The sequence below is a fragment of the Longibaculum muris genome (assembly GCF_004343035.1).
Classification (GTDB): domain Bacteria; phylum Bacillota_I; class Bacilli_A; order Erysipelotrichales; family Coprobacillaceae; genus Longibaculum; species Longibaculum muris.
Genome location: NZ_SMCQ01000001.1, coordinates 1 through 230,686, shown reverse-complemented (window position 1 = coordinate 230,686; position 230,686 = coordinate 1). Strand labels below are relative to the sequence as shown.

The following is a 230,686-nucleotide window of genomic DNA, read 5'->3' as shown; positions in this document are numbered from 1 at the left end:
ACCTTCACGTTTAGATGGAAAAATTAAACATTCTATAATATTATATATTTTATTTAAGTTCTCTTGGGATAATAATGGTAAAAAAACAATTTTGTCATATATTTCTAGTTTTTTTGTTAAATCAATAAGTTTTTGATATTCATTTCCTGAACCAGCGATAAGACCCATAATATTATTATTATTTTCTAATATCTTTTTCAATGCATAACAATATATATCCCATCCTTTATCTTTAGTAATTCTCCCAACATATGCAACATATTTTTTGTTTACAGATAAATGGAATTCATCAAAAATTTCATTATATAAATTATCATCAATCTTATAAAAAATGTTAGGATTCACACCACCCGATGAATAAATGTAAATAATATTTTGATCAAGATTGTATTTTGAAACAACATAATCTTTGAAATATAAAGAAGGTACAATAATTTTATTACTAATTTTTAAAATTTTTTTTGTAAACATATGAAATAGCTGATGCTTTTTGTTTTCTGGCACCACATCACTACCATGAACATTAGTATAAATCACCAAATTACGTTTGAAAATATGAGCAACAATGACAGGTATACTACTTATCGATGCATAATGAATATATATCACATCATATTTTTGAAATAAAATTTTAAATATTGTACCTAAAATGAATTTCATATAATTATAAACTTTTTCTAGTTTTAAATCTTTTTTTTTCATAATTGATAATTCAAAATCAACATTAATTGAAGGAAGTTGATCACAGAAATTTTTAACAAAAGTCCCATAAAAAGGATGACTCTTATCAGGATACATGTTTGAAACAACTAATATTTTCATAATATTCTATTAACCTCCTACAATAATTCTTTCTCCAAATCTTCTAAGAATTTTAAATTGTTTGATTTAAATTCACAAAAATTCTTTTTTTTAATAGCAATTAATGCCTCTTCTAATTTTTTTATATCAGTAATACCATAAATATAATTTTGAGAAGTAAAAACTTCTAAAATTTGTAATTGGTGATCATCAACATGTTCATTATATTTACATAGTCTGGGTATTGCAATTACTTTTTTATGAGATTTTAAAGCAGTGATAATTGCTCCTGTCCCTGCATGTGTAATAACTAAAGAAGATTGATTCATTATTTGATTAAACTCATTTTGATTTAAAAAATTTTTATATTCATATAATTTAGGAGAATAAGTACTAGCTCCTATTTGAGCAAATACTTTTTCTTGAATAACATTTTTCTCTATCAAATAATCAATTTCTTTTAAAATCCTATTAAATTGAAATTTCTGTGAACCTAATGTAACAAAAATCATAATAACCTCCTAATTTAATATATATATCCAATAAATCTTGCTTTTGGATATATATCTATCATTGACTCCCATTGGACATAAAAAACATCAGCAAATTTATATAATAGTTTACCACTTAAAGTAGGAGAATTAACTTTTGCGAAAGATTCTATATATATCAATTTTTTTCTATTTATTTTTGCAATTAAACAAATAGGTATCATAGATAATACACCTGTACATATGACAATATCAGGTTTTTCTTTATAATAAATATAAATAGATTTCAATAAATTAATCAATAAATTTATAATTAACATCAATTCATTTCTATTTGTTTGTCTCAGGTAATATGTCTTTATATTTTTGGTATTAACATCATACTTTGCTTTTTCAGTGATAATAAAAGAATTGTTTTTTTTCATTAAAGGATATAACATCATCAATTGTTCGAAATGACCACCAGAAGAAGCAGCAAAACAAATTTTTTTCATATATTAATCCTTCCTGTATAAATCTCTACTATATACTTTATCAATAACATCATTTAATTCATCATCCATTCTATTAACAACTATTACATCGCTCATTTCTTTAAATTTTTCGAAATCATTCACTATTTTATATTTAAAGAATGTTTCTTTTTTTAAAGTAGGTTCATAAATAATTATGTCTATTCCTTCCGCTCTAATATTTTTCATAACATCTTGGATAGCACTAGCTCTAAAATTATCTGATCCCATTTTCATAGTTAATCTATATATCCCAACAACACTAGGTTTTTTTTCAATAATCATATCAGAAATATGTTTTTTTCTAGTTTCATTACTTGATACAATTGCACTTATCAAATTTTCAGGTACATCTTTATAATTAGCTTTTAGTTGTTTAGTATCTTTAGGTAAACAATATCCACCATATCCAAATGATGGATTATTATAATGATTTCCTATTCTCGGATCTAAACCAATACCTTCAATAATTTGTTTAGTATTTAAATTCTTAATTTCACAATATGTATCCAATTCATTGAAATATGCAACTCTTAAAGCAAGATACGTATTAGCGAATAGTTTAATTGCTTCTGCTTCTGTAGAATTAGTAAGTAATATTGGTATTTCTTGTTTGAAAGCTGCATCTTTTAATAAATTTGCAAATACTCTTGCTCTATTACTTTGCTCTCCAACTACAATTCTTGAAGGATAAAGATTATCATACAAAGCTTTTCCTTCTCTTAAAAATTCAGGAGAAAATATGATACGATTGGTATTAAATTTTTTATTCACTAATTGAGTATATCCTACAGGAATAGTAGATTTAATAACTATTGTTGCATCATTATTATATTTAATAGCTTCTTTAATGACACTTTCAACAGCACTTGTATCAAATTGATTTGTAGTATCATCATAATTTGTTGGTGCTGCTACAACTATATAATCAGCGTTTGTATACGCAATCTCACTATCTAAAGTTGCTAATAAATTTAATTCTTTATCTTTTAAAAATTCCTCAATTTCTTTATCTTTAATTGGTGAAATATGATTGTTAATCATATCAACTTTTTCTTTAATAATATCTATAGCAATAACTTCATTATTTTGTGCTAATAATGTTGCTATACTTAATCCAACATATCCTGTTCCTGCTACTGTAATTTTCATATAAATATCCTTTCCTCAATGAATATATTTTGCTAAAGACATGCTATAAAGCACCTTTACCATAAAATACACTTTTAACTGTTTTATAAATAATAATCAAATCTAATCCTAAAGACCAATTGCGATAATAATAATCATCTAATTTACACCTATCTTCAAACCCTACATCACTACGCCCATTTGCTTGCCACATTCCTGTAATACCAGGTTTACATTCTATAACTGAATCATAATAAATATCCATGTCTTCCTTTTCTCTAGGTAAATATGGTCTCGGTCCAACCAAACTCATATCACCCTTTAATACATTCCAAAACTGTGGGAACTCATCTAGAGATGTTTTTCTTAAAAAATTTCCTACTTCAGTTATCCGTGGATCATTCACAATCTTTTTATTTTTTAAATATTCCTCTCTTATCGCTGGATCATTTTCCATTAATTCCTCTAAAACCACCTCCGCATTAGGGACCATTGATCTATATTTATATATGTATATTGGCTTTCCATGTAATCCAATTCTTTCTTGTTTAAAAAATATTGGATCAGTATCACCGTTTTTTTTATTTTTATGCGATACATATAATGTTAATGGTATTAATAATAAACATCCTGCAAGTCCAGCACAAATATCTACTAAACGCTTTATAATATTTTCTACAAAACCAAGTTTTCCTCGTGATGTGGATATTAATAGCTCACCATCAAAATCATTGATTTTTGAGTTAAAAGTCATTGTAAAATTCAACTCAGGCAATACTTTAATAATCTGTACTTTCCCAAATAATTTTTTAGATACAGTATCAATTTGTTCACGTGTTGCCTGTGGTATTGCAATAATAACTTGATCAATTTTTTCTTCTTTTAAAATACTATCTAAACTTTCAAAATTATAAACTCTAAATTTTTCATGATTTATTAATTCCAGAGCCTGTATCTCATTCTTAACTTTGATAAAACCAACAACTTCTGTTAAAGCAAATCTATTGTTATGTGAAATACTAGCAACTCTATATGCATCATTACCAGTCCCAATAATAAGTGTTCTTCTTGCAAGATATTGTCTCAAAACTATTCTTAACATTCTATTCAAAATAATAGAAATAACAAGCATTATAAAGCCTAATAACACTATCCTAAAATAGAATGATATTTTAGAATAATCAATAACAAGTATTAACAAACAAAATGCTAAAAATGATTTTGTATCATCTCGAATTTCATCCCAAACTAAAGTTGATTCAATCTTATAATGTTTAAAAATAAAAATAAGCCCAAACCAAAGGATTCCAATTTTCAAAACTAATTGATTAGAAATATCTAATATTGTACATGAAATATAGAAAATAATTAATTCCATAACAAATAATAATACAGCATAGATATTTTCCCTCATAATACTTGCTCCCTTCACATTCCCAACATTTATAACACATATTAAAATATTCGTCAATCATTGTCATGTTTTTTAATATTATAACATTTTACGTGATAAAAACAACATGAAACATATATAGCTTCATCAGCCATGTTATAATTATGTGGTATCCGTTTTTAAAAGTAAACTTAAAAAAACTTGATAAAAAACAGTCAAAATAGTAGAATATCTATATAAACCATATAAATATTCTATGTTCGTAAAAGTTTACAATAATGTACTAAGTTAGAATCTTTCAAATACATTAAAATTACTGTTTTATAGTATTTATTTTATAAAACATTTGTTATCTAATACTCTTCAAATAAACATATTATAATATTTTTTCTAGAATACAACTAATCAAATATTTAAAAAAACAGTTACTATATTAGATAAAAGTTAGTTATTTCAAAATTTTATTCATCAACTTTTAAAATATAGTCCTTTGGATATTTATTTTAACTCTAATCATTTCCCACAAAGTAATATTTATTAAAATAACGATTGAATATAATAATCTATTTTATCTTGCTATGCATTATTTATTATAAAAATTAAATTATTTTAGAATCTTGATCCAATATAATAAATAAAAAAAGACAGCACAATTTCTCATACTGTCATCATCTTAAGTAAATAATCCTAATTTTAGTAGACATCCTATTTTCATAAAATTATAAAATTACTTTTTTATTTCTTATAAAACGTATTGGAAACACTACCTGGAGCTTCTGCATTTTTGGGTAGAATTTTTATTTCTATTGCCTCTCCTCTTAATATAAGCCCTGTAGACCCACACATTGCATTATTTTTCGCCCAACCAGTCCATCCTTTTGATTGAATATGCATCCTATAATATATGTCATAGTAGTTTGCTACTTCTCCTGTCAATTCTACTTTTACAGCTTCAAGTTGTAAAGCCTTTCCATAGGTTCCACTAATGCAATTATTTTTTACATAATCCAGCCAACCCCTATCTTGAATATGTGATGAATAAGAAATATTCCCATTATACCCACTTTGAGATATCAATTTTGAAATATCAATTCTTACATTTTCAATACGTAATGCTTTACCAGTAGTACCACTGATCACCCCATCACTAACATAATATGAATCACCAATATCTTGAATATGTGTTCTATAACTTACAAGCGGTTGTTTATAATATACTGAATTTGATATGTTTCCTGATATTGGTAATCCCTTACCTACAAGCATGACTTGTATGGCTTCTGCTCTATAACATTCCCCAATAGTTCCGGCTATACTACCATTTTTAGTCCATCCTAACCATCCATATTTTTGGCTGTGAACTCTATAATATACATCATAATCTTTACTTATATCTCCGGTTAATTTTATTTTAATTGCTTCTATCCTTTTATTTTTCCCGGTTGTTCCACTTAATTGACCATTTTTTACCCATGGTTGCCAACCAATATCTTGTACATGTGCACTGTACTCAATATTTCCTGATAATCCTGAGTTTAATATAATTTTTATTCCTTCTAATTGTAAAGATTGCCCAGTTGTGCCCGCAGTAATTCCATCATTTACACTTGATATCCATCCTCTATTTTGCAAATGTGCTTGGTATGTTACTAAAGGATTAGGATTTATTGCAAATGCGCTAATGTCAACTCTTGTTTTGATTCCTGGAATACTGCCACTAGATGTATATTGCCATCCAATACTATTTGTTTGATTGTAAGAATTGGTATATCCCAATGTATCTGTATAAGCAGCAATCCAATCAACATGCTTCAAAATACTAGGGCTCTTAAGTTGTTTTTGTAAATAGGCTCTATAACTATATACTTTAGTCGAATATCCTTTATTCTTCATTTGTGTCATAAATGAACTAATTATTTGTTCGTAAGTTGAAACTGACGAAGGAGACTTAACTGTTTTTCCATCAGATTTATATTCCCAACTTTCAATATCATAATAAATTGGGTATGTATTTTTTACATTATATTTTTTTATTAATGACGCAAAGAAATCTGCTTCTTTCTTTGCATCATTAGCATTTTGCGCATAACTGAATAAATAAACACCATATGGTATACCTAAACGATTTAATTCTTTTATATTTCTTGCAGCTTGCTCATCATATTGATTAGAATACCATCCATATCCTAAACGAACAATTGCTCCATCAACTTGATTTGATGATTTCACAGCATTCCAATCAATTACTCCTTGATGCTTTGAAACATCAATAACTTTTTTAGATGTACCTAATCCAAATTGCTTACCATTTGCATCATAAAAATATCTTTTTGAAGAACTACCTTTCCAATAAGGACCAGCTGATTTTGTTTTAGGAAAGTTATTTGTTGATTTTAGCCATTGTTGGTATTTTAACTCTTCTGCTTCTTGCATCCCTCTATTTGCTGATTCTTGAACAATCCGTTCATCAACATTTTCATTTTTTCTGTCCTCATATACTGTTGAAATTTCATTGTTTTTCTTTTTGTCTTGTGCGTAAACGTTTGTTCCTCCATAAGATAACAAACAACTGGTTATACTCAATGATAATATCCATTTTAAAATTATTTTCATATTTTCCCCATCCCTAATAAAATTATTATACTTAATCTGTATAAATATCACAAACTATTTATCTCTTTTAAATATCTTTCCAATGCGTCTTGCCATGTAGGCAATCTCTTAAATCCATGTTTATCTAATTCATCTTTACTCATTCGACTGTTAGATGGTCTTTTAGCTTTTGCAGGAAAAGCATTTGAATCTACTGGAGTTACCTTTACATTCATATGTGCTTGTTTAAAAATTTCACATGCAAAATCATACCAAGAACAATATCCTTCATTAGATGCATGATATGTTCCATACTCTTGAGTTTGAATCATATCAACACATAATTTTGCTAAATCATACGTATATGTAGGAGAGCCAATTTGATCATTTACCACTGAAACCTCTCCTCTTTCTTTACCTAGACGTAGCATTGTTTTAATAAAGTTATTTCCATTTAATCCAAATACCCATGAAATACGAATTATAAAGTGTTTTTTTAACTTTTCAACAATTAATTCACCTTCATACTTTGTTTGTCCATAAACATTCAATGGCTCTCTAAAATCATATTCTTTCCATGGCATTTCTCCTTGACCATTAAAAACATAATCAGTAGAAAAATACATTAATGGTAAATCTAATGCTTCACATACGCGTGCAATATTTTCAGTTCCATCTCTATTTACCCTTCGACACATATCAACTTCATCTTCTGCTTTATCTACTGCTGTCCAAGCAGCGCAATGTATAACAGCATCTACTTTAGCTTGCGTAATGACATCACAAACTTGTGTAGCATTAGTAATATCCATTTCCTCAATATCTACACCAATGGCTTCAATATTTCTTTTTTGACACTCATTAACAATATCATAACCTAATTGACCTTTTACACCTGTAACTAATATTTTCATATGCTTTCCTTTCTAAGAAACCCCATCATAGATGGGGTTTTACTTTTTATTCTTCAACTCTACCTTTTTCAACATACATTTTTTGGAAATAGTTTTGATATTCTCCAGAAAGAATATTTTGCCACCATTCTTTGTTATCGAGATACCACTTAATTGTTTGTTGGATTCCAGTATCAAAATTATATTTTGGTTTCCATCCAAGTTCAGTTTCCAATTTATGCGGATCAATAGCGTATCTTCTATCATGACCCTTACGATCTTCAACAAACTTAATTAATGATTCAGGTTTGTCTAAAGCTTTTAAGATTGTTTTTACAACTTCTAAGTTTGTTCGTTCATTATGTCCACCAACATTATAAACTTCACCAACTTTACCATTTCTAACAATCAAATCAATAGCTACACAATGATCATAAACATGTAACCAATCTCTCACGTTTTCCCCAGTACCATAAACTGGTAATGACTCATCAGCCAATGCTCTTGAAATCATTAATGGAATTAATTTTTCTGGGAAATGATATGGTCCATAGTTATTTGAACATCTAGAGATTGTAACTGGCAATCCATATGTTCTATAATAAGCCAACACAAATAAATCCGCTGATGCTTTTGATGAACTATATGGACTAGATGTATGTAATGGTGTTGTTTCTGTAAAGAATAAGTCTGGTCTATCTAATGGTAAATCACCATAAACTTCATCAGTAGATACTTGATGATATCTTTGAATTCCATATTTATTACATGCATCCAATAAAGTTGTTGTTCCCATAACATTTGTTCTTACAAAACTTTCAGGATCTTCAATACTTCTATCCACATGAGATTCAGCAGCAAAGTTCACAACAACATCAAATTTTTCTTTTTCAAACAAATCAAAGATAAACTTTCTATCAGCAATATCACCTTTGACAAATTTATAATTTGGTTTTCCTTCGACAGGTTTACATGTTTCCAAATTTCCTGCATAAGTCAATAAATCTAAATTTACAATCATATCTTCTGGATATTTATTAACCATATAATGAACAAAATTTCCACCAATAAATCCTGCTCCACCTGTAACTAAAATTTTCATATTATTTATCTCCTTCATATACAAATTGATTATTTGATTCCTCTAAAGTTGGTCCTGTCATATCTTTTTCACTTAAAACAGGTTCAATACCATTTAATAATCCACCCCAATCAACATTAGCTGTTGGATCATCATAACGCATCCCACCTTCAGATTCTTTGTTATAAACATTATCTACTTTATATCTAAACTCTACATCATCAGTTAATGTTAAAAATCCGTGAGCAAAGCCTTGAGGAATAAAGAATTGACGATGATTTTCTGCACTTAATTCAACAGATACCCATTCTCCATATGTTGGGCTTCCTTTTCTAATATCCACAGCAACATCAATAACTTTTCCTTTTGTACATGAGACTAACTTTGATTGTGCATAAGGAGGATTTTGCCAATGTAATCCTCTTAATGTTCCTTTTTGTGCACTAAAAGACATATTATCTTGAACAAAATCAACAGTAATTCCTAATTTCTCATATTTAGGTTTAGAATATGTTTCGGTAAAATAACCACGATGATCACCAAAAACATCTGTTTCAATAATCAATACTCCTGGAATTTTTGTTTGAATAACTTTCATTAATCTATATACTTCCCTTCTAAAACATCTTTTAAATATTTACCATATTGGTTTTTCTTATATAATTCACAAGCTTTTTCTAAATCTTCTTTAGAAATCCAATGATTATCATAAGCGATTTCTTCTAAACATGCAATCTTTCTATTAGAATGCGTTTCAACTGTTTTTACAAAGTTTGTTGCATCTACTAATGACTCATGTGTACCAGTATCTAACCAAGTAAATCCTTGTCCTAATAAAGTCACTTCCAAATCACCTTTTTCTAAATAGATTCTATTTAAATCAGTGATTTCCAATTCACCTCTAGCACTAGGTTGAATACTCTTTGCATACTCAACAACCTTTTCATCATAGAAGTATAACCCTGTAACTGCATAATTTGATTTTGGATGTTCTGGTTTTTCTTCAATTGAAATAGCCTTACCATCTTTATCAAATTCAACAACCCCAAATCTTTCAGGATCATCAACATAATATCCAAAAACAGTTGCTCCTGTTTTCTTATTCGCTGCATCACGTAAACGTTTTGTTAAACCATGACCATGGAAGATATTATCTCCTAAAATCATTGCACAACTATCCCCATTAATAAATTCTTCACCTAAAATAAAAGCTTGTGCTAAGCCATCAGGAGATGGTTGAACTTTATATTGTAAATGAATTCCAAATTGCTTTCCATCACCTAACAATTCTTGAAATCTAGGTGTATCATCTGGGGTTGAGATAATTAAAATATCTTTGATGCCCGCATTCATCAAAATACTTAATGGATAGTAGATCATCGGTTTATCATAAATTGGTAACAATTGTTTACTTGTTACTTGAGTCAAAGGATATAAACGTGTCCCACTTCCGCCTGCCAATATAATTCCCTTCATAGTAAAACCTCCATTTTGATTATAACTAAAATATAAACCATGACGTAACGTCATGGTCAACACTTATTTTCGACAAATAAAAATTCCTGCAGCTTTTGTGATTTTAATTTCATTTTTTACTTTCTTTTCCATATATCTTTTAAAAGATTCATAATCTTTTAAAATAAATTCGCTCTGGTTCCCATGACAAGATAAAATATAATTAATAATATCATTAACATCATTGACTAATAAATAATCATCATGAATCAAAGTCTCTATTTTTTTAAAATATGGTTCTAAAATTATTTTTCCATTTTCTAACCCAAATACATCATACAATTTAATATTAGATAAAGTAATTTTAGGATTAAACTCTTTAATCAAATCAGTAATTTCTTTCATATGTTTTTTCCCATACGTACTACAATAAAAAATACCATCATTTTTTAAAACTCGATTAATTTCTTTTAAAACTTGTTCAATATCTTGTACATAAAATAAAACATGATTTGCAATAACAATATCAAATGTTTGATTGTCATAAGGTATTTGATGACAATCAAAACATTGATAATCTATATCTTTTATATCTTTTAAACGATTTTTTGCATCATCTAACATACCTTGGGATATATCAGTTAAAGTTAATTGGATATTTGGAATATTTTTTTGATTTCGTTGCCAAAGTTCTCCATTCCCACAACCTATTTCCAAAACTTTCATTCCATTATCTAAGTGATATTGTGAAAACATCCATTCAAACCAATGAATTGGATTTATTGAATATTTTTCATGTAATTTAATACGAATATTAATGTTTGTTGAGTTCTTATATTGTTCTAATAAATCCTGTTCCATAGTATTAAAATTGATATTATCTAATATTGCTTTCCAATCAATATTTTGACTTTGCGTTATAAATTGTTCTGTTTTTTCTAATGATAATTTAATATTTTGTAATTGTTCAATTTTTTGATCAATCATTTTCTTTTGTAAGGATAAAGATTGTTGTAAAGATAAATAACTATCATTTACAGTCATAGAAAAGATATCATCTAAAGAAAAACCTAAATATTTTAAAGATAATATTTTCTGTAATTTCATAAAATCTCTATCACTATACATACGATAACCATTATCGGCAATCTTAGATGGCTTTAATAGTCCTATTTTATCATAGTATCGAATTGTTCTTATAGAAAGATTTGCCATTTTTGCAAATTCACCTGTTTTATAATATTTATCCATATTCATCACATCCTAAAAAAAATTAAACCATTCCTATTAGGAATGGTCAAGTTTTTTTGTAATTCAACATTTTTATTCTTCATTTCTTTTAAAGAGATTATATAATGGATATTCAATTTTGATATAAGATTGTTTCTTTATCTCACATTTAATTCATTAAATAAACATTATCTTTGTGAGAGAAGAAATAATAAAGCACTCTCATGTTTAAAGTCTTATTTCATAATGATACGCCTTTCTTTGACTACTCTTAGTTTCACCATAAAACATTCACAAAGTTCTTAATTCATTGACGTTCTTTTTCTGATAAATACCCTTATAAAACAAAAGGATGAAATAAATGTCATTTACCACATCTTCAAAGCTTAATCATAGGCTCCTTTAATAAGCCCTTTTCTTTTTTGATATTTTGTCATCAATGTATATAAAATACAATATAAAATAAGTGCTGCTATAATACCTAATAAAGCGCCTGAAGTATCAATGAGACAATCAGTAAAACTTGCTCCTCTACCATCAACAAACATTTGATGAAATTCATCACTCAAGGCATATAAAAAGCAGAATAATGCTGAAATAAACATTTTTAATGACATTTTTATATTGAAAGTAAATAAAACAATCATGACATTAATACTCAAAACAAAATAAATACTCATATGCGCTAATTTTCTAAAAAACAACTCAATAAGTGCATAGTGTTCAGGCGTAATAGATATTGTTAAATCTTTACCTGTGAAAGAATAGACTGCTTTATTAAATATTCGAACACACAAATCACTTAATTCATGTGAAGACGTTCCGGTATCCATTGAAAATCTAAAAATAACTATCATCCATATCAATGTTGTTAATATAGCTAATATTCTTAATCTTACTTTTACTTTAGGATTCATTTTAATCACCTTCCTATTTGTCTAGCATTATAAACTTATTTTCATTTGATATCAAGATAATAAATCTTAATAATTTCTTAAGAAAAAAGGAATGACTTATTCATTCCTTACTGACCATTTAAAACACTATCAATTCTTTCTTTTACAGCTTTTAATTCTCCCTTATTTGGATAGAAATAATATAAATAGTTTGAATTGACTTCATCATGATGCCATTTATATTCACCTTCAATAGAATGATTTTCCATTGTTTGAAGTTTAGGTAATAGTTCAACCACTAATTGATATGCCTTTACAAAATCTTCTTTAGGAAGGTTTGTTGTAAAATTATTTTCTAATGAATCAATGACACTCATTGCATGATTATAAGTTGGTTCTTGTGCAAACTTCGTAAAAATACCTTTGATTAATTCCATTTGTTGATATCCACGTGATCTTTCATTTAATGGAAGCATCTTTCTTGCTCGAGCAAACATTAAAGCCTTAGGACCATCAACTTCATTATAACCTTTTACAAAGTTATACCCACCTGCACTATATGTATAATGACTGTATACTTTAACACCACCTAATGCATCTACTAAATCAGTTAAGCCATCAAAATTAATCTTAGCATAATAATTAATTTCAACATCTAAAGCTTTTTCAATACTTGCAATGGAAGATTGAATACCTCCCCACCATCCACTATAAGATAATTTACTGCTTGCATCTTTACAAGGAATATAAACAAATAAATCTCTTGGAATAACTTGCATATTTACCTTTTTAGTATTGGGATTCACAGTTAATAAAATATTGACATCGCCTCTACCTACGGAATTAATATTATCACCTGAAGATAAATCAGCCCCCTGGAAATAAATTGTAAATGGTTCTTTAGAAATATTGACACTCTTGGCCTTGGCACTTTCTAAAGCATAATCTTTAGATAAAATAACTTTGATTTGATCAGGATAATTTTCTTCAACTGATGATAAATCACTCTTACTTAAATTCGTTAAAACCAATAAATCAACTTTATGATTTTTTAAATCCTTATATGCTAATTCCATATTCTTATATGGTTTTTCTTTTTTTACTTTTTTCTTATTGTCTTTTAAGATTTCTGAAGAACGTGTATAGGCATTATTATCTTCTTGTAGATAAGCCATTGTCAATTTATTAAATGATTGATCTTTTGTAATTTTAGAATCTTTCAAGGCTACAATCTGTACTGTTTCAACTTCTTTTGTTTCGGTTACTTTTTCAGTAAATGTATTGACTTTATTTGTTGCAAAAACACCAGCTATCAAACAGCCGCATACAAGCACCTCTACAACAACACTCACTTTAGGTACTTTATAATGAGTAAGCCATAATAATGCAAGTATAACTATAAAAACCACAACTCCCATAACAAAGATTTGGGTTGGTAAATAGATATATATTTGTGTCATACAATAGATACCCAATAAAGTAACTATGACTAACAAAGCTAATGTTATCTTTGCTAGAAGTGATGTTTTTATATATTCAAGATATTTATTCATAACTCATATCCCCTTTCTAAACATACATACTTTACCATAAATAGACAAAAGTTACAAATACCAATAATATTATCAACACAAATAATATCTATTTTATTAAATTTCGTGGATTTTTATTGATCATAATATCTTTTTGTTTGTTCATAGAAACATGAGTGTAAATACTCGTTGTAGTTATAGAACTATGCCCTAATATTTTTTGAATATAAGCTATATCAACATCTTGTTCTAACAACATAGTCGCAAATGTATGCCTAAACATATGTGGTGTCACGTGAAAATCACCAGTATATTTATTAATAATATTTCTCACAGATTGATCTGTTATTTGTGAATAATTATTATTTATAAAAAAACAGTGGCAATTCTTTATTGATTTATGAAACTCTTGATAATACTCTTCAAATATTTTTAAAACATCTGCTCCTAAATAAATCATTCGTTCTTTAGAATTTTTTCCGTATATAATCATATACTTATCTTTTAAACGAATATCTTCATCCATTAATAAACATAATTCAGAGACTCTTATACCTGTTGATATTAACAATTCAATAATTGCTCTATCTCTTTTTATGAATTTATAATCATTTTTTCTTAAATTTCCAAATATTACAGATAATTGTTCTTGAGTAATAATTCTTGGTAATTTTTTTTCTAACTGTATTTTATATCTTATTTTATTCATTGGATTATACTCTATCTCTTCATCAAAAACTAACTGTTCAAAAAAAACATGCATACTTGCAAGTTTTCTTTGAACTGTTTTTGGTTTATAATTTTTATTTAAATATCTTATATATTCGTTTATCAAGTACTTATCTATTTTCTGATCATCAAAAAAAGTATTTAGTTGTTTTAAATCAATAGAAATTTAATTTAGTGTGGGGTCAATCCCTTGGTCTACAATTCCGAGGGGTCTCCCTTTTTTTTATCTCTAAATTTTAAAGGGGTATCCTTTATATAAAAAAATCCTTTCATGATATGATGTTTTTGCAGAAACAACCATATATGAAAGGAGAGTTTTAACTCATGAATTATGATACTATAAATTTGCTGGGTTTACAACCTGATGATATTCAAGATTTAAACATTGTAAGAACTGATAATAATGTTTTTATTAATGTCACTTTAACCAAAAAAATTAAGCCTTGTCCCTGCTGTGGCAGTTTAAATGCAAATATCAAGGATTACAAGATTAAAAAAATCACTCATTCTATTTTCAACACAAATAACACCTATATCAACTACAGATGCAGAAGATTTATATGCAATGATTGTCATAAGTCTTTTCTTGAAGACAATCCTTTTATTGCTGCTAGACAAAGAATTTCCAACGCTACAATTATACAGGTTCTCAAGGACTGTAAGAGATTGAATTATACTTTTACTTCCATTGGTGAAAAGAATCATATCTCTACTTCTTCTGTTGTCAATATTTTTGGCCAATATGTCACTATGTATCCTGGTTCTCTTCCTAGAGTCCTTTCAATTGATGAATTTTATCTGGGCAAAACCTGGGATAATAAATTTGCTTGTATCTTCATTGACTGGGAAACAAGTCAAATCATCGACATATTTCCAAGCAGAAAGAAATTCAAGCTCTATTCTTATATGCAGTACATCAATAGAAGTGAATTCAGTAATGTCAAATATGTAAGCATTGATATGAACCCAACTTATAGAGATTTTGCTTACCATCATTTTAAGAATTGTCTTGTTATGGTCGATTCATTTCATGTCGTGAAAAATATTAATGATGCGTTAAGGAATGTACGAATTCATGTTATGTATAAACAAGATAAGGACAGTGTCAATTATTATTTACTGAAACATTGGAATCATCTTCTTATGAAACGAAAAGGAGGCATTGAAGATAATATTCCTCAGTACAATAAGAAAATTGGCTATGCCATAAACAAGCCCCAAATACTTGAATTGATGCTCAGGATTGATCCATTATTAAAAAATGCATACGAATGGAAAGAAGACTATCTTGACTTCAATGAAGACTATACATATAAAAATGCAGCTAAAAGATATGATGAATTATATAATGAATTAGTTAAATTGAATATGAATGAGTTTAAGGATGTTGTTGGATTTTTAAAAAACTGGAGAACTGAGATTTTGAATTCTTTCATTCCTGTCGGCCAGAGAAGAATATCAAATGGTCCAATAGAATCAATTAATGGAAGAATAAAAGTTCTTTTGAAAACATCATTAAAATATAAGAACTTTGAAAGATTAAGAAGCCGTATAATGTACTGCATAAATAAAGATTCCTTACCTCTATTGACAAATAAAAAGAAGACAAATAGAGAGCCTGGAAAAGAAAGAGGAAATTATAAGAAAAATAAAAAATAATCATTAGAAATGGCTGTTTCTGTAGAATAAAAGTATCATTCTTAACCCCATGGTTTTGAATGATACTTTCTTCACTTTAAACACGTGTGGGGTCAATAAAACCCCACATTCTTTTAGAGTCTCTTTTTTAGAAACCCAAAAAGTCTTCAATTTCATTATCCTGAATTGGAGACTTTCTGTTGTTGATCATATTCACTTTTTCTTCAATAATATCCACTGCCATCACTGTGTGATGCTGTGCTAACAATGTAGCGATGCTTAATCCTACATATCCTGTTCCTGCGACTGCTATTTTCATACAATTCTCCATTCATACTATCTTTTTAAATAAATTTATTTAATAATGTATTACTTAATTTCATTTATTTTATCACTGCAAAAATATTATTGATTCTTAAAAAATATTTCTTGCAATTAATTTCTGTTTACTATGTCACATTGTTATTAATTGTTATACTCATAAAATTTCTAAACAATCTCTTTATTATTTAAAATATTATATATTTATTACAATCAGAATTTAATTTTAAATTTTGGATGTATAAAAAATAATGAGTATATAAATGCAATTGCTGAAATAGTATTGGAAAGTTGAAATCTAACAACACTAAATGCAATAAAATAATAAATTAAAGTTAATACAATAAAATTTTCAACGCAAGGAGTATCAACAAATCTCTTATATAAAATATATGCTACTGACCCAAATAAAAAAGATAGAATAATTACTCCAAAAATGCCAAAATCAATATAAAAATTAGAAATATACGTTGTAAATCCATTATAGGTTCTTGTAGGTGTAATAAAAACAGTATATTCAAATAATTGTATTATTTTTGCAGAACTTTCAAACAATCTTATTGTTAAATCAAATCCAAAAACTGAAATTATATTAATAAAAAATCTGAATATGCCATTATATGACAAAAAACCTAAAGTATAACTTTGATCAAAATAAAATGAACTATTAATAACTTTATCTAACATCGGTATACATCCACATTTAGATGGTTTCCAAAATCGTGATAACTTATATAATAAGATATAGTGAATAGATAATAGTCTTTTTGAGAGTGAAGACACTTTTGAAATCACATGTTCGAAATTATGTATAAAATCTATCTATTTGTTGTAGTAAACGTTTGCTTCATTTTGTTAATTACGCGTTTAGAAAATGATTTTGCATATTCTAGCGATTTATTAACCATCGATAATTCATCGTTATTTTCTTCTAATTTTCCATTGAAAAAATCTTTTAATTCCGGTTGAAGCCAGTTCGTTCCATCATCTCTTTGTCTATCACGTATATCACCATATCTCACAGATGTATTTCCAGGAATTAGTCCTAATGTCATTAAAGCATGACCATTATAACAATGAGCAACACCACATTTACCGATAGGGCTTTCTGGAAATGGTTTATCCGGGTTTGCAAAAACATCGCCTAACGTCAAACCACAATAACATGGTGTAGCAATCCCTGTCGTCAAATCGACATATGCTGACCATTTTCCAGCATAACAATATTTATTTTGATATTTTCCAAAAATAGTTTTTTTGAATCTCCAAAATTCTGAGTCAAATTGTTCCCAAGTTTGATTGTACTCTTCTTGTGACAAATTAGTTAAATATTCTATTTTATTTGTAGTATCATTTCTTGCTATTGAAAGGTGCGGTAAAGCACCGAAATATTTCAAAGAAAACTCTTTCACCTCTTCGATATAAGGAATTAAATCATCACTAGGAGTTATCTCAATATTTACTGAAGCACCAGCTTTCCATGCATTTTGAACATTCTTAGCATATATTTCAAGCAAATTTCTTTTCTTTAACTCCAAATAATGAAAAGATGCTTTAAATTCAATATGCTTTAATAATTCCTTTGGCCAATTTAGTATTTTATCGATAACAGGAGTAACTGTCATATTGGTAACAATTTCGATATAGTGTCCCTCTTTCGCTAATAGTCTTATATATTCGTCAATATTTTTAGTAAGCAATGTTTCACCATCTGCGCAAAAATTAATGTATGCTAATCCACCAATCCGCTGCTTTGAACAAGCTTTTGCAACATCCTCAGGGCTATATTTAAATTTTGGTTGAACTCCTTGATAATGCTCATCTCTTTGAGCTAAATAACAATATTCGCATCTAAAATTACATATGGACATAGGGATTCTAAAAAGCAATACTTTCTTAATTTTTTCCATAAAAATCTTCCTTTCTTATTTACGCACAATTTTATTTAAAATTTTTGTACGTTCTTCTTTATTTAAAATAATCAAAATTTCAATAATAAATGTAATTATACAGGTAACTACAACCATAATAATTAAGCCAATCCATCCCTGGTAATTAAGTAATAACTTAATTGAATATCCGATTCCAGCATTAATGCCACAGCACACTATAGAGAACATTACATCAACATAAAACGTATTCCATTTAAGCTTGAGTAATTTTGCAGCATAAGGTGCCGTAAACAACATATTCCGAATTATTGATATCACTGAACTTACTCCTGCTATTGCATAAGCACCAAGAGATGTTGTGTTTAGCAATACCCATACTAATCCCAAATTAATAAAACCTGAAAGTAAAAATGTTAAAGAGTTGAGTTTCAGCTTATTTGTAGTCGTAAAAACATTATATAATATTTGTGGACCTGTCCACGGTATAAATTGTAGACATGCTAAAAATGATAAAAAAGCTAGTGTTGTAGAATCCATTGTAGGCATCCACAACTGATAAAATTGAGTTGAAAAAACACAAAAAGTAATTATAGGTATAGATAAAATAACGCTTGATACTTTCATGCCGCTTCTAAGTTGACTAAGTATTTCGTTGTCATCTCCCTTTGCCCAATTTTCGGTTAATGACGGAGCAAAACTCGAATTTAACACAGATGCCAATTGTATAATTGCGTTTGGAATCGTTTTTGAAACAGCCAAAATCCCCATCGATATCGGATTAATATATAAATTTGATAACAATAAATCTAATCCTGTCATTAACATATTGCCACATTGATTAACAGTATTCCAAATTCCAGATTTGAACAGTTCTTTAATAGTGCTAAATTTGAAATACTTAAGTTCACACTTCAAAAATGGCATATACCTTTTTTGACATAACATATAAATTGGTATAATTATTAATGATAACATACATGCAACCATTGATACATAATACATTTGTATTGGTAGTGAAGAAAACACTAATAATAGCAACGCTGCATTTGCTATATTTCTAATTAGATTTATTATATTTTGCATATAAACTTTATTCATTACATAGAAAGATATGCTATAAACAGAACTGATTAGACTAAAAATATAATTAAAAAACACGCATGCAAATAACATTTGTACATCGTGAAAATCACTATCACCTATCACAATAAAAGAATCAAGTTTAAACACGATATAAAGCGAAATAGGTATAAGTATTATCGATATCAATACATTGCATACAACAGTAGCTGTAAAATATCTTTTTACTTTTTCATTATTTCCTTTATGAAAATTCACAGAAATAAACCTAGACGCCATAGAATTAAAAGCCAAAGAAATAAGAGTTGCATAACTAACAATATTATTTGCCAACTGTGTAAATCCATTGGCTGCCTCTCCTATATTTTCAACAATAAATGGTGATAAGAAAAAACTAACCATTAATTGAATTATCATTGTTGCAATGCCTGTTATTATATTTATTGTATTAATTAATTTAGTTTGATCATTACAACGCTGCACGCTTCACTTCCTCCATTATTAATTTGTAATAAGAAATCAGTTTATCAGATGTATAATAGAAATTTTTTCCATTAAATTTCTTAATTATATTTAATCCTTTCTCAACATCACTTTCATTTTCGCAAAATATTATATATGGCAAATCTTGTATCCACTCATACCCCTGTTTTACTTTATGACTTTTATTATCAACTGCGATACACGGGGTTCCAGTAATTGCAGAAAACAGCATACCATGAAGTCTGTCGGTAATAACTAATTCTGCCGAACTAAATTCAGTAAGTTTTGACATAACTAGTTCTTCTCTATTATATCGATTAATTTCACCCGAAAACATAGTTGAGCTATTAGATATCTTTTTATTTACAAATTCATTCTCTATACATTCATAAATATTTATATCATTAATACGCTCTAAATCATCTCTTAAACAAACCAAAATTCCATCTCTATTTAGTGTGTTACCAGAATAGTTGTTATATAACACTATATCAGGAACATAAAACGATTTAACCATCGACATTTTTGTGCTAATCAACTTATATGTATTAGTATCTCTGCAAAAAATAGTAAGATTATCGTGTGAATTATAAACGTTAATAGATTCACTCAATTCTCTATTACCTTCTTCTGAGTTGTCAAAATATGCCGTTTGCGGAAATATGATGATAGGATTATTTGAATATGTTTTGACAATTTCCCTCATTTTATATTCTTCATTTATCCATAAAGTTCCCATATTACCACCACCGTCAATAATTATAACGTCGTTAGGTTTTACGAACATTTTTATTATTTTTTTAAAAGTGGCATACTGTTTGCTACTCACCTCAACTATACATTCACCAAACCCATTGTCACTAACTAATTTAATTTGTGATAAAACTATTGCGTAATCTCCTAAATTTCCATAAATAGGTGTAGCAATGAAAATTATAGCATTCTTATTTTTTTTGTGAAGACGATGAATAGATTGTAAAACATTTTTTATCTCTATTAACACTTTAATCTTTCGATTAAGTAATGATATTACTCTTCTATAAAATGTAAACATATATAATCAAAATCCTTTCTACTAGACAAATAATAAATTTTAATTCCAAAACATATATCTAAACTTGCTAGGTACACGATAGACTAATTCAAATCTTATTTTATGTTTAAATTTCATATAATTGCTTTTAATATACTTTCTTTCAAAAGCTCTCATATATTTTTTTGTGTTTTTTTCATCAATTAAATAACAATTACATAAGTAACCCATGAGTATATATGCAGCATTTTTTGCTAATTCTAATTCTCCCCAAGATATTAAACATTCGATTCTATAATTTAGCGCCCAAATAGTATCCCCATTAAGTTTTTTTTCTGATTTGGTAATGCTATTAGGGTTTTGATAATATTTGTAACATGGTTTGTTACCTATAACCGTTCTATTAGCATTGTAGTAAAATTTAAAAGTTGTAGCCTCATCTTCATGGGTGTACCCAACCGGAAATGGATAACTCTTAATAATACTAGATTTATACAATTTCCAGCAAGCAGTTACCAATATATCATAATATTGAGAAAATAATCCTTCACATGTTTCAATTGGTGATAGAACGATAGACTTTTCCTGATACTTAATTGTATCAACCGGCAAATCGTCCGAAAACCTCAAATAATTACAGCAAGATATATCTGCTCCGTTTTTTTCACATAAATTTAACAAATATGAAATATAGTCTTCTGAAACCAAATCATCTGAATCAATAAATGTTATATAATCTCCTTTTGATATTTGCACACCGGCATTTCTCGCATCTGACAAACCTCCATTTTTTTTATGAACAACTATTATTCTTTCATCTAGTTCTCTAAATCTGTCACAAATTATAGGTGAATTATCAGGTGATCCATCATCAATCAATATTATTTCAATATTGTTGTATGTTTGACTTCTTACACTTTGTATACAGCGTTCTAAATATTTTTCGACATTATATACTGGAATAATTATAGAAACTAGTGGTGTCTTATTCATCAACTTAACCTCCTCTTATAATTAGTTTTTTAGGCGCTCGCAAAACGCCATCCCCCTTGGGTTTAGGGGCTTTTTTCTTTAAATCGGAATAACTCCTCACCAAGTATGATATAATTGAATTATCGAGAAACAGTCATATTCACATCTAGAAAGGAGTTACCTACTGACTATTGTACCATGTAAACAGCTTTCATTGGTATAAAACGGAAAATATCGACATATCTTCGATTGTGAAAATTCTTGTTCTTCAAGTAAGTCTGGATGAATGGTATATGTTTATCCTTAAAAGAATTTCTGAGACTATCCTGGTGTGTTCCGTAGCACAGATGAATGACTTTCACTATATAAAATCAGCTCCGTTGCAGAACAAGGCATTAACCACATCAAAGAAATTTTAAGCTTGGAAATTCGTAAAACGCAAAATGTCAGAACATTGCATACAAATTTCTACTATCAGGTATTACTCAGTTAATTTTGTTTTACCTACCACTAAAATTCATCACCACAAATTTATTCGAAGTGTTAAATGCCTAATAGCATAGGGATTAGCAACTTCATTGCACATGTGGAGCTCATTAAAGTGTGCCTAAAACTAAATTTGTCTCCCATCTTTAAAATCTGCATTTCAGGATACTTTCTCTGTCTGGAATCAAGATTGCGAACTTGTTACGCAATTACCTAAAACACGATATATTTGCGTTGCACTCTCCCAACTAATATAACCAAGTATTATAGAATTGGATATGTTATTTTCCCTTTGCAAGCATAATTACATTCCCGATAAACAACAAACTCCCAAAACACTTATATTTAAGCAATAGAAAGAATATATTAACCCCAATATTATTAAGCAACTGATTTTCAATAGCACAAGAATGAAGCAATTTTAGGTACTTTAATTTTTCATCTCTTTTATTTTTAGATTTTATTATGTTTATATATGATGCAAAAATATCTTTCCTGTAATCATTTATAAAATCACTTTCGTTAATTTTGAATAATCCATTCGATTTTAATTCTCTTTTTATCATGTCATAAATAACTATGATGTTATCAAGATAACGAATATTAGGTTTAACTACTGTCTGATCATCGTTAGTAACATAATTGTATAGGCTATCTTCAATAATTTTAATCTTTTGTGATTTTCTCATAAATTCCAAATTAAATATCAAATCCTCACCCATATATTGTCCTTTTACAAATTGAAGATTATTCGTTTTAATAATATATGTATTAAATAGTTTATTCCATACTGGATTAAATATACCCATTTCCTTGTAATAAAAATACTTGCTGTATAAGTGGTAATAATCGAAACAACCTGCTTCAATTTTAACTTTTGAAATAGATGTTTTTTCCTTAAAATGATTAACAATATTATATCCACAAATGATTAAATCACAATTAGGCTCAATTATACCTACCATTTTCTCTAAAAAAGTACTGCTATAATAATCGTCACTGTCAATAAACGATATGAAATCTCCGCTTGCTAAACTGATTCCAACATTGCGAGCATTTGAAACACCTTGATTTTCTATAGATTTAATACTAATTTTGGGATTTGTTGAATATCTATCTTTTAAGAGATCAATTGTACCATCAGTAGATCCATCGTCAATAATTATTAACTCGTAATTATCATATGTTTGCGCCAAAACAGATTCTACTGTTCTAACAACATATTTTTCACTGTTATAGACAGGCATTATTACTGATATTTTTAAACTTTTACACACAACACAATCCTCCTAATCAATATTATATCTTGTTAAATAAACGTATAGAATTAAGCGTACATAGAAACTAAATTTTTTCCTCAATATACTTTTTTTTATTTTCCGAATGTACTTTTACAACAAACACTTTTTTAATTATCAAATACAAAATATATGGTAGGATAAGTTCAAATAAACATTTCCTTGGTAAACTCATTATTGAATCTCTAATAAACCATATTAAATTTTGAAACAGTGCTATATATAATGCAGCTTGTACTGAATCGATTTTTTCATCAAACGAGATTTTCCTTGATAATTTTGCACACAAATCACCAAAAGCAAACATGAAAATAAATCCTAACCAACCGAAGTTATAGTAAAATTCTCCAATCATACTTCCACCAATTCCTCGATATTGTGTTATTGACATTTGGTAAATTAAATTAACTTCTTTAAGTTTATTAGATAATCCCCCAATATTCGGGAGCATTGTAAGCGTGGACATAAAAAACTCTTTACCATAACAAAAATCAACATTATTTGGCACTTCATAGTTGATAATTTGCGCGGTGTAAAATGTATTTCCGAATTCTGCAAGAGTTTCAACAACAATATTGTCTTTAACCACATTAGACACAACTGAACTGAAATTCACTTTTTGCGTACTATCTCTTGTATAAACAACACTTTTCATCAAAGACAAACTAAATAATACAACAACAAAAAGCATTATCATTTTTTTAAAGTTAATCTTAGCAATGAATGTATAGTAAATTACTGCTATAAAAATTACAAAGATGAATTCATATCCTCTTTGACCGATAAGCCATATTTTCAAAAAACTATATATAATATTTCCTAACACTATGAACTTAACTTTCTTTTCTTTTGAATATCCGATAATCAAAAAAATTACAGCTACTTTATATAACCTAGCTAAATCGTCGATAATTCCATAGTTAACAGATAAATCAGATAACACATATCCATATTTTATGCTTTGAACAAAATATGCAGAATCATATTTTATTAAAGGAACTATTGAAATTAACAATAAGGCTAAACCAATATATTTAGCAGTAATTAAATTAAAAACTACTTGTGTATTTCTTTTTTTTATATTTTTAGAAAAAAATAACCACCCAAAATGGAAACTATAAATATACAGAAAACACATATTGACTGTACTTTTAACAATGCTCTCTGGAAATGCTGTTAATGAGTTTCTGTATGGTGTTAACACCGAAAAATCATTTCCACACAAATAAAAAGCAATAAACTGACCAAAATTAAAAATAACTAAAAATAGCTCAAAAATTAAAAATAAATTTACTATACTCTTTTCTAATTTATATATACTATACACAAACAGAACTATCGTAATCAAACTGAAGACAGCAACAATATCCAAATATTTTATATAATTAATATTGGAATCATTTACTGAAAACAAAGTCATAAATAGTAATATTGATGCAAATATATTTATAAGTAAAACTTTATTTTTCATATAGTCTCTCCAATACTTTTATCGTAGATATGATATTATAACCATTTTTTTCAAATGCACAAGTAATTGATTCCATCGAAGGTTTTGTAATTATGTATTCACTTATTTCTGAAACCCAATCATCAACATCAAGATCTAAAAATGTAAGTAGAGACAATCCTAAATCACTTTCAGTAGAAACATTAGATGAAACAAATGCATGACATCCACTAGCTTGCGCCTCTATTAACACAAAAGGAACGCCCTCAAATAAAGACGGCAGTATAATAAAATCGTATTTTGAATAAACTTTTGCAACATCAGTTGCCAATCCTTTAAAATTCACTCGGTTTGAAACGTCAATTTTGTCTGAATAACATTTTAATTCGTCTAGAAAATCTCCTTCCCCATAGAAATCAAGTGTGTATTTTTTGTCCAATTTACTAATCAAGTCAAGAGAAAACATTTGATTTTTTTCTTGACTTAATCTTCCAACTTGAGCTATTCTATATGACCTTACTTTATTTTTATCATTTAAAAATTCATTTATATTTAAACCGTTTTTGATAACATGAAATTTTTTATCATTTCCAAAAATATATTTGCCAGCTTCGTCTCCACACGCCAATAATCCAGTAGCATTTTTATTTATTAAATATCTATAAAACGGTAACAATATTCTATTATGAAAAGCGTTCAAATTAGTAGTGTGTGCATGGACATATCTATTATTTACTCCTTTTTTTCGAGCAATAGCTGCAGGGATACCGCCCATCTGTTCAAGATTTATATGAACTGCATCAAACGGCCCATAAACATCAAGAACTTTAGAATAATTTTCACAAAATTTTATAGGGTTAGGTTTTAAATTTCCAATCACATGATATTTAACTCCTAAGCGATTCAAAACATCTAAATTTTTTTTGTTTTTTGGCAGTTGGTTTAATGTAAAATGAATTTCAAATTTTTCTTTATCAATATTTTTAACAATATTCATTAAAAAGTTTTCTAATCCCCCAACATCCATTGTGAAGGTACTAATAAGTACTTTTTTCATTAAATTTCCTCCTCTTTAATAGAATATTAGTAAATATATCAATGCTATTTTTCTTTTTATACCCATTTTTAATTTTATAATACTAAAGAAATTATCTTTCACTTTGTTCTTTAAGAATTTCTTTATTTTTTGCATTTCTATATTTTTGTTATCAAACCCGTTTACTTTCATTTTTGCAAGTAAAGTAAAATACGATCTATTTAGATTTGATTCCGCACAACTCACATATTTTACATTTGATTCTTTGGTTTTATTTAATACTAATTGCCAAATATATAATAAATCTAACTGTTTTATATTGAATTTCTTATTCGTTACGCCCTCTCTATTCTGGAAATAATGATAAAGCGAACAATTAATATAAATTGATTGATTCGTTAAATTTATCAAATCATATAGTGCAAGTACATCCTCATTCATTTTTCCTTCTAGAAATTTTACATTTGTAATTAGCTCTCTTCTGATTAATTTTGCACATATTGAATGTATATTTTTACCACCGTTTACCCTAAAAAAACGATTAAATAACTCGTCTTTGGAAAAAATAATTGGATTATAATTTTTAGAATCAAGTTTGATATTGTGATTGCTTACATAATCAAAATCACATTCAACAAATCCAACATCTTTATTATTTACAATTTGGTTATGAAGCAATTCTATTGTATCAGCTTCAATATAATCATCAGAATCTATAAAAAAAACATATTTACCAGTTGATTCGCGAACACCAATATTTCTAGCATGACTAGCACCTTTGTTTTTAGTAGAAATTATTTGAATTCTTGTATCAACACTAGAATATTTGCTAATTTTATGCAATGTGTTATCTGTTGAACCATCATTAACTATAATAATTTCTAAATTACTATAAGTCTGATTAACAACACTACTTAAGCTATGCTTTATATATAACTCAGCATTATAAACCGGCATTATTATAGATACCTTATCCATCATTACTCACCTTTTTTCTTGCAATTTTTTTAAATATAAAACCTCTAAGGTTATCTGGTAAAACCACTTGTAAAAAGAACCTGAAACCTAAAGTAAAATAATAGTACAATCTTGATATCAACTTGTTTTTCAACATGTATCTTTCTAAAGTGACCCAGCTTTTAAAATATTTATAGCCACCTCTTCTTTTATACATATCTACCCCTGTTCTAGCATATACTAATATTTCATCTAAATTACTAAATTTACAATTATAAACTAGCATCCTAACCCATAAATAATAGTCTTCAAGAAAATGAAGGTCAATATAATTACCAGCCTTAATAACACTCGATTTTCTAAACATCACAGTCATATGGTTAAAAGGATTTCTACCCTTAATAAATTTTATAATTTCCGTGTGATTTAAAGGCACTTCTCTTTTAGCAATAATTTCTTCTTCGTAAAATTCAACTATTTGCCCACCTAACACATCTATATTTTTATGTGTATCCATGAATGCAACTTGAAGTTCAAAGCGGGTTTTTACTGAAATATCATCAGTGTCCATTCTTGCAACCAAGTCATATTTGCATTTTTGCAAGCCATAATTCAAAGCAAAACCTAATCCTTGGTTCTTTTCATATCCAACAATATTAAATAATTCTGGATATATACTTTTATAAAAATCGAGTACTTTTTCAAGTTCATCTGTTAAAGAGCCATCACACACAACAACGATATCCGAAGGCATTAATGTTTGATTGATTACACTATCTATCGCCGCTTTCAAATATATAGGATTCTCCTTTTTATAAACAGACATCAACACGCTAAATTTATTCTGCTCGCTCATATTTTAAATCTCCAAACGCTTTAGTTATTAATCCAATTTTCCCAATTAAAAATTTAATAATGGGATTAAAAAGAGAAGTATATAGCACCTTTACATTTTCCTTGTCCATTTGTTGCTTAACAATTTCCGATGTACATAAATATTCATCATTTTGCGGTAAACATACTCCTTCTATTCCGTTATCAATTATTTTTTTGATTTCATAACTTAACTTTTCTACAGTAATAGAGCTTCTTTGGTTTTTAATTGTTGGAAAAATGTGAAACTTTCTTACCACATTGAACAATTTTGTTAAATTTCCTGGACATCCATCACCATATACCATAGGCGGTCTTACAAGAGTAACAGCAAAATTATCAGATGATAATTCAGATAATAATTTTTCAGCTTTCAATTTGCCTTTTCCATAATTTGTTTTTGGTAAAGTAGGTGTATTTGAATTGATTAAATCTTTGCTACTTTCTAAACCATAAACACTCATAGAACTCATAAACACAAAATGTGACACGCCTTCTTCTTTTGCTTTCTGTGCAATTTTCACTGCTAAATCACAATTGATTTCATAATAAAGGTGTGCATTTTCCTTTGTTTCCTTAACATGAGCAATTCCTGCAACATGAAAAACTGCATCATATGAAGAAAAATTAAAAGTTTTCCATCCTTCTCCTTTTACGTCTAACTCATCTACAGTATATAAATTTCCAAACGACGAAAGATATCTACCAACATTTACACCTATATAAGAATTAGCTCCAGTTATCAGTATCTTCTTCATCTACTTCCCCTCACTATTCTTCTTCATTTCACCAGTTCCACCTTCAACAACGCTCTTGTCGCCACCAAAGACTCCAAGACTTCCTAAGAAACATTTGATATCCATTCCTAAACCGATGCTCTTGACGTACTCACCATCAAGCTTAGCTTTATCTGGGATTTCGAGCTCGTCTCTGCCATTGATTTGCGCCCAACCAGTAAGACCTGGTTTCACGTCATTGGCATTATATTTATCCCTCTCAGCAGTCAATACATCTTGATTCCAAAGACCTGGCCTTGGACCAATTACAGACATATTTCCAACAAAGATATCCCAGATTTGAGGTAACTCATCCACACTGTGACTTCTCATCCATTTACCTACTTTAGTAATGTACTGATCAGGATTGTCAAGCATATGTGTTGGCACATCATGTGGAGTTGACATTTTCATACTTCTAAATTTATGAAGCTTAAAGTATTTCTTATTTTGTCCTAATCTCTTTTGTGTAAATAACACTGGACCTGGATCATCCACTTTAATAGCAATGATGATTGCCAAGTAGACTGGAGAAAGGATTACTAATCCACCAAAAGAGAGTACAATGTCGATTACTCTTTTTATATATTTTTCATAGAACGATGGAGAATAGTCACTTTCACCTACTGCTTCGAGATGACCACACACTCCATCTGCATTCTCTTTTTCATTTTGATTCTCAACGAAGATTACCTTCTTACCCTCCATCGGGTTTCTATCTAAAGCACTTTTCATCTCATCATTCCCTTTTATTTCTTATATCTTTTATATTTCTAGTGGATTACTTCTTATTCCACACAGTGCAGCTTTCAACCTTAGTCCCACTATCAACTTTCGCTCCAGTAGCCACTACTGCGTTACAATCTACTTGACAATAATCTTCTACATTCGCGTTGTGATTAACTATAGAACCTGCACAAATAAAACTTCCATTTCCAATAACCACATTAGCGGACACTACTGCATTTGCCTCTATCACACATCCAGCTCCAATTTCTGCACTCGGACTCACTACTGTTCGTGGGTGGATGAGCGTGACTGGTTTTTTAATCTTCACACTTGGTTCTTTTCTTTTTGCAACATTTTCTATTGCGACTAAAGCACCATCATATTCATCTTCAAGCAACTCCAAATCACTCAACTTTCCAACAGCTTCAGGAAAATTATCATCTAAGAAAGCAAAAGAAAAACCACATAATTCAGCTATTTCTCCCACCAGTTGGCCATATCCACCGGCACCAAGTATTAACAATTTTTTAGCCATCTTTCTTCTCCTCTCTTCTACTTCTAATTAATGTTGACATTGTACCTCAATAAATATATTAATGGAGGCAGCTGATATATTTGTAATAATCGGAACTATGCTGTAAATAATAACAAATGCAAGACACGATATAATATCGATTAAAATATATTTACATACAACAAGTATCCCATGGTAATCCGAAGATTATCAAAAGGCTACCTGTTTCATTTCATGTCTTTTCAGTTTTGGGTTTAGTAAAAACAATCCAGCCCACCACCGAAATAGCAGTATCTTTACTTCCCTTCTTAGAAAAATCGTAATCTATAAAAACAGGAAAGCCCGTAAAACCACTTATTTCCGGTATTCTTGCTGATTGTCCCTATTATACAATCTTCCCCATATTTTATTTTCAAATCTTTTTACCATAAAATTCCCCCTTTTAAGCACAAAAAAAGTTCATAGCCTAAGCCATGAACTATCTCTAATCAATATTAAACTTTACTAATAATCTCAAGTCCAACATGTACTGTTGTCACTTGACCAAACAAAGAAACTTCTACATAGGCCATTCGCCTATGTCTATCAATTTTCACAATATTTCCTTCTTGACCTACCAAAGGACCATTGGTAATAAAAATATTATCACCTTCAATGTATCCACTTGATATTTCAACGATATGTTCATCGCCACCAAACCTTGCCAGAAACATTGCTTCTTCCTTATATATAGGAAAGATATCCTTACCATCATTACCTAAAAGCTTTGTTAAATCAGGTATCTTCTTTAATTCATTAAATAAATCATCAACATGATCACTAATCATAAAAACATAACCTTTAAAAAGAATATCATCAATAATATGCCATTGACCTCTAAATTTCTTTTTCTTCTTACATCTAGGAATAAAACATTCATTTAAAACATGTCTATCAACTAAAATATCACATGCTCTTACTATTTTTTCCTCTTTTCCACACCGTACTTGTACAGCATACCAATTGTCATACATGAATAATCCCTCCATTTGGATATGCTTCGCCCATCGAAATAAAAAACAAGCATACTTCGACTCGGTTTGACTATAACAAATTGTTTGGGCAACGCGACCACGCGACGATTACCCAGATTCAATTATTTTTAAATAACAATTAAGAATAAACAGCTTCAGATTCTGTTTCTTCTTTCTTTTCTTTCATTTTTCTTCTTACACCATGCTTTGTTTCTTCATAATGATAAGTTGGAACAATATGTTTAACTGCTGCTCTCATATCACTATCTTCATCATAAGCAATGGCATACAAATCATTTAATTCATTAAAGAAATTTTCAGTATCAATTTCAATTGGTTTCCCAATATGAATAAGCTTATTAGGTGTTGTTTTCATGCCTTCTTCTTTCATCAGCATTTCTTCATACAACTTTTCACCAGGTCTTAATCCAGTAAATTCAATCTTAATATCAACATCTGGTTCATATCCAGAAAGCTTAATCAGATTTCTAGCCATATCTACAATTTTAACTGGTTCACCCATATCTAACACAAAGATTTCTCCCCCTTTAGCATAAGCACCAGCTTGTAAAACAAGTGATACTGCTTCAGGAATTGTCATAAAAAATCTAATAATATCAGGATGAGTGACTGTGACTGGTCCACCATGTGCAATTTGTTTTTTAAACAATGGAATCACTGAACCATTTGATCCAAGTACATTTCCAAATCTTACTGCAACATATTCTGTTCTAGATAATTTATCATATGTTTGAACAATCATCTCACATAATCTTTTTGAAGCACCCATAATATTAGTTGGATTAACAGCTTTATCAGTTGAAATCAAGATAAATTTCTTTGCATGATATTTATCACAAGCCTTGACAACATTCAGTGTTCCAAAAACATTATTTTTAATCGCTTCATGTGGTGCATCTTCCATCAAAGGAACATGTTTATGAGCCGCTGCATGATAAACAATATCAGGATGATATTCTTCAAACAATGCATCAACTTTATTGGCATCTCTCACTGATGCAATTAATGTTTCAAGTGCCAACTTAGGATATTTTTCTTTAAGTTCTAATTGAATATCATAAGCATTATTTTCATAAACATCAACAATGATTAACTGTCTTGGATTTCTTTCAGCGATTTGCCTACACAACTCACTACCAATAGAACCCCCACCACCAGTAATCATTACAACACGATCAGTTACATAAGACATAATTTCATCAAGATTAACTTTAATTGGATCTCGACCAAGCAAATCTTGAATCTCAACATCTTTTAATTTATTAAGGATAATTTCACCAGAAATAAATTGATACATTCCTGGTAATCTTTTTAATTTACATTTTGTTTCTTTGCAAATATTTAAGATTTCTGAAACTCGCTTATCTTCTATTGATGGTAAAGCAACAAAAATTTCATCAATTTTATATTTTTGAACGTTTTCAACAATGGAATAACTATTCCCTACAACTGGTATTCCATGAATCGTTCTTCCTAATTTATTTGGATCATCATCAATAAAACAAACGATATCCTTATTTAAACTCTTAGAAACCAATGTCTCTCTTAAAATTTTTTCACCTGCTGATCCAGCACCAATAACCATAACTCTTGTATTATGTTCATCAGTTCTCCCAAACAAATGATGTCGACTTGCATAAAGTCTTAAGAAACGATATCCAAAACGTGTTCCACCAACAATCATTGTCACAACCATAAAATAAATAAAGTATGTACTTTCAGGTGGTGAAAAACCAAACGCTTCACAAATAATCACATTAACAACTGTACTCATAGCTGTTGCTATAACAATATTCATCAATTCGCTTACAGAAGCAAATTGCCATAAACTTGTATACAGTTTTAAAACAGCAAACAAGCCAAGACTTATAACCAGTAAAATCATTGCTAATGGTAATGATCCCTGAATAAACCTTGACTCGATAGGTCCATTAAAATAGAGGGCTAGTGCACCATAGAAAGCAACAATCACACTGATAGAATCTACCAATAATAGTATTAAACGCCGAATCAGTAATTGCTTTCTATCTTTTACATTATTCATATTTAGACCCCCCCCACGATTTTTTTCATTTATAATTTCATCCCTTCCAAATGATTAATTTCAGCTTTTTTCTTAGGAATATTACCAAAATCAAGGATTATTCTTGATTTTTTCCCTTTCTTGAAGCATAATACACTAAGAAATATCTTTATAACACAGCTATCATAACTTGTTTTGTCGAAAATTTCAAGAAAATATGATACATTTATGATATTTCTAAAAGAATTTCATAAAACCATAAGGAGGATTATATGATTGATAATGAAATTGTAAAAAATGATGAAGAAATTGAAATTAATTTAGGTGAATTATTTCAATTACTCAAATCAAAATATAAAATGATTATTATCTCGACTTTAGTTTGTGCTATTATCGCTGGCATTGTTACGATTTTCTTTATTAGTAAGAAATATGAATCAACTGCTCGTATCTACCCTAAACCTGAAGTTACTGAAGGAATTGTTGATTATACTCAAATCAATGCCAATAACTTAATGGTTAATAACTATGTAGAAATGTTAAAAGGTAATAACATTCAAAGTCAAGTGGCTGATAAATTAGATTTAACTGTTGCTCAAATCAAAGGTAACGTTTCGATTGTCAATGAAACAAATACACAGATTATTGCTATTACTGCAAAGACAAACGATCCTGAACTAAGTAAAAAGATTGTTGATCAAATGGTTTCTACTTTCAAAAAAGAAGCAAAAGAAACATTAAATATCAACAACATTACAACTGTTGACCAAGCAGAAGTTGCCACTTCACCAGTTTCACCAAGTCTTAAAATGAATTTGGTTATTGGTGCATTATTAGGAGCATTTGCAAGTATTGGATATTTATTTATTAAATTTATGCTAGATACACGTATTCACAATAAGGAAGATGCAGAAAAATATCTTGGTGTTCCTTGCTTAGGTTCAATTCCATATTTCGAGGATTAAGCATATGCAATTTATTGATATACATGGTCATTATGCATGGGATGTTGATGATGGTATTCCTTCCAAAGAAGATGCTATAAAAGCATTAGAGATAGCTAAGGAAAACAACATAACAACAATTGTGGCAACACCACATGTTATTCCTGGATCACATACGCTAGATGAGATTCATGAATTAAAAGAACGTATTCAAGAATTAAAACAACTTGCTCAAAAACAAAATATTAAGGTCTTTGAAGGTTGTGAATTGTTTTTAAATCATGATTGTATAGATTCTATCCAAGAGGGTTTATTTATTCCCATTGAAAATACGCATTATTTATTAGTCGAATTTGATGTGAGAAAAGAATTAGGAAGTTCTCATGAAGTTGAGGATTTCTTATATGAAATAGAAGTCAAAGGATTGACTCCAATTATTGCTCATGTTGAAAGATATTTTAAAGATGGTATTGATATTGATCGTATTCAAGAATTTATCGATAGTGGTTATGTCATTCAAGTGAATGCTTCAAGTTTATTAGGTATTCATGGAAAAACGGTTAAAAAGAATGCCTATGATCTCATTGATGAAGGACTAGCCCATGTGATTGCTAGTGATACTCATCGTTGTGAAGGACATCGTATTCCTCGTCTACAAGAAACTTTTGATCTTTTATCAAAAAAATATGATTATCAAGTATTAAAAACATTAATGTATGATAATCCTGAACATATTCTTCATGATGAGAATGTTGAAGATATTGAAGTCAAAACTTCATTCTTCAAAAAATTATTGAAAAGGAGATAACAAATGGCTCAAAAGAAACACAAAACAAGAAAAACATTAAATATTCTTGATAAAACAAAAAAACATAATCAATTTGATTATACTGAAATTTTTAGACATATTCGTACAAACATTGAATTCTCTACAGTTGATAAAGAAATTAAATCAATTTCAATTACATCAACTCAACCTGGTGAAGCAAAAACAACAACGTCTATGAACTTAGCTTATATTTTTGCTACAAAATATCAAAGAGTATTGCTCGTTGACTGTGATTTAAGAAAAACAATGTTACATCGATATATGAAAATGTCAAATAAGCAAGGATTGACTGATGCCTTGATTGAATTTGGAAAAACTCATCGTTTTAATCCTGAATACATCCAAAAAATGAGTGATCCTAGCTTTATTGGAACACTTTCTGTTTTAACTGGGGGAGTTCATGTTCCTAATCCTTCTGAATTACTTGGTTCAGATGTCTTTAAGGAATATATGAATGTATTAAAACAAAATTATGATTTTATTATTGTTGACTGTGCTCCAGTTGGAACAATTTCCGATGCAATTCCAGTAGGTAATGCTGTAGATGGAACTATTTTTGTTGTATCCGCTCAAGATACAAAACGTAAAGATGCTGCTAATTGTATTAGCTTACTTCAAAGAAACAATGTTAATGTTTTAGGTAGTGTCTTAACAAAATCTGATACTGGTTCAGGAAGTTATTCATACTATTACTATTAAGATGAAAAAAATATCTTTTCCTTTAGTTGTTATCCTTTTGATTTGTATTATCATTACACTTATTGGATACAACACTCTCACAATCAGAAAAGAGAGTCAAAAATATCAAGAATTACAACAAAAATATCAAAATCAGCCATTAGATGAAACAACTCATTCTAATGCTAATACACCTACAATTTACTGTATAGGAGATAGTTTAACAATTGGTGCAAAATCTTCTTCTTATCCAACCGCACTTTCTTCAGCTACCAATTTCTCGGTTAATAAATTTGGCGGAGCCCAAGATCAAACTCAAGATATTGCGATTAGAATGGGAAAAATAAAGATTTACACCAATAACATAACAATTCCTGAAACTGTAACACCAGTTAATCTTAAAATTTATGATAAAGATAACAATGTTTTAAATGTTCTTAAAGGTAAAGGTAGTAATTTTACAACGGTTGAAATTGCTGGTATATCTGGGAAATTAAAATACAATGCAACTAAAAAAACACATACCTTTACTCGTGATCAAAATGGAGTCGAAAAAGTCATTACAAAATTGACACAAATAAAATCAGAGATTCCAACTTTTGAAAAAAACAATGTTGCAATTATCTTTACTGGGACATATGATCCACAAACTCAAAATGGTATTTTTAAAACAATAACTTATCAAAGAGCTATTATTAATCAACTCAAAACAAAGAATTATATTGTTGTTTCTCTTACTTCTAAAAGAAGATTACCAATCGTTGATGATATGAATAAAGTCTTAAAAGAGGAACATAAAGAGCATTTCTTGGATTTTAGAGATTACTTACTCAATGATGGTATTAAAGATGCCAAAATAACATTAACTGCTCAAGATAAAAAAGATTTACAAAAAGGTTATATCCCTTCTAGCTTTTTACAAGCTGATATGCTAAATGGAAATGCTAAATTTAATCAGCTACTTGCAGAGCAAATCACTAAGAAAATGATTGATTTAAAATATATTAATAAAAATGATATAAAATAAAATCCTATCTTTATAAAACAGTTTAATTCAAATTGAACTGTTTTTCTTTATATCCAGCTCAAAAGATAATGTCCTTATTGCGTCATTATCTTTTTTCTTCCATATAAACGATTTTAAAGTCATTTATATAAGTAGGATGATTGACACCCGTTTATCACAAAATTATCTTAAAAAAGAAAAAAAGACCCATCAGGCCTTTATTACAACATTTACTTCATTTCATCCATCATCATATCAATCATTGGTAAAGATATTATCTTTAGATCAATATCATATCTTTCACATATATCTACAATTGCTAAAAAACTTAGGGATTTCTTATAAAACTCCTTTGAAGGATACCCTCATTTAAAATATATGCCACTATAAAATTTTAAAACAACACTTATTTCATCATCTGTTGGCTTCAATAAATCACCACTCCATAAATCATCCGATGGTTTAAAATCCCTTAATTGATCTGATAATTCATACAATCTTTTCCATACTTCTAAATTCCTTTATAAATCTCCTTTAATCTAGATTATATTAAAAAATTATACTCTATGTATACAATTTAATTGTGAATTGTTTCTTTTTCTTCAACAACCTCAACAATATCTTCAACTTTACAATTTAATTTTTCACATAAATCAGCTAATGTAGATAGTCTTATATCCATATTATGTCTTAATTTATGAATCAAACTATTTCTAACTCCCATCTTATTAATCAAAATATATTGATTAAGTCCTTTTTCTTCAATTGTTCTCCAAAATGGATCATAACTAATCTTCATAAAAATACCTCCTTTATATTACTATAAATGGAAATAAAAATATTCATATTTTCTTTATTGAGACAATAAAGAAAATTGCCCTTTGGGCAATCTCTCTCATCTTCTGTACAAGAACACATATAAGACAACAATCTTATCTCCATTTAACAGTCAGTTATTGTCCCCATTTTTATATCTTATGATTTTCTAATCCAATAAAATGTTTATCTTCAATCATCTTATCAAAGCCACAACGATAACGACGACTTGAAACCAAAACATCCTTGTTATCTAAAACCATTCTTCTACGACACCCTCTTTGTTTCTTGTAATAAAGAACATGTCTAACATTTACAATTGTTCTGACATTAATTTGATAAAATCCCATCGGTTCAACAGTTTCTTTTAACTTTGCCATTGTTGTTCCATAAAGTCTAAATACGTCATTTTCCGTATAAGCATAAATCTTATGATCAACAATTTCAAAATAATAAACTGTCAACAATGAAACTGGGTATTTATTTTTATACTCATCATACAACTCAACTTCACCAATTGTTTCTTTAAATTGACTAACCAGCAATTTAGCTAATTTAATATTCTTGGGATGTGTCACCAAACGAATTTCATAATGGTTCATTTTAGCATTTTCGCAATAAACAATTTTCATAATAATTCCTCCTCGCTATACGAAATTTACCTTTTTTAAAATATTTTTCAATATCTAGGCATAAAACAGCCCCTAAAAGGATGAAAACATTCCAAATTTGTCTTTTATTCTACAACTTTCGACAATTGTCAGCACAATAACCCTCTATTTGTACCCTTTTTCGCTACATTTTTGCACTTTTTCATTTAAACAAAAAAAAGACCTCCCTTAGGAGATCTCAAATAACGCTTTCATATCATCAATACTCATAGTAGAAATTTCACCATGATTTCCTTCTACAAAAGTATCAGCTAAATTTTTCTTTTGTTTCTGTAATTCCATAATCTTTTCTTCAATACTATCCTTCATAATTAATGAAAAGACTTGAACCGATTCTTTTTGTCCAATACGGTGAGCACGATCTGTAGCTTGATTTTTAGCCGACATGTTCCACCAAGGATCAAAATGTATAACTGCTTGAGCACTGGTTAAATTCAATCCAGAGCCCCCTGCTTTTAATGAAATCAAAAACAGTGTCGTGTCGTCTTTTTGGAATTGATCAACCATTTCCTTACGTTTTTCTTTTGGTGTACTACCATCTAAAAGATAATAAGAAATATGTTCTTTATGACATTGATCTTCAATCAAATGAAGAACACTGGTAAACGAAGAAAACAATAAAATCTTCTTATGATTTTCTTCTAAAGAATGAATTAATTCCATACATCCTTTTAACTTTGAAGAAGGTTCTTCAGTTATATCATACAACAAGCGCGAATCTTGACATAATTGTCTTAATCTTGTCAACATTGCTAAAATATCAATACGACCTAATTGATTCATATTTAATTTCTCTTGTAATGATTTATTAACTTGAACAAGATTTGCTAAATAAAGTTTTTCTTCATCTTCATTAAATCTTAAGTAAAGTGTTTGTTCAATCTTATCAGGCAATTCTTTTAAGACATCTTTTTTATTACGACGTAAAACAAATGGTGAAATCATCTGTTTTAACTTCTCTTGTTTATCTTCATCATGTTCTTTTACAATTGGTCTTTCAAAATTATCCAAGAAATAAGCATAATGATATAAATAATGTGGCATTAAAAAATCAAAGATTGACCATAACTCAGCTAAAGAGTTTTCTATCGGTGTTCCTGTTAATGCAAAGCGTTGTTTGGCTTTCAGTTTTTTAACACTCATTGCATTTCTTGTTTTAGGATTTTTGATATATTGTGCTTCATCAATAACGACAGTATGAAATTCAATATTATCATATAGCTCAATATCCCTTCTTAAATAATCATAAGATGTAATCACAACATCATAATCAGATATTTGAGCAATTAACTTTTCACGCACAGGTCTTTGTCCATAAATACATAAAACCTTCATATGAGCAGCAAATTTCTCTATTTCGTCTTGCCAATTCAACAACAAGCTTGCTGGCGTTACAACCATATGAGTTCCTTGACTTTTTACACTCTCTAAATAAACAATCATTTGTAAAGTCTTTCCTAGCCCCATATCGTCCGCCAATATACCACCAAATCCATAATGCTCCATCAATCTCAACCATTGATAACCATCTACCTGATATTCTCTTAAAATATCAGTATATTGATCAGGAATATCAAAAGAACGTGGACTTTCAACCAATTCATTTGTCCATTTTTTAAATTCTTCACTTCTAGAATATTGAATAGAAGATTCTTGATTCATAAATTGATCTAATTCAAATAAACGATAAGCCGGAATTTCAACAACTCCATTAACAATATCCTGACTCTTTAATTGAAGTGTTGAAGTTAACTCATCTAATTCTTTAAATTCCTTATTTTCTAAAGAAACAATCTTCCCATTTTTAAGTTTATAAAACTTACGTTTCTTCTTATAAGCCTTTAAAATATCCATTAATTCTTCTTTTTGAACATCAACACTTTCAATATTCATAGATAAAAGCCCATGGTTGATATGAACTCCAACTTGAATATGCATCGCTTGTGATTGTGATAAACCTTTTAAAGCATCAGTCACATAGATTTGACAATAAGTAGAAAGATAAGGCAAACCTTCTTTCATAAATTGATAGGCAAACTCATGATCATATTGCAAATAAATCACATGATCTTCGATATCTTCAATATAAGGTCGTAAATAATCTTCAATTAAATCAGCTTCTTTAGATTTATGTACATTATTTTCATCAAATCCATAAGCAATTCCATCATCATAAATATACTCTAACTGAATACATATTTGATCATCACTAGTCATATCACCATATAAATTAATCAAATTCTCTTGACGATAATCATCAAAAAGCGTTGTCTTTAATTCAATATCGTCCATCAAATCAACCAAGATATATTTATAAAAATCCATCAAAGACTCTTTAGGAACATATAATCCACCACGAGTTTCTAATAATTTTCTAATAAAAGTCATGACTTTAGTCGGTTCATGAAAATCATATTGATATAAAATATCATCTTGCAAAGTATACATTCCATGGCTTGTCATCATCACTTGATCAAATTCTTGATAATCTTTAAAATCCAAAACATAGTTTTTATCTTGAGTCGTTATTTCTAAAGGAATGCGATATTCTTTTTTATCAAAAGCAATATCACAATATGATGAAGGTAAATTATTCATCAAATGATAGAACTCATCTAGGTGTTCATCACTCATAATCAAAGCACGAATCACTCCATTTTGTAAGAGTTGATTTTTTAAAAAACATTTTCTAACAAAGGCAATGATGTCCAATGAATCATCATCAAAAGCATCTTCACTATGAATAAATTCAAAATTCTTGCCATATTTAATACTATCATGATGAACAATTGCATTTAAAAATGTTTCAATATTTTTAACAACATACCCTTGTTCATCATTCATCACTTTTAATACCATCAATAACATATCTTTTTTTCTTTGAACAAAGACTTTGACACGATATTGTTTAGATGATAATGGTATCAAAGATTCTCTTAATAATTGATCTTTATATAAGGTGATTAAATCTAATGATTCTTGTTGTTTTTTAGAAAGAATACGTTCTTTTCTTTGACGTTCTATTTCTTCTAATTTTTTAGCTTTACTTGCTTCATTGTTCATTTCATAGAAATAAGGAAAAGATTGTACATCTAGTTTTCTTAAATAAAACAATATAGCAGCAATATGGCGACAATGTCCATGCATACCACAAGAACAAGTTGCCTGTATAATATCCCCATTATGTGAAATCTTTATAGAGACAATGAATCTTTCATTTTCTTGAGCAATTCTTGCATTCACTCTATAACAACCATTATTTTCATCTAATGAAATTGTCATTCTCTCTAATTGTGAACGAATATCAATAAAACGGCCATAACGATATTCTTTTTCATCATCAACAATCCTTCTAATTTCACGATCTTGTATGTGCACAAAGACTCCCTCCAATCGATTCTTTAATTATATCATAAAAAGGAACCATTGTTGAGATGATTCCTTTATTTTTTATATTCTTAAAGATATTTATGGCTTTTTTCCTAACATGATTTTTACTTTTTGTCCATCTTCAATCTTTTCACCTACACGTGGCAATTGATCAATGACATAATCACCACTTCCTAAAAATTCAAAACCATAATGTTCATTTTTAACTTCTTTTTTTGTTTTGCCTACATAATTTTCAACATCATAAGTCTTAACATCAGTCCAAACATAAGCTTTTTCTCTTTGTTGTGTCACTTTTTTCACATGTAATGCTGGTAATACATCCATGAAAATCTTTCTCGCAATTGGAGCAGCAGTTGTTCCACCATATTGGACACATTTTTTAGGATTATCCATGGCTAGATATAAAACAATTTGTGGATTATCAATAGGCGCAACTCCTAAGAAGGAAAGAATATACCCATTACCAGCATAAGTTCCGTTGATTGCACGTTGAGCAGTTCCAGTTTTTCCGCCTATACGATAACCATCAATATAGGCATTCTTCCCTCCCCCATCAGTCACAACCCCCTCCATGGCATCTCTCACCTTTGCAGAAGTATCACTAGTAATCACTTGACGAATTTTTTCAGGTTGATTTTCAACAACAACTTCATGTGTTTTTGAATTGTAAACTTTGTTAACAATATAAGGTTTGTATAATTGTCCCCCATTTACACAAGCACATACCGCTCTTACTAATTGGATAGGTGTTACTGAAATCCCTTGACCAAACGCGACTGTTGCTTGTTCAACTTCATTAAATTTATCATAATCAAACATAATCCCCGAAGATTCTCCAGTTAAATCAACACCCGTTTTCTTAGTTAATCCAAAATCTTGAATATATTGGTACAAACGTTCCTTCCCTAATCGTCTCCCAATTTCAACAAATCCTGGGTTGGACGAGTTTTGCAAAACTTCTCTAAAAGTCTGTAATCCATGTCCACCTTTTTTCCAAGATTTAATTCTCGCTCCTTTAACAATTTCATATCCTCTATCATAGTACGTATCTTTATCCATATCAAATAACTTTTCATTTAAAGCACTACTAAAAGTAATAATCTTAAAAGTAGAACCTGGTTCATAGGATTTCCAAATCGGTAAATTACGATTATAAATTTGACTGTCGGCATTTTTATAATCATTCGGATCGAAATCTGGTTTTGAACACATCGCAAGTATCTTGCCATTTCGCGGATCCATTGCTAAACATAAGATAGAATCAGGATTATAAGTTGTATAAGCATTGTTAAGTTCTCTTTCAACAACATCCTGAACGCGACTATCAATTGTTAATTCAATATCCATACCATTAGTAGGATAGACATAATCAGCTGGATAAATATTTAAATTTTGACTTTTCGCATTCATATAATAATTAATACTACCATTTACCCCAGATAAATATTCATCATATTTTAATTCCAAACCAACCAATCCTTGATTATCTATCCCTACAAACCCTAGCGTTTGAGCTAAATAGTTCTTATGAGGATAATAACGTAATGTATCTTGTACAAGATAGACACCGGGTAATTTTAAACGATCAATTTGATAGGCTTTTTCTTCAGTTAATTGTCGACCTTCTGGTTGAATACGTTCAACTGAGACTTTCTTTTTAACCTTTTCAAGAATTTTTTCTTTTGAACATCCTAATATTTTAGAAAGCTGATTGGCAGTTGTGACATAATCCTTGACTTGACTGGGAACAATAATCAGTGAAGATGTTGTTAGATTATCAACCAAAACTTTTTGTTGACTATCATAGATTTTCCCTCTTGCTGCTTCTAAAGGGAAACCTCTTTGCCATGATTGTGTTGCTTTCAAGGATAATTCTTCATAAGCATAAAATTGACTATAGCCAAGTCTTATGACAATTGCCATAACAATCAATGTCATTATAATATTGACCCATTTAATTTTCTTTATCATCTTTGAAAAGATCATTGACATCACCATTCAATTATATGTTAAAAACAAAAAAATAGAATTCTTTTAAAGAATCCTATTTTGCATAAACAGTCACTTTTTGATTGTCTTTTAATTTCGTTCCTTTGGTTACACTTTGTTTATAAATTGAACCAACACCTTCAAATTTTAAATCTATATTTGCCATCGAAGCAAAGGCCTCTGCTTCTTTACGCGACCATCCTTCCATTGAAGGCATTGTTATATTTGTTCCATTCGTTTGTAAAAAGACTCGTGATTTACTTGAAAGTTCTGTCTTAGCTTTTGGATATTGATCAATTACCGTCTTACCATCACCTATTGTTAGTGGTGATAATTGATGACTTGTAAGGATTTTTTTAGCAAAATCAACACTTTGATTCAAATAAGAATCTAAGACAAATGTTGAAGTTTCCACTTTTTTCACTGGTTGTTCATTGATTTTATTCAAAGCTGCACGCACAACACCATTAACAACTTTCGCTGAATTAACAGCACTACCAGCATAACTTTGATACCATAACACAACAACAACTTCAGGATCATCATAAGGTGCTAAACCAACAAAACTGTTTGTATAGTAATTAGAACGATATCTTCCATCCTTTGCAACCTGTCCAGTCCCAGTTTTCCCAATCAAACGAATATCATCCATATGATAAGGATATCCAGTACTTCCTTTTAAATTGACAACTCCGCTTAACAAATCACGCATTTTCTTCACAGTACTTGTTGAATAAATCTGTTTTGAATATTGCGTTTTGGCTTGATAAACATTTTCTTTTGTTTCACTATTCACAACTTTTTCGACAAGATAGGGTTCAACCATTTTACCATCATTAGCAAATGCACTATAACCTCGCATTAATTGTAACCCAGTGAACGTTGATCCTTGACCATATCCAGTGGTTAAATATTCAACCAGTCTTCCGTCATTATTCTTATAACCAGCAACCCCAGAACCTGTAGGTAGACCGTCAACCTCACCAGCTTTAAAGAAGCCTAAATCTTCATAATCCTGTAATAAAGACTCTTTGTCTGTAATCTTCGTTAACATATTACAAATTGCTGTATTACTTGAATAATAGAAACCTTTTTCATAACTGATTGTTCCCCATCCTTCACCTTTATTCCAGTCTCTAATAGGTTTTAGTTTTTTATCATAAACAAACTTACCAGATGGATAAGTACTCTTAAGATTTAAACGTCCATCATTTAAAGCATTTGCATACACAAAAGCTTTGAAAACAGAACCTGGTTCAACAGCTTCATTTAAAAATAAGTCTACATAATTTTTCATATCTCGCTTATTAGGATCAAATGATGGATAATTTGTAACTGCTAATATTCTTCCTGTCTTCGCTTCCATAATTGCACATGTTGCTTTATCGGCTTTTTGTGCTTCAATAAGCTTTTTCATTTGTAAATCCATTTCTGTTTGAATATCAGTATCAATTGTCAAATAAACATCATTTCCAGCAACAGGAGCTGTTTCACTAATAATTCCATTAGGTAAAATATAATTATTATTGTCAGCCAAATAAATCTTTTGACCATTGGTTCCAGTCAACTCATCATTATAAGTTTTTTCAATTCCCATTTGACCAACAATAGATTGAGTTGTTTTACTTTCTAGTTCTTCAGTTAAAACCTGAGCATACCCAACTTCATAAGAAGCAAAATCACCATAACGATAATTTCTTGATGTCAGTTCAGTAAACTCTAAACCTGGTAAATTCAATGCATCAATCTTATCTTTAACCAAAGCTGAAAGATTATTTCCATAACTTCCAAATTCAACTTGATAAGTATTCTTATTTAAACGCTCTAAAATCTTATCTTCATCCATTTTAATAATAGGAGCTAATTTTTTAGCTGTTTCTTTTTTATCAACAACATAAGCTGGTTTTTTATCCGCTGTTAAACGCGTCTTTGACAAAACCGCATATAGTTTATATTTTTTCACGTCACTTGCGATGACTTCATTATCACTCGAATAAATTGTTCCACGCTTGGCTTGCAAAGTTTCTACCTTTTGCCCACCACCACGATTTTTAGCATAATCTTTGATATCATTGCCGCTAACAAGATGCTTTCCTGTTACTCCCAAAAACACGACATTAAATACCAATGCAACAACAACAAGTGCAATGATGCATAATACAATCTTTGCACTTTGATTACTATTCTTTTTCATTGTCATTACTCTCTAGGTACTCCAACAACTGCAGCAGTTGCGGTACTTTGTTTATATTTATATCCCTTTTCTTCAGCAATAGATTCGATACGTGAAAATGAAGCTAATTCTAATTTCTTCATATCTAAACCATCAATATCTGATTCAATTGATGCAATTTGTTTTTCTAATTTTGCACAATGAATATTCAATGTTGATTCATATGAATTTAATGCGACAATACCTAATACAAATACAGCAAAACTAAACATAAACAGACGTCTTGAAAATCTGACAAATCTTGTTTCTTTTTTCTTATTTTTCTTCATCCTCATATATCCTTTCTATAATTCTTAATTTAGCTGAATGCGAACGATGATTTTCATTCAATTCTTCTTCACTCGCAACAATTGGTTTTCTTGTTATTTTTTGAAATTTTGGTTTTAAATAATCAGGAACAATTGGCATTCCCATTGGTAAATCTGGTTGCTTCGTCACTTCTTGAAATGTATATTTACAAATCTTATCTTCTAGTGAATGGAAAGTAATCACTGCAACACGTCCATGAACATTTAATAAATCCAAAGCATCATCTAATGCCTTTTCAAAAACATTTAATTCATCATTCACAGCAATTCTCAATGCTTGAAATGTTCTTTTCGCAGGATGACCACCTTTACGTCTTGCCGGAGCAGGAATAGCTTCTTTAATAATATCCACAAGTTCAAAAGTTGTTTCAATTGGTTTTTCTTGACGATGTCTTTCAATGGCTCTTGCAATTTGTTTAGCAAATTTCTCATCAGCATATTTATATAAAATCTTAACAATATCTTGATACTCATATGTATTCACTAATTCATAAGCACTAAATGCTTGATTTCGATCCATACGCATATCTAATTTTGCATCATAGTTATAACTAAAGCCTCTATCTCCATCATCAAACTGAGGTGAAGAAACACCTAAATCAAAAACAATCCCATCAACTTTATAAACCCCTAATTTTGCAAGTTCACTTTTTATATTCTTAAAATTTGAATAAATAATTGTAAAGTGATCTGAAATTTGGCTTAAACGCTGACTAGCTGCTTCAATCGCAACTTGATCTTGATCAAAACAATAAAGATGACCTGATGTTAATCGTTTTAAAATCTCCTGGCTATGTCCTCCACCACCAAGGGTACAATCAACATAAATCCCATCTTCTTTAATATTTAATCCATCAATTGTTTCGTTCAATAAAACACTCACATGATTAAACATAACGCTCTCCTTTACAATTCATATTCATCTAAATCTTCTGAAATTTCATCAAAACTATCTTTATTATCATCATAGAATTGATCCCATGCTTCACTATTCCATATTTCGACATGATCACCAACACCAACAATGACACATTCTTTTTCTAAATGACCTTCTTGTCTTAAAACAAGAGGAATATTAATTCTTCCTAACTTATCAAATTCACATTCGCTTGCTCTTGAAGTGACTAAACGGATAAAAATACGGGTACTTTTCTTTTTCTGTGGCAAAGCTTGAAGTTCTTCATAATATTTTTCCCATCCTTGTTGTGTATATAATGCTAAACAACCATCATTTCCACGTGTTACATATACACATTCACCACATTGATTACGCATTTTAGCAGGAATACTTAGCCTTCCCTTTGCATCAATGTTGTGCCTAAATTCACCAAAGAACATTCAAAATCACCCACTTCTTAACATTTTTATACATCTTTTAACACTTCATACCACCATTATATACCAAGAAAGAAATCTTGTATATAAAAATCGTGCTCCATTTTTTTATTTTATGCACAAAAAAAGTGACTATTTCTAGCCACTTAACACTCTTTTTCCAATATTTATCAATTAATAATACAATTCAATCACTTTCAGCTCATCTAAACATGCATATCTTGTGTTATCACTCCAACAACCGTTTTTCTTAAGTTGTTCATAAGCTAAATAATCTTTTGTTAATCTTTTTTTCAAACGATTATACACACTTTGACTTCCACACTTCACTTCAGCCACACGACTTTTATTTTTTAACCCTAATTGAATCGCATTGCTAACGATATTTTCATTATAGCTTTCCATATAAATATGATTATCTTTAAAATAGCTTACTGAAGGATTTTTTGTTTTTTCATAAAAATCATCAGTTGTATAACAACGTAACATATCATCACTATCCATCATAAAATATGCATAACATGTATGCGCACCATATTTATTCGCATCATCACCCCAAGTAGGATCACAATAATAATAGTCATCATTTATTTTAACCATATTCCATGCATGCCCTTCATAACCTGGACTATTTTCTGTTTCAATTTTTGAATCACCAACAATATAACTACATGGAACCCCTACTTGATTCATTAATAATTGGTAAGCGCGCGCATATCCTGCACACACTGTTTCATGTTCTAACAATGCCCCAATAACATCTTGGTCCTTTCCTTTTCGTTCAACATATTTCGTATTTTCAATAATATAATCATAAATCACTTTTGCCTTTGTCAAGTCATCTTTTTGACTCTTAGCTTTTTCAACGACTTCAGCAGTTATTTTTTTGAGTTGTGAATTTTTTGATTCAACTTCATTTTTGTTCATCACAAAACGTGGATAGAAAGTTAGCGTATCTGTTTCTTTGACATATTCATATTCACCATCGATATAATATAATTCTGGATGATCATTAAATATATAATTTAAAATTACCGTAATCTGTTCTGTATTTGTTTCTTTGACATCAATTTCATCTTTAAAAGTTGCCATTGCAAAATACATACGTTTATAAGTATCTTTATCTTTTGCATTCAGTTTTGAATAATAATATTGATAATGTTTATCCTTAGCATAAATTTCATCAATTAAATCATTTTGTGTTTCTAATTGAACATCATTCCAATAGCTGATTCCAACAACACCAATTGTTATACCAATAACAGCACTAAATATTAATATTAAAACTTTTTTCAAAATCGAATGTTTTTTTTCTCCCATATTCTTTCCCTCACTTCTGTCTATATCATATCAAAGCTAACAATAAAAATAAAGAGCGTTTTATTTTTGTTTTACTATTCTATACTTCTCGATTATCCCTTTCAAAAAATATTTTCATAAAAATAGCGATAAATTTACAGAGTTAATCTCTTTCAATTCATAATATTTACTTTTTATCATCCATAAAAGAAAGTAATGATTAAAGCTCCGCCCAATACTAACCTTGATACTATATTGTTTCTATTGAATCTAAAATTCAATTACCAGAAAATAATAAACTTTATATTGACGATATCAAAACTAAAGAAAACCACAAAATTGAACAAAGCATAAAAAAACTGTGATTTGTTTAATGATATGCTTGGAATATTTACTTTTCTCTATACCATTAATAAAGATTTAAGTTTAAAATCAAGATATATCTTTAAAAATGAAGATAACTATACAATAACCAATGATAAAGAAAGTCTCATGAGTATCTATGCTTTCACTAATGAAAAATAAATCTATAATACAAAAAACGCTCAATATACACAAATATGTATATTAAGCGTTTTCCAATACAAATAAAAAAAGCCCTTGAATAAGGGGCAGTTTTTATAACACTTTTTGTCCGTTGTAAGTTCCGCAATGTTTGCATACTCTATGAGATAATTTGTATTCTCCACATTCAGGGCAAACAACTACAGCTGGTACTGTTAATTTGTCATGTGTTCTTCTTTTGTTTCTTCTCGTTTTTGAAACTCTTCTTTGTGGTACTGCCATAGGTACACCTCCTTATTCTTTATCCTTAAAATAATCTTTAAGTTTCGCTAAGCGAGGATCTATATAATCCTCATCCTCACGTTCGTCCTCTTCGTTTAATACTTTCCAACCATTGCCTTTGGTTTTCAAAGTTGCACCATCCTTGACGACGCGCATTGGGACATCCATCATGATTTCTTGGAAAATCACTGGTGTCAATTCAACAGTATCTCGCTTCACTTCGATGACATCTTCATCATCTTGCGGTTTATAGAAAGCAAAGATAGCAGTCGAATCAATTTCAAATGGATAATCCACATCTTCTAATGATACGGCACATGGTAGAATCATTTGACCTTTGACTTTAAAATCAACGTATAACTGACGATTTTTCGTGTCCAAGCTTCCATGCCCAGTCACATGTACATCTTTCAAACCATTGATTTGAGATAAGTTGTGGAACATCTCAGACGGAAAACTTAGCGTTTCGTCGAAATCAAAACAACCATCTTTTTGTTTTACTATCCATTGTAAATTCCACTTCAAAAAAATCACCCTTTACACCGCATAGCCAATTATATATAAAACTCTTAAATATGTCAATCGAATTTTACAATTTTCAATGAATATTTCACTTCTTTTCATCAAAACTATTCATAATAACAAAACTATGGTAAACTAACACAAGAGGTGATTACATGAAAGTACTAGGAATTGTTGTTGAATACAATCCATTTCATAATGGACATATCTATCATATTCAAAAAGCAAAACAAATTGTGAAGCCTGATTATACAATTGCTGTTATGTCATCTTCATTTGTTCAAAGAGGTGAACCAGCAATTATTGATAAATGGACACGTAGTCATTTGGCTATTGAATTTGGGGTTGATTTAGTTATTGAACTTCCTTTCGTTTATAGTTGTCAAAGTGCTGATTATTTTGCTAAGGGGGCAATTGATTTATTACACGCTATTGGTATCACTGATTTGTGTTTTGGAAGTGAAGATGGACATATTGAAACATTTATCGATATTGCCAATGCTATTCATGCTCATCAAGAACTATATGATTGTTATGTCAAAAAAGCCATGAAGGAAGGACTTCGTTATCCAGATGCCTGTAATCAAGCACTCATTCAAATTATGCATAAAGAAGTTCGTACTCCCAATGATTTATTAGGATTAAGCTATGTCAAAGAAATCATTAGCCATCACTATCCAATCACTCCCCATTGCTTTAAACGTACCAATGATTATCATGATACTCACTTACAACAAATCGCCAGTGCCACATCAATCCGTCAAGCAATTGCCAAACATCAGGATTATCAAGAAGCATTACCACATCCTGAACTCTATCAAAATGAATGTTATTTTCTTAAAGACTATTTTCCTTATTTAAAATACCGTCTTTTAACAACAACCAAAGAAGAACTCAAACACATTCATTTGGTTGACGAAGGATTAGAGAATACCATGCTTCATGCCATTACTTATAGTCATTCAATGGAAGAATTTATCAATCATTTACTTTCTAAACGTTATACCCTTCCACGTATCCAACGCATGATTATTCACGTTTTAATGAATAATCAAAAAGATGAAATAAAACAAGCAATGAATATCGATTATCTACGTATCTTAGCTATGAATGATCAAGGAAGGCATTATTTATCATCAATTAAAAAAACATGTTCCTATCAGATTGTTACTAATCTTTCAAAGTTTTCTCACCCTGCTTTAGATATTGAAATCAAAGCGACCAAATTACTTTCTCTATTATCAAAGGATAGTGAAAAAATAATAAAAAAGGAATATGCTCACATTCCTTATATTAAAGCAAATTAAGTTTTTCTAAAATTTCAAGACCTTTTTTAACAGCACCTTGCTCACAAGTTTTATTCAGTGAGTAAGTTGCTTTTTGTTTAGCTTCTTGGACTGCATTCCCTGGCGCAAATGAATAAGGAAAATCAAGTAAACTGATATCATTCAATCCATCTCCAAAAGTAGCAACTTCCTCAATTGATAATCCTCTTTGTTTGAGTACTTCTTTTAACATACTTCCTTTATCATGAATATCACTTGTAATCTCAATATTCTCACCAAAAGAAGATGAAACATGAAGATGTTCAATATCATCAAACAAATGTCTAACATTAGAAACATACTTTGCATCAATATGTCTTGCATCAATCTTTAGTGGTAAAGCACCTTGAAGATATAAATCATCAATAGATTGCACTTCATGAACATTTTTCAAATATCCTTCTCGAGTAAAAAAAGCTGCCTTAGGTAACTGAGACTCATCATCTACTCCACGAGCTTTCTTTAAAAGTTCAACATGTCTAGAAAAATACTTTTCTATATCTTCAAAAATATATTTTCCTTTTTGGGTATGAACTGAAATATGATAATGATAACTCATTAAAATATTCATAACTTTTTCAAAAGCATCTCTTTCCATTGGATAATAATGGTTCACTTCTCCATTATATGTTCGATACTGAGTTCCATTATTTAAAATCATAGGATTATAGATGTCATACTTTTGACAAATATCCTCTACCATCCAATAATCTCTCCCAGTTGCAAACATCAATTCAACACCTTTTTTCTCTAATTCTTTAATTTTTTGATAACTCTCATAATCAAATTCATTATCATATTTTAATAGTGTTCCATCTAAATCACTTACAATTAATTTAATCATCAACCCACCCCTTATAATTATCATATTGTACCACATTTTCTTTGAAATAAAAGGTTTTACAAAATCAGAAAAAATTCTTTATCTTTATCCATTCTTACGTTATATTATATGATATATATGTTTATTGCGAGGTAAAATTATGAATGATTTAGAAACATTAACAGCCATTAATGAAATTGGTTATTTATTATTAAAACATGGTGCCGAAATCTATCGTGTCGAAGAATCCATACAAAGAATGTGTGAAGGCTTGGGTTTTCATGATGTTGAAGTTTTTGCAATACCTTCTTATTTTACATTATCATTAACTTTACATGACGGAACTCCTTATCATTCTTCTAAACGTTCTCGTACAAATCGTATCCATCTCGATCATCTTTATGAATTAAATTGTCTTGTTCGTCAAATCAGTAATCAAGAATTAACTTTAGAACAAATCAATCAAAAGATTCACTATATTAAACATCAAAAACTTAATTTTCAATTGATTTTAATTGGTTATATTGTTTCAGCTGCCATGTTTTGTGTATTCTTTGGTGGTGGATTTAATGAAATGATTGTATCGGCAATTATTGGTTTTGTTTTATATTATTTTATTTATTTGATGGAATTATTAAATATGAATACAATTGTAAGAACGATTTTATCAAGTATGGTTCTTGCTAGTATTGCGATTATTGCTCATAAAATAAATATCATTAATGATCAACAATCTGTTATTACTGGGACTTTAATGTTGCTGGTTCCAGGAATTGCGATTACGAATAGTTTAAGAGATATTATTGGTGGGGATTTTGTGAGTGGCTTATCACGCATGATTGAAGCTATCTTGATTGCAGCCAGTATTGCAATTGGAGTTGGGGTCATGATGATGTTATTGAAGGGAGCATAAAAATGGAAGAATTTATTCAATGTTTATCGGCCTTTGTTGGGTGTTTTGGATTTACTTTTATCTTTAGAATTCATAAAAACATGAAATTTGCTTTTGTTGGTTCACTCGTGGGTACTTTAGGTTGGATCATTTATTTAGCCACAAGATTTCTACACAATATCTTTCTACAAAGTTTCATTGCTATGTTATGTGTCGCTTTACTTGCTGAAATGATGGCAAGAATCTATAAAGCCCCTGCGACTATTTTTATTATTGTTGGTTGTTTCCCATTAGTTCCCGGAAGTGGTATCTATTACACAATGCTTTATGCGGTACAAGGGATGAATGATTTATTTATGGAAAGTTTTCTATCTACTTTAGGAATTGGTATTTCATTAGCTCTAGCAATCTTGATTTCTTCAACGACTTTACAAGTTTATAAACGAATTAAAAACAAAGATTATGCAACTGTAGAATAAAAAGGAAGATCACAAAAATCTTCCTTTTTTACTATTCTTTATTTTCAATCATCAAAGCTTGTGCTCCCATACTTTCAAAAGCTTCACGAAAAGCCTTAATGCTATAACGAACTTGCCCTATTAATGGGTCATTGATAATGACATTGTTTTTATCATATCCCACCAATAACATGCAATGTTCAGAAAGTGGAAAGTGATATTGCTCATCGGTATACTTTCCAGCTCTTGTTTTAATGTACCAACTTTTTGTGCCTGAACATTTCACATTCATCATTGAGGCTGTTGCCCAGATTTGTATAGGATGCCCTTCACTTACTTCATAAAGGAGTTTTTCAACACTTTCACCTATCAAACTTCTAACCTGATGTTTTCCTTCTTTCTTTGAAATCAAGCGATTCACAACATCCACCATTGGCTTCGCATAAATACCATATCCCTCATGAACCATACTTCCTGTAAAAGCTTCATTAGGGTTAGCTCCATAAAGACGACCATTATGTCTTTGCAAAGGAATCGTTGGAATACTTTTAACAACTTCAGCCATTTTATAATGATAACCATAATATTGTAAAAGCATTGTTGAACTTGCTGCTTCACAGCCATTATAATAACCAGGATTCTGTAAAATCATTGGAACCTCTTTGATTAAATAAGATGAATCAATCACATAGATTTGTCGCTCTTTTTGAGTTTGATTTTTGGCTTGATCTTGAACACTATATAAAACAGTATAAATTCCTTTTTTATTAGTATCCACCTGACCCTTGACTTGAATTTGATTGGTTATATTACCATCAACATTATCTTTCGCACTCACATCTTTTAAAGGTAAAAAACTTTCTCCAATTTGAAGAATCTTATCTTCAACATGGCTTAAAACTGGAGCTTTCTTATCAACAACGTGCATCTTGATATTTTGTGTAACTTGATTACCAGATGCATCACTTGCCTTCACTGTAATTGTATACTCACCTAATTGATTGATATCTAAATTTTGAGTTTGAATATCGGTTTGACATTTTCCTGTGGAATTATCTGTAACCTGAATATATTGATTAATGTCAAAGTCAGCTTGCTGATAAGCAATTTTATCATCATATTCTATTTCTGGTGGCGTTGTATCTTGAACAATTAATTTTATAGAATAAGTCTTATTTTGATAAGTAATAGCCCCTTGATATTTACCTATATGAATAAATTCTTTTTGCTGATCAAGATAAGTTAAATCCTGAAAGTTAACTTTTATTTTTTGATTGATTTTTTCTCTTTCAGCTGAAGTAAAAAAGTTTAAATCAAAATAATCCTTTGCCTGAAAATCAAGTTTTGTTCCTACTTCAAGAGTATAAATACCTTGATTTTTTAAATGAATATGTTGTCTTTGATAATAAATAAAACCAAAAATTGCAATGATAATCATACCAGTAACTAATAATAAGATTTGCTTTAAATTTAATTTCTTTCTATCCATAAATTCTCCATTTGTTATTGCAAAGAAAAAGAGACAATGTCTCTTTTATTATGCACGCAAATGAGCATTATATTCTTTTGCAACGACAGCAAGAATATTTTCCATAACTTCATTAATTATAGCATCTTCTAATGTCTTTGTAGTATCTTGGAAAGTTAGTGTAATAGCAACTGATTTCTTTCCTTCTTCAATATGTTCTCCTTCATAAATATCAAAGATCTCAGTTTTTGAAATCAAACGTTTACTAGCTTTTTGAATAGAACGCACAACATCATATGTTGGAATATCTTTATCCATAACAAGTGCAATATCTCTATTGACAGAAGGATATTGTGGAATAGCTGCAACTTTTAATGCTTTTGTCTTTAAGTTTAATAGAACTGATAAATTCAATTCAGCAACAACTGTTTCTCCTTTAATATCATATTTCTTAGCTTTTAAAGGATGGATTTGTCCAATAACCCCAACAATCTCTTTTCCCATCTTGATATAACCACTTCTACCCGGATGGAAATCTTTGTTATCAGCTTCAACTCTTACTAAGCTATAACGTGATTCTTCAATACATAATTTTTTAAATAAAGTTTCAACAAAACCTTTCACGACATAGAAATCAACTTTACGATGAATGCCTGCCCAAGGTACACTATGATAAGTTCCATTACATGCAATCGCTAAAGTTGTGATTTCATCTTTGGCATAAGTGTTAGAAATTTCAAAGATACAAACATCTTTACATGCATGTGATTGATTATAATTAATCACTTGTAATAATGAAGGGATGACTGATTTTCTTGTCACACTTCTTTCTTCTCCTAGTGGAGACATTAATTTCACTTGTTCATCTAATGGATGGAATAAGTTAAAATCATTGACTGTTGAAGGTGAAGTCAGTGTATATGTTAATGTTTCATGTAATCCTAAATCAACAAGAACATCTCTTACAAATCTTTCATTACTTTGTTTTGGTGTTAAATTTCCTTTTGTCATTTCCATTAATGGTAATGATGAAGGGATATTGTCATAACCATACATTCTTGCAACTTCTTCAATTAAATCAGCAGCCATTGTTATATCATTACGATATGTTGGAACAACAACTTCAAATATTGTATCTTTTAATGTATAAGTAAAACTTAAACGATCAAAGATGTCTTTGATTTCATCAACAGTAATATTCATACCTAATAAACCATTGATTTTTTCTTGACTAACAGTGACTTTCTTTTCTTCAATGTTCAAATCAGTTGAAACACTCTTATAAATTTCACTTGCATCAGCTTCTTGTACCAATAAATCAGCACAACGATCTAAAACATGTAAACTATTAGCAGTATTTAAAGCTCCTTTGATATAGTGTTGAGAAGCATCTGTTAATAAATTCATACGACGTGCGGTATTTCTTAAAGTTGGACCATCAAAAGTTGCTACTTCAATAACAATATTTTTAGTATGATCATCAATCTTTGTATCATTACCACCCATAACACCTGCAACACAACCAATCCCATTATCTGTTGAAACAATAATATCTTCTGGTAATAATTCATATTCTTTTTCATCTAAAAGCACAGCTTTTTGATGGAAACCAGTTTTAATGACAAATGTTTTTTCTTTTAATTTGTCATAATCATACATATGAATAGGTTGTCCTGTTTCTAACATCACATAGTTAGCAATATCAACAATGTTGTTAATAGGTTTAATTCCACTTGCTAATAAATGATTTTTTAACCAAGCAGGTGATTCTTTTGTTTGAACACCTTTGACTAATTTTGCTCCAAAGAATGGACATAAATCAGTTTCTACAACAACCTTGATATCACTTTCTAATTCATTATATTTTTTAACTTCTGGTAATTTCACTTGACGATTTAAAACCGCAGCTACTTCATAAGCCAGAGAAGTCATTGCCATACAATCACTACGATTTGGTGTTAAACCAATTTCTAAAATAACATCTTTTAATCCCATATAAGATAATGCTTCTTCACCAATTGGTGCTTCATCATCTAAAACATGAATTCCCGCTTTATCTTCTTCTTTTAAAAGACGTGCATCTAATCCAAGTTCAGCAATTGAACAAATCATTCCATTTGATGCTTCACCACGGATTTGACCTTCTTTAATCTTAAATCCCTCACCTAAATTACATCCAGGTAAGGCAACAATAACTTTTTGTCCAGCAGCAACATTTGGTGCTCCACAAACAATTTGAGTAACCTCTCCAGGTTTTACTTCCACTTGACAGACATTTAAATGATCACTATCAGGATGAGGATAACATTCTTTAACATAACCAACAACTAATTTATCACCATGTGCAAGTTCATGCATTCCTTCCACTTCTAATCCAATACGTGTAATCTTTTCTGCAAGAGCAGCAGGATCTTGATCACTAATATCGACATATTCATTTAATAATTTTAAACTCGCTTCCATTGGCTTACCCCTTTCTCCCAAATTGATTTAAGAATCTTAAATCATCATTATAAAAATCTCTAATATTATCAATGTTGTATTTTAACATAGCCACACGTTCTAACCCAATTCCAAAGGCAAATCCTTGATAAACTTCTGGATCAAAGCCACACATTTCAAGCACTTTTGGGTTAACCATACCAGCCCCTAAAATTTCAATCCATCCTGTATGTTTACACATTGGACAACCTTTTCCTTCACAGTTATGGCAGCTGATATCTACTTCCACACTTGGTTCAGTAAATGGGAAATAAGATGGTCTTAAACGAATCTTACGTTTTTCCCCAAACATTTTTTTAGCAAAAACTTCTAAAGTTCCTTTTAAATCAGCCATTGTAATATTTTTATCAACAACCAATCCTTCACATTGCATAAATTGATGTGAATGTGTTGCATCGTCATCATCACGACGATATGTTTTTCCAGGACAAATGACTTTGATAGGTCCTTTTCCTTGCGCCGCAATCATCGCATGTGCTTGAACTGGTGAAGTATGTGTTCTCATCAAAGTATTTTCATCAATATAGAAAGTATCTTGCATATCTCTTGCAGGATGTCCTTTTGGTAAGTTCATTAACTCAAAGTTATAATGATCACTTTCCACTTCAGGTCCTTCAGCTACTTGATATCCCATACCTAAGAATAATTCTTCAATATCATTTTTAACCACTGATAATGGATGTAAACTTCCTAATGGTAAAGCAGTACTAGGTAAAGTAATATCAATATTTTCACTTGCAAGTTTCGCATTCATTTCAGCTTCTTCTAAAGCCACTTTCTTATCTTCAATAGCTTGTGTAATGTCTTGTTTCACTTTATTAGAAACTTGTCCAAATGCCGCTCTTTCATCCTTAGACATATCTTTCATAGATTTCATAGCAGCTTGCATTGGTCCTTTTTTCCCTAAATAGAATACCCTTAAATCATTCAAATCTTTTAAAGATGTACAATCATGAATCTTTGTTAGGGCTTCATCTTTAATTTGTAATAATTCGTCCATAATTTCCTCCTTCAAATAAAAAAATCGCTCCATATAGGAACGATTATAATCGCGGTACCATCCTAATTCATAACATTCATCTGTTATGCACTTTGATCACAGTAACGTTGTGAATACGGCGATGATTAGTCGCACTCCAAGGTGAATTCAATAAATGCATTGTTAGAAAACTCACAGCATTTGTTTTCCTCTCTTTAACAAATTCTTTACCTACTTGTCCTTTTCATCGTGTTTACTTTTCATATTATAGCCAATCTTACACATAAAAACAAGTCTTTTTTCATTTTCAATCATTTTACCCCATCCTTGATGGAAATTTCTGATTGAGACTTTCTATTTCTTCTTCACTTAAACCATCAAAATAAAAATGCAACGCATCAAATTCATGTAATTCTTTTTTAGAAATTTCACTCATAAAATCATCAAATGGAACATCTCCAAGAATTTCTTCCTTTTCTAAAGAATAAAAAGTCACAATATTTTGATTAGCAGTTATACTTTCACCCGTTTGAAAATTCACACAAGAAAATGGTGTTAAAGGTTCAGTTGGAAAAACAGTATCAACAGTTGCAGTGATTGTATACACACCTAAAATTTGTTCATCTTTCATTCGATAATAACGCGGAGCACAATAATATAAATCAATCACTTGATTATTATGGATATCTTTAGAAAAATGAGATAATTCATGATCATCTAACCAATTCATAACATCTTTTGAGTTAAAGTAATAGGGCCACATTGCACAAAAGAAATTTCCATTTTCATGTTCAGTTAAAAAACTTTTCATCGTATCATAGTTAAAATCCTTTAACCCTAATTTGATGGTTTCAATTTCTTTTATCGAATGAATCTCTCCATCTTGTTCAAAACTATCGGTTTTCCATAAACGACAAAGATGCTCAATTAACATATAAAAATCATCAATTTCTTCACAAGTTGTTGGTAACAGCATATGTAATCCTATCTGATTGGTTTCAGCTTCATTCCATACCACACTTATCCCTCTAGCAATATGGTTAGGATTATAAAGAATAACTTCATTTTTATCACATTCATTAGGTTTTAAAATATAATTATCATCATAACATCCATAAGCAAAATGATTCATTAAAATATCTTTTAATGATAATTTCTTTTTAAAAAACCCTTTTTGTTTAATAACAATATCAACACTCATCTTTCTTTTCCTCCAATTTTTTCATCAATTCTTTTGCTTCAATAACCGCATACATTGTATTTCCATGATTTATAACATATTCAAAATTCTTTATTGCTCGTTCATTATCATTTAATGCCATGTAACATTTTCCCATTTTTAAGGCTGATATAACTTGATAAACAGGTGATAATGAAGCTAATTCCTGAAGGAGTTCAATCGCCTTTAAATAATCTTTTTGATACATTAAATATTGTGCTAAGTGACTTTTTTTAACAAGTTCAAAACTTTTCGAATCAGCTTTTTTATTTTTCAATTGCATACTTTCAATGATGGCAATATTTTGTTGATAAAACTCCTCATGCCTTTTTATTTTTTCTTCTTCACTAAGCAATTCAAATTCAGCAACAATCCGATGATTATTTTTTGTTCCAGCATTTGGATATTGATTTAACAAATCTCGAATTCTTTCCTGATGATTTTGTAATTGTAAGACCGATATGAGATCCATACATATATTTTCTTCATTTAAAACTTTTTGTTTTATCAATTGTGTATAAACATAATTGGCGCGTAAAGGATCACATTTTTCATTGACAAGCGATAATATATGATTAGAAACAGTTAATTCATGGAAAGATAAGCAAACATTATATCCTATTATGATAAATATAACGAGGACAAAAGCTATGATGAGACCTATCCATCCTAATCCTAAATTATAATGCAATGAAAAACCAAATATATTTATATCTGTTTTAGAAAATATAAAAACACATAAAAGAGCTAATAAAATGCATATAAATTTTGTTTTACGACGAAAATCTTTTATATCTTGAATAGATGAATGAATCATATCCTGACAAATTTGATCATGCGTTAAGTCCATTAATTCATCTCCTTAAAATGATACATTGTAATTGCAGCGGCAATGGCTACATTTAAAGATTCAATAGATTGAATCGGAATATACAAGCGTTCATCACATAAATCTAAAATTTCCTGATGAACCCCCTGTCCTTCATTTCCCATAACAAAAGCCATTTGACTGTATCTTTGATGTTGATCAATACTTTGTGCATTTTGTAAACATGTTCCATAGACTTTAACCCCTTGTTGTTTTAAAAAAGTAATGGCTTCTTTTAAATCCATGATACATGTATTCATTTGAAACAAAGCCCCCTGTGTTGAACGAATAACTTTATCATTGTATAAATCAACACAATCTTTTGACATAATGATTTGATCATATCCAAAAGCTAAGGCTGTACGCATAATTGTGCCAACGTTTCCTGGATCTTGCAATCCATCCAACAACAAATATCTTTTCCCTGCTTTTAATAATTCCTGATTTTTATTTTTATAACAGATAGCCATAATAGGTTGAGGACTTTTTGTAAAAGCTAACTTTTCCATCACTTTATCAGAAACATAAAGCGTTTTTTCTACAAATTTCTCCTCTAAAGTTGTAATAAGCATTTGAATACAATTGGCTTTTCTAGCTTCTTCAACCAAATGATATCCTTCAACTAAAAATAAGTCTTTTTCATCACGATATTTTTTCTGTTTTAATTTCATAATTTCTTTTATGGTTTCATTTTGTAATGATGTAATCATATATGAATCTCCTTCAATCTTTTTTGTCTTTGTTTATAATCTGGCATTCTCTTTTCAATTTCCTGATAAAATAAATGGGAATGATTGGCTTGTAAAAAATGTGCTAACTCATGCACAATAACATAATCAATTAAATCTTTCGGCAAATGTATTAATGATAAATTAAAAGTTACTTTATTGTCTTTATAAAAACAACTTCCCCATCGACCTTTATATTTTTTAATTTCTATCAAAGGCATATCTAAATCAAAATCATATGCCAAATATTCAATAATCTTTTCTTGAAGATAATCCATCAATATTTTTTTCAAATACATTTCTACACAATCTTGTATACGAGAATGATAGACATACAAAACATCTTCATGAATTTGACATTTCATTATTTGTACATCTCTCACTGAGAGAGTATATTTCTTTTCATAAATCATAACATAACCTTGATTTTGATAAATTGCATAAGGAACATATTTTTTTAATTGAGGTAATAATTTATCTTGATATTTATATAAATTTTCTTCAATAAAAGAAATTGGTGTATAATAAGGTGCACTCACTTGAATACGACCTTCTTTCACTCTTATCCGAATTGACTTCATATTCTTAAAATAAACATCATAAGAAATGAGTTCTTGATTAAACATAATTTGATAACTTTTCATAAAACTCCTTGAATAAACATGTGAAAATCACCCATATTATATAAGAAAGGGTGATAATATGCGCGAGGCATTATTAATGAACTTAAAAGGCTTTTCAGCTAGTCAGCTTAAACAAACTATAGATGATGGTATAGCATCAAAAGAAGAAACAATCTTAGTTGGATTAGGTGTTCTTTTTGAAGAATACTATAACTCACTAGACGCTTCTTCTCAAATGCAATTCTTGCAAAGTCTTTCAAAATTACTTTAGACCAGATTCTGGTCTCTTTTTTCTTTGATCAACCAAACGATGTGCCCATTTAAATAATTCTGGTGTTCTTTTCCACATTTCTTTCACCATTCTTAAACAAATTAATAGAAACAATATACATAAATTATACTGAAATAAGTCTAAGATAGGAATAAAGAAAATAACCCCACATAAAACCAGTAAAGCAATACATGGCAAGAAAGTGACTTTTTCTTCATAAATATCATAAATAATCTTTGAAATTTCAAAAATTAAATAATCAAACAGCCATATGAGCAAGAAATATAATGTTGTATAAATATCAAAAACAAATAATCTTTGTAAAGCTTCAGCAAAAGTACATTGATAATAATGAATCAATGAAATCATAAATGAAGCAAAAGCTGCAAACAATGTGGCTAAAGCATTTCTAAACATATAAATTGTTATCATATCTTTTCTTGCTTTACTCATGATCATCCACCACCTTTAATGAACCATGCAATTCTAACATAAATGTGTATCCTTTTTGTTGTTTATCGTCTTTCATTAATGTCACAACACAATTAATAGGTCTATCTAACAAACTACCTTGTTCATCATAATATACACTAATTCGATTAGTATTTTTCAAAATATCAGCTGTTTTTCCTTTTATATAAGCAAATCTTTCATAATCATTAATATTATCTTGTTGACCATTATCTTTAAGATATAAATAATCAATAATCATATATGGATATTGTTTTTCAATATTTTTAATCTTTGAAGAAAAATCACCTGTTTTTAGCCATGAAGAAGTGACATACACATTAGAAATAGCGTAATCTTTATTTGCCCCATTATATGTATAAACATCTTGTTTTTGTAAAGGCACTGTTTGATCATAAACTGTTTTATTTTGTCGTTTAATGATAATTTGCACTGATAATTGTGTCAAATCATTTTCTGATAATTTTTCTTTTGTTTCATCTTCACTCAAGGTTAATACTTCATTATCTCCTTTAACAGATAATTGATGTTCAAAAACCAAATCTTTATCTTTTAAAGATGTAACAATCACATGGATAGAATCATCTTTTAATAAAAATTGATCTTTTAATGCTATAATTCTTGCATTACCATGTTTTTGTCCTTCTTTATTTTTGTAGAACTGATATCCATCAATAGAAAGTTCTTCATTTCCACCAGCAAAACAATATTGATAATCATCGGTATTAACATAAGTATGAAACATAAAATTGTTATACCATAAAAACAATGTTGAAATAATAAAACATACGAGAATTCCTGATAAAATTAATTGTCTTTTTAATTCTTTATTCATAATATCACCGCCTTCATTATATATTTTTTCTAAAAAAAAAGAAAGACCTTTCGTCTTTCCTTATGAAGAACCAAGTTTCACTGTAAGTGTAGATGTAGAACCATTACGATTTATCGTTAATTTTACACTATCTCCTGGTTTTTTGGAATAAAGTTTTGTCAAGAAATCCTTGTATGAAGTAATTTCTTCATTATCAAATTTGGTAATGACATCGCCAACTTCAATGCCTGCATTGCTTGCTGCAGAACCACTTTGTACTCCCGCAATATAAATTCCTTTATTTAAATTTGTTTGAATACGATACATATATAATTCATATGATGAATATCCATCCAATGAAACTCCAGAAATACCTAATGTTGGACGATTAACTTTTCCCGTTGAAATAATTTCTTCAACAAGTTTAACGGCATCATTAATTGGTAATGCAAATCCCATTCCTTCAACTGATTCAGAAGAATATTTCATAGATGTAATACCAACAAGCTCACCAGCTGCATTAACCAATGCACCTCCACTATTTCCTGGATTGATAGCCGCATCTGTTTGAATAACATTCATATCCCAATCTTCTTTACCATCATTATTCAAATCAACTGAAACTGTACGTTTAGGTGCCGAAACAATTCCTTGAGTCACTGTTCCCGCATATTCAATTCCTAATGGACTTCCAACTGCAAGAACTGGTTCCCCAGCTTCTAATAATTCTGAATCTCCTGTCTTAAAGGCTTTGACATCAAAATCTACTGTCATTTTTAATACTGCGATATCACCATATTTATCACTACCAATTAGGTTAGCTTTGACTGATTTTCCATTAGAATAAATAACTTCAATAGATTGTGCACCATCAATAACGTGATGATTAGTAATAATATAAACAGTCTTACCATCTGTTTTATAAATCACGCCACTTCCACTACCAGATAATTTATTTCCTTGATAAACAGCAACTCCGACTGTGGATTCTTTAGCTGAAGCGATAACTTTGGTTAAATCTGTTTTCACATCATAATTAACTGTCTCAATTTTAGCATTTGAATTTGTTGATGTGTTTGATGTTGTTGAACCTAGGACTTTATAGAGTAAGAATCCATTACAACTTAATGATACAATAAGTAAAACAACAACAAGCATTTTAAATAATGTATTTTTATTCATTTTTTTCATTTGGATCTTCCTTTCTGCAACATATATTCATTGCTCTTTTTATAGTTATTATCATATTATATAAATGACAAAAGAATATTTTAAAAGTGTGTGAAAATGTCAAAAAAATATCTATTTTAATAATGTTTTAATTTCATCAATATGTTTTATAGCTTCTTGATATCCAAATTGATAAATTCTTTCTATCTTTTGTAAATCTTTTTCAAATGAATCAATTTGTACTTCTAATGTTGGACGTAAAATCAATGCCTTTCCATCTTTTTCTAATTGTTCACAATATTGAACTGTTTCATTATAAAGTTCATGTCGTGTCAATAATGGTTCAACTAATCTAGGATACTTCTTTTTTAAATGACGAGCTGCCACAACGTTCGCTTTTGATAATGTCTTTTGATATCCTTTTGGTCTTGTCAAGACAATAAGCATTTTATCATGACCATCTTCCATAGCTTTTCTAACTGGAATAGGATCACAGATTCCTCCATCATAATACCCTTTTCCATTAATATGTATAACCGGAAAAGCGAATGGTATGGCACATGTTGCCTTCAACATTGTACACTGTTTATCCAATTGTTTACCATCTAGATATTCGCATTCACCTGTCTCAACATTTGTCACCCCAACTTTAATAGTTGTTGGACTATTTAAAAATGTCTCCCAATCAAAAGGGTAAAGTTCATTCGGGATTGTTTCATAAGCAAACTTTAACCCAAACAAACTTTTATCAGTTAAATAATTACGCATTCCTACATAACGTTTATCATGACGATGATTCATTAAAATATCATAATTACGTTTCCTTTGTTTAGACACATAAGAAAATCCATCTGTTATTCCTGCTGAAACCCCAATAACATAGGGGAATTCGATGCCTTGATCAATCAAAGCATCCATGACCCCGCTTGAAAATATTGGTCGAAAAGTTCCACCTTCTAATATGAGTGCACCCATTATCTTTTATCCTCTATCATCTGTGTCATCAATGATTGATCCATTGCTTTTATAAAGGAAACAATTAAATCAACAGTTGCCTGAAAATCATCAGTATGGATAATTGTACGATGTGAATGCATATAACGAGATGGAATAGAAAGCGTAATATTCATAACTCCAGCATCAACCTTGCTTAATTCACCAGAATCAGTTCCTCCTACGCTTGTCATATCATATTGATAAGGTATTTGATTTTCTTGACATATCGCCTCTAATGCTTTTAATAAACCTGTATGCGCAATGGCACTTCCATCCATCACACCTAACGCAACACCTGTGCCTAATTTCACATCACCTTTATCACCAGGAATATCTTGTGAAAATGTTACATCAATAGCAATCGCAATATCTGGTTTAACCATTTGCCCTACTGTTTTAGCGCCACGCAATCCAACTTCTTCTTGAACTGTTCCTGCTCCATAAAGCGTTGGATAAATACTTTCGTCTTTTAATTGTCTGAATACTTCAATTATGACTGCTGCACCAATACGATTATCCCAAGCCTTTGACATCAAACATTTTTTATTACCCATAACTGTAAATTCTGAAACTGGTGTAATTGGATCACCTTTACGAATTCCTAAATCAATAGCTTCTTGTTTATTCAAAACCCCGACATCAATAAAAGCATCTTGAGGTGCAGTCACTTTATTCATTTCCTCAGCAGTTTTGCCATGTGGTGCCATTGAACCAAAAACGCCTTTAATTTCATTTCCTTCTCTTGTTGTAATAACTACTAATGAAGATGGTAAGTTCTGTCCCATCCATCCTCCCACTGGTATAACATGAATAAAACCTTGTTCATCAATATCTTTAACTAAAAAACCAATTTCATCAATGTGACCTGTCAATAAAACTTTTAGTTGACCAGTTCCTTTTTTTATTCCAATTAGACTTCCTAAATTATCATATTCTATTTCATCAACACAATCTTCAATATAAGATTTCATAACACGTGTTGCTTGTTTTTCAAATCCAGAAATTCCATTAACTAAACTTATATTTTTCAACATTTCTAAATCTACCATTTTATTTCCTCCTTGATTTTTCTATTATATAACGATTTTTAAGTGAAAACAAACCATTTAAATATTCTAAATCACTACAAGTATGCACATACTCTTTTACTTTCAAACACCAATCATTACATATTTCATCAAAAAGGATGCTGTATTCTTATTTTTTTAATAAAAATAAAAAGAGAATATGGAGTTACTGAATTGCAATTCAGTAACTCATTTTCTCCTTTTCGTTTATAAACATTTCAAAATTATTCTAGACTTATAAAAATGACAAGACTTTTTCTTTTAATTCCTTATATCCAATATCTGTTAAAATAAATTGAATAAATATATCAATTTGTTCTGGACTACACTCTTTTAGCCACTCTCCATCTTGATGGTATTTCATCTCATATTGTCGCTTTGCCATTTCTAGCTTACCTTCTGATAGTCCTTTCAATAGTCCTTGTTCCAATCCTTGCTCCAATCCTTGTTCCAATCCTTGTTCCAATCCAATTTTCTTTCCTACTAGAAGTCCTTCTTCCAACCCAGCCTTCTTGGCATATTCTACATCTACATCGTGCCATTCCTGAAAATCATACTGCACCTGATATCTTGCATCCACTTCCTTTATCTTCTTCTTATCCTTGATAAACTTCACGACGACATCATCACCTTTCTTCAGGATACTAAATTCATGATCTTCTCCTTAAGTTCACTTGATTCTATATCTGTTAATATCAGTTGGCTAAAATAATCTAATTGTTCTTGCGTGCATTCCTTTAGCCACTCTCCATCTTGATGGTATTTCATCTCATATTGTCGCTTTGCCATTTCTAACTTTCCTTCTGATAGTCCTTTCAGTAGTCCTTGCTCCAATCCTCGATCCAATCCAACTTTCTTTCCTACTAGAAGTCCTTCTTCCAATCCAGCCTTCTTGGCATATTCTACATCTACATCATGCCACTCCTGAAAATCATACTGTACCTGATATCTTGCATCCACTTCCTTCACCATCTTCTTATCCTTTATAAACTTGTTGTATTTCTTCTTCATCATCTTAATCATCCCTTCCTTTTCTTCATATTTGATTCCTTCTACATTTCCATTCTCCATTAAATAAATCAATGCTTCAAATTCACTTAGACATTCTTTTTCACTGGCTATTTTATTGACATAAGGAAGATACACATAGATTGTTGTCTGCAGATATCCCAACTGAGAAATATTGTATGTATTCTTGGCATAGAAATCATCCATCAATCTTGGACAACGCTTATCAATATCTCTGATGAACACAATCTGAATCAGTTCCTTCAGTTTTCCTGATGTATCTCCCGCTTCCAGCTGATAGTCAATCAGACGACAGGAATAATGAATGAAGCGTCTATTGAGAAAGACGCTCATCTTGGAATTCTGCATTTCCATATCAATTTCATATTGGTTGTTTTGCATATGAATATCCAAGATATTGTTTTTCATGCGAATCATCTGAGGTGTTAGTTCTGGATTCGCCACACTTAAATCGTGAATCGGGACAAGGGGAATGATATTTTTCAAAAGAAATTCTCTTAACCGCTTGGATTCACTGGTATTTTGACCAAAGGTCAGTTTAAAAAAGACATCTGATACATAATAATTTTTTTCACTCATAAATTAACCCTCCTACTTATATATACGCTAGGAAAGTCTCATTTTTCTTTTTTTATTTTCAACTTTTTCAAAAAAATTTTAACACACATCACTTATATTTTCAATAAGCAAATTTTAGCTTTATAAAAAAAGATTTAAACATTATGTTTAAACCTTAATCAACAAATAATTTTTGTGATTCAACAGAATTAACATCAACAATTTTATAAAAATATTCTTTTTGTGATAAATCTCCTCGTTCTATTGTTTCCGCTATCTTCCCATCTTTAATATACAAGAGTTTTTGTGAATAGCTAGCAATCATCGAATCATGAGTAACCATTAAAATAGATACCCCATCATTATCATTTAGGCTTTTAAACAACTCTAAAAGTTCATGTGAATGAGCACTATCTAAATTACCTGTTGGTTCATCAGCAACAATCAGTTTAGGCTTTGTAACAAGTGCTCTTGCAATTGCTGCTCTTTGTCTTTGACCACCAGAACATTCATAAGGATATTTTTCTAATAAAAATTCTACATTTAATCTTTTAGCCACTGTTAAAATACGTTCTTTAATTTCATCCGAAGAAATATTTGATAATGAAAGAGGAACAGCAATATTTTCAAAGATTGTTAATGAATCTAAAAGATTAAATTCCTGAAAAATGAATCCTAAATTTTCATAACGAAAACGACCAACTTCATTTTCTCCCATTGTCCTTACTTCTTTTCCATTAATAAAGACTTTCCCCTTAGTAGGTACATCAATCGTCGATAAATTATTAATAAAGGTTGATTTACCAGAACCAGATGGTCCCATAACACAAATAAAATCACCCTCATACATTGTCAAAGAGACATCAGACAATGCAGTCACTGGATTTTTTGTTTCAATTCCATATACTTTAGTTACATGATCAGCAACTAAGATTTCCTTACTCATAACGAACACCTTCCTTCAAAACTTTCAATACTGAATTTCTATAAGATATATAAGTGACAATCGCAGCTAAAAAAGCTGATAAAATTTGAGCTAAAATAACGGTTATCATAAATTCTAGCGTTATACCTTGATGAATAAATGCTTGAATCAAAGCAACAATAATATATAGAAATGGTAGTCCCACAAGCACACTATAATAATAGCTCACTTCCTGCTTAATAATATCGAGCAATTGATGATAAGAATAACCAAGTTTATATAAATTATAATAAAACATTTTACGTGTCATTGCTTCCATTGAATATTTATAAAGAATACTCGCTAATAACAATAACATAACAACAATATAACCGACAATTGCTGTAATCATTTCTCGAGGATTATCTTGTTGAGAAATCATGATAGCAATCATAACACTCGTTGAAACGCCATAAATTCCTATTAATAAAATTGAATGTTGCAAAGAATACAACAAATTAGAAAGTGATATTAATTTCAAAGGATGAGTTAAATAACGTTTATCCTTCCATTTTTTTAACCAATTAGGTAAACAATATTTAAGCATCCCACCAATCCCTAAAACACCAATACAACAAGGAAATAAAGCTGATGTTGATGAATAAGGAGAAGTCAATAAAATTATCAAACCAAACAAATAAATAAACCAATAAAGAAATGTAGGTAATTGGATAATCCGATTATCCTTAACTTCAGTACGTTGTTCCTGTGATAACATATATTGAATATCCTTACGATAAACAAATCCTGATGCATAAACAAGCTGAGCCCCAATAATAGCACAAATACAAATCAAAGTATCAAAGATTGCATTCATTGGTAAATAGAAAAAATAAATCGTTAAAGCTAGGTAATGATAAATGCATTGATTAACAAACATAGATATCAACGCACCTATGAAGATACCAAGAGGAAATGCAATCAAGGTCATCACAAAATTTTGATAAAATAAATACATTGTTGTATCAATAAAACCTGATCCTGACATTGTCATAATAGCAATCTCTTTTGTCTTTCTAGAAATATAAAAATTATTAGCAAAAATAATCATAAAAGCACAAAAGATAATAATAATAAAAGATAAAGTTGTAGAAAAAGGTATATCCATGACCATTTGTTGCGACATTGTTGTTTTTTCCATTAAATATGTATTATCAATAATATTAAAAAATAAAAAAGTCACAGCAATTGTCAAACATAATGTCAAAATATAAATCAAACTTTTCTTATACTCTTTTTTCAACATCTTAAGCGAAAACTTCAAAGTTCCCATCCATTCCAACTCCTTATAAACCCATATTTATAAGTATAAAACGAATACATAAAACAGTCAACAAAATAAAAAAGAGGCCTCTCTCTAGCCTCTTTAATCATTATTTTTCTAAAGCTTTTTTAGCAGTATCTACAATTGCAGTAAATCCTTTAGGATCAGCAATAGCGATTTCTGATAACATTTTTCTGTTGATTTCAACATTAGCTAATTTTAAACCATGCATTAATTGAGAATATGAAATGTCATTCATTCTAGCTGCAGCGTTAATACGTGCAATCCATAATTTTCTCATTTCACGTTTTAAATTTCTTCTATCTCTATAAGCATATTCTAATGAGTTCATGACTTGTTCATGAGCTGTTTTATATAATGTATGCTTAGAACCAAAGTATCCTTTGGCTAATTTTAAGACTTTCTTTCTTCTACGTCTAGTTGTATATCCACCTTTAACTCTTGCCATATTTCTTTCCTCCTATTTCAATTACCCTTGTAATCTTGATTTAATACGCTTCATATCTGAAGGGTGTACTAAAGCTGCTTTTGCTAAGTGTTTCTTTTGTTTATGAGTCTTGTTATGAGATAAATGTGAAACATACGCATGTCCACGTTTTAATTTACCTGAACCTGTTCTTTTTAAACGTTTTTTAAGACCACTGTGAGATTTCATTTTTGGCATAATTCTGTCCTCCTGTTATTTCTTCTTTGGTGCTAATATAGCAGTCAATGTTCGTCCTTCTAGTTTCGCTGGTTTTTCAACAACACAATAATCAGCACATTCAGCAACGAAGTCATCTAGTATTTTTTGACCAATATCAATGTGAGCTAATTGTCTACCTCTAAAACGAACAGCGATTTTTACCTTATCACCAGCTTCAAGCCATTTTAAAGTTCTTTTTAACTTCACATTCTTATCATGGACATCAATTGTTGGTGATAATTGTGTTTCTTTTAAAGAGACAACCTTGGAATTTTTCTTCATTTCTTTTTGTTTCTTTTGTTGCTCAAAACGATATTTTCCATAGTCCATAATACGACATACTGGTGTCTTGGCTTTTGGTGCCACACAGACTAAATCTAAGTTTGCATCATAAGCAGTATTAATGGCTGCATTACGAGACATCACGCCTAATTGGTCACCGTTTTGATCAATTACCAAAACTTCTTTAAAACGAATTTTTTCATTTACCAAGTCATCATTTGTTGATTGGTTGTTATACTTGCTAATAATAGCCACCTCCTATAAATTTTGTAGTACAAATAAAAAGTGAGCACATAAGTACCCACATTGACATTAAGATAAGTATCTTAGTGACATTTGCCTAGCGTTATAGACACTCAGGCGAGAAGCAGGCACTTCTTCTTTCCACTACTTTTCATTTACTGGTACATCATAACGAATTTTATCGCATATGTCAACCTTTTTTAAAAAGTTTTTGAAAAGACGCTGGCGTTTTTGAAATAAAACGCATTTCTTTATGAGTTAAAGGATGAATAAACATTAATTCATGAGCGTGTAATCCTAATCTTTTGATTGGATTGGTGTGTGCCCCATATTTATCATCACCGATAATTGGATGATGTAATGAAGATAAATGAACACGAATTTGATTCTTACGACCTGTATCTAAATAGACTTCTAACATACTATATTGTCTATTCGATTGAATGACTTTATAATGAGTAATTGCTTTTTTCCCTTTGTCTTTGCTTGTAATATAAACATTTTGTGTTTTAGATTCAGCAAGATAATTTTCAATTGTTCCTTTTGGTTGTTTCATTTTTCCTTCTACAATAGCAATATATCCTCTGACTTTTATATATTTATTCCAATCATGAGTTAATAAATCATAAAGCTTCTTCGATTTAACAAACATTAAAATACCAGATGTATATTGATCTAAACGATGAACCAAAAAAATATTTTCCTTTTTCTTAGCTAAATATTGTTTCACAATATAATAAGCCGTCTTTTGACTCTCTTTAGCTGTTTGTTCACTTAATAATCCACATGGTTTATCAATAACAATCAATTCTTTATCTTCATAAAGAATTGAAAAAGGCAAACTTTCTTTCTTTGCATTGATTTCAACTATTTGTCCTACCTGTAAAGCATATGCATAATAAGTTTGAATAGACCCATCAACATAAATATTTTCAAATTTCAATAAATTCTTAATATCATTTCTTTTCTTATGTGTAACTTCTAATAAAAATTCCATTAAAGGCATGGCCTTATCAACTTTATACTTCATTTTTAATATCCTCCATATGTGCTTTTACACATTGACAAAGATTCTCTTTTCCCTTTTTTAAAGCCATTGATAAAGGCATATCCTCAGGGCTAATTGCGTAAATATTTTTAAAACCTAAAGCCTTTAAAACATCAAGATCTTCAACCTTACCAGCAAAGGCAAAAACATCTTTATGATATTTTTGTGCAATCTTTAAAACACCATAAGGTGTCTTTCCATATTGTGTTTGTTTATCAATCTTTCCTTCACCTACAATAACCTTATCACACTTTGCAATATGTTTTTCTAATTCAACAATTTCACTAACAACTTCAAAACCAGGTAATAACTTTGCTTGACAAAAGGCACATAAAGCATAACCTAAACCTCCAGCCGCTCCAGTTCCTGGTTGATTTTGATAATCATAATTATAAATTTCATCAACTTTTTTAGCATAGTCTTTCATTGCCTTATCAATGGTTGCCATTTCTGTTTGTTTTACACCCTTTTGTCCGCCATAAATATAAGTTGCACCATTGTCTCCACATAATGGATTGGTAACATCACAAACTCCTATAATCTCAACATTTTTTAAACGTTCATCTAACAAAGACACATCTATTGTTTGAATATGAGCAAGTCCAGCCATTGTTGGTATAACATTTTTATTGTGTTCATCTAAAAACTGAACACCTAAAGCACTCATCATTCCTATTCCACCATCATTTGTAGCACTTCCACCTAAACAAATCATAAGCTTTTTCACATGGTGATCAAGTGCTTTTAAAATCAATTCACCTAATCCATAAGTTGAAGTATGATAAGGATTCTTTTGATCTTCTGTTAATAACTCCAAACCACAAACCTTCGCACATTCAATAATCGCAATATCATCCACATATCCAACAGCAACTGCTCTTTTTTCTAACCTTACACCTTTTACCCAATAGGTTTCTATTTTTCCATTCATAGCACTAACTAATGTTTCTAACGTTCCTTCACCCCCATCAGCTAAAGGCGTTAATACACTCTCAATACCATAAGCATCTAAGGCTTCAAAAATCGCCTCACTGGCTTCAATAGCACTCATACTTTCTTTAAAAGAATCTGGTGCAACAACAATTTTCATTATCCATTCCTCCAAAAAAAGAGTAGAAAAATTCTACTCTAAAATAAATGTTGAACTACTCATAACAAAAGCACTAACCATCATTTCAACCAAAATAGCAATCCATAATGGTAAAGCCGTAAATGAAATAACAGCAACTAAAACAGCCAATTTCATAAAAATCGTTAAAATATTATTACCTACAGCAATGGTACGCATCTTTCTAGCAATTAAGAAAGTCTCATAAACTTTATTCAAATCAGAATCAATTAAAACAATATCACTATTTTCAACAACCTTAGAATCAGCTAAACCACCACGTGAAATTCCAACATAACTCTTTTGTAAAAGAACAATATCTTTAAAACTATCACCAATATAAACAATTGGTCCAATTAAAGAATCCATCTTTTCTAATTTTTCTTCAACAGTTAAATCATTATAAATTGTATATTGATCATTCTCTAAAGCCACTGGCCCATCATTAAAAATAACCAAAGTTCTTCCCATATGAGATAACTTCTTAAATAAATCCAATTCTTCTTCGGTTACCTCAACACCATCAAAACGATCATAAACAATTGTTTGAGCAGCATTAACAGAATCCAATCCTAAAGATGATTCAACAATAATACCACTTTCAAAAGCCTTAGCAAATCCTGCTAACATCCCAATTGCAGTTGACTGATCACTTGATAAAGCCCCAGATAAAATCAATAAAATTGCTCCAACATGAATATATTGACCATACTCATCAAAACTAACGATTGGTAAAATAATACCCAAAACAATCCCTAAAGTTACCATTACAGGTGTATAAAAACGGGAAAGGATTTTTGTATATTGTTCAATTTTTGACTCATATACAGGCGCAACACTCGCAATATTCATTAATTCATTCAAGTTAGAACTTTCATAAGTTTCATTAACTTGAATATGAATAGAATTTTCACCAGCATTGACATCTCCACTATGAACTTCACTATGATCACTTACATCAACCAATTCATAAGTACTTGTATTTGAATAAGTATTTAACTTCGTACTTCCTTTAACAATAACTCCAGGAATTGGAATTGTTTCCCCAGGTTTAATTTCAAGCACATCGCCAATCTCAACATCATAAAGTGAAACTTCTTCACTTGTATCTTGTTGAACTCTCATACCTCTTTCCGGCATTGTGACAGCCTGATCAATTTTATGTAAAGAGCGCTCTAATACCTTTGTCAAAATAGGTCCAGCCACTTGATATAATATCACTGCAAGACATGTTTCAACATATACACCTGAAGCAATTCCCATCAATAAAGCACATAGAACCAAAACATCTTCATCTAAGAAATTATTATGACGTAATTTTGTCCATACTCTTTTCAACAATGGCTCAGCTAAAACTAACATCGTTGCTAACCATAAAAATGGTGTCACTTGACTATGATCTTTAGAAGTAATTAACGCTAATGAAAAAACAACAAGTAAAATACCAATACGAATATAAGTATTTAAATATTTTTGATTAAAAACATCTTGTGAACGAATAGGTTTACGATGTTCAATAATTTCAATAGATGGATTAATCTTAAATAATTCTTTACGTAATAGACTTAAAACATCACGTTGTGAAGATACTAACATTAAGACTTTATTTTGTGAATCATAATAAACATCATGATATCTTTGATCTTCTTCAAGACGTTTGACTAAAACATAAATATCATCTTCAGTAATCATATTTTTAAACATAAAATAATGTTTACTTTCTTTTTTTTGTGCAAAATCATATTGACGCTTTTGTCCATCAACAACTTCTTTAACAATTAATTCTTTATTTATATTTTGAATCAAATGAGACAATGCATCAATATCTATACAATTAAAGACAATATTATCCTTATTGACTTTAATATGTGAAACCTGTTCTTTAGAATTGAGTTCTAAACTTAAATTATTTAACTCCTCAACAGAGTGGATATTTGATATTTCAAATGTTTTTTTCGCCAAAATCATCACCCTTTCTCTTGACATCATACCATATTTTTACTAAAAAACAAACCCATCTTCAAAAATCTACTTGATTGGTTGGTGTAAAATTAATTTAAAATGTTCTTTAAACTCTTGTTCACTACAACTTAAGGCAAATTCTTCCCCATAAATTTTATAATAATTCATTTCTGTGTCACTTGTTCTAATCATACAAGGATAAACTTCTTTAAACTCAAAAAGAACGGTTTCTTCTTTACCAATAATCATTGTCATTTCTTCAATACAACGACAATATGTTCGTTTTCCATCATTAGCCATAAGTGACACCTCCTTCAAGAGTATTTTATCACTTTTTGTACTGACAAAAAAGGCACCTAACCATTTTCACATTAATAAGTTTTTCACAAGAAAAAAGCTTACTTTTAAAAGTAAGCTCATTACTAATTATTGGAAAATTCAGCAAGCTGTAAATCTGGGTTTTTATCATTTGCCCAACGAACACCCCATTCGTTAGAAAACAACAATAAATATTGTCCTTTTAAATCTTGAACTTTCTTTGTATCAGAAGAAAGATTTAACTTCTTCAGATCAATTTCTTTATTTTTAATCCAACGAATATATTGATATGGCAATGGTGTATTAACGATATCAACATTGTATTCATTTTTCAAACGATAAGCCAATACTTCAAATTGTAAAACCCCAACAACACCAACAATAATTTCTTCCATACCACCACCAAGTTCAGTAAAGATTTGAATAGCCCCTTCTTGAGCAATTTGTTCAACACCTTTAACAAACTGTTTACGTTTCATGGTATCAGTATTTCTTATCATCGCAAAATGTTCAGGAGCAAATGTTGGAATCCCTTCATAAGCAAATTTATTTTTTGGCATACAAATTGTATCACCAATAGAGAAAATACCTGGATCAAAGACTCCAATAATATCTCCTGAATAAGCTTCTTCAACTTCTTCTCTATTTTCAGCCATAATTTGTTTAGACTGATTTAACTTAATCTTTTTATTTCCTTGGTAATGAAAAACTTCCATTCCCTTCGTAAATTTACCTGAACAAATACGCATGAAAGCCATTCTATCACGATGTGCCTTATTCATATTTGCCTGAATCTTGAAAACAAAAGCACTGAAATCTTCAGATAACGGATCAATTTCACCAATATTACTATTTCTTGGAAGTGGTGATGTTGTCATATCTAAGAAATGTTTTAAGAATGGTTCAACCCCAAAATTAGTTAAAGCTGAACCAAAACAAACAGGTGATAATTCACCACGTTGTACACGTTCTAAATCAAACTCAGCACCTGCACCATCTAATAGCTCAATATCATCTTGTAATTGCTGATATAAAAGATCACCAATTTTTTCTTTTAAGCTTTCATCATGAGCATCACAAATTTCAACATCGACTTCCTTTTTACCACCTTGTACAGGCATAAAACGGATAACTTCTTCTTTCTTACGCTCATACACACCTTTGAAATCTTTTCCACAACCAATTGGCCAATTGACTGCACAAGTTTCAACACCTAATTCTCTTTCAATTTCTTCCATTAATTCATAAGGATCTTTTGCTTCTCTATCCATTTTATTAATAAAAGTAAAGATTGGAATATGGCGCATTGCACAAACTTTAAACAATTTTCTTGTTTGATCTTCGACCCCTTTAGAACCATCAATAACCATGACTGCACTATCCGCAGCCATTAAAGTACGATAAGTATCTTCAGAGAAATCCTGATGGCCTGGTGTATCAAGAATATTAATACAAAAACCATCATAATTAAATTGTAAAACAGATGATGTAACAGAAATTCCTCTTTGTTTTTCAATTTCCATCCAGTCACTTACAGCATGTTTTGACTGTCTTTTTCCTTTAACCATTCCAGCTTCTTGGATTGCTCCTCCATAAAGAAGGAATTTTTCTGTTAAAGTTGTTTTCCCAGCATCGGGATGGGAAATAATCGCAAATGTTCTACGTTTTTTAACTTCTTCAATAAAATCTGACATGTTCTCCCTCCTTTATGTCGCTTTAAGTCTAAATATTACTGAAAAACATTGAATTTGTCAATTTTAAAATGCAAAGTTTCCATCTTTGAAGATAATAAATTCTTCACCATTCTCCAATGTTGCAACAATTGATAAATCTTTTGTCCCAATCATAAAATCAACATGAGTTAAAGAATCATTGATTCCTTTTTCAAATAATTGTTCTTTATTCATTTCTAAACCATTTTCAATACATTCAGAAAATCCCCTTCCAATTGCTAAATGACAAGAAGCATTTTCATCAAACAATGTATTGTAGAATAAGATTCCTAGCTCTCTAATTGGTGAAGCATAAGGAACTAATGCCACTTCACCCAAATAATGACTTCCTTCATCAGTTTCTATAATACTTTTTAAAACGTCGTAACCTTCTTTAGCACTGTAATCAACAATACGTCCCTCTTTAAAAGTAATAGAAAATTCATCAATAATATTTCCATTGAAATTAAGTGGCATAGAACTATAAACAATTCCATCAACTTGATTTTTATTTGGCGATGTAAAAATTTCTTCCGTTGGAATATTAGGGAAAGAATAAATACCATCTGTTGTATAGCTTCCCCCACCAGCAAATAAATATCCCTTATTCATACCAATTGTTAAATCAGTTCCTAATTGATTTGTATAATGCAATGATTTGATTTTTTTCTCATTAAGGATTTGAACACGTTTTTCAAAAGAATGACGATGTTCATTCCAAGCTTCAATTGGATTATCTTGATTGCAACGTGTAACTTTATAAATAGCTTGCCATAAAGCATTAACAGCTTCTTTATCACTCATATCAGGAAATACTTTATTGGCCCAGGCAACACTAGGTGCACCAGCAATACACCATCTATCAATTCCTAAATCTAAATGATCATAAAATGTTGAACAAGCTGTTTTTAATGCTTTGCGATAAGTTTGAATTTTTAAAGGATCAATCCCTTTCATTGCTTCAGGATCACTTGAAGTTATAGATAAAACTGCCGCATGTTTTAAAGCATATTGATTTTTTAATTCTATGATATATTGTGGTATTGTAGCAAAATGTTCAATATCGCAATTTTCATAACGTAAACGTGAAATTTTTTCATCAGTATAATTGACAATAACATCCTTTGCTCCAACTTCATAAGCCACTTTAGCGACTGCACGCACAAGTTCGAAACATTCAATTGATGAATCAATGACCAATTCCTGACCAGGTTGTAAATTAACCCCTTGTTTAACAAGTAATTCTGCATATTTTTCTAACATATGATTCCCACCTTTTCTTTTCCATAATTAAATGATACCCATTTATTTTTCAAAGTCAACAAGAACTTGTATGCACAAAAAGAGTATGTTATAATGTTTTTAGCAAAGGAACATAGCACGTATTTTCAAAAGGTATTAAAGATTCTTTAATAATGGTTTAGAAATGAAGTACTATTTTTTTGCGAAACATTGAAGGAGGTACTTCATAATGAGTACAGGTAAAGTAAAATGGTTTAAATCTGATAAAGGGTATGGTTTCATTACTCTTGAAGGTGAAGCAAGAGATATTTTCGTACATTTCTCTGCAATTAAAGCTGATGGATTTAAAACTTTAGAAGAAGGACAAACTGTTGAATTTGACATCGTTGAAGGAGATAGAGGTCCTCAAGCAGCTAACGTTACTGTTGTATCAGAATAAACCGTAAAAAGTCCTTATGCAAAATCATAAGGGCTTTTTGTTTTATAATATTTTTTTACTTTGAATCGTTTTAATTTTAAAAGTAAAGTAATAATACTTAAAGATATAAAGTAGGATAATGAAGATTCTGATATAAACATTTTGTGATAAAAATAAAGGAAATGCTAACATAATGCTGGCAAAACTTAAAATATAGATTTTTGTTTTTAAAGTCATGGCTCTTTGTTTAATAAACGAATCTAAATGCTCTTGATAGAGTTTCGTTGATAAAAACCAATTGTTAATACGATAGGAACTTCGACTAAAACAAAAAGCCGCAACGAGTAAAAATGGAGTGGTTGGAAGAATCGGTAAAATAACGCCAATAGTAGCTAAAATAAAACAAATCATTCCAAGTATAAAGTAAATATATTTCATAATTGTCTCCTAGATATGTAAAGCATGACGAATAGTTAATAAAGGATGATGAAAAATCATTCTTGGACCACTATAACGCATGACTTTTTTTATTTTTTCTTGCATCTTTTTTTCATAACAATGAATCTTGCAACGACTGCAAAATGTTTTATCTTTCATCATTGGACATTTTTCAATTCGGCTTGTTGCATATTGAATTAATTCTTGTTCATCAATATCATCATGATGTCGACAATAAAGTTGAATCATTGAAATAACAATTTTGATTTCTTTTTGTCTTTTTGCTTGTAAATTCATTAACTTGCCCTTCCTTGATTCATATGAATCATTTGTTGAGCAATCCTCATAGTTGATTCACGATGAGTTACCAATATCATTGTTTTGTCTTTTTGTTGTTGTAAGGATTTTAAAATAATTGCTTCATTTAACACATCCAAATGACTGGTTGGTTCATCTAATAAAATACATGGTGCATCACTTAAGAAAGCCCGAGCTAATGCAATTCTTTGTCTTTCTCCACCGGATAAAGACGCTCCTAATTCACTCAATTGTGTTTGATAACCAGCCGGTAAACTCATTATAAAATCATGGATACTCGCTTTTTGACATGCCTGATAAATTTCATCATCTGTAGCATCTAATTTAGCTATTTTTATATTGTTAAGAATTGTATCATGAAAAAGTATTGTTTCTTGGGTTACATAGGCAAACATTGCGCGCATATTGGCTGTGTTAATCTTTTTCAAATCACAATCATGAATAGAAATTTGGCCACTGGTTGGATCATAAAAACGCATAATTAATTTAAGTAAAGTTGACTTACCACTTCCACTTTTTCCAACAATTCCAGTGATTTGATTTTTAGTAAGCGTTAAGTTCAAATTTTTTAAAATAATTTCATCTTCATAGGCAAAATTTAAATCATCAATTTCAATATCATCAAATGATATTGTTGGCTGATCAACAACATCCTTTATCAATTCTTTTTCATCAAGAATCGCTATCACTCTACGTCCACTACTTAATGTTGATAACAGATTATTAGCTAAATGAGATAAAGCCATCACTGGACCAAAACTTGAAAGCATCAAAATTGTTGCCATGATTGTATCAAAAACACTTACAATACCTTGTTGTTGTAAAATAAACATAGCGATAAACATAATGATAGAAAAAAGTGAGATAAGCAGTTGTGACATCACAACTTGCACTGATTCAACATCTTTCATTTGTCTTTGTAAAGTTTCTAACTCATCATTTTTTTCTAACATTCTTTGTTTACGTAAACCACCAATATCATATTGTAATAAAGTTGATAAACCGCTTAAACTTTCTAAAATATAAGTACTCATATTCCCTATTTCATCACGATTTTTTTGACCAATTTCTTTTCCTTTGTGATTAACATAAAAAGGAATAACAATTGCCATTATCAAATATGCTATCAAGGCAATGAACATTGCCAAGATATGCATATGTGCAAAGAATTTCAATAAAATCAATGAAGTTATCATCGCAATAAACACTGGAGATATTGTATGAGCATAGAAAACTTCCAATAATTCTATATCATTTGTAATCAGTGAAATTAAATTTCCTTTATCCTTTCCATCTAACTTAGCTGGTGCTAATCGTCTTAAAGCAGTATAAACGTGATCACGGATAATTGCTAATAATTTAAAAGCAATATAATGATTAGCCGCTTGTTCTATATAATGGAAAACACCTCTTAATAAAGCCATCACTAATAAGATTATTAATAATGATGAAAGCGGTAAATGAGGATACATCCCTACCAATTGGAATAATGCCATAGCTGATAAAACGGGGATACCAATTGCACAAAGGAAACCAACAACTCCCATGATAATCGCTAAACACATTGGTAAAACTAATGGTTTTACAAGCTTCATCATGCGCCATACAACTTGAAAATTATTGAGTTCTTTTTTCATCCTTGATATGCCTCCAATTCTTTTTGTTGATAAAAGAGTTTTTGATAAACACCATTTTCTAGCATTAATTTTTGATGTTTACCTCTTTCAATCAATTGTCCTTTTTGCATGACTAATATTTCATCACAATCAGTCACTGTACTTAAACGATGAGTAATCATAATAATGGTTTTTGTACGTGCCAATTCTTTGATAATTGCAATAATATTTTCTTCACTTTCAACATCAATTTGACTCGTTGCCTCATCAAAAATATAAATCTCACTATCAGCCAAAAGAGCTCTAGCTAAATTGATGCGTTGTCTTTGTCCACCAGATAAATTACTTCCTGCTTCAAGTATCAATGTGTCCAATCCTTCTAACTGTTTAAAATATTGATTTAAAGAAACTTTCTTTAAAGCTAAATATAATTCTTCATCCCTATACTGATGATAAAAATCAAGATTATCTCTTAGTGTACCTTTGAATATCATGGGTTCATGGGTTATATACATGACTCTTTTTAAAAATGATGTATCCGCAATATCGTATCTTTCTTGATTTTGAATCAATAAAGATCCATCATAATGCTGATAATTTCCCATAACTAATTTTGCAATTGTACTTTTCCCTGAACCACTTTCACCAACAATACCAATAAATTGTCCAGCTTGGATTTTAAAAGATATGTCTTTTAAAATAGGTCGTTTATCATATTGAAAAGATAAATGGGAAAATTCTATATTTAATAAATCTTGTTTTAACATTTCTTTTCCTTGATGTTTATTTTCAATATCCAATATTTTAAAAATTTTATCACTGGCTGCCATCCCATTCATCGCGATATGAAAAAATGAACCTAATTGACGAAGGGGAATAAAAAATTCAAATGACAGTAAAATAATTAATAAAGCTCCAAATAAACTAATACTTTCATTCATATAATGACTTATCCCCATATAACTTCCTAAACCAGCTCCACCATAAGCCACAATATCCATAATACTGATACTATTCAATTGCATAATTAATACACGCATTGTCACTTTTCTAAAATTTTGAGCTTCTTGATACATTTGTCGTTGCTTAAATCCATCACTTTGATAGATTTTAAAAGTTGTTAAGCCTTGTAAGTTTTCTAAAAAACTATCTCCTAGTGTTGTATAACTATTCCAATACTTTGAAAGTAATTTCTTAGCAAACTTCTGTACACAAATAATGGATAAAGGTATCAATGGAACACATAGAAAAAGGATAAAAGCACTTTTGATATCAAAAAACGAAATGACAATAAACAGTGTTATTGGGGCTAAAACACTATAAAACAATTGAGGTAAATATAACGCAAAATAAGTTTCTAATTGATTAATTCCTTCAACTGATAACTGTACTAATTCACTTGTTGATACAGCCTCATGATAATGATTTCCTAAACTTAAAACCTTTTCAAAAAGACGCTGTCTTAAAATCTTTTTCACAAGATTTGCTCCTTCAAAAGAAAAAAGAATTGCTTTCTTCAAAGCTTTAGCTCGAATACTTAAAATGACAATCATAATCATTCCAACATATATCAGATGTTTCATTTCTAATCGCTTTTCTAACAAAAAAGTAAAAAGAAAACAAATCATTATTGTAAAAACAATATTCATTAATAAAGCAATCCATTGACTCATCACTTGTTTCATCACAAACGTTTTTGTCTTAGGAACTGCTCTCAATAATCTTTTATCAAACATCGCATCCTCCTTTCGGTTAGTTAAAACTAACTTATCACAGTTGCATATGTTAGCATAGACTAACTACGATGTCAAATAAAATTCAAACATCTTATTCTCCCTTGTTCATTGACTCGTTTTTACAAACCCCGCGGAAATTTAGAGACCCAATAAAAAAACAATGGATTTATCATAATTATTCCATTGTTTTTTATTTAATTATAATTTCATTTAAAGCTATCTTTTAATTTTAGTAATTTAGATATACTTTTATAATCTAACAGCGAATCAAATTGAACATATCTATCTATTGATTTCTTATAGTAATCTATAAGCCCCTTCTTTATAAGATTTTTATTTGCTAACGAGAACATATGTTGCATAAAATTTACACTTTGTAATACGATACAACTTGTTAATACAATAAAAGAAACAGGATTAAGACCTATTGTAACCCCTGTTACAATAGGATGATTTTTGCTTGTGTTAACAATACTTGAAGAAACAGTATTTAGAGGATTATCATAATTAAAATCTAGATTAACCCCAAGTTCTTTTTGAATATCGTTTTTTATATCATTAGTTAATGAATCATGTAGGATTAATTGTTTTAAAAAATATGCTTCCTTATAACCTAATATTACCTCAAGAGAGATATATGATTTTTCAATATTTTCATGCAATTTTGAAGCAATTTTTATATAATCTTTTAATGATATTTCATCATAAACAATTTTTAATAATAAGGATGAACAATTATGAATCGTTGCCATCATATCATTATCAAATTCCAATTTATTTCCTAATCTATTAATATAATCAAGCTTTTCATTTTTCAAAGCTTTATCTTCTAGATAGGCAACAAAAATACACATTTGCATAAAAGCTGTAAAAACTGAAGCTTTAGAATTTTCATCAACTAACTGAGTAATTTGTTCTATTAATTGATCATCACTTTGTAAATTATCTTCAAAATAATGATTACATTTTCTTAATAGCTGTTTTTCCAATAAATTCAATTCACTTAAAACAAACATAATATATCCATAAGGTAAATTACATTCTTTTATATAATTAATCATTAATTTAGCAAATAATAACCTTACTTCTAAATCATAATCAGTAATATTATGTATTCTATCATCAATATCATAATTTTCTTCTACTTTGTCTTTTAGTTCCTTTAAAAGTATAGATAATTCACTTTCACACAAACACTTATGTGAAATATCAATATTTAATTTCTTTTGACTAAAAGAATCTATAAACGTCAATTTTAATTTTTCATCATTGTTAATTCTGCTATATTCTCTATCTTCAATATCTTTATATACAACATAAGTAAAATACCCTTTATTCCTATACCACATTCCCCTTGTTGTAAAAATAATCGTAACATCTTCTATAGTTTTAATTTTCAATTTATTCAATTTTATATGAATACATCCAAGTATACTATTTAATGCAGGATACCCATAATCATAAGCCAATTCTTTTATTTTTTCTTCCTCAGTAACAATATAACTAGAATCGCATATTTTTCCTATTCTGCCATCTACTATTTTCTTCAAGCAATCAAAAGGTTTCTCTTTTGCTTTATCATCTTCAATAGATTCATTAAAATCATCATAATACTTTTCCAAAAATCTATCACAGAAAAATTCTTCACCTAATTTATTATATTTAATTTGTATTTTTACTTTAAGTTCATCCAGGTCTTTTTCACTGTGTTTTATATAATAAAGTAATGATGCATAGTGAATATCTTCTAAAAAATCAAAAGAATGATATTGTAAATATCCAAACTCTAATATAATCATTAAGAATTCGTATTGTTTTTCATCTGATTCAATATGTTCTACTTGAGAACTATCCGTTAATTCGTTAGGATTATCAATTCCTAAAGATTTTTGTAGATTAGAATAATACTTTTTTTGACTTTCATTTGATTGATTCATTAATGTATATATTGTATTCACAAGAATACTTTTTTCATTATCATTATAAAGACTTAATACATTATTATTTGATAAACCTAATATTTCTTTTCGTTCAAATTCATTCAACTTTTTAATAAATTCATTCATCAAACGACCTAAATCTAATTGATTTTTTTGAGTAATATTATTAATTCTAATATACTCATTTTTAAACTCCTCAAATTTTTCACTTAAAGGTTTTACTCCGGCTACCATACCTCTTTTAAAACTTTCACTTTCTTTGCTCATTTTTATACCTCCATTATTTTTTCATACCATTTATTCGCAATAAATTCTTCTTCTAATTTTTTTTGCATTTCTACACACGATACAACTTCATATAAAGTGACCATCATACCACCAATATCTGCTCTTTTTAAATCTTTAGTAAACAAAACATAAAGTATATTGCTTGAAGTTGCTATTAAATTTGAATAGGCAATAATTTTTTTGGTTTTCAATTTATATATGACTTGATCATCCTTTTTCTCATTAAAACATAATCCATGTAAGCATGATATTACAAAATTAACCAAAATGCTTCCAACTGCTTGTTTTGAAACACTTAGTAAGTTTGTGAAATCCAATCCATATTTTGACAGTTTTTGTGCTAAATCCGGTGATATAGCTGATACAAAAGGTAAATGTAACCCAATTATACTATCCTTATCAGATTGTAAATGTTTAATTTCTTTAAGTAATGAAGCAATCATAATCGTTTTTCCATCCATCCCCTGAGATATCAACTTATCCTCTACTTCTAGAAATATTTTAGGAGTATTTGCATGAGATGTAATCTGATCTCTTTTAGCTCCAGTTAATATTTGACCAGTTTTCACATGATAACTTGAAAAATTATACATAGTAACTGTACTTGTTGCTATATTTGCTGTTCCAAAAACTAATCCAAGTATAGGATCATGTCCTAAAGTCTTAGCTCGATGATTATTTCCGTTTAGTTTTAAATCAAATTTTTTTCCTCCATAAATAGCATCAAATGGAACTGGATTTGCAATAATTTCTTCCAAGGTTGGTTTATAAAGACGATGATGTCTATCAGAACTTTCTTTATCCTTTTTTACCTTTTCTGCTGCCTGTTTATCATTTAATCTCGATGATTCAAGCATAAGTGGTGTAAAATACTGTCTAACACATTGAAGGGCAACGGCTAGCATTAAAAATTTCACATCAGTTTTATTAAGTCTTGTTATATTTTCAAATTCATTATCAAATTCATTAACATATTTTTCTACATTATCAGTATATTCAATAACTTTATCAACTCGTTCTTCAAGTTCTTCTATTTGATTTAAATTATCTTCTATATTACACATTAACTCATCGATTTTCCCTTCAAGTTCTCCATTCCTATCCATTTTCTTCACCACCTTTCTCATATAAATTATTCATCTTCCTAATCTCATCCTTCATTTCTTCAACAAACGATTGCGGTGAAATAACTTTCACCCATGAACCTTGAGACAAAAGATACATTTTAATACCATCACCATAGACATCAGCTTCAATTGTATAAACTCCATTATGAATTGATAATATTTTAGCAGTATGTAATTTATCTAGAATCGCCTGATATGATGGTCCTGTAAATTCAAATACAACTTTTTGTCGTTTCCCCGGCCACATAAACTGACTTAAATTTCTTAGTTCGCCTTCATTAAAATCTAATGTTCTACTAAAATTTTCACGATGACAAACAATTCCAATTATTCTATCAATTCTAAAATATCTAGGAACATTCTCCTCATCACCATCTATGGATGCAATTAGGTAAAAATAATATTCACTGAACATAATAGCAAGAGGGCAAATTTTTCTTTTCACTGTTTCTCTAGACATTTTATTATAGGTAATTGTTATTTTTCGGCATGTATTAATATACTCTGTTAAATCATAAATCAAATCAATAACTGATTGACAATCAAAATGTATTTCTTTATAGCAATAGATTTCGTTATTAACTATTTTGTTAAATTTTGCTCGATCATTAACCGTTGTATATTTCTTTAATTTACCTATAATTTTTAATAATTCTTCTTTACTAAAAGCTCTTGTTCCTATTAAACATTTAATCATAGCAAGTAATTCTTTATTAGTAAGAAATTCATCTAAAACCAATTGATAAGTATGATCACTATGACTATATTCCAAATATGCATTTCCTAACAAATCCCTATGATCAGCTAAAAAATCCTCTAACGAACTAATATCTCTGGTAATACTTCTAGATGAAACATGATATTCATCAGCAAGTTTTTTTGCTGATAAATTTTCCCCTCTTAATCCTCTTAAAAATAGTTCTAATACTCTATCTAGTTTCAAATTTGTCATAACATTATCTCCTATCTCTATTATATAGTATAATAAATAAGATAGACAAAATTTGTCTATCTAAAAAATAAAAAGTCAAAATTTGAAATAAAAAAAGGAACTATTGTTCCTCAGATATATCCTCTGTATATTTCGTATTAAAAATATCATCTTGATCAAAGTTTTCTTTCATTTCCTTTAATTCAGGTAACTCATCTAATGAAGTTAATGAAAATGCATCCATAAATTCATCAGTTACCCCATATAAAATAGGTTTCCCAGGGGTATCTTCTCTCCCTACTTCTTTAATCAAAGCTTTAGCCACTAATTTACGAATCATTGCATCACATCCTACACCGCGGATTTCTTCTATATGTACACGTGTAATTGGCTGATTATAAGCAATAATAGCTAGTGTTTCTAAAGCCGCATTAGATAAACTATTTTCATTTTGTTCTACCATTCGCTGATAGTATTCATGATGCTTAGAAAGCGTTGCAAATTTATAGACACCACCAAAATTCACCAATTCAAATCCTTTAATTTCTCTTTCATTTTCAATTTGTATTAATTCATCAAGACAATCTATTGTCTCTTTTTTACTTAATTGTAAAACTGATGAGATTTGTTTAATGGTTAATCCTTCATCTCCAGAAAGAAATAACATTCCTTCAATGATACTTAATAACTCATTATGCTCCATTAATTTCTCTCCTTTAAATATATTTTTTCAAAATTACCTTCTTGTTCAATAACTAATTCATTCGTATTAACCAATACCAAAATAGATAAAAACGTAACAACAAAGAAAGTACGACTTGGTTCATCAAATAATTCTTCAAAATCTACTCTTTGATTCTTATGTAATCGAAAATACTGACGGATTTGATCACTTCTATCCTCAATCGAAATCTCAACACGGGCTATCTTTGATTCCAAAGGAGCCATCAATGCTTTTCTTTGAAACATTTTTTGCATTGCTCTGATTAAATCATAAACCTCTAAGTCTTGAGGAATCATTTCTGTCGTATCAACAATATAATCATCCATTAATGCTGGTGCCTTGGTATGAAGTGTTTGACGATGTTCATAACAATCTCTAAATTCATCTAAAACGTCTTTATATTTTTTATATTCAATTAAGCGTCTAATCAATTGTTCTCTTGGATCTTCTTGATAATCATCTTCAAGTTCAACTTTTTCATTAGGTAATAAAAGTTTACTTTTCATTTCAATTAATTGTGCTGCCATGACAAGATACTCAGACATTGTTTCTAATTGATCAGGATCCATTTGATCTATATAAGCTAAATATTGATCAGTAATAACAGAAACTTCTAATGATTCTAAATCCATTTCCTTTTCTTTAATTAAATGTAACAGAAGATCTAACGGACCTTGAAATTCATCAAGAACAACTTCATAACTCATATCATCACACTCCTGAAACGTATTATAACATAATTATTTATAAATTTCTTTATTTTTCTTTATCTCAATCTGTGGTGTCAAAAGAAAACAATTATTTATTCAAAAAATACCTTTTTCAAGGTATTTTTATTAATCACACATAATTTTAATAATTTCTTTATCCGTTTCTTTCATTCCCTCTCTTGAAAGACGACCAATATTACGGATGGTACTTTCTACACCCTTAGAAACAATACCATCTCCACCTTTAAATTCATAGCCATTTTTATACATATAGTATCCTAAAATACCGGCATCAACACTCGCAGCAATCTTTCCTGCACATGATGGTTTAGCACCATCACAAACAATGCCAGAAACAATCGCTAATCCATTAACAAGTGTATGACAGATTGTTTCATAATCGCCACCTTTTAAATAAGCAATCCCACATCCGGCTCCAATTCCTGCACTAACAGCTCCACAGTATGCTGATAGACGACCAATTCCAGTCTTTTGATGAATAGTACATAAATTAGAAACAACTAATGCACGATATAATTGTTCTTGAGTTGCTTGTTCTTCTTGGGCATAGACAATAACTGGTAAAGAAGCAGTCATTCCTTGATTACCACTTCCTGAATTGATAATAACTGGCATTTCGCAGCCACTCATTCTTGCATCACTACCAGCAGCAGCATAAGCTTTTGCCTTGAATTTAATATCATCCCCATATGTTTTTAAAATCACACTACCAATATTGGCTCCCCAATTATTTTCTAATCCTTCTTTAGCAATAGCCAAATTATAATCAATTTGTCTTTGCAAAACATCTTTCACATCTTCAATCTTAACTACATTTGCAAACTCATAAATATCTTTAACATTTAAAAGACTACGATCTGTCAATGATGAATCTGATGAAGCCACAACTCCAGATTGATACAAAACTTCATCATCTCTTTGCATATAAACAATGTTTGTATGATAACCTGCAATACGAACAATAGCCTGATGATTTTTACCATAAAGATGAATTGCAATATCTAATGCACATTCACTTTCAATAGGAATAACTTTCATTGGAATCTTTTGTAAAAACTCACGCATTTGTTGTTTTTGTTCGTCATTAACATTTGCAATAACTTCTAAAATTTGATTTGTTTTACCAGCTACAATTCCTGCCGCAACACTTGCTTCAATACCTTTTAATCCAGCCGTATTTGGAACAATAACACTTTTTACATTTTTAACAATATTTCCACTAACTTTAATTTCAACACTGATTACCTCATCTTCTAAAACATCACGACATTTACTAGCACAATATGCCAAAGCAATTGGTTCTGTACACCCCATTGCTGGGACAAGTTCTTCTTTTAATACTTGGACATATGTTTGATAAACCTTTTCTTCCATTATAATCAATCCTCTTTTCTTCCATCTCTATTCTAACAAACTTTTGACAAAGAAAAAAGGCATTCATTTGCCTTTCTTTGGTTTTCTAATCAAAAATTGTATAAATGCCTTGAAATCAAATGGAATCAAAGGGTATAAATAAGACATTCCAAATGGTTTTAATCTTGCTAAATAAATCCATAAACAAATATTAAAAATCACAAAACCAAAAATATTCAAAAACATAACACTTAAAATCATCATGACTTTAATATATTTATTGGTTAAAGACAATTCATAATTAGGCGTTGCAAATCCACCAATTGAACCTACTGCACAAAATAACAATATTTCTTCAGAAAAGAATCCTAAATCAATCGCAAACTGACCTAATAACAAAGCTGCAATCAATCCCATTGCATTAGATATCGATTCTGGTGTATGAATGGTTGCTATTCTCAATAGCTCAATAGACAACTCAACAAGTAAAATTTGAACAAAGAAAGTCCAATCCCATTGCATAAAAGAAACGGCTAATGCCCAAATAGGAACAAGATAAATAGAAAGTAAGACAGCACTTAAACGAATCAAACGAATAAATGTTCCAATTAATGGTGTTTGACGATGTTCCTCAACATGTTCTAAAATCTCAAAAATAGTTGTTGGTAACATCAAGACAGATGAAGATGTATCACAAAGAATAGCAATATAACCATGTTGAATATGCGTTGCAACAATATCTGGTCTTTCACTATAACGAACAAGCGGAAATGGATTGTATCCTTGATCCAATAACAATTCCTCAATTGCACGATCACTCATGATTAATTCCTGTGCACGAATTTCTTGAATACGTGATAGAACCTGATTTAAAACCTGACAATCGACTTTATCTTCTAAATAAGCCACTGCAATATCCATGGGATTTTTTGTACCAATTGTTTCTTTATGAAAACATAGTTCTACTGATTTTAGACGTCTCCTTAATAATCCTGTATTATTTAATATAGATTCATTAAAACCATCTTTCGCTCCTCGAACACTTTTTTCAGTTTCTGGTTCTTCAATAGAACGATTGGGATAGTTCTTGGTATCCATAACATATGTTGTTTCACCATCAAATAAAGCACAGTTTCCACACATTAAGGCGTATTGAATATTTTGAATATCATTCGTTTTCACAATTTCAACATCACCCATATTTAAACAATTCTCTAAATCTTTTCCTTGATTATTTTCTATTCCCTCAACTAAACGTGAAATCAATGTATCATTAGAAAGACTGGCTAAAAAACAAAGATAAATCAGCCTTCCTCTAAAATTTAAGACACGCTGTTTTAAATCATATGAATCATTCATGATTTTGGTTTAAAAATAATCGCCACTAAAAAGCCAAAGAGAATTGCTGCAGTAATTCCTGCCGCGGTTAAATCAAACATCCCAATAGCAACACCAAAGATTCCATATTGTTTCGTTGCTGCCATTGCGCCATGCATTAAAGAATGACCAAAACTCGTAATCGGAATAAGTGCACCAGCATGAAAGATTTCGATTAAACGATCATAAATATGAAACAAATCTAAAAATGAACCTAAGACAACAAAGAGACTGGTAATATGACCTGGTGTTAATTTACTGTTATCATAAATTATTTGAGCTAAAAAACAAACCAATCCACTAAATAAAAATGACATAATATAATTCATTATTCACTAACCTCCAAACTCACTGCATGAGCAACACAAGGAATACTTTCTTTTTGATTAGTCATCATAGGAGAGAGCAATGCTCCTGTTGAAACGACTAATATACGTTTTAACTTCTTTTCTTTTAATTGTGGATATAAATATCCCATAGCAACCAAGGCACTACATGCACAGCCACTTCCACCTTGAAATACTTCTTGATTGTTAACATCATAAAGCATGCATCCACAATCATTATAATGCACAACGTTGACTTTTTTTCGTTGTAACATTTCTTTTAAAATTTGATGTCCATAAGTTGATAAATCCCCTGTAACAACCAAATCATAATCTTCAAAACCTCTTTTTAAATCCTGAAAATGTTGCATAATTGTATCATATGCTGCTGGTGCCATAGCTCGCCCCATATCATTAGGATTTGTTTGTGAATAATCAACAACTTTCCCTAATGTTATGGCTTCAACTCTGACTGGTGTTTTTTGATTTGTTAATAAGGTAGCGACTGCTCCTGTTGCCGTAAAAGTTGTGGTATCTTTTTTTTGCACACCATATTCAACAGGATAACGATATTGTCTTTCCGCTGTTGCATTATGACTTGAAACCATTGCCACAATCTTATTCATGAAGCCACCTTCAATTATCAAAGCAGACATCGCCATAGATAATGCAAAGTTTGAACAAGCTCCATAAATACCAACAAAAGGTTTAGGTAACTCTCTTGCTAGATAATGGACTGTGGTAATTTGATTCATTAAATCTCCACCAAGATATAAATCAATATCCTTATATTTTAACTTTTCACGTTTTAAACATATATCTAAAGCATCGCGTAACATTTTACGTTCAGCCTTTTCAAAAGAATCCTCATTACAATGATAATCAGTATAGCTCTTATCAAAATATGCCCCTAATGGTCCTTGAAATTCTAAGGGTCCACAAACTGAACCAGTAGATGCAATATAAACATTTTCTAATTTTAAAGAATTACCATAAAAGTGCGATGACATAACGAATCACTCCTAACAATGAAGCACTGACAATTCCATAAGTAATGACAGTCCCTCCTAATTTAAACATATTGCTGCCAATTCCCATAATAAGCCCTTCCGTTTTGCTATCGAGTGCACTTGAAGTCATACTATTAGCAAAACCGGTAATCGGAATAAAAGTTCCTGCTCCAGCATGTTTAGCAATATTATCATAAAGTCCTAATCCGGTTAATAAACAAGCAACAAAAACAAGCGTAATTACCATCATTGGCGTAGCATCTTTTTCACTCACATCAAGTATATTCATATAAAAATCCAAGACCCCTTGAGCAATGACACCCATAACGCCACCATATAAAAAAGCATTAAAACCGTTTTTAACTTTGTGACCCGTTGGCTGTAATTCATCAGCCATTTGATCATATTCTTTTCTATCCACATTCTCACCTCATATATAGTGTTTACATTTTTTAGATTTTCAAACATCATTTTCAATATCTGGCATATCATAGAAAAAGAGGGACAACGATGAAAAAAATAAAAGCTTGGATTCATTCCATTTTCTATCGTTATTTCGAAGTTGTTGAAATTGATGAAGATGGACATATCATTGAAAAAAAGCAACAAGATGAATAATCATCTTGCTGCTTTTAGCGTTCTAATCGTAATAAAATTCTTTTCATTAATTTAATTAATGTATATCCAATAAAAATTTCTATTGGTAAGACAGCACATTCTTTAATGACACGAATACATAAAGAAACAACAAATGGAATTTTATACATCATATCTAACCATAATGGTGTTAAACACAATGTAACAACAATTTCAACTAAAGTGACACAAAGAATCCAAGTCGAAAATTCCTTTGCTTCTTGATCATGTATCTGTCTTTTTAAGACAAGTATTAAGATAATAAAGATAGCTGTTAATGCTAAACAAATAGAAATCAAAGTTATCTTTTCTTGTGAAGTTATGACATGAAGTGTTTGAGAAATAGTTATTTCATTTAATCCATAGACATAAACTGACGCGCCAATTCCTAAAATAGAAATAAGTCCAATGACAATATATTGAACATTTTTCTCACTTACCATTTTTGCATGTTCTTTCACTAATGAAGGAATGACACTCACTAAGATAGTTCCTAAAGTAAACCCAAAAAACGGAAAACCAGTGGGAACCAAAATCAATCCAATCACATCGCTACATAAACCAACTAAAAAGGCATAACTAGGTGCTAAGAAATATCCTGCTAACATTAACGGAATATATTCAAATCCAATTTTCAAACTTTCAGCACCAAATAAAGGAATCATAATGGCTAGTCTTTTACATATTGCAGTTAAAATAATAAAAATAGCTGCAATGACTAATTTCATGACATTTCCTTTTTCAAAAGGATAAAATTTAAAAACATAAAAACCAAGCGCAATAATAATAATTGCAATAACAATCTGTTCCATAACATAATGCTACTTCAACAGCAAATTTTTTCCTGCTTCTACCTCATTTCTAGTCCACAGGCGTTAATTCCGATCAAAAGACCGTACATTCTTTGCTACTAACGTAGACTCCTCCTTCTTCATAATATATAGTCTATATATTAACGATAAATCTATCAAAATACAACATTTTTTTACTTAAATTTCCTTTTTTCACAAAAAAAGAGAAGATTTTTCTTCTCTTATGCATTGACAATATTACGATTTTCACCCTTTAAAAAAGCTAAAATATTTTCATAAACCTCATTTACACATCTTTGTCTTGCTTCAATTGAACCCCAACCAATATGTGGTGTAAAAATCACTTTAGACATATCTTTGATAGTATATAAAACATCATCTTCTAATAATGGTTCATGTTCAAAAACATCTAATCCTACACCAGATAAATGACCTTCATTTAAAACTTTAACAAGAGCTTCTTCTTCAATAATTCCACCACGTCCAACATTAATCAAATAAGCATTTTCTTTCATTTGACGTAATGCTTTTTCATCAAATAAATATTTTGTATTTTCATTTAATGGAGCATGAATACTAATAATATCAGATGATTTTAACAACGTTTCAAAATTAACTTGTTGATAATCACTTGTTGCATTTCTTCCACTTGTTGAATAATATTGAACTTTTGCCCCCATTGCACTCGCAATCCCAGCGACTTTACGTCCAATATCACCTAATCCAACAATTCCCCAAGTTAGTGAAGATACATCATGGAAAACATCATCAAAATAACTAAAACGTCCACTTTGAGTATATTGTTTTGATTTTACAAAATGATCATATGTTGCATTTTTTTCAACCAAGTGCATCAATAATGCTAATGTATGTTGAGCAACGGTATCAGTTGAGTACCCTTTGACATTTGCTACTTTAATGCCATGAGATTGACAATATTGTAAATCTACATTATTTGTTCCAGTTGCAAATAAACAAATTAATTTTAACTGTGTTAAACCTTCTAAGACTTCAGCAGTCATTTGATTTTTATTTGTAATGACAATTTGAGCATCTAAAATACGTTCTCTTACTTCATCTTGTTTTGTATCTTCGTACATCACAACATTTCCTAAAGTTTGAAACTTTGATAAATCCACATCTTTTCCAACAGATGCACTTTGTAAGATAACAATCTTAACTTCTTGCGCTTTTAATAAGCTCATTACATCATGGTAACTCTTTCCTTTTAACATCTCACCCAAATGAATAGCCTCATTTAAATCTAAAATCGAAGATTTTAAAGCAATTCCACACATTGTTTGATCAACAATCTGAAAATTCAAAACATGTCCAATCATCGCCATTCCTAATGCTTTAGATGTCATCGTTTTATAATCTTCAATACTTGTTAAAAGATTTTCTTTAAAATGTTCTTCTGATTTTGCACATGCTATTAAACAGCTTGCAAGTGAATCATATTTTAAGATTTCATCACGAATAGAATCATGATAAAGAATTGGTAAAACAATATCATATAAATCCATCGGAACAGGTGCCCCATAACCTTTTGTAAAGTTATATAACAAAGCTAACCCTAATTCCTCATCTTTCATTTTATCAACTATTTTCATTCTCTACACCCTCCTCAAATAAATAGACTTCAACACGTTGTCTTTCAGCCTTAGCTTTATCATCATAAAAAATCATACATGTTTTCATCTTTTGATCAAATCGATTATATTTTACTACATTATATGAAATATAACGACTTTTACTTTCTTTCAATCCACCAGTTGCACTTCCAGCCCCGATATAATAGGCATAATTTTCTTTTCTAAAGAATGGTAAATGTTTATGACCATGAAATATATATCGGATATGTTTCTTTTCAATCCATTGAATTAAATCAGGCGCATCCATTAAAACCTTTGATGTCTCTACAATCCGATTAATAAACGTTTTTTCATGCCATTTTGTTTTAATAAATTGAGCTTTGCTAATTGGATAAACATGATGATGAAGCATCAAAATCAAGGCATAATCTTCTAAATGATCAATAGCTTCCAATTCATCATCAATTTCATTTAACTGACGATGCCCAACTTTTCCACGTGCTAAATTGCCTTCACTGGTTGTATCCATCTTAATCAAAATAATCTTTTCATCTTCAATAACCTTAATACTTTCACCTAATAAATAAGCAATGACTTTACTCTTTTGATTTCTAGCCATATTAAAGCCATGAACAATGACATCATGATTTCCTAAAATAAACGTCACATCTGCTTTATATTGTTTTTTTATTCGATTCATAAAATCATTTGCTAAATACATATTTTTACGATTTGGTGATTCCATTAAATCACCCGTAATGAGAACCTTTAATTTCTCTTTTGATTTTAATAAAGGAACAATATAATCTAATGAATTATATAATTGCATTAATCCTTTTTGACGTTTATTTTGTCCTAAATGAAGATCACTTAATTGAATAAAATAAGAATCATTTTCATAATCATTATAAACTTTAAATAAATCTTCATGATTTTCAATATGTTTAAATAATTCAGATAATTCATCTTTTGAACGAAGTGGTTTAAAGACTTGTTTTTCATGTTGAAAAATCAAAAATCCAGGCCATAAATCAGCATGATTCATTGCACAGAAAAATGCTGGAAAAGGATCAAAGAAAGATAAATCACTTCTTAAGAAACTTTCTTTAATGGTATAGAAATTAACATCCTGATATTTTAGAAAATCAATACTGAATTGTTGTTCATCTTGAAAACCAGGAATATAAAGGATATGTGTTTGATCAATATATTGATCAGATAATTCCTGCATAGATTTAGAAAATTTATTGTGTAATATATAATCAATATCTTCTGCCATCATTTTTTTTGAAAACATCATAAAATTTTCCTTTGTAATTGTTTTTAGAACTGTACAAGGAATTTGATGATCTTCTAACCATTTACAAAAAGCTTGGATATATTCATAAGAAGATGTAAAATCTCGCATATAGGCCAATTCATTTTGATAAACGATATTAAAAAAAGTGTTAATAAAATCAATATCTCTCACCTTTTCTCACCTCGCCGTGTTTATTATACTACAAAAATAATCAATTGAATATATAAGAAAAGAGCGAATTTTATCTTTCGCCCTTAGAATTTTAAATTTCTTGGTGTTCTTGGGAATGGTTCAACATCTCTGATATTTTGCATACCAGTTAAATACATTAAGAAACGATCAAAACCTAAACCAAATCCAGCATGTTTACATCCACCAAATCTTCTTAAATCCATATACCATTGAAGGCCTTCTTTAGCCATTCCTTTTTCATCCATGATTTTTTCTAAAACATCATATCTTTCTTCACGTTGGCTTCCTCCAACCAATTCACCAATACCAGGAACTAACAAGTCACAAGCTGCTACTGTCTTTCCATCATCATTTAAACGCATATAGAAAGCTTTAATTTCTTTAGGATAATCTGTTAAGAATACTGGGCCCCCAACAATTTGTTCACAAATATAACGTTCGTGTTCACTGTTTAAATCCATACCCCATTCTACTTTGTTTTCAAACTTCACATCAGCTTTTTCTAATAATTCAATTGCTTCTGTATAAGTCATACGTTTAAATTCACTATCTCTGACATGAGTGATACGTTTGATACAATCTTTATCAATCATTTGTTCAAAGAATTTCATTTCTTCAGGAGCATTGTCTAATACATATTCAATACAATATTTCACCATATCTTCAATTAAATCCATATCATCTTCTAAATCAGCAAATGCAATTTCTGGTTCAATCATCCAGAATTCACTGGCATGACGTGATGTATTTGAATTTTCAGCTCTAAATGCTGGTCCAAATGTATAAACATCTCTAAAAGCCATACAGAATGCTTCAACATGTAATTGTCCAGTAACCGTTAAAAATGCTTCTTTACCAAAGAAATCTTTATCAAAATCAGTATTATCAATGGTAGTTGCTCTAAACATTTCTCCAGCCCCTTCACCATCATTACTTGTAATTAATGGTGTATGCACATACACAAATCCTTGTGATTGGAAAAATTCATGAATAGCCATTGATAAAACACTTCTTAATCTAAACATTGCATAAAAAGTATTGGCACGTGGTCTTAAATGTGGAATTTCTCGCATGTATTCAAAAGAATGACGTTTCTTTTGAAGTGGAAAATCATCATCACATGCCCCTTCAATCACAACTTGTGTAGCTTCAATTTCAAAAGGTTGTTTTGCTTCAGGAGTTAATTTAAATTTTCCTAAAACACGAATAGCACTTCCTGTACTAATACGTTTAACTTCATCATAATTATCTAATGTTTCTTTCAAATAAACAACTTGGCAATTTCTAAAATATGTTCCATCATTTAAAGCAATGAATCCAACTTTTCCATTATCCCTATTTGTACGCACCCAACCATCTAATTCTACATACTCTAAACTTTCTGTTTCGAACTCCTCACCTGACATAACCATTTCATAGAGTTCTCTTACTGTCATAAATTCAAACATTTCTTCTCCTCCTTTTTCAAATAAAAAAAGCCATTCCTTACAAAGGAACGACTGATATCGCGGTACCATCCTTATTCATAATTTTTAAAATTATGCACTCTAGGACTCTAACGCTGTCTTGCGGGATAGTCTACTTTCATTTCTCCTATCCAGTTCATTGAGTGTTCCTTATTTTCTTTGGCTCTCTTGCTTTCACCATCCAAGAGTCGCTTCTAGTCAAAATTGAAAATAAGTTCTCAAATCACAACCTGTACAAATATTATTAACATCTTTTCGTGATTATTTCAATACTTTTTAAAGATTATTCATCATTTGCATGCATTTTTAAGACAAGTTCTTGAATTGCCACAACAACATCAACCGTTTGGACAACAACATCATCATGCACAGTAAAATGAGTATGGGTAAAATCAACAATTCCTTTCACCCCTAAAGCCATCAAACGATCTACGGTTTCTTGAACTTTATCACTAATTGCCAAGATTGCAATTTTACATCCCTTAGGGAAAGTTTTTTCTAAATCATCAATATGATTTAATTTTACTCCAAATCGTTCTCCAACTTTATTTTGATCTTGATCATAACCACAAACAATTTTACCAACAGTATATTGCCAACGATTATATTTTAAGATAGCACTTCCTAAATTACCCACACCAATTAAAATAATTGGTTCATCTAAACCTAAACCTAAAACATTATTTAAAATATTAATAATTTCTTTTGTATCATAACCAATTCCTCTTTTTCCCAAAGATTCTTTATCAGTTAAGAAACCAAAATCACGACGAATTGTCGTATCTAAAATACCTGTTGCCTCTGCTAATTCACTTGATAAAAAATTTTCTTTACCTTCATGTTGCATATTTCTCAAGGCTTTAAGATATCTTGGAAAACGCGACATTGTTGCTTTTGAAATCTTTTGATGTTTTTTCTCCACATTATTCATCGACACTTTCCTCCTCTAAATCATAAGATGGTTTCACACTTAAATCAAGTGGTGAAAATCTTTGATGTTCATACATAATACGTCCTGCTGAAGCAATCATAGCAGCATTATCTGTGCAATAGCTCATTGGTGGGAATAACACTTTTATTGGACTTTCTTGACTTAACTTTTGTCGTAATCCTTTATTTGCACTCACTCCACCAGCTACAATGATTTCATTAACATTGTAATCTTTAGCTGCCTTAATTGTTTTAGAAACCAAAACTTCTAAAGCTACTTCCTGAAATGAACAAGCCAAATCACTAGGAACAATATCCTCTCCACGCTGAGAAGCATTATGACACAAATTAATCACTGCTGATTTTAAACCACTAAAAGAAAAGTTATAGCTATCATCATTTAATGGTAAAGGGAGATGATAAGCATGCTTTCCTTCAGCAGCCATTTTATCAATAACCGGTCCACCAGGATAAGGCAAATGTAAAACACGTCCAACCTTATCATAAGCTTCACCAATTGCATCATCCAGTGTTTGACCAATGACCTCAAATGAAAATTCACTTTTCATATAAACAAGTTCACTATGTCCTCCACTGACAACCAGACATAAACATGGATATTTAATATCTTCTACCAATTCATTGGCATAAATATGTCCAGCAATATGATGAACTCCAATTAATGGCTTATGATAGGCAAGTGCTAATGTTTTTGCCGCCTGCATACCAACATGTAAAGATCCAACCAATCCTGGTCCTTTTGTGACTGCAATGGCATCTATATCAGCCATATTGATATTTGCTTGTTGTAATGCTGTTTTTAAAACTGTTGAAACACATTCAACATGCATACGACTCGCAATCTCTGGTACGACACCTCCAAATAATCGATGAGTATCTATCTGTGATGCCACAACATTACATAATAGTTCCCGTTTATCTTTCAAAATTGCAATTGACATTTCATCACAGCTTGACTCTATCGCAAGTATTAAACTCATTTTTGTCCCTCCAATCTCTTTGTCATTAAATAAGCATCTTCATGATTATCTTGATAATAATCTTTACGAATAGCTTGTTTTTCAAAACCTAAACTTTCATATAAAGCAATCGCTTTCGTATTTGAAATACGGACTTCTAAACTGATAACTTCACATCTTTCACTGGCTAGTTCAAGCATAGCTTCCATCAAATATCTTCCTAATCCTTGATGTTGATAATCAGGATCTATTCCAATTGTTGTAATTTGTGCTTGTTCATAAATCAACCACAAACCAACATATCCTACAATCTTTTCATCTAATTCTAAAACATAGTTAAATGAAAATTGATTTTCTAATATTTCATAAAGAAAATCTGCTTGACTCCAAGATGATGTAAAAAGTGTTTGTTCTAATTCTACAACCCGCTTTAAATCATCAATATCCATAGCTCTTATAAGCATATTTTCTTTGCCTCAACATCTTTTAAATAACGTGGCACCAAAGCATCTACATTATCAATTGCTTCTTCATCTTTAGCAAGAATATATAAATGATGAGCCAAATCAACCTCTTTCATTGGATAATTGACAACTTGTGTTTGTCCCACAACATCAAATCCTTCATAATCTTTCATAAATTCCATGAAATCAGAGATTGGTAATAATTGTTCATGAATCAATGGTTTTCCACATTCATAAGCACAAACAAAAATCTTTTGACTTCTGGCATCTATAACCGAAACACATTTTTGCTTTCCTGCATAAGCCGCCAAAGAAGATATGACTTTAATCTTAACTGGTGAAATCACACTTAATGTTTTCGCAATTGTCATTGCAACTCTCTCACCGGTATATGATCCCGGTCCACAAGTTATAATCATTTCATCAATATCTAACAATTCTTTTTGATGCTTTTCTAATAAAGAAGCAAGATATGGAATAGCATTTTCTGATTGTCTTTGTGACCCTAATTCTTGAATCGTTTCTATACATTGATCATCTTCATATAATGAAACCATTAAATACTGATTAGATGTATCCATTATCAAACTTAACATAGTCCTAACTCCTTTACAATTTTTTCATATTTTTCACCATGAGGCTTTAAAATCATTGAACGTGATTCATCTTCATTTTTCAAAATTTGAATTTCCAACTTTTCTGAAGGTAAAATATCTTGAATATAAATAGGCCATTCAATCACACAAACCCCTTCATCTTCAAACATTTCTTCAAACCCTAATTCTTCATCCTGACCTTCTAAACGATAAGCATCAAAATGATATAAAGGAAGTTTTCCTTGATAAACTTTAACAATCGTAAAAGTCGGAGAATTAATAACTTTCTTAATGCCTAAGCCTTTTCCAATCCCTTTAGTGAATGTCGTCTTGCCAGCTCCCAGTTCGCCTTCTAAAGTTAAAATCGAACCAGGAAATAATAATCCTGCAAGTTTTTCACCAAAATCAATCATTGCTTGTTCACTTTGAAAATGAATCATATTAATACCTCCTCTATCTTCTTTGTATACGTTGCTGATACACATGATACCAATGTTCAGCAAATCCTGGTCTAAATGGTCCAGACATATTCATTGTCATTTGAATCAATTCATCTAACTGTCGATTTAAAATATCATCTAATTCTTCACCATAATTCATTTGTTCTTTATGTTGATGGTATTCTTCTTCATCAAGTATTTTATATTTATAATCAGGAAAAACCTTTAAATCCAAATCATAATCAATATATTTTAATGCATCCCCATCATAAAGTGTTGGAGAAGCAATATTACAATAAAAATGAACACCATTTTTACGAATCATACATATCACATTATACCACTCATGCTTTGGAAAATAACAGATAGCTGGTTCTCTTGTATACCACTTTCTACCATCTGATTCAGTAACTAACGTTCGATTATTAATCACAATGAAATGTTCACTCGTTTCTTCTAAAACAAAGCCTTTATTCCAACAGCGATGAATATTTCCATCATGCTTATAACAATGAATAAGCACATCATGACCTACTAATGGTTTATTCATAAACATACCTCTTTCTCAATAACATAAACATTATACACAAAAATACATCTTTTTGAAAGTTTTATTATTGATGAATATCACAGATATCTCATCAAAGTTTATTTTTTCACATATTAATATAAATTTTATCTCATCATAATAGAAAAGACGTACTTTGTACGTCTTAGAAAATAATCAACTATTTATGAAAAACTGATTTTAAACGTGGACATAAAATAGGAACAACAACCATACAAAGAATCATTGTGACTAAATTATATGGTAAATTATATCCCAATGAATAAATAATTGGATTCATTCCTTCAGGAGCATATTCAGCAAACAAGAATGCACCACTTAAAAAATGTGATATATATTTTAAAAACATGGCAAAAATAATCCCCCAATAGATTGGTACACTTCCAATTTTTGTTGGTTTCAATAATCCTGCCAAACCACATACTGCTAAAGGTAAAACATAATCAAGCAATACAGACCAAGGTCCCCAATAACTTGCTATACCTAAAGCAAATTGTAAAATAGCAACCCCTACGCCACAAATAACGCCATATCCAGTACCCATCAAATAAGCACATAAGAAAATAGCAATAATATCGATTGATATTGTTCCTCCTTGGGGCATTTCTGGAATGATCTTATTCACATACCCTAAAACAATTGTTAAAGCCATAAACATCGCTAATTGGACCATTGTTTTGACATTCAAGTCCACTTCAAATAATTTTTTCACTTCTTTTTCCTCCATTTTATATAAAATTGGAGCCTGCAAATAAAAAAGCTCTCCTACGAGCGTAAGAAAGCAAAAAAATCACTATTTGCACTCTCTACGCTGGCATTACCCAGTTCAGATGATAAGGGATAAGGTTTCTACCTTTCTCAGCAAAAGCACCCCTGGCTCGATAACTATTATAACCCTTAATCAAAAGATATCAAGGAATTATTAACTTATTTGACATATTTTAACTCAGTTGTCTATTTGTTCATTTTTTCACGTACTTTTCCCTAGTTTTTTTTCATTTTAATGCTATAATAAAAGGGAATTAAGGGAGGACGAAATATATGTCAAAAGTTATTGCAGTGAACGCAGGTAGTTCATCATTAAAATTCCAATTATTCGAAATGGATAATGAAACAGTTATTACTTCTGGAGTGATTGAAAGAATTGGTATGGAAGATTCTATTTTCACAATCAAATATAACGGTGAAAAAGATGTTCGTACTTTAGCTATTCCAACTCATAAAGAAGCTGTTCATTTATTATTAGATACATTAATGGAGAAGAATATTGTAACTTCATTAGATGAAATTAAAGGTGTTGGACACAGAGTTGTTCAAGGTGGTTCTTATTTTAAAGAATCAGCAATTATTGATGAAGATGTTGTTAATAAAATTGATGAATTAAAATCTTTAGCTCCTTTACATAATCCAGCTCACTTAACTGGTTATTATGCTTTTAAAGAAGCGATTCCTAATGCTGGTGCTGTTGCTGTATTTGATACTGCTTTCCATCAAACATTAGAACCAAAATGTTATATTTATCCTATTCCATATAAATTCTATACTGATTATAAAGTAAGAAAATATGGTGCTCATGGAACTTCACATTACTATGTTTCTCAAAGAGTTATTGAAAAATTAGGAAATCCAGAACATTCTAAAATTATCGTTGCTCATTTAGGAGCAGGTGGTTCTTTAACTGCTATTAAAGATGGAAAATCTATCAATACTTCAATGGGATTCACGCCATTAGCTGGTATCATGATGGGAACTCGTAGTGGTGACTTAGATCCATCAATCATCGATTATTTAATTGAACAAGTTGGTATGGATATGAAAGATGTTATCCGTATGTTAAATAAAGAATCTGGTTTATTAGGTGTTTCAGGTGTATCTAGTGACTTTAGAGATGTCTTAGCTGCAGCTGATGAAGGAAATGAAAGAGCAAAACTTGCTATTGATATTTTCTTTAGACGTGTTATTGCTTATATTGGTAGATATTTTATTGCTTTAGGTGGATGTGATGCAATTGCCTTTACAGCTGGTATTGGTGAAAATTCTGCTTATGCAAGAAAAGAAATTCTTTCATTAGTTAGTGAAGCTTTAGGTATTGTCATTGATGATGATGCTAACGAAAATGGTGATGGTGAACGTTTAATCACAAAACCAGAATCAAAAATCAAAGTTTATGTTATCCCAACAAATGAAGAATTAGTCATTGCAAGAGATACAAAACGTTTATTAAACTTATAATCAAAAGCTATGTATGAGGTAGGTCAAATGACCTACCTCATTTTATATATCAATAACGCTTTTTTCTTCTTAAAGATAACAGTATTGAAATACTTGATAAAATCATAAGTGTTGATAAAACAAATAAAGATGTTTGATCTTCGGTTTTAACAACAACCTTGGGAATACGTTCATTTTCATACAAAATACAAATTTCTTTTCCTACGCCTTCTAATTGGTCATCAATCACTATTTTTTTAACTTCATGACTCAATTGATATCCCTGAGGAGCCTTTGTTTCCTTGATATAATATGTCCCATAAGGTAAATTCTCAAATATAACATTTCCGATATTCTGATTAGCACGCATGACCTCCATAAGTTTTGTACAAGCTTCATCCACATATAAACCAAATTCAAAATCTAATGATTGAATTGGCTTTTTACTTTGAGCATCAATTTTCATAACAGATATATCTGTAAGAATTTGTTCATCAATCATTTCAATATTTTGATTATCCTTACCATCAACAACAAATTCAATAGATTGTGAAGTATGATAACCATAAGGTGCTTCAAGTTCTTCTAAACGATATTGATGACCAACAATAAGTCCATTGATACGATGCTTTGTCTCATCACTAATCCATTGATCAACAATATTTTTCGTTTTCGTATCAACAACTTGTAACTTTGCACCTTTGAGCATCTGTCCATCTTTATCTATCTTTTTAACCTCAACGACCTTATCTTCCATAATAACTTTTTCCATATCTTTTGAATAAGTAAATGTTATAGAAGAAGCTATTGCATAACCTAATGGTGCTTGATCTTCAATCAGTGTATACACTTGATTATAAATTAATCCTTTAACAAGATGTGATTGTTCTGTTGAAATCCATTCATCAATAACTTTTCCTTGAACATCTATTAAGCGCATATATGCTCCAGACAATTCATGTCCTAAAATATCAGTTTTAGAAAATTCTATTTCTGTCAATTTATTTTCAACTGTTTTTTCAATAACATATTCCTGAGTTGTCATATCTTTCATTTCAAAATCAAAAAGAATCGGTTCTTCTAATAAATGATAACCCTCTAAAGTAGACACTTCTTCTAACTTATAAGTGACTTTACCTGTACCTAATGGAATCCCCTTTATTTCTAGCATTCCCTTTTCATTGACTTGATATATTCCATCTTTTCCACCGGTTAAATGAACAAGTTCTCCTTGATGATAAATCACTTTTCCACTAGCTGGATCAATAACATCACTATTAGCAATTAACTTAAATGATGCTCCTTTAATAAGTTCTTTTTTCCCTTCAAATTTCTTATGTAAAATCAATTTACCAGTTGGTTTTGTATTAACAATCTTAACTGTAATCATTGGTTCATTATCTTCATCAAAAGTCATATCACTATGATGAGATGAAATATGAACCTTGATTTCATCTCCTAATAAAAATCCTTGTGGTGACTTTATTTCACAAATCGTATATTCACCTTGTACTAACATATTATCTAAAACAGCTATTCCTTGTTCATTTGTTTCCCATTGCTCTTTTTCATTAAGACCAACTTTTTGTTTAATAAAATGACCATCCTTATCTTTCAGCTTAAAAGTTGCATGGGATAAAGTCATCTTTTGACCTTTTTCATCTTCTTTGATAAGTCTTAACCATGCCTTAAATGGGGCATTATTCACCATTCGATATTCTATTTCTTGATCCTTATCAATATCAACAAAGAAATCACCACCAGCCATATAATTATCTGGAGTCTTTGTTTCTTTAACTAAATACATTCCAAAAGGAATATCTTCACTTTTCCCTCGTCCTTGTTCATCAGTTTTGATAATCGCATAAGTTTTTGCTTTCTGCCACCCTACACTTTTGACTTCACTATAAAGCTTCATCGTAAATTCAACACCTTGTAAGCCATGAACAACACCACTTTGACCATCATTTCCGCTTTTGGCAACTTCTAGTTTTCCTTTTATCACTTGTTCCTTAGATATCACCTTTTCTAAAACAACTTTTTGAGTTGAATTATGAGACGATAGATGAACAATATGATTATTGTCTTTAAGATATCCATGACTTGCCTTTATTTCTTCAATTCTATAAATACCCATTGGTAAATTTGACCAGTGAATATGTGCTTCTTTATCTGTATTTTGTTGTCCTACATCTCCCCATGTACTATTTCCAATTGTTTTGATTGAAATGATTTCATCTTTTGCATATAAAACACTTCCATCACTTGGATTTAAAATAGCTTCATCTGCTTTTAAAACATATTGAGCCTTTTCTAAAGCTCCATCCCCTTGCGCATGACCAACCTCTCAATCTTCTTTAATCAATTCAATTTCACCAACAACTGCTTCATTATAAATAGCAATCTCATAAATCTTTCCATTTTCTTCAACAAACTGACTTTCTGTTAAAGTTGCGATGACGTAATTTTGTGGAGCTTTCTTTTCTCTTATTGTATAAGTTCCATAATCAAGCAAACCACTTTTAGCAATTCCATTGTTATTTGTTGAAATTGTTTCAATCCATTGATTATCCTTTAAGATATCAAATTCCACTCCTGCTTGCTGAACCACTTGATTAGTTTTCTTATCATACTTTGTAACTTGAATATAACCTTGTTTCCATTGATTCATTTGGGTAAAGGTTGTTGTCTTATCTGTCTCTATTTCAATTTTATGAATCGTTGGATCCAAAATCAAATGACTTGGAACTTTTGTTTCTTGGATATAAATTGCTCCTGTATATAAATCATTAATTGTCACTGTTCCATCTGATGAAGTTGTATATGTCCCTAGTGGTGAGGACATATCACTGTTATAAGAAATTTTAAATTCAACATGGGGTACATATTGACCTTTGTTATCTTTTTTAGCAAGCTTCAAACTTCCGGTTCCCATTATGACTTGAAAATTTGCATAATCTGCATCACCAAAACCTGCTCGTAATAATTTTTGAGCTTTTCCACTACTATAGACAAGTGGTTTCCCCATTTCATCTTGGCGCTTTTCATCCCCTAATATCAACTGACAAGAACGACTTTGATCAAACAAACTATCTGTCCATATCTTTAATGACTGACCACTTTTTTCAATATGTAAACCACTATCCTTCAATAAATCATAATCACTAAGCACTGCATTATTGTCTTTAATAACTGTCGCATTTTCTTTTCCAATTCCATTTAAAACAATGGTTTGATTATGAAAAGAAGGTTTTTTCATTTCAAAATGTTCTTTTGCTAATTTTCTGATTTCATTATAATCCTTAATAAATTCATCATAATTCAAACGATGATTAGCTTTTCCCGTAGATGCTGATTTATTAGGCATCGTTCCATCATAAGCCGCAAAAGAATACTCATAATTACTGACATAGCTCCATAATGCAAATTGCGTTGCAGCATATCTCTCATAAGACTTATCGCCTTTATAACCATATCCAAAATAGGCTATATAATTCACATATTTCTTCTTACTCGCACTATATGTTGTATACTCATCAGTTGGAACATATGAATTTCCTACTTCAGTCGCAATATCATATTCGAGACAAAAAACTTTTTCACCTCCAAGTGTCCATATTCCTGATGATGTATTCCAATTCGCATTAGGATTACTTGATTTAAAACGAATAAAAAAATTCCCATCATTACTAAGGGAATAATTAGTCGCATTAACATTTGTTACATTTAATGATACTGTTGATAATAACATCAAAAAACAAAGCACAACTCGTAAAATCTTTTCTACTTTTTTCATACTCTTTCTCCTCACATTTATTTTTTTACCTAACTTAAATCCTTCTAAGTAAACCCACTCCAATACATAATTTCCTCCTTTTCATATCAAAAAAGAACCAGATTGCTCTGATTCTCTATTGATTAAGACTCTATCTGATACACAAATTCAATTAGTCAGATGACATATCAAATAAATTTTTCTCAACAAACTCTATAATTTCTTCTTTTGGTGTTAAAACTTCATAAAATGATTTTCTTAAATCTAATCTTTGAATATCTACCGATCGAATATCACTTAATTGAATTCGACACTGCGTTATATGTGTATCAGTTTTTATTTTAATATCCTTTTCGAAAAGCGGATTGGCTGGTGTTGAGTCTTTTTTTATTGAAGTACAAGGGATCACAAGCATTTTATATCCCATATCCTTTAAAACATAGCACCAATGGCCATCCATCAATTCTTTGGGAAATCCACGTCCAATATTGAAATAAGCTAACTCATGCACATGTGGACGTTTATGTACGTGATAATAAGTATCATCACAATCTCCATCTTTTACAAGATGACAATAAAAATACTCTAATTGATTGGTCTGATGTAATAATGCATAACTATATTTCTCTACATCATAGATACCAGACTGTTCTAACTTCTTTAATGATTCATTCATTTCCATTAAATTACTTTGCACACTCATAATAACCCTCCTATTATATATATACCCACTTTTTTCTCATTTTTCTTTTTTTTAAAGCAACTTTTTTTAACATTTTTTATAAATTTATTATCTAAAATAGAAATTTCATTGAATTCATCAACATAATTTACAAAAATATTTTTTAAATTTTCTTTTTTAAATAAAGCTATTTTCTATCCTTATCACATCATTTTCTTTGTTGCATAAAATAAAGTGTTGAATATTTTTAAATTTTGAAAACTATTGATATTCATTTCATGTATAATGAAACACGTTATTGATGAAGGAATTAAAAAAGAAGCGCCAGGACTCTATTAGAGTTGACGAGGACCAGATTTATCGAAAGATTCGGCGGATGATCTGGAGGTATGATGCTACCTAAACGATGAGCAAAAATAATGAGTAATCATTAAACAAATATCATCAGGCATAACTTCATTCAATAATAAATAATTTAATGGAGGTATGTTTTTATGTGTGGAATTACAGCTTATTGCGGTAATGGTTTTGCTTTACCCTTTTTAATGCAAGGTTTATCTAAACTTGAATATCGAGGGTATGATAGTGCAGGTGTAACAACACTTGAAAAAGATGGTTTAAAAACTGTCAAATGTAAAGGGAGATTAAAAAATCTTGAAGAAAAATTACAAGATTTTAAAATGGAAGGACATGTAGGTATTGGTCATACAAGATGGGCTACTCATGGGATTCCATCTAACTTGAATTCTCATCCTCATACAAATGATGATGAAACAATTTCTTTAGTGCATAATGGCATTATTGAAAATTATCGTGAATTAAAAGAAGAACTTATTCAAAAAGGTTATCATTTTCAATCTGAAACAGATAGTGAAGTTGTTGTTCATCTTTTAGATGATTATTATGATGGAGACTTATTTGAAGCAGTTAAAAAAGTTCTCAAAAGGATTGAAGGAAGTTATGCATTATGCATTGTTTCTACTTTAGAACCTAATAAAGTCATTGTTGCTAAAAAAGATAGTCCTTTAATCATTGGAAAAGCTGATGGAGCTTATGTTGCAGCGAGTGATATTCCAGCTTTATTGGAATATACAAAAGATGTTTATTTCTTAGCTGATTATGAAATGGCAATTTTACAAGAAAATCATATTGACTTCTTTACTCATGAAGGAGAACCTATTGTAAAAGAACTTGTCAATGTTCCTTATGACCTAGAAGCAGCGAAAAAAGATGGTTATGATACATTTATGTTAAAAGAAATCTATGAACAACCACATGTCATTGCTGAAACATTGAGAGGTAGAATTGTTAATCAAAAGATTGTTCTTGATGAACTTAATGATATTGACTTTCATCAATTTAATAAAGTATATTTTGTTGCTTGTGGAACAGCATATCATGCTTCACTTTGTGGTTCACAAGTTTTAGAAAGAGCAACCAAGCTTCCTGTGATTGCAACAGTGGCAAGCGAATTTAGATACAACGATCCACTTGTTGATGAACAAACTTTAGCTATCTTTGTTTCACAATCTGGAGAAACCGCTGATACACTTGCAGCACTACGTTTAGCTAAAGAAAAAGGAGCCACAACAATTGCTATTGCAAATGTTTTGGGAAGTACTATTTCTCGTGATGCCAATTATGTTTTATATACATGTGCTGGCCCTGAAATTGCTGTGGCTTCAACCAAAGCCTATACAACTCAACTTGTCTTATTGATTTTACTTGCTTATTATATCGCTCAAGAATTAGGAAAAGAAATTGATCATGAATTGATTCAACAGTTAAATACAATTCCACAGTATGTTGAAAATATTTTAAAGGATCATAGTATTTTTGAAAATTATGCGAAAATGTTAGAAAATTTACATGATGCTTATTTCATTGGTAGAAGCTTGGATTATGCAAGTGTTTTAGAAGGGGCTTTAAAACTAAAAGAAGTTTCCTATGTCCATGCTGATGCTTATGTGGCAGGAGAATTAAAACATGGTCCAATTGCCTTAATTGAAGATGGTTCAGTTGTGATTGCAGTGGCTACACAACCTCATATTGCGGCAAAAACAATCAGTAATATTCAAGAAACAATGGCTAGAGGAGCAAGAGTTATTTTACTTACAACGCATGGTGAAGAAGTTAAGAATGTTGAAAACACTTATTATTTACCTGATGTTGTTCCTACTTTACAAGCTATTTTGGTTGCTATTCCATTACAACTCATTGCCTATTATACAGCATGTATCAAAGGATGCGATGTTGATAAACCTCGTAACCTTGCAAAATCAGTAACTGTAGAATAAAAAAATGTAACATCATATCATTATGGTGTTACATTTTTTAATTTTTCAATTGTATCTTTTCTAACTTCTTCTCTCAATTCAGTCAAATATTTAGAAAACGCAACTTTATCATCAGCATAGACTTTATTTAATTCATACTCATTTTCACTCCAAGTTTTTAAATCAGATTCATTATGTTGTATTAAAGCTTCTAAACTATCTATCGCTTTGAAAAGTTTTGCTTCAATCGTTTCACGTTTTGCCATTTCATCAAACAATGCCAACATTTCCAAAGAATAATCTTGTGGTAATAATTTAAGCCACTCTTTTAATAAATAATCTTCTCTTTTTTCATCCTCCTGCGTTTTATCAAACGTTGGAATGTCCCCAGTAAAAGATTCACCTAAATCATGAATAATACACATCGTTATGACTTTATTCATATCTGCTTGAGGAAATTCATCTTTAAGAAAATAAGCCATTAATGCACAACGCCAACTATGCTCTGCTACACTTTCATGCCTTCCTTGTGATGTATAACAATGTCTTGTCGCATCTTTTAACCTTTCCCCAATATCTAAAATATCTAATAATTTTCTTGGTTCCATTTCATTTACCTCCTATCACTTATTTTATCATTTATTAAATCTTTTTCATATCAAAACAAAAGACTGCTAAATTCTTTTTTTAACAGCCTTTTTTCATTCATATTAATCTTCTTTTCTTCTTATAAATAATAATCCAGCTAAAGACATCAATCCTAATCCAACAAATGTTGTGATAAGTGTTGTATCTCCAGTATTTGTTGTATCCTCTTTTTGATTATTTGTCTCTATTTCAGTCGTATTACTATTATCTGGGTTATTTGTATCTCCATTTTCACTTTGATAATCTGGTATTGATGATTCAATTCAATCATCTGATTCAAAATCAATATCAGGTTTATTTTCTTTACGAACTTCTAATTGTTTAATAGCATTCAATTGCTTCTGTTATGAGATCAACTTGACTTTCAACACATGTTCTACTTAGAATCTTTGTTCAAAATGTTCATGATAAAACTGATAATAACTTAATTTTATTAAATCCAACAACAATATGTAAAGAATATCATCATAATCACTATTCATTGTATGAGGTAAAGTTAACTGCAAAGCAATTTCCTTTAAATCAGATACTTCTTGTGAAATTAATACGATATCTTGATGAAGCTGACATAATTGTTGAAAACCTTCTTTATTTAACTCAATAAAACGACCTGTCAAAGTAACAATGATATTCACTGCTTCATTGCTTTGTAAATCAATTTGATCAAAAGGAGTTTGATGGACATGAACAGGGACTTTCATAATTGCCATATCCTCACTAAAAGATTCCACTAATGCTAGAGGAAAAACAGCACCATAAAAATGAATACTACGTTTTTGAATAATCATGTTAACAATTTTTTGAACACTTTGATATAAATCTTGTTTATCTAAAGAGTCTTGTGAAAAGAGTTCAATTTTATTAAATAAATCCTCAATCTGAAGATTTTGACATTTCTTAGTCAACTGTTCTTTTCTTGTTTCTAAACTAGAGTAAAGATACTTTTTAAATTCAGCATAAGTATCAAAACCAATTAATTGACAGAATTTAATAATTGAAGTTGTTGATGTATAACAATTTTCAGCTAATGTCTTAATACTCATTGCATCTATTTCATACAAATGATCAATAATATAACTAGCAATAAAATTCATATTATCTTTTCTAATTGTATTTTGACTAATCATAATAATTAATGATAATACGGTATTCATAACATTCCTCCTTGATCAATGTCATAACTAAGCTGAATATCAAACAAAGCTAAAGCAATATTTTTCATTTGCTTATGAGTCAATAATAATTGTATAGTTTCAAAACCATATTCATTATTCATACCATCCCCAATATAATATTTATGAAAAGGAAAGTCTTTTAAATGGCTTAATTTAATCATATCAGCCTGATTAAGAGTTGCTTCATTAAACATATGTATTTTCATTGAAGTATCGATAATCACAAGTAAATCGTTTTCTTTTAAACTTTCTATTTCATCCATCATTATAGAATAATTCCAATTCATCAATGATTTGAACATTTTATTATGTTTTCTTAAAGCATCAAAAGTATTTGATAAGATATTCATTTCTTCTTGATTTCCATAAAATAAAATCTTAGATGCATTGATCATGTGCTTTGCTAAAGATTGAATATGAGAAACATCTAAAGTATTTTCAAAAGGAAGATTTGTAGGCAACATTTCAAAGTTTTTATTTTCTAAGAGATGATATTCTCGATAAATTTCTTTTGTTAAATCTTTAAAGCTAGGAAATTTTGCTTTACTATAAAAGCGATGAATTGAGGCTTTAGAAATACCTGTATCTTGAATACATTTTTGTAATGTCATAGATTTCATTTCTTTTAAATGAGTTAATAAATAATATGCTAATTCCCCATCTATTTGTGAAATTCCTTCTATTTCATATAATTTTTGTAATTTATCAATAATATACATCTCAACATCACCTCTTAACTATATTACCTCTTTTCATTTCCTATTTCCAACTTTTCCAAAAAATGAAAATATCTAAAAAATATTTTTAATACGACAAAATTCAACATTTTGAAATATATCTATTTTTATTGTATCTAATTCTAAATCAAGATATAATTTTTAATAATGAAGGGAGAAAAAACATGGGATTATTTGACAAATTAAAAAAAGATAGACAATCTAATAAACAAGAAATAACAAAGGAAGAAATACGGGCTGATGGTTGGGATGCAATTACAGAAGCTTTTGAAAAAGTTTATCCTACTCAAAAGGATCCTAAACATTATGGAACTTTAATCAGTTGGCGTTTAGGCGGAGATTCGCCATTACAAGGAATCAGTATCTATGAAGGTGAAGATTATTGGCATTTTGTAACTTATGGTTTATCAGAACTTTATGAAAAAGAATCCGAAAATAAAGAAATAAGTGGTTATGGTATGGAGTTTACTTTCAAACTTAAAAAAGATCATTATGAAGATGAAGAAGCAGAACTTAAAGGGATTTGTAATATTTTACAAACAATTGCTAAATTAACTTTTGTCAATGGAGAAATCTTTAGACCATATGAATATATTTATACTGGTCAAACACAAGGAATTGATATCAAGATGTTATCAAATATTACTGGTTTTATAACAATTCCTGATACAGATGTAGCGCCTATTTCAACACCAAATGGATATGTTGAATTTGTAGAATTTATTGGTGCAACCAACAATGAATTAATCGCATTAAAGAATCAAGAATTAACTGTTAAAGAATTGTATGAAAAAATGGGAACAGATGTAACAAATTATTATAGGGATTCGCTTATTAAATAGAAAATAAATTTCTAATTATTCTTTTGTATTTTGAAGTATAAATAGAGGAATTGATTTTATTGATAATAATTCAATAATCTCAGCCTCTCTTTTTTGTATTTATTTGCTTTTAGCATATTTTATGATAAAATTAAAGCTAAGGAGGACCCATTATGTAAAATATTTAAAAAAGTTTCCAATAAAAAAAGAAAAATCGATTTAAAATCAGTATATAGTAGTAGGAGGTATTTTATATGATTGATTTAAAATTAGATTTTTGTTTTAAGTACATTTTCACTAATCAATGTGATAGTGATAGTACATATCTTTTAAAACTGCTTGTTGAACAAACAACACATTTCCCTTTAAAGCGTTATATCATTACCAATCCTGAAATTCTTAAACTGGATGCAACTGACAAAACAATACGTTATGATATTTTGATTCAGGATCAACAGGGCAATCAGATTGATATCGAGATGCAGCGGTCTCATTTTTCAAAAACACAGGCCAAACGTTTTGGCTTCTATGGGGCCACTCTCATTTACCAAAGTTTGAATGTTGGTGAACATTATGCAAACCTAAAACATAACGTGCAGATTATTCTCATTGATGATATTCATGAAGAACATCACAGTCTGATTGAAGCCTTTGAAGCAAGGACACCTCTAGGACAAAGAGAAATCAAAACTGACCATGACGAGGATATTTTATTGATTCGCTATTATATCTATCTACCTTATATTGATGTCATCGCAAAGGAAAAAGGTGTTGGTCAATTAAGTGATTTTGAAATGATGATTTATATTTTACAAAATGGTATAAATGAAAAAGTGAAAAAATACAAAGAAAGGAAGATAGTTCAAATGATGGAAAGAAGAATGTTAAAACTCCAAATGGATAATGAATCACTAAAACGTGCGATGGAAAGAGAAATTGCCTTAGCATGTGATGAAGAAGAAAAGAAAGAACGAGAAAAAGAAGGTGAAAGAAAAGCTTTAAAAGATTGCGTTGCTTTTAAATATCCTAAAAATGATTTAAATTGGATTGATGATTGCAATGAAATCCAATGCCAAATGATAAAAGAACTCTTATTTCAAGATTTATCTTATGAACAATTTTATGAAAGTATACAAAAATATATTGCATAGACTTTATCAATATTAGCTAAAACGATGGGAAGAAAACGAAAAACATTTATTTCAGTATGTTTTAAAATATTATCTAAAGAATGACTTAGAATGGATGAAGGATGATGAGAGTCATCAAAGAGATATTATCCCATAACTTAACTTATAAGAAATTTTATAAAGTTATTGAAAAGTATTAGGAACATAAAAAGATATCTTTCAATGGAGATATCTTTTTCATATATGATAAGTATTTTCTTTTTTGGGAGGAAAAGAATAAACACTTTTTTATTTTTGATATAAAAATTCTTCTGGTAATGTCACTTGAAAAGCCTTTGCTAATGAACGAAATTCATCAGGCTGAATTGTTTGTAACTTTGTTGGTGACATTGATAACATTTTCACTAAAATCTCTGCTGATTTTTCTACAGTATGTGCTAGTCCAAACGTGATATCAAAGTTTTCACCTGAGCAGAAGATTCCGTGATGTGCCCAAATAGCAACATCATATTTTTTCATTAATTCACTTGTCGCTACAGCTATATCCTTACCACCTGGTACCATCCAAGGAACAACTCCAACACCGCTAGGAAAAACAACTGGACATTCTGTTGCCATTTCCCAGAGTTCTCTAGTAAAGATTTCATCTTTTAATGGTAAAACAAATGTTAAGGCAATGACATTTGTTGCATGACAGTGATAAATCACACGATGTTTACCATTGCTAGCTAGTTTTTTGACTTCATGATTCATCAAATGAGATGGCAATTCACTTGTTGGCACTGCCCCATTAATTAGTCCCCAAACAACACGATATTTTGTTCCTGTTTCATCAATTTCAACAATACCAATATTTTCTTGAGGAGCAAGTTCAACATTCCTAAAGAATTTTCCAGAACCTGTCGTTAAGAAATATTCTCCAGCCAAGTGAGGAACTTCAGTTCCAATTTCATCCCATTCTCTTTCATTGGTAAAATAACAAGCGACTTGTTTGACTTCTTCATCTTTCATACGATAAGTAAGGTTTCCTCCATTACGTTCATGCCATCCTTGAGCAAAACCATCACTGCACATTCTGATAAATCCTTTAATAAATTCTAAATCTAATATATTCATGATTAACCCCTCTTTGCTAAAACATCTGTTTCATATTTTTTAACATCTTGATACCATTTTTCTCTAACTGGCACTTGATTTCTTTGACAATATTCATCCCAAATATCTGAGAATGGATAAGTTTTCAATTCTTCTTGAATCATCATGATTTTTGTAAAATCACCAGCATCTTGTAATGTTCTTAATTCATCATAAGGTTGCAGTAAGGCAAACAACATTGCTTTTTGCATATTACGCATACCAACAACCCAAGCTGCAATACGATTAATGCTTGCATCAAAGAAATCTAATCCTAATAAGACTCTCTCCATAGCATCATTTCTTACAATTTCCTTAGCAATCTCTTTTGTTTCATCATCAAATAATACAACATGATCACTATCCCAACGTACTGGTCTTGTCACATGTAAAGCAACTTTATCATGGAACAACAACATAGCTGATAATTTATCAGAAACAACTTCTGTTGGATGATAGTGTCCATTATCCATCAATGGCAGAATGTCCCTTGTTTTGGCATAATTAATAGTAAATTCACTTGAGCCAACTGTATAAGATTCCATTCCTATTCCAAAAACCTTTGATTCTAAACAAACAAGAACTTTTTCTTTATCATAATCCATAGATAAAATTTCATCTAATGATTCTTTAAATCTTTTTCTTGGTGTTAAACGATCACCTGGAATATCTTTCAATCCATCAGGAATCCAGATATTCATCAGGCAAGGTGTTCCAAGTTCACTTGCAAAATATTCACTAATACGAATACATGCTTGACAATGTCTAATCCAAAAATCTCTAATATCCTTATCGGCTGAAGAAAGCGTTAATCCTTCAGCTTTAGGATGAGAGAAAATAGTTGGATTGAAATCTAAACCTAATCCCCTTTCTTTTGCAAACTCTACCCATTTTTGAAAATGCTTAGATTCAATAGCATCACGGTCAACTTTTTCACCATCTTCAAAAATAGCATACGATGCATGAAGATTAATCCGTTTTTTCCCAGGAATCAGTTTTAAAGCCATATCAATATCATCCATTAATTCTTTAGGATTACGGGCTTTACCTGGATAATTTCCAGTTGTTTGAATTCCTCCTGACAAAGATCCTGCTCCATCAAATCCAACAACATCATCACCTTGCCAACAATGCATAGAAACAGGGAAGTTTTGTAATTGACTGATAGCTTGTTCTACATCAATACCCATGTTTTGATAAATTTCTTTTGCTTCTAAAAATCTTTGACTCATAATTGTCCTCCTTTATATTCTTTCACTTCAAATGAAGCTTTAATCAATTGCCTTCCTTCACTCAAATCATTCACAACTCCTTGTTGAATCAATTGAGCTAAAATATTCCCTAAAGCAGTGGCTTCAATTGGACCAGCCACAACTTTACGCTTACATACCTTAGCAATCATTTCATTCAACAATTCATTTTGGCAACCACCACCAATAATATTAATCGTATCAAAATGTTTTCCTGTAATATCTTCTAATTCTTCAATAGCTTCTTTATAACAATGTGCTAATGAATGATAAACACAATAAGCAATCTCACCAACACTTTGAGGAGCCATTTGATGTCTTTCTTCAAAATAACTTTTAATTTCTAAAATCATACTTTCTGGTTTTAAAAACCTATCATCATTCACATCAAAGATACCATCAAACGGAGCTCGTCTGGCTTCTTCAACTAACTTTGCAAAACTATATTGATGACCTAAATTACGAGAAACCTCTTGAATAATCCATAATCCCATAATATTTTTTAAAAAACGATAACGATAATCATATCCACCTTCATTTGTAAAATTAGCAACTCTTGCTTTTTCACTAACATAAGGTGTTTTTGTTTCAATTCCTAATAAAGACCATGTCCCTGAACTCAAAATCACACTGTTATCTTCAATAGCTGCCATATAAGCACTTCCTGTATCATGAGTTGCTGGAACAACAACTTCTATATTCGTTCCAATCACTTTTTGCATATCTTCTGATAAACTTCCTAAAGATGTTCCTGGCATAACCATCTTTTGAAAAATCTTTTCATCAACTTCACAAAAATCTATCAGTTCCTTTGATAATTGATGAGTCTCAATATCTAAAAGTTGTGTTGTTGACATATTGGTATATTCATTAACCTTTTTTCCAGTTAATAAATAATTGAGATAATCTGGTACCATCAAGAAATCAACTGTTCTTGTTTTTCTTATGTCATTGTCACTTGCTAACTGATAAAGTGTGTTAAACTTTTGAAACTGAATACCTGTTTTTTGATAAATATCTTCAAAGACTTTTTGATTCACTTTTTCATGAATCAGCTTATCAACACGATTATCTCGATAAGCATAAATCTCATCAATTCTTTGTCCCCTATTGTCTAATAAAGCATAATCTACTGCCCAAGTATCAATACCTAATGTGGTTGGAACTTTTCCACATTTAACACATGCCTTTATTCCAGCAACAACTTCACCAAACAAATAATCTATATTCCAATAATAATGTTGATTTTTCATTTGAACATTGTTTTCAAAACGATAAACTTCTTCCAACTTCATTTTTCCTTCTTCAATAAAGCAAAGAATATGTCTCCCACTTGATGCTCCAATATCAATGGCTAAAAAATATTTCATCTTTCCACCTCACTTTTGATGATATCATCATACAAAAAAACAACCTAGATTTTAATGTCCTAGGTTGTTTTTCCTATTGTCCTATTTTGCCTTTTAATCTTTTTAATTCTATGATATAAGAAACAACAAGAAGCATTGATAGACATAAAGCAATCGCATTTATAAAATAATATAATGCTTGTAGTAACATATAACCAAACCATATGTTTTAATCGCTGATATTTTTCACCTTCATTTAAATTCCACCAAAATAACTTCTGCATTTTTATCAGCTTCTTTACAATTATTATACAGCTTTTCCTATCATATCTAAAGATTTAAAAGACTTAACTCAAATCATTACCATTACTTTCAATAACTTTTTTGTACCAATCAAATGATTTCTTTTTTCTTCTTTCTAGTGTTCCATTTCCTTGATCATCTTTATCTACATAAATAAATCCATAACGTTTACTCATTTCACCTGTTGAAGCTGATACGAGATCAATACATCCCCAAGCTGTATATCCTAATAAATCTACTCCATCTTCATTGATTGCCTGTTCCATAGCCTTAATATGTTCTCTCAAATAATCAATACGATAATCATCTTGAATTGTACCATCTTCTTCAATTTCATCTTTAGCTCCTAATCCATTTTCAACAATAAATAATGGTTTTTGATAACGATCATACAAAGCGTTCAAAGTTATTCTTAAACCTAATGGATCAATCGCCCATCCCCATTGACTTTCTTTAAGATAAGGATTTTTTGTACCAGCAAACATATTCCCTAAACCATCTTTATTATTTTCAGAAGTAGAAATACAACGCGAAGAATAGTAACTCAAGGATATAAAATCAACTGTATTTTCTTTAAGAATATTTTCATCTTCTTTAGTTATTTGGATATGAATTCCTTCTCTTTCAAACATCTTTAAAGCATATCGTGGATAATATCCTCTTGCTTGAACATCAATAAACATATAACTTTCTCGATCTTTTTCCATTGCTGCAAAAACATCTTCAGGTCGACAACTATATGGATAATGTGATCCAGCAGCTAACATACATCCTATTTTCATAGATGGATCTATTTCATGAGCAATTTGAGTTGCCCAACTACTTGCAACTAATTCATTATGAACAGCTTGATATTTGGCCTGCTTTTGATCTTCACCATCCTTAAAAACAAGGCCAGCTCCCATAAATGGCATAAACAAAATGTCATTAATTTCATTAAAGGTTAACCAATATTTGACTAGTCCTTTATATCTTGTAAATAATACTGTCACTAATCTTTTATAAAAATCAATAAGTATTCTGTTCTTCCATCCACCATACTTTTTAATTAAGTATATAGGCATATCAAAATGAGTAATAGTAACTAATGGTTCAATCCCATACTTATGACATTCTTTAAATACATTTTCATAAAATTTGAGTCCTTCTTCATTAGGTTCTTCTTCATCTCCATGTGGAAAAATTCTTGTCCAAGCGATAGATAATCTCAAAGTTTTAAAGCCCATTTGAGCAAATAATGCAATATCTTCTTTATAACGATGATAAAAATCTATCCCCTCTTTAGCTGGATAATTATACCCATCTTCAAATTCCAACATTTCTCTTAATCCCATTGCAACATCAAAACGTTGTGGACCATGTGGAATAACATCCACATTTGCCAAACCTCTACCGCCTTCATTATAGGCACCCTCACATTGGTTTGCTGCTATTGCACCACCCCATAAAAAATTATTTGGAAAACTCATTTTCTTTTTCCTCCTTACTATAAATTTTAATATTTTTTCTAATTCCTAATGGCTCTATAGGTATATATACTGAAAAAGCATCTCTTTGATTTCTTGACAAATTATTTGTAGTAATGATTTCAATTTGATTTTTTCCTTCAACAACTGTTTGTGATAAATCAAAAATATATGGTGGAGCAATATAAGTTCCTCCATCTTTACCATTTACAATGATTTGAACAATTTCATAAGCTTCTTCTAATTCTAAAAGAACATTTTTTTGTTCAATATTTAACTCAAAATGATATTGAATTTGTCCTGAAAAATGTGGATATAATTTTGTTAAATCATCTTCAATAAACATCTTTTTAGAGCTTGAAAAAATTTGTTCCTGATATGATTTTAATGCAACATCAGCAACTTTTATTGTTTGCAATAATTGTCCTTTACAATAAAGTTTTTGATTTGATTTTCCTGTAACCAAAATAATTGATTGATAAGGTTCTAAATGTAAATGAAATTTCTTTTTATCAAATAATTGATTTGCTTCTAATTGATATGTCTGGTTGCTATAGGCATCATAAATCATCCAATTTTTATTTTCTAATGTAATATTTGTATCTATACAATGGCAAATATCTTCATTATTCAACATCATAACTTCTCCATCATCATGAATATAATGATAAGTTACTAAATAAGGTTGATTACTTTCACATTTTACATCTTGATATTGCTTAAACTGTTGAGATAAAGAAGATAATTCAAGAACTTGACACAATCCTTTATATAGCATATTGACTGGATAATCATTCATAAATACAACTTGGATATGTTGTGATAGTTCTTCAATTTTCTTTAATAAATGTTGAGGTAATCTCTGCGCATAAGGTATTATTAAAACTTCATACTCATAATTATTGATAATATAACTTTGATTGTTGATTTGAGCATCCAACAAATAATCCTCACTGATAATATCACAAGCAATCTGATGTTGTTGAAGTTCTTTTAAAACTTTTTGCATTAACATATATTCTCCAGACCATTCCCCAAATGCATGATACAAAACACCTATTTTTGCTTCATGATATCCACCACTCAATAAATGACAAAGTCTATCAGCATAGTGTGACCATTTATGAAAATATGGGTATTGTGGGTTTTGACCATGCGCATAAAAGTGAGGTGGACAATCCCAATCTGGGAAAGGAGCTGGATTAAAGGCATGAGGAACGATTACATTTACTCCATGACTTAACATATGATCAGTTATCCATTTCATCATTTTGAGTCCTTCAACCCAGCCATATGCTCCAAAAGCTTCACACATCAATCGTCCATTTTTTTGCGGATCTAATTTAGCTGAAGATGCTCCCATTTTGACTAAAGCATAATGATAAAACTCTCCATCACTACCTCCTGTACTAAATGCATCATGATAATAATCCATTCCAGGCACAACTTGTCCACCAATAATATCAATTCCAGCTATTGTTTGACCAGCAATCCCTCTAAAATAATGTCCAACCCCATAGCCCAATCTTGCATGAGCATTATTATCTTCAATGACATGTCCAATATAATCAACACCTCTACTTTGACACCATTTCCCTATATATTGTGAAAAATTCTCACTATACAAACGTGTTATAATATCCATATATTGAAATCTTATCATTGAAGCTTTTTCACTTTGTCCAAGAAATAAAAAGACAAGTTGTTCATCTGTAAAATCTTTAGTTTTCTTTAAAATATCATAAACTTCATGATTCCAGGGAAGGGGCATTTCTTTTCTACCAATTGATGCTTGAGGCCCTTTTATATTTCCAAAGCGTGGTTCATCTGAAAAAAAACCAACAATTGTTTTACCAAATTCATCTTGATAATGCTGAAAATGTTTTTCATATACTTCGTCAATTAAAACTTGAGTTGCTTCTTTTCGCATAGGATCTAAATAATCTTGGGTTGTTTCTTCACCACAAATTGTTTCATACAAAACAAAAACACTATAATGTTTATTTTCTAAAGAAAGATGTAATGTGTGATTATCATAACAATGACTGACATCTTGTAGTGTTTCTTCTTTAAAACTCTTTTTATCAGTCACATCATTTTCAACCAAAATTGCTTTAAAAAAGCAATCTTCCTGATGGCGTTTATCCCTCATCAACTCACGCATATCAACAAAATAATCTAAATTAATTTCTACTTGTTCGTTTGTTCCTACAACATCAAATCTTCGATAATTCAAATACCTTTTTTTAAGATGTTTAGGAACTTTTCCATTCGCATAACCCGTTGGAAATCGAGCATCATCTAATATCCATATTTTCATATTTCTCTTTTTGGCTTCATGAATAATACAATCCATTGTTTCCCACCAACCCTCAGCTAAAAATTCTGGATGTGGTCTTGATTCAATACATATATGATAAATCCCTTGTGTATACATTTGATCCATATATTCTTTTATTACATCTAATGATTCTCCATGTTGCCAAAAGAAAGGATACAAATAATGATTATTTTTGTTTTCTAAATTTTCTTTTAATCGTTTCATAGTTTATCTCCTTGTTAGAATATAAAAGGAATTGTCATGACGACAATTTCCTAATTTTCTGTAGATGGATTTTCTTCTAAGTAAGCTTGTTTATCTAAGATTTTAAAGAATGGTAAATAAGCAAGAACAGTAATCAGAATTTCAATAATATTCCATAAAGCAACGCGCCATCCACCAATTAATAATCCTGAAAAGACTGGTATACAAGCCCCTGCAGCAATCCCATTACCTATTGGTAAAATTCCTGTAATTGTTAAAATATATGAAATTCCAATTAAAATGACTGGTAAAAAGACAAATGGTATCATCAATGTTGCGTTTAACATACAAGGTAATCCAAAGACAACAGGCTCATTGATTCCAAAGCAAGATGGAACAATAGCTAATTTTCCCATTTCTCTATAACGTTTACTTTTAGCAGCAAATGCACATAGCAGAATTAAGCCTAAAGTACATCCAGCTCCACCAATATTTCCAATTGCATTAACCCAATTGTAAGTCACAATATTACTGGCAGCTCCACCAGCTGAAATTGCAGATACATTCGCCATATCAGCTGCCATCCAAATCGGCATAACTGCACTCATAACAGCAATTCCATGAATTCCAAAGAACCAACAAAAACCACTTAACACATAAATAAGTAAAGCCGCCCAAATAGAACCTCCTATAGATGATAATGGTGCACCAATCAATCCATAAATAGCCTGATGAACATCACCAAATGGTGTCATTTGAATTAAGATTGAAATAATTCCAAAAATCAATGCAATAGCAGCTCCTGGTATAATTCCAGAGAATGATTTAGAAACAAATGGTGGTACACTATCTGGCATTTTGATAGTTATATTCTTACGCATTAAGAAACTGTAAATATAACCTGTTAGTAATGCAACAAACATAGCAGTAAATAAACCTTTAGCACCTAACCAACTAAGTGGTAAATTTGTCACAGCAGCCCATCCTTCACCAACTGTTTCCATTGGTGTCACAATCATAAAGGCAATTAATGATAAAATTCCCCCTGTAAAACCATCATGTCCTTCATTTTTAACAAATACATAACTAATTGCAAAAGCAGCATATAAAGCTAACATGTTTGTTGTAACATTCACTAAAACTTGAGTAAATGCATAAATTCCGGTTGATTGAATAAAGTTTTGATATGCTGGAATTGGAATTTGTTGTAATAATGATCCAATTGCTCCAATCATAAGAGCTGGCATTAATGACATTAATGCTTTTGAAATTGTTTGAATAATTTTGTTGTTGTTTAATGCATTAGCAAATGGTGCTAATACCTTTTCTATTTTGTCCATAATTTATTTTCCTCCCTCTTTTATTGACACCTATATCCTAACAAAGTTATACATTACAAAATATATCTATATTTGTTTTGCCTATTATCCTTTTTTGCACCTAAATAAATTGTTGACGATAATCATGTGGTGTCATATGATATTTATCTTTAAATATTTTATAAAAATAAGTAACATTTTCATAACCGACCTCTACCATAATATCAGTTACTGCCATTTGTGTTGTTTTTAAAAGTTGACAAGTTGCTTTTAATCTTTCTTCTTGAATCAATTGTTTAAAAGTTTGACCAGTTTGTCTTTTAATAATTTTACATATCTTATAATCTGGTTGATGAAGTTGTTTAGATAATGTTGACAATGAGCCTTCTTGATAAGAAGTAGCTATATATTTTAAGATTGTACTACTCAATAATTTTTCGTAACTATTAGATTGATAGGTTTCAATACATTCTGGATGATTCATTAATTCAGCCAATAATAAGCCAACTAATAGCTTTAGTTCTAAATGACTATTTAATTCGGGCTCATATATTTGAGTAATGATAGACTCTATATAATCTCTAATGATTTGATTATCTCGAACTTTAAATATAAGATATTCGCTATTATTATCATAAGAATATAAAGCATCAAAAATAAAATGTGAGACATCATTTTCTTTTTCAATCATATAAGATAGAAATTCCAAAAACTCCGCTTTCATAATAAAATTAAAAATAATATCATTTTCATCACAATATTCTATAGAATGTTCAACATTTTGATTCAATAACAATAGTTCACCTTGATGAATCGTAATCCTTTGATCATCAATAATATGCGTCATAGAACCACCATAAACATACATCAATTCAATATAATTGTGCTTATGTTTTGGATAGGCCATAAAACGTGCATGTTTTCTAACTGCTAATTGTTGTGTATCATCTAAAATCTTATGACAATCAATAATTTGACTTTCTTCATTAAGATATATACTTTTATCAACAACATGTTCACCATTTAAATGATGAATTTCTTCTTCAGTGAAATAAACAAGTTTTTCTAAAATATCTAAACGTAACATTTTATTCCTCCTTGTAAGAGTTATCATATCCTTATTTGTATTTTAGCATGTTATTTAATAAATAAATATATCGTTATTTGAAATAAAAACTAACCAAACTTTAGATTGTATGATAAAATAGATAAAGCGAGGTGAGCATCATGAATTATGAAAGACTTGATAACATATTAAGACAACATACTGATTCTGAAGAAAGACATTTACAAGGTTCAATGCATCAATATAATAATCTTACAATCTCTTTAGATGAAAAAAATCAAGAGATATACCATTTCACCTTTTCTCAATTACTAAGAAATGATTCAATTATGTTAACAAGAAATGAGAGATTTGCTGAAGTTCCTAATCATATCCATGATTATATTGAAATCAATTATATGTACTCTGGTCAATGTGAAGAATATATTGATGGAAAAAAGCATCTTATTCACAAAGGACAAATGACTTTCATTGATACAAAAACACCCCATGCGATTGGGATGACAGATGAGGATGATATTATGATTAATTTTCTGATAAAAAAAGAATATCTTATAAATCACTTTTTGTCTCAATTAAACAATAAAAATCTCATCACTTCTTTTTTTATTAATACTATCAATGAAGAAAATGCTTCATCAAATTATATGATTTTTAATACTGAAAATAATGAACGTCTACAAATGTTTATTTATGAATTTCTTTATGAATATTATTTTCCTTCACTGAATGCTAGAGAAATTATGAATAGTTTGTTTGTCTTAATTATTTTAGAGATGATTAATTCTTTAAGTACAAGTGTCAATTATGAATCTATTACTGAATCTAATACAATTATTATCAATGCCTTAAGTTATATGGAAAAGAATTTTTTAAATTGTTCACTTGAAACAACGGCCAAACATGTTGGTATAAATCCTTGTTATTTGACAACCCTTCTTAAAAAATACATTCATCAATCATATAAAGAATTAATAATCCAATTACGAATGGACTATGCTGCTAAATTGATATTAAGCAATCAAGATTCTATTGATAATATTGCTAGAAAAAGTGGTTATCAAAATTTAACTTTCTTTTATAAAAAGTTCAAAGAAATCTATCATTGTTCACCTAAAGAATATAAACAAAAGAATAGTGTTTTATTTTAAAAATAAGAAAATGAGTCTATTTTTATCTTAAAAATGTTAAAATAGTATCCAAGGAGGATACTATGAAAAAAGATTTGTATTTAATGAGACATGGACAAACATTGTTTAATGTGAGAAGAAAAATTCAAGGCTGGTGTGATTCTCCACTGACAGAATTGGGAATCCAACAAGCCCAATCAGCAAAAGAATTGTTAAAAGATATTTCATTTGACCATTATTATTGTTCAACGGCTGAAAGAGCAAGTGATACTTTAGAATTAATGACAGATAAACCCTATATTCGTTTAAAGGGATTAAAAGAAAGATATTTCTCAGTCTTTGAAGGTGAGAGTGAAGATTTAAATGCTGATATTACTCAATTTGATAATATCTTTCCCTTGTTTGGTGGAGAATACAGTTATGAAGTTAGAGATAGAATGGTAAAAACTTTAACGGAAATCATGGAAAAAGAAGATCATCATACGGTTCTTGCTGTTTCTCATGCAGGAGCTTGTCTCAACTTTTTATCAGCTTGGGAAGATGCCAACATCATCAGAAAAAATGGTGGTTTCCCAAATTGTTCAATTCTTCATTTTGGATATGAAGATAAAAAGTTTCAATTTATTGAAATACTCAAAGTTCATATTTAAACCATAGCAAAATGCTATGGTTTTACTTTTCTATCAGCAATATAATGCGTCATCAAGAAAATGAGTTGTGTAAACAAATAGATTCCCAAAAAATCATAATGACTCTCTATCCAATCAACAATGCCTTTTTGATCACCCCCCAAAAATATAAGATAAAACCAACAGCGATATAATCATTAATAATATATTGATTTTTGCTAAATCTTTACATGTTTTCATACGATAAAGATTTATGAGAATCCATAATATTAATATTGCTTCCACACAATAACAAAAAATCATAAAATATCACCACTTTGAAATTGTCTACGATAATCTTGTGGTGTCATTTGATATTTCTTTTTAAAAATACGATAAAAATAAGAAATATTTTCATAACCAACTTCTATAATCAAATCATTCATTGACATATTGGTAGTCACTAACAAATGTGTAGCCACTTTTAACTTTTCCTCTTGTAACAATTGAGTAAATGTCTGATGTGTCTGTTTTTTTATTAGTTTACATATTTTATAGTTAGGTTGATGAATAAGCGCTGATAATTCAGCCAATGAACCCTCTTTATAATTTAAATGAATATACTTTAAAATCATACTTCCTAACACTTTTTCATAACTATCGCCACTGTAAGATTCTATACTTTCCGGGTGATTCATTAATTCTGTTAATAACAAACCAACCAATAACTTTAATTCTAAATCATTATGTAAACGTGGCTCATATAAATGAATAATAATTGATTCAATATATTCTTTCACTTTATCATTATCTTGAACTTTAAAAACCAAATATTCACCATCATTATCATAAGAATATAAAGTATCAAAAATAAAACGTGAGACATCATTATCATCATCTAACATCGTAGATAAAAATGATAAAAATTCAGGACGAATAATAAAATTAAAAATAATATCATTTTCATCACAATAATCAATTGCATGTTCAATATTTTGATTCAACAATAACAATTCACCTTGATGAATCGTGATATTTTTTGATTCAATTGTATGTGTCATACTGCCTCCATAAACATACATCAATTCAATATAATTATGTTTATGCGCTGGATATTGACAAAAACGTGTATGTTTTCTGACTGAAAACAATTGATTATCTTCTAATAAATGATGATAATCAATTGTATTTGATTTTTGATTAATAAAGATACTTCGATCAATATCATTTTGTCCATTAAGATTATTGATTTCTTCTTCACTAAAACATACTAATTTTTCTAATATATATTGTGGTATCATTTCTATCCTTCTTTATCTAAATTAAATTTCTTATATAATTTAGAAAATTGATTTTTTTCTTTTAATTTATAAACTTTATTTTCTACATAATAATATGACTGTCCATTTTGAAAATGGATATCTAAAACAATCTGATTATGTCTTATATTTGAAATCATTATAAAAGATTGAAAAAGTTTTGTTGTTCCAAATAGAATTGTTGGGACTTGGTTATGCACCATTTGTTCTAATGGAGAAGTCATTGAAAGATGAAACAAATCATTATGAATAGTTGTTTCCTTTTTATTCTTGACAATTTGAAAGTAAAGCTCTAAATAGTCATAAAAATAACGATCTATTGATAAAGTAAGACATTCTCCTCTTTTTTGAAAACTTTCTGATGTTATGATGAGCTTTTCATCATAATAATGATTGATGATTTCCATAATCCTTTTTCTTGATAATGTTTTAAAGACAATATATCCTTCTACATCATTATCCAAATAAAGATCATATAAAGTCATACTATGCACATCCTTCCTTCTTCTATTCTACGCTATCTTCTCATTCCATAGCAAGTCTTACTTTTTCAAAGAAAGAATATATAAAGCATCTTTTTGACCAGAATGCATTTCAATCACTTGATTGTGATGTTTTAAAGTTTCACTTGTTCGTTTTTCTAAATCAATGGCAGTGATTGTATATTGTGATAAATTAAGATTTAAGCAAGAAACATCTAATTCTGTATTGCAAGGTAAATAGATAAAATAATCATTGTCTTTTTGAGATATTCTTATTAGTGGTGTATGCATGAGTTCTATATTAACCGGGTGACTTAGATAAATTTGATATTTTAAAACAAGCTGTTTTAAAAATGCATAATCATATGCTCCTTGAAATGTTAAAGCAGTTATCACATCAAAAGGAACATCAAAGCCTTCCCCAGTATGAACACCAAAATTTTCTCCTTTATGATGCCAACTCCAAATTCCATGAGCTCCATACGTGATTCCCGCATTTGCTCCTGAAAGGATACTTTGCCAAGCTATTTTTCGTATATCTTCGCGACTAAAACGTCCAAATTCATGGCAACTATGACTATAGCTAATTTGTTCATAACATGGTTCTGTATTGATAATAGGCATTTTTATACCTTTTTGGCGTAATTTTTGAGGAATCGTAAAAGCTGTGTTTTGGTAATTTTTATTATGACCTGATTGATAAGAGAAGAAATCAATACATTTTAAAAATTGTTCTGGAATTTCATCCAATCGTCCTTTTATATGGAAAGAAACCAAAGACTCTTTGTCATATTTTTTTAATGTATCTAAAACAATCTGATAGTATTCTATTGTTTGAAGTGTAGGAAAATCAGTATCTCCACTAACAAAATAAATCGGTTCATATTTTTGAAAACGTTTGACAACATATTTAACATAATTTATTAAATAAGCTTTATTAAAAAGATTATTCATAATCATTGGATTCGTCCATGTATCTGGTACATAATTAGCCCACAATAAAACCAAAGCAGGTGTTAAATGGTATTTTCTCATAATCTCTAACATTTTTTCAGCACGATCAAAATAATCTTCATGAATATTTTGATAATCATATATATAATGCCCATCATCTAATAATGTCACCTCAAAAGGATCTCTACGAATTGATATATGACTGGCATCCCATTGTCTTAAAACATTGATTTGAATCACATTGTACCCTTGTTTTTGTCTGAATTGACAATAGCTTTCCCATTCATCTAATTCAATATTCGTAAAAGCACTCCAACATGTATCTGCTAAATAGAAAAAAACTTCTCCATTTTTCATTAAATATTGATCTTTAACTTCCATAAGTTTCTCCTTTTTAATAACAAAAGGATAGCCAAGCTATCCTAATGTATGAATAATCATTTGCTGATCAATGATTTCTTTTTGATATTCCTGATCTAAACATATCTCATATTGGATATTTTCTGGTATAGAGATTATCCATTCAATCTCATTGTTCTTTCTTTGCCAATTGGATTGAATCATTCCATGTTTTGTCTGTACATGACATTCAACATGATTCACTTGTTTAGAAAAATATGGTTTTAATTTAATTTTATCAAAAGCAACAGCATTATTTTCAATACAAATACCAGCTAAACCTTGATAATACCATTGTTGATAGCTTGCAAACATAGCATGATTCAAAGATAACTGTTCACCTACAAATAATTCAGCTAAAGCTTTATTTCCATTTGATAACATAGCTTTAAAGCCAATATCACTTTCTTGTAATAACCAATTTTCAATTATTTCATGATATCCATATTTAGCTAATATTTCATATGTTAAAGCCATACCAAAAATTCCACTATTGAAAATACCTTGATCCGCTTGAATCTTTTCAACAAACTTTTGACATAATATCTTTTCATCATCTAAGCCTAAACGAATCGCAAAAGCATAACCTGTTTGTGTTCCTTCACCAAATGAGCCATCTTCATTTTTAAACTTTTGAATTGTCGTCTCTTTAATTTCATCATATCTTTGTTGATACAACGTTGTATCTTTATGAAGAATATGTCTCAGTGCAATATTATATTCAAGGAATAATAACATTGTACAATAACCTAATAACAACTTATCCGGTGTTGGTTTTCTAAACTCACCAGCAATCAAAATACTGCCATGATCTCCTAAACAGTGTTCAGCAATTTCATCTAAATCATAACTCAATAAATAATTCAATTGTTTATTTAAATATGGATATTCTTCCTCTAGTAAAGAAATATCACCATAATATTGATAATGCTTATAAGTCAAATATGGATAGACCAATTGCCATAATAATGGTCCTTCACCTTGACCAGTCCCATTGGATTGAATGCCCATATAAGGAGCAGTTTCAGGTATTCCGCCATTTGTTGTTTGTTCATAGCGAAAATCTTTAATAATCTTTTTATAAAATGCTTCTAAATCAAACGTATAAAGATTAGAAGTTGCTAAAGCAACCATATCGCCACCATAACCTAGTCTTTCTCTTGCGCAATCTTCAAATGTTCCATGAACATTATTCAGTTTTGTACGCATTGCTGCATCAAATAATTCATTATAAAATGAATGATCTGTTTGGATATTTCCAATTTGTTTTAAATCAGTATGCACATACGTTGCATAAACATCATGAATATCTGCTTTTGACAATCCTTGGATGAGGACATATCTAAAAGAATGATAAGTAAATGTGTTGCTAAAATGATTTATTCCTTCTTTTGATATGATTTCATCTGTTTGAATGGCTTTTTTTGGTGCTCCTAATCCTCCTGAAATTACAAAATCATGAATACCTTCACCAACACTTCCAGCTAAACATGTTTTATAATCCATCTGATTATCAATATATCTTTCACTATATTGAAGCTTTACATATTGTCCACTTTGAGCATAAAAAGATAGATTTATAAAACCTGAAATCATTTCACCAAAATCAACAATCATTCCTTCTTTTGTTTCTATAAGACTTGCTGGTTGGATATTTTGAAATCTTCTTACATGCGGAATAAAATTAGCTTCTAAATGATACGTATTTTCTTTTGTTTCAACTAGTTTTAATGATGACATTTCAAGACGTAAATCAACACGTTCTCCTAAATAAAGATTATTAAATAAGAAATGTCCTTCTCCTTGCATCCAAGAAGCATCACTTGATATAATAACTTGATTGCAAGACACAAGATCACAAAGAACTTTTGGTTCTCCAACTTCACTTAATCTTTCTCTTAAATTGTATTTACCAAACAAACGTAATGGTGAGGGATTATACATTCCATTTCCTAATTCAATCTTCATTTGATTTTGCCCCTTCATTAAATAAGGAGTGACATCATATTGATCATAATAAACACATTTTTGAAATTGTGTCCAAACGAGATTCAATTCATCTTGTGTTATTCTTTGATTATTGATATAGATGATTGAATATCCAAGAGTCGCTATATAAAGATATGTTTCTTGGATATCATCAAGATAAAAGTCTTTAACCAAGACAACATTACGATGATCTTGATAATACCCACTATCTTCTACTCCATAATCAATATCATTACCTTTCATCCAACAACCCTGAAATTGATAATTTTTATTCATAAATATCATCTCTTTTTCTAAACTCCATAAAGAAGCATTATGCTTCTTTATGAGTTTCTTCTTTCATTTGACTTTCTAATTGTTTTTCTTCTTGTAAGATTTGATTATCAGCTACTTTAACAAATGGAAGCCATAATAACACAACAGCTACTAAACAAACGATTTGTAAAATTGAACCAGCAACACTTCCAGTTGTTAAATATCCACTAACAATTAAAGGTGTTGTCCAAGGGACTTGGGCTATACCAGTACATACAGGAACAAGTTTTAAAGCAAAGGCAGCATAGGCAATTAAAATAGAGACAACATTACTTAAGATAAATGGAATGAAATAAACAACATTCATCATTAATGGAATACCAAATAATGTAGGTTCACCAACGTTGAAGATATATGGAACCCCAGCAATTTTCTTCATTTCTTTATAACGTTTACTCTTGGCAATAAGAATAATCGCAATAATAGAACCAACAATTCCGATTCCTCCAAAGCTATCCCAGAAACTTTGACAAATAATATTTGTCGGAGTTCCCCCAGCCATCGAAATTGTTTTATTTGCATCTTGTAAAACTTGGAAGATTGGTGTCATAACACCATTGACAATAGAATCACCATGAATCCCAAAGAACCATAATAATTGTGAGAAGATCTTCACAATGATAATACCAGGAAGTGATCCACCAACAGCTTGTAAAGGCATTCCTAATACAGTATTGAAAATAGCTAAAGCACTACCACCATTGAATGCATCAATCACTAATCTTAAAATCCAAAATAATGTAATAACCACTAATGAAGGAATAATTGATTCAAATGGTGCTGAGACAGCAGGAGGTACCGCAGCTGGCATCTTGATTTTAATTCCTTTTCTATCAATAAATTGATAAACTTTCGCAGTTACAATAGAAATAATAATTGATAAGAAAATCGTTTGAGCACCTAAATATGTTGTAGCAATAAAACTTCCACTCTTATCAGAACCAAATGGCACCAACAACACAAAAGCAACAACCGAAGTTAAAGTCACTTGCATCCCATTAATATTTAATTTATCAGCTAATGATCTAGAGATTGCAAGTAAAACAAGTAAACCACCAATACCTAAACTGGCATCATTAACTAAAGCTAATTTACCTTGCCATATTCCTGCTTCTAATCCTGTGATATTGCTCACAAAATCGGTAAAAGCTGGAACTGGGAAGAAAGCGATAATTAAGAAAATAGAGGCAATAAAGGCGAATGGCATATATGCCAACATTCCATCTTTAATTGCATTAATATAAATATTTCCACTTAATTTTACTGAAACTTTTCCAAGTACTTCTTGGAGAGTATCAAAAAACGAATTTTTCTTTTCCATAAAAAGTGTTTCCCCTTTCGATATTTTTACTTTTTACACAATATAATGTAATTGATTTGGCCTCATCACAAATTACACCCCTATTATAAGAGTTATTTTTTACTTTCACAATGTCATTATAAGATTTTAAGACTATCAAAATTCGACTTATCATGATAAAATGAAATAAAGGTGATGATTATGAACTATCAAGAATTAGAAAATGTCTTACAAAGTCCTATCAGTTATAGCAATACAAGTGATGAAGAACTCTTAGATCATTTTAAACAAAAATTTACTGTTGTGCCTTATCAAAATGATATCATGTTTATTTTCCATCATGAAAGAGAATTTCAAAATCACAATCATATTATTAATTTACACCAACGAAAAAGTGGTTGTGTACCAATGCATATTTTTCACTATATTGTCATGACTTACGTGTATTCGGGAACTCTTATTATGCGGGTTGAGGATGAAACTATTACCCTTCATCAAGGTGATATTATTATTTTAGATAAGCATGTTCCTCATAGTGTAGCAGCCACAGGTGAAAATGATTTAGGAATTAATATTATTTTAAATGACAATTATTTTGCCCATCGTTTTATTAATCATTTACCACATGATCAATTGATTACTCAATTTATGATTGAACTGATGAATCATCAAAATACCCATAATCATTATTTATTGTTTTATACCAAACAAGATCAACTCATTCATAATTGTATTCAAAATATTCTTTGCGAATATTTTGATCCTATGACATCTTCAGATGAAATTATTGATAACTATATTATGATCTTAATCACTCATCTTGCAAGAAAAGGTCAATACAATACAAATCTTTCGGTAAGTTTATTTAAGAATCAAAAACTCATGGATGATATTTTAGAATATATCCATCATCATTATCAAGATGGCAATCTTAAAAATATGTGTATGCATTTTGGTTATGACCCTTCTTATACCAGCAAGTTAATTAAACAATTCTCGGGGAAAACATTTAAACAACTGGTCAATGAAGAACGGATGAAAAAAGCCATTATCCTTTTACAAAACAAACAATTACCTATTTATGAAATTGCTAGTGAAGTCGGAATCCATAATTTAACATCTTTTTATAAAAGATTTCAAGAATACACAGGCTATACCCCTCAAGATTATCGTAACCAAAATAAAAACCACGTCTAAAAGGCGTGCTTTTCTCTGCGGCTATAAGCCTTTGTTACTTGCTCGCGTCTCAAGGCGCTGCTTTCACTTCGTTCAAGCTACCGCTCTTGACTCTCGCTATCCCTCAAAGGGATTTTTTTGCTATTTTTCTTTCTTCCCTTTTTTCTTCTTCTCTTTCTTGATTTCCTTTTCTTCAAATGGATCCTTGTATTCTTTCACACTCAGTTTATCCATCGCTATATCATATGCTTCTTGCTCCCTTATATATTTTGCGACTGTTTGATCATTTAGTCCTACTGTACTTACATAATATCCTTCTGCCCAAAAATGTCTATTCCCATATTGATATTTTAAATTGGCATGCCTATCAAACATCATCATTGCTGACTTCCCTTTGAGATATCCCATAAATGATGATATGCTTTCTTTTGGTGGTATCATCACCAGCATATGAACATGATCTATCATCAAGTGTTCCTCTATTATTTCTACTCCTCTATATCTGCATAATCTTCTCAATATTTCTCCCAAGTCTTCTCGATATTGATTATATATCGCTTTTCGTCTATACTTAGGTGTGAACACAATATGGTATTTACACATCCATTTTGTGTGTGCTAAAGAATTCGCTTTTTTAGCCATAGTCAAATCACCTTTCCTTTCTTTTAATGATAGCTTGAACAACTTCATTATACCGGAAAGGTGATACTACTGTATAACTTTTTATTTCTCCACCCGCATAGCAGGTGGTTTTTTGTTTCACACATTTCATGTGTTCAACTGACTAAAGTCTATTTGTTCAAATTTTCAATTTGAACAGTATAAAAATGAATAAACGAGCAGATATTTAATATCCACTCGTTTTTATTACTCACTATACTGATGATAATGGACTCTTAAAAATCGAGGATTATTACCAACGGCAATAAAATATTGTTCATCTCCATTAAGTACTCTCTCAACAATCCACTGTCCGTTTTCGAAATGTCCTTCTTCTAATTCCAAAATGCCAATATATTCATTTGTTTTCAATGAAAATAAACTTGCAAAAAATCGCATTCCATAAATATACAAATACTTATCTTCTTTGAGGATACAACCTACTCCTATTGGTAAACAATCTTGATTATCAAGGAATTGAACATTTATTTTTAAATCATTCATTGTTCTTTCAATGCATTTTTCTTCATTATCATTTAAAAATGACCATAAATCATCTGTTCCTCTTTTCTTTAACAAAATCTTTTCAAAAGAAGAAAGTTGTTGATAGATCTTTTTTAAATAATATTGTGTTCCTTCTGGATGAAATGCTTCTTTAACAATTCCTAATAGTTTCATAATATGATGATTATTTGTTTCCTGACTATCTTCATTTGCAAAATCTTCTATTCCAAATGGTGAATAACCTAGACATGGATATTGTGTATAAGCATATATAGCATGACTTATATAATGAATATCTTGACGTGTCTCAGGAATGAATAACGCTCCTTGACTCGCATAAACATCACAGATTTCACGGAAGTTTGTCACATAGATATCTGGACAAACAAGATCAATCGATGGAGCCAAATAATGATATAAATCAATTTTATCTTGAATAGGTCCACCACTCGGATATTGTCCTGCTTTTTCATGTGGTTTTTTCAACCAAACATTAACAATCAATGGTAAAGGATATATCCTTTTACCACATTGTGCAATATATTCAATAGCTTTTGCAAAATGATAAGCCATAAACATTTCATGACTATCTGCTTGAAAACATTCTTCCCACGTTCCTTTTTTTGACATCAATGTTTGCATATCAGAAGGTATTTCTTGAGCAAACATAGCATTCGCTTCTTCACTATAATCTCTATTTGTTGATAAACAACCAATTTCATTTTCAACTTGAACCATGATTACAGTTTGATGCCCTTGATCTTTTTCTTTTATATGTTCCATTAATTTAAAAAAAGCATAACCATCTTTTTCTATAGCCTCTTGACATAAAGGGGTAATTGTATAAATTGGTGTTTGATCTTCTTTTTTTATAAAAGGATATGTCTTTCGATTTTCTTTCATCCAAGCAGGAATATAAGAAGATTTTGCATTTTTCCATAATCCAAACCATAAAACAACAGCTTTTAAATTTTCTTTACGTAATAAATCAATGACTTCATCAAAAACATGAAAATCAAATTGTCCTTCTTCCTTTTCAATTTGTTCCCAATAAACTGGTAAAATAACTGTATTTAACCCTAAATGATTAATCTTAGGTAAAACATGCTCACGAAAATAATCAACCTGAGAACAATTAGAATTATGAATTTCTCCAGCATAAGCCAGAAATGGTTGGTCATCAACCATTAATACTTTTGTATGATAATAATCTTCAATATGTGGTATACTCATTATCTTTTCTCCTCCTTATTCTACTTCAATTATAACAAAACATATGAGATGTTCTTTTTATGTTTATAACAGCTTTTTCATTTTTATCTGTTTTTTTCATAATCATGAAAAAAGATTTAAAAAGCTAGAAAATCAGTTATAATGAATCACAGTAGGTGATAAAAATGGATACAGAAAAATTATTAAATTATCTTAACAAAACAACATTAAATGATACATATCATAGGATTATTGTGACACTCTTTGAAAATCTTTATAAAATAGATACTTTAAAAATCGAAAAACTTGCTGAACTATGTTATGTTTCCCCTTCGACAATGACGCGTTTTTTACAAACTTTTGGGTTTAAAAATTATAGTTCTATGAAAAATGAATTTCAAATGATGACTCAGCAATCTACCCAAATTCTCTTTCATATGTATAAAACTGAACAATATTTATTAAAAGAAAATCCCCAAAAATATCTTGAAAACTATAGTCAACAAATTTCTAAAGTCATTTGTCAAAGTGCAAAATATATAGATATTCAAGCTATTGATCAACTTCTTGAAGATATTCATCAGCATAAAAAAATTTATCTTTATGGTTATTCTTTTGGAAAAAATTTAGCTTTAACAATGCAAGATAACTTCTTACATTTAGGTAAACTTTGTATTTGCCCAGATACTTATGAAATTCAAGAAAAAACAATTGAAACAATAACCAGCCAAGATCTTGTTATTGTGATAAGTGTTTATGGGAATTTTATTGCTCAAAATCAACAATTAATTCAAATGCTTGAACAAAAACACACAAAACTTGTTTTATTAACTCAAAACAAATCTATTCCAGCAATTCCCTTATTTGATAAAGTTATTACCTTTTCTCAAGAAAACAGTTTGGAATGTGGCCCTTATGCGATGATTTTTGGGGTTGAATATTTAATTCGTCGATATCATGCTTTGTATGCATTATCGTTATAAAAGTGAAAATAAATCAAAGAAATCGGGATAGCGTTTTCAAAACTTTTATTTTTTCTTCACAAGGAGTCTTAGAATTGATATAATAATAGTCGAGGTGATGAATCGTGGAAAAACGTGAACCAAAAGATTTAACAAATTATGATAAACGTTTTGAAGAAGATCCTAGCTCGTTTAATGATTTTCAAGCTATGGATTATGTAAGAGAATTAAAAAATCAAGGACGCAACGATGAGGCAATTGAAGTTGGAAGAACTTTCTTACAAGTTGGTGAAGGATTAACTGGTTTTATTAATCATTATGGTTATGCCCTTTATAATAAATTCATTAATATTGATGAAAACCAAATCAGTGAAAAAGAAGATTTATTCTTTTCTATCGTTGATGAAATTGCGGCTTTATGTAAACAAGAGAAATATTCTCCTTTAGAAGCAACAATCAACAAAGCAATGAAATATATTATGAATAAAAAACCTGTTGATTACAAAAAAATTTCTGATTTATTAGATAAATTAGATGTTCAAACTTTAAGTGTTGATCCATTTATCAATAATGCAGGTAAAGAATATGAATCTAAAAAAGAAAAATGGTATCGTTTAAAAGTAAGATGTTCATATGAATTAGGTGATTATGCAAAATGTGTTGAATATGCAAACAATGCTTTTGCTCAACCTATTAAATGGCATTATAACAATTTAAACTGGGTTAAATATTATCGTGCTTCTTCTTTAGTTCAATTAAAGAGATATGAAGAAGCTGAAAATGAATTTTTATCTTTAGGAAATAGAATTCCTAATGTTGATTCATTTGAAGTTTTATATGATCTTTATATGAATACTGGTAAAGAAAAAGAAGCTTATACAAATCTTGTTTATAAGTTCTTTACTTCTGGATATAATGTTCAACATTTGTCATTATATGAAAAAATCTTAGAAATGACTCATGCAGGTAAAAACAGTGAAGTTGCTGCTATGGCTGATGCATTTGTTTATAAGGTTAAAGAAGAAACGGGTAAAGATTTAACTGGAGCTAGTATTAGTGATGAATATAAGGATATGAATAGTAGTACATTATATGATCGTTTCTATAATCAATTAATGGAAAATTTAGATGCTTATATTGAAAGATATGAAGGTAAAGTTGTTTATTACAACAAGGATAAAGAATTTGGAAGTATTTATCAAGATGATGATGATAATCTATTCTTTAGACAAGCTGATTATATCTATGATGAAGTTGTAGAAAAAAGAGATGTTGTAGAATATAGCGTTATGAAAACTTTTGATGCTAAAAAACAACGTCCTACAACAAAAGCTATTTTATTAAAAACTTTATATGAAGATATTAACTATTAAGCTGTGATTTCACAGCTTTTTTTATCACTTCTCATTGATTTAAGCATAGCTTATAAAGAGGTGAAAATATGTTATCTTTACTTGAAAAGATGCCTATTTTAATATTTGTTGGAGCAATTATCTTTAACTGGCTTTCAACTTTTTTAGGAGCAGCTTTAGTCTATTTTACCAATAAAGAAAATCAGCATCTTATATCAATTGCTTTAGGAAGTAGTGCAGGAATTATGATTGCTGCCTCATTCTTTTCTTTGATTCTACCAGCAATGGATTTATTAGATGGTTTAAGTAAATGGTATTTATTGATTATTCCTTTTGGTTTTTTCTGTGGGGTTTTATTTTTAACCCTCTGTGATCATTTCTTGCCGCATGAGCATATGATGTCTCATGAAATTGAAGGAGTTCAATCGAAGTTATCACAAAATCAATTGTTGATGTTAGCAATGACATTACACAATATCCCTGAAGGTCTTGCTGTGGGAGTTGCTTTTGCTTGTGCCCAACACAATATCATTCCTGCTCTTATCTTATCAATTGGAATAGGTATTCAAAACTTTCCCGAAGGAACGGCTATTTCTTTACCGATGCATCAATATGGTAAGAGTAAATTTGTAGCTATGATGTATGGTCAATTTTCTGGCATTATTGAAATTCCATCTGCGATTATTGGTTATATCTTTGCCACCGCGATTAATAATATTCTTCCTTTTGCATTAAGTTTTGCAGCTGGAGCGATGTTATTTGTATGTGTTGAAGATATGATTCCTGAAGCATCATGTAAAAATCAAATTGATATTGGAGCCATTTCTTGTATGGCTGGATTTTTAGTCATGATGTTATTGGATATTATGCTATCTTAATTTTTATGAATTTGTTAAATTATTGTATTTATTTTTGTTTTATTTAGATATTTGTATATAAAAAATAAAATTATTCTGTATCTTTTTATTGACAAACAAAATGCATTCCTTTATGATTAAGGCATATACTTCAATAAAAACAAAAGCTAAGATGTGACAGAGTAAAAATTCTTGCGACATAAGAGATATGATGGTTGGTGCAAATCATACGCTGGGGAATTTTGAATACACCACGGAGTTGTTATCTTGATAAGGGATAACCGGGGTCATAACGTTATTTATGAAAGTTTCTAACTTATGAAGGTTATAACTGTGAAGTTATAATAAACTGAGGTGGTACCGCGTCAACTCGCCCTCTTATGAGCGAGTTTTTTTGTTTTTATGATGAATGGGGAGGAAAAAAATATGAAAAAATTAACAATTGGTTTATTAGCATTAGGTTTAATGTTAACAGGATGTGGAACGGGGAATTCTTCAAGTGAAAAAACAGCAAAGGATTTATCAAAAGCTAAGGTTGGGGTTATTCAATTAATGCAACACGAAGCATTAGATGCTTCTTATAAAGGTTTTAAAGATGCTTTGCTTAAAGCTGGAGTGAAAGAAGATAATATTGATTATCAAGTTGCTGGGGATCAGGCAAACTGTGCAACAGTTGCTGATAAATTAGTCAATGATGGCAATGATTTAATCTATGCAATTGCAACACCTGCTGCACAAGCAGCTTATGCAGCTAGTAAAGATATTCCTATTATTGGATGTGCCATTACGGATTATGCAAGTGCTGGTTTAGTGAAAAGTAATGAAAAGCCTGGTGGAAATGTGACAGGAGCAAGTGACTTAACTCCAATTCAAGAACAATTTGATTTAATGAAACAATTATTACCAAAGGCTAAAAAAGTCGCAATTATGTATAATGGTAGTGAAGATAATTCTATTTTCCAAGGTAATCTTGCTCAAAAGGCTGCAAAAGATAAAGGACTTGAAGCAAAAGTTTATAAAGTTTCTGATTCTAATGATATTCAAGCAGTCACTTCACAAGTGGTAAATGATGGGGTTGATGTTGTTTATATTCCTACAGATAACTTACTAGCAACTTATATGAGTAGTGTGGAAGCTATTACATCACAAGCTAAAATTCCTTGTATTGTTGGTGAAGAAGGAATGTGTAAAGCTGGTGGATTTGCAACATATGGTATTAATTATACAAATTTAGGGAAATTAGCTGGGGATCAGGCTGTTGCTATTTTAAAAGGAGAAAAGACTGCAGCTGACTCACCTATCGTTCAATTAAAAGCAGAAGATTGTACAATGGTTATTAATTTAAAAGTTGCTAAAAAATGTGGTATTACAATCAATAAAGAAGATCACCCAAAAGCAACTTTCATAGAATAGGAGAATGAAAAATGGGTTTATTTTATACGTATCTAGGAGCTATTGATTTAGGTTTAATTTGGGGCTTTCTAGCATTAGGGGTCTATATTACATTTCGTTTATTAGATATTGCAGATTTAACAGTTGATGGTAGCTTTGCAACTGGTGGAGCAGTTTGTGCAGTTTGTGTTTTAAATGGCATTCATCCTTTGCTGGCTATTATTGCTGCTATTCTTTCTGGTTTTGTTGCTGGAGCGATTACTGGATTATTGCATACAAAATGCAAAATCCCAGCTATCTTAGCTGGAATCTTGACTCAAATTGGTTTATATTCAATTAACTTAAGAATTATGGGTGGTCGTGCCAATTTACCTTTAACGACAGCTAATACTTTATTTACTGATTTATCAATGGCTTTAGATATTAATAAATATTATATTGCCCTTATTATTTCTTTATTATTTGTTATTGTTTTTATTGCTTTGCTTTATTGGTTCTTTGGAACAGAAATGGGATCATCTATTCGCGCAACTGGAAATAATGAACAAATGGCAAGATCTTTAGGTATCAATACTGACACAATGAAATTGTTAGGTTTAATGATTAGTAATGGACTTGTTGGTTTATCTGGTGGACTTTATGCTTTATATGGTCAAGCAACTGATGTACGTATTGGAACTGGAGCAATCGTTATTGCCCTCGCCTCTATTGTTATTGGAGAAGTTATTTTTTCTGGTAAAAAAGGTGGTTTTGCTTTACGACTTGCTTCTATTATAGTTGGTTCTATTATTTATCGTATTATAGTAGCTGTGGTTTTACAGATGGGACTAAATACTGATGATTTAAAAGTTTTAACTGCTATTTTGGTTGGTATTGCTTTAACTATTCCAATGATGATGAGTAAACAAAGACAAGTGGCGATGTATAAAAAATTAACGGGAAAGGAGATTTCTAAAGATGCTTAAATTAGAAAAAGTGAGTAAAACTTTTAATTTAGGAACTGTCAATGAAAAGAAAGTTCTCCATGAAATTGATTTAGAATTAGCAGAAGGAGATTTTGTGACTATCATTGGTGGAAATGGAGCTGGAAAATCAACTTTATTGAATATGATTTCTGGGATTTATCCTCTTGATTGTGGAATTATAACTTTAGATGGTGAAGATATCTCTTTACAGCCAGAATATCAAAGAGCTAAAAAAATAGGTCGACTATTCCAAGATCCAATGTTAGGTACTGCTGCCAATATGCAAATCTTAGAAAATCTTGCCCTTGCAAAAAGACGTGGAAAACATCGTGGCTTAGCTTGGGGTGTCAGCAAAGAAGAAAAGAAAGAATATTATGAGTTAGTCAAAACTTTAGGATTAAACTTAGAAGATCGTTTAACAAGTAAAGTCGGACTTCTTTCTGGTGGTCAAAGACAAGCTTTAACTCTTTTAATGGCAACCTTACAAAAACCAAAATTACTGTTATTAGATGAACATACAGCTGCTTTAGATCCCGCAACCAGTGCTAAAGTTTTAAACTTAACCAATGAAATTGTTGCAAAACAAAATCTAACAGCGATGATGGTCACACATAATATGAAAGATGCGATTGATATTGGAAATCGTTTAATTATGATGTATGATGGTCATATCATCTATGATGTCAAAGGTGAAGAAAAGAAGAAATTAACTGTTGCTGATTTATTAAAGAAATTTGAAGAAGCCACAGGTGAAGAATTTGTTAATGATAGAATGTTATTAGGCTAGATATCTAGCCTATTTTTTTATAAAAAATAATCTTTCTTTTTCTAAAATACAATAAAAGACATCATGATAGTCATCGACTCCATGTTGACGTAATTTCTTTTTTAACCAATCTTCATTCTTTCCCATCATCTTTAAGATTTCACTATTGATTTCTCCATCAATAATCAATGATTCAGGCATTTCCACTTGATTCTTTTGACTTTCAATAACCGATAATTGTCCATCAGTTTCAAGAATAGCAAATTCCACTTCTGATAAAGAACCAATTCCCTGTGATCTTAAATGATGACATAAATCATCAACTGAGTAATTCAATGCTTCCATCTTCTTTTGATCTAATTTCCCCTTATTAACAATAAATGTAGGATGCCCTTCTAAAACCTTTTTCACTGGTTTAAATTTCAAGGCAGCATATGAACACAATTTATCTAAAATAATTATGACAAGCGCTGCTAAGGCTCCATGAAAGAAATTAACATTATCATCACCAATAGATATTGTCATTAATTCACTAATTAATAAAAAAACAATTAAGTCTGATACACTTAATTTACCCATTTCTTTTTTACCAAGATATCTTAATAAAAAAACCAAATAAAAATATGTGGCAACACATTCAATAAATATTTCTACATATTTCATAAAACAAACTCCTTTTCATATAATATACAAGGAGGAACCTATGAAAAAAACAATACGTACTTATATTAATACTATATTATTATTTCTTATTCCCTTTGTTGTGATTTCTTTTATTCTTGCCATACTCTCTTATTTTATGCAAACAAATTCACTTGTTATGAATGTGACTATTCAAATCATTTCTTATGCTTTATTAATCCTTGCAGCACTTTATTTTACCTCATCTATTACACAAAAAAGATTATCTCATTGTTTATGTTTTACCTTAATTTATTTTCTTTTAAGTTTATTGATGCATTTAGGAAATATTAATTATTTACATCTTTTCTTAAAATCATTATTATTTATGGCTATTGGTTTATTTAAAGAATTAAAAACAAGAAAATAAAAACAAGCTATCCAGCTTGTTCAATAAACATAAATATAAAACAAATAAATAAAAGAAGTGCTGGTAATAAGATAGCTTGTATCGAAATACTATGGGTGAAAAGAACCCCTAATGCTCCACCACCAATAAAGAAAGCAATAATGATATAGTATTGAAGGCTCTTTGTGAGAGTCTTTTTATCTTTAGTCATACGATAATTATAAAGATGTTCAGTTGCACTTCTTAAATTTCCTGTACACATAGTTGATGCATAAGGCATTCCATGAAATTTTCTAAAACTTTCCACTTGTAAAGAACAAACAAATGATATCATGATATTACATAACATATCCAATTGTCCTTGTGGTATAAAAGCAACAATGACTAAAGCAAAAACTTCTATCAATAAAACAATTTGTCGCCAATGAAATTTTGGATGATCACAAAAATGATGTTTAATAGCTTCAGCTACAATAATTCCTACAAAGAATGATAGAATAGGCAAAAAATAATACAAAGCTTTTATAAATTCTCCACTAACGAGCTGAATCCCAAATAAAACCATATTACCTGTTTGAGCATTAGCAAAAACCCCACCTCGGCATAAATAAGTATAAGCATCCAAAAAGCCACCAGCAATTGCTAATAACACCCCTAAACGCATTGTATCAGACATTTGTTTTTTCTTATCCATATTTTTATCCCCCTAAAAATATAAAAAGATGATGTTGCCATCATCTTAAGAAATATATTCAATCTTTAAAATCTTAACTTCATAAGGTTCAGCAACCCCTACAGATACAATTTCATTAACTCCATGATCTAAGATAGCTTTAGCTAATGGTGATTCATTTGAAATTTTCCCATTTAAAGGATCAGTTTCAAAAGTACCAACGATTGTATATGCTTCAGGTTCAGCACCTTCTTCTGATAAGTCTAAGATTGTCACAGTTGCTCCTGGTTTAGCAATTGTATTATCTAATTGAGATTCATCAATGATTTGCACATGCAATAACATTTGATCAATTTCTTTAATTCTTGCTTCGATATGAGCTTGTTTATCTCTAGCAGCATCATAATCGGCGTTTTCAGACAAGTCACCTTGAGAACGTGCTAATTGCAATTCTTCAATAACCTTAGGTCTTTCAACGTTAATTAATTGTTCTTTTTCTTGTTTTAACTTTTCAACCCCACTTTGGGTTAATAATACTGCATCATGATCCATAATTATCCACCTCGCGAACTATACTATAACATAAATGAAATAAAATTACTAGCATTAATCAATGATTTTTATTGTGAATTACTCATCAACAATACTTTTTATTTTTGTAATTAATAAATCTACTGCTACATGATTACTTCCACCCTCAGGAATAATAATATGAGCATATTTCTTAGAAGGTTCTATAAATTGCTCATGCATTGGTCTAACTGTATTTAAATATTGATTACAAACAGAGTCAACACTACGTCCACGTTCTTCAATATCTCGCTTTAAACGTCTTATAAAACGAATATCACTTGCTGTATCAACATAAACCAATATATCACACAATGCTCTGACTTTTTCTTCCGCCAATACAAAGATTCCTTCCAAGATAATGACATCCCTACCCTCTACCGTTTCTGTAATATCACTTCTTGTATGAAGGGTATAATCATATGTTGGTTTTTCAATCGTTTCTTTGTTTTTTAACTTCTTTAAATGATCAACTAATAAATCGGTATCAAAAGCTAAAGGATGATCATAATTCGTCTTAACTCTTTCTTCAAAAGTTAAATGACTTTGATCTTTATAATAATCATCCTGTTTAATAATCTTAACTTTATGATTTCCTTTAAAATAATCATATAACTGCATTGCGATTGAAGTCTTTCCCGATGCACTTCCACCAGCAATACCAATAATAATTGCTTCTTTCATCGTATAACCTTCCTTCCCATATCATTAGCTAAAACATTTTCATTAATTTCAACATAAAGAATTTCCATTGGATGATTAGCTACTTCTACTGCTTCTTTATCTTCATTATAAAGTTTTTCGACAGTAAAGAAAAGGTTAGGATGATGTGGTGAAAAAATTTCTATTTGATCTCCCACTTTAAAGTAATTTCGTTGTTCAATTTTAGCAAGATGCTTTTCTTGATCATAATCTAAAATGCGCATCACAAATTCCTGAGTCGGATGTTCATCACGCATATTGAACAATTGTTCCTCAACACCTGGATGTTCATAGAAAAAACCATGACACAAAGCACGATTAGCCGCTTTTAATAATTCCTGACGATAACTTTCATCTTGTATAAAATGATCAGGATCCTCACAATAAGTATCAATCAATTTACGATATGTAGAAACAACTGTCGCAATATAATGCAATGATTTCATACGCCCTTCTATCTTAAACGAATCAACCCCAAGTTCAATCAATTCACCAATATGATCAATCAATGACATATCTTTACTAGACATACTAAAAGGCATATCATCTTCTTGATTCACTAAATTACCATCATCATATAAATCATAATACCAACGACAAGATTGTGAACATCCACCACGATTTGCATCACGTCGACTTAAATAATTTGATAACATACATCTTCCTGAATAATGAATACACATTGCGCCATGAATAAAATATTCAACATCAACTGGCGCATATTCCATAATTGTCTTTAAATCTTCATAAGTCACTTCACGTCCTAAAACAACCCTATCCATTCCCATCTTTTGATAAAATTCAATCGCTTTTAAGTTTAAAGTTGATAGTTGTGTAGAAACATGCACTTCTAAATTTAAATCCATATCCTTAGCAATCTTCATAATATAAGGATCCGCCACAATAATAGCAGTGACTCCAATATCATCTAAAGTCTGTAAATATTCTTCAATTCCTTTTAGATTGTCCTGATGTAAAATAATATTACATGTAACATGGATATGAGCACCATATTTTTTGGCAAAAATAACGCCTTCTTTGATATCTTCGATAGAGAAATTAGACGCTTGTGAACGTAAAGAAAACTCTTTACCACCCACAAAAACAGCATCAGCCCCATACATAATTGCTGTCTTTAATTTTTCTAAATTACCGGCTGGTGCTAATAACTCTGGTTTTTTGATAATCTTTCTTTTTCCATTAACGATTTGACTCACGTTTCTCATTGTCCATCTTCCTCATATCTTCTAATTTATAAACTGTTTGATCAAATAAGAATCCTCTATCTAATGGTGTCTTTAAGCGATATAAAAGATCCATATATTCCTTAATATCTCTATCATATGTGCCTTGTTTATAACTCTTTAAAGCATCACTGTACAATGAAGCAATCTCAATAGCTTCTTCATTATTCATCATTAACGTTTCAATATATAAATAATCAAATTCATGAATTTGATTCAATAAATCCAAAGTATATAATCTTGCATCAGAAAAAATATGTGTTCCTTTTTCATCTTCAAAAATACGTAATAAATAATCAGAATTTTTGGCTTTTAAAGTTAAATGATCGATTCCATTATTTTGAAAAGATAAGCCTGATGCTGCTTGATAATTTGATAACAATTCACGCTTACTAGCAGCAATATATTCAACCCCATGTGCCTGTAACATCAATGGCATTTTCACATCATGACAGATGGCTAATTGTTCTTGCAAAGGGATAACACGTGATAAAAATGCACTTGTAACACCTTGAGACTTTAAAACATTTAATGTGCAAGCATTGGTATTTAATGTCTCTGGTGAATACATCATATCAAAATGATATTGATAATCTTTAACAATTTGTAAAACCCCATAATCTTGAAATAAGAGTCCATGAATATTCATTTGACTCAGCGCCTTGATATAATCTTCAACATCTTTGATATCATGTTGATCATATAAAGCATTCACAGCAACATAAAATATACATTGTGGATATTTTTGAGTTAATGATGCTATTTCATCTAATGAAAATACATATGGACAATGAAAAGAGTATTTTCCCCCTAATACAAAGGTATCAATACCCATATCAATATAGTCATATAATCTTTTTTGATCATTCAATGATAATACTATTTTCATTCTTTTTCCTTTCTTTTAATCACACAAATACCATCACCAATTTGATAATATTCAACATCATAATCTTCATGATTAAAAATCCAATCTTTAAATCTTTTAATTTTCTTAACCAATTGTTTTGTATTTCTATTCTTAATATGGTCAATATCAAAAATCATACCATGAAAATCTAAATTATCAACAATTATGATTCCTTTTTCTAAAACAAAAGGAACATACTTCTCAAAAAACTTTTGATACTGAGCCTTTGCAGCATCAATAAAAAGACAATCATATGGTGCATGTTGTAATTGTGAAACATCAAAACTTAACGCATCATCATGATGAATAGTGATTTTATCTTGTAAGTTTCTTTCCGTTATATTTTTAACTGCTTCTTGATATCGTTCATCATTTAATTCAATTGTTTCAACCTGCAATCCTTCAACATGTGTAACCATCATCATTGCTGAATAACCAATGGCTGAGCCAATTTCTAAGCAAGACGTTGCCTTCATGTCTTGAAGCTGTGAAATCAAAAAGAGGATTCCCTCTTTTTGCATCACAGGAATATTTCTTTTAAGTGCATCTTGTTCTAATTCTTCTAAATCCATTACTCTAACCATAAACCTGCATCCTTCGCTTTTTTCACTTCTTTTAAATGATCATCATAATTCTTTGTATAGACAACTTTTGCTTTTTTAGGATTGTTAGGATCCTTCATTGCAAAAAAGTATAAATAATCATGATGGGTATAGTTTGCACAAGCTTTTAATGTCGATTCAGGAACTGTGCTAATTGGTCCAATTGGCAATCCTGCATAACGATATGTATTATATTGAGAATCAATTTGTGTTTGTGCAGTTGATACTGTAACACCTGTACGTTGCCAAGCATAGTTAACTGTAATATCACTTTGAAGTTTCATGCCAGTATTAATACGATTCATAAAGACTCCAGCAATCATTGGACGATCTGTTTCATCAGTTCCTGATTCTCTTTCAACAACTGAAGCAAATGCTAAAAATTGATGTGGTGTCCAATTCATCTTTTTAATAGTTTCTTTAAAAGGTGTTAGTTTTTTATCCATCATATCCAAAGCTAACTTTGTCATATCTTTTAAATTAGGTTCCTCACTTGTAATAAAATAAGTTTCTGGATAAAGATATCCTTCTAATGGGAACATAATGTCTTTATTTAAAATACTCTTATCAATAAACCAATACTCCTTAATCAAAGATTTCAAATAATCTTCTTGTCGCCATTGTTTGATAACATCTTCCTTTGAAGTTTTTAAAATATCAGCAAAGGCTTGTGCCACTTCAGGAATTGTATTTCCTTCTTTAATAGTTAATTTTGATTGTAAAATATATTCAATATCAGGATCTTCAATAATTGAAAAAATCTTTGATAAAGACATATTCTTATTAAAGATATATGTATTGGCTTCTAAATGATCATAATGATTGAATTTTAAAAATAGTTTACCTGCAAGCTTACTATTCACAAGTCCTGCTTGATCTAAAGCCTCTAACATTTGTGAAGCATTTGAGCCTGCTTCTATTTTCACAATGACTTCTTCATCTTTTGATGATACAGCTGAAATACCATGATTATAGAAAAAAATTGAACCAATAATTCCAATCACAATAACTGCACCAATAATTATTAAAATGGTTTTTTTATTTTTCATAAAACATCCTCCATCTTTATTATTATAGGTTATTTTACAACAATTATCAATAAAACATCTCTTTTTACGACCTTCAATCATTTCTTTTTGCGCATTCCTATCATTTCATATACAATATAATTAAGGAGATAAAAGATATGAAAACAAAACAACTTTTACAAATTTTTTTAATAACTTCTTTATGTTTAATAACTGCTTGTCAAAAACAAGAAAAGCCAACAGTCTCAGTTTTAACAGATGAAAAAAAATATGATAGTGCCGAAGAACTTTTAGAACAAATGACTTTAGAAGAAAAAATTGGACAATTATTTATCATCAGACCTGAATCTTTAGATTCATCATTAACGAATAGTCAAGTTCATGATCCTAGTCGATATGGCGTTACAGCATTATCTCAATCTATGATAGATACTTTACAAAACTATCCTGTTGGTGGTATTTGTATGTTTTCTAAAAACATTTTAAATCCTGATCAAATAAAAACTTTTACGCATGATCTACAAAAAGCATCTTCAATTCATTTATTAATGGGAATTGATGAAGAAGGTGGAAGTGTTAGTCGAATCGCCAACAACAAAAATTTTCATGTCACTCAGTATCAAAACATGGCAGCAATTGGTCAGACTAATGATCAAAATCAAGCCTATCAAGTGGGACAAACAATCGGGCATTACCTCAAAGAATATTCATTTAACCTTGATTTTGCTCCAGTTGCAGATGTCAATACAAATCCAGATAACCCAGTGATTGGAGTCCGCTCTTTTGGCCGTGATGCCACATTGGTTGGACAAATGGTCAGTGAAGAAATCAAAGGTTTTCATAGTGAAAATATGATGACTTGTATCAAACATTTCCCAGGTCATGGAGACACCAAAACCGATACGCATCTTGGTTATGCGACAACATCAAAAACTTGGCAGGATATGCAAAATTGTGAATTGATTCCTTTTCTTAAAGGCATCGAAAGTCATACAGATATGATTATGGTTTCTCATATTACTGCATTACAAGTAACAAATGATCATCTCCCTTCTTCTTTATCTTATGAAATGATCAGTGAGAGACTTAAAAATGAGTTAGGTTATGATGGTATTATTATTACTGATTCTTTAGCCATGCAGGCAATAACCAATCAATATTCGTCTTCTCAAGCTGCAGTTCAAGCTTTTGAAGCTGGCAATGATATTTTATTGATGCCTCAAGATTATAAAGAAGCTTTCAAAGGAATCAAGGAAGCAGTGCAAAACAAAGAAATCAGTGAAACCCGTTTAAATCATAGTGTTTTAAAAATATTACGTTTAAAAGCAAAATATAAGCTCATCTAAAGGATTATATATCCTTTTTTTGTAAACAAAAAGTTGAATCACTTGAATAAGCAATTCAACCTCAATATAACTAAATACCTCTACCTTCAATAAGGCATACTGGTTCTCCAACCATATAACTAAAGTGTGATTCAAACAATACACCTTTTGATTCACCACGTTTTAATTCAAATGATTCAATTGTTCCACCTTTTTGCGAAGCAACAACCAACCAACGATCATTAACTAAAATCATTGCACATGGATTTTCATCAGTATCTAAATATTCAATATATTCCAATTGACCATCTTCTTTAACTTCAAAAGCTACAATAGAATCATGTCCACGATTAGTTACAAATAAATAATCACCTTTTTCACTTATAACAATATCCCCAGCTAAATTTTCTTTAGCAAATTCATCTTTTGGATATGTATCAACTTCTTGAATAAAAGTAAAATGACCATCTTGATATTGATAAACACAAATTGTATTTGATAATTCATTTAATACATAAGAATATTTTCCATTCGGAGCAAAAACCATTTTCTTAGGTCCACTACCAGGTTTTACCTTAAATGTATTTTCTTCATCTCTTTCTAATGCACCTTTATCATCCAAATTATAAATAACAACTTCATCTGTTCCTAAATCACATACAAATATTTTTTTATGATCTGGTGTTTCATCGATAAAATGAGGATGTGCCTCTGTTTGACGTTTTGGATCAACACTACTCCCCTCATGTTTAATTCTTTGTGCAACAGTAACAATCTTTTGTTTTAAAATAGGGATTCTCACAACTTCACCATTATAATAATCAACAGCATAAGCATTACTTCTATTTTCATTAACAAAACAATCCATATATGTCTTTCCACCATCAGTTGCTTTACCAGCTAAACCAAATTGTAATTCCATAGATGCATATTGCCAAAGACCACCATCAGTCTTACGTCCAGTATTATTTTTATAGCACACATAAATAAAACGTTCACGTTTAAACATAGCTGTTGGATTGGCTAAAGATTTATAATACTTTTTCTTTAAAAACTCACCATTATCTACATCTAAATGAAAAACATACATACCTCTTGTTAAATCATTTCCATAGCTTCCGACAAAAACTGGTTTAACATTTCTTTTATTAAAAAACAATCCCATAATAAATCCTCCTTAATGCTTCTATTATGCCATATGTTTATGAATTTTTGATAAACAAAGAAAAGGTAACTTTCGTTACCTTATTCGTGACTTTCTCCATGACAACATTCATGATCATCACCTTGACAGCAACAATCTTCTTCATCATGCCCCTGACAGCACTCATGATCTGCTTTTTGACAACAGCAATCTTCATTTGTTTCTTCTTCATCGTCTTGAGAAATAAAGCTATTGAAAACTTCTTCAATCATTTCCCATTCATCAGGTGTTTCCACTGGATATAAGCTTCCTTCATCATCATAAATTGATGAATAAACTTGAGGTGCTTCATCATTAGCATCATAATATAAAACATATTTCTTTCCAGTTTCATCACTTTCAAAAGTGAATAGAACTTCAAATTCTAATTCATTTCCATCATCATCAATAACTTGTATTTTATTTACGTCCATGTCTATCTCCTTTGACCATCTAAATAACCTTGTAAAATCTGTACAGCAGCCATTTTATCAATGACTTGTTTTCTCTTTTTTCTCGATACATCAGCAAAAATTAATTGATTTTCTGCAACCACTGTCGTCAATCTTTCATCTACTAAAACAACTTCAACATCCATCATTTTTTCAAGTCTTTCCTTAAAATCAATAGAGATTTGTGCTCTTTCGCCCAAATCTCCATTCATATGCTTAGGAAGACCTAGAACTATTGTATGGATTTGATTTTCTTCAACGATACCCTTAATATGATACGCTGCACTTTTATAATGATTCTCTTTAAAGTGATATGTTTCTACTCCATGAGCAATAAGCCCTAAAGCATCACTCATAGCAATCCCACACGTTCTTGAACCTAAATCTAACCCTAATATTTTTTCCACTATTTAGACTCCAAATAAAATTTAACTAATTCCTCAATAATTTCATCACGATCAATTTGTTGAATAATTGAACGAGCACCTTTATGGCTAGAAATATAAGCTGGGTCATTTGAAATTAAATATCCTGCAATTTGATGAACTGCATTATATCCTCTTTCATCTAACGCTTGAGAAACTGTCATTAAATTAGAATGAATAACTTCTCTTTTAATTTCTTCTGAATTAAATAGACGTGTTTGAGTAAAATCTTTTGCCATAGCACATACCTCCTGTCTATATAATCCATCTTACACCATATTGTTAAAAATTGCTAGCAAAAGTGTTTAGAATTGTGCTTTTATTTGGGCAATTGCTTGTTCAATTCCTTCGATAGAAGCGCATCCACCTTGAGCAAAGTCAGGTTTACCTCCGCCTCTACCACCAGTCACTTCATTAATCATTTTCACAAAGTTTCCAGCCTTAAATCCATTTTGTACCATTGAAGCAGTTAAGCCAACAAAATATGAAACTTTTCCTTCATATTCACTTACCATTAAAACCAATCCATTTTGTAATTGATTTCTTAATTCAAAAGTCATAGCTTTTGCTGTTTGAGCATCTTTATTTTCAGTGATGTATAAGAATTGTACCCCATTAATTTCTTCAATATTCTTAGATTTTTCTTTTGCTTCTAAACTATTTAACTTATCTAAATATTGATCTCTTTCTTTTTTAACAGCATTAGCTTCATCAATATAATGAGTTACTTTCTCAACAATTTCATTACGATTTTTTAATTTCAATAAATCACCAATTGTTTGTAATGTCTCCTCATTCTTCTTTAAAGCAAGATAAGCACTAAAAGATGTTACAGCTTCAATACGTCTCACTCCAGAACCAACACTTTCTTCACTCATGATTTTAAATAAACCAATTTGTGAACTGTTAGAAACATGGCATCCACCACATAATTCTTTAGAATAATCTCCAACACTGACAACACGTACTTCATCACCATATTTTTCATTAAACAATGCCATTGCTCCAGATTGCATAGCTTCTTCTTTACTCATAAGCTTAATATCTACAGCAATGCCCTTAAAGATTTGAGCATTAACTTCATCTTCAACTTTTCTTATTTCTTCATCACTCATTTTTTGTGGATGAGTAAAGTCAAAACGTAATCTTTCTTCATCAACATAAGAACCTGCTTGAGAAACATGATCACCTAAAACGTTCTTTAAAGCTTTTTGTAATAAGTGAGTTGCTGTATGGTTATTTTGAATCAAGGCACGTTTTTGTGTGTCAACATATAATGTCAATTCATCACCAACTTTAACACTTCCACTTTCTACAACAATCATATGTAAATGCTGTTGATGTGGCGCTTTTGTGACATGATTCACTTGAACTTTCGTTGTCTTAAAAGACATAGTTCCACTATCAGCACATTGTCCACCCATTTCAGCATAGAATGTTGTTTGATCTAAGATAATTTCTCCTTTGTCTGTGATTTCATCACATTTAACCCCATCAATAAAAGTTGCAATTACTTTAGCTGTTATTGGTGTTGGATCATAAGTAAATACTGAAGGTGTATCAAATGCCATTAAATCTGGTTTTTGTGATGACATTGATTCTACATCCCCACGGGCATTTCTCGCACGTTCTTGTTGAGCTTTCATTTCAGCTTTAAATCCTTCTTCATCAACTGTGAAACCTGATTCTTCAGCAATTTCTACTGTTAATTCTAATGGGAAACCATATGTATCATATAATTTAAAAGCATCTTTTCCATTTAATTGATGATCTTGAGCTTTACTTAACATTTGTGTTAATAACTTTTCACCATTTGATAATGTTTTATGGAAAGCTTCTTCTTCTTTTTTCACAAGTCCACTGACATAATCAGCTTTTGCTGGTAAATAATCATAAAAATCTTTCATAATATCAGCAACAACATAAACCAATTCATACATAAATGAATGATCAATCCCGATCTTTTTACCATAACGAACAGCACGTCTTAAAATACGTCTTAAAACATATCCACGTCCAGCATTATCAAATAAAGCTCCATCGCTTAAAGCGAAAGTTACTGTACGAATATGATCAGCAATCACACGATAAGCCATTTTATTATCTTCATATTTCACATTAGTCATAGCTTCAGTCGCATGAATAATTGGTAAGAAGAAATCTGTATCAAAGTTTGTTTCTCCACCTTGAATAATGCTGACAAGTCTTTCTAATCCCATACCTGTATCAATATTCTTTTGTGGTAATTCTTTATAATCTTTTCTATCAATAGCAGGATTACAATCATATTGAGAGAAAACAACATTCCAAACTTCAATATAACGATCATTTTCTAATTCTTCAAAAAATAATTTTTCTCCTAATCCTTCTGGATCATATTTTTCTCCACGATCATAGAAAATTTCTGAGTCAGGACCACCAGGACCTTCTCCAATTTCCCAGAAGTTTCCATCAGTTTTTAAAATATGGCTTTCATCAACATGGCATACTTCTGTCCAAATACGATAAGCTTCATCATCATCAGTATAAACAGTGACATATAATTTATCTTTATCAAAACCAATCCATTCTTCACTTGTTAAAAATTCCCAAGCAAAAGGAATTGCTTCTTCTTTAAAGTAATCCCCAATTGAGAAGTTCCCTAACATTTCAAAGAATGTATGATGTCTTGCAGTTTTCCCAACATTTTCAATATCATTTGTACGAATTGATTTTTGAGCATTGGCAATTCTATTGCATGCTGGGGTTTCACTTCCATCAAAGTATTTTTTTAATGCTGCAACACCAGCATTAATCCATAATAATGTTGGATCATTTTGGGGAATCAATGATGCCCCAGGTTCAATCATATGTCCTTTTGATTTAAAATAATCTAAGAACATTTGTCGCACTTGATTTCCAGTTAATTGTTTCATAATATCCTCCTTCTTATTAATAAAAAAAGTCATTCCTTTAAAAGGAACGACTGATATCGCGGTACCATCCTTATTCATAATCATATGACTATGCTCTCTAAGTCGATAACGCTGACCATGCGTTGATGTTTACATCACTCTCAAAAGTAGCTTTCTTTATATTTCCCTGGAAATTTTCACCAACCATTTCCTCTCTAGAAAGGAAAGTATAAATACTTTTCTTTTTCAACGATTTGACTTTAGTATTATAACTAATTTATTTCATAAAATCAACTAAAATAAACATTATCAACAAATTATTACGATAACCTTTCAATCATTCATATTACCTCAAAAAAGACTATATATGACTTCTCGTTTTTCTCAATAAATGTTATACTATATTCAGATTGGGAGGTTATGTTATGAGTCTATTAAAAAAACTTGAAATTGCTGAAAATTTTTCTGAATCGGAAAAATCTATTGCACAATATATTTTACAAAACAGTGAAGAAGTTTTAAATCTATCAACTATAGAGCTTGCTAAAAAAACATATACATCCCCGGCAACTATTACACGTTTATGTCAAAAGCTTGATTTTAAAGGTTATAATGATTTCAAAATTTCATTATCAGCAAATATTCAATATGTTCTTTCTCATCAAGATAGTATTAATGCTAACTTTCCATTTGATAAGAATACCAATATTACCCATATTGTTAATAATATTGCTAAACTCTTTAAAGAGAGTATTGATGAAACAATGCAATTATTGAATCAAGAAGATTTACGTCAAAGTCTTATCTTATTAGATAAAGCTCAAGTGATTGATATTTATGGAGTTTCTGGTCCCTTAAGAATGGCGAGTGATTTTCAATATAAAATGTTTAGAATTGGGAAAGATGTTCAGATTGCTCCAATGGTAAATGAACAGCTCTTTCAAGCTGCAAGGTGTCAAAAAGACCACTGTGCTATCTTAGTTTCTTATTCTGGTGAAACAGAAGAAGTGATTAAAGCTGCACAGATTCTTAAACGTAAAAAGATTCCTATGATTGCGATTACATCACTAGGTGATAATAAATTATCTGCTTATTGTCAATATGTCCTTCATCTTGATAGTCGTGAACAGATTTATAATAAGATTTCTACTATTGGTTCAACAATTTCTATTCATCTTATTTTTGATATTCTTTATGCTGGATTGTTCTCTAAACATTTTGATGAAGCATTGAAAACGAAAGTTGAAGCTGATAAACTCATTGATCATCGTGAAAGAAAATAAAAATTACGTCGTATTTCTACCACGTAATTTTTTTGATTAATTATCTTTTTTCTTTGGATAAATCAAATTAAAGAATAAGATAGTTATCAGCATTGATAAACATAATAAAGTTATTTGTGAACTATCACTTGTATGAACAATGTCTTGAGGAATATCCTGATTTGGTTCATCTTTTTGATCATCAGGTTTGATATCGACTTGGGCTTTTTTCATGAGTTCAATTGTGATTGTTTTTTGTGTGATATCTGTATCAAATGAGTCAAACTCAATCATATATTTTTGAGTATCTTGTTGATATCCTGATAAGTTTCCTTTAGCTTGTAAAGAATAGATGAAATTCTTTTGGATAGAACCATTTTTAAATTGTGCAATTTCATACAATTGACTTATTGCTTTTCCTTGTTCATCAGTCTTTAAAACTTCTAAGATATTTCCCTGTTCGTCTTTTAATAAATATTCAGCATCTGATAATAATGCATGAGAATCTTTATCTTTGACAATAATATTCACTTGTCCCTTCATATGTTTATTTTTAATTGTCCATGTTTGTAATTGAACTGTATCTTGGATTGTAATATTTATATCTTCTGATTTAACAAATCCTTTAACTGAATCTGTTTGTACCAATACATATTGACCATTTGTTTTTAATCCATTGATTTGATGAGCTTTTTCTTGAGTTGTCCATTGATCAACAACATGACCGGTTTGATCTCTTAATTCAAATTTTGAACCAATAATTGCTTCATTTGTATCAGCATCTATATTATGAAATTCAACTTTTGTTTCTTGAACATAATCATTTGTATCTAATGTCGTTAAAAAGACAACCCCACCACTAGGTAATTCTACATCTACACCATTAACAAAATTAACATTTTCCTTAACTTCTTTAACAACTGGATAACCTTGTTCATTAACAATTCTATCATTATCAAAATAATTATATTGTAAAACTTTTCTTGAAGTGATTTGACTATTATCTTTCACTGTTACTTTTTTAGCAACGTTTGAATTATTAACAATCATATATGTTATATCACCATTTGGTAATTTCATACCCACAGTTCTTAAACCATTTAAATTATTTTCAGCTGTTGATTGAATAATTTGACAATGACGTGGAAACAGATGTGTCATTAATGACCATGTATAGAAATGTGGACGAATCTTTTCTTGTTCTGGCTGTTGATAAACTCTCCCCGCAATAGAATTCCAAAATCCCCATTGTTTTAATGAACGAATATCACTATCAGGATAACCGTTTCCTTGATTATGCATAGCATCATCTAAGTCCCAAATCGCAACACCTGACAATCCACCACGTAAAACCTGCGCAGCAGCATCTGCCATAATAGCTCCATAACAAAATTCTTTAGCATATTTTTGTGTATCACCATCAACTTTTCCAGTAACCATACCAATCTCTGTCATATAGAAATCTTGCCCTGTAACTGTCTGTCTTTGTTCAGTTACAAACTTTTCAATATAACCAGAAGTAATCTCATCATAAGTTGGATACATATGAACATCAAAAAGACCAATCTTTTCTTTCATGTCTGGGTCATTTTCAATATTTTTAAGCCATTGATGATTCCTATCCCAAACTGTATCAGGGCCAGTAATTTTAACCTTATCTTCAATTCCAATCTTTTTAAATTCTTTATGTAAATTTTTAATTCCTTTTTGCCATAAATCATAATCACCACAATATGACCAATCAGAATTAGCTTCATTCACCATATTATAATATTTAATACAAGTATAGCCTTTTTCATTAATCAAATAATCCATTAAACCAGCAATCATTTCTGCCCAAACTGGATTATCACATGTAATTCCTTCAAAAGCTCCACCAACTTTACCAGGTGCTTCCCATTCACCAAAGACAGTTTCAATTTGACGGTCTTGTAAATAATCTAACTGTTGAATCAATGGCTTCATTTCTTTGTTTTCAAAATCAAAGATTGGTTTACCATTTTTATCAACACCTTTGCAATATGTTGTTGCATAAATCATACATCTTACAAACTGAGGATTGAGGTAGTCCACTCTATCAGTGACCATCTTCCATTCCCTATCTGTTAGTGGATGAACTTGATAAGGATCCCATTGAACCCCTAACCCCTTAAAATCTTCTGTAATCACATGATTAACATCAAATTCTACATTTGTATGTGCAATATTTTTTTGTTGTAAATCTCCCACTCTTTCAAGTTTAATATTATCTAAATAAAGTTCTTTCCCTTCTAAACTTCCTTCATAAGGTTTTCCCAAATCAAAACGAATTGTTAAATCTTCTGTAGATTTAATAAGTTCTTCAATCAATACATCAAATTCAAAACTATATGTTTTCATATCTTTTGTTTTATTTAATGAAATAGCAATGGGCTGATCATTTTCATCACACAAATATTTTTTAGCACTCCCATTTATAACATCCGTACTTTCTACACTAAAATAAACTTGTGTAACATCTTCAACATTTGAACCGATATCAAATGACACTTTATATTTTCCATTATTTACAGCAATCCTATCTTGAATAAACTTACTATCCCAAAAATCATTTCCTTGATTTGAAATAGATAATACAGCTTTTCCATCTTTCACTTCAGCTTTTAAATCAGTTCCATTATTATTAGAAATTTTCCATCCAGCTATATCATCATCAAATCCACCATTCACAACATATGTATTTCTTAAATCCTCAACTTCTTTAAATGTTATTTGATGAAAGGCTAATTTGGCATTTGTCATATCAGTATTCCCATCACCATAACTAAGGAAGAATACTAAGTTCTGTAAATCATCATTTGCTTGCAAAAATTCAAATGAAAAATGATTTTCTCCTGCTTTTAAATTTAACATCTGACGTTTAATTGTTTTGTTATTATAATCTTGCATACTTTCTAAATCAAAACTGATTTTTCCAGCTTGACTAGAATCAATACAAAAACTTAAATCATAACGTTTCTTCTTTTCTAATTGAATATTTCTTTTCTTTAAAGATAAATCCCAAAATTGTTGATTTGTCTTTGCTACTTCTACTTTTACATTTTCTTCAGTTCCAGTTAAAACACCAGCTGTACCATTTTGTTCATCCAACAAATAATGACCAATCTTTTGAACTGGTGCAGGAATTAAAGAAACATTTTTAAAAGTAAATGTATGATGAAGATTTTCATCAAATCCTGTTGAAAAAGCCAATTGATTTTTAGAACCGACTTTCTTAGTGAATTCAAAAGTGAATTTTTGAAATTCATTGGATAAATTGACATATTCTTCTAAGTTCTTTTCCCAATTGGGATCTTGATTTTCAACGACAACTCTTAATGGTTTTTCAATATCACTATCTACTTTTGCTTCAAAAGATAGAATATATTTTGAGCCATCTTCTAAAACCAATTGACCTTGATGTAATCCTAACTCCCATGGATTCCCATTTGTTTGTGTAACTTTAAATTGTGCACCTTCATTTGTTACTTCTACGACTCCATTTGTATTATCTTTTTTATTGATATACCATGGTTCAGTTCCATTGATAAAATTACCATTTTTAATGATATTTTCATTTTCATCAGCAAAAACTTTAGGACACATTGTTAAACATAGACAAAAGCTCAATACCAATGCGAATAACTTTTTCATTTTTCATTTCCTCCTTTTCCTCCAAAATTCTAACATGCATTTTTTAGCCTCACAAGTCAATTGAAAGGGTTTACAATTTGATTTCATATTTTCTTTCATTTTCCTTTAAAAAAATAAAAATACTTTTCATCAGAAAATTTACTTTTTAGAAAATATCTTATCTATAAAATCAATAAAATATTGATCTACACATAAGACAATAAGAACTGTGATGACATTAAATAAAGTATGAAGATTCGCTAATTGATTCATGTAAGCATGAGGAGTTAAAGAAGCTATCAATGATAAAAAAGGTGTCATTTGACAAATAGCTACAAAAATAACAGTTCCAGCGATATTAAAAAGAATATGGAATAGAGTTAACTTCTTAGCATTTTGACAGCCCAATAAAGAAGCTAAAACTGCGGTGATGCAAGTTCCTATATTGAGTCCAAAAATCATATAAGCTCCTATTTCAAAATGTAATAAACCTTGCTTAGCTAGGGTTTGTAAGATTCCAAGAGCAGCTGAGGAACTTTGAATAATGGCTGTGAAAATTGCTCCAGCAAGGATTGCTAAGTAAGGTTGTGATAATGACGTCATAAAATTTAAAAAAGTGGCAGAATTTTGTAATGGTGATAAAGAAACTGCCATAAATTCTAAGCCCATAAATAAAATCCCTATTCCTCCAATAATTTTTCCTAAATGAACAAAAAAACGTGATGATAAAAAAACAATCATAATCACCCCTATAATCGCTAAAATAGGCGCAATCATTCCAATATTTAAGGCAATCATTTGACCCGTAATCGTCGTTCCAATATTGGCACCCATGACAACCCAAATTGCTCTTTTTAAATCAATGATCTTAGCATTTAAAAAGCCAATTAACATAACCGTTAAAGCTGATGAACTTTGAATCAAACATGTCATCAACATTCCTACAAAAACAGCTTTTATTTTATGATCAGTTAACTTTTTAATAACATATTCTAATTTATTCCCTGCACTTTCTTGAAGTCCTTCACTCATTAATTCCATCCCATATAAAAATAAAGCCAATCCGCCTAAAATTCCTAAAGCCCCTGATATATTCATTGTCCCACCTCAATAAAAGCATAGCAAAAAAGGTTAAAAGAAAATGTAATAATAAGACGACCAAAAAGAAAAAGGTAAGCTCATCACTTACCTTTTATCGAAGATTCCTCATTTATCTTCTTTACGTTTTCTCAATAAGTTGATACATCCTCCCAAACTTATCAAACTCATTAAAGCAAACAATTCTAAAGCATTTTGGTCACCTGTTTGAGGTTTTTGTTCAACTTCACCAGGATTTGGTTTTTGTTGATTATCTGGATTAGGCTTTACATCAATATCAGGCTTATCATCTGGATGAACTGGTTTCGTTTCTTTCTTCTCCAGTAATTGATAAGCTTTTTCTAATTGTTGTGATGCTTTTTCAACCTCACTTACTAATAGATAATCACTTGATAGAAGCTCTTTAACCTTTGTTAATTCTAATTTAAACTGATGAACTGAAGCTTCTTTATATAATGACCAATCTGTGGCTTCTACTTCGTTGAGACGTTTCATCAGTGCTTGATATTGTCCCTTATCACCGTTTACTGTTACTTTTATTTCTTTAGTATTGGCTGTTTCATCATTTTTGCTTACTGTAATAACAAGATAAACATCTACATCTTCTACTGGTTGATGAACTTGACCATTCTTAGAAATAATCTTTTCATTATCAGTACTAAAGATACTTAATTCATAACCTTCAAATTCAGGTAATTTGACTTGACCATTTTCAATAGTTAAAGAAGTTAATTCATTGATAATCTTACGTATATTATCTTTAACAACTGTAACTTCTTGAGTCACTTTTTGTCCATTAACATGTGCTGTAATAGTTGTTGTTCCTATTCCAACTGCAATCATTTGATTATTTTTACATACAATGACATTTTCATTATCAGAAGTAAACATAGCTTCTTGATAAGTTGCATCTTCAGGAGTGACTTTGACTTTTAAAGCAGCTGTTTCACCTAAATATAATTCATTCAATACATCATTAAATTCTATCTTTGTTGCATCTTTCAATTGTGAATTATCATACACTTCTAATTCATAAATTGAATATCCATAAATTGTTTCTGGTATTAAACAATGAATCTTAACATAACGTGCTTGTATTAAATCAAATGTCACATCATCCATCAATTGAGTATGACTCATATCTTTCATTTCTTTAATTGTCTTAAAAGTCTGACCATCATTAGAAACTTCGATATTATAATTCTTAGCTCTAGCAGCTTCCCAATAAATTTTAACATTATTAATATCTGTAATTTCTCCTAAATCAACAGTGATATATTCTTCTTTAATATTTTCTCCATCATGTGAAACCCAACGTGTTTCATAATCACCATCCATAGCAAGTGCTTTTGTTGAATCACTAGTCCATTGATTTGTATCACTAGAAGCAGTTGTTTCTTTCTTGAATGCCTTGTTTTCCCCAAGAACATTCACAACACAACTTGCATAGATTTCATCATTATACTTAGCATAAACACTTGTACTACCAACTGCATGTCCACTTAATAAGCCAGCTTCATCAACAGTAACAATGTCTTTATTGTTGCTTACCCATTTGATTTGTTCTTTTGCATATAATGGTGCAAACTTAGCATTTAATTGAACTGTTCTTCCTACATTTAAAGAAACTTCTTTTTGATCAATAGACAAATCAATGACTTTTAAAGTTTCATCTGCTTGATAGTCAATTTGAGCTTTACCAATCATTGGACAGAAAATAGAATCATCATTTTTAATTTCCAGTTTCACAAAATTAATATTTTTTCCTAAATCTTTCGTTGCTACTTTAAAACAATGGAAAGTTGAACCTGATGCAGCCACACCTGCATCTGAAATTGTCTTTGTGACTTTTTGGTATACCAAACCATCTGTAGATGTATAAATATCGACAGAGTCATCACTTAATTGTCCATTTTTATAAACATCAAATACAGCCTTTTCAATATGACTTAAAGCATAAACAATACTTTGTTGACTATCAGATAATCTTTTAATTCTACTTGTATCAGTGAAGTTAGAAGAAGCCTTATCATCGAAAGTAAAATCTCCATGTTGATACATTTTATCAAAATTCTCAATTTCATCTACAAAATATCCATCTTTTATCGTAAGCTTAGCATATCCTGATACTTTTGTATTTTTTGCTGTCGCTTCAACAATAACATGACCAGCTTTTTTAGATGTTAAAATACCATTTTCATCTATTTGAGCCTTGTCACTTAATTTCCCATCTATATCTTTAACTTGCCAAATAACATCTTGTGCATTTGTGCTTGGTAATACTTTGGCTTGGAATGCCAATGTTTCATCAATCCCAATAATATCTTTGGTTGTATTGACTTTTACGCTAGATATTTCATTATCTTCGCTTGTTCCATACATGATTTTACCACCAGCATATTGTGGATCATAATCTTCAAAACCAATACTTTTCATGACAATTCTTAAATACTGATATGTATCTTCTTTTAATGGTGCTGTTGGTGTCACTTTAAATTCTCGCCAATTAGATTTGAGTTTTCTAATATATGCAAAATCACTTTCAACAGCTTCATAATTTTTACCATCAGTAGATACTTCAATGACAAAGTTGCCTGATTCTTTCACTTCATCATGTAAAGAATACATCATAAATTCGTAATTATTTAATTGTGGAACTTGATAAACAACAGTACATGGTGTTGTGTAATCATATGTTGCACGTTTGATTGTTTTATTTCCATCAAAATTACCAGGATTACCATCAACAATCATACTATTATATTCTTTAGCTACCCCATCACTACCAATTGAAGCTAAATTATCAATAATTGTTCCACCACTTGTACTTTCTAATAAGACTTCACTTGTTATTTCTGGTTTTCCTTTTATATTTGCTACGACTTTAAAGATACCATATTCTAATGCTTTGACTTTTCCATCAGCGCTGATTTTGGCTTTAGTGGTAGGATTCCCAAAATAATCAGTCACTTTCCATTCAACTTCATATTGACTTTCAGATGGATATCCTTTCGCAATCATTTGAACTTCTTTATTTAACATGATCGTCTTATTACCATTACTTGTATCAATTTTTAATTTTTCAACTTCAGGTAATCTTCCAGTTGTAAAATCAATTGGATGACTTTCACCCTCATATCCTAAAGTTGTTAAAATCGTACAAGAATTAGCTGGTAAAGTGATTATAACACCTTTTGACAAATCAGCATCTTTTAAAGTTTGATAAGGTAAAAGCTGTCCTTTAGCATTTTGTGGACGTGTTTGTCCATCAATTTTTCCATCATAATAAAGATATTGATTTAAAGAAGCTTTTTCAATAACATTAGGTACATTCAAAGTCACAGTTCTTTCCTCATTAGAACTGTTAACAGCAGCAATACTTAAATCATTTTGCTTGTCTCCATGTGGGATAATTGCAGCCGTTGTACGTAATCTTGAAATATCACTATCCGATGCCGCAATAACTTTTGAACCTTCTGGGAAATAACGACACAACATTGACCAAGTATAATACCAAGGGCGTAATTGTTCATCACTTGCCTTGACATTATTCAATGTTCCATCTTCATAACCAGCCGCTTTATTTTGGGCGGCCATTTCCTCTCCAAGCTCATTCCAAAATCCCCAGATTTTAACATTATTATCAATTTTCACATCACCGGTTGGTGTATGGACTTGATAATGACGACCTTCTTCTGTCTTGGCAGCTGGACCATATTGATCTTTATAATCATTAACAACATCATTGGATTGAATATGCATACTATCTTCAAATCCCCAACCACTACCAAACTTCAAGCCAGCACGCATCGCTTGAATTGACATATCAAATACTTCTACACCATATTGATATGTACGGTTTCTTATCTGTTGATCATTATTTGTTTTACCAGTACTAATACCCATTTCACCTAATGCAAAACCTTTAGCTTTTCCATTTGGATCAGCAGCTTCAACTTTCTCTCTTAACTTGGTTAAAGTATCTTCCACTTCGCCATTATACACTTGATCATTACTTGCATACCAATGGATTTCATGGAGTCCAATACTGTCTCTAAGCTCCTCACTTGTTGTCTTATCTAACCAACCTTCCCAACCTGAATAAACATCAGGACCAACAATTTTAATATCTTTGATTAATTTATTTTGACTCGCATCAATTGTTTTTCTTAACGTCTTAATAGCTCGCACCCAACGTTGTTTTGAAGCTTCACTTCCCCCATCACGATATTGAGGTTCATTTGTCATATTATAATAACGGATACAAGTATAACCTTTATCAATAGTTAAATAATTTAAAACATCAACAATCATATCAGACCAAGTTTGACTATCCCAATCTAAAGTCTTACCATACTCATCAAATGATAAATAACCACGATCACTAGGTGAATTCCATTCTCCTATCATGATTGGAATATTATTTTCTTGAGCAAAATCTAAAATTTTATATAATCTTTTCATGAAAATACTATCCCAATTATAGATTGGCTTCTGATTCTCATCAAAACCAATACAATAACTATCTGCATCATGAATCATCACACGCATCATATTAGGTTTTAAAAATCTTGCTTTTTCAGTGAATGAAGCCCATTGTTCATCTGTATAAGTATACAGATCACTTGGATCCCATTGTATCCCAAAGCCCTCAAAATCATTTGTTAATACATGATCACTATTGATACTTATTGTTGCATCAATAGCACGATCATCTCCAATAGCTTTTACTGTGTAGATACCAGAATTGGCAACCATAGAAAAAGCTAAAAGTGATAAAAAAACACTCTTTAATTTTACTCCCATCTTCATCTTCTCCTCTATTTTTATCATTGATTCATGTTTATAAAATGTTTTAACCTCCTTCTTATAAAAATATTCTAACTATAGTTTATGAACAAGAAGCAAAAATGTAAACCCTTACATATAAAAATGTTTTGACTTTTCATTTTTTCTTATATTCTTATCCATTTTATGAAAGAATGTTTCAATCAAAATAAAAAATAACAATACTTTGGATATTGTTATTCTTTCATTACAATTGAATAAACCTTAGAAAAAACACGTAATTCTTTTAATAATCCCAACAACAAAACTGTATATGATAAAAATAAAGGTGAAAAGATCATTCCCACAACTCCAAATAGATCACCAAAGAACGTCAAGGCAATAAATAAAGCAATGGGATGAAGTTTAATACATTTAGAAAAAAGATAAGGTTGTAAATAAGAGGATTCTAAATATTGTAAAACAATAACACTCATAAAAGCCGCATAACCTAACTCAGGATTAATAAAGTATTCATAAATAACAACTGGTATCCCACCAATATAAGGTCCAATATAGGGAATAAGATTGGTAATAGCTAAAAACAAAGCAATCCAGACAGCTAAACTTTCATCAATAAAAAAGAAAGGAATTAAACACATAAAAAAGAAAAAGCCAAAATCTAAAACCATTGATTTCATAAATTGATAAGTAATCAGTTTTAATTTCTTTAAGGTTTGCATACATATTCCTTGTTTATCAAAAGGAAGATAAATGATAAGCTTTTCAATTAAGTGTAAGTTATCATAAGACAAATAAAAAGATATCCCCATCGCAAGTAAAATATTTGTAACCCAATACAAAACAGATTGTGTCCAGCCATTTAATATATTCATTAAATAATCAATCACTTGATATTGTTCTAGAAATTGAATAATAGTAGAAAAGATAGGATTTAATTTTAAGTTTCCTTGACAAAATTGGTTATAAAATCGTAAACATTGATTCAAAATATAAGGAGCTACAAAATAACAACCAATAATAAATAGAAGTGTTAATGATAAATAAATATGAACAACAACGATCTTACGTTGTAATCTTTCACTACTAAAATAATTAATAATCGGGTCCAATAAAAAATGAAAAAAGAGTGCAATCATTAAAGGAAAAAACAGATTGAAAATATAACATAATAAATTTCCTATCTGAAACAATGTAAAAACATAGTATAACAAAATTGCACATATACTAAAGATAATAATATTTTTTGCAAGTATAACTTTATTCATAATATGACCCCTTTTTGTAAAGAAAAGGACTACTATGAGTCCTTTGTACTTCTTAAAGTTGATCTTTGATAGCCTTTTTAGCTTTATGAACTGAATGTTCAATATCGTCAGCACAAGGCATATCACTCATCATAATCATTGCCGCAGCAACAATTCCAGCTGAGAAAAAAGCAACTGCTAATTTAGACATATTGTCTCACTCCTTCAAAAGTACATTTATAGTATGTCCATATTACATAAAATCATACGGTGAAAGTGTAGGAGTATCGAGCATTTTTTCTTTTAAAGTTGTTCTTCTTTTCTCATCATGGTTATTTGCTATGCCATATTGAAATGATTGATGATTTCCAATCACAAAAAGTGATTGCTTTGCACGAGTCAAACCTGTATAAATTAAATTTTTTCTTAACATAATATAATAATCTTTTAAAACTGGCATAATGACAATTTTAAATTCATTTCCTTGGGATTTATGAATACTCATACAATAAGCATGGGTAATTGTATAAAAATCATTGGCTGTATATTCTACATAAGTCCCATCAAAATCAACAATCAGAGTATCTGTAAGATATTCAAAATTATCTTTATAACAAATTTCTACTAATGTCCCAATATCGCCATTAAAAACATTATCTTCAATTCTATTCTTTAATTGTAAAATCTTATCACCTTCACGATAAATACGTTTTCCAACACGTAATTCATTTTTAAATTCATCATGAGGATTTAATAAATCTTGTAAACAGTCATTCAATGCATCAATTCCGGCAACACCATTATACATTGGAGCAAGAACTTGGATATCATTTGCATCATAGCCTTCTTTCATTGCTTTTGAAACAAGAACTTGAACATATTTCACAACATCATAAGAAGCACATGTTTGAAAATGAATATCTTTATATTCAAAAAACAAATTCTCATCATATTGATCATTACGAATACTATGTGCTAATTGTACAATTCCACTTTCTTGGGATTGACGATAAATACGATTTAAACGAACCGTTGGAACCATTTCACAATCTAATAAATCTTTTAAAACATGTCCAGGTGCAACTGATGGTAATTGTTGATCATCACCAATTAATAATATTTTACTAACTTTACGAGATGCCGATAATAAATTTGAAAATAACAATGTATCAACCATAGAAAATTCATCAATCACTAATAAATCAACATCTAGTGGATTTTGGGCATTGATTGCAAAAGTATTGGTATGTAAATCCCATTTTAATAAACGATGAATGGTACAAGCTTCTAATCCCGTTACTTCACTTAAACGTTTAGCTGCTCTACCGGTTGGTGCCACCAATGCTATACTTTGGTCAGGATTTAATTTGATATATAATTTCATAATTGCTTCAACAATTGTCGTTTTTCCAGTTCCTGGTCCACCTGTTAAAATCATTGCAGATTGTTTTAAAAATAAATGAATTGCTTCTTTTTGTAAATCATCATACTCAATAGATAATTGTTGTTGAAGATCATTTAATAATTGTTCAACTTCTTCATCTTCATATTGATATAACGGTGCATCAATAAAACGTTTAAAAGTTTGACATATTGTAACTTCACTTTCATATAAATCATAAGGATAATATTTTTCAACATCCTGAATAATTTTCTTTTCTTCTAATAATTGATCTAAATAATCATCAAATTGTTCATAAGATATTGCAGGTATATAACGATGAAATCTTTTAAAAATAATATCATGTTCATGGAAAGTACTTCCATCTTGAAAACAGGCTTCTTTTAAGGCATAAAGGATAGCTGCTTTTATACGATTTTCATCAAGTGGGTCAACCCCTATTTTTAACGCTAAATCATCAGCCGTCTTAAAACCAATTCCATCAATATCATCGATAAGCTGATAAGGATTATTTTGTAAAATATCTAAAGTATGTTCTTGATAAACAGCTTGAATTAATGCTAAGTGTTTTGTACTAATTCCATGTCCCATAAAAAAGGAAAGAACTTCTTGATCAAAATCCTGAGATGATAAAACTTCAGCAATCGTCTCACGTTTTTTTTCATTCATACCTCTGACTTGATCTAAAACATGTTTATCTTCTTTAATCTTATTTAATGCATCTTTTCCTAATGTTTCAACAATTGCAGTGGCTTGTTTTTCACCTATGCCTTTAAAAAGCGAACTAGATAAATAGCGAATGATTTCACTCTCATCATCCGCCAATATAATCTCATAGGATTGAATTTGAAATTGTTTCCCATATTTAGGATGGATAATATAATCCCCCTGAAAATGATATTTATCTTGGGGATTAACATAACTCATATATCCAGTTGCTAAAATCGGTTTATCTTCTTGTTCGCTATCAATGACACAAACAATAAATTTTGTCTCCTCACTATAAAAACGAACTTGTTTAATAATCCCCGTATATTCTAACATTATAGATATGTAATCTCCTTATTATCCTTATACACTTTTTCAATTGTTCCGCCACCTAAACAAACATCACCTTGATAAAAGACTGCAGCTTGTCCTGGAGTCACTGCTTTAATTGGTTTTTTAAATGTCACATAAATTGTTGTCTCATCGACAAAATGAATCGAAACATCATTATCCGGTTGACGATATCTAAATTTTGCGGTGCAATCATATTCTTCTGTAGGCTTATCATTTGAAATCCAGTTCACATCAGTAATTAATGCCCCATCACTCATCAACCAATCATTTTGGTCACCTTGACACACATATAAAATATTTTGATCGTATTCTTTTCCTACAACAAACCAAGCATCACCAGGTCCACCAATATTAAGTCCTTTTCTTTGACCAATCGTATAATACATAATTCCCTGATGTTCTCCAACAACTTTTCCTGATTCAATATCCACCATTTTTCCTGACTTTGCTGGAATATAGTTTTTCAAAAATTCTCTAAAATCTCTTTCACCAATAAAACAAATACCTGTGCTATCTTTTTTATGCGCAACTGGTAAATTAAGATCTTCGGCAATTTTTCTTACTTCTGGTTTTGTTAATTCACCAATTGGAAATAATGAAGCTTGTAACTGGCTTTGGTTTAATTGACATAAGAAATATGTTTGATCTTTATTATTATCAACACCTCTTAACATCACTGAATCTTCATCTGGATGATGTTCTACTCTGGCATAATGTCCAGTCGCTATAAAATCAGCATCAATTGATTTTGCATAATCTAAAAAAGCTTTAAATTTAATATGTTTATTACATAAAATATCTGGATTAGGTGTTCTTCCTTTAGCATATTCTTCTAAGAAATATGTAAAAACATGATCCCAATATTCTTTGATAAAATCAACACGGCGAAGTTCAATACCTAAATGTTGAGCAACTTTTTTAGCATCATTGTAATCTTCTTCTTGAGGGCAAATGTCATTATCATTCGTAGGATTCCCTAAAATATCATTATTAAGAGTGGAGTCCCAATTACGCATAAATACGCCAATGACCTCATATCCCTGTTCTTTTAATACATAAGCAGCAACTGCACTATCCACACCACCACTTAATCCTAATACAACTCTTTTTTTCATAAAGACCCTCCTTATTTTGCCCTTTTATTCTATCACTTTCTTTATCTATTATAAAGAAAAAGATTTATTTCTATATTATAGTCATAAATCTTTTTATCAGCATTATTTTAATTTAGACATTGGAAGCATAGCTGCACCAATTGCCCCACAATCTTCTAATTCAGTTTCAAGCAATGGGATATATCCTCTCATACCAACATGAATCTTAGAATTAAATTGTTCAACTAATTTGTCATAGAAATATCTCTTAGATTTCATAACTCCACCACCGATGATAAAGCAATGTGGATCAACAGTATGAGCAATATTCGCAAACATTGTTGCAAGTTCACTAATACATTCATCAACAATACCTTGAGCTTTAATGTCTCCTTCATCAGCTAATCTAAAGACATCACCAGCATGTGCAACTTTATCTTCACCTAAGATTTCTTTTCCTTTACGAGTAATTGCTGTCCCACTAGCTTCACCTTCAACAGCACCAGGGTTTAAACCACCAAATTTATAACCATTGTTTTTCACAATGATATTTCCAATTTCACCAGCATGACCTCTACCACCAGAAACAAGTTGACCATTGACAATAAATGCTCCACCAATTCCTGTTGAAATTGTCACATAATAACAAGTTGGTTTCCCTTTACCAGCCCCAAGTAAGGCTTCAGCGAGTCCAGCAACATTCGCATCATTATCAATAAAAACTGGTAAATTGAAACGGCTAGATAATTTTTCACAAATTGGATAGTTTTCAAAACCAGGTAAATTTGTAGCCATGATCATAACTCCATGTTCAGTATCAACTGGTCCTGGTACACCAATTCCAATTCCTTGTACATTTTCTAATCCACCACAAACTGAGCAATCTAAGCTTTCAATTTGACGGATAATTTTTGAACAAACATAATCAGGACCATTATCTCTTTCTGTTGCATCCTTCACTTCACTATAAGATTTACCAGTTTCATCAACTAATAAAGTACGAACATTTGTTCCGCCTAAATCAATTCCTATATAGTATTTCATTTATGTTTTCCTCCCTTATGTTAAGATTATTATACAATAAAAACAGCCATTTTCATAGGTCATTTTTCATTAAAGATTTGTTTTTTTATTTTTAATAAATTTTGTGGTAAAGGACAAGTGATTTTATAATCTTGTAGATATTTTAAACAACCAATTGGTTTAACAAATTGAATTTGATAAGCATGAAGAAATTGATAATTCAGATGATATTGTTTTTTTATTTTTTTATTCAATTCAAAATCTCCATATTTACTATCTCCAATAATAGGATGATGCACACTGGATAAATGAATACGTATTTGATGCGTTCTTCCAGTAATCAGTTTAACTTTTAATAATGAGTATTCTTGATTTGATTTAACATTTTCAACAATAGTATGCATCTTAAGAGCCCCAGGAGTATTTTGACTAACAATTCTAGCAAGTGACTGATCACTATCTTTTTTCATATAACCAATCAATTCATCTGAAGGCATATATCCTTTGCAAATTGTTAAATATGTTTTTTCTATACAATGTCTTTTTTTCATCATTTCATTTAAATCTTGTAAAGCTCGCATAGTTTTACCAAATATCACAATGCCACTCGTATTTCGATCTAATCGATGAACAGGTCCAGGAGTAAAACCTAAAGAAGCTTGAGAATCATATTCCCCTTTTTGATAAAGATATGTTAAAACTTGATTTGCTAATGTATTCATTCCTTCATTTATATCTTCATGAACCAAAAGTCCAGCTGGTTTACCAACTACTAAAATATTTTCATCTTCAAATAAGACTTCAAATTCTATTTTTAAATCAAAAATTGTTTGAGGTTTTGTATACTCTTGAAATTTATCTTCATACAAAAAAAGTTCCACAACATCTTGATTTTGTAAAATATAATTTTCTTTGACCTTCACACCATTGACTTTAACATCTTTTTTTCTAAGCATTTTATAAATCAATTGTGAAGGAGCCTGACATAATAACTTTTTTAAATATTTATCTATTCTTTGATTAGCATGATTTTCATCTATGACTATTTTTTTCATTTTCATCACCGCCTCTTATTATAACGAAATTTCATTAAAAAATATACCATTTTTATCTGAAAGCCTTTACAATGTGTGAAATTTTGATATAATAAAGTTGTTAAGTGGTATTCACTTAATCGTACCCCCCCTATTATCACCCTAACGTGTAAATAATAGAGAGAATAAGAAAGTATGCTCCCCCGCGTACTTTCTTTTCTTTTTTTGTGCTATAATAAAGACAAGGAGTTGAAAAAATGGAAAAAGAATTAAATAGAGAAGTGATTTATGATGGAAAAATTATGCAGGTCACTCGTGAAGAAGTTGAATTAGAAGATGGAAATCATGCTTTTAGAGAAGTTGTCTATCATCATGGTGGTGTTTGTGTTCTTGCAGTGGAAAATCATCAAATTTTACTAGTTAAACAATTTAGATATCCTAATCGTGTTAACACATTAGAAATTCCTGCTGGAAAACTAGAAAAAGATGAAGATACCAAAGAATGTGCATTTCGTGAATTAGAAGAAGAAACAAATTGCCGTGCTCAAGACATGAAATTTATTATGAAAGTTCTTCCTTCACCAGGATATACAAGTGAATGGTTATATTTGTATGAAGCGGTTGATTTTAAAGAAGTTGATGATTCACTTGATTGTGATGATGATGAATTTATTGATGTTGTGAAGATGGATCTTCATGAAGCTTATCAGAAAGTTCTATCTGGTGAAATTGTTGATGCCAAAACAGTGATTGCGATTATGTATGCAGTTCAACAAAACAAATAAAGCCCTTTGTTTTTCACAAAGGACTTTTTTGATAGAAACAAAAAAAGTTATCCACTAGGATAACTCTATTTTATATATTGGCGGTCTGGACGGGACTCGAACCCGCGACCTCCGCCGTGACAGGGCGGCATTCTAACCAACTGAACTACCAGACCAATATATATAAACTGCCAAGGGCAACACTATGGCGGAGACAGAGGGATTTGAACCCTCGCGCCAGTTTCCCGACCTACACCCTTAGCAGGGGCGCCTCTTCAGCCTCTTGAGTATGTCTCCATCAGTTGCCTAAATATAATAGCATATATTTTTTTTAATTTCAATACATTTTTAAAATTTTTTTAAATTATTATAAACAGCATACAACAATTCCAATAACCGTCCCCAATATCATTCCAAAAATAACATCACTTAAATAATGAACAAAAAGATATAATCTTGAAAAAGCTGTCAGTATCGCATAGATAAAGCCAATAATCCCTAACATAGGATTAAAAAACATCATCACTGTACAACATGCAAAAGAAGATGTTGTATGTCCTGAAGGAAATGATAAATCACTAGGTATAGGAATTAATATTTTTACATCAGGATATTGATGACAAGGACGTTTTCTTCGTACAATAGACTTAATTGTTACCTGACCAATAATTGTTGCTGCAATAAGTGCTATAAGCATATGAATCGACATAGAACGCGTCTCATCAATCATATTTGTAATTAAGATAACAATTAACCAACTCATGCCAAAATCACCACATGAGCTGATAAACATCATCAAATCATTAAAAAAGCGATGATGGTAATATTGAGTCATAGAAAAAGCAAAACGGACATCATATTCTTTTATTTTATTCAGGAAGGCTTTCATCATCTAAACTCCTTTTGATCATATGAACAATACCTTTTATAATAGCAATAATAATTGTTTGAAAGATAAATAAATTTAATAACAAAACACCATCAATTGATAACATTGTATTTGATTGACTATATTGTTGATAACTTGGAATAAAACTTATAAATGTATGTAGAAAATCCAATATACCTTCAAAAATCATATTAACAAATGAATGATAAGCTTGAAAAACAACATGGATAGTGTGAAAAATACCTTGATCCATTTCAAATTGATGGATAAATGTAATATAGACAATAATTCCTGCAAATAAAACTAAAAATGAAATAGCAAATATATAAATAATATTTAAAAAGACTTCAAACACTGGTGAAGATTTTTCTTCTTCATTATTTTCTATAATTTCTTCAATTTGTTCACTTTGTTTAGCAACTTCAAGAATTGGTTGAGATTCATCTTTTTGAGATGAAGAAAAATTAATCTGTTGTAAAAGTTCAGTCAATTCTATTTCTTCCTCTTTATCTAATGGAGATATATGAATTTCTTCGGCCTTTTTTTCAACAACCTCATTACTCATTTCTTCTTGTATTTCTTCTTCATCAGTTAAAGAAAACAATTCAGATTTTGATATTTCTTGTGTTTCATCATCAAAATGAAATCTTTTTCTCATAGGTGTTTGATTTAAAAGAACACTTCCGTCTTTAATACTTTGTTCATTAAGTTGGGAAATATGATAAGCATAAGTTTGATTGACAAGATCTACTATTTGTTGATCATCATGATACTTTTCCTTTAATTCATCCTTGACCTGTGTTAGTTCCTCAGACGTCATATCAGAACTCATTCCCAAGATTGGTGAATAGATTTCAGCCTCATCATATTGATCAAATAACAATGTATTTAATACTTCAAAAAGATTATGAACTATCTTATAAGATGTTTCTTTTTCATATGTATCTGCTTCAACTAAATCTTCACAATAAATAATATTAAATCGCATTTTAGAGGCTGCTTCATTTAAAGCAGCAAAAGATGAAATTAATAAAACTTCATTATTTTTTACATGAAAATGATTAAGCGTTGTCTCTAAAATATCAGTTGAAGGAAGTGGACTACTTACAGCATCACTTCCAATAATAAAATGAACTTTATGATATATTTTTGCTAGTTTTAAATATTGAGCTGCATCTTTAGTACGATGAGTGGATATTATCGCAATTGGTATTTCTTTTTGGTGGAGATATTCTAAAAGCTCAAGGAAGCCTTCTTTAGGCTCTATTCCTTTATAATTTAAGTATTGAGAAAGTTCTCTTTCTATTTTTGAATTTAAAGGACCAGCATCTAATTTATTCGTTAATGGAAGATCTTTATACATATCATACATGCTTGATAAATGTGGATAAAAATCTTGAACACCAAATGGTATCTTTTTATGATCACATAAATGATGATAATAATTATAACGAAATCTATTTAAATCAAATACAGTCCCATCTAATGGAATTATAGCGAGCTTAATATGATTAATTGACTGTCTATACATATTTCCACCACCCCTGTCTCATATTATAACAAACTTTATTGCAATATTCCATTTAAAATCACTTGATTTTTTTGTAAGTTTAGTGTATTATATATTCGTTGACGAACTCTCCTTAGCTCAGTTGGCAGAGCATCTGACTCTTAATCAGAGGGTCCACGGTTCGAGCCCGTGAGGGGAGACCAATGAAAAGATACCGAAAAGGATTGATTTAATCAATATTTTCGGTTTTTTTATTTTTTAATTAATTCATATAAATATCATGTTTATATAAGAACATTAGACCATCAATAAAAAAGATTAGCTCATCACTTTGCTAATCTTTTTAAATCATCATTAATATAACTGAAATAAAATTATTACTCATATGTGCTAGAATCGGAACATAGATATTGTTCTTTTTTTCATATAAATAACTTAATACAAATCCCATAAAGAAATAAGAAAAGATTTGTACCCATTCTGAAATATTTCCCGATAAAATAGCCATCATAACATGTATAAAACCAAAGATGAAAGCAGATATAAAATGTGCAAATTTAGGACTTAATTCATATAACCAGCCAAAAACAATTCCTCTAAATATCATTTCCTCTAAGATTGGTGCAAAAAATATTGTTGTAATCGCCATGAGTAAGGGATGAACATTCATAATAGTTTCAATCATTTGTTGATTTTCACTATTTGATGAACCACCTAGCATAAGAGTAATCATACCACCTAGAATGCCTACTACATAAATAAGTGCTGTTCCAATTAATGCTCCATAAATAACATTATCCTTGAGATTCTTTTTAAAATCCTTCCATTGCTCAATCATTGTATCTTTCATAATCCAACCAACAAGAATTAACATAACACTATCAACTAGGAAATTTAAATAAGTATTAAGCGTTATATAATCCCATTGAAAAGAAAATTGTATAACTAAAAACTTAAGTATAGCTGTTCCAATAACTGAACTACAATAAAAATATAATGGTACGATAATGAGTAGAAACATCCACTTGATTTGTAGTGAGATTTTTCTTGAAAAATATTGATTAAACATTTGTATTCTCTCCAGTATTTGATTGATATGTGTTATTTTCATAACGATAGTAAGCAATTTCTTCAAAGAAGATTGCCTGTGATAAATGATAACGTGGTAAATACGTATAAATAGCCGCTAATCCACCTAAAATAGATGCGATTAAGGATCCAATTACTGGAATAAATGCAAGCAAATTAATAAGAATTGATTGAATGACAATAATTAAAATCATCCATCCTAAGAAAGATAATTGTAATTTAATCAGTTCCCAAACATGACCTTTCATAAATTGAATAGACTCTTTTAATGATTGTGTCGCACTCATATGATACTGTTCTAATAAGTATGGCATCGCAAATAAATAAGATGATACAATCACTATAGCAATAGCAACCAACACTAAAAATAACCCTATAAAAATAATTAATGAAGGTGTATGCTGAATAGCAGCAAGAGCTAATGCAGCTGCATTGCTTTGATTAACTGCAGCATCCACAATATACCTTGCAGCATTTATAATTGTAAAACTTAATAAAAGAACCAAAATCATTCCTGCAGCAGCCGAGATTGCCCATACAATAACATTTGATAAGAAATATGTAGCAAATAGTTCTTTAAATCTTTTAAATCCAACAAAAGCATCATCGTCACTTAATGCCTGTGATTGATTTCTTACCATTTTCAATGAGCTAACAATATAACCATGATGAAATGGTAAAAATATAATAATCATTGCGTAATAAACTAATATCGCTAGAAAATTACTATTCCCAGAAAATAGACTTGGAATTAAACCAACTAATAATATAATCGTCAAAATACGAATATATTCAGATTTATTTGTTAATAAAATTTCATTTGCTCGATTTTTAATACTTGATAATTTCATTCATTTCACTCCTTAATTTCAATTATTATAACATATCTACTATCTTATGTCTAAACTTGTTTTTATTGCTAAATTAACTTTCTCCATTAAATTTTGTGATAAACTTCCTAACTTTTCATCTATTCTTTTTTTATCAATTGTTCTAATTTGTTCTAATAAAATAACTGATTTCTTTTCTAAAAATTCTGTTTCAATAATAACATGTGTTGGTAAATCATTTTTTGTCATACGTGATGATATAGGTGCCACAATCACTGTTGTTGAATATTTATTCCCTTTGTTATTTTGTAAGATAAGAACTGGTCTATATCCCCCTTGTTCACTTCCTACAACTGGAGATAGATCTGCATAATAAATTTCTCCCCTATTCATAATTTCCCTCCTATGCTTTTAATAAAACATATGAAATAAAATTATAAATATGATAAAAGTCAGCATTTCTACTGACTTTTATAAATCATTATATTTCTGTTAAGAATTAGTTTTTTTCTTCAAATAAATTGATAATCCTAATAAAGCAACACTTGTTAAACCAAATACAATAGTTGTTACCATAAAAACATCTATTCCTTTTTCTTCTTTTGTTGCTTCTGTATAAATTTGTAATTGAGCTTCTGTAGATTCATAATCATAAATATGTTTTTCGCCTTTTTCATTCATTAAATAAACTTGTACATAATTTTTCATAGCTTTATCTTGATATGTCCATCCATCAAGTTCAATTTCTCTAACTTGTACTTTTTGGAATTGAAAACCTTCACGTTCTTTTAACTTATTATCAATTGGTACAATTACAAAATGACGATCATCAATATCTACAATTTGATATTCATAAGCAATTTTCCCATTTTCAACAACATAATAAGCCTTTTTATTTTGTTCATCTACTAAATAGCTAATTGTTAGATTTAAGTTTTTATTTGTCCAAGCATCAATCTTTTGACCATCTAATTGAGTCGTAGATTTTTCAAAACCAGCAGGAATATTTACTCCTTCTAAATTTCTAACCACACCTAATTTTTGTTTTCCATATTCTGTATAAACGAGTGGTTTTTCATCAACATTAACAATGATTGTATAATTTCTTGTACTTCCATTTTCAGCTGTACATTTTACTACAAAAGTATTTTTTCCAACTTTTAAATTTTTTTCTCCAGTTCCAGAAACTTTTGCTTTTGAATCTTTTGCCTTGGCATCAATTTTTATCTTTGTTTTATTACCTTCTAAATTTACTGTATATTTTGTTGTATTTGCACTAAACTTTGGAGATATAGTCCCTTCATTGACACTTAATGAAGATAAAGCATTTTCTTTTGAACGTGTATCTTCTTTTGGCTTTTCTGTTGTAGTTGTTTGTGTAGTTGGTTGTGGTTTTGATGCCTTATCTTTAACCGTAACAGTAACAGTTTTTGAAAAACTAATATCTTTTGTATTCCCTGAGTAAGCAGCATATGTTCCGCTTATTGTGACTGTACAGGTACCTACCTTTGATGGTTTTACTGTAAAACTTGCTGACCCACTATCTATATCTTTGGGTGCACCACTAATTGAACCATTATTAGTTGATGTTGAAATTGTTGTATAACAATCACTTGCAGTAATTCTAACTTTAAATGATGAACCTATGGTAATACTAGATGAACTTGCAGAAACACTTACTCCAGCAGCACCTACCATTTTTAATTGTAATGTTAGACATAAGCATATTGTCATAACAATCATTTCAAACTTCTTTAACATTTTCATTTATAATTTCCCCCTATTGAATATGATATGTTCCTAAAATATGACGACGAATTAATACATAATCAGATGGAGATATTTTACCATCACCATTAATATCTGCAGTTACACGTCCATTTCCTTTTAACGATAACGTTCCTAGAATTTGTCTTCTAGCCATAACATAATCTGATGGTGTAATTTTACCATCACCATTAATATCACCTTTTACAAATCCATGAACAATTTCATTCTTTATTTTAACATTAATATAATTTCCATCACATTCTATAACTATATTTCCTTGATTCTTAGTTGTATAAACATCACTCATTGATAAATCTTTTAAAACTCTATTAGTTGGCAAACTAACAGAAGTATTACGAATCCCACATTGTACAATACTAATAACTGGATTTACTTTAGCAAATAATTCATAATTTTCTGAGTGACCAGTATTCCCATACACACTATTGGTATGACCATGATGAGGAACTTTTAAGACATCAATATTAGAAATAGAACTTCCTTTTGTTTCAATTATTTTCTTTTGTGCCGCATATTGAACATCACCAGTAAAAAGAAATGAACGTTTATTATAATCTACTCTTAAAACAATTGAACCATTATTTATCGCTGTACCATTAGCCATTGTATAATCAATTGTTTGATCACTTAACACAGTTACTTTTGCACTTCCTAATTGAAATGTATCATTTTGTTGAGGAATTTGTAAGGCCGCTCTTACTTTTCCAGAACTTACATTATCTTCTGCTAACATTTTAAAATATCTATAATATCTTGTTGTATAGTCATGTCCATTATAATAGATATGATCATATGTATATTTATTAATAACATGTAACAAACCACCTATATGATCATAGTGTGGATGTGTTGAAACAATATAATTTATATGTTTAACACCTAATGAATCTAAATACTTTGTTACATCACTATTATCATTTTCTTTTAAAATCACTCGTAGCTGTGATATAAAATCTGCATCATTTTCATTCACTGTATTTTGTAAATCATTGTGTACAAGATGCTCTAATACACCTCTTGATGCTTCATCTTCTTTACGATCAGATTGACTAATATATCCGCCATCAATCAACATATTGACACCATCACATTCCAAATAAATAGCATCTCCGCTACCTACATCAATATAATGAACTTTCAATCCACTAACTGCATGGACATTCTGTACATTAAATAAAACAGTAGTAGAAATGCATATTAAAAAACTCAAAATTTAATACTAATTTTCTTCATGAATAATCCCCCTCATAAAACGAATAACACGTGTAGTACTTTCACCATCTTGATATGTAAAAAACAAATCTTTCATATCTTCCATTTGTTTTTGAGATACTTGATATTGACAAATAGATGATACAATTTCTTCTTCACTATAACATATAGGATACCCCAAATTTTCCAAATTAACAAAAACCCCTAAACTTTGACTATATTCTTCTAAATCTGGTGTAAAGAAAATCAATGGTTTCTTTAAAATCATATAATCAAACACAATTGATGAATAATCCGATATTAAATAATCAGTGATACTAAATAAAGCATGGGTATCTTCATGATTCATATTGATAATGCGTGGATGATCAGGTAATTGATAATTCCCCATTAATGGGTGATATTTATATAGAATAACATATTGTGAATCTAATTGTTCTAATATTTTAAGTGCATCAAATTCAATTGCTGAAAAGCCTTTATAGATATTACCTCTAAATGTTGGAGCATATAAAATAATCTTCTTATCTTTTAATTGTGGATATCTAAAATATAAATCTTTATGTTTTTCTTCTAACCAATTGTTATTAAAAAGTTCATCAGTTCTAGGCATACCAATTGGTAAAACATTTTCGCTTTTTACACTAAAAGCTTGACTATATGGTTCTTTCCAATAAGATGAAGTTGCTAGTACATAATCATAGTTTGCTATTGGATATTGTCTATCAATAACATTTCCAAACTTTTTAATAGCTCCACAAGCATGCCAAACTTGAAGAACAACAACACCTTCTCTTTTAAAATGTGAAACAACATAATTATTATCATGTAATATAATAATACGTGATGTATATATATAATATAATTGTTTCATACAATTTATAAAATATAAAAATTGTCCCCATAAATCTTTATGATATTTAATTAAACATAATCGAACATCAAATTCTTCTTGATTCAATTCATCATATATCTTTTTAAAATCTAATTCTAATTTTTCTGATTCTAAAGATATAAAGGTGATTCTTTCTTTTTTAATTTTAAAAAAAGAAAGAAAAAAAGATTCTATAGTTAAAATAAAATTTAAAATTGTCTTTTGAATTCCCATAACTAACTCCTTAATATAAATTCTATTCTATCACTTTTTGAAAAATTATGAAACCTAAAAAGTCCTATTTCACCAATAGGACTGATTTTATTTTCCTTGAAAAACAATATCAATAACTTTTTGAGCACAATTTCCAGTTTGTTCTGAATTAAATCGCTCATTAAAAATTTTCAAATATGAATAATCATAAATCTCATTTTTAACATCTTTTAACATAGTTTCTTCATCTTCATAAACTTTCCCAGGTAATTCAGTATGAATATCTAAGTAAAAACCTCTTAATTCATCTTTGTATTCCTCTAAATCATACATATAGAAATACACTGGTCTATTTAACACTGCATAATCAAAGAAAACACTTGAATAATCAGTAATTAAAATATCACTTAATACATACAATTCATTAATTTCAGCATCAGCACTTATAGAATATAAAAAGCCATCTAAAGAATGATCATTAGCATAATTATTAATAATCAAATAATGTGGTTTAAAAATAACAATGTAGTCATCACCTAATATCTCTTTCCATTGATGAAAATCTGCTTTTAATTCAAATGTATAACCCGCTGCAACATAAGAATTATCACGCCATGTAGGTGCATATAAAACAATTTTTTTATCCAATGGTAAATCAAATTTTTGTTTAAGTTTTTTTATATCTTCTTCATTTGCATTAGTAATAAAATCATTTCTCGGATAACCTGTTTCTATGAGACGTTGGCGATCAATTCCAAATGCTGTTTGGAAAACCTCTGTACAAAATTTATTAGGAGAAATCATATAATTATATCTAGCAACATCAATATCATATGTTGCACACATTTGTTTGTAAGTCATACCTGAACGGTAGAATGTTGCATCTTTAGGCGCAATAATATCATGTCCTAAACGTTTTAAAGGTGTCCCATGCCATGTTTGTAAATAAATTTGGCTTGGCTTCTTACAAATATAATCAGGCATCTTACAATTGATAACCCAATATTTTGCTTTTGATAAATAATAAAAATAAGGAATACTAAAATACTCTTTTATTTCAGCACCAGCTATTTTAATATTCTTTTTCTCATGGTTTTTAATAAACCAAATAAAACGATAATCTTTAAATCTTTCATCTTTTTTCATTTGTTCATAAATAGCTCTTGGATTATCTGAATATCCTCTACCATGAAATGAAATAAAAATCACTAATTTATCATCAACTCTAATAAGTCTATAAACTAATCTATAAAGGATTTTAATAATTTGACCTGCTAACTTTTTAAATTTTCTCAATATTTTCATTACTTCCACCTCAGTTTTCGATTATGCCACCTTTACCTAAAATATTCAAGTCTTTTATGAAAAAGATTGGTCACTAAAGTGATCAATCTTCTCATTCATTAAATAATTTTATTTTTAATTAGATAATCTGAAAGTTTATTACCAATTTGTCCATAAGCATATCTTGTCATATGTAAGTTATCAGAAGCTACATATGGACAATTTTTTTGATTAATTAAATCATCAGTAGCAAATTGATAAACATCTAAACCTTCTTGTTTGTATTTTTTCACTAATGCATTAATATCATTTTGATAATCAGTTAAAGTTAAACCAATTTTATTCTTCGTTACAAAACGATTTGTTTTTTGTGCATAATTATTTGTTCTATCACTATAGAATAAATCAACGAAAACAATTTTAATGGCCTTTTTACCTTCTTTATTTCTTTCAACATTTGCTTTTTTTACATAACTCATCACTTTATTAATAGCACCATTAAATTCACGAATATTTGTACTATGGATACTTCCAAATGGATTATTATCTAAATAATCATTTGTTCCTGCAGCCATAATTACAACATCAAAATCTTTAAATTTCTTACCTTTAATTTGATTGTCCACAAAATCAGTTTTATAAACATACATATCTTCTGGTTTTGTTAAATCATTTTTTTCAACATTCTTTCCTTTATCTAAACAATCAGCAATTTGTACCATACGAGAACGATTATTTTTTTCTTTATATGTGTATGTTGATCCTGGAATAGATGGGTTATAGAATTTGACATTTGTAAGTTGATGTACTCTCCATGGATATGAGAATACTGTTCTTGTTGCTTTTCCTTTATAAGGTGAACCAAATGTAATACTATCTCCAAAGAATAAGACATTCTTATTTTCGTATTTTCGATCATTAATACGATAATTCTTATCATAATCACTATATAAATTATTTCCATCTCTATTAAAAGATGCTTTCACTGTAAAATATTGATGTTCTTTCTTTGGTTTCACGGTAATTGATTGCACAACACTATTTTTAGCATCTACAGTTTTTAATTTTTCCCAATGACGTTTACCTTGAGCATCATCATAACCACTATAAACATAGTATTGATTTGCATTTTTTACAGTTCCCCATTCAACTTTTGTTGAATTGTCTTTTGTATTTTCAACATTAACAATACTTGGTGCACAAATATTAAATACACCATCTTTTGAATAATTACTGAAACTTTCTTTATCATTTGTATTTTTATAAGCTCTTACTGTATAAACCAAATCATTAATTGATGGATCAACAAAGTATCCAGCACCTAAAATTTTCTTTTCATTTTCAGTTTTTAAACTCTTATTATAAACATCAACATATTGAGTTTTATTTCCACTCACTTTAGCAATTTGTTTATAGCTTCCAGTTAATCCTTGTTTTCTATAAATAATATAATTATTAGCTCCATTAACTTTTGACCATGAAATTGTTGCTTTTAAATTTGTAAAATCACCTTTAACTTCTGGCTTTCCAGACAATGTTGTAATACCTTTTTCATCAAATTTACCATATTGATAAACATTATTACTATCCTTTTGTTTTCTTCTTATTGTATACGTATAATCTTTTGTATTCTCAATTTTTGAATCAATATAACTTGATTTATTAGAATTTGCAGTTACATTTGCAATAACTTGATACTTTCCATCAGCTTCTTTTCTAAAAACCGAATAATCATATCCATCATGCGAACTCCAATTCAATTCAACAGCCTCTTTATTGTCTTTAGTAGAATAACGTTTTACAGATAATAATTCAGGTGCATCTATCTTTTTAAGAGAAATTTTTCTTTCATCACTTTTTGATGTCTTGTGTGCCAATACTTCTTCTATTTGATATGTGTATGTATTATCTACTAAAACATCTTTATCTATATACTCAGTATTTTTACCATCTAAAGTCACAATTTTCTTAAAATCACCATCATCTTCTTTGCGATAAATATTGTATTCTTTCGCATTCTTTGAATTTTTCCATTGAATTTTCACATATTGATCAGTAGATTCAATCAAAGAAATCTCCGGACTTCCTTTTGTAGAACCACTTGGTGAATAAAAAATTGCAAAATATGCCACTAAAACAATAGCAACAGCTAATATACCTGTTAATAAAATTCTTTTCTTCCTCATCTTCATATACTACCTCCTAATACTCACTTTTTCGAACCTTAATTATTATATAATAATCTTGTGTAACTTCTGTGTATCAAAATGCATTTTAAAACATATTTATTTCTTTCCTTAAAAAAAGATGGCTACAAAAATAACCACCTTTGTAAATCACTATCTCAAATATGCATACTTATGAATTTATTTCATTATTAAACTTCTTATCAGCTTTAGCTATTAATCTTTCAACCTTAGCATTTTCAATAAACGAAATATTAAGTTTTCTCCATTTACTTTTTGCTGATCTATATTCTAATAATTCTTCTTCACAAGAAATTGCATTATCTTCATTAATTAAATTTTCAATTTCTAATAATTTCTCATCATTATAAAGATCTTTAAAACGAATAACATCTCTTGTCATCAAATATGTTTGCCATGCATTATTAACAACTTTTACTGCTTTATTAGCACGTGTTACAATAAATAAATACTGATCACGTGATTTTTGTGTTGTATATAAATCTTTCATAATATCACTATTTAGGATATCTTTAAAAGGCATACATAAATCTTCAATATCATTTATTTTTACTGTAGCATGTGTTGGATGAGGATCAACAATTCTATGTAATAAAGCATCAGCAACATATAAGTGATGTCCATCAATTGTTAAATCTTTTAAATTCCAATCATCTTCACCTGAAAAAATACCTTTACCAATACTTAATTTTTCATTTTGTGGTATATCTTCCCATCTATTTATAAATTTTAACTTTTTATTGTAATTATAAAGCCATCGACGCACATTATTTTTACCTAATAATTTAACAATACACTTTAAAATAACCGCAGGAATATAGCGTTTATAATTACAAGAAGCTAATCTTTTCTGGCTACCTTTCCAACCTTGTTTTAAAGTTGATACAAATTTAGCTCTCCAGCGACTATCTGGCACTTTCCAAACTGTTTGGATTCTAATAAACATACCATAGTTCACATGATTTCCAATTTCTTTCACATTAATAAGAGTTGTATCATTATTACAATATCTAATTTGAAAACCTCTCGCATACGGATTATTTAAGAAATATTCAATTTCCCTATGTTTGTTTTCTGAGGTATTGACAATTTCAATTAATCTTTCAATATCACCTTGAGTCATTGCGATTGTTATATAGTCATATTCATCTGGAAATTTTCCTTCTTCTGCCACTGTATTTGCAAATGTACCCGTAAGAGTATATTTCAAATTATTCTTTCTACATATATCATCTAACTCAAAAAGTAAATCAGTGACGACTTCTTTTCTACTGTTATATCCTGTATTAATCATCATTCTTCGTATCCTCTACATCTTCATTTTCATCATCATCTTCTTGATTATCAATGACATCATAAGCATCAATTCCAAATAAATCATTGACTTCTTTCCAAACAAATCCATTTCTTGTTCTTTGAATAGCATCTATATATTTTTCTTTTGACTCATCTTTTTTGTCTAACATATAAAGCGCATAAGCTTCATATCTCATGATTTCACCATCATCCACAAATAAAGCCACTCTATCTTTAGCTTCTTTAAGAAGCTTTTCATAGTCAGCATTTGTATTTGCTTTTTGACACATTACCCATAGTTCACCACGAGCATAATCAGGAATCATGTGTGAATATTGAGTATTTTCTTGTAAAATATTTTCAACTAATTGAATATCTTTTTTATCATAAATTGCAATTGAAAGTTGTTTACAAAATTGCATAATACGATCTGCTTCTTGTAATTCATCTGTTAAAGGTTTATTTATATTTTTTCTTGCACTCATAATACTGTTCACTTTATAATAAGCACCTTGTAATACGTGATTCATGACTGCAATATAAATATATTCATCAGATACTGGAACTAAAATGTTATCAACCTTAATATCTGGATTAAATTGAACTGAATAGAAATAGCTTAAATGTTTTTGTAGTTGAGCAAAAGCTTTATTTTTTAATAACTCTCTTAAAACATTAATATCATAATCACTTTCCACAATATGTTTGGCAGCAATCTTAGCTCGCGAACAAGCAAAATTATATTTAAACTCATTTTTCTTATAGAGTGCTTTTGCACGAATTCTTTTATTCTTTTTATAATTTCTCATTAATTTTGTTTCATTCAACAAAGGCTTATACAAATCAACATATTGTTGAAATGGTGTCATTAAATCTTTATCTAAGTTATGGACTACTTTACCAGATCCCTCTGGCACATACATCCAACTATCACCATATGCAATTCGTGCAACTTCTTCTTGCTTGGCTGGAACTGGAAACATAGCATCCTCAAATTTTTCCATACGAGGTTCACCCAATAAATCAATGCCATACATTAGTGTTCTTGTTCCCCATCGCATACAATAGCAATCACTATTCTCAGTTGTAGTTGATGTAATTTTTTCTAATAATTCATTAAGGACTTTTTTCTTACCAAAAATTAAACTCTTTTTATAATATTTGTTGTATAAATCAAAATCAAACTCTGTATTCTCATGCAAGATATTTCTATTAACAACAAAATAAGGAGAAAGAAGTTCAGTATAAACTTTCACTAATTTTCTATGATTCCATTTAGCATCTTCCCCTAAAGGCATAGGATCCATAACAAAAAACTCTATTAATTGTCCACAAGCTTTCCCACACAATAATTGAGATTTCATCATGACAGTTGTTTCTTTATCAACATATCTTCCTACTGGATTACAATAAATATCATCATTTTCAACACAAACAAAAACTCTATTCTCTGGTGTTTGTGTCTCCATAACCTTCACTAATTTATTCCAGTTTTCTCTTGTGATATATAAATCTATATCATCATCCCAAGGTAAAAATCCTCCACCTCTTATAGCACCTAATGCTGTTCCACCAGCTAAATAATATGTAACATCATTTCTTTTACATATTTCATCAAGTTCAGCCAAAAGTTTATATAAATTTGCTTGCAACTGATCCACTTTTTTTCCTCCTCTTGAAGCTTAATATCTTCCTAAAATATCCTTACTTTTAAATAATTCCTCTACTTTGTAAATCCTTTAAAGCTGCAATTAAGATATCATTATCTTTACAACTTAAGGCACCAATGTGTCCAACACGCATAATTTTATCAGCAAGTTCTCCACCATTTGGACATACCCAAATACCATATTCATCTTTTAATGTCAAAAAGATTTCATATGCTGAACATGTTGTTGGATGTAAAGGTGTTACAGCATTTGACATAGATTCAGAAGTAATTTCAAAAGGTAAATCTTTAATTTTATTTCTAAAATCTTCTGCCAACTCTTTTACCCGAGCAATTTCTACATCTACTCCACCATTAGCCTCAATTTCTTTTAAACGAGCATGAATTTGACGTAATATTCCTACTGCTGGAGTGAAAGGTGTTTGTCCTCTTTCACCGTTTTTTAGTGCAGATTTTAGATTTAAATACATACATTTTGATGGATAATCTTCTAATCTATCAACAGCTTTTTTTGAAAGAACAATCACAGATACCCCTGGAGGACATGCTAATGCCTTTTGAGACCCTGTAATCATCACATCAATTTTTGATCCACTAATATCAATTTTATCTGCTAAAAATGAACTAATTGCATCTACAACTAAGAAAATGTTATTTTTTTGACAGAACTCACTGATTATATCAATATCATAATGAACACCTGTTGATGTTTCATGAATATTAACTAAAAATCCTGTAAATCCTTGATTATCATATTGAGCTAATTGTTCTGATGTCAAAGCTTGACCAACTTCTAATTTGATTTGTGTATAATTTAATTGATAAAGTTCACATAAATCTACAAATCTTTGGCCAAAACTACCACCATTAATAACAAGTATCTTATCTCTTTCATCAAAGAAATTAACAATTGAAGCTTCCATAGATGCAGTTCCAGACCCAGTCATAAAAACAACTCTTGCATCTTCTTTAGCATTTGTAAATTTTTTCATTAATGCTTCATTTTCTAACATAATTTCAGAAAACTCATTTGTTCTAAAGTATGGAACTTGCTCTGCTCCAATATTTAATACAGTTTGACTTGACTGTACAGGACCAACAGTAAAATTAATCATTGGTTCTCCTTCTCTCATTCTTCTCATCATCTTCACCTTCCATTTATTTAATTAATTTAGCCCAATCGCCAATTTTTTCAAAACCTACACCTTGATGCATTTTTGTTGCAGAAGGAATATAGTAGAAAGAAAAAACATCTTTTCCTTCATGTAATAATTCCTCACAAATTGCTGCTAATGTCTCTTTTGAGTATCCTTTTCCACGATACTTTGGAGATGTAATAACACCGCCAATAACAGCTAATTCTGGAAGCTCTGCATAAGTTCCTGCATGACAAACAATTTCATTTGTTTCTTCATCACGCAATATAAAGTTTCGACCAAAGTTTTCTTCTTTTCTTTCTTTATATTGTTGATATAAAGAATCAAAACCATATGGTTTACCAATTCCTTCATCCTCTGCTAAAATTTCAACAATTTCTTTTAATTCTTCAACACTTGCAGAATAAGCCTTAGGATTTGGTGACACTTGTAATTGTTTTAATTGTCCAACTGTTCCAAGTTCTTCTTCATATCCTGGCATATATTCTCTAACTTTATCAATTGTTTCTTTCATTCCTAATGTTACAGGAGGATTTTTACGTAAAACAAACTCAGCAATTTCCTTTGCATCAAGATTAACATCTTTGCTATAAATCTGAATTCCTTTATAGTATTCAGTAACAACAGCGATTATTTCAGATTTATCATTATATTGAATCCATGCATTAAAGTTTTCATTATCCAAACCATATTTGCATAAATCAATAAAGATATACAAACATTTTCCATAATCCTTTCCAATATAATCTAAAATCTTACTTTTCTCATTTTCTTTGCATTCAATTAACATTTTGCTCACTCTTTTCTTACACAATTTTCACTTGATTATATACCTATCATTGATATTTGTCAATTTCTCATAAAAGCATTATTTTTATAGCCAAATATCACCAATATTATACTATATTCTACTAATATTACTCAAGATATAAGCGATGATATCCTTAAAAAATAACGGCTCTAAGAAAATAAACTAGGAAGATAATCACCATTGACTTCCTAGTTTATCTATAATTGTTTAATCATCTAAACCTTTAATATTCATTTTCTCTAATAATTGAATTAAAATTTCAGATTCATCTTTAAAGAAACGTGTACTTTCAATACGATTATCACTTAACATAATCAATAATTCTTGTAACACATATCTAAACCCATTTCCATCAAAATTATAACTATATCTTTTATCAAATTTCTTAGATATTTTCTTAAACTCAAAATATCCCGTATTCCACCAATCATCTTCAACAACAATTGTTCCTTTTTCTCCAACAATAACCAATTCATTTTTCAATTCAATATTATTCGTAATTTCAATTGTTCCAATTGAATCTTGATTTTTAAATAATACATGAAGATAATGAGCATCATTTTGATAATGTGTTACATGTACACATTCAGAATCTTGACCCAATAACTTAATAATCATGACAACTCCTAATACCAAGGCTTCATAAAAAGATTTTTGTGGTTCAAAGTTTTCTAATGAAATAGCACATTTTACATTTAAAATCTTTCCTAAAGTATCACCATTAGCCATCCATAGGATTTGCATAAAAGCTCTTAAATATACAGTTACAATATTTTCCATTAAGATGACTTTATTTTTTTCAGCAATCTCAAACAACTCTTTATGTTCATCTACAGAAAGTGCAATAGGTGAAGCAGAGATGACATGTTTCCCTTTTTCAAGACTTTTCTTAATATATGAATATCGATCTTCTACATCTAAATTGATTAATACAATGTCTACACTATCTAAAAATTCATCACATTGTGTAAAATGTTTATTAATTTGATATTTTTCACAGAATTCTTCAGAAATTGATGCATCATTAGCAAAAACACTTTCAACATGCAATCCACTGACATATTTAATTTCATCAAGCAAGTCTCTATCATCAAGAGTATCAGTAATCACACCAAAATTATAAATATTACTTTTTTCTTCCCTAATTTGAGTGCTTGAAATATTTTTCGTTCGCTCTAAATAAACAACTTCACAATATTGTCTAAGATGATCAAATTTTCCTTTCCAATCTGCTCCAATAACAATAACATCAATATCATATTTAATAATATCTCTAATCTTTTGACCTAAATATTCTTCAATAATAACTTCATCAGCAAAACCAGTGTTCATAACATTTTGAATTCGCGTTGTCAAACTATCTTTAACTGATAATTTTCCTCTTTCAATATCATAACTTTCACTTGTTACACCAACAATTAAGTAATCACCATACTCTTTTGCTCTTTTTAAAATATTATAATGTCCTAAATGAAACAAATCAAATGTTCCATAAGTAATAACTTTCTTCATTTTAGTCACCTCTATTTAGCTCTGTATTGACAAACAGATATTTATTTTAACTGAGTCTTAATCATAGTTGAAGAAATATTTGGAGTTCTTGGTAAATAAACAACTTCACAATAATCTTTTAAGAAGTCAAATTTACCTTCCCAATCATCTCCCATAACGAATATATCAATGTTATGTTTCTTAACATCATCAATCTTTTGATCCCAAGAATCTTCTACAATCACTTCATCTACATATTTAATAGCTCTTACAATTTCCATTCTTTCGTAATCTGGTATAATGCATTTTTTCCCCTTTATGGCATTAAAAGCATCACTAGACACTGCTACAACCAGATAATCGCCAAGTTCCTTAGCTCTCTTTAAAATATTCAAATGTCCCACATGAAATAAATCAAATGTTCCATAGGTAATCACTTTTTTCATTGAGTTCTTCCTCTCTCATCAACCAAATATTCTATCAAAAAAACCTTTTTTCTTTACATTAGGAATAATTCTCTTGTTGAATTTTTCATCTCTTTCCTTTTTCTTAGCCTTGTTATCTAATGCATTATAGTAATCAACATACTCTGCATAATGATCGCATACTTCTTCAATATTTCCATATTCTTTTAACATGCCACCTTCAATCCACATTGCTGTATCACAAAAACCTCTAACTTGTGGTAATGAGTGAGAAATAAAAACAATTGTTTTTCCTGTTGCTTTTAACTCTTTCATCTTATTGATACATTTTTGTGCAAAACCTTTATCTCCAACTGATAAAGCTTCATCAACAATTAAAATATCTGGATCTAAGCAAAGATTTATAGAGAAACCTAATCTTGATTTCATCCCACTTGAATATTTTTTAACTGGTTGATATAAGAAATCCCCAATTTCAGCAAATTCAATAACACCTTCTGTAATTTCTTTAATTCTTTTCTTAGATAAACCTAATAATGCACCTTTTAACTCAATATTTTCTAATCCTGTTAATTGTGGATTCAACCCAGTATTAATTGCTATTAATGCTTGTTCACCATTAACAATCATTTCACCCTCATCAACTTCACTAATTCCAGCTAAAATAATTGACATTGTTGACTTCCCAGAACCATTTGTCCCTAATATACCAACAACCTCACCTTTAGGAATTTTAAAATTAATATCTTTTAAAGCATAAAATCTCTTATTAATAGCATGTTCCTTATTTTTAGACTTAAGAGAATAAATCTTAGAGACATGTCTAAATTCAATCGCATATTCTTTTTCCATTTTTCCACCTCTTAAATCAAGTCAATAAACTTATGTTTAAATTTGTACATCATGCAACTACCAAATACAAATAATATAATTGTAATGATCCAAAATGCAATCATAGAATTATGATAGAACAAAATCCCTTTATGATAAAAGAAACAATCTCTATATCCTTGAACAACATAATAAATAGGATTTGCCTTCATAATATAACCAACAACTGCAGGCATATGTTTTAATTGTTTAATATCCCATAAAATCGGTGTTAAATACAAAAGTAATCTCATACAAGCTAAAACTAATTTTCTTGTATCTCTAGCAAGCATATTTAAAACTGATGTTGTCATTGAAAGAGAAATAGCAAAAATAATCGCACAAAGCATATAATAGAATATTCCAAACCAATGAATATTTGGATAAATTCCACCAATTAAAAAGATACAAAATAAAATAACCAACAAACAAAAATGATTAAATAATTCCTTTAATACAACTGTTGCAGGTAAAATACTGACTGGAAATTTCATCTTTGTAATGACATTAACTTTAGAAAAAACAGCATTACATCCATTTGTAATACATGGAGATATGAAGAACCAAACAACCATACCACCCATCATCCAAAAGATATATGGAATTGTCACACCATAAGAAGTTACCGCTTTTCGATTGAAAACAATACCAAAAGCAAACCAATATGTGAGAACTTGAATTAAAGGATGAGCAAAGTTCCAAAACAACCCTAATTTAGAATCACGCATATCTGCTAATAATTCATATTTTGCAATAGAATAAATCCTAAACAAGTTGGTAACATTCTCATGTAATACATATTTTATACTCTTGAACATATTTATCCTCCTTAAAGATAGATGCATAACTTCTACTGTTATACACGAAAAAAGGGAAGATTGCAACTAAATTTGTCATTTTCCCTTCCCTTTCATATCTTATGCAATCTTATTTATTCATCCAAGATTCATCACTAGGATCTTTTTTCCAAGCTTTTAATTTTTCTAAATCAACTTCTTGAATGTATTTGTTTTCAACTGCAACTTCAATTAATGTTTCATAGTTTGTTAATGTAAAGAAAGTGCAATCTTTTTTAGCAAAGTTTTCAGTAGCTTTTGGTAAACCATATGTAAAGATAGCCACCATTCCAATCACTTCACATCCTGCTTCTCTTAAAGCATCTACACACTCTAAAGAAGAACCTCCTGTAGAAATTAAATCTTCTACAACAACAACTTTCATTCCTGGTTTTACTAATCCTTCAATACGATTATTACGTCCATGAGATTTTGCTCCACCACGTACATAACCCATTGGTAATTCTAAAATATCAGCAGCTAAAGCAGCATGAGCAATCCCCGCAGTTGCTGTACCCATTAAACATTCGCATTCAGGATAATGTTCTTTAATTAATGATGCCAACCCTTCTTCAACATCTTTTCTCACATGAGGATAAGATAATGTTAATCGGTTATCACAATAAATTGGTGATTTAATTCCTGAAGCCCAAGTAAAAGGTTCATTCGGTCTTAAAAAGACAGCTTGAATATCTAATAAATCTTTTGCAATTTTTCTTTCCATGTTTTTTACTCTCCTTGAAATTGTCTATATACTTCTTGATATGTTTCAACTGGATTTTCAGCTCTTGTAATTGTTCTTCCAACAACAATATAGCTTGAAGTTAATTCTCTTGCCATTGCTGGAGTTGTCACACGTTTTTGATCATTGACACTATCACTTGCAAGTCTGATACCAGGTGTTACAGTTAAAAATTCTTCACCTAATTGTTCATGAATAATTTGTGATTCAAGTGGCGAACATACAACCCCATCTAGTCCTGCTTCTTTAGCATTTTGTGCCCATTTTAAAACCACATCTGCTAATGGTTCATGAATTAATAACTCATTATCTAAAACTTCTTGATCTAAAGATGTTAAACAAGTTACCGCAATACATAGTGGACGTTTTCCATTGATTGCCCCTTCTTCTAATCCCTGAATTGCTGCCTTCATCATAGCAACACTTCCAGAAGCATGAACATTAACCATATCTACATCTAACTTTGCTAATTGTTTCATGGCACTTTTTACTGTGTTAGGAATATCATGTAATTTTAAATCCAAGAAAATCTTATGTCCTCTTTCTTTGATTAACTTAATCATTTCAATTCCTTCACCATAGAAAAGCTCCATTCCAACTTTTACATAAAGTTTTTCATTTCCAAACTGATCTAAAAATTCTTTAACTTCTTCCTTTGTTTGAAAATCTAAAGCAATACAAATTCGACTTTCGTTCATATTTCTCCTCCAAGATATATTTTTAAATATTATAACACATATTTATCGTAAGAGTATACCAAAATTACATATTCATCTTATTTTTGACTTTTTCAAAAAAACCGTCTTACATTCCTATAATATTTTTAGAAAATCTTCATATTCCTTATCCCATTTCTGATTATCTTTTTCATTTTGATGTTCTAAAAATTGATAATGCTCTTTTAAATATTCACCTAAATATTTTGTCATTTTCTTTGCACCAGAATAATTCAAATGATTCCCTCCATCACGACTATCCGTTAACCAATTAAAATCAGTTAATTGTGTATCTGTATTAAAATCAATAAAAGGGATTCCATATTGCTGAGCATATTCCTGAACAGCATTATGTTTACGATAACTCCAAGAAGATGCTGAAGGAAAAGATACAAAAAGAATTTGACATTGATTTTCTTTAGCCAGATCAACAAATTGTGGCAAATATGTTTTGACATGTTTGTTGACTTGTGCTTTGTACTTTGTTTGTTGCATATATGAAAATTGTTTTTTATATTGAACAACATGATCCTTATAATAATAACCATGTAATTTTAAATATTTATTTTTAACTTTTACTGCCTTATTATGAATTAATACCTCATCAATATATTGATGAGCAATTTTGAAATCACGTTGTTCATTGTTTAATTCTTTTTCTTCGAAAAACTGATCAACTTCTAAAATAATTAATTCTGGTTTTTGATATTTCAAACTTTCTTTTAATATGTAATAAGCTGTACGCATATTTGTATTGGCTTCGGCCAAAATAGCTGATGTTAATTTTTGTTCATGCCATAATTGAAGGGGTTGAAAAGCACTATATAAATCACTATTTCCAATAGCAATGATATTCATGTGCTGATCTTCTTGCGTTTTTAATGATTTTTGCGTTGTACTATGATAAGTTGGGATATAACATGTTCCAATAGAAACTCCATAATCAATGACATCATTATCAAAAAAATAATGATAACCAAAATAAATTCCACTTATAAAAATAATTAAGCTTAAAACAACACAAACTATACGAAAAGATTTATGTTTCACATTTATCCCTCCTTATTTATCGTATGTATTGTAACAAAGTCGTGTGGAAAAGATATGAAAAATAGCGAAAATGATATAATATGAAATGATTTTTGATTTTATAGAAATTAATGTTATAATAGACACTGTAGAAAGCGAGGTCCAGTATGAATCGAACACGTTCCGTAGTTAAACAAGCATCTATTTTAGCTGTTGCTGGTATACTTGTACGTATTATAGGTGTTTTATACAGAAGCCCATTGACATCTTTAATTTCAACTGAAGGAATTGGGTATTATTCTACAGCATATAATATTTATGCTTTGATTTTATTAATCTCATCCTATAGTATACCAACTGCTATTTCCAAGCTTATTTCTGAAAAATTAGTTTTAAATCAATATAATAATGTTCAAAAGATCTTAAGATGTTCTTTTATTTATATTTGTGCCATTGGTGGGGGAGCCGCTATTGTTGCATTTTTTATTGCGCCTTTTATCGTTCCTAAAAATGCTGTTATGGCTTTAAGGGTTCTATGTCCTACAATTTTCTTATCAGGATTACTAGGGGTCTTTAGAGGTTATTTCCAAGCTCATCAAACGACGGTCTATACTTCTATTTCACAAATTATTGAACAAGTCTTTAATGCAATTGTTTCTGTTGGTGCAGCTTATTTATTCATTCAACCTTATTTAAGTGTTGGAGGGAGCCAATTAGCTTCAATAGGAGCAGCTGGAAGTGCCCTAGGAACTGGGGTTGGTGTTTTAATTGGTCTAATTTATATGACTCTTATGTATTTAAAACGTAAGAATAATTTAATTGTTAAAAATGATCCTGATGATTATGAAGATTCCTATAAAAGTATCTTTAGAATGATTTTAAATATTGTTACTCCAATTATCTTTGCAACATGTATCTATAATCTTGTTACAACAATTGATATGTACATTTACTATTATGCTATGGGTACAGGGGTTGAAGCTGTAACTATGTTTGGCGTTTATTCTGGCGAATATATTGTTTTACAAAATGTTCCGGTTGCATTAGCTTCAGCTATGTCAACAGCTGCAATACCAGCTATTTCATCTTCATGGGCTATTAAAAATTATAAAGAAACTAAAGAACACATTCGTTCAGGCATTCGAGTAACAATGATGGTCTTAATTCCTTCAGCTGTTGGAATGAGTGTTCTTGCATTTCCAATCATGGGTATCCTCTTTCCACAAAAAGACACCTTACAACTGGCAACGATTTTATTAGCAGTTGGTAGTCCTGGAGTTGTTTTCTTTGGCTTATCGACACTTACCAATGGAATCTTACAGGCAATTGGTGAAGTAAATATTCCACTAAAAAATGCTGCTATAGCTTTAATATGGCATTGCATTATTACATTTGTTTTATTAATTTTTACACCTTTAGGTTTATATTCTTTAGTTATTGGTAATTGTTTCTATGGTTTACAAGTTTGTTATTTAAATCAAAAAGCCTTGCGTCATAAAGTTCATTATAAACAAGAAATAAGACGTACATATTTACTACCTTTATTAGCCTCCTTAGCAATGGGAGTCATTGTTGGTCTTATTTACTATGGACTCTTTACGCTAACAAAGAAAGTCTTTATTCCACTAATCTTATCAGTTGTCATTGGCATCATTGTTTATTTTGTAATTATCTTTTACTTATATGCTGATCACCCTGAAGAACTCGCAGCTATTCCATATGCCAATAGAATCATTTATAAAATAAAGAAGCGTTCATAACACGCTTCTTTTTCTATAGAAATTTTTTCTTTTTAAACCACAGCATCAATAAAACAACAACACTCACACTCACTAAAATAACACTCAAATATCCATATGGACTTGATAACTCAGGCATATTCTTAAAATTCATTCCATACCAGCCAGCAATTAATGTTAATGGCATAAAAACAGTTGTTACTACAGTAAAAAACTGCATTGTCTTATTTAATTTATAATCCAATTTAGACTGATGAGCTTCATAAGCTTGACTCAATAATTCTCTAAGCATTTGAACATTATTAGAAAGACGCTCAATTCTTCGGGTAAAGATTTCAAAATATCGCATATCATCATCTTCGAAAATATGATGATGATTCATTTGTAAATCTTCCCCAATAATAACAAGATTATCATAATAATTCCTTAACAATAATAATTCTTTACTTAATTGTCTTAATTGATTCGTAAAATGAATAGATTCTTCTTCACTATCATGACTCTCTAAATCCTCAATTTCTTCTTGAAGATCCTCAATATATTGATAATCTCTTGAAATCAATTCACTTAAAAAATAATAAACCAAGCGCGTAATGGAAACACCTTTTTCTAATACATAGTCACTTGATGATTGAAAGACTTCACTAATATGATGATCTTCATCATCAATCACAACGACTAAAAATAAATTCTTAAAAATGAAAAAGGCTAATGAATCTTTTTTTACAAAAACATCTCTCGCATTAATCAAATTAATAAGACCATAGTAATATTGTCGATGAGGAATAATAATATTTTGATTCAACATTGAGGTCTCCTCACAACGCAATAACGATCTTTCAGTAATATGATACTCTCTATAACATGTCTTTAATTCATCTAACGACATCATCGCTATATACATATGATCATCTTGAATATCTTGAATCTTAACTTTTAATTTCTGATTATCAACTTGATATATCATTTTTTTCGCCTCCTAAACAAAAATAGAGGATACTATCCCCTATTTTTTAGAATCAATTAAATCTAATAAATTTTGAACGGTTTTAATTTGCATCAATTCATTATCTTCAAATTCAACACCAATTTCTTCTTCTAATTCAAAAACTAAATCTACTAAATCTAAAGAATCAATCCCTAAATCTTTAAATGAGGAATCCTTAGTTAATTCTTTTCCTTTTAATTTAGATGCTAATCTCTCTTTAATCTTGTCAAAATAATCCATTTTTATTCACCTCATTTTCATTATATAGACATTTTTATAAAAAAACAATCATTACCATTACATAAAAGCTTCTTTATTAGCCAAAACATATCGTAAGTTTAATTCATTGAGATTATCTTGATGCAACGAAAATTCTCTGTCTAATTCATCAAATAACCATGAAATATCATTAATATCAAGACTATCCAATTCCTCAATGCGTGCCAGTTTATCCTCAGGAACAACACCTTCTTTAAAAACACCATTTCCCTTATCTAAAATCAAGGCAGAATTTTTAGCCCCTATTTCTAATAATGCTTCAACTGTCTCATTCGCAAAATTTCCAGAATCCTGACGATAAAATTCACCAATTCCACCATTTTTCATTGCTTCATCAAAATTACAGCACAAATAAAAAATTCTTTCAATCCCATTAAGATTATTCAATAATGAGCCACTTTCACACTTTTCACTCATAACAATATATAAATCAGATACAATCTGATCCGTATCAGAACGTGCTATTATTTCACTTGCATGCAAAGTCACAATATCCAAAGCATCTTCATATGTAGCCATTGTTCATTCCCCCTTACACATTCTATTTTACTCTTATTTAGTCAAAATGTATAGTTTATCCAAAATAAAAGTACCCATTTTCAAAATGAGTACTCCATAACTAAAAGGCAATTTCTTTTGTTTTTGATAATTTCATAAATATCAGTAATGAAAGAATAGTAATTAAATTCAATACTGTTGCATAAGCTGCAGCTGTTCCATATGAACCACGAGAGACTTGAACATAGATTGATAATGTTAAAGTAATGGTACTACGATTATAAAGAATAATTGCTGTTGATAATTCAGTAATAATCGTAACCCAACTCAAAATAGCTCCTGAAAGAATTCCATTTGCCATCATTGGAACAGTTACTTTAAAAAAGGCTTGTAATTTTGAGCATCCTAATGATATAGCAGCTTCTTCAACCGTCATTGGGATTTGTTGTAATATGGCTACTGATGAACGAATTGTATAAGGAAGTCGTCTAATAATTAAGGCTATGATCATAATAATTGCTGAACCTGTTAAAACCAGAGGTGGACGGTTAAAAGCAATGACCAAGGCAATCCCAACAACCGAACCAGGAATAATATAAGGAACCATTGATAAAGTATCAATAATATTATTCATTAAATTTCTCCTACGCACTACAAGATATGCAATCAATATCGCAACAACAATAATAAATATTAACGCAATCCCACCAATCAGGAATGTATTTCCAATTGCATTCCATAAATCACCAGCAATCCGCTTATAACTATCTAATGAATATCCACCAACAAAAATATATCCTCTTGTCTTTAAAAACGATGTATACATAACATAAATTTGTGGTAAAAAAGCAATCCCAACAATAAAATAAACATAAATATGCATTAAAATATTAGAAATACCATGAGCTTTTTTACGTTCTACAGAATGTAAAGAATTCATTTTAAATGAATAATGATTACTTGCCCATTTTTGAGCCAAGAAGATAATCGCTGTAATAATAATTGCAATAACTGAAATTGCTGCCGCAAAATTATGATTTGTTCCGACTTCACCAAAATACTGATTATAAATTTCAACGGGGAAAGTCTTATACCCTTCACCAATCAATAATGGTGTCCCAAAGTCAGCAAAAGCACGCATAAATACCAAAAGCGTAGAAGCTAATATTGTAGGCATACATAAAGGCACAATAATCTTAAAAAAGCGACGAACCCCTGAACATCCCATATTTTCTGATGCTTCCAACAAAGAATTATCAATATTCTTTAAGGCTCCTGAAACATATAAGAAAACTAATGGATAGAGTTGTAAAGATAAAACAAGTAAAATACCTTTAAATCCATAAATACTAGGCATTGTAAAACCAGTAAGAGATTTTATTAAATTTGTCAGCAAGCCAGAACGTCCTAATAAAAGTATCCAAGAATATGCCCCAATAAACGGTGCTGACATACAACATAAAATAATAATAATTTGAATAATTGATTTTCCTTTAATTTCATACATATTATAAAAATATGCAAGGGGAACACCAATAATTAAAGTGACAACAGTGGCACATACTGATACAACAAAAGAATTGATAAGAGTTTCAAAATAATATGATTTACTGAAAAATTCAATAAAATATTCAACAGTGAACTTTCCATTTGCAATAATAGATTCTTTAAGTATGCAAAATAATGGATAGAGCAAAAATAAAGCATATAAAGCAATAAGTGAAATTGTAATAACATGCCAGACATCAAATTTCTTTTTATTTTTATCCATATTTATCACCTATTCCTTTTTCTTAAAATACTGTTCACCATCATTTTGAACTCCATTTAATATATTACGACTACCATCCTCATTAAAAATATTAATTTTTTCAGATTTAACTGTTAAATAAATTTCAGTTCCTTTTTCAATAATACTATCAATCTTCGATTCTTGAATAATTTCATATTCCTCACCATCTTCACTACGTACAAGATAATGAGTATTTAACCCCAAGAAAATACTCTCATCGACAATCGCCTTTAATCCTTCATGATGATTGGTATGAATAACAAATTCTTCTGGTCTAATTGATGCTACAACATTCATGTCTTTTTGTTCTTCGGTTTTAATATTATCCATTAAAACCATATAATCATCAGTTAATTTTAAATAACATTTTTCATCTTTTATAACCAATTGACCCTTTAAAACATTTGTTCTACCAATAAATGTAGAAACAAATAAATTAGCTGGTCTTTGATAAATATTTTTAGGTGTTCCAATATGTTGAATATCTCCATCTTTCATAACAGCAATACGATCACTAACAGCCATTGCTTCTTCTTGATCATGAGTCACATAAACAGTTGTAATTCCAACATTATTTTGAATCTGTTTAATGACTGTACGCATTTCAACACGTAGCTTTGCATCTAGGTTACTTAATGGTTCATCCATCAACAAAACATCAGGTTGAATGACAAGTGCTCTTGCTAAAGCAACACGTTGTTGTTGACCACCTGACAATCTTTCTGGTAAACGATCAGCATATTGATCAATATGCATTAACTTCATAAACTTAGTTGTTTCAACTTCAATTTGTTCTTTAGGAACTTTTTTATTTTTCAAACCAAAAGCGACATTATCTTTGACTGTTAAATGAGGAAAAATCGCATAGTTTTGAAAAACCATTCCAATATTTCTTTTAGCTGGATCAATATCATTGATTCTCTTATCATTAAAATAAAAATCTCCACCTTCAATAGAATTAAAGCCAGCAATCATACGTAATAATGTTGTTTTCCCACATCCAGATGGTCCAAGGAGAGTGAAAAATTCACCCTCCCTGACATCTAGAGAAAGATCGCCAATAATTGTATTATCACCATATCTTTTAATGGCATTATTAATTTTAATTTCGACGCTCATATATTTTCTCCAATCTTCATTTTTATTTGACTGATCGTTTTATTTCTGCATATTTAGCTTGCCATTCAGTTTTGTGATCAGCACAATATTTAATATCTTCATAAGCTACGTTAATTTCAGACATTGGTTTCATATATTTATTAGTAGATTTCATCTTTGTATTTGTTCCACGTACTGTTAATCCACTAATAATTTTTTGACATTCATCAGAGATAAGGAAGTCAATAAATTTTTTAGCTTGTTCCATATTTGGTGCCCCTTTAATCACAGCAGCGGCAGCTGGTAACCAAACCGCACCTTCTTCTGGATAAACAACTGTGACATCAGCACCATCTTGAAGTAATGAAACGCAAGGATCTTCATAAGAAACACCGACTGCATATTCACCTTCAGCAACACCTTTATAAACAGCTGAAGAACTTGATAATTCAACACCATCTAATTGTTTAACAAAATCTTTTACATAATCCCAAGCTTTATCATCATACTTCTTTTCACCCATAACAAGTAACATATTTGTTAATTCAGCCCAAGCACTTGATGATGAAGTTGGATCACCTGAAGCAATTTTTCCTTTTAATTTTGGATTTAATAAATCTTTGTAACCTTTTACTTCTACACCTAATTCTTTTATTAACTTATTATTTAAGATAAAACATCCTGAACCAGATAATAAATAATTAGTAAAATATCCAGTTGTATTACGATAATTTTCATCAATCAAATTTTCATTAGGTGAAACATATTTTTCCCATAGATCAGGATTTGTTGTATAAACCCCTAAATTCATTCCACCCCAAAGAATATCTGCTTGAGGATTTCCCTTTTCTGAATCAATACGAGTTACCATTTCTCCAGTTTTTCCTTGTACCAATTCTACCTTAATACCTGTTGATTCTTCAAATGCTGGAATAATACTATTCACTTCATTTTCAGTATTTGGTGAATAAATAACAACCTTCCCTGCATCTTTAGAATCTGATTGTGAGCATCCAACGAGTGCTCCTGACACTAAAACACCTGCTAACAAGACCTTTAAAAATTTTTTCATGATATACTTCCTCCTCTTTTTAAATAATATTATTCAATTTTGTCTTGCCGTCTTTCTTTGTTTATCACCTCTATTTCTTTATGTAATAGGCATATCGTTTAAAACAATTGTCTTTACAAACTAACTAACCTCAAAATTAGGGAGTGAGTTTAATGAAAAGATAATGAATGTTGAATAAGATATCATTTTAGAAGATATATTTTTTCATTAAACTCAACTCTTAAAACCCTACATCTATAATTTATGATAAATAAAAATGTGTATGCATTGTCTATCAAAATATGATGATACAAAAATTTATATTATTCATTGAAATTTTCTTTTATTTTATATTTTCAAGATTTGTTATAGCAATAAATTATATATTTATATAGTCATAACATTACAATATTATTATAGTACTTATCTTGCTGATTTGCAATAATAACATCACAATGTCATAACATTTTATTGAAAAGAAAATAAAGTCTATCAACACATCATCATATGTTGATAAACTTTATTATTTTAAATCTATTATTAATTCATATCCTCTAGCAAGATAAGTCGCATATGTATATTCAATTGCCAAATCATGAGAATACCCCATTCGTATACGATGCATCACTGCTTCATCTTGCTCAATTGAAAATATCTTTTTTTCTTGTGTACTTATTAGTGCGGCTGATATTTTTTCCATAACATTTGTTATAGGATAGGATGCTATTTCTAATTTTGTATACAAAGAACCTTTAAAATCATCCTGAACTGTCAATGGAACAAGTGGATGCAGATAGGTTTCATAACAAGCAACAACTTCTTCATTAATAAAAGTTTGTCGGGTTAGTTTTATAACTGAATCAGATGTAGGAATATCAAAAAAATATGCAACTTCACTAGGAGCTTTTACAGATTCAACTGCTATAACTTGTCGATCTTTTAATTGATTCTTTTCTTTTACTTCTTGAAAAGAAGATTGAAAAGCTGTTGTCACTTTATTTTTATACTTTAAAACAACAGTCCCCTTGCCTCTTTGACGAGAAATCAATTGAGCTTGAATTAATTTATCCATAGCTTGTCTCACTGTTATTCTTGAAACATCAAATTCTTGCATAATAGCAACTTCGCTAGGTAAAGTATCCCCTTCTTTATATTCACCACTTAATATACGCATTTCTAATATATCGTAGAGTTGACTCCATAATGGTTTTTGTCCAACTTGATAGCTTAATTTCATATTTTTCCCTCACTTATACTTAAGCTATTATACAATATTATCTTTATTGTTAAAATTTACCTAATAAGGACAATATCACATTACAATCATATAATCATTTCTACGATGTCATACTTATTTTAAGCATCACAAGACGGATATAAATGATTTTATAAATATTCTAAAATCAATGGAACACTACATATAGTTGCTAAAGCAAGATGATGATAATAAATATCAGAATACTCACCAGAAACAATTTGATGCTCCTTGACAACTCCAAATCTTAACCCATGACTTTGATATTCTTGATAATTTTGAAACTGTGCAGTATAATGTGCTCATGGAAAAGAAATTACTCGAAATATTACAAAAACATCAAGGTCATTTTATTTCTGGCCAACAAATCAGTGAAGAATTACATGTCTCAAGAATGACAATATCTACACAAATCAAAAAATTAAAAGAGAAAGGCTATCATATTCAAACATCTACAAAGAAAGGATATTGTTTAACACTTGAGAATGATGTGATTTTTATTGAGCAAATCAAGGAGAAAATACCAAGTTTTTATCAAGATATTCATTATTTTGATGAGATTGACTCAACCAATCAATATATGAAAACACATGATTTTAAGCAAGGAGATATCATTATTGCTAATCAACAAACAAGTGGTAAAGGTCGTAATGGCAGAAGTTTTCATTCGCCTTGTCAAAAGGGTATTTATTTGTCATTGATGTTAAAACCTAATTTAACGATTTATGATTCGTTAAAGATTACAGCTTGTTGTGGAGTAGCAGTTGTCAAGGCTATTCAAAAGAATTATCCTTTATTTCCCCAAATCAAATGGGTGAATGATATTATTTTAAATGATTTAAAAGTCTGTGGTATTTTATGTGAAGCAAGTTTAGAAATGAATACGGCTCGTCTTGAGAGTATGATTGTAGGGGTTGGAATCAATGTCCATCACTATGATATGCCAGAGGATTTACAAGGGATTGCGGGTTGTCTTGAAGATCAATGCGATTTGTTTGTTCCAAGACAAAAAATCATCATAGATTTTTTAAATTTCTTCTATGATGATTATTCAAAATTATCAAGTCTATCTTTTCTTAAAACCTATCGACAACATTCCTATGTTTTACACCAAGACATCATGGTTTATGAAAACAATCAGCAATATCCTGCTTATGTGTCTGCAATTAACGATGATGCAAGTTTAACATTAATCGTTGATGGTCAAGAGAAAATCTTACAATCTGGTGAAGTGTCTATTCGTAAGGTTATTCCCCCACAGCACACATAATTTCCCCAGTTACTGCAATTTCATCTTCAACTTTCGCTTGGATGGTGGCAAAATAAATGCCACCTTTTTCTTTTGTCAAAGTGACAGTCATAGTTAAAACATCTCCAGGAATGACTTGTCTTTTAAATCTAGCTTTATTAATACCGGCAAAGAAAGCAATTTTTCCTTTGTTTTCTTCTTTTGACAATAACAAAACACAACCTGTTTGAGCAAGGGCTTCAATAATTAAAACACCTGGCATCACATGTTTATCAGGAAAGTGTCCTAAAAACTGCATTTCATTAGCAGTCACACATTTTCTCCCAACAATTGTTTTTCCATCTTCACTAATACTTTCAATACAATCTACCAACAAAAAAGGATAGCGGTGAGGAATAATTTTTTGAATTTCATTAGAATTATATAACATTATTCTTCCTCCCATTTTTTAAATATTAATGAAGCATTATGCCCACCAAAACCTAATGAATTGTTCATGGCATAATGAATGTCTTGATTTCTTCCAACATTAGCAACAATATCTAAATCACATTCTTCATCTTTATTTTGATAATGAATAGTCGCTGGAATATAACCATCTTCTAAAGCTTTTAAACAAATAACAGATTCTAAAGCACCACTGGCACCTAAAAGATGTCCTGTATATGATTTTGTTGATGACATGGCTAAAGCATAGGCATGATCACCAAAAGCATATTTAACTGCAGCAGTTTCTGTTTTATCGTTTAAAGGTGTACTTGTTCCATGCGCATTGATATAATCAATTTCACTTGGTTTTAATGAAGCATCAGCTAAAGCATTCTTCATTGCTTTTCCACCACCACTTCCATCAGATAATGGGGCAGTCATATGATAAGCATCACAAGTCGCTCCATAGCCAACAATTTCACCATAGATTTTTGCACCACGATTCAAAGCATGTTGTAAATCTTCTAATACAAGAACTGCTGCTCCTTCACCCATGACAAAGCCACTACGTTCTTGGTCAAAAGGAATCGAAGCACGATTCTTATCTACACCAGTATGCAAAGCTTTCATTGACGCAAATCCCGCAACTGCTAATGGTGTAATAGAAGCTTCACTTCCTCCAGCAATCATTACATCTTCATAACCATCTCTAATTTTATGAAATGCTTCACCAATTGCATTTGTCCCAGCCGCACATGCTGTAACCACAGATGAAACATGCCCTTTGGCTCCTAAATCAATAGCTACACTTCCAGCTGCTAAATTGATTAAAGTCATTGGTATAAAATAAGGAGAAACTTTTGATGGACCACGATTGAATAAAGTTTGTTCTGCTTTTTCAATGGATTCTACACCACCAATTCCAGAACCAATAATCACTCCAAAACGATCTTTATTGATTGTTTCTAAATCAAGATTTGCATTTTCAATTGCTTGTTTAGATACAATCCTTGCAAATTGTGTAAAACGATCATTAAACTTTAATTCACGTTTACTAAAATAGTATTCACTATCAAGATTTTTAACTTCACCTGCTAATTTGACTTTATAATCAGTTGTATCAAAATGCGTAATTTCATCAATTCCACAGATTTGATGAGTAATACTATTCCACATTTCATCAACTGTATTTCCAATGGGTGAAACAACTCCCATTCCTGTAATTACTACTCTTTTTTTCATTCTTGTTTCCTCCTTACATCACCATGCCACCATCTACATTAATGACTTGGCCTGTTATATATTTCGCATCATCACTTGCTAAAAAATAAGCAACGTTAGCGACATCTTCAGCCTCACCTAATGATTTTAAAGGAATGGCTTGTAAGATATTTTCTTTTGTTTGTTCATTTAAAACATCTGTCATATCAGTTGCAATAAATCCTGGAGCAATCGCATTGACACGAATATGACGTGGGGCAAATTCCTTGGCAATTGATTTTGTTAAGCCTAAAACACCAGCTTTACTCGCTGCATAATTGGCTTGACCAGCATTACCAATTTCACCAATCACACTAGACATATTGATAATCACTCCTGATTTTTGTTTCATCATAATTCGACTGACAGCTTTGATTGTATTGAAAGTGCCTTTTAAATTCACATCAATTACATCCATAAATGATTCACTATCCATTTTTAATAATAACTGATCCTTGGTAATCCCTGAATTATTGACTAACACATCAATACGTCCAAATTTTTCCATGACAGCTTTCATCATATCTTCCATCTCTTGATAATGACTGACATCACCTTGATAAGTCAATGCCTCTACACCTAATGCTATGCACTGTTCTTTAACAGCATTGGCTTTTTCTTCACTTCCACGATAATTGATCACAACATGATATCCTTGACTTGCAAACTTAAGCGCAATCGCTTTTCCAATACCACGCGCTGCTCCGGTAATCACTGCAACTTTATTCATCTTTCAACGCTCCTAACAATTGATTTAAACTTTCTATACTATCAACACTATAAACAGGAATTGATTTATCTGTTTTTTTCACAAATGCACTTAAGGCTTTGCCTGGCCCTATTTCCACAAAGGCTTCAACCCCATGCGCAATCATGTATTGAAGTGATTGATAAAAGTAGACACTTGATTTGATTTGTTTGGTTAAAATATCAATAAGATTTCCATCTTCTTCTTTTCCAGAAATATTATAAACAACTGGAATTTGTGGTTGATGAATATCATATTTTTCTAATTCTGCTTTTAATTTCATTGAAGCATCTTCAAGTAATGGTGAATGGAAAGCTCCTGAAACCTTTAAAGGAATTACACGCTTCGCTCCAGCTTCTTTTAATTTTTCTGATGCTTTTTCAACGGCTTCTTTTTTCCCAGTAATAACAATTTGTCCAGGACAGTTATAATTTGCAATTGTTACATCATCTATATCTTTAATGACATCTTCAATGCGACTGGCATCCATTGCTAAAACAGCTGCCATTGAAGTCGTTCCTGCTGGTAAAGCTTCACTCATCAATTGACCTCTACGTCTTACAATCGCAATGGCATCTTGAAGATCAAATGCTCCAGCATATGTTAAAGCCGAATATTCCCCTAAAGAAAGTCCAGCCACATAATCAGGATAAATACCATAGGATTCAATAACACGTGCAATTGCTAGTGAAGTTGTTAATAAACAAGGTTGCGCATAAGATGTTTCATTTAAAATATCTTCTGGTCCTTCAAAACAAACTTTTTTGACATCAATATCAATATGTGCTTGATTGAAAACGTCTCTAGCCACTTCATATTGTTCATAAAGTTCTTTTCCCATTCCCACATATTGAGCACCTTGCCCAGCAAAGATAAATCCTAATTTCATAGATATTCCTCCATTTCATTCATATACTCTTGAATCAATTCATTGACATGTTTCATTTTTGTGATTTTAGCTGCTTGTGTTCCAACAAAAACCAATCCATTTTCAACATTGCCTTTAACACTTTGAATTAAGGCTTCACTTATACAATAAGGTGTATCTTCTGGTGTACATGGAATCATACAGTGAAGACAATTTTTCATTGTGATATTGCCTGTCATTCGGGTCTTTTTCACAAACTCATTCACAATGGCACGACCTGGAAAACCTGTTGGACTTTTCACTATTTCAATATCTTCATCACATGCTTGAATGACAGCATCTTTAAAAGCTTGAGAGGCATCACATTCATAAGTTGCGATAAAAGGTGTTGCGATTTGGACACCAGTTGCTCCTAAATGAATAAACTGAGCAATTTTCTTTCCTGAATCAATACCTCCTGCGACAAAAATAGGAATCATCTTTTTAAATTTTTCCTCAAAAGGTTTTAATTCTTTTTTCACATCAGCTAAGATTTCACTCAATGTCTGACAAGTTCCATTTAACAGATCTTCTTTTTTAAAACCTAAATGTCCACCCGCTTCACTACCTTCAATAACCACAAAATCAGGTGTATATTGATAACGTTTTTCCCAGACTCTCGCAATTAATCTTGCCGCTTTTCCACTTGAGACAATTGGTGCTAACAAGGTTTTTCCTTTGGCATATTTCGGTAAATCTAACGGAAGTCCAGCCCCCGAAATAATCGCATCACATCCTCCATCAACAGAAGCTTTAACAAGATCTTCATAACCCTGTCCTGCGACCATAATATTCACACCAATCAACCCATGACCTTGAGCAATCTCTTTAGCACGTTTGATATGATCTTTAATTGCTTGGCAATTTGTTGCGATAGGATTTTGGCGAAAACCTTCATAAAGATAGCCTGGATGAGCAGCACTAATGACACCCATTCCACCACACATTGCGACATGTCCTGCCAGTGATGATAAAGAAACACCAACTCCCATTCCACCTTGAATAAGAGGAATGTCTAAGTATTTATCTTGAATTTGAATCATTTAGATTTCCTCCATAACATCACTTAACTTTTGATAGGCAACTTGTGCTGATGACATCATGTCATCTAAGATTTGTTGCATTGGCTTTTTTTCTTTAATCATTCCTGCAATTTGACCCATCATCACTGAACCTGTTTTCATATCACCATCTTGAACAGCTTTACGTAAACCACCTAATGTCAATTTTTCTAATTCTTCACAACTTTCAAAATGACCTTCTAATTTTAAATATTGTCTTGCCATCTGATTCTTTAAAATACGAACAGGTGTATTAACACTTTTCCCTGTCACTACAGTATCTGTATCTTTTGCCTTGATAACTGCTTCTTTATAATTGTCATGAATTGGACATTCATCAGCTACCAATAAACATGTTCCAACTTGAACCCCACAGGCACCTAATGCTAGTGCGGCCACCATTCCTCGACCATCACCAATTCCTCCAGCTGCAATTACTGGAATATTAACAGCATCTACAACTTGTGGTAATAATGCCATGGTTGTCATTTCACCAACATGTCCACCAGATTCGCCACCTTCTACAATCAATGCATCAGCCCCAGCACGTTCCATTCTTTTAGCTAAACCAACACTTGGAACAACTGGAAAAACTTTAATTCCAGCACTTTTTAACTTTTCCATATAAGGTCCAGGATTACCTGCTCCCGTTGTCACCACTGCAACACCTTCTTCAACAATGACATCAACGATTTCTGACGCATAAGGATTCATCAACATAATATTGACACCAAATGGCTTGTCTGTAAGTTGTTTACATTCTTGAATCTGTGCACGTGTTTGTTCTCCATTTAATGAACCTGTTGCAATAATCCCAAGTCCTCCACAGTTAGACACACAAGATGCAAACTGAGCAGTTGCAATATTGGCCATGGCCCCTTGAATAATGGGATATTTTATATTTAATAATTTATTTAACATCATTTTCTCCTCCTGCTTTATCAATCAATGTTGCTCCATATGTCAATCCTGAGCCAAATCCTACAAGAATAATACGCTTATGCTCATCAATCAGTCCTTCTTGTCTTGCCAAAGCATAGGCAATAGGAATACTCGCTGCTGATGTATTTCCATAGTCTTGTAAATTGACATAGAACTTTGAAATATCCACTTTCATTTTTTTAGCAACATGATTAATAATACGTAAATTGGCTTGATGAGGAATAATCAAGTCGATATCATCTATTGATAATTGAGCAAGTTCTAAGACTTGTTCAATTGATTCTTTTAAAACCCTCACTGCAAATCTAAACACATCATTTCCCTGCATTGTTAAAAAACTTTGAATTGGCTGATGATTTTCTAAATGTTCAATAAGTGGTAATCCTTCAGCCTTTAAAACACCATTTAAATCTCCTTCACTATTGGCATAGTGATACAATTTTGATTGTCCTCGACTCATAATCACAGCACCTGCCCCATCCCCAAATAAGACACATGTACTGCGATCATTCCAATCAATCATTTTACTTAATGTTTCACTACCAATCACCAAAATATTTTGATAACGATTTAACAAATCACTTGCAACTTGAAAAGCATATAAGAAACCACTACATGCAGCATTTAAATCAAATGCCAAAATGGGATAATCATTTAATCCTAATTTTGCTTGCACCAAACAAGCAGTAGATGGAGTCATACAATCAGGTGTCATTGTCGCAACAATAATCACATCAATATCCTCTTTTTGAATTTGCGCATTATCAATTGCCTGTAATGCAGCACGAACTGCCAAATCACTCGTATTTTCACCAACACTTACATAGCGTGATGATATTCCTGTTCTTTGAACAATCCATTCATCACTTGTATCAACTCTTTTTTCTAAATCAAAGTTTGTAATTTTTTGATTGGCTTTGGCTATACCACTACCTAATATTTTTATTTGATTCATGACATTCTTCCCATTTCACGAAATTTTTGATAACGTTTTTCTAACATATCTTTTTCTTTCATATTTTCAAGCTTTTCAAGTTCCTGTGTCAAATAACGATCTAAATCATGTAAAACAAGTTTTAAATCATTTTGCATACCACCTGTTGGTTCTTTCACTAAATAATCAATAATTCCTTTTTGATACAAATCATATGATGTTAATTTCATCACTTCAGCAGCTTCTTGAGCTCTTGTTTCATCTTTCCATAAAATACTAGCAAATCCTTCTGGTGATAACACAGAATAAATTGCATTTTCCATCATACAAATACGATCAGCAACACTTAATGCTAAGGCTCCCCCACTTCCACCTTCTGAAAGTACAACACAAATCACTGGTGTTTTTAAATCAGAAAATGTATATAAACATTCAGCAATGGCTTGTGCTTGACCTCTTTCCTCTGCTTCAATTCCTGGATATGCCCCAGCCGTATCAACAAAAGTAATAATTGGACGATGAAATTTTTCAGCTTGTTTTGCAAGACGAAGGGCTTTACGATAACCTTCAGGATTACACATTCCAAAATTTCTCTCTAAATTTTCTTGCAAAGATTTTCCTTTAGCTTGAGCAATCACTGTCACTGGTTTGTCATGAAAATATGCAATTCCCCCAATCATCGCATGATCATCTCCAAAACAACGATCCCCATGGAATTCATAAAAATCATGAAACAATCCTTCAATAAAATCACTTGCCTTAGGACGTGATGGATCTCTTGCGAGAGTGACACGATCCCATGCAGAAAGATTTTCATAAGTTTCTTTGATTAATTCATCGATTTTTTTTGTTAATGTGTCATATTCTTGACCAGGTTCCAGTGTCAAAACATGTGCTTGGAGTTCTTTGATTTTTCTTTCATTTTCCACTATATTCATGAGCGACCTCCATGCATTCTCAGTAAATCCGAGAAAACTTTCTTTAAATCTTTTCTTTCAACAATCATATCTATAAATCCCTTATCTAATAAAAACTCAGCTGTTTGAAAACCTTCAGGTAATTCCTGCTTCATTGTTTTTTCAATAACACGCTTTCCAGCAAATCCAACTAATGCATGAGGTTCAGCAATAATAATATCCCCTAGCATAGCAAAACTTGCACTTACACCACCCGTTGTTGGATGAGTTAGTAGAGTGATATAAAAGCCTCCAAGATTTGAAAATCTTTTTAATGCACTTGAAACTTTTGCCATTTGCATTAAAGAATCAATTCCCTCTTGCATACGGGCACCACCACTGGTACAACTAATAATCAAAGGTAACTTTTTACGTATTGCTAACTCGACACCTTTACAGATTTTTTCACCAACGACTTTTCCCATACTTCCCATCATAAAACGAGAATCCATAATACATAGAACTACCTTTTGATGATCAATTTGTCCAATTCCACAAATCACCGCTTCATTCATACCAGTTGACATTTTGGCTTTTTGAAGTTTTTGATCATAACCAGGAAAATCTTCAATATTTTTAGAAATATCTCTTTGAAAATATTCACGCCAGCTACCTTCATCAACAAGATCACGAATCCTTTGTCTAGCACTGATTTTCATATGATTTCCACAATGTGGACAAACATAATCATTTTCTACTAAGGTAAAATAAGGAATTGATTGATGACAAGCATCACATTGTTTAAAAATATTATCTGGTACTTCTTTTTTTGCTTTGGGTTTATGTCTTTTTAACCAAGTTGAAAATTCTTTTAATTCTTGGTTTCTTTTTTTAAACAATTGATCCATTCTCTTTCAACTCCTTTATAAAGTTTTCACAAAATCCTGTATCATAACTTCCATCAATAAAGTCTTTCGCATGTAAGACATAGTAATGGAATTTTGTATTGGTAGAAATTCCATCAATAATGACTTCACTTAATGCTGCACGCATTTTTTTAATACATTCAAGACGTGTTGGCGCAAATGTAATCAATTTTAAAATCATTGAATCATAATATGGTGAAATAACACAACCATTATACATAGCACTATCAACACGGATTCCACGACCTCCTGGAATATGCATAAAAGTGATTTTTCCAGGTGTTGGTGCAAAATCTCTATTCATATCTTCAGCATTGATACGACATTCTATCGCATAGCCATTTTGTTTAATATCTGCTTGTTGATAAGGCATCTTTAAACCTTCTGCCATCTTTAACTGTAATTTGATTAAATCAATACCACAAATCATTTCTGTAATGGGATGTTCCACTTGAATTCTGGTATTCATTTCCATAAAATAATAATTTCCATGTTTATCTAAAAGAAACTCAATTGTTCCAACACTGTTATAACCGACATGACGACAAGCCTTCAGAGCATCTTCAAATAATTTTTCTCTGATTTCTTTTTTTAGAATATGACAAGGTGCTTCTTCAATCATCTTTTGATGACGTCTTTGGAAAGAACAATCACGTTCAAACAAGTGAATCACATGTCCATATTGATCTCCAACAACTTGAACTTCAATATGTTTAGGATTTTCTATATATTTTTCTAAATAAACATCATCATCACCAAAACATGCTTTCGCTTCTGATTTCGCATTTTGGTATTGCGTTTCAAATTCATCTTCATGACGAATAATACGCATACCTCTACCACCACCGCCATTGCTTGCTTTAATCATCACAGGATATCCTAATTCATCAGCAATTTTCTTTCCATGTTGTAGAGAATCTATAATTTCTTTAGAACCAGGAATCACAGGAACACCAGCTTCTTTCATCAATTTTCTAGCTTGTGCTTTATTTCCTAACATATCAATAATTTCAGGAGATGGTCCAACCCAAATCAATCCACATTGAATAACGAGTCTAGCAAATTGACTATTTTCACTTAAGAACCCAAATCCTGGATGAATTGCATCACAACCAGTATTGCAAGCTGCTTGAATAATCGCATTCATGTTCAAATAAGATTCATTGGCTAAAGGTCCACCAATACAAACAGCTTCATCAGCAAGCTGAACATGTAATGATGACTTATCAGCTGTTGAATAAACAGCAACACTTTGAATTCCCATTTCTTTACATGTTCTTATAATTCTAACAGCAATTTCACCACGATTCGCAATTAATAATTTTTCAATCATGATTTCACCTTACCCTATCATCATTAAAACTTGATCATATTCAACTGTTTCTCCATCACTTACATTGATAGATAAAACTGTTCCACTCACTGTCGCTTTAATTTCATTCATCACTTTCATCGCTTCAATAATACAAACGGTATCTCCCTCTTGAATGTGTTGCCCAACTTTCACAAATGGTTCTTGATTTGTTCCACTGGCTTGATAATATGTTCCTACAAGTGGACTCGTAATTGCTGTTCCTTGTTCTTGTTTTACTTCTTCAACTTCTTGAATAGGTGCACTCTTTATTGTTTTTACAACTTCCACTGGTTCCATTTCTTTTTCTAAAGTGATATGCAAATCACCATCAGTTAAGTCCATTTTTGAAATTTGACTTTCTTCAAACATTTTCATGATTGATTTGATTTTTTCTGTATCCATAAATTTTCCTCCTTAGAAAAATAAGCTAAGATAACTTAGCTTATTGTTTAGATTCAATTAATTTCACGATATCTTCAACTGTAACTAAAGCAGCTAATTCTTCATCACTGATTTCAACATCAAATTCAGTTTCTAAATCTAAAGATAATTCAACTGCAGCTAATGAATCAATTCCTAAATCATCTTTTAAGTTAGATTCTAATTTGATATCTTCTCCTTCAATATTTAATGATTCTACTAATGCATCTTTCACTTGTTCAAACATTTATATTTCCTCCTATATGTTTATTTACTTAAAACTTTTTAATTTCTTACTTCAAATTTTTGAAGTAATGCTAGTATATACCTCTTTTTTTGATTTGTAAATACTTTTTATGAAATTTATTTAAAAAATTTTATATATTATTTTTTAAGTTTTTAGATAAAGAAAAAGATGGATTTCTCCATCTCATTCAAATAAGTCCTTTTTTATTTTCATACTAACTATTCATAAAGCATCTTTTTAGGCACATATGCTTGTAATCTTTCATAAATAACAATTGCTGCAATGACTGATAAAAGATCCCCTGGAATATAAACAAGAAATAAACTTGTTATTAAAAACATAACAGGATAACTTTGTCCATAATAGAAATATTGAAGCAAAGCAAAATACAACATCCCAATCAAATAAATCAATAACATTCCTATTAAACAGACAACAAACGTTTTGATATAATTTTGGTATTGAAAGTGTCCTACAAAATAGGCACAAACAACAAACCCAATCAAATACCCAAATGAAGGAACAAGCACATAAGAGATTCCCCCACCACTAGCAAACACTGGAATTCCTAATAATCCAATGCCAATATATAATAACACACTATAAACTGCTTTTTCTTTTAATATCAAAGCGGCCAATATCACAAACAATGTTTGTAATGTTACTGGTACAATAGAAATTGGTAACTTGATAAACGCTCCTACTCCAATCAGTACAGCAAATAAAGCATATAAACACATATCTTTTGTTTCCATTTGATAACCTCCTTGGTTCCTAAGAATACAACAAATCTTTTTATTTGTAAAGTATTTTTTGTAATTATCTTTACAATAAAGAGATATATCATTTTCAAGAACTATGTTATAATAAGAAAAAATAATGTGTGAGGTTAATTTATGAAAAAGTTTTTTAGTCAATTTTTTATTTTTGTTTTATATTTAATTGCTGGAGGAATGTGTGGATATTTTGGTATTGCTTTTTTTAAAGATTATGATTTATCAATTATCACTGCTTTTTACGTTCTTGGAGCTTTTTATATATGTATCTTTCTTCAAGTCATTATTCATGAATGTGGTCATTTGATTTTTGGATTATTATCAGGCTATCAATTTTTATCTATTCGTTTCTATAATTTCATGTGGGTAAAAAGGAATGATAAAATTGTATTTAAGATGAATAAAGTTCCTGGAACACTTGGTCAATGTCTGATGAGTATTGACCATTATCAAGAGCCTTTTCCTTTTGTTCTTTATCATCTTGGTGGTGTTTTTAACAATCTTATTTCTGCACTCATTTCCTTTATTATATGCTTAATTATCCATAATCCCTATTTACAATCGTTCTGTTTTAGTCTTGGTATATTTGGATTGATAAGTGCTCTAACCAATGGACTTCCACTCAATATAGGAATAGATAATGATGCTAAAAATGTTTTCAATATGATGAAATACCCAATCACAAAATATGCTTGTTTTCAACAACTCAAAATTATTGAATATATGAGTAAAGGATATTCCTTAAAAGATATCAATGAAGACAACTTTACAATCTATTCCAATGAAGACTTAACACATAATCTTTGTATGAGTATCACTGCTTTCTATTGTCTAAGAGAAATTGATTTATCTCACTATCAAAAAGCCTATGATATAGCCAATCATATTTTGAATCAAAATATTCAAATGGAAGATAATACGATTTATCTTCTCAAAAACATCGTTCTTTATATTCTTATCCTCACAGATCCACAAAATCCTAAAATTAATAATATAAGAGATAAAAAATATTTAAAAATGGCTAAACTTCTTAAACGTGATCTCACAACTTTAAAAATTGAATATGCTTACCAATTATTATCATGCCATAATCCAGTAAAAGCTAAAAAAATCTTGGAACAATTTCATAAAGCATGTCTCACTCATCCTTATCTAGGTGAAATAGAAAGTGAAACAAGACAAATAGAAATGATTCAAAATTTATATAAAGAAAAGAGTTTGTAAAATTTCTCTACAAACTCTTTTTTTTATTCATCTTCTTTACTTGATTCAAATTGTGAATGATATAAGTCAGCATAGAAGCCACCTTTTGCAAGTAATGATTCATGGTTACCAAGTTCAACAATGTCTCCATCTCTCATAACAATAATTGTATTCGCATCACGAATTGTAGAAAGACGATGGGCAATAATGAAGCTTGTACGACCTTCCATTAACTTATCCATACCTTTTTGAATTAAGACTTCTGTTCTGGTATCAACTGAAGAAGTTGCTTCATCTAAAATCAAGATTTTTGGATCAGCTAAGAATGCTCTTGCAATTGTTAATAATTGTTTTTGACCTTGAGAAATATTATTTGATTCCTCATTAATCACAGTATCATAACCATCTTCTAATGTGTTGATAAAGTGATCAGCATAAGCCAATTGACATGCTTTTTCCATTTCTTCATCAGTCGCATCTAACTTACCATATTTTAAGTTTTCTCTAATCGTTCCACCAAATAACCATGTATCTTGAAGAACCATACCAAATAAACTTCTTAAATCACTTCTTGCATAATCCTTAATATCATGACCATCAATTAAAATATTACCACTATTTAATTCATAGAATCTCATTAATAATTTAACAATTGTTGTTTTTCCAGCCCCGGTTGGACCAACAATCGCAACAGTTTGTCCAGCATGCACATGCATAGAAAAATCATTAATAATTGTTTTATCTGGATTATATCCGAAATTAACATGATTGAAAGTCACACTACCATCAATCTTAGCTAATTGTTCATGCGTAATTCTTGGTGTTTCTTCTTCCAATTCAGATTCATCTAAAAATTCAAAAACACGTTCAGCTGCTGCTGCAGTTGATTGTAATTGATTCATGATTTGAGCTAATTGGGTAATTGGCTGATTGAATTGACGGACATATTGAATAAAGGCTTGAATATCACCAATTGAAATCGCATTTCCTGATGCTAAGAATCCACCTAATAAACAGACTCCAACATATCCAATGTTTCCTACAAAGTTAGTTAATGGTTGCATTAAACCAGAGAAGAATTGAGATTTCCATGCTGATTCATATAAATCATTATTGAAAACTTCAAATTTTTCAACTGAATCTTCTTCTCCATTAAAAGCTTTAACAACTTGATGAGCCCCATACATTTCTTCAATATGACCATTCACATTTCCTAAACTTTGTTGTTGTCTAAAGAAATATTTTTGAGTTCTTTTCATGATTCTTGTCATCAGGAACATTGAAACTGGTAAAACACATAATGCCATTAATGTCATTGGAACACTAATTGTTAACATCATAATGAAAATACCAATAACTGTGACTGATGAAGTGACAATTTGTGTCATACTTTGATTTAATGATTGAGCTATTAAATCAACGTCATTTGTGACACGTGATAAAGTATCACCACTTGAATGTTTATCAAAATAACTTAATGGTAAACGATCCATCTTTTGCGAAATTGCTTTTCTAAAATCATAAGCCACTCTTTGAGAAATACCTGAAGTAATAAATCCTTGAATATAATTTAACAATGCACTTAATAAATAAATACATGCTAGAAAAATTAAAATCTGTGAAATTGCTGTAAAATCAATTCCGCCAGTATTGCTGACTTTAGCCATAATACCTTCACTTAATTTATCAGTTGCTTTGGCTAAAATCTTTGGTCCAAAGATTGAAAATACAGTTGAACCAGCGGCAAATATAATAATAAAGATAAATTTAACATAATAAGGTTTTAAGTAAGCAAATAATTTTTTGATTGTTCCTTTAAAGTCCTTAGCTTTTTCTGTTGCGGGTCCATGACCACGTCCCATTGGTCCTCTAGGCATCTGCTAATTCCTCCTTTGAAAGTTGTGAATAAGCAATCTCTTGGTATACCTGACAAGTTTCCATCAGTTCCTTATGAGTTCCTTTTCCAACAATTTTTCCTTTATCTAATACAATAATTTGATCAGCATCCATAATTGATGCAATTCTTTGACCAACAATCAAAACTGTATTTTTAGTTTTTTCTGTGAGCTTACTTAATTCTTTTCTTAAAATAGCATCGGTTTTAAAGTCTAAAGCTGAGAAGCTATCATCAAAAATAAGGATTTCTGGATTTTTAGCTAATGCTCTAGCAATCGCTAAACGTTGTTTTTGACCACCAGAAACATTTGTTCCACCTTGTGAAATTTCTTCACTTAACCCTTTTGGTTTATCATCGACAAATTCTTTTGCTTGGGCAATACGAATCACTTCGCTTAATTCTTCATCACTTGCATCATGTGCACCATATTGAAGATTTGAACGAATTGTTCCTGAGAATAAGACACCTTTTTGTGGAACAACCCCAATTAATTCTCTTAAATCGTGTTGTTTAACATCTCTAACATCTACCCCATCAATTGTTACACTACCTTCAGTAACATCATAAAAACGTGGTATTAAATTAATTAAAGTCGATTTACCTGAACCAGTAGAACCAATAAATGCAGTTGTCTTACCAGGCTCAGCAGTAAAACTAATATGACTTAAAACAGCTTCATGAGCCCCTGGATATTGGAAAGTGACATCTTTAAATTCTACTAATCCTTTTTGAGATGCATTAAATTCTTTTGCATCATCTGGATCTTTAATTGATAAATCAGTAGATAAAACTTCATAAACTCTGCCAGCAGCAACACTTGCACGAGGAATCATAATAAAGATCATCGCAATAAATAAGAATGACATAATAATATGCATTGCATATTGGATAAAGGCCATCATATCCCCAATCGCAATATTTCCTAAGTCTAATTGTTGAGCACCAACCCAAACAACTAACACAGTCGCAATGTTCATAATAAACATCATAATTGGCATTAATGTCGCCATTGCACGGTTAACAAATAAGTTAACTTTTGTCAAATCATCATTGGCTCTATCAAAGCGATCTTCACTATGCTTTTCATTACCAAAAGCACGAATAACCAAGACACCACTTAGATTTTCACGCATTGTTAAGTTCAATCTATCAATTAATGATTGAATAATTTTAAACTTAGGCATAACAACCTTAATTAAGACAAACAATACGCCACTAATAACTAATAAAATAAGCAAAATAATCCAAGTCATTGATGTTGAATGAGTAATTGCTTTATATAATGCACCAACACCCATCATTGGAGCAAATAAAACAATACGAAGCAACATAATCATTAACATTTGTACTTGTGTAATATCATTTGTTGTACGCGTAATTAATGAAGCTGTTGAGAATTTATTAAATTCAGTATTAGAAAAACTTTCAACTTTTTCAAAAACAGCTTTTCTTAAATCTCTAGCCACACCTGCTCCAACACGTGAAGATAAAAAGGCAGAAATCATTGCTGCAACTGAACCTAACAAAGCAATTGCCAACATAATTAAACCAGATGAAAGAATATAACGTGTTTGAATACTATCAACATCAGCACCTAATGCAAGATATTCAGTCTTTACACCATTTCCACCAGCAATCAACATTGTTGATTCACCCATTGCATCTATTTGTGTATCAATTTTCTTTGTCATTTCCTTTTTGGTATTCGCATCCATCATTGAAAATACTTGATAAATATCCATACCAGCTGGTAAATTCCCAAATCTTTCTTGATATTCTTTGGAATTTTTATCCATTGAATCAATTGAAGATACCATCAACATTGGTTTAATTAATGCACTCTCTAATTGACTCTTTTCATCTTTAGATAGATCATTTAAAACATAAGCATTTTTAAGTTTAGGGAATTCTTCTTTAAAGTTATCTTTTAAGTTTTCATAACTTGTATAAGTATAACTTGATTCAATGGTTTTCTTTTGTTCATCATCAGCAAAAACCAAAAGATGTTTAAAAGTTTCATCACTAAATACATCAGCAACTGGACTATCAAAACCACCTGCTTGAATTCCATTGGTTACAATTTTACTCATATAATCTGGTAAAGCCAATTCTGATTGAGATTGGATAAAAACGCATCCAATACATAAAAGAATTGGTAACCAGAATTTATAAGCAAACTTACGCAACTTAATCATTCCATTTCCTCCTTTATATTTTTTTGCATTCTTTTAATGATATTCAAAACAGTTTCAAAATCTTCCTGAGTCATTTCTCGACAAATAACTTCATAGACATAATCAAACTCTTTTTGCATACCATTTAATGTTTCTTCCCCCTGCGGCGATAAGACAATTTTATTATTGCGCTTATCTTGACTATCAATTTCTCTTTCGACTAACCCCGAATCAACCAAACGTTTAATTCTTACTGAAAGAGTTGCCTCAGTAATATGAAGTTTTTGAGCTATTTCTTTTTGATTCATTTTATTATCATGAATTAAAAACATCAGTTTTGCCTGTTCTGGTGTTAAATTATGAAAACGTGAAGCAACAAGTTTTGTTGAAAGCTTGTGTACTGTCCGTAATTCTTCCATAATTCTACTAAAGTTCTCATGTTTCATCTTTGTTCACTCCTTATTACTTAGTGCACTAACAATTATAGTTAGTCGACTAAGTATTGTCAACAAAAAGTATCTTTTATTTTTATAACAAAAAAGAATCAATAAATATCTCATCATTCATCGATTCTTTTATAAACATTATTTTCTAACTTGACCATTTCCATAAATCTTATATTGATATGAAGTCATCTCAATAAGTCCTAAAGGACCTCTGGCATGTAATTTTTGGGTACTAATTCCAAGTTCCGCTCCAAAACCAAATTCTCCACCATCACTAAAACGCGTAGAAGCATTATGATAAACACATGCAGAATCTAATGAATCCATAAACTTTGCAGCTGCTTGTTCATCTTCAGTGATTATAGATTCTGAATGTTTAGTAGAATATTGATAAATATGAGAAATAGCTTCTTCAATTGAATCAACTATTTTAATAGCAACAATATAATCATCATATTCCTTGGCATAATCTTCTTTGGTCGCAGGATAACAATCTATGATTTGCTGAACTTTTTCATCGCCACGAATTTCAACTTTTCCATCAAACGCTTTTACCATTAATGGCAAATAAACATGAGCTATATCTTGATGAACAAGGATTGTTTCAATCGCATTACACACTGATGGTCTTTGTATTTTAGCATTCACACTAATATCAATAGCTTTTTGCATATCTGCTTCTTTATCAATGTAAAGATGACAATTGCCTGCCCCGGTTTCAATCACTGGAACTGTTGCATTTTTAACCACAAAATCAATTAATCCCTTTCCACCTCTAGGAACAACAACATCAACATAATCATTTGCTTGAATTAATTCATTAACAATTAAACGATCAGTATTATCAATCAAATGGATACAACCATAAGGTAAAATATCTTTGGTTGCTTCTTGCATTAATCTTGTTAAAATACGATTAGAATGAATGGCTTCTTTCCCACCTTTTAAAACACAAACATTACTTGATTTTAAACATAAACATGCAATATCCACGGTTACATTAGGACGAGATTCATATATAATCGCAAAAACACCAATAGGAACTCTCACTTGTTGAATATGCAATCCATTAGGACGCTCTATTTCACGAATAACTTGTCCTATTGGATCTTCTAATTGTGTTAGTTTTCTAACGTCCTGAACCATTGATTGAATCCGTTGACTATCTAAAAGCAGACGATCAATCATAGCCGGTGACATATTATTTTCTTTAGCACACGCTATATCTTTTTGATTCTCTATAATAATTTCATCAATATGTTCAAGTAAAGCTGAAGATATATTAAGCAATGCTTTGTTTTTATCTTCTTGACTTATATTTTTCATTAAACGACTCGCATCTTTTGCCTCAGTTAACTGTTTTAATAAACATTTATCCATGACTTTCTCCTCCTAACACCACCATATTATTCGCATGAATGACTTCATCATAATCCTTATAATGTAAAATAGATTCAATATCTTGACTATCATGACCCATAATGAGCTTAATTTCATCACTTGAATAATTACTAATTCCTTTAGCAATCTTCTTTCCCTGTTGATCTACAAGATCAATGACCTGTCCCATCAAAAAATGACCACTTACATCAATGACTCCTTTAGCCAATAAACTCTTTCTTTGTTCTTCAATTGCCAAAACAGCACCATCATCTAAAACAACCGTTCCTTTAGCATTACTACGATAGGCAATCCAATGTAACCTCGCATTTAAATTTTTACCACTATGTCCATTGAACCAAGTTCCTTCTTCATTATCAAAAACATGTAATATACTATTTTCTTTTCCACCATTAATAATGACCATATCACGTCCATAATCATTAACAATTTGAGCAGCTTTAATTTTTGTCATCATTCCACCAGTTCCTAAAGAAGAAGATGGTTCTCCAGCCATTTGTTTAATTTCATCTGTTACACATTCAACATATTTTAATAACTTAGCATCTGGATTCTTTCCAGGGTGGCTTGTATATAACCCATCAATATCACTCACTAAAATTAATAAATCAGCATCAACAACAGGCACTAATAAAGCAGATAATGTATCATTATCTCCTACTTTAATTTCATCAACTGCTAAGGCATCATTTTCATTGACAATTGGAATGACACCATAATCCATTAAAGCATGCATTGTATTTGATAAATTCAACAATCTCTTACGATCATCAAAATCGCCATGATTTAATAAAACCTGTGCACAATCTAAATGAAAGATATGAAAAATTTCTTCATAAATCTGCATAAGTTGAGCTTGTCCAATAGCTGCCAATGCTTGTTTTTCTGGAATCGTACTAGGTTTACTTTTTAAATGTAATGCTCCCATTCCTGCCGCAATTGCTCCTGATGAGACCAATACAACTATATAACCTTGTTTTTTTAATTTAGAAATCTGTAATGCTATGTTTAATATTTTTTCTTTATCAATTTCCCCATTTTGATTGCATAAAGAAGATGAACCTACTTTAATGATAATCTTCTTGATTCTCGCTATTTCTCTTTTCATCATATCCCCCTGTTATTTCTTTGTAAAATAAATACTTTGCTATTTCAAATCTACCCTTAAAAACTTCAATATATAAAAATAAAGAAGTAACCATGCAAAACAACATTAATATTTCATTAATTGATCCCACAATCAGGATAACAATTCCTGTTAAAACCCAGTATATCATATGTCTGAGCATATAAACTAAGTACAATTCAAAAAAGTTAAAAATATTTTTTCTCATCAACCGAATAGAATAAGAAATACATTCACTCCAAGAAAATTCTTCTAACTCCATGACATATGGAACCGGCATAAATAATGCAGTCAAAAATAAATAAACCAAAATACAAACAATAATATTTAATATGAGTAAACTATTATGCATAATAAGTTGTATTCCTTTAAAATTAGGAATAAAATATTCTGTCTGTATTAAAGCATTTCCAATCGATGATATCCATTCTAATGATAATTCAGGTATCAATGAATGAATAGAAAATAAAGTTGGTAATGCAACTAGCAAAACAACAAAAAGAATAATTGCCTTACGCATAAGATAAGCTGGTGCAACTCTAGCAAATTCTATAATTCCTATCATTGACTGATGGTAATCAATTCTTGGCTTTTTCTCATCAACCAAAGTCATTGCACATTTTACATATCCATGAGCAATTGGGCATAAAAACAAAGATACAAAAAATGAAAACAAACCACTTCTTAAATATTGCGCTAATAACCCCACATAACCAACATAAAAGAATTCAGGTATAATTTGTTGACGATACTTTAAATAGATATCATTTGATTGATTTTTTATTCCCCTAATACTCATGTTTATTTCCTCTCTTTGTTTTTACTATTATACACAACTTCACTATAAAAGTAAAAGGTCAATACAAAAAGCTTATAACAATCACGATATTCTATTATTTTATTCAATTTATTATACTTATCTAATTATTGACAAATGTATTTAAAGATTTCATTTTATTTTTAATCTATCAAAATATGCAAAAGAAAGTCTCTATCACTAGAAACTTCCCTTTTATTCCAAGTTTACTCTTTTATACAATCTGCAGCTTCATATATCTTTTCTAGACTTGCTTTTTCAATAAGTAAATCAAATATCTTTTCGTACTGCTCTACGGATAGATTTTTCAGAAAGCCTGTTTCGGCTTGTGGATATGTCTTGATAAACAATTTTAATACAGAATATCTTAATCCATCATTCAATCCAAGTTTCTTTCCTTCAGCCAATCCTTCTTGCAGCCCTTCTTCTTTTCCTTCGTCACGTTCTCTTTTCATTCTTGCCTGTCTTGCTCGCTTGTTTAAATCACGGTTGAATGCCATGTCTTGTAGAATCATATCTTCATTAAAATCATCTGCCTTCTTCTCCATGATATCCACCACCTTCTTCTTTAACTTCATTATATCATCATCGATTCCATT

Annotated in this window: 212 protein-coding genes, 3 tRNA genes, 1 pseudogene, 1 riboswitch and 5 other annotated features (1 of these 222 cut by a window edge); of the genes and pseudogenes, 31 read left to right on the top strand and 185 right to left on the bottom strand. The window is 30.0% G+C overall.

Features of this window, described 5'->3' with window-relative positions; genetic code table 11:
- The 14 genes from EDD60_RS01075 to EDD60_RS01010 form a co-directional block, all read right to left on the bottom strand.
- On the bottom strand, positions 1 to 822 hold the 5' portion of the coding sequence (locus tag EDD60_RS01075) for a glycosyltransferase family 4 protein (protein ID WP_132226119.1). It extends 273 nt beyond the left edge of the window; 822 of the gene's 1,095 nt are visible here — the first part of the coding sequence; its start codon is at positions 820 to 822; the stop codon falls past the left edge of the window.
- A 17-nt stretch (positions 823 to 839) separates the two neighbouring features.
- Entirely contained in the window at positions 840 to 1,313 is a 474-nt protein-coding gene (pssE, locus tag EDD60_RS01070; RefSeq protein ID WP_066450886.1) for a PssE/Cps14G family polysaccharide biosynthesis glycosyltransferase, read from the bottom strand.
- A 14-nt stretch (positions 1,314 to 1,327) separates the two neighbouring features.
- Complete coding sequence (gene pssD / locus EDD60_RS01065) at positions 1,328 to 1,786, bottom strand: PssD/Cps14F family polysaccharide biosynthesis glycosyltransferase (protein ID WP_066450888.1); 459 nt, start codon at positions 1,784 to 1,786, stop codon at positions 1,328 to 1,330.
- A 3-nt stretch (positions 1,787 to 1,789) separates the two neighbouring features.
- Positions 1,790 to 2,956, bottom strand: coding sequence for a nucleotide sugar dehydrogenase (locus EDD60_RS01060; RefSeq protein WP_066450890.1), 1,167 nt, complete (start codon positions 2,954 to 2,956; stop codon positions 1,790 to 1,792).
- 43 nt (positions 2,957 to 2,999) lie between these two features.
- Positions 3,000 to 4,349 carry an exopolysaccharide biosynthesis polyprenyl glycosylphosphotransferase gene (locus EDD60_RS01055; RefSeq protein WP_066450893.1) on the bottom strand — a complete coding sequence of 450 codons (1,350 nt, stop codon included), beginning with the start codon at positions 4,347 to 4,349 and terminating at the stop codon, positions 3,000 to 3,002.
- A 714-nt stretch (positions 4,350 to 5,063) separates the two neighbouring features.
- On the bottom strand, positions 5,064 to 6,941 hold the full coding sequence (locus EDD60_RS01050) for a GH25 family lysozyme (protein WP_132226118.1): 1,878 nt from the start codon (positions 6,939 to 6,941) through the stop codon (positions 5,064 to 5,066).
- Between the two features lie 47 nt (positions 6,942 to 6,988).
- Positions 6,989 to 7,834, bottom strand: coding sequence for a dTDP-4-dehydrorhamnose reductase (gene rfbD / locus EDD60_RS01045; protein WP_066450897.1), 846 nt, complete (start codon positions 7,832 to 7,834; stop codon positions 6,989 to 6,991).
- 46 nt (positions 7,835 to 7,880) lie between these two features.
- Complete coding sequence (gene rfbB, locus EDD60_RS01040; RefSeq protein ID WP_066450900.1) at positions 7,881 to 8,915, bottom strand: dTDP-glucose 4,6-dehydratase; 1,035 nt, start codon at positions 8,913 to 8,915, stop codon at positions 7,881 to 7,883.
- A gap of 1 nt (position 8,916) precedes the next feature.
- Complete coding sequence (gene rfbC / locus EDD60_RS01035) at positions 8,917 to 9,492, bottom strand: dTDP-4-dehydrorhamnose 3,5-epimerase (protein ID WP_132226117.1); 576 nt, start codon at positions 9,490 to 9,492, stop codon at positions 8,917 to 8,919.
- A complete protein-coding gene (gene rfbA / locus EDD60_RS01030) occupies positions 9,492 to 10,370 on the bottom strand; it encodes a glucose-1-phosphate thymidylyltransferase RfbA (protein WP_066450905.1) in 879 nt (292 codons plus the stop codon). The genes rfbC and rfbA overlap by 1 nt, the downstream gene beginning before the upstream one ends.
- A 63-nt stretch (positions 10,371 to 10,433) precedes the next feature.
- Positions 10,434 to 11,600 (bottom strand): MerR family transcriptional regulator, encoded by a 1,167-nt coding sequence (locus tag EDD60_RS01025; protein WP_207905268.1) that lies wholly within the window; start codon positions 11,598 to 11,600, stop codon positions 10,434 to 10,436.
- Between the two features lie 365 nt (positions 11,601 to 11,965).
- Complete coding sequence (locus tag EDD60_RS01020; protein ID WP_066450919.1) at positions 11,966 to 12,496, bottom strand: VanZ family protein; 531 nt, start codon at positions 12,494 to 12,496, stop codon at positions 11,966 to 11,968.
- Positions 12,497 to 12,603: 107 nt separating this feature from the next.
- Positions 12,604 to 14,028: an LCP family protein gene (locus tag EDD60_RS01015; RefSeq protein WP_066450922.1), complete on the bottom strand. Its 1,425-nt coding sequence runs from the start codon at positions 14,026 to 14,028 to the stop codon at positions 12,604 to 12,606.
- An 88-nt stretch (positions 14,029 to 14,116) separates the two neighbouring features.
- Entirely contained in the window at positions 14,117 to 14,716 is a 600-nt protein-coding gene (locus tag EDD60_RS01010) for a tyrosine-type recombinase/integrase (protein WP_165973109.1), read from the bottom strand.
- A 344-nt stretch (positions 14,717 to 15,060) separates the two neighbouring features.
- Here EDD60_RS01010 and EDD60_RS01005 point away from each other — a divergent pair, with 344 nt between their 5' ends.
- On the top strand, positions 15,061 to 16,395 hold the full coding sequence (locus EDD60_RS01005; RefSeq protein ID WP_132226115.1) for an ISL3 family transposase: 1,335 nt from the start codon (positions 15,061 to 15,063) through the stop codon (positions 16,393 to 16,395).
- Positions 16,396 to 16,531: 136 nt separating this feature from the next.
- Here the strand turns inward: EDD60_RS01005 and EDD60_RS01000 are convergent.
- From EDD60_RS01000 to EDD60_RS00925, 16 genes and pseudogenes are all read right to left on the bottom strand, one after another.
- Positions 16,532 to 16,693: pseudogene (locus tag EDD60_RS01000) on the bottom strand (UDP-glucose 6-dehydrogenase); the annotation flags it as partial.
- A gap of 215 nt (positions 16,694 to 16,908) precedes the next feature.
- Complete coding sequence (locus tag EDD60_RS00995) at positions 16,909 to 17,382, bottom strand: hypothetical protein (protein ID WP_066445618.1); 474 nt, start codon at positions 17,380 to 17,382, stop codon at positions 16,909 to 16,911.
- Between the two features lie 131 nt (positions 17,383 to 17,513).
- Complete coding sequence (locus EDD60_RS00990) at positions 17,514 to 18,605, bottom strand: radical SAM protein (RefSeq protein ID WP_066445616.1); 1,092 nt, start codon at positions 18,603 to 18,605, stop codon at positions 17,514 to 17,516.
- Between the two features lie 15 nt (positions 18,606 to 18,620).
- Positions 18,621 to 20,150: an MATE family efflux transporter gene (locus EDD60_RS00985; RefSeq protein WP_066445613.1), complete on the bottom strand. Its 1,530-nt coding sequence runs from the start codon at positions 20,148 to 20,150 to the stop codon at positions 18,621 to 18,623.
- On the bottom strand, positions 20,137 to 21,204 hold the full coding sequence (locus tag EDD60_RS00980; RefSeq protein WP_066445610.1) for a polysaccharide pyruvyl transferase family protein: 1,068 nt from the start codon (positions 21,202 to 21,204) through the stop codon (positions 20,137 to 20,139). Before EDD60_RS00980 ends, EDD60_RS00985 begins: the two co-directional genes overlap by 14 nt.
- A gap of 39 nt (positions 21,205 to 21,243) precedes the next feature.
- Complete coding sequence (locus tag EDD60_RS00975) at positions 21,244 to 22,176, bottom strand: glycosyltransferase family 2 protein (RefSeq protein WP_066445608.1); 933 nt, start codon at positions 22,174 to 22,176, stop codon at positions 21,244 to 21,246.
- A 746-nt stretch (positions 22,177 to 22,922) separates the two neighbouring features.
- The gene (locus EDD60_RS00970) at positions 22,923 to 23,918 is read right to left on the bottom strand and encodes a glycosyltransferase family 2 protein (RefSeq protein ID WP_066445607.1); all 996 of its coding nucleotides are present in this window, start codon (positions 23,916 to 23,918) and stop codon (positions 22,923 to 22,925) included.
- Positions 23,919 to 23,985: 67 nt separating this feature from the next.
- On the bottom strand, positions 23,986 to 25,410 hold the full coding sequence (locus EDD60_RS00965; protein ID WP_066445606.1) for an O-antigen polymerase: 1,425 nt from the start codon (positions 25,408 to 25,410) through the stop codon (positions 23,986 to 23,988).
- Positions 25,400 to 26,446, bottom strand: a complete 1,047-nt coding sequence (locus EDD60_RS00960; RefSeq protein WP_132226114.1) for a glycosyltransferase — start codon at positions 26,444 to 26,446, stop codon at positions 25,400 to 25,402. Before EDD60_RS00960 ends, EDD60_RS00965 begins: the two co-directional genes overlap by 11 nt.
- Positions 26,447 to 26,461: 15 nt before the next feature.
- On the bottom strand, positions 26,462 to 27,403 hold the full coding sequence (locus EDD60_RS00955; RefSeq protein ID WP_066445602.1) for a glycosyltransferase family 2 protein: 942 nt from the start codon (positions 27,401 to 27,403) through the stop codon (positions 26,462 to 26,464).
- Complete coding sequence (locus EDD60_RS00950) at positions 27,396 to 28,238, bottom strand: glycosyltransferase (protein ID WP_066445600.1); 843 nt, start codon at positions 28,236 to 28,238, stop codon at positions 27,396 to 27,398. Before EDD60_RS00950 ends, EDD60_RS00955 begins: the two co-directional genes overlap by 8 nt.
- Entirely contained in the window at positions 28,222 to 29,013 is a 792-nt protein-coding gene (locus EDD60_RS00945; RefSeq protein WP_082787352.1) for an NAD-dependent epimerase/dehydratase family protein, read from the bottom strand. The genes EDD60_RS00950 and EDD60_RS00945 overlap by 17 nt, the downstream gene beginning before the upstream one ends.
- The gene (locus tag EDD60_RS00940; RefSeq protein ID WP_243646599.1) at positions 29,014 to 29,766 is read right to left on the bottom strand and encodes a sugar transferase; all 753 of its coding nucleotides are present in this window, start codon (positions 29,764 to 29,766) and stop codon (positions 29,014 to 29,016) included. It abuts the gene before it with no gap.
- 46 nt (positions 29,767 to 29,812) lie between these two features.
- Positions 29,813 to 30,283, bottom strand: a complete 471-nt coding sequence (locus tag EDD60_RS00935; protein WP_165973108.1) for a PglD-related sugar-binding protein — start codon at positions 30,281 to 30,283, stop codon at positions 29,813 to 29,815.
- 485 nt (positions 30,284 to 30,768) lie between these two features.
- Positions 30,769 to 31,287 carry an antiterminator LoaP gene (loaP, locus tag EDD60_RS00930; RefSeq protein WP_066445596.1) on the bottom strand — a complete coding sequence of 173 codons (519 nt, stop codon included), beginning with the start codon at positions 31,285 to 31,287 and terminating at the stop codon, positions 30,769 to 30,771.
- A 139-nt stretch (positions 31,288 to 31,426) separates the two neighbouring features.
- Complete coding sequence (locus tag EDD60_RS00925) at positions 31,427 to 33,352, bottom strand: polysaccharide biosynthesis protein (RefSeq protein WP_066445594.1); 1,926 nt, start codon at positions 33,350 to 33,352, stop codon at positions 31,427 to 31,429.
- A gap of 251 nt (positions 33,353 to 33,603) precedes the next feature.
- Here EDD60_RS00925 and EDD60_RS00920 point away from each other — a divergent pair, with 251 nt between their 5' ends.
- Genes EDD60_RS00920 through EDD60_RS00905 form a run of 4 tightly spaced genes read left to right on the top strand, consistent with a single transcriptional unit; the run spans position 33,604 to position 36,809 of the window.
- Positions 33,604 to 34,296: a YveK family protein gene (locus EDD60_RS00920; protein ID WP_066445592.1), complete on the top strand. Its 693-nt coding sequence runs from the start codon at positions 33,604 to 33,606 to the stop codon at positions 34,294 to 34,296.
- 4 nt (positions 34,297 to 34,300) lie between these two features.
- Positions 34,301 to 35,083: a tyrosine-protein phosphatase gene (locus EDD60_RS00915; RefSeq protein ID WP_066445589.1), complete on the top strand. Its 783-nt coding sequence runs from the start codon at positions 34,301 to 34,303 to the stop codon at positions 35,081 to 35,083.
- A gap of 3 nt (positions 35,084 to 35,086) precedes the next feature.
- Positions 35,087 to 35,803 (top strand): CpsD/CapB family tyrosine-protein kinase, encoded by a 717-nt coding sequence (locus EDD60_RS00910; RefSeq protein WP_066445586.1) that lies wholly within the window; start codon positions 35,087 to 35,089, stop codon positions 35,801 to 35,803.
- A 37-nt stretch (positions 35,804 to 35,840) separates the two neighbouring features.
- A complete protein-coding gene (locus EDD60_RS00905) occupies positions 35,841 to 36,809 on the top strand; it encodes a hypothetical protein (RefSeq protein ID WP_152333841.1) in 969 nt (322 codons plus the stop codon).
- A 556-nt stretch (positions 36,810 to 37,365) separates the two neighbouring features.
- On the opposite strand, the gene EDD60_RS00900 is transcribed toward EDD60_RS00905, so the two are convergent.
- The 11 genes from EDD60_RS00900 to EDD60_RS00850 all read right to left on the bottom strand — a co-directional run bounded on the left by EDD60_RS00900 (position 37,366) and on the right by EDD60_RS00850 (position 50,152).
- Positions 37,366 to 37,587, bottom strand: a complete 222-nt coding sequence (locus EDD60_RS00900; RefSeq protein ID WP_066445580.1) for a helix-turn-helix domain-containing protein — start codon at positions 37,585 to 37,587, stop codon at positions 37,366 to 37,368.
- 169 nt (positions 37,588 to 37,756) lie between these two features.
- On the bottom strand, positions 37,757 to 38,236 hold the full coding sequence (locus tag EDD60_RS00895; protein ID WP_066445578.1) for a LytTR family DNA-binding domain-containing protein: 480 nt from the start codon (positions 38,234 to 38,236) through the stop codon (positions 37,757 to 37,759).
- A 207-nt stretch (positions 38,237 to 38,443) separates the two neighbouring features.
- On the bottom strand, positions 38,444 to 41,653 hold the full coding sequence (locus EDD60_RS00890) for a DEAD/DEAH box helicase (protein WP_066445577.1): 3,210 nt from the start codon (positions 41,651 to 41,653) through the stop codon (positions 38,444 to 38,446).
- A gap of 90 nt (positions 41,654 to 41,743) precedes the next feature.
- Positions 41,744 to 43,654 (bottom strand): penicillin-binding transpeptidase domain-containing protein, encoded by a 1,911-nt coding sequence (locus tag EDD60_RS00885; RefSeq protein WP_066445574.1) that lies wholly within the window; start codon positions 43,652 to 43,654, stop codon positions 41,744 to 41,746.
- A gap of 58 nt (positions 43,655 to 43,712) precedes the next feature.
- Positions 43,713 to 45,851, bottom strand: coding sequence for a penicillin-binding protein (locus tag EDD60_RS00880; RefSeq protein WP_102135695.1), 2,139 nt, complete (start codon positions 45,849 to 45,851; stop codon positions 43,713 to 43,715).
- Positions 45,852 to 45,856: 5 nt separating this feature from the next.
- On the bottom strand, positions 45,857 to 46,159 hold the full coding sequence (locus EDD60_RS00875) for a hypothetical protein (RefSeq protein ID WP_229105362.1): 303 nt from the start codon (positions 46,157 to 46,159) through the stop codon (positions 45,857 to 45,859).
- The gene (gene rsmH / locus EDD60_RS00870) at positions 46,146 to 47,093 is read right to left on the bottom strand and encodes a 16S rRNA (cytosine(1402)-N(4))-methyltransferase RsmH (RefSeq protein WP_066445567.1); all 948 of its coding nucleotides are present in this window, start codon (positions 47,091 to 47,093) and stop codon (positions 46,146 to 46,148) included. The genes EDD60_RS00875 and rsmH overlap by 14 nt, the downstream gene beginning before the upstream one ends.
- An 11-nt stretch (positions 47,094 to 47,104) precedes the next feature.
- The gene (gene mraZ, locus EDD60_RS00865; RefSeq protein WP_066445566.1) at positions 47,105 to 47,536 is read right to left on the bottom strand and encodes a division/cell wall cluster transcriptional repressor MraZ; all 432 of its coding nucleotides are present in this window, start codon (positions 47,534 to 47,536) and stop codon (positions 47,105 to 47,107) included.
- Between the two features lie 171 nt (positions 47,537 to 47,707).
- The gene (locus tag EDD60_RS00860) at positions 47,708 to 48,853 is read right to left on the bottom strand and encodes a transglutaminase domain-containing protein (protein WP_066445565.1); all 1,146 of its coding nucleotides are present in this window, start codon (positions 48,851 to 48,853) and stop codon (positions 47,708 to 47,710) included.
- Positions 48,854 to 49,450: 597 nt separating this feature from the next.
- The gene (rpmF, locus tag EDD60_RS00855; RefSeq protein WP_008790438.1) at positions 49,451 to 49,618 is read right to left on the bottom strand and encodes a 50S ribosomal protein L32; all 168 of its coding nucleotides are present in this window, start codon (positions 49,616 to 49,618) and stop codon (positions 49,451 to 49,453) included.
- Positions 49,619 to 49,630: 12 nt separating this feature from the next.
- Positions 49,631 to 50,152: a YceD family protein gene (locus tag EDD60_RS00850; RefSeq protein ID WP_243646598.1), complete on the bottom strand. Its 522-nt coding sequence runs from the start codon at positions 50,150 to 50,152 to the stop codon at positions 49,631 to 49,633.
- A 143-nt stretch (positions 50,153 to 50,295) separates the two neighbouring features.
- Between EDD60_RS00850 and EDD60_RS00845 the strand changes: the two genes are divergently transcribed.
- The gene (locus EDD60_RS00845) at positions 50,296 to 51,447 is read left to right on the top strand and encodes a nucleotidyltransferase (protein WP_066445563.1); all 1,152 of its coding nucleotides are present in this window, start codon (positions 50,296 to 50,298) and stop codon (positions 51,445 to 51,447) included.
- On the opposite strand, the gene EDD60_RS00840 is transcribed toward EDD60_RS00845, so the two are convergent.
- Complete coding sequence (locus EDD60_RS00840) at positions 51,434 to 52,309, bottom strand: Cof-type HAD-IIB family hydrolase (RefSeq protein WP_066445558.1); 876 nt, start codon at positions 52,307 to 52,309, stop codon at positions 51,434 to 51,436. The two genes, EDD60_RS00845 and EDD60_RS00840, sit on opposite strands and share 14 nt — an antisense overlap.
- Positions 52,310 to 52,448: 139 nt before the next feature.
- Between EDD60_RS00840 and EDD60_RS00835 the strand changes: the two genes are divergently transcribed.
- Complete coding sequence (locus EDD60_RS00835) at positions 52,449 to 53,201, top strand: threonine/serine exporter family protein (RefSeq protein ID WP_066445554.1); 753 nt, start codon at positions 52,449 to 52,451, stop codon at positions 53,199 to 53,201.
- 2 nt (positions 53,202 to 53,203) lie between these two features.
- Positions 53,204 to 53,659, top strand: a complete 456-nt coding sequence (locus tag EDD60_RS00830; RefSeq protein ID WP_066445551.1) for a threonine/serine exporter family protein — start codon at positions 53,204 to 53,206, stop codon at positions 53,657 to 53,659.
- A 31-nt stretch (positions 53,660 to 53,690) separates the two neighbouring features.
- On the opposite strand, the gene EDD60_RS00825 is transcribed toward EDD60_RS00830, so the two are convergent.
- From EDD60_RS00825 to EDD60_RS00795, 7 genes are all read right to left on the bottom strand, one after another.
- A complete protein-coding gene (locus EDD60_RS00825) occupies positions 53,691 to 55,127 on the bottom strand; it encodes a C39 family peptidase (RefSeq protein ID WP_132226113.1) in 1,437 nt (478 codons plus the stop codon).
- A 48-nt stretch (positions 55,128 to 55,175) separates the two neighbouring features.
- Positions 55,176 to 57,569 carry a phenylalanine--tRNA ligase subunit beta gene (pheT, locus tag EDD60_RS00820; protein ID WP_066445545.1) on the bottom strand — a complete coding sequence of 798 codons (2,394 nt, stop codon included), beginning with the start codon at positions 57,567 to 57,569 and terminating at the stop codon, positions 55,176 to 55,178.
- Positions 57,570 to 57,573: 4 nt separating this feature from the next.
- Positions 57,574 to 58,608 (bottom strand): phenylalanine--tRNA ligase subunit alpha, encoded by a 1,035-nt coding sequence (gene pheS / locus EDD60_RS00815; RefSeq protein ID WP_082787351.1) that lies wholly within the window; start codon positions 58,606 to 58,608, stop codon positions 57,574 to 57,576.
- A 32-nt stretch (positions 58,609 to 58,640) separates the two neighbouring features.
- Positions 58,641 to 58,844, bottom strand: a binding site (T-box leader).
- A 59-nt stretch (positions 58,845 to 58,903) separates the two neighbouring features.
- Complete coding sequence (locus EDD60_RS00810) at positions 58,904 to 59,788, bottom strand: DUF4299 family protein (RefSeq protein ID WP_066445537.1); 885 nt, start codon at positions 59,786 to 59,788, stop codon at positions 58,904 to 58,906.
- Entirely contained in the window at positions 59,778 to 60,656 is an 879-nt protein-coding gene (locus tag EDD60_RS00805; protein ID WP_066445522.1) for a tetratricopeptide repeat protein, read from the bottom strand. The genes EDD60_RS00810 and EDD60_RS00805 overlap by 11 nt, the downstream gene beginning before the upstream one ends.
- Positions 60,656 to 61,384, bottom strand: coding sequence for a TrmH family RNA methyltransferase (locus tag EDD60_RS00800; protein ID WP_066445520.1), 729 nt, complete (start codon positions 61,382 to 61,384; stop codon positions 60,656 to 60,658). The genes EDD60_RS00805 and EDD60_RS00800 overlap by 1 nt, the downstream gene beginning before the upstream one ends.
- Entirely contained in the window at positions 61,381 to 62,046 is a 666-nt protein-coding gene (locus tag EDD60_RS00795; protein ID WP_066445516.1) for a M48 family metallopeptidase, read from the bottom strand. The genes EDD60_RS00800 and EDD60_RS00795 overlap by 4 nt, the downstream gene beginning before the upstream one ends.
- Before the next feature lie 58 nt (positions 62,047 to 62,104).
- On the opposite strand from EDD60_RS00795, the gene sspI reads away from it, so the two are divergent.
- Positions 62,105 to 62,296 carry a small acid-soluble spore protein SspI gene (sspI, locus tag EDD60_RS00790; protein ID WP_066445513.1) on the top strand — a complete coding sequence of 64 codons (192 nt, stop codon included), beginning with the start codon at positions 62,105 to 62,107 and terminating at the stop codon, positions 62,294 to 62,296.
- Here the strand turns inward: sspI and EDD60_RS00785 are convergent.
- The 18 genes from EDD60_RS00785 to EDD60_RS00700 all read right to left on the bottom strand — a co-directional run bounded on the left by EDD60_RS00785 (position 62,288) and on the right by EDD60_RS00700 (position 79,271).
- Positions 62,288 to 62,749, bottom strand: a complete 462-nt coding sequence (locus tag EDD60_RS00785; RefSeq protein ID WP_066445511.1) for a hypothetical protein — start codon at positions 62,747 to 62,749, stop codon at positions 62,288 to 62,290. The two genes, sspI and EDD60_RS00785, sit on opposite strands and share 9 nt — an antisense overlap.
- On the bottom strand, positions 62,742 to 63,602 hold the full coding sequence (locus EDD60_RS00780; RefSeq protein ID WP_066445506.1) for a hypothetical protein: 861 nt from the start codon (positions 63,600 to 63,602) through the stop codon (positions 62,742 to 62,744). The genes EDD60_RS00785 and EDD60_RS00780 overlap by 8 nt, the downstream gene beginning before the upstream one ends.
- Before the next feature lie 60 nt (positions 63,603 to 63,662).
- Positions 63,663 to 64,772 (bottom strand): S1C family serine protease, encoded by a 1,110-nt coding sequence (locus EDD60_RS00775; RefSeq protein ID WP_082787350.1) that lies wholly within the window; start codon positions 64,770 to 64,772, stop codon positions 63,663 to 63,665.
- A gap of 111 nt (positions 64,773 to 64,883) precedes the next feature.
- A complete protein-coding gene (locus EDD60_RS00770) occupies positions 64,884 to 65,726 on the bottom strand; it encodes a patatin-like phospholipase family protein (protein ID WP_066445503.1) in 843 nt (280 codons plus the stop codon).
- On the bottom strand, positions 65,726 to 66,796 hold the full coding sequence (locus EDD60_RS00765; protein ID WP_066445502.1) for a M42 family metallopeptidase: 1,071 nt from the start codon (positions 66,794 to 66,796) through the stop codon (positions 65,726 to 65,728). Before EDD60_RS00765 ends, EDD60_RS00770 begins: the two co-directional genes overlap by 1 nt.
- Positions 66,797 to 67,049: 253 nt before the next feature.
- The gene (locus EDD60_RS00760; protein ID WP_132226112.1) at positions 67,050 to 67,430 is read right to left on the bottom strand and encodes a FliH/SctL family protein; all 381 of its coding nucleotides are present in this window, start codon (positions 67,428 to 67,430) and stop codon (positions 67,050 to 67,052) included.
- A gap of 20 nt (positions 67,431 to 67,450) precedes the next feature.
- Positions 67,451 to 68,422: a PD-(D/E)XK nuclease family transposase gene (locus EDD60_RS00755; RefSeq protein ID WP_132226111.1), complete on the bottom strand. Its 972-nt coding sequence runs from the start codon at positions 68,420 to 68,422 to the stop codon at positions 67,451 to 67,453.
- Between the two features lie 154 nt (positions 68,423 to 68,576).
- Positions 68,577 to 69,347, bottom strand: a complete 771-nt coding sequence (locus EDD60_RS00750) for an ABC transporter ATP-binding protein (RefSeq protein WP_066447330.1) — start codon at positions 69,345 to 69,347, stop codon at positions 68,577 to 68,579.
- A complete protein-coding gene (locus EDD60_RS00745) occupies positions 69,340 to 70,638 on the bottom strand; it encodes an FtsX-like permease family protein (RefSeq protein WP_066447332.1) in 1,299 nt (432 codons plus the stop codon). Before EDD60_RS00745 ends, EDD60_RS00750 begins: the two co-directional genes overlap by 8 nt.
- Positions 70,639 to 70,738: 100 nt before the next feature.
- Positions 70,739 to 71,098 carry a 50S ribosomal protein L20 gene (rplT, locus tag EDD60_RS00740; RefSeq protein WP_066447338.1) on the bottom strand — a complete coding sequence of 120 codons (360 nt, stop codon included), beginning with the start codon at positions 71,096 to 71,098 and terminating at the stop codon, positions 70,739 to 70,741.
- A 21-nt stretch (positions 71,099 to 71,119) separates the two neighbouring features.
- Positions 71,120 to 71,314, bottom strand: a complete 195-nt coding sequence (gene rpmI, locus EDD60_RS00735; RefSeq protein WP_066447340.1) for a 50S ribosomal protein L35 — start codon at positions 71,312 to 71,314, stop codon at positions 71,120 to 71,122.
- Positions 71,315 to 71,329: 15 nt separating this feature from the next.
- On the bottom strand, positions 71,330 to 71,872 hold the full coding sequence (infC, locus tag EDD60_RS00730; protein WP_066447342.1) for a translation initiation factor IF-3: 543 nt from the start codon (positions 71,870 to 71,872) through the stop codon (positions 71,330 to 71,332).
- A gap of 16 nt (positions 71,873 to 71,888) precedes the next feature.
- Positions 71,889 to 72,006, bottom strand: a sequence feature (ribosomal protein L20 leader region).
- A 44-nt stretch (positions 72,007 to 72,050) separates the two neighbouring features.
- Entirely contained in the window at positions 72,051 to 72,890 is an 840-nt protein-coding gene (locus EDD60_RS00725; protein WP_066447345.1) for an RluA family pseudouridine synthase, read from the bottom strand.
- Positions 72,880 to 73,998 carry a glycerate kinase gene (locus EDD60_RS00720; RefSeq protein ID WP_132226110.1) on the bottom strand — a complete coding sequence of 373 codons (1,119 nt, stop codon included), beginning with the start codon at positions 73,996 to 73,998 and terminating at the stop codon, positions 72,880 to 72,882. The genes EDD60_RS00725 and EDD60_RS00720 overlap by 11 nt, the downstream gene beginning before the upstream one ends.
- Before the next feature lie 33 nt (positions 73,999 to 74,031).
- The gene (locus EDD60_RS00715) at positions 74,032 to 75,984 is read right to left on the bottom strand and encodes a P-type ATPase (protein WP_320108618.1); all 1,953 of its coding nucleotides are present in this window, start codon (positions 75,982 to 75,984) and stop codon (positions 74,032 to 74,034) included.
- Between the two features lie 60 nt (positions 75,985 to 76,044).
- On the bottom strand, positions 76,045 to 76,278 hold the full coding sequence (locus EDD60_RS00710; protein ID WP_066447353.1) for a hypothetical protein: 234 nt from the start codon (positions 76,276 to 76,278) through the stop codon (positions 76,045 to 76,047).
- Between the two features lie 122 nt (positions 76,279 to 76,400).
- Complete coding sequence (locus tag EDD60_RS00705) at positions 76,401 to 77,990, bottom strand: peptide chain release factor 3 (RefSeq protein WP_066447356.1); 1,590 nt, start codon at positions 77,988 to 77,990, stop codon at positions 76,401 to 76,403.
- Between the two features lie 63 nt (positions 77,991 to 78,053).
- Entirely contained in the window at positions 78,054 to 79,271 is a 1,218-nt protein-coding gene (locus EDD60_RS00700; protein ID WP_066447359.1) for an aminopeptidase, read from the bottom strand.
- Between the two features lie 208 nt (positions 79,272 to 79,479).
- Between EDD60_RS00700 and EDD60_RS00695 the strand changes: the two genes are divergently transcribed.
- A complete protein-coding gene (locus tag EDD60_RS00695) occupies positions 79,480 to 79,689 on the top strand; it encodes a cold-shock protein (RefSeq protein WP_066447362.1) in 210 nt (69 codons plus the stop codon).
- A gap of 42 nt (positions 79,690 to 79,731) precedes the next feature.
- Here the strand turns inward: EDD60_RS00695 and EDD60_RS00690 are convergent, their stop codons facing one another.
- From EDD60_RS00690 to thiT, 25 genes are all read right to left on the bottom strand, one after another.
- Positions 79,732 to 80,106, bottom strand: a complete 375-nt coding sequence (locus EDD60_RS00690; protein WP_066447365.1) for a YbaN family protein — start codon at positions 80,104 to 80,106, stop codon at positions 79,732 to 79,734.
- A 9-nt stretch (positions 80,107 to 80,115) separates the two neighbouring features.
- Positions 80,116 to 80,403, bottom strand: a complete 288-nt coding sequence (locus EDD60_RS00685) for a nitrous oxide-stimulated promoter family protein (RefSeq protein WP_066447368.1) — start codon at positions 80,401 to 80,403, stop codon at positions 80,116 to 80,118.
- Complete coding sequence (locus EDD60_RS00680) at positions 80,403 to 82,061, bottom strand: amino acid ABC transporter ATP-binding/permease protein (protein ID WP_066447376.1); 1,659 nt, start codon at positions 82,059 to 82,061, stop codon at positions 80,403 to 80,405. Before EDD60_RS00680 ends, EDD60_RS00685 begins: the two co-directional genes overlap by 1 nt.
- On the bottom strand, positions 82,058 to 83,776 hold the full coding sequence (locus tag EDD60_RS00675) for an ABC transporter ATP-binding protein/permease (protein ID WP_066447377.1): 1,719 nt from the start codon (positions 83,774 to 83,776) through the stop codon (positions 82,058 to 82,060). Before EDD60_RS00675 ends, EDD60_RS00680 begins: the two co-directional genes overlap by 4 nt.
- A gap of 206 nt (positions 83,777 to 83,982) precedes the next feature.
- A complete protein-coding gene (locus EDD60_RS00670; RefSeq protein ID WP_066447379.1) occupies positions 83,983 to 85,983 on the bottom strand; it encodes a hypothetical protein in 2,001 nt (666 codons plus the stop codon).
- Positions 85,984 to 85,985: 2 nt separating this feature from the next.
- Complete coding sequence (locus EDD60_RS00665) at positions 85,986 to 87,110, bottom strand: hypothetical protein (protein WP_066447380.1); 1,125 nt, start codon at positions 87,108 to 87,110, stop codon at positions 85,986 to 85,988.
- On the bottom strand, positions 87,103 to 88,083 hold the full coding sequence (locus tag EDD60_RS00660; protein ID WP_066447384.1) for a helix-turn-helix transcriptional regulator: 981 nt from the start codon (positions 88,081 to 88,083) through the stop codon (positions 87,103 to 87,105). The genes EDD60_RS00665 and EDD60_RS00660 overlap by 8 nt, the downstream gene beginning before the upstream one ends.
- Positions 88,084 to 88,183: 100 nt before the next feature.
- The gene (scpB, locus tag EDD60_RS00655) at positions 88,184 to 88,765 is read right to left on the bottom strand and encodes an SMC-Scp complex subunit ScpB (protein ID WP_066447387.1); all 582 of its coding nucleotides are present in this window, start codon (positions 88,763 to 88,765) and stop codon (positions 88,184 to 88,186) included.
- Positions 88,765 to 89,493: a segregation/condensation protein A gene (locus tag EDD60_RS00650; RefSeq protein ID WP_132226109.1), complete on the bottom strand. Its 729-nt coding sequence runs from the start codon at positions 89,491 to 89,493 to the stop codon at positions 88,765 to 88,767. Before EDD60_RS00650 ends, scpB begins: the two co-directional genes overlap by 1 nt.
- 129 nt (positions 89,494 to 89,622) lie before the next feature.
- Entirely contained in the window at positions 89,623 to 90,891 is a 1,269-nt protein-coding gene (locus EDD60_RS00645) for an L-cysteine desulfidase family protein (protein ID WP_066447392.1), read from the bottom strand.
- 63 nt (positions 90,892 to 90,954) lie between these two features.
- A complete protein-coding gene (locus EDD60_RS00640) occupies positions 90,955 to 92,229 on the bottom strand; it encodes a spore germination protein (RefSeq protein WP_066447394.1) in 1,275 nt (424 codons plus the stop codon).
- Positions 92,226 to 92,576, bottom strand: coding sequence for a stage V sporulation protein AE (gene spoVAE / locus EDD60_RS00635; RefSeq protein ID WP_066447397.1), 351 nt, complete (start codon positions 92,574 to 92,576; stop codon positions 92,226 to 92,228). Before spoVAE ends, EDD60_RS00640 begins: the two co-directional genes overlap by 4 nt.
- Positions 92,576 to 93,583, bottom strand: a complete 1,008-nt coding sequence (spoVAD, locus tag EDD60_RS00630) for a stage V sporulation protein AD (protein WP_066447400.1) — start codon at positions 93,581 to 93,583, stop codon at positions 92,576 to 92,578. Before spoVAD ends, spoVAE begins: the two co-directional genes overlap by 1 nt.
- Positions 93,561 to 94,004: a stage V sporulation protein AC gene (gene spoVAC / locus EDD60_RS00625; RefSeq protein ID WP_066447402.1), complete on the bottom strand. Its 444-nt coding sequence runs from the start codon at positions 94,002 to 94,004 to the stop codon at positions 93,561 to 93,563. The genes spoVAD and spoVAC overlap by 23 nt, the downstream gene beginning before the upstream one ends.
- A gap of 211 nt (positions 94,005 to 94,215) precedes the next feature.
- Positions 94,216 to 95,031 (bottom strand): folate family ECF transporter S component, encoded by an 816-nt coding sequence (locus EDD60_RS00620; RefSeq protein ID WP_066447405.1) that lies wholly within the window; start codon positions 95,029 to 95,031, stop codon positions 94,216 to 94,218.
- A gap of 221 nt (positions 95,032 to 95,252) precedes the next feature.
- Positions 95,253 to 96,644: a D-2-hydroxyacid dehydrogenase gene (locus EDD60_RS00615; protein ID WP_082787384.1), complete on the bottom strand. Its 1,392-nt coding sequence runs from the start codon at positions 96,642 to 96,644 to the stop codon at positions 95,253 to 95,255.
- Positions 96,631 to 98,097 carry a metallophosphoesterase family protein gene (locus EDD60_RS00610; protein ID WP_066447406.1) on the bottom strand — a complete coding sequence of 489 codons (1,467 nt, stop codon included), beginning with the start codon at positions 98,095 to 98,097 and terminating at the stop codon, positions 96,631 to 96,633. Before EDD60_RS00610 ends, EDD60_RS00615 begins: the two co-directional genes overlap by 14 nt.
- Before the next feature lie 83 nt (positions 98,098 to 98,180).
- A complete protein-coding gene (gene asnS / locus EDD60_RS00605) occupies positions 98,181 to 99,566 on the bottom strand; it encodes an asparagine--tRNA ligase (protein ID WP_066447407.1) in 1,386 nt (461 codons plus the stop codon).
- A gap of 40 nt (positions 99,567 to 99,606) precedes the next feature.
- Positions 99,607 to 99,820, bottom strand: a binding site (T-box leader).
- A 47-nt stretch (positions 99,821 to 99,867) separates the two neighbouring features.
- Entirely contained in the window at positions 99,868 to 100,515 is a 648-nt protein-coding gene (locus EDD60_RS00600; RefSeq protein ID WP_066447410.1) for a redox-sensing transcriptional repressor Rex, read from the bottom strand.
- Positions 100,508 to 101,515: a tRNA (adenosine(37)-N6)-threonylcarbamoyltransferase complex transferase subunit TsaD gene (tsaD, locus tag EDD60_RS00595; protein ID WP_066447413.1), complete on the bottom strand. Its 1,008-nt coding sequence runs from the start codon at positions 101,513 to 101,515 to the stop codon at positions 100,508 to 100,510. The genes EDD60_RS00600 and tsaD overlap by 8 nt, the downstream gene beginning before the upstream one ends.
- Positions 101,512 to 101,958, bottom strand: coding sequence for a ribosomal protein S18-alanine N-acetyltransferase (gene rimI, locus EDD60_RS00590; protein WP_066447417.1), 447 nt, complete (start codon positions 101,956 to 101,958; stop codon positions 101,512 to 101,514). The genes tsaD and rimI overlap by 4 nt, the downstream gene beginning before the upstream one ends.
- Positions 101,949 to 102,554, bottom strand: coding sequence for a tRNA (adenosine(37)-N6)-threonylcarbamoyltransferase complex dimerization subunit type 1 TsaB (gene tsaB, locus EDD60_RS00585; RefSeq protein WP_066447421.1), 606 nt, complete (start codon positions 102,552 to 102,554; stop codon positions 101,949 to 101,951). The genes rimI and tsaB overlap by 10 nt, the downstream gene beginning before the upstream one ends.
- Complete coding sequence (gene tsaE / locus EDD60_RS00580) at positions 102,548 to 102,994, bottom strand: tRNA (adenosine(37)-N6)-threonylcarbamoyltransferase complex ATPase subunit type 1 TsaE (protein WP_066447428.1); 447 nt, start codon at positions 102,992 to 102,994, stop codon at positions 102,548 to 102,550. Before tsaE ends, tsaB begins: the two co-directional genes overlap by 7 nt.
- 13 nt (positions 102,995 to 103,007) lie before the next feature.
- Positions 103,008 to 103,544 carry a DUF402 domain-containing protein gene (locus EDD60_RS00575; protein ID WP_066447433.1) on the bottom strand — a complete coding sequence of 179 codons (537 nt, stop codon included), beginning with the start codon at positions 103,542 to 103,544 and terminating at the stop codon, positions 103,008 to 103,010.
- Positions 103,545 to 103,722: 178 nt separating this feature from the next.
- Entirely contained in the window at positions 103,723 to 104,274 is a 552-nt protein-coding gene (gene thiT, locus EDD60_RS00570) for an energy-coupled thiamine transporter ThiT (protein ID WP_243646596.1), read from the bottom strand.
- A 73-nt stretch (positions 104,275 to 104,347) separates the two neighbouring features.
- Positions 104,348 to 104,447: riboswitch (TPP riboswitch) on the bottom strand.
- A gap of 156 nt (positions 104,448 to 104,603) precedes the next feature.
- Between thiT and EDD60_RS00565 the strand changes: the two genes are divergently transcribed.
- Positions 104,604 to 105,794, top strand: coding sequence for an acetate/propionate family kinase (locus EDD60_RS00565; RefSeq protein WP_066447437.1), 1,191 nt, complete (start codon positions 104,604 to 104,606; stop codon positions 105,792 to 105,794).
- A 49-nt stretch (positions 105,795 to 105,843) separates the two neighbouring features.
- Here the strand turns inward: EDD60_RS00565 and EDD60_RS00560 are convergent, their stop codons facing one another.
- The 3 genes from EDD60_RS00560 to EDD60_RS00550 form a co-directional block, all read right to left on the bottom strand.
- Positions 105,844 to 107,988: a collagen binding domain-containing protein gene (locus tag EDD60_RS00560; RefSeq protein WP_396627782.1), complete on the bottom strand. Its 2,145-nt coding sequence runs from the start codon at positions 107,986 to 107,988 to the stop codon at positions 105,844 to 105,846.
- 132 nt (positions 107,989 to 108,120) lie between these two features.
- Positions 108,121 to 109,569 (bottom strand): thioester domain-containing protein, encoded by a 1,449-nt coding sequence (locus tag EDD60_RS00555; protein ID WP_066447448.1) that lies wholly within the window; start codon positions 109,567 to 109,569, stop codon positions 108,121 to 108,123.
- 151 nt (positions 109,570 to 109,720) lie between these two features.
- Positions 109,721 to 110,251, bottom strand: a complete 531-nt coding sequence (locus tag EDD60_RS00550; RefSeq protein WP_066447451.1) for a hypothetical protein — start codon at positions 110,249 to 110,251, stop codon at positions 109,721 to 109,723.
- Positions 110,252 to 110,724: 473 nt separating this feature from the next.
- Between EDD60_RS00550 and glmS the strand changes: the two genes are divergently transcribed.
- Positions 110,725 to 112,527: a glutamine--fructose-6-phosphate transaminase (isomerizing) gene (gene glmS, locus EDD60_RS00545; RefSeq protein WP_066447453.1), complete on the top strand. Its 1,803-nt coding sequence runs from the start codon at positions 110,725 to 110,727 to the stop codon at positions 112,525 to 112,527.
- 20 nt (positions 112,528 to 112,547) lie between these two features.
- On the opposite strand, the gene EDD60_RS00540 is transcribed toward glmS, so the two are convergent.
- The 4 genes from EDD60_RS00540 to EDD60_RS00525 form a co-directional block, all read right to left on the bottom strand.
- A complete protein-coding gene (locus EDD60_RS00540; RefSeq protein WP_066447455.1) occupies positions 112,548 to 113,114 on the bottom strand; it encodes an HD domain-containing protein in 567 nt (188 codons plus the stop codon).
- 102 nt (positions 113,115 to 113,216) lie between these two features.
- Positions 113,217 to 113,342, bottom strand: coding sequence for an LPXTG cell wall anchor domain-containing protein (locus EDD60_RS16690; RefSeq protein ID WP_396627781.1), 126 nt, complete (start codon positions 113,340 to 113,342; stop codon positions 113,217 to 113,219).
- A gap of 192 nt (positions 113,343 to 113,534) precedes the next feature.
- Positions 113,535 to 114,308 carry a MurR/RpiR family transcriptional regulator gene (locus tag EDD60_RS00530; protein ID WP_066447457.1) on the bottom strand — a complete coding sequence of 258 codons (774 nt, stop codon included), beginning with the start codon at positions 114,306 to 114,308 and terminating at the stop codon, positions 113,535 to 113,537.
- On the bottom strand, positions 114,305 to 115,048 hold the full coding sequence (locus tag EDD60_RS00525) for a MurR/RpiR family transcriptional regulator (RefSeq protein WP_066447459.1): 744 nt from the start codon (positions 115,046 to 115,048) through the stop codon (positions 114,305 to 114,307). Before EDD60_RS00525 ends, EDD60_RS00530 begins: the two co-directional genes overlap by 4 nt.
- Positions 115,049 to 115,230: 182 nt before the next feature.
- Here EDD60_RS00525 and EDD60_RS00520 point away from each other — a divergent pair, with 182 nt between their 5' ends.
- A complete protein-coding gene (locus EDD60_RS00520; RefSeq protein ID WP_066447461.1) occupies positions 115,231 to 115,908 on the top strand; it encodes a suppressor of fused domain protein in 678 nt (225 codons plus the stop codon).
- Between the two features lie 233 nt (positions 115,909 to 116,141).
- The gene (locus EDD60_RS00515; protein WP_066447462.1) at positions 116,142 to 117,038 is read left to right on the top strand and encodes a PD-(D/E)XK nuclease family transposase; all 897 of its coding nucleotides are present in this window, start codon (positions 116,142 to 116,144) and stop codon (positions 117,036 to 117,038) included.
- A gap of 267 nt (positions 117,039 to 117,305) precedes the next feature.
- On the opposite strand, the gene rhaD is transcribed toward EDD60_RS00515, so the two are convergent.
- The 7 genes from rhaD to EDD60_RS00480 form a co-directional block, all read right to left on the bottom strand.
- Positions 117,306 to 118,133: a rhamnulose-1-phosphate aldolase gene (rhaD, locus tag EDD60_RS00510; protein ID WP_066447465.1), complete on the bottom strand. Its 828-nt coding sequence runs from the start codon at positions 118,131 to 118,133 to the stop codon at positions 117,306 to 117,308.
- Between the two features lie 2 nt (positions 118,134 to 118,135).
- A complete protein-coding gene (locus tag EDD60_RS00505; RefSeq protein ID WP_066447466.1) occupies positions 118,136 to 119,383 on the bottom strand; it encodes an L-rhamnose isomerase in 1,248 nt (415 codons plus the stop codon).
- Positions 119,380 to 120,771, bottom strand: a complete 1,392-nt coding sequence (gene rhaB, locus EDD60_RS00500) for a rhamnulokinase (RefSeq protein ID WP_066447469.1) — start codon at positions 120,769 to 120,771, stop codon at positions 119,380 to 119,382. Before rhaB ends, EDD60_RS00505 begins: the two co-directional genes overlap by 4 nt.
- A gap of 326 nt (positions 120,772 to 121,097) precedes the next feature.
- Positions 121,098 to 122,522, bottom strand: a complete 1,425-nt coding sequence (locus EDD60_RS00495) for a 6-phospho-beta-glucosidase (RefSeq protein WP_132226108.1) — start codon at positions 122,520 to 122,522, stop codon at positions 121,098 to 121,100.
- Positions 122,506 to 125,064 (bottom strand): NADPH-dependent FMN reductase family protein, encoded by a 2,559-nt coding sequence (locus EDD60_RS00490; RefSeq protein WP_066447476.1) that lies wholly within the window; start codon positions 125,062 to 125,064, stop codon positions 122,506 to 122,508. Before EDD60_RS00490 ends, EDD60_RS00495 begins: the two co-directional genes overlap by 17 nt.
- Before the next feature lie 50 nt (positions 125,065 to 125,114).
- A complete protein-coding gene (locus EDD60_RS00485) occupies positions 125,115 to 126,383 on the bottom strand; it encodes a PTS sugar transporter subunit IIC (protein ID WP_066447479.1) in 1,269 nt (422 codons plus the stop codon).
- Positions 126,384 to 126,483: 100 nt separating this feature from the next.
- Positions 126,484 to 127,449, bottom strand: a complete 966-nt coding sequence (locus tag EDD60_RS00480; RefSeq protein WP_066447482.1) for an AraC family transcriptional regulator — start codon at positions 127,447 to 127,449, stop codon at positions 126,484 to 126,486.
- Between the two features lie 140 nt (positions 127,450 to 127,589).
- On the opposite strand from EDD60_RS00480, the gene EDD60_RS00475 reads away from it, so the two are divergent.
- Entirely contained in the window at positions 127,590 to 128,579 is a 990-nt protein-coding gene (locus tag EDD60_RS00475) for an AraC family transcriptional regulator (protein ID WP_066447485.1), read from the top strand.
- A gap of 62 nt (positions 128,580 to 128,641) precedes the next feature.
- On the top strand, positions 128,642 to 129,208 hold the full coding sequence (locus EDD60_RS00470) for a histidine phosphatase family protein (RefSeq protein WP_066447488.1): 567 nt from the start codon (positions 128,642 to 128,644) through the stop codon (positions 129,206 to 129,208).
- 278 nt (positions 129,209 to 129,486) lie between these two features.
- Here EDD60_RS00470 and EDD60_RS00465 read toward each other — a convergent pair whose 3' ends face one another.
- Genes EDD60_RS00465 through EDD60_RS00445 form a run of 5 tightly spaced genes read right to left on the bottom strand, consistent with a single transcriptional unit; the run spans position 129,487 to position 135,945 of the window.
- Positions 129,487 to 130,467: an AraC family transcriptional regulator gene (locus EDD60_RS00465; protein ID WP_066447490.1), complete on the bottom strand. Its 981-nt coding sequence runs from the start codon at positions 130,465 to 130,467 to the stop codon at positions 129,487 to 129,489.
- 2 nt (positions 130,468 to 130,469) lie between these two features.
- A complete protein-coding gene (locus EDD60_RS00460) occupies positions 130,470 to 130,970 on the bottom strand; it encodes a PD-(D/E)XK nuclease family protein (RefSeq protein WP_066447493.1) in 501 nt (166 codons plus the stop codon).
- A gap of 57 nt (positions 130,971 to 131,027) precedes the next feature.
- Complete coding sequence (locus tag EDD60_RS00455; RefSeq protein WP_066447496.1) at positions 131,028 to 132,302, bottom strand: apiosidase-like domain-containing protein; 1,275 nt, start codon at positions 132,300 to 132,302, stop codon at positions 131,028 to 131,030.
- A gap of 36 nt (positions 132,303 to 132,338) precedes the next feature.
- Positions 132,339 to 134,585, bottom strand: coding sequence for a family 78 glycoside hydrolase catalytic domain (locus EDD60_RS00450; protein WP_132226107.1), 2,247 nt, complete (start codon positions 134,583 to 134,585; stop codon positions 132,339 to 132,341).
- A gap of 37 nt (positions 134,586 to 134,622) precedes the next feature.
- A complete protein-coding gene (locus EDD60_RS00445; protein WP_066447500.1) occupies positions 134,623 to 135,945 on the bottom strand; it encodes a PTS sugar transporter subunit IIC in 1,323 nt (440 codons plus the stop codon).
- A gap of 180 nt (positions 135,946 to 136,125) precedes the next feature.
- Between EDD60_RS00445 and EDD60_RS00440 the strand changes: the two genes are divergently transcribed.
- On the top strand, positions 136,126 to 137,121 hold the full coding sequence (locus EDD60_RS00440; RefSeq protein ID WP_132226106.1) for a helix-turn-helix transcriptional regulator: 996 nt from the start codon (positions 136,126 to 136,128) through the stop codon (positions 137,119 to 137,121).
- Between the two features lie 120 nt (positions 137,122 to 137,241).
- Here EDD60_RS00440 and tnpA read toward each other — a convergent pair whose 3' ends face one another.
- The gene (tnpA, locus tag EDD60_RS00435; RefSeq protein ID WP_132226188.1) at positions 137,242 to 137,742 is read right to left on the bottom strand and encodes an IS200/IS605 family transposase; all 501 of its coding nucleotides are present in this window, start codon (positions 137,740 to 137,742) and stop codon (positions 137,242 to 137,244) included.
- Between the two features lie 225 nt (positions 137,743 to 137,967).
- On the bottom strand, positions 137,968 to 139,497 hold the full coding sequence (locus EDD60_RS00430) for a DUF5597 domain-containing protein (protein WP_066446032.1): 1,530 nt from the start codon (positions 139,495 to 139,497) through the stop codon (positions 137,968 to 137,970).
- A gap of 164 nt (positions 139,498 to 139,661) precedes the next feature.
- Between EDD60_RS00430 and EDD60_RS00425 the strand changes: the two genes are divergently transcribed.
- The 6 genes from EDD60_RS00425 (at position 139,662) to EDD60_RS00400 (ending at position 145,791) form a co-directional block, all read left to right on the top strand.
- The gene (locus tag EDD60_RS00425; RefSeq protein ID WP_066446030.1) at positions 139,662 to 140,459 is read left to right on the top strand and encodes a MurR/RpiR family transcriptional regulator; all 798 of its coding nucleotides are present in this window, start codon (positions 139,662 to 139,664) and stop codon (positions 140,457 to 140,459) included.
- 104 nt (positions 140,460 to 140,563) lie between these two features.
- A complete protein-coding gene (locus tag EDD60_RS00420) occupies positions 140,564 to 141,811 on the top strand; it encodes a hypothetical protein (RefSeq protein WP_132226105.1) in 1,248 nt (415 codons plus the stop codon).
- A 68-nt stretch (positions 141,812 to 141,879) separates the two neighbouring features.
- Positions 141,880 to 142,668, top strand: coding sequence for a ZIP family metal transporter (locus tag EDD60_RS00415; protein WP_066448482.1), 789 nt, complete (start codon positions 141,880 to 141,882; stop codon positions 142,666 to 142,668).
- A 139-nt stretch (positions 142,669 to 142,807) separates the two neighbouring features.
- Positions 142,808 to 143,028: a binding site (T-box leader), on the top strand.
- 45 nt (positions 143,029 to 143,073) lie between these two features.
- Complete coding sequence (locus tag EDD60_RS00410) at positions 143,074 to 144,060, top strand: ABC transporter substrate-binding protein (protein ID WP_066448484.1); 987 nt, start codon at positions 143,074 to 143,076, stop codon at positions 144,058 to 144,060.
- Between the two features lie 11 nt (positions 144,061 to 144,071).
- A complete protein-coding gene (locus EDD60_RS00405) occupies positions 144,072 to 145,004 on the top strand; it encodes an ABC transporter permease (protein ID WP_066448488.1) in 933 nt (310 codons plus the stop codon).
- On the top strand, positions 144,997 to 145,791 hold the full coding sequence (locus tag EDD60_RS00400; protein WP_066448491.1) for an ABC transporter ATP-binding protein: 795 nt from the start codon (positions 144,997 to 144,999) through the stop codon (positions 145,789 to 145,791). The genes EDD60_RS00405 and EDD60_RS00400 overlap by 8 nt, the downstream gene beginning before the upstream one ends.
- Positions 145,792 to 145,800: 9 nt before the next feature.
- On the opposite strand, the gene EDD60_RS00395 is transcribed toward EDD60_RS00400, so the two are convergent.
- Complete coding sequence (locus tag EDD60_RS00395; RefSeq protein WP_066448494.1) at positions 145,801 to 146,433, bottom strand: DUF421 domain-containing protein; 633 nt, start codon at positions 146,431 to 146,433, stop codon at positions 145,801 to 145,803.
- 40 nt (positions 146,434 to 146,473) lie between these two features.
- Here EDD60_RS00395 and EDD60_RS00390 point away from each other — a divergent pair, with 40 nt between their 5' ends.
- The gene (locus tag EDD60_RS00390; RefSeq protein ID WP_066448497.1) at positions 146,474 to 146,821 is read left to right on the top strand and encodes a hypothetical protein; all 348 of its coding nucleotides are present in this window, start codon (positions 146,474 to 146,476) and stop codon (positions 146,819 to 146,821) included.
- 7 nt (positions 146,822 to 146,828) lie between these two features.
- On the opposite strand, the gene EDD60_RS00385 is transcribed toward EDD60_RS00390, so the two are convergent.
- The 7 genes from EDD60_RS00385 to mltG form a co-directional block, all read right to left on the bottom strand.
- Complete coding sequence (locus EDD60_RS00385) at positions 146,829 to 147,494, bottom strand: YoaK family protein (protein WP_066448499.1); 666 nt, start codon at positions 147,492 to 147,494, stop codon at positions 146,829 to 146,831.
- Positions 147,495 to 147,539: 45 nt separating this feature from the next.
- Positions 147,540 to 148,025 (bottom strand): transcription elongation factor GreA, encoded by a 486-nt coding sequence (gene greA, locus EDD60_RS00380; RefSeq protein ID WP_066448500.1) that lies wholly within the window; start codon positions 148,023 to 148,025, stop codon positions 147,540 to 147,542.
- Between the two features lie 78 nt (positions 148,026 to 148,103).
- Positions 148,104 to 148,727, bottom strand: coding sequence for a uridine kinase (gene udk / locus EDD60_RS00375; protein WP_066448501.1), 624 nt, complete (start codon positions 148,725 to 148,727; stop codon positions 148,104 to 148,106).
- Entirely contained in the window at positions 148,724 to 149,971 is a 1,248-nt protein-coding gene (locus EDD60_RS00370; RefSeq protein ID WP_066448506.1) for a peptidase U32 family protein, read from the bottom strand. Before EDD60_RS00370 ends, udk begins: the two co-directional genes overlap by 4 nt.
- The gene (locus EDD60_RS00365) at positions 149,946 to 150,878 is read right to left on the bottom strand and encodes a peptidase U32 family protein (RefSeq protein WP_066448507.1); all 933 of its coding nucleotides are present in this window, start codon (positions 150,876 to 150,878) and stop codon (positions 149,946 to 149,948) included. The genes EDD60_RS00370 and EDD60_RS00365 overlap by 26 nt, the downstream gene beginning before the upstream one ends.
- Entirely contained in the window at positions 150,875 to 151,483 is a 609-nt protein-coding gene (locus EDD60_RS00360; RefSeq protein WP_066448509.1) for an O-methyltransferase, read from the bottom strand. Before EDD60_RS00360 ends, EDD60_RS00365 begins: the two co-directional genes overlap by 4 nt.
- Positions 151,471 to 152,550, bottom strand: a complete 1,080-nt coding sequence (gene mltG / locus EDD60_RS00355) for an endolytic transglycosylase MltG (RefSeq protein ID WP_066448512.1) — start codon at positions 152,548 to 152,550, stop codon at positions 151,471 to 151,473. The genes EDD60_RS00360 and mltG overlap by 13 nt, the downstream gene beginning before the upstream one ends.
- A 137-nt stretch (positions 152,551 to 152,687) precedes the next feature.
- On the opposite strand from mltG, the gene EDD60_RS00350 reads away from it, so the two are divergent.
- Entirely contained in the window at positions 152,688 to 153,875 is a 1,188-nt protein-coding gene (locus EDD60_RS00350) for a glycoside hydrolase family 3 protein (protein ID WP_066448515.1), read from the top strand.
- A 70-nt stretch (positions 153,876 to 153,945) separates the two neighbouring features.
- On the opposite strand, the gene EDD60_RS00345 is transcribed toward EDD60_RS00350, so the two are convergent.
- The 5 genes from EDD60_RS00345 to alaS all read right to left on the bottom strand — a co-directional run bounded on the left by EDD60_RS00345 (position 153,946) and on the right by alaS (position 158,829).
- Positions 153,946 to 155,019 carry a lactonase family protein gene (locus tag EDD60_RS00345; RefSeq protein WP_066448517.1) on the bottom strand — a complete coding sequence of 358 codons (1,074 nt, stop codon included), beginning with the start codon at positions 155,017 to 155,019 and terminating at the stop codon, positions 153,946 to 153,948.
- An 80-nt stretch (positions 155,020 to 155,099) separates the two neighbouring features.
- Complete coding sequence (locus tag EDD60_RS00340; protein ID WP_066448523.1) at positions 155,100 to 155,471, bottom strand: DUF1292 domain-containing protein; 372 nt, start codon at positions 155,469 to 155,471, stop codon at positions 155,100 to 155,102.
- A gap of 2 nt (positions 155,472 to 155,473) precedes the next feature.
- Positions 155,474 to 155,896 (bottom strand): Holliday junction resolvase RuvX, encoded by a 423-nt coding sequence (gene ruvX, locus EDD60_RS00335; RefSeq protein WP_066448526.1) that lies wholly within the window; start codon positions 155,894 to 155,896, stop codon positions 155,474 to 155,476.
- The gene (locus EDD60_RS00330) at positions 155,896 to 156,153 is read right to left on the bottom strand and encodes an IreB family regulatory phosphoprotein (RefSeq protein ID WP_008787885.1); all 258 of its coding nucleotides are present in this window, start codon (positions 156,151 to 156,153) and stop codon (positions 155,896 to 155,898) included. The genes ruvX and EDD60_RS00330 overlap by 1 nt, the downstream gene beginning before the upstream one ends.
- Before the next feature lie 66 nt (positions 156,154 to 156,219).
- Complete coding sequence (gene alaS, locus EDD60_RS00325) at positions 156,220 to 158,829, bottom strand: alanine--tRNA ligase (RefSeq protein ID WP_066448529.1); 2,610 nt, start codon at positions 158,827 to 158,829, stop codon at positions 156,220 to 156,222.
- A 39-nt stretch (positions 158,830 to 158,868) separates the two neighbouring features.
- Positions 158,869 to 159,067, bottom strand: a binding site (T-box leader).
- A gap of 166 nt (positions 159,068 to 159,233) precedes the next feature.
- Here alaS and EDD60_RS00320 point away from each other — a divergent pair.
- Positions 159,234 to 160,091, top strand: a complete 858-nt coding sequence (locus EDD60_RS00320; RefSeq protein ID WP_066448532.1) for a MurR/RpiR family transcriptional regulator — start codon at positions 159,234 to 159,236, stop codon at positions 160,089 to 160,091.
- Positions 160,092 to 160,127: 36 nt separating this feature from the next.
- On the opposite strand, the gene EDD60_RS00315 is transcribed toward EDD60_RS00320, so the two are convergent.
- From EDD60_RS00315 to EDD60_RS00280, 9 genes are all read right to left on the bottom strand, one after another.
- Entirely contained in the window at positions 160,128 to 163,742 is a 3,615-nt protein-coding gene (locus EDD60_RS00315; RefSeq protein WP_066448535.1) for a carbohydrate binding domain-containing protein, read from the bottom strand.
- A 138-nt stretch (positions 163,743 to 163,880) separates the two neighbouring features.
- Entirely contained in the window at positions 163,881 to 164,819 is a 939-nt protein-coding gene (locus tag EDD60_RS00310) for a Na/Pi cotransporter family protein (RefSeq protein ID WP_066448537.1), read from the bottom strand.
- A gap of 108 nt (positions 164,820 to 164,927) precedes the next feature.
- Positions 164,928 to 169,625 carry a discoidin domain-containing protein gene (locus EDD60_RS00305; protein WP_066448539.1) on the bottom strand — a complete coding sequence of 1,566 codons (4,698 nt, stop codon included), beginning with the start codon at positions 169,623 to 169,625 and terminating at the stop codon, positions 164,928 to 164,930.
- A gap of 218 nt (positions 169,626 to 169,843) precedes the next feature.
- Positions 169,844 to 170,875, bottom strand: coding sequence for an AI-2E family transporter (locus EDD60_RS00300; protein WP_132226104.1), 1,032 nt, complete (start codon positions 170,873 to 170,875; stop codon positions 169,844 to 169,846).
- 52 nt (positions 170,876 to 170,927) lie between these two features.
- Positions 170,928 to 171,065 (bottom strand): hypothetical protein, encoded by a 138-nt coding sequence (locus EDD60_RS16010; RefSeq protein WP_165973107.1) that lies wholly within the window; start codon positions 171,063 to 171,065, stop codon positions 170,928 to 170,930.
- A 42-nt stretch (positions 171,066 to 171,107) separates the two neighbouring features.
- Positions 171,108 to 173,300 carry an SF1B family DNA helicase RecD2 gene (gene recD2, locus EDD60_RS00295; protein WP_132226103.1) on the bottom strand — a complete coding sequence of 731 codons (2,193 nt, stop codon included), beginning with the start codon at positions 173,298 to 173,300 and terminating at the stop codon, positions 171,108 to 171,110.
- Positions 173,300 to 174,433 carry a tRNA 2-thiouridine(34) synthase MnmA gene (gene mnmA / locus EDD60_RS00290; RefSeq protein WP_066448546.1) on the bottom strand — a complete coding sequence of 378 codons (1,134 nt, stop codon included), beginning with the start codon at positions 174,431 to 174,433 and terminating at the stop codon, positions 173,300 to 173,302. Before mnmA ends, recD2 begins: the two co-directional genes overlap by 1 nt.
- 102 nt (positions 174,434 to 174,535) lie before the next feature.
- A complete protein-coding gene (locus tag EDD60_RS00285; protein ID WP_066448549.1) occupies positions 174,536 to 175,456 on the bottom strand; it encodes an ROK family protein in 921 nt (306 codons plus the stop codon).
- 59 nt (positions 175,457 to 175,515) lie between these two features.
- Positions 175,516 to 176,490: an RluA family pseudouridine synthase gene (locus EDD60_RS00280; RefSeq protein ID WP_066448640.1), complete on the bottom strand. Its 975-nt coding sequence runs from the start codon at positions 176,488 to 176,490 to the stop codon at positions 175,516 to 175,518.
- A 236-nt stretch (positions 176,491 to 176,726) separates the two neighbouring features.
- Between EDD60_RS00280 and EDD60_RS00275 the strand changes: the two genes are divergently transcribed.
- Positions 176,727 to 177,254: an NUDIX hydrolase gene (locus tag EDD60_RS00275; RefSeq protein ID WP_066448550.1), complete on the top strand. Its 528-nt coding sequence runs from the start codon at positions 176,727 to 176,729 to the stop codon at positions 177,252 to 177,254.
- Positions 177,255 to 177,332: 78 nt separating this feature from the next.
- Here EDD60_RS00275 and EDD60_RS00270 read toward each other — a convergent pair.
- The 4 genes from EDD60_RS00270 to EDD60_RS00255 form a co-directional block, all read right to left on the bottom strand.
- Positions 177,333 to 177,409 (bottom strand) — tRNA-Asp (locus EDD60_RS00270).
- Between the two features lie 30 nt (positions 177,410 to 177,439).
- A tRNA-Ser gene (locus EDD60_RS00265) sits at positions 177,440 to 177,530 on the bottom strand.
- 70 nt (positions 177,531 to 177,600) lie between these two features.
- Positions 177,601 to 178,122 (bottom strand): phosphatase PAP2 family protein, encoded by a 522-nt coding sequence (locus tag EDD60_RS00260; protein ID WP_066448553.1) that lies wholly within the window; start codon positions 178,120 to 178,122, stop codon positions 177,601 to 177,603.
- A complete protein-coding gene (locus EDD60_RS00255; protein WP_066448555.1) occupies positions 178,103 to 179,653 on the bottom strand; it encodes an HAD hydrolase-like protein in 1,551 nt (516 codons plus the stop codon). Before EDD60_RS00255 ends, EDD60_RS00260 begins: the two co-directional genes overlap by 20 nt.
- Before the next feature lie 106 nt (positions 179,654 to 179,759).
- Here EDD60_RS00255 and EDD60_RS00250 point away from each other — a divergent pair.
- Positions 179,760 to 179,835 (top strand) — tRNA-Lys (locus EDD60_RS00250).
- A 140-nt stretch (positions 179,836 to 179,975) separates the two neighbouring features.
- Here the strand turns inward: EDD60_RS00250 and EDD60_RS00245 are convergent.
- The 19 genes from EDD60_RS00245 to EDD60_RS00155 form a co-directional block, all read right to left on the bottom strand.
- Positions 179,976 to 180,701 (bottom strand): CPBP family intramembrane glutamic endopeptidase, encoded by a 726-nt coding sequence (locus EDD60_RS00245; protein ID WP_066448557.1) that lies wholly within the window; start codon positions 180,699 to 180,701, stop codon positions 179,976 to 179,978.
- The gene (locus EDD60_RS00240) at positions 180,694 to 181,572 is read right to left on the bottom strand and encodes a DUF975 family protein (RefSeq protein ID WP_066448564.1); all 879 of its coding nucleotides are present in this window, start codon (positions 181,570 to 181,572) and stop codon (positions 180,694 to 180,696) included. Before EDD60_RS00240 ends, EDD60_RS00245 begins: the two co-directional genes overlap by 8 nt.
- Before the next feature lie 39 nt (positions 181,573 to 181,611).
- Positions 181,612 to 181,944: a type II toxin-antitoxin system PemK/MazF family toxin gene (locus tag EDD60_RS00235; protein WP_066448567.1), complete on the bottom strand. Its 333-nt coding sequence runs from the start codon at positions 181,942 to 181,944 to the stop codon at positions 181,612 to 181,614.
- Between the two features lie 99 nt (positions 181,945 to 182,043).
- On the bottom strand, positions 182,044 to 183,318 hold the full coding sequence (locus tag EDD60_RS00230) for a cadherin-like beta sandwich domain-containing protein (RefSeq protein WP_132226102.1): 1,275 nt from the start codon (positions 183,316 to 183,318) through the stop codon (positions 182,044 to 182,046).
- 13 nt (positions 183,319 to 183,331) lie between these two features.
- On the bottom strand, positions 183,332 to 184,552 hold the full coding sequence (locus tag EDD60_RS00225) for a dockerin type I domain-containing protein (protein WP_132226101.1): 1,221 nt from the start codon (positions 184,550 to 184,552) through the stop codon (positions 183,332 to 183,334).
- A gap of 9 nt (positions 184,553 to 184,561) precedes the next feature.
- Positions 184,562 to 185,662: a CDP-glycerol glycerophosphotransferase family protein gene (locus EDD60_RS00220; RefSeq protein ID WP_066448573.1), complete on the bottom strand. Its 1,101-nt coding sequence runs from the start codon at positions 185,660 to 185,662 to the stop codon at positions 184,562 to 184,564.
- Between the two features lie 87 nt (positions 185,663 to 185,749).
- Positions 185,750 to 186,946 carry a CDP-glycerol glycerophosphotransferase family protein gene (locus EDD60_RS00215; RefSeq protein ID WP_066448576.1) on the bottom strand — a complete coding sequence of 399 codons (1,197 nt, stop codon included), beginning with the start codon at positions 186,944 to 186,946 and terminating at the stop codon, positions 185,750 to 185,752.
- A gap of 98 nt (positions 186,947 to 187,044) precedes the next feature.
- Positions 187,045 to 189,117, bottom strand: a complete 2,073-nt coding sequence (locus EDD60_RS00210; protein ID WP_066448578.1) for an SGNH/GDSL hydrolase family protein — start codon at positions 189,115 to 189,117, stop codon at positions 187,045 to 187,047.
- Between the two features lie 166 nt (positions 189,118 to 189,283).
- A complete protein-coding gene (locus EDD60_RS00205) occupies positions 189,284 to 190,429 on the bottom strand; it encodes a LicD family protein (RefSeq protein WP_066448581.1) in 1,146 nt (381 codons plus the stop codon).
- Positions 190,419 to 192,089 (bottom strand): LicD family protein, encoded by a 1,671-nt coding sequence (locus tag EDD60_RS00200; RefSeq protein ID WP_066448584.1) that lies wholly within the window; start codon positions 192,087 to 192,089, stop codon positions 190,419 to 190,421. The genes EDD60_RS00205 and EDD60_RS00200 overlap by 11 nt, the downstream gene beginning before the upstream one ends.
- A 49-nt stretch (positions 192,090 to 192,138) precedes the next feature.
- Positions 192,139 to 193,239, bottom strand: a complete 1,101-nt coding sequence (locus EDD60_RS00195; protein WP_229105335.1) for a pyridoxal-phosphate-dependent aminotransferase family protein — start codon at positions 193,237 to 193,239, stop codon at positions 192,139 to 192,141.
- 16 nt (positions 193,240 to 193,255) lie between these two features.
- A complete protein-coding gene (locus EDD60_RS00190) occupies positions 193,256 to 194,044 on the bottom strand; it encodes a GNAT family N-acetyltransferase (RefSeq protein WP_066448585.1) in 789 nt (262 codons plus the stop codon).
- A 228-nt stretch (positions 194,045 to 194,272) separates the two neighbouring features.
- Entirely contained in the window at positions 194,273 to 195,577 is a 1,305-nt protein-coding gene (locus EDD60_RS00185) for a Gfo/Idh/MocA family oxidoreductase (protein ID WP_066448587.1), read from the bottom strand.
- Between the two features lie 41 nt (positions 195,578 to 195,618).
- Positions 195,619 to 196,002: a glycerol-3-phosphate cytidylyltransferase gene (tagD, locus tag EDD60_RS00180; protein WP_066448589.1), complete on the bottom strand. Its 384-nt coding sequence runs from the start codon at positions 196,000 to 196,002 to the stop codon at positions 195,619 to 195,621.
- An 18-nt stretch (positions 196,003 to 196,020) separates the two neighbouring features.
- Positions 196,021 to 196,833 (bottom strand): ABC transporter ATP-binding protein, encoded by an 813-nt coding sequence (locus EDD60_RS00175; protein WP_066448591.1) that lies wholly within the window; start codon positions 196,831 to 196,833, stop codon positions 196,021 to 196,023.
- 11 nt (positions 196,834 to 196,844) lie between these two features.
- Positions 196,845 to 197,669, bottom strand: a complete 825-nt coding sequence (locus EDD60_RS00170) for an ABC transporter permease (RefSeq protein ID WP_066448594.1) — start codon at positions 197,667 to 197,669, stop codon at positions 196,845 to 196,847.
- Positions 197,670 to 197,778: 109 nt separating this feature from the next.
- The gene (gene pyrE, locus EDD60_RS00165; RefSeq protein ID WP_066448600.1) at positions 197,779 to 198,411 is read right to left on the bottom strand and encodes an orotate phosphoribosyltransferase; all 633 of its coding nucleotides are present in this window, start codon (positions 198,409 to 198,411) and stop codon (positions 197,779 to 197,781) included.
- A 5-nt stretch (positions 198,412 to 198,416) separates the two neighbouring features.
- Positions 198,417 to 199,127 carry an orotidine-5'-phosphate decarboxylase gene (gene pyrF / locus EDD60_RS00160; protein ID WP_066448603.1) on the bottom strand — a complete coding sequence of 237 codons (711 nt, stop codon included), beginning with the start codon at positions 199,125 to 199,127 and terminating at the stop codon, positions 198,417 to 198,419.
- Positions 199,128 to 199,241: 114 nt separating this feature from the next.
- Positions 199,242 to 200,195 (bottom strand): SGNH/GDSL hydrolase family protein, encoded by a 954-nt coding sequence (locus tag EDD60_RS00155; RefSeq protein ID WP_066448605.1) that lies wholly within the window; start codon positions 200,193 to 200,195, stop codon positions 199,242 to 199,244.
- A 146-nt stretch (positions 200,196 to 200,341) separates the two neighbouring features.
- Here EDD60_RS00155 and EDD60_RS00150 point away from each other — a divergent pair, with 146 nt between their 5' ends.
- Positions 200,342 to 201,934 carry a putative polysaccharide biosynthesis protein gene (locus EDD60_RS00150; protein WP_066448610.1) on the top strand — a complete coding sequence of 531 codons (1,593 nt, stop codon included), beginning with the start codon at positions 200,342 to 200,344 and terminating at the stop codon, positions 201,932 to 201,934.
- Positions 201,935 to 201,947: 13 nt separating this feature from the next.
- Here EDD60_RS00150 and EDD60_RS00145 read toward each other — a convergent pair whose 3' ends face one another.
- The 7 genes from EDD60_RS00145 to EDD60_RS00115 all read right to left on the bottom strand — a co-directional run bounded on the left by EDD60_RS00145 (position 201,948) and on the right by EDD60_RS00115 (position 208,856).
- Positions 201,948 to 202,880 (bottom strand): magnesium transporter CorA family protein, encoded by a 933-nt coding sequence (locus EDD60_RS00145; protein WP_066448613.1) that lies wholly within the window; start codon positions 202,878 to 202,880, stop codon positions 201,948 to 201,950.
- Between the two features lie 39 nt (positions 202,881 to 202,919).
- On the bottom strand, positions 202,920 to 203,141 hold the full coding sequence (locus EDD60_RS00140; RefSeq protein ID WP_066448617.1) for an acyl carrier protein: 222 nt from the start codon (positions 203,139 to 203,141) through the stop codon (positions 202,920 to 202,922).
- 57 nt (positions 203,142 to 203,198) lie between these two features.
- Positions 203,199 to 203,699 (bottom strand): DMP19 family protein, encoded by a 501-nt coding sequence (locus EDD60_RS00135; RefSeq protein WP_066448625.1) that lies wholly within the window; start codon positions 203,697 to 203,699, stop codon positions 203,199 to 203,201.
- Positions 203,700 to 203,799: 100 nt separating this feature from the next.
- On the bottom strand, positions 203,800 to 205,449 hold the full coding sequence (locus EDD60_RS00130; RefSeq protein WP_066448630.1) for an ABC transporter permease: 1,650 nt from the start codon (positions 205,447 to 205,449) through the stop codon (positions 203,800 to 203,802).
- A gap of 9 nt (positions 205,450 to 205,458) precedes the next feature.
- The gene (locus EDD60_RS00125; protein ID WP_066448633.1) at positions 205,459 to 206,589 is read right to left on the bottom strand and encodes an ABC transporter ATP-binding protein; all 1,131 of its coding nucleotides are present in this window, start codon (positions 206,587 to 206,589) and stop codon (positions 205,459 to 205,461) included.
- A 22-nt stretch (positions 206,590 to 206,611) separates the two neighbouring features.
- On the bottom strand, positions 206,612 to 207,640 hold the full coding sequence (locus EDD60_RS00120; protein ID WP_066448634.1) for an ABC transporter substrate-binding protein: 1,029 nt from the start codon (positions 207,638 to 207,640) through the stop codon (positions 206,612 to 206,614).
- Positions 207,641 to 208,142: 502 nt separating this feature from the next.
- Positions 208,143 to 208,856, bottom strand: coding sequence for a GntR family transcriptional regulator (locus EDD60_RS00115; protein WP_066448638.1), 714 nt, complete (start codon positions 208,854 to 208,856; stop codon positions 208,143 to 208,145).
- A gap of 322 nt (positions 208,857 to 209,178) precedes the next feature.
- Between EDD60_RS00115 and EDD60_RS00110 the strand changes: the two genes are divergently transcribed.
- Positions 209,179 to 210,144: a biotin--[acetyl-CoA-carboxylase] ligase gene (locus EDD60_RS00110; protein ID WP_066444955.1), complete on the top strand. Its 966-nt coding sequence runs from the start codon at positions 209,179 to 209,181 to the stop codon at positions 210,142 to 210,144.
- On the opposite strand, the gene fabZ is transcribed toward EDD60_RS00110, so the two are convergent.
- The 13 genes from fabZ to EDD60_RS00045 all read right to left on the bottom strand — a co-directional run bounded on the left by fabZ (position 210,122) and on the right by EDD60_RS00045 (position 221,002).
- Positions 210,122 to 210,553: a 3-hydroxyacyl-ACP dehydratase FabZ gene (fabZ, locus tag EDD60_RS00105; protein ID WP_066444954.1), complete on the bottom strand. Its 432-nt coding sequence runs from the start codon at positions 210,551 to 210,553 to the stop codon at positions 210,122 to 210,124. The genes EDD60_RS00110 and fabZ overlap by 23 nt on opposite strands.
- Positions 210,553 to 211,794, bottom strand: coding sequence for a beta-ketoacyl-ACP synthase II (gene fabF, locus EDD60_RS00100; RefSeq protein ID WP_066444952.1), 1,242 nt, complete (start codon positions 211,792 to 211,794; stop codon positions 210,553 to 210,555). Before fabF ends, fabZ begins: the two co-directional genes overlap by 1 nt.
- Positions 211,795 to 211,807: 13 nt before the next feature.
- The gene (gene fabG / locus EDD60_RS00095; RefSeq protein ID WP_066444949.1) at positions 211,808 to 212,542 is read right to left on the bottom strand and encodes a 3-oxoacyl-[acyl-carrier-protein] reductase; all 735 of its coding nucleotides are present in this window, start codon (positions 212,540 to 212,542) and stop codon (positions 211,808 to 211,810) included.
- Complete coding sequence (fabD, locus tag EDD60_RS00090; RefSeq protein ID WP_066444947.1) at positions 212,535 to 213,449, bottom strand: ACP S-malonyltransferase; 915 nt, start codon at positions 213,447 to 213,449, stop codon at positions 212,535 to 212,537. The genes fabG and fabD overlap by 8 nt, the downstream gene beginning before the upstream one ends.
- Positions 213,446 to 214,510, bottom strand: a complete 1,065-nt coding sequence (locus tag EDD60_RS00085; protein WP_066444943.1) for an NAD(P)H-dependent flavin oxidoreductase — start codon at positions 214,508 to 214,510, stop codon at positions 213,446 to 213,448. The genes fabD and EDD60_RS00085 overlap by 4 nt, the downstream gene beginning before the upstream one ends.
- Positions 214,511 to 215,452: an enoyl-[acyl-carrier-protein] reductase FabK gene (fabK, locus tag EDD60_RS00080; protein WP_132226100.1), complete on the bottom strand. Its 942-nt coding sequence runs from the start codon at positions 215,450 to 215,452 to the stop codon at positions 214,511 to 214,513.
- Entirely contained in the window at positions 215,439 to 216,425 is a 987-nt protein-coding gene (locus EDD60_RS00075) for a beta-ketoacyl-ACP synthase III (RefSeq protein WP_066444938.1), read from the bottom strand. Before EDD60_RS00075 ends, fabK begins: the two co-directional genes overlap by 14 nt.
- Positions 216,422 to 217,342 carry an acetyl-CoA carboxylase carboxyltransferase subunit alpha gene (locus EDD60_RS00070; protein ID WP_066444936.1) on the bottom strand — a complete coding sequence of 307 codons (921 nt, stop codon included), beginning with the start codon at positions 217,340 to 217,342 and terminating at the stop codon, positions 216,422 to 216,424. Before EDD60_RS00070 ends, EDD60_RS00075 begins: the two co-directional genes overlap by 4 nt.
- Entirely contained in the window at positions 217,339 to 218,208 is an 870-nt protein-coding gene (gene accD, locus EDD60_RS00065; protein WP_066444932.1) for an acetyl-CoA carboxylase, carboxyltransferase subunit beta, read from the bottom strand. Before accD ends, EDD60_RS00070 begins: the two co-directional genes overlap by 4 nt.
- Positions 218,192 to 219,559, bottom strand: a complete 1,368-nt coding sequence (accC, locus tag EDD60_RS00060) for an acetyl-CoA carboxylase biotin carboxylase subunit (RefSeq protein ID WP_066444930.1) — start codon at positions 219,557 to 219,559, stop codon at positions 218,192 to 218,194. The genes accD and accC overlap by 17 nt, the downstream gene beginning before the upstream one ends.
- 9 nt (positions 219,560 to 219,568) lie before the next feature.
- Complete coding sequence (locus EDD60_RS00055) at positions 219,569 to 219,982, bottom strand: acetyl-CoA carboxylase biotin carboxyl carrier protein (RefSeq protein WP_066444927.1); 414 nt, start codon at positions 219,980 to 219,982, stop codon at positions 219,569 to 219,571.
- A 40-nt stretch (positions 219,983 to 220,022) separates the two neighbouring features.
- Positions 220,023 to 220,247, bottom strand: coding sequence for an acyl carrier protein (locus tag EDD60_RS00050; protein ID WP_066444924.1), 225 nt, complete (start codon positions 220,245 to 220,247; stop codon positions 220,023 to 220,025).
- 218 nt (positions 220,248 to 220,465) lie between these two features.
- A complete protein-coding gene (locus EDD60_RS00045) occupies positions 220,466 to 221,002 on the bottom strand; it encodes a biotin transporter BioY (RefSeq protein ID WP_132226099.1) in 537 nt (178 codons plus the stop codon).
- 141 nt (positions 221,003 to 221,143) lie between these two features.
- Here EDD60_RS00045 and EDD60_RS00040 point away from each other — a divergent pair, with 141 nt between their 5' ends.
- Positions 221,144 to 222,247, top strand: a complete 1,104-nt coding sequence (locus EDD60_RS00040; protein ID WP_066444921.1) for a site-2 protease family protein — start codon at positions 221,144 to 221,146, stop codon at positions 222,245 to 222,247.
- 23 nt (positions 222,248 to 222,270) lie between these two features.
- On the opposite strand, the gene EDD60_RS00035 is transcribed toward EDD60_RS00040, so the two are convergent.
- The 7 genes from EDD60_RS00035 to EDD60_RS00005 form a co-directional block, all read right to left on the bottom strand.
- Positions 222,271 to 224,103, bottom strand: a complete 1,833-nt coding sequence (locus tag EDD60_RS00035; RefSeq protein ID WP_066444918.1) for an ABC transporter ATP-binding protein — start codon at positions 224,101 to 224,103, stop codon at positions 222,271 to 222,273.
- Positions 224,096 to 226,318, bottom strand: coding sequence for an ABC transporter ATP-binding protein (locus tag EDD60_RS00030; RefSeq protein WP_066444915.1), 2,223 nt, complete (start codon positions 226,316 to 226,318; stop codon positions 224,096 to 224,098). Before EDD60_RS00030 ends, EDD60_RS00035 begins: the two co-directional genes overlap by 8 nt.
- Positions 226,315 to 226,743, bottom strand: coding sequence for a MarR family winged helix-turn-helix transcriptional regulator (locus tag EDD60_RS00025; protein WP_066444911.1), 429 nt, complete (start codon positions 226,741 to 226,743; stop codon positions 226,315 to 226,317). The genes EDD60_RS00030 and EDD60_RS00025 overlap by 4 nt, the downstream gene beginning before the upstream one ends.
- 138 nt (positions 226,744 to 226,881) lie before the next feature.
- Positions 226,882 to 228,123, bottom strand: a complete 1,242-nt coding sequence (locus tag EDD60_RS00020; protein WP_066444908.1) for a glutamate-5-semialdehyde dehydrogenase — start codon at positions 228,121 to 228,123, stop codon at positions 226,882 to 226,884.
- Positions 228,116 to 229,252, bottom strand: coding sequence for a glutamate 5-kinase (proB, locus tag EDD60_RS00015; protein ID WP_066444905.1), 1,137 nt, complete (start codon positions 229,250 to 229,252; stop codon positions 228,116 to 228,118). Before proB ends, EDD60_RS00020 begins: the two co-directional genes overlap by 8 nt.
- Positions 229,212 to 230,069, bottom strand: a complete 858-nt coding sequence (locus EDD60_RS00010) for a hypothetical protein (RefSeq protein ID WP_066444903.1) — start codon at positions 230,067 to 230,069, stop codon at positions 229,212 to 229,214. The genes proB and EDD60_RS00010 overlap by 41 nt, the downstream gene beginning before the upstream one ends.
- Before the next feature lie 224 nt (positions 230,070 to 230,293).
- Positions 230,294 to 230,686 (bottom strand): hypothetical protein (locus EDD60_RS00005; protein WP_207905267.1); only part of this gene is annotated, 393 nt, incomplete at its 5' end.

What these genes read in the sequence shown, in the direction of transcription:
- pssE (WP_066450886.1), bottom strand. Translation starts at nt 1,313, where the DNA reads ATGATTTTTGTTACATTAGGTTCACAGAAATTTCAATTTAATAGGATT.
- pssD (WP_066450888.1), bottom strand. Translation starts at nt 1,786, where the DNA reads ATGAAAAAAATTTGTTTTGCTGCTTCTTCTGGTGGTCATTTCGAACAA.
- EDD60_RS01060 (WP_066450890.1), bottom strand. Translation starts at nt 2,956, where the DNA reads ATGAAAATTACAGTAGCAGGAACAGGATATGTTGGATTAAGTATAGCA.
- EDD60_RS01055 (WP_066450893.1), bottom strand. Translation starts at nt 4,349, where the DNA reads ATGAGGGAAAATATCTATGCTGTATTATTATTTGTTATGGAATTAATT.
- EDD60_RS01050 (WP_132226118.1), bottom strand. Translation starts at nt 6,941, where the DNA reads ATGAAAATAATTTTAAAATGGATATTATCATTGAGTATAACCAGTTGT.
- rfbD (WP_066450897.1), bottom strand. Translation starts at nt 7,834, where the DNA reads ATGAAAATATTAGTTACAGGTGTAAAAGGTCAATTAGGTTATGATATT.
- rfbB (WP_066450900.1), bottom strand. Translation starts at nt 8,915, where the DNA reads ATGAAAATTTTAGTTACAGGTGGAGCAGGATTTATTGGTGGAAATTTT.
- rfbC (WP_132226117.1), bottom strand. Translation starts at nt 9,492, where the DNA reads ATGAAAGTTATTCAAACAAAAATTCCAGGAGTATTGATTATTGAAACA.
- rfbA (WP_066450905.1), bottom strand. Translation starts at nt 10,370, where the DNA reads ATGAAGGGAATTATATTGGCAGGCGGAAGTGGGACACGTTTATATCCT.
- EDD60_RS01025 (WP_207905268.1), bottom strand. Translation starts at nt 11,600, where the DNA reads ATGGATAAATATTATAAAACAGGTGAATTTGCAAAAATGGCAAATCTT.
- EDD60_RS01020 (WP_066450919.1), bottom strand. Translation starts at nt 12,496, where the DNA reads ATGAATCCTAAAGTAAAAGTAAGATTAAGAATATTAGCTATATTAACA.
- EDD60_RS01015 (WP_066450922.1), bottom strand. Translation starts at nt 14,028, where the DNA reads ATGAATAAATATCTTGAATATATAAAAACATCACTTCTAGCAAAGATA.
- EDD60_RS01010 (WP_165973109.1), bottom strand. Translation starts at nt 14,716, where the DNA reads ATGAATAAAATAAGATATAAAATACAGTTAGAAAAAAAATTACCAAGA.
- EDD60_RS01005 (WP_132226115.1), top strand. Translation starts at nt 15,061, where the DNA reads ATGAATTATGATACTATAAATTTGCTGGGTTTACAACCTGATGATATT.
- EDD60_RS00995 (WP_066445618.1), bottom strand. Translation starts at nt 17,382, where the DNA reads ATGTTAGATAAAGTTATTAATAGTTCATTTTATTTTGATCAAAGTTAT.
- EDD60_RS00990 (WP_066445616.1), bottom strand. Translation starts at nt 18,605, where the DNA reads ATGGAAAAAATTAAGAAAGTATTGCTTTTTAGAATCCCTATGTCCATA.
- EDD60_RS00980 (WP_066445610.1), bottom strand. Translation starts at nt 21,204, where the DNA reads ATGTTTACATTTTATAGAAGAGTAATATCATTACTTAATCGAAAGATT.
- EDD60_RS00975 (WP_066445608.1), bottom strand. Translation starts at nt 22,176, where the DNA reads ATGAATAAGACACCACTAGTTTCTATAATTATTCCAGTATATAATGTC.
- EDD60_RS00965 (WP_066445606.1), bottom strand. Translation starts at nt 25,410, where the DNA reads ATGAAAAATAAAGTTTTACTTATAAATATATTTGCATCAATATTACTA.
- EDD60_RS00960 (WP_132226114.1), bottom strand. Translation starts at nt 26,446, where the DNA reads ATGAAAAAAGTACTTATTAGTACCTTCACAATGGATGTTGGGGGATTA.
- EDD60_RS00955 (WP_066445602.1), bottom strand. Translation starts at nt 27,403, where the DNA reads ATGGATAAGGTATCTATAATAATGCCGGTTTATAATGCTGAGTTATAT.
- EDD60_RS00950 (WP_066445600.1), bottom strand. Translation starts at nt 28,238, where the DNA reads ATGAGCGAGCAGAATAAATTTAGCGTGTTGATGTCTGTTTATAAAAAG.
- EDD60_RS00945 (WP_082787352.1), bottom strand. Translation starts at nt 29,013, where the DNA reads ATGAAGAAGATACTGATAACTGGAGCTAATTCTTATATAGGTGTAAAT.
- EDD60_RS00940 (WP_243646599.1), bottom strand. Translation starts at nt 29,766, where the DNA reads ATGAAAAGTGCTTTAGATAGAAACCCGATGGAGGGTAAGAAGGTAATC.
- loaP (WP_066445596.1), bottom strand. Translation starts at nt 31,287, where the DNA reads ATGTATGACAATTGGTATGCTGTACAAGTACGGTGTGGAAAAGAGGAA.
- EDD60_RS00925 (WP_066445594.1), bottom strand. Translation starts at nt 33,352, where the DNA reads ATGAATAATGTAAAAGATAGAAAGCAATTACTGATTCGGCGTTTAATA.
- EDD60_RS00920 (WP_066445592.1), top strand. Translation starts at nt 33,604, where the DNA reads ATGATTGATAATGAAATTGTAAAAAATGATGAAGAAATTGAAATTAAT.
- EDD60_RS00915 (WP_066445589.1), top strand. Translation starts at nt 34,301, where the DNA reads ATGCAATTTATTGATATACATGGTCATTATGCATGGGATGTTGATGAT.
- EDD60_RS00910 (WP_066445586.1), top strand. Translation starts at nt 35,087, where the DNA reads ATGGCTCAAAAGAAACACAAAACAAGAAAAACATTAAATATTCTTGAT.
- EDD60_RS00900 (WP_066445580.1), bottom strand. Translation starts at nt 37,587, where the DNA reads ATGAAGATTAGTTATGATCCATTTTGGAGAACAATTGAAGAAAAAGGA.
- EDD60_RS00895 (WP_066445578.1), bottom strand. Translation starts at nt 38,236, where the DNA reads ATGAAAATTGTTTATTGCGAAAATGCTAAAATGAACCATTATGAAATT.
- EDD60_RS00885 (WP_066445574.1), bottom strand. Translation starts at nt 43,654, where the DNA reads ATGATCTTTTCAAAGATGATAAAGAAAATTAAATGGGTCAATATTATA.
- EDD60_RS00880 (WP_102135695.1), bottom strand. Translation starts at nt 45,851, where the DNA reads ATGAAAAAGAATAGTAATCAAAGTGCAAAGATTGTATTATGCATCATT.
- EDD60_RS00875 (WP_229105362.1), bottom strand. Translation starts at nt 46,159, where the DNA reads ATGAAGAAAAATAAGAAAAAAGAAACAAGATTTGTCAGATTTTCAAGA.
- rsmH (WP_066445567.1), bottom strand. Translation starts at nt 47,093, where the DNA reads ATGTTTAATCATGTGAGTGTTTTATTGAACGAAACAATTGATGGATTA.
- mraZ (WP_066445566.1), bottom strand. Translation starts at nt 47,536, where the DNA reads ATGTTCTTTGGTGAATTTAGGCACAACATTGATGCAAAGGGAAGGCTA.
- EDD60_RS00860 (WP_066445565.1), bottom strand. Translation starts at nt 48,853, where the DNA reads ATGGGAGAAAAAAAACATTCGATTTTGAAAAAAGTTTTAATATTAATA.
- rpmF (WP_008790438.1), bottom strand. Translation starts at nt 49,618, where the DNA reads ATGGCAGTACCACAAAGAAGAGTTTCAAAAACGAGAAGAAACAAAAGA.
- EDD60_RS00845 (WP_066445563.1), top strand. Translation starts at nt 50,296, where the DNA reads ATGAAAGTACTAGGAATTGTTGTTGAATACAATCCATTTCATAATGGA.
- EDD60_RS00840 (WP_066445558.1), bottom strand. Translation starts at nt 52,309, where the DNA reads ATGATTAAATTAATTGTAAGTGATTTAGATGGAACACTATTAAAATAT.
- EDD60_RS00835 (WP_066445554.1), top strand. Translation starts at nt 52,449, where the DNA reads ATGAATGATTTAGAAACATTAACAGCCATTAATGAAATTGGTTATTTA.
- EDD60_RS00830 (WP_066445551.1), top strand. Translation starts at nt 53,204, where the DNA reads ATGGAAGAATTTATTCAATGTTTATCGGCCTTTGTTGGGTGTTTTGGA.
- EDD60_RS00825 (WP_132226113.1), bottom strand. Translation starts at nt 55,127, where the DNA reads ATGGATAGAAAGAAATTAAATTTAAAGCAAATCTTATTATTAGTTACT.
- pheT (WP_066445545.1), bottom strand. Translation starts at nt 57,569, where the DNA reads ATGGAAGCGAGTTTAAAATTATTAAATGAATATGTCGATATTAGTGAT.
- pheS (WP_082787351.1), bottom strand. Translation starts at nt 58,608, where the DNA reads ATGGACGAATTATTACAAATTAAAGATGAAGCCCTAACAAAGATTCAT.
- EDD60_RS00810 (WP_066445537.1), bottom strand. Translation starts at nt 59,788, where the DNA reads ATGAGTGTTGATATTGTTATTAAACAAAAAGGGTTTTTTAAAAAGAAA.
- EDD60_RS00805 (WP_066445522.1), bottom strand. Translation starts at nt 60,656, where the DNA reads ATGGACTTAACGCATGATCAAATTTGTCAGGATATGATTCATTCATCT.
- EDD60_RS00800 (WP_066445520.1), bottom strand. Translation starts at nt 61,384, where the DNA reads ATGATTACATCATTACAAAATGAAACCATAAAAGAAATTATGAAATTA.
- EDD60_RS00795 (WP_066445516.1), bottom strand. Translation starts at nt 62,046, where the DNA reads ATGAAAAGTTATCAAATTATGTTTAATCAAGAACTCATTTCTTATGAT.
- sspI (WP_066445513.1), top strand. Translation starts at nt 62,105, where the DNA reads ATGCGCGAGGCATTATTAATGAACTTAAAAGGCTTTTCAGCTAGTCAG.
- EDD60_RS00785 (WP_066445511.1), bottom strand. Translation starts at nt 62,749, where the DNA reads ATGAGTAAAGCAAGAAAAGATATGATAACAATTTATATGTTTAGAAAT.
- EDD60_RS00780 (WP_066445506.1), bottom strand. Translation starts at nt 63,602, where the DNA reads ATGAATAAAGAATTAAAAAGACAATTAATTTTATCAGGAATTCTCGTA.
- EDD60_RS00775 (WP_082787350.1), bottom strand. Translation starts at nt 64,772, where the DNA reads ATGAAAAAAATGAATAAAAATACATTATTTAAAATGCTTGTTGTTGTT.
- EDD60_RS00770 (WP_066445503.1), bottom strand. Translation starts at nt 65,726, where the DNA reads ATGGGTGCACTCATATTAGAAGGTGGAACTTTTCGACCAATATTTTCA.
- EDD60_RS00765 (WP_066445502.1), bottom strand. Translation starts at nt 66,796, where the DNA reads ATGGTAGATTTAGAAATGTTGAAAAATATAAGTTTAGTTAATGGAATT.
- EDD60_RS00755 (WP_132226111.1), bottom strand. Translation starts at nt 68,422, where the DNA reads ATGAGTGAAAAAAATTATTATGTATCAGATGTCTTTTTTAAACTGACC.
- EDD60_RS00750 (WP_066447330.1), bottom strand. Translation starts at nt 69,347, where the DNA reads ATGAGTAAGGAAATCTTAGTTGCTGATCATGTAACTAAAGTATATGGA.
- EDD60_RS00745 (WP_066447332.1), bottom strand. Translation starts at nt 70,638, where the DNA reads ATGGGAACTTTGAAGTTTTCGCTTAAGATGTTGAAAAAAGAGTATAAG.
- rplT (WP_066447338.1), bottom strand. Translation starts at nt 71,098, where the DNA reads ATGGCAAGAGTTAAAGGTGGATATACAACTAGACGTAGAAGAAAGAAA.
- rpmI (WP_066447340.1), bottom strand. Translation starts at nt 71,314, where the DNA reads ATGCCAAAAATGAAATCTCACAGTGGTCTTAAAAAACGTTTAAAAAGA.
- EDD60_RS00725 (WP_066447345.1), bottom strand. Translation starts at nt 72,890, where the DNA reads ATGAAGTATAAAGTTGATAAGGCCATGCCTTTAATGGAATTTTTATTA.
- EDD60_RS00720 (WP_132226110.1), bottom strand. Translation starts at nt 73,998, where the DNA reads ATGAAAATTGTTGTTGCACCAGATTCTTTTAAAGAAAGTATGAGTGCT.
- EDD60_RS00715 (WP_320108618.1), bottom strand. Translation starts at nt 75,984, where the DNA reads ATGATTTTGGCGAAAAAAACATTTGAAATATCAAATATCCACTCTGTT.
- EDD60_RS00710 (WP_066447353.1), bottom strand. Translation starts at nt 76,278, where the DNA reads ATGGCTAATGATGGAAAACGAACATATTGTCGTTGTATTGAAGAAATG.
- EDD60_RS00705 (WP_066447356.1), bottom strand. Translation starts at nt 77,990, where the DNA reads ATGTCAGATTTTATTGAAGAAGTTAAAAAACGTAGAACATTTGCGATT.
- EDD60_RS00700 (WP_066447359.1), bottom strand. Translation starts at nt 79,271, where the DNA reads ATGTTAGAAAAATATGCAGAATTACTTGTTAAACAAGGGGTTAATTTA.
- EDD60_RS00695 (WP_066447362.1), top strand. Translation starts at nt 79,480, where the DNA reads ATGAGTACAGGTAAAGTAAAATGGTTTAAATCTGATAAAGGGTATGGT.
- EDD60_RS00690 (WP_066447365.1), bottom strand. Translation starts at nt 80,106, where the DNA reads ATGAAATATATTTACTTTATACTTGGAATGATTTGTTTTATTTTAGCT.
- EDD60_RS00685 (WP_066447368.1), bottom strand. Translation starts at nt 80,403, where the DNA reads ATGAATTTACAAGCAAAAAGACAAAAAGAAATCAAAATTGTTATTTCA.
- EDD60_RS00680 (WP_066447376.1), bottom strand. Translation starts at nt 82,061, where the DNA reads ATGAAAAAAGAACTCAATAATTTTCAAGTTGTATGGCGCATGATGAAG.
- EDD60_RS00675 (WP_066447377.1), bottom strand. Translation starts at nt 83,776, where the DNA reads ATGTTTGATAAAAGATTATTGAGAGCAGTTCCTAAGACAAAAACGTTT.
- EDD60_RS00670 (WP_066447379.1), bottom strand. Translation starts at nt 85,983, where the DNA reads ATGAGCAAAGAAAGTGAAAGTTTTAAAAGAGGTATGGTAGCCGGAGTA.
- EDD60_RS00665 (WP_066447380.1), bottom strand. Translation starts at nt 87,110, where the DNA reads ATGGATAGGAATGGAGAACTTGAAGGGAAAATCGATGAGTTAATGTGT.
- EDD60_RS00660 (WP_066447384.1), bottom strand. Translation starts at nt 88,083, where the DNA reads ATGACAAATTTGAAACTAGATAGAGTATTAGAACTATTTTTAAGAGGA.
- scpB (WP_066447387.1), bottom strand. Translation starts at nt 88,765, where the DNA reads ATGGAGCATAATGAGTTATTAAGTATCATTGAAGGAATGTTATTTCTT.
- EDD60_RS00650 (WP_132226109.1), bottom strand. Translation starts at nt 89,493, where the DNA reads ATGAGTTATGAAGTTGTTCTTGATGAATTTCAAGGTCCGTTAGATCTT.
- EDD60_RS00645 (WP_066447392.1), bottom strand. Translation starts at nt 90,891, where the DNA reads ATGGAAGAAAAGGTTTATCAAACATATGTCCAAGTATTAAAAGAAGAA.
- EDD60_RS00640 (WP_066447394.1), bottom strand. Translation starts at nt 92,229, where the DNA reads ATGAATGATTCATATGATTTAAAACAGCGTGTCTTAAATTTTAGAGGA.
- spoVAE (WP_066447397.1), bottom strand. Translation starts at nt 92,576, where the DNA reads ATGAATTATATTATGTCATTTTTATTTAGTGGATTGGTTTGTTTTTTA.
- spoVAD (WP_066447400.1), bottom strand. Translation starts at nt 93,583, where the DNA reads ATGTCATCGCACTTTTATGGTAATTCTTTAAAATTAGAAAATGTTTAT.
- EDD60_RS00620 (WP_066447405.1), bottom strand. Translation starts at nt 95,031, where the DNA reads ATGGAACAGATTGTTATTGCAATTATTATTATTGCGCTTGGTTTTTAT.
- EDD60_RS00615 (WP_082787384.1), bottom strand. Translation starts at nt 96,644, where the DNA reads ATGAAAATAGTTGATAAAATGAAAGATGAGGAATTAGGGTTAGCTTTG.
- asnS (WP_066447407.1), bottom strand. Translation starts at nt 99,566, where the DNA reads ATGTTTGAATTTATGACAGTAAGAGAACTCTATGAAATGGTTATGTCA.
- EDD60_RS00600 (WP_066447410.1), bottom strand. Translation starts at nt 100,515, where the DNA reads ATGAATAATGTGGAGAAAAAACATCAAAAGATTTCAAAAGCAACAATG.
- tsaD (WP_066447413.1), bottom strand. Translation starts at nt 101,515, where the DNA reads ATGAGTTTAATACTTGCGATAGAGTCAAGCTGTGATGAAATGTCAATT.
- rimI (WP_066447417.1), bottom strand. Translation starts at nt 101,958, where the DNA reads ATGCTTATAAGAGCTATGGATATTGATGATTTAAAGCGGGTTGTAGAA.
- tsaB (WP_066447421.1), bottom strand. Translation starts at nt 102,554, where the DNA reads ATGTTAAGTTTGATAATGGATACATCTAATCAGTATTTAATGGTTTCA.
- tsaE (WP_066447428.1), bottom strand. Translation starts at nt 102,994, where the DNA reads ATGATTCATTTTCAAAGTGAACAAGCAATGATTGATTTTGGTGAAAAA.
- EDD60_RS00575 (WP_066447433.1), bottom strand. Translation starts at nt 103,544, where the DNA reads ATGAATAAACCATTAGTAGGTCATGATGTGCTTATTCATTGTTATAAG.
- EDD60_RS00565 (WP_066447437.1), top strand. Translation starts at nt 104,604, where the DNA reads ATGTCAAAAGTTATTGCAGTGAACGCAGGTAGTTCATCATTAAAATTC.
- EDD60_RS00555 (WP_066447448.1), bottom strand. Translation starts at nt 109,569, where the DNA reads ATGAAAAAAGTAGAAAAGATTTTACGAGTTGTGCTTTGTTTTTTGATG.
- EDD60_RS00550 (WP_066447451.1), bottom strand. Translation starts at nt 110,251, where the DNA reads ATGAGTGTGCAAAGTAATTTAATGGAAATGAATGAATCATTAAAGAAG.
- glmS (WP_066447453.1), top strand. Translation starts at nt 110,725, where the DNA reads ATGTGTGGAATTACAGCTTATTGCGGTAATGGTTTTGCTTTACCCTTT.
- EDD60_RS00540 (WP_066447455.1), bottom strand. Translation starts at nt 113,114, where the DNA reads ATGGAACCAAGAAAATTATTAGATATTTTAGATATTGGGGAAAGGTTA.
- EDD60_RS00530 (WP_066447457.1), bottom strand. Translation starts at nt 114,308, where the DNA reads ATGAATACCGTATTATCATTAATTATTATGATTAGTCAAAATACAATT.
- EDD60_RS00525 (WP_066447459.1), bottom strand. Translation starts at nt 115,048, where the DNA reads ATGTATATTATTGATAAATTACAAAAATTATATGAAATAGAAGGAATT.
- EDD60_RS00520 (WP_066447461.1), top strand. Translation starts at nt 115,231, where the DNA reads ATGGGATTATTTGACAAATTAAAAAAAGATAGACAATCTAATAAACAA.
- EDD60_RS00515 (WP_066447462.1), top strand. Translation starts at nt 116,142, where the DNA reads ATGATTGATTTAAAATTAGATTTTTGTTTTAAGTACATTTTCACTAAT.
- rhaD (WP_066447465.1), bottom strand. Translation starts at nt 118,133, where the DNA reads ATGAATATATTAGATTTAGAATTTATTAAAGGATTTATCAGAATGTGC.
- EDD60_RS00505 (WP_066447466.1), bottom strand. Translation starts at nt 119,383, where the DNA reads ATGAGTCAAAGATTTTTAGAAGCAAAAGAAATTTATCAAAACATGGGT.
- rhaB (WP_066447469.1), bottom strand. Translation starts at nt 120,771, where the DNA reads ATGAAATATTTTTTAGCCATTGATATTGGAGCATCAAGTGGGAGACAT.
- EDD60_RS00495 (WP_132226108.1), bottom strand. Translation starts at nt 122,522, where the DNA reads ATGAGTTTTCCAAATAATTTTTTATGGGGTGGTGCAATAGCAGCAAAC.
- EDD60_RS00490 (WP_066447476.1), bottom strand. Translation starts at nt 125,064, where the DNA reads ATGAAACGATTAAAAGAAAATTTAGAAAACAAAAATAATCATTATTTG.
- EDD60_RS00485 (WP_066447479.1), bottom strand. Translation starts at nt 126,383, where the DNA reads ATGGACAAAATAGAAAAGGTATTAGCACCATTTGCTAATGCATTAAAC.
- EDD60_RS00480 (WP_066447482.1), bottom strand. Translation starts at nt 127,449, where the DNA reads ATGTTACGTTTAGATATTTTAGAAAAACTTGTTTATTTCACTGAAGAA.
- EDD60_RS00475 (WP_066447485.1), top strand. Translation starts at nt 127,590, where the DNA reads ATGAATTATGAAAGACTTGATAACATATTAAGACAACATACTGATTCT.
- EDD60_RS00470 (WP_066447488.1), top strand. Translation starts at nt 128,642, where the DNA reads ATGAAAAAAGATTTGTATTTAATGAGACATGGACAAACATTGTTTAAT.
- EDD60_RS00465 (WP_066447490.1), bottom strand. Translation starts at nt 130,467, where the DNA reads ATGATACCACAATATATATTAGAAAAATTAGTATGTTTTAGTGAAGAA.
- EDD60_RS00460 (WP_066447493.1), bottom strand. Translation starts at nt 130,970, where the DNA reads ATGACTTTATATGATCTTTATTTGGATAATGATGTAGAAGGATATATT.
- EDD60_RS00455 (WP_066447496.1), bottom strand. Translation starts at nt 132,302, where the DNA reads ATGGAAGTTAAAGATCAATATTTAATGAAAAATGGAGAAGTTTTTTTC.
- EDD60_RS00450 (WP_132226107.1), bottom strand. Translation starts at nt 134,585, where the DNA reads ATGAATAAAAATTATCAATTTCAGGGTTGTTGGATGAAAGGTAATGAT.
- EDD60_RS00445 (WP_066447500.1), bottom strand. Translation starts at nt 135,945, where the DNA reads ATGGAAAAGAAAAATTCGTTTTTTGATACTCTCCAAGAAGTACTTGGA.
- EDD60_RS00440 (WP_132226106.1), top strand. Translation starts at nt 136,126, where the DNA reads ATGAACTATCAAGAATTAGAAAATGTCTTACAAAGTCCTATCAGTTAT.
- tnpA (WP_132226188.1), bottom strand. Translation starts at nt 137,742, where the DNA reads ATGGCTAAAAAAGCGAATTCTTTAGCACACACAAAATGGATGTGTAAA.
- EDD60_RS00430 (WP_066446032.1), bottom strand. Translation starts at nt 139,497, where the DNA reads ATGAGTATACCACATATTGAAGATTATTATCATACAAAAGTATTAATG.
- EDD60_RS00425 (WP_066446030.1), top strand. Translation starts at nt 139,662, where the DNA reads ATGGATACAGAAAAATTATTAAATTATCTTAACAAAACAACATTAAAT.
- EDD60_RS00415 (WP_066448482.1), top strand. Translation starts at nt 141,880, where the DNA reads ATGTTATCTTTACTTGAAAAGATGCCTATTTTAATATTTGTTGGAGCA.
- EDD60_RS00410 (WP_066448484.1), top strand. Translation starts at nt 143,074, where the DNA reads ATGAAAAAATTAACAATTGGTTTATTAGCATTAGGTTTAATGTTAACA.
- EDD60_RS00405 (WP_066448488.1), top strand. Translation starts at nt 144,072, where the DNA reads ATGGGTTTATTTTATACGTATCTAGGAGCTATTGATTTAGGTTTAATT.
- EDD60_RS00400 (WP_066448491.1), top strand. Translation starts at nt 144,997, where the DNA reads ATGCTTAAATTAGAAAAAGTGAGTAAAACTTTTAATTTAGGAACTGTC.
- EDD60_RS00395 (WP_066448494.1), bottom strand. Translation starts at nt 146,433, where the DNA reads ATGAAATATGTAGAAATATTTATTGAATGTGTTGCCACATATTTTTAT.
- EDD60_RS00390 (WP_066448497.1), top strand. Translation starts at nt 146,474, where the DNA reads ATGAAAAAAACAATACGTACTTATATTAATACTATATTATTATTTCTT.
- EDD60_RS00385 (WP_066448499.1), bottom strand. Translation starts at nt 147,494, where the DNA reads ATGGATAAGAAAAAACAAATGTCTGATACAATGCGTTTAGGGGTGTTA.
- greA (WP_066448500.1), bottom strand. Translation starts at nt 148,025, where the DNA reads ATGGATCATGATGCAGTATTATTAACCCAAAGTGGGGTTGAAAAGTTA.
- udk (WP_066448501.1), bottom strand. Translation starts at nt 148,727, where the DNA reads ATGAAAGAAGCAATTATTATTGGTATTGCTGGTGGAAGTGCATCGGGA.
- EDD60_RS00370 (WP_066448506.1), bottom strand. Translation starts at nt 149,971, where the DNA reads ATGAGAAACGTGAGTCAAATCGTTAATGGAAAAAGAAAGATTATCAAA.
- EDD60_RS00365 (WP_066448507.1), bottom strand. Translation starts at nt 150,878, where the DNA reads ATGAAAATAGTATTATCATTGAATGATCAAAAAAGATTATATGACTAT.
- EDD60_RS00360 (WP_066448509.1), bottom strand. Translation starts at nt 151,483, where the DNA reads ATGGTTAGAGTAATGGATTTAGAAGAATTAGAACAAGATGCACTTAAA.
- mltG (WP_066448512.1), bottom strand. Translation starts at nt 152,550, where the DNA reads ATGAAAAATAAAAAAACCATTTTAATAATTATTGGTGCAGTTATTGTG.
- EDD60_RS00350 (WP_066448515.1), top strand. Translation starts at nt 152,688, where the DNA reads ATGAAAACAAAACAACTTTTACAAATTTTTTTAATAACTTCTTTATGT.
- EDD60_RS00345 (WP_066448517.1), bottom strand. Translation starts at nt 155,019, where the DNA reads ATGGGATTGTTTTTTAATAAAAGAAATGTTAAACCAGTTTTTGTCGGA.
- EDD60_RS00340 (WP_066448523.1), bottom strand. Translation starts at nt 155,471, where the DNA reads ATGGACGTAAATAAAATACAAGTTATTGATGATGATGGAAATGAATTA.
- EDD60_RS00330 (WP_008787885.1), bottom strand. Translation starts at nt 156,153, where the DNA reads ATGGCAAAAGATTTTACTCAAACACGTCTATTTAATTCAGAAGAAATT.
- alaS (WP_066448529.1), bottom strand. Translation starts at nt 158,829, where the DNA reads ATGAAACAATTAACTGGAAATCAAGTGCGACAAATGTTCTTAGATTAT.
- EDD60_RS00320 (WP_066448532.1), top strand. Translation starts at nt 159,234, where the DNA reads ATGAGTCTATTAAAAAAACTTGAAATTGCTGAAAATTTTTCTGAATCG.
- EDD60_RS00315 (WP_066448535.1), bottom strand. Translation starts at nt 163,742, where the DNA reads ATGAAAAAGTTATTCGCATTGGTATTGAGCTTTTGTCTATGTTTAACA.
- EDD60_RS00310 (WP_066448537.1), bottom strand. Translation starts at nt 164,819, where the DNA reads ATGAATATATCAGGGGCTTTAGGAATTTTAGGCGGATTGGCTTTATTT.
- EDD60_RS00305 (WP_066448539.1), bottom strand. Translation starts at nt 169,625, where the DNA reads ATGGGAGTAAAATTAAAGAGTGTTTTTTTATCACTTTTAGCTTTTTCT.
- EDD60_RS00300 (WP_132226104.1), bottom strand. Translation starts at nt 170,875, where the DNA reads ATGAATAAAGTTATACTTGCAAAAAATATTATTATCTTTAGTATATGT.
- EDD60_RS16010 (WP_165973107.1), bottom strand. Translation starts at nt 171,065, where the DNA reads ATGTCTAAATTAGCAGTTGCTTTTTTCTCAGCTGGAATTGTTGCTGCG.
- recD2 (WP_132226103.1), bottom strand. Translation starts at nt 173,300, where the DNA reads ATGTTAGAATATACGGGGATTATTAAACAAGTTCGTTTTTATAGTGAG.
- mnmA (WP_066448546.1), bottom strand. Translation starts at nt 174,433, where the DNA reads ATGAAAAAAAGAGTTGTATTAGGATTAAGTGGTGGTGTGGATAGTGCA.
- EDD60_RS00285 (WP_066448549.1), bottom strand. Translation starts at nt 175,456, where the DNA reads ATGAAATACTATATAGGAATTGATTTAGGCGGAACAAATGTTCGTACT.
- EDD60_RS00280 (WP_066448640.1), bottom strand. Translation starts at nt 176,490, where the DNA reads ATGAAAAAAATAGTCATAGATGAAAATCATGCTAATCAAAGAATAGAT.
- EDD60_RS00275 (WP_066448550.1), top strand. Translation starts at nt 176,727, where the DNA reads ATGGAAAAAGAATTAAATAGAGAAGTGATTTATGATGGAAAAATTATG.
- EDD60_RS00260 (WP_066448553.1), bottom strand. Translation starts at nt 178,122, where the DNA reads ATGAAAGCCTTCCTGAATAAAATAAAAGAATATGATGTCCGTTTTGCT.
- EDD60_RS00255 (WP_066448555.1), bottom strand. Translation starts at nt 179,653, where the DNA reads ATGTATAGACAGTCAATTAATCATATTAAGCTCGCTATAATTCCATTA.
- EDD60_RS00245 (WP_066448557.1), bottom strand. Translation starts at nt 180,701, where the DNA reads ATGTTTAATCAATATTTTTCAAGAAAAATCTCACTACAAATCAAGTGG.
- EDD60_RS00240 (WP_066448564.1), bottom strand. Translation starts at nt 181,572, where the DNA reads ATGAAATTATCAAGTATTAAAAATCGAGCAAATGAAATTTTATTAACA.
- EDD60_RS00235 (WP_066448567.1), bottom strand. Translation starts at nt 181,944, where the DNA reads ATGAATAGGGGAGAAATTTATTATGCAGATCTATCTCCAGTTGTAGGA.
- EDD60_RS00230 (WP_132226102.1), bottom strand. Translation starts at nt 183,318, where the DNA reads ATGAAAATGTTAAAGAAGTTTGAAATGATTGTTATGACAATATGCTTA.
- EDD60_RS00220 (WP_066448573.1), bottom strand. Translation starts at nt 185,662, where the DNA reads ATGGGAATTCAAAAGACAATTTTAAATTTTATTTTAACTATAGAATCT.
- EDD60_RS00215 (WP_066448576.1), bottom strand. Translation starts at nt 186,946, where the DNA reads ATGAAAATATTGAGAAAATTTAAAAAGTTAGCAGGTCAAATTATTAAA.
- EDD60_RS00210 (WP_066448578.1), bottom strand. Translation starts at nt 189,117, where the DNA reads ATGAAGATGAGGAAGAAAAGAATTTTATTAACAGGTATATTAGCTGTT.
- EDD60_RS00205 (WP_066448581.1), bottom strand. Translation starts at nt 190,429, where the DNA reads ATGATGATTAATACAGGATATAACAGTAGAAAAGAAGTCGTCACTGAT.
- EDD60_RS00195 (WP_229105335.1), bottom strand. Translation starts at nt 193,239, where the DNA reads ATGAGAAGAATGAGAGAAGGAGAACCAATGATTAATTTTACTGTTGGT.
- EDD60_RS00190 (WP_066448585.1), bottom strand. Translation starts at nt 194,044, where the DNA reads ATGTTAATTGAATGCAAAGAAAATGAGAAAAGTAAGATTTTAGATTAT.
- EDD60_RS00185 (WP_066448587.1), bottom strand. Translation starts at nt 195,577, where the DNA reads ATGAAGAAAGTTATTACTTATGGAACATTTGATTTGTTTCATTTAGGA.
- tagD (WP_066448589.1), bottom strand. Translation starts at nt 196,002, where the DNA reads ATGAAAAAAGTGATTACCTATGGAACATTTGATTTATTTCATGTGGGA.
- EDD60_RS00175 (WP_066448591.1), bottom strand. Translation starts at nt 196,833, where the DNA reads ATGGAAAAAGAATATGCGATTGAATTTAGACATGTCTCTAAGATTTAT.
- EDD60_RS00170 (WP_066448594.1), bottom strand. Translation starts at nt 197,669, where the DNA reads ATGTTCAAGAGTATAAAATATGTATTACATGAGAATGTTACCAACTTG.
- pyrE (WP_066448600.1), bottom strand. Translation starts at nt 198,411, where the DNA reads ATGGAAAGAAAAATTGCAAAAGATTTATTAGATATTCAAGCTGTCTTT.
- pyrF (WP_066448603.1), bottom strand. Translation starts at nt 199,127, where the DNA reads ATGAACGAAAGTCGAATTTGTATTGCTTTAGATTTTCAAACAAAGGAA.
- EDD60_RS00150 (WP_066448610.1), top strand. Translation starts at nt 200,342, where the DNA reads ATGAATCGAACACGTTCCGTAGTTAAACAAGCATCTATTTTAGCTGTT.
- EDD60_RS00145 (WP_066448613.1), bottom strand. Translation starts at nt 202,880, where the DNA reads ATGATATATCAAGTTGATAATCAGAAATTAAAAGTTAAGATTCAAGAT.
- EDD60_RS00140 (WP_066448617.1), bottom strand. Translation starts at nt 203,141, where the DNA reads ATGGATTATTTTGACAAGATTAAAGAGAGATTAGCATCTAAATTAAAA.
- EDD60_RS00135 (WP_066448625.1), bottom strand. Translation starts at nt 203,699, where the DNA reads ATGGCTACATATGAAGATGCTTTGGATATTGTGACTTTGCATGCAAGT.
- EDD60_RS00130 (WP_066448630.1), bottom strand. Translation starts at nt 205,449, where the DNA reads ATGGATAAAAATAAAAAGAAATTTGATGTCTGGCATGTTATTACAATT.
- EDD60_RS00125 (WP_066448633.1), bottom strand. Translation starts at nt 206,589, where the DNA reads ATGAGCGTCGAAATTAAAATTAATAATGCCATTAAAAGATATGGTGAT.
- EDD60_RS00120 (WP_066448634.1), bottom strand. Translation starts at nt 207,640, where the DNA reads ATGAAAAAATTTTTAAAGGTCTTGTTAGCAGGTGTTTTAGTGTCAGGA.
- EDD60_RS00115 (WP_066448638.1), bottom strand. Translation starts at nt 208,856, where the DNA reads ATGAAATTAAGCTATCAAGTTGGACAAAAACCATTATGGAGTCAACTC.
- EDD60_RS00110 (WP_066444955.1), top strand. Translation starts at nt 209,179, where the DNA reads ATGGAAAAGAAATTACTCGAAATATTACAAAAACATCAAGGTCATTTT.
- fabZ (WP_066444954.1), bottom strand. Translation starts at nt 210,553, where the DNA reads ATGTTATATAATTCTAATGAAATTCAAAAAATTATTCCTCACCGCTAT.
- fabF (WP_066444952.1), bottom strand. Translation starts at nt 211,794, where the DNA reads ATGAAAAAAAGAGTAGTAATTACAGGAATGGGAGTTGTTTCACCCATT.
- fabG (WP_066444949.1), bottom strand. Translation starts at nt 212,542, where the DNA reads ATGAATAAAGTTGCAGTGATTACCGGAGCAGCGCGTGGTATTGGAAAA.
- fabD (WP_066444947.1), bottom strand. Translation starts at nt 213,449, where the DNA reads ATGAAATTAGGATTTATCTTTGCTGGGCAAGGTGCTCAATATGTGGGA.
- EDD60_RS00085 (WP_066444943.1), bottom strand. Translation starts at nt 214,510, where the DNA reads ATGATTCAAATTCAAGATAAATACTTAGACATTCCTCTTATTCAAGGT.
- fabK (WP_132226100.1), bottom strand. Translation starts at nt 215,452, where the DNA reads ATGATGTTAAATAAATTATTAAATATAAAATATCCCATTATTCAAGGG.
- EDD60_RS00075 (WP_066444938.1), bottom strand. Translation starts at nt 216,425, where the DNA reads ATGAATCAAATAAAAATATTAGGTAGTGGTATAGCCAAAGCCAATCAA.
- EDD60_RS00070 (WP_066444936.1), bottom strand. Translation starts at nt 217,342, where the DNA reads ATGAATATAGTGGAAAATGAAAGAAAAATCAAAGAACTCCAAGCACAT.
- accD (WP_066444932.1), bottom strand. Translation starts at nt 218,208, where the DNA reads ATGGATCAATTGTTTAAAAAAAGAAACCAAGAATTAAAAGAATTTTCA.
- accC (WP_066444930.1), bottom strand. Translation starts at nt 219,559, where the DNA reads ATGATTGAAAAATTATTAATTGCGAATCGTGGTGAAATTGCTGTTAGA.
- EDD60_RS00055 (WP_066444927.1), bottom strand. Translation starts at nt 219,982, where the DNA reads ATGGATACAGAAAAAATCAAATCAATCATGAAAATGTTTGAAGAAAGT.
- EDD60_RS00050 (WP_066444924.1), bottom strand. Translation starts at nt 220,247, where the DNA reads ATGTTTGAACAAGTGAAAGATGCATTAGTAGAATCATTAAATATTGAA.
- EDD60_RS00045 (WP_132226099.1), bottom strand. Translation starts at nt 221,002, where the DNA reads ATGGAAACAAAAGATATGTGTTTATATGCTTTATTTGCTGTACTGATT.
- EDD60_RS00040 (WP_066444921.1), top strand. Translation starts at nt 221,144, where the DNA reads ATGAAAAAGTTTTTTAGTCAATTTTTTATTTTTGTTTTATATTTAATT.
- EDD60_RS00035 (WP_066444918.1), bottom strand. Translation starts at nt 224,103, where the DNA reads ATGCCTAGAGGACCAATGGGACGTGGTCATGGACCCGCAACAGAAAAA.
- EDD60_RS00030 (WP_066444915.1), bottom strand. Translation starts at nt 226,318, where the DNA reads ATGATTAAGTTGCGTAAGTTTGCTTATAAATTCTGGTTACCAATTCTT.
- EDD60_RS00025 (WP_066444911.1), bottom strand. Translation starts at nt 226,743, where the DNA reads ATGAAACATGAGAACTTTAGTAGAATTATGGAAGAATTACGGACAGTA.
- EDD60_RS00020 (WP_066444908.1), bottom strand. Translation starts at nt 228,123, where the DNA reads ATGGATAAATGTTTATTAAAACAGTTAACTGAGGCAAAAGATGCGAGT.
- proB (WP_066444905.1), bottom strand. Translation starts at nt 229,252, where the DNA reads ATGAAAAGAGAAATAGCGAGAATCAAGAAGATTATCATTAAAGTAGGT.
- EDD60_RS00010 (WP_066444903.1), bottom strand. Translation starts at nt 230,069, where the DNA reads ATGAGTATTAGGGGAATAAAAAATCAATCAAATGATATCTATTTAAAG.